Genomic DNA, 230,686 nt, shown 5'->3' with positions numbered 1-230,686 from the left:
GCGAACTCCCGCCCGGTGCATCCCCCACCCGCTGGCGGTTCCAGCAAAGAAACCGGATTCTCGCTGCACTCGCCGGTGCGACGGTCGTCGTCGAAGCCGGTCACCGATCCGGGTCGCTCAACATCGCCGGACAGGCGCACTCGCTCGGCCGACCAGTCGGCGCCGTCCCAGGCCCTGTCACCAGCCCAGCGAGCGCCGGCTGCCACGGCCTCATCCAGGAAGGAGTCGCCAGCCTCGTCACCGACGCGCAGGACATCACCGACCTGCTCGACTCCACCGCAGGCTTCTCCGGGGACCGGACCTTCGCCTATTCCACCACTCGGCACTTCGCCCGCACCGGCGGCGACCTCATTCTCTGAGGGATCGCGCGATGGAGAAGCCGATGCGACGGATGCCACGGGCGCGATGAGCACGACACGAACCCAGGGGGCTCTCGGCGACGAACTCGCCAACCTCGGTATCGGACTGCTGATTGGAGCGGCCGCGCTCGCGTTGCTGCTCCGCGCCGCCGGAGCGATCGCCGCCTGGGCAGTCGGCCTCCCCCAACCTGCCGGCGGACCGGAGTCCGGCCTTGGTGTGCTCCTCACCCCAGGCGATCCATCCGCCGCGTTGGATGCACCCGGCCTGCACCCCGTCGCATTCTGGATCACCGCGACCGTGCTGTGCGGCGCCGCCGTCGCGGCGGCGGTCTGGTTGTGGCGGATGCTGCACGAGACCGGCCGTGCGGCGAACACCGACCCGCACCGCATTCCCGGCATCGCCACCCGCACCGACGTCAAGCGCGCAACATCCCGCACCGCCCTCATGAAGCGCGCTGCCCATTTGCGCCCGTCATTGTCAGATGCTGGCCCGACCGACGTCGGGTACGTCCTCGGCCGCTCCCGTGGCACGAACGTCTGGGCAAGCGTGGAGGACTCGGTGCTCGTCATCGGCCCGCCGCGCTCCGGTAAGGGCGCGCACATCGTGATCAACGCGATCCTCGACGCCCCTGGCCCAGTGGTCACCACCTCGACGCGACCCGATAACCTCACCGTCACGCTCCGCGCCCGACGGCGCTTCGGACCGGTGGCGGTATTCGACCCGCAGCAGCTTGCAGCCGGGGTTCCTGCAGGGCTCCGTTGGTCGCCCATCCGCGGCTGTGAGGATCCGCTCACCGCGATGATCCGCGCGACGGGACTCGCCGCCGGCACCGGGCTCGCCGCCGGCGGCGTCGAGGGTGGCGGATTCTGGGAAGCAAAGACCCGCACCGCCCTGCAAGCGCTCCTCCACGCCGCAGCACTTGACGGCCGCCCGCCCGCGGAACTCTTCCGGTGGACCCTCGACCCCGCCGCAGCCCACGACGCGGTCGCAATCCTGCTCGGCAACTCCAACGCCGCGATCGGGTGGGGCGACTCGCTTCAGGCAATGCTCGAAGCCGACCCCCGCACCCGCGACTCGATCTGGCAGGGAGTCTCCCTGTCCCTCGGCGCCCTCGCTGACCCCCGCGTCCTCGACGCTGTCTCCCCCGGCGACGGAGAAGAGTTCGACCCCGAAGGGTTCCTGCGCAGCAACGGCACCCTCTACCTGCTCGCCACCGGCGCCGGGGCGAACAACTCCGCCGCGCTCGTCGCCGCGTTCGTCGAAGACCTCATCGAGACCGGCCGCCGCATCGCCGCACGCAACCCCGGCGCCCGCCTCGACCCACCGCTCCTGCTCGCACTCGACGAGATCGGCAACCTCGCACCACTCCCATCCCTGCCCAGCCTGATGGCCGAAGGCGGCGGCACCGGGATCACCACCATGCCGGTGCTCCAATCCCTCGCGCAGGCCCGCACCAAGTGGAGCGACAACGCGGCTGGCGCGATCTGGGACTCCTCGATCGTGAAGATTGTCCTCGGCGGAGCATCCAACTCGAGAGACCTCCAGGACCTCTCCGCCCTGATCGGCGAACGCGACGAATCCACCGACTCCACCAGCGTCGGCGATCGCGGATCCCGCTCAGCGCAACGTTCCGTTCGCCGCGTCGCAACCATGCCGCCCGACACCATCCGCACCCTCCCGTTCGGCACCGGCCTCGTCCTGCTCCGCGCCGCCCCACCGGTCATCGCAAAGCTGCGAATGTGGACAGAGAGACCGGACGCCCGGGATTTGAAGGCGAACCGCGGCGAGATCGAGGCGCTCCTGCGCGAAACGCCGGCCGCCTTTCACGAAATCGAGCAGCGAGCGGAATTGCCGGTCACCCCGCCGGAATGACCGGCAAGCACCCTGGCCGGTGGAACGCGCGGCGCACCTCCCAAGTGAGCGGGTCGAAACGATCCACCAGATCGTAGGAGGACGGTCCCATGGCACTTCACACCCAACAGTCGCTCTCCGGCTTCATCGCCTCGGAGCCGCAGCAGTCGTTTACCGAGAACGGCGACACCCGTTTCTACGTGCGCGTTGGCCAGCCCCACTTCCGACGCGAGGGCGACGGCAGCTTCACCGAACTCGAGCCGACATTTCACGACCTCGTTGCCTACCGCGCCACCGCCGACCGCGCACTCTCCCAGTTCGCCAAGGGTGACAGCTTCATCGCCGAGGGTTACGTCCGAACCTTCCAAGTCGAACGCGACGGCGCGATCATCGAACGCGAAGAATTCGTCGCGAAGAAGATCGGCCACGACCTCGCCCGCACCAACTACGACGTCGAACGCAATCGCCGACCAGCACTTAGCGCCGAGCAGGACGCCCCGAACACGCGACCGGTCGCAGCGCCGGCGCAAGTGCGCGCGAACACCGCCGTGCTGGGGATGGGAGCGGGGCGGTGACGGAGGCCTCGAGCCACTGGTGGACCACCACGCAGGAAGTCCCGCAGGGTGCCCTGCCTGAAGACAACGCGTTCGAGGATCTTGACGGCCCGCTGACGGCGGAGCCGCCGCATCCGATCAACTGGAACCTTCTTACTGCCGATGAAGCCGAGACCGAGTGGATCGAGCTCAACCGGTGGGTCAACTGGCTCCGACGGACCTACGGACTCCCAGTCTCAGTCATTCCGCCGTTGTGGCACCGGCACCCCGAACTTGTCTGGGAACTCTCCGCCATGCACCTGCATTGGCTCTGCGCCTACGATCCCGACCAACACGGCTCCGCTCCCTTCGGCTGGCACCGCGACTTCGCCGATGCCCGCCAACGCCTCCACGACTGGGTCGCCACCTCGGGAACCCGCCTCGACCGCGACCGGCCCACACGCCAAACGGCATGGCCGGGCGAACCTCCGGCAGACCCAGTCGAAGAAGGCGAGGTCACTGACCGCGACGATGACTTCGTTCGCTTTGTCGTCGACGACGTCGCCCGTCGCCGCGCCGCCCAGGTTGCTTTCGAATCTCGGAGCTAACAGCGGTCAGTTCTCGTGTCGAAGGCGCGTGTTCGCTCGGGGTGCGTCCACTTCCGGCGCACCCCGGTTCCGGCGATGCCGTCCGCGTCTTGTCTGGCGAGACAATTCCCAATGTATTTGCGCGGATTGCGTGAAAAGCTGGACTGTGGCACTACCCGAGTCGCTACACATTCCACCCGAGCTCGCGCTCGCGCGCCGAGTCGAAGAGTTGCCCGAGCCTGACGCGTTGCCGGGCGGCTGCCTCTACTCCCCGAAGTGGGACGGGTTCAGGTTCGCGATCGTGCTGGCCGGCGAGTTGGCTTCCGTGTGGTCCCGGCAGGGTAAGAATCTCACGAGGTACTTTCCCGAGCTCGCGGCCGCGGCCGCGGAGCTGCCAGATGGAACGGTCCTCGACGGTGAGGCCGTCATCTGGAGGGAAGGCCGACTGGATTTCGCCGCCATGCAGCACCGCCTGAGCGGCGGAGCAGCCATAGCTGCCCGGCGCGCACGGGAACTGCCGTCGTCATTCGCCGCATTTGACGTGCTCGCGGTCGCCGGTACTGACGTGCGGCACCTCGCCCTCGAGCATCGCCAGTCGCTGCTCGAGGAGCTGGCCGCCCAGTGGCAGCCACCGATGAATATCTCCCCCGTCACCCGCGACGTCGACGAAGCCCGGGAGTGGTTCGAGACGATGCCGGCGGTCGGTGTCGAGGGAATCATAGTGAAGGCGGCCGCCTCGGGGTACGAGGGTGGCAAGCGCGAGTGGTGAGTTATCTGCACCACTGGCGTGTTGCCCAAACGCGCGACAACACCCTTGCTAGACCGGTGGTGCGGTGCCCGTCCGGTCGCCAGCGAGGAGCCCCGCGTGTACGAGCCCACCGAAGACGACGTTGTGCGACGGGGTCTCCAATCCGGCGACGTCCAATTGGCTAGGGTCGGACGCGTCATCGCCGGGCCCGGATCCGACGAGCCGTACGTCGTGCTCGACGAGGACGGAAGAGCCGTCGAACCTGTCAGTGCGTGGGCGCGCTACATGGCCGTCGGCGACCACAGCCCGCGCACGATCCGGTCGTACTGCTACGCGGTGCTCATGTGGTTCCGCGTCCTGTGGCAGCTTGACGTCAGATGGGACCGCGCGACCGAGGCCGAGACCGCCGCGCTTGTGGGGTGGCTGCGTATCGCGCCAAATCCGCAGCGGCGACGGGAGGCGGGCGCCCCCGCGGTGAACCTGAAGACCGGCAAGCCGAACCTCGGCCTCGGGTACGGCGCGGCGACAATCAATCTGACACTTGCTGCTGTGCGCGGGTTCTACGACTTCCATGCGCACTGGGTTCGCGGCCCGGTGGTGAATCCTGTTCCGGAGTCACCTGCCCGCCGTCGTGCTCTCGCTCATCGGGGCCCGCTGGAGCCTCGTCAGGCGCACCGGCGAGGGGCCCACCGGCAGCGCGCTCAACGTCCCGGTCCAAGATCGATCCCGGATGCGATGTGGAATCAGTTCTTTGCGCAGATGCCGTGCGACCGCGACCGAGCGCTGGTTGCGTGCTTCGTCAGCTCAGGAGCGCGTGCGGAGGAACTCCTGGGCGCTGAGGTCGACGACGTCGACTGGGCTGGGCAGCGAATGTCGGTCGTCTCGAAAGGCTCGCGCGAGCGTCGGATGGTCCCATTGTCCCCGGAAGCGATGTCCTGGCTTGCCCGCTACCTGCGGACGTTCGAGGGCCATGCCACTGGCCCTCTCTGGAGGACCGTGCGCGGTGAGCCGCGTCCGCTCACGTACGGCGCGGCCCGGCGCGTGCTCCAGCGGGCGAACGATGTGCTGGGCACGAACTGGACGCTGCACGACCTGCGGCACACTGCCGCCATGCGGATGGTTGACAGCGGGGTGCTGACCCTGCCCGAGGTGCAGGTGGTGCTCGGCCACGCAGATCTGAGGACCACGAGCATTTACACGACACCGCGCATCGATGAGGTCATCGACAAGATGCACGACCACTACGCCAGGCCGGCACCTCCGCCGCGCCGGTTCGCGCCGGGCTACGCCGAGGATGACATCGCGATCATCTTCGGCGGGGGCGTCCATGAGTAGGGCAGCGGCATCGACGACAGCGGTCTGGAGTCGGCGAGACGCGCCGCAAGAGGGCGACGTCGGCGACGCCCGCGTAGGGAAGTCGTGGGGCAAGGCTGACGTGGTCGCGTCTGTGGCCCCCGCACCGCACCTTCCGCACCCTCACGGCGATCTGGACGCGGCGCCCGCCGAGACGCTGATCGCAGCGGCGTGCTCCGTGCTGCCTCGCTCGTCGATTCAGCTCGACAAGCGCGCTCGTTCGATCCGACGCCTGGTCGAGCATCTGAGCGCCTTTCCGGGCGCCACGTGGCAGGAGCGGTGGGAGGCGAGCGGGTGGGAGTCGTCGTCGACCCCGCTCGCGTCGCTGAACCCCTCCCCGACAGCGAGCTGGACGATGACCAGCGGCTTCTCGTGGCTGGTTGCTCTGAGAGTGCTGGTCCCGTCGCTCCGCGTTCTGCGCAGGAACGCCGTCTCGGACTTCGCCAGGATCTTCCTGGCGAGCCAGCGAGACGACGACCTGGCCGTACTGGTGACAGCGATCGAATCGGCCCCGGTGAGCGCGACGATGCGCAACAAGGCCCTCACCGAGCTCGCCTGCATGCTCGCAGTACAGGCGATCCCTGCGTCGGATATCACGCCCGCCGGGATCATGCACTTCGGCGTGGCCCTCCGCGAGGTCAGCACTGCCGAGAACAAGCACGGGCGGAAGCTCGCGGGAGCCCTCATCTGGCAGGTACTGTTCGACGCGGGAAAGTTCCCCGAGGGCACGCCAGTGACGATGAAGGTCGCCACCGTGGGTGGGCGCAAGAGCGTGACCGAGATGGTCGACACCTACGGGATCGCGAACACTGCGGTCCGTCAGCTCCTGATCGACTATGTGACCCACCGCTCGGCGCTCGGGATGGACTACGGCACCGTCTCCAACCTGGTGCGCGCGCTCACCCGGAACTTCTGGTGCGTCGTTGAGCGGGTCAACCCCGACCAGCGAGACCTGGACCTCGACGAGGTGACGTACGACGCCTGGAGGGCGGACGTGGACACTGTCGAGACCCCAGACGGACGCCGCCCACGCCAGAGCATCTGGGACCTCCTGATCGCTGTGCGAGCCCTCTACCTCGACGTCCAGAGCTGGGCGGTCGAAGACCCCGGGCGCTGGGGACCGTGGGTCGCACGGTGCCCCATCCCGCCTATCGCCAGCCGAGGCTACAGCGCGGGCCGACGGCGTCTAGCTGAACGCATCGCCGATCGCACGCGGACTCGGCAGCCGATGCTGGACCTGCTTGTCGACCACGTCAGGGTCGACCGGGACCGGTTGAGCGCTCTGCTCGCGGCCGCCGAATCCGTCTCCGAGCCCGAGTTCAAAGTGGGGGGTGTCAGCTACGTGCGCATCGTCGGGTCCCGGTCCGCGAACGCGGGGAAGTACCCGCAGAAGGGTCCCCGTGCACGTCGCGGCGCAGCCATCGAGCCCGCGCCAGATGCTGCCCCAATGCGGGTCCGGCGTGCCGAGGGCGGGCCGGTCATCGACGTCCAGGCCGACGAAGCGCGTGCCTTCTGGACCTGGGCAATCATCGAGGTGCTGAGGCTGACCGGTATCCGGCACGAGGAGCTGCTGGAGCTCTCGCATCTTTCCGTGCGCCAGTACCGCCGTCCGAACGGGGAGGTCGTTGCGCTCCTCGTGGTGACGCCGTCGAAGTCGGACCGAGAGCGCGTCATCCCGATGTCGCCCGAACTGTTGCACGTGATCGCGCAGATCATCCACCGCCATACTGAGCGGCTGCGAACCATCCCCCTTGTGCGTCGTTGGGATCCATACGAGCGGCAGCATAGCGAGCCGTTGCCGTTCCTATTCCAGCACAGCGTCGGGCAGGTTCGAGGCGTGATGAGCCCTACATTGACCGCCAGGTTGATCCGGAGGGCCTGCGAGGAGGTCGCCGTCGGACACCCAGAATTCGACGGGCTGAGCTTCACGCCGCACGACTTCCGACGACTGTTCGCCACCGACCTGGTCAACAACGGGCTGCCCATTCACATCGGCGCGGCCCTACTCGGGCACGCGAACCTCCAGACCACGCGCGGCTACGTCGCGGTGTTCGACGAGGACGTGGTCCGGCACGACCAACTGCACCTCGCCCGCCGACGCCAGTTGCGACCGAAGGACGAGTATCGCGACGCGACAAACGCCGAGTGGCAGGAGTTCGAGGAGCACTTCGACAAACGCAAGGTCGAGCTCGGCGCCTGCGGGCGCCCTTACGGAACGCCCTGCGCCCACGAGCACGCCTGCGTCCGATGCCCGATGCTCCATGTCGAGCCACAGATGGTCGACCGCCTCGACGACATCGAGACAGACCTCATCGCCCGGCAACAACGCGCCGAAAGCGAGGGATGGCGCGGCGAGATCGAGGGCATCGAGGTGACCCTTGACCACCTGCGCACCAAGCGCGAGAGGGCACGCCGTCTTGGTAGCATCGGGCCGGTTGCGCTACCGATGCCCGTCGTCCGGACCTCGCCCCAGGGCTGATCGCAGCCGCGCTAGAGTTGTTCCTTGGCCCGCGGACAGACCCATCGCGGTCAGGCGATCATCGAGCAGGTCAACGCTGATCTGAAGAACAGCCCCTGGCGCACCTGCCTTCCGGAGTATCAACGCGAATGCCGCCTGACTCGTCGTCGCCATGATCGCGTTCAATCTCGCCCGTGCCGCCGCGACCATCGCCGGTGCTGGCCTGGCCAAGGGCCACCACCGCCACGACGAGGTTCGTAGTCGTCGCGTTCGATCTCCTCGGCCGACGCCATGTAGGTCGCCCGCAGCTCAGGGCTCACCCCGTATTGCGCATCGCTCACGTCCGCCACGATACGCCCGCGCCCTGCAATCTGGACTCGAGTTTGGCGACTCGCCGATCCCAGCTCCAAGAGCGATCAATTGGACACAACGATCTGCCCGAGAAGGATGCCCGGTCCGCTTCAAGTACCACCGCCCGCACGCGTCTGGAACTTCAACTGTCACGAATTGATAACGCGATTGCGTCAACACGTTTGACGCGTTTACCGTGACATCAATCGTTTGACTCGAGAGGTTTCCTCAGCATCAAACGATGAACGATCAGACGACAACGGAGCCCCGATGCTGACACTGAAAGATCTCGCCGCTGCGGTGGGCGTGTCGCCGTCGGCCGTGTCACTCGTCCTCAACGACAGATATGCCGGGCGCGTCAACGAGAAGACGGCGCAACGCATCAAGCAGGCGGCCACCGACATGGGGTACGTGCCCAATTTGCTCGCGCGTGGCCTGAGGACCCGCCGCACGCAAACGCTTGGCTTGATCTCGCACGGCGTCGCGAGCGTTCCGTTTGCCAGCCGAATGCTCGAAGGCGTGCAGGTCGCTGCGTGGGAGGCGGGCTACTTGGCCATGCTGATCGACACGACAAACCGGGCCGAGATCGCGGAGCTCTCATCCAAGTCGTTGCTCCAGCGCGATGTCGAAGCGTTGATCGTTGCTGCGTGGTACCACCGCGTGGTCGAAACGCCGGCGGTGCCACTCTCGATGCCGCTGGTGGTCCTCGATGGCATCGCGCCGGAAGGCGTTCAAGCGGATGGTGTCGTTCCGGACGAGGTCGGAGGTGCGTTAGCGGCGGTCAGGCATCTGATCGACGCCGGTCACCGTCGGATCGCGTTCTGCAATGTCGCTGACCAGCGGTTCATCGCCCGCACGTTGCGTCAGCGCGGCTACGAGGCGGCGCTGAATGAAGCGGGTATCGAGATCGATCCCAGCCTGATCGTCGCTGCACCCGAGCCTTCTACGGTTGCGGCGGTCCCGGTCATGCGGGCGCTCCTGGACCGCTCGGATCGGCCGACGGCTGTCTTCTGTTTTTCGGATCAGAGCGCCTTCGCCGCGTATCAGGTTGCGGCTTCACTTGGACTCGAGGTGCCGGACGACTTGTCGATCGTCGGGTTCGACGATCAGCAGTTCATCGCCGACGCACTGGTGCCGGGACTGACCACTGTCCGGCTTCCGCACTATGAGATGGGCGTCTGGGCCGCGCGTCGTGCGATCGACCGGTTGCAGGGCAAGGTCGACGGCCCTCGCGATCTCTACCTCACGCCGTGTCCTCTCGTCATCCGCGGATCGGTGAGTCCGCCCCGCTAACCATCCCAGCAGGCCCCGAGCATACGTCCAACGACGGAACGCTTGATGCGCCTGCCCATGACTTCCTTACCCACAACTGAATACCGTCACAGCTCACTCGAAGCAATGGAGGCTCCGATGACAAGAATCACCCGTCGATCCGTCTCGCGAATCGTCGCCGGCGTCGCTGCCGGTGCGGCCGCGATCTCGATGATGGCCGGCTGCAGCCCAAGCGGTGACAGCGGCGACGACACCTTCACGATCCTGCAGTACGAGAACCCCGACTCAGCACAGGGCCAGGGATGGCAGAAGGCGCTCGAGATCTTCAAGGAGAAGCACCCCGACGTGAAGGTCGACTTCCAGACGACGAGCTTCGATGCGATGCGCCAGAACGCCAAGATCACGCTCACCGGAAACGACGTGCCGGACGTGATCGAGTTCAACAAGGGCAACGCCGACGGCGGGCAACTTGCCGCGCAGGGACTGCTCACGCCGCTCACCGATCAGGCCGAGGAGTTCGGCTGGGACGAAAAGGTCACCGGCTCGATGCAAGCGTTCGCCCAGTACGACGAGGCCGGCAAGGCCGGCTCCGGCGACTGGTACGGTATCCCGAATATCGGCGAGTACGTGATGTTTTACTACAACAAGGAGCTATTCGCGCAGGTCGGCATCACCGAGGTGCCGACGACCCTCGAGGACTTCGAGGCCGCCATGGACACGCTCCTGGCTGCCGGGGTGACTCCGATCTCCAGCTCAGCGTCGACGAGCCAGGGGTTCAACCAGATGTGGGTATGGTATTCGCTCGTCTCGGCCGAGGCGGATCGCGACCAGATCGACGACTTCATGTTCCTGCGCGAAGACGTCGACTTCTCCGAGACGCCGTGGAAGCCAGGCGCGGACCGATTCCAGGAATGGATCGACAAGGGCTACGTCGGCGACCAGCTCGGCGGTCTGAGCTTCGAGCAGGCGACCGTGAACTTCCTCAGCGGCGAGCAGGCGATGCTGATCTGGAACAACGGCGAGTTCGCCCGAATCCGCGACGAGGCGAGTTTCGACTGGGGATATTTCACCCTCCCGGGCGCGAACATGTCGATGGGCTCGTCCGGCCACCTGTGGGGTGTGCCGGCGAACGCGAAGAACAAGGAGCTCGCGTACGACTGGATCGACATCACGCTCAGCCCCGAGGTGCAGAACGAGATCGGCCAACTCGGCGGTCTGCCGCTCGCTGGCGACACCAGCACCATCTCCGACCCACTCACCCGTGAGTTCACCGAGCGATTCGTCGAGCTCGTCGACGAAGACACGCTGACGTTCTACCCCGACTACCCGGTGCCGGGCTTCCTGGACTTCATCCAGTCGCATATGCAGGCGATGTCGAACAAGAACGAGACGGCCGACGAGTACACCGAGGAACTGCAGAAGTTCTACGACGACGGCAAGGCCACGGTCAACGAAGGCTGACCGGTGTCCGGGCGGATGCCACATGGCATCCGCCCGGATCTCCGGAGAGGATCCCAACAATGACGCAACTGACCACCCCCAGACGACGCGGCCTCGAGCGACGCGGCGCCTACTGGTTCTATCTCATCCCCATTACGCTCGGCTTCCTCGCCGTGGTGATCGTTCCGTTCGCGATGAACGTGTTCGCGAGCCTGTTCAGGTGGAAGGGCGGGGCAGCGCCGATGCGCTTCACCGGCCTCGACAACTATTTGGAGCTCTTCACCGACGAGACGTTCTGGGCATCCTTCCGAAACTCGATCTCGATGATCGTCGCGATCGTGATCGTACCCACAGCGATCGGCATCATTCTCGCCGCGCTGCTGTTCGACTACCTCGGACGGAAGTACGGGGACAAGACGATCTCGTTCCTCCGGGCCACGTACTACCTGCCCCAGATCCTCCCGATCGCGGTCGCCGGCTTCATCTGGAGCTGGATCCTCGACCCGCAGAACGGCTCGATCAACACCTTTCTCCGTACCATCGGCGTGGAGAATCCGCCCGACTGGCTGGGCGATCCGAACATCGCCATCTACTCGGTGATGCTGATGCTGATCTGGTTGCAGATCGGCTACCCCGTCGTGATCTTCATGGCGGCCCTACAGCGAGTCGACCCGGAGCTCTACGAGGCCGCCGAGCTCGACGGGGCCGGATGGTGGCGCCGCTTCCAGGCGATCACGATCCCGCAGATCCGTCCCGAGATCTTCGTCGTCGTGCTCACCGCGACGATCGGCGCGCTGAAGGTCTTCGCTCCGATCCTGATCCTGACCGGAGGCGGGCCCGAAGGGTCCACGATCGTGCCGTCCTACTACGCCTACCGCAACTTCTTCGAACTCTCCCGGGTCGGGTACGGCTCGGCGATCGCGACCGTCATGTCGATCGTGATCTTCGTGGTCGCCGCCGTGATGATCGCTTGGCAACGACGTGAACACCGGAACGAGGTGACGGCATGACCGCAATCGACGCAACCCGCGCAGTCACGACTCAGCCGGGTCAGAAGACCGAACCGCAATCTCACCAGCGGACTAGCAAGCGGCGTCTACGGGACTGGCTGCTGCTCCTGGTGGCCATCATCGTGGCCCTGATCATGGCCTCGCCTCTTCTCCTGCTCGTGCTCAACGCCTTCAAGACCGGCGCCGATTACTCCACGAACGGGCCATTGGCTTGGCCGACCTCGTTCACGACTGATGCCTTCACCGCATACCTCGACCGGGTCAACTTCCCGCTCGCGCTGTGGAATTCGGTGTTCAGCTCAACGTTCATCGCGTTCGTCGGCACCGGCCTGGCGCTGGTCACTTCCTACGCGATCGGGATCGGCCGGATCAAGGGCAGTGGCATCGTCACGACCATCCTGCTGCTCGCGACGATGATCCCGCACGAGGCGCTCATCTACCCGTTGTTCTACGGGGCGCAGGCGACCGGGACGCTGAACTCGATCTGGTCGATCAACATCGTCTTCACAATCTTGTTCGCGGCCTTCGGCACCTACATCCTCTCCAGCGTGATGTCGACCTTCCCGCGCGAGGTGCTCGAAGCGGCCGCGATCGACGGGGCGCACAAGTGGACCATCCTCTGGAAGGTCGTGTTCCCGATCGTGCGGCCGACTCTCGCGGTGCTCGTCGTGTTCATCTTCATCTGGTCGTGGAACGAGTTCTACATCCCGCTGATCCTCCTCGGAACCCCCGACTCCCAGACCGTGCCGATCGCGCTCTCGACCCTTCGCGGACAGCACTCGATCGACATCACCGTGATCAACGCCGGCTCGCTGCTCTCGCTGCTGCCCACGCTGATCTTCTTCCTCATCTTCCAGAACACCCTCAAACGCGGCGTCACGGCCGGAGCCGTGAAGTAGCCCGATCTCGCACCATAGAAAGGTCGCCATGACCACACAGTGGAATGCCCTCAAGAACCGTGGCTCGATCCGCAGCCACTCGATCAACGCGGAGAACTTCACCGGCGCGCCTGGCGAGGCCGCACAGGTCGCTTCACACCTCGGGCCGGGACGCAAAGGCAGTGCGTGGCTTCCGATCGCCTCAGGGGAGACGATCACCCTCGCCGAGATCGAGGGTGCTGGGGTCATCCGTCACATCTGGATCACGGTGCCCGACCGTACCCCCGGTGGTCCCTTCGTCCTACGCGACCTCGTGCTCCGGGCGTACTGGGACGGGTCTGAGCAGCCGTCCGTGGAAGTCCCGCTCGGGGATTTCTTCTGCAACGGTTTCGCGGAGCGTGCGCTCGTGACCTCGGAGCCAATTGTCGTCGCCCCGACCGGCGGAATGAACAGCTTCTTCCCGATGCCGTTCCGCAGCGGTGCGCGCCTCACGCTCTCGAGCGACCACCCGGCCGACATCGGCCACATCTTCTTCCAGGTCGACTACACCACGGGTGAGGACTTCGACGACTGGCCCGGATACTTCCACGCCCAATGGCGCCGGTCCAATGGCACCACTCCGCTCGGCACCGATCACGTCATCGTGGACGACGTCCAAGGACGGGGAACTTACATCGGCACCTACGTGGCACTGGCCTCGCTGCAGCGGTACTGGTGGGGCGAGGGCGAGGTGAAGTTCTACGTCGACGACGACGACCAGTACCCGTCGCTGTGCAGCACCGGGCTCGAGGATTACGCCGGCGGCGCGTGGGCATTCCAGGACGGGTTGCACGCCGAGCCCGAGCCGAATCCGATCACCTTTAGCGCGCCGTACTTCGGCTACCCGTTCGCGCGATGGAACGACACCACCAAGGCCTCGGAGTTCATCACCCCGATGCTGCCGATGCACGGTCTCTACCGCTGGCACCTCCCCGACCCGGTCTTCTTCGAGCAGCGACTCAAGGTGACGGTCCAGCAGATCGGCATGTGGGAGTACGGGCTGTTCGAACGCAGCGACGACGTCTCGACCACCGCGTACTGGTACCAGGACGCGCCGGCCACCACCTTCCCCGAGCTGCCATCGGTGGCGGAGCGACGCCCGCGGTAGCCGTTCGACGGCCGACTCATGCCTGACACGCGGCAGATGGTCGACCCCGCTCCCGGAGCGGAGGCAAGGAGAGACATGACCACGGACATGAGAGCCGCCTTCCTCGAGAAGCAAGGTGTGATCAGGCTTCGCACCATCCCGACACCGGTGCCCGCCGCAAATGAGGTATTGGTCCAGGTTGCCGCTGTCGGCGTCTGCGGGAGCGACGTTCACTACTACACCCACGGGAGGATCGGCCCGTACGCCGTCGAATCACCACTGATTCTCGGGCATGAGCTCTCCGGTCGAATCGCCGCCGTGGGAGGCGCGGTCGATTCCGCCCGAGTCGGTCAACGGGTAGCGGTGGAGCCGCAGCGCCCATGCCGGCTCTGCACCGAGTGCAAGGCCGGTCGGTACAACCTCTGCCCCGACATCGAGTTCTACGCGACGCCGCCGATCGATGGCGCCTTCGCGGAGTTCGTCACCATCCAAGCCGACTTCGCCCACCCCATTCCAGACAGCATCACCGACGAAGCCGCGGCGCTCATCGAGCCGCTGTCTGTCGGAATATGGGCGTGCCAGCGAGCCCAGGTGACCGTCGGCAGCCGCGTCTTGATCGCTGGAGCCGGTCCGGTAGGCGTCATCGCCGCGCAGGTCGCCCGCGCGTTCGGTGCCTCGGAGACCATCGTCACGGATGTCTCCCCGGAGCGACGCGCCTTCGCACTCGGCCACGGCGCTACCGCCGCCATCGATCCGCTCATGGAGCCCGTCGAAGGACTCGACGTCGACGTGTTCATCGACGCTTCCGGGGCTGCGCCGGCTGTTCGGGCTGGCATTCGCGCTGTTCGCGCCGCTGGTCGGGTGATCTTGGTGGGTCTCGGCAACGACGACGTCGAGCTCCCGGTCTCCTACATTCAGAACCGCGAGATCTGGCTCAGCGGGGTCTTCCGATACGCGAACACCTGGCCGCGTGGAATCGGGCTCGTTGCGAGCGGCAAGGTCGATCTGGATGTGCTCGTCACCAGTCGCTTCGCGCTTGCCGATGCCGAGGCGGCGCTGAACGCCGGCGGGATCCCGGGACAAATGAAGGCTGTGGTGCTCCCCGGGCGTTGACGGACGCAGCAATGGACCGCTCGCCGCCCCGAGATCATCATGCCCAATCACGCAGAAGGCACGCGTAGCAGAGCGCCCTCCTGGCGCACGGTCGCGGCGGCGATGGTCATCGCCGAACGGAGCGCCCCCGCCCACTCGGCTTTGGATGCCGGCATGCCGTGCCGAGCGATGTGGTCGACGGTGGCTGACAGGGTCGCGTCACCGGCGCCCATGGTGTCAACCACTCTGCCGGGCAGGTCGACGATGTCGGCGTGTACGCGCAAGCGCCCGTGGTGGACCGCCGAACCATCGCGGCCGGCGGTGGCGAGGATCGCCGGGGCACCTCCGTCCGATCTGAGGCGCTCTACGAAGGCCTCGAGTGAGTCGCCGAGCAGAAGTTGAGCGTCTTCGTCGCCCACCTTCACGAGGAGCGCTTGCCCGCCGAGCTCCTCGAACCGCTCGAGGAACGCCGCCCGGTCGTGCAGCATGCCGGCGCGAGGGTTCCCGTCGACGATGAGCCGTTCGCCAGGGCGGGCGATGGCGTCGCGAAGGGCAGCGTATTGTTCGGCGTCATCGAACGGGAAGCAGCTGATGACCACGAGGTCGGCGTCCGCGATCGCCGCGCGGGTGGCGGAATCGAATCGGATGCCGCGCCGCTGCGCCGCATGGTTGAACTCGTACTGCGGCTCGCCGTCGCGGCGGTCGGAGATCGCCCGGGAGGTGCCGAACGGCGATGGGCTCTCGACCAGGCGCACCCCGTGGTCGACGAGGTAAGAACGAATTCGAGCCCCCGGCTCGTCGTCGCCGACCATCGCGATCAATGTCACATCGTGGCCGAGGAGCACGAGTCCGACGGCCACGTTGAGCGCCGCGCCGCCGACGAACTCGCGCGAGCCCGCCGGGTCGCGTAGCTCGTCGATGAGCGCATCGCCGATGACGGTAATGCGAGTGGTTATGGAGGTGTCGGATGTGGCCATAGTGCTCCTTTAGCGGTGGTTGCGCACGATGAGGCGCGTCGGGAGGGTGACTCTCCGGGCCGCGCCGGGCTCGCCGCGAAGTCGGTCGAACACGAGCCGTGCGGCGGCCTCTCCCATCGCCGAGGGGTCCTGCGCGACGACCGTCAGGGGTCGCCATAACAGATCCGCGAGTTCGAAGTCGTCGAACGCGACATGGTCGAGCGCCGAACGCTCGAACGAGGGCGCGCGGAGAGTGGCGAGCGTGTTCAGGCTGTTGCCGGTGAACAACGCGGTTGCAGGGACATCCACATCGAGAGCGGCGGCGATAGCCGCCTCCGAGCGCTCGATGCTCGGCGCGCCGAGGAACACGACCTTCGGATCATACGGAATGCCGGCGTCGGCCAGGGCGTCGCGATACCCTGCAAGCCGTTCGGCGCCGGTGTGCACCGATTCAGGGTCGCCGATGAAAGCGATGCGACGGTGACCGGCCTCGATCAGGTGCGCGGTGCCAGTCTGTGCGCCGCCGCGGTTGTCGGCGAGCACAGTGTCAGCGGTGAGGCCGATGGGCGGCCGGTCGGCGAACACGATCGGGAGGCCGGCGGTCATCTCGGGCTGGAGGAAGCCGTGATCGAACGGCGAGGGAATCACGATCAACCCGTCGACCCGGCGCGAAATGAGCGACAGCGTCATCGCGCGTTCGCGATCGGGATCATCGGATGAGGAGGCAGTGAAGAGCAGCGTGCCCTCGTCAAGCGCCACCCGCTCGACCGCCCGTGCGATGCTCGATTGAGTCGGCTCGGAGATGTCCTCCACGATGAGACCGATGGTCGCGGACTGGCCCTGTCGGAGACTCGCCGCGCTCGCGTTCCGCTGGAACCGCAGCTGCGCGATCGCGCGCTCGACCGCGACCCGGGTGTCTTCGCTGACGTGCCGTTCGCCATTGACGACGCGTGAAACCGTCTTGATGCCCACACCAGCCAGTGCCGCGACATCCTTCATGGTCGCCCGCGCCACCCGAGCGGACTGGGCGCCGTCCGCTCGGGGCTCCCTTACCTGATCAACCATTCATTGCCTTTCCGGTGACAACGATAGCGGAGTGAAGCCAAAGACCGAGAGTGCGCTTTTATTTTGGTGGAATCTGTGTAAACATTGCCGCCGACAACGATGTCGGTCGAGCAGTCGGCCGAAACCCCAAGAGAGGCACATCAATGAAGATTGGAAAACTGGCAGCCGCCACGGGCGTGATCCTCGGCGCCGCACTCGCCACGACCGCGTGCGCGTCAGGCGGCACCGATGCATCCGGCGGCGACGTCGAACTCCGGTGGATCATGTCCGCCGACTCCCAAGCGGAGGTCGACGTGTGGAACCACCTCGCCGACATGGTCCACGAGGAGTACCCGAACATCACCGTGAAGTTCGAGAGCACGCCGTTCAAGGACTACTACAACAAGCTCACCACCCAGGCAGCCAGCAACGACCTCGCATGCATCGCAGGCCTGCAGGCGCAGCGGGTTCCCGATGTCGGCTCGTTGTTCACCGACCTCACACCGTCATTCGAGAACACCGACTTTGACATCGACGAGTACGAGCCGTCGATCGTGGAAGGGCTGCAGGCCGACGGTCAGCAGCTCGCAGTGCCCTACGACCTCGGCCCCTACGTGCTCTACTACAACAAGGACCTCTTCGACGCCGCCGGCATCCCCGTGCCGACGCCGGGATGGTCGGTCGACGAGTTCATGGCGGCCGCAAAGGCACTGACGAAGGACGGCGTCTACGGGTACGTCGCCGACGGCACGCCCGATATGTGGCTGCCGTACGTCCTCAGCATCGGCGGCGACTACATCGCCGACGGCGAGCCGGACCTGACCAACGACAAGGTCGTCGATGGCCTCACGTGGGTCACCGATCTCGCGACGAAGGAACACGTCGCTCCGGCGCCTCCGGCGACGGGTGCGTCGAACTGGCCGGCGGACCAATGGCGCAACGGCAACGCAGCGATGTATGTCGATGGGCCCTGGCAACTGATCAACGCGAAGCAGAGCGTCGACTTCACCGTCGGCCTCGCGACCACACCTGCCTTCGACGGCACATCGATCACGACCATGTCGGGCACCGGCTTCGGGGTGACGAAGAGCTGCGAGCACCCCGAGGACGCCTGGAACGCGATCTCGGTGATCATCGGGCCGGAGGCGCAGGAGTACATCGCCGACGCCGGCCGTGGCTTCCCCGCCTACACCGCGGCGCAGGAACACTGGTATGCGACCGCCGATGTCGACGGCGCCAAAGAGGCGATCGACACCGCACTCAGCACCGTGAACGTGTACCGCACGACTCCCAAGTGGAACCAGCTGTCCGCACTGCTGCAGCAGTACGGCGTCGAGGCATTCAACGGCAGCTCTACGCCGGCCGAGGTCCTCGACCAGGTGCAGAGCCAAGTCGCAGGCTGACACGCCGAGCGCATCACCAACGCTCGGGGTTCCGCGCCCGCGGGACCCCGAGCAGGGAGAAGACATCATGACCATCACGCGACCTATCGAAGCCCCCAGGCAGAGCCCGGCGACATCGAAACCTCCCGCCGCACGGCAACGCGGTCGAGGTCCGAGGGATCGCCGCGCCGCGCTCGGCTTTCTCGCACCGAACCTCGTCGGGTTCCTGTGCTTCACGCTGATCCCGATCGGCGCCTCCCTGGTGCTCAGCTTCTTCGAGTGGCCCTTGCTCGGAGAAGCGGTCTTCACGGGTCTCGCCAACTTCATCGAACTCTTCACCAGCGATCCCGTGTTCTGGCAGGTCGTCGGCAACACGTTCTACTTCGTCGCCGGCTACGTGGTGCTCAACCTCATCGTCTCGCTCGCGCTCGCGCTCTGGCTCACTTCGCGAGTGCGCTGGAAGGGCTTCTACCGATTCGTCTTCTTCCTGCCGGTCGTCAGCCCGATGGTCGCGAACGCAGTGGTGTGGCGTCTCCTGTACACGCCCGATGACGGTCTCATCGCGTGGTTCTCCACCACCTTTACCGGCTCACCGGGCCCGAACTGGCTCGGAAGCTCCGAGTGGGCGATGCCGGCGGTCATCCTGATGTCCGTCTGGGCCGGCTTCGGCTACAACATGATCATCTTCATCGCCGGCATCGAAGGCATCCCGCGCTCGCTCTACGAAGCCGGCGAGCTCGACGGTGCCGGATGGTGGCGGCGCACCTTGAACATCACGCTGCCGTTGCTGACGCCCAGTCTCTTCTTCGCGACCGTGATGACCGTCATCTCTTCGCTGCAGGTGTTCGCACAGCCCTTCATCCTGACCGGGGGAGGCCCCGGGTCGTCGACGACCACCCTGGTGTTCTACCTGTACCAGAAGGGTTTCCAGGCATACGAGATGGGGTATGCGTCGGCCATCGCCTGGTCGCTCTTCGTCCTGATCATGTTCATCACCATCATCCAGTTCCGGAGCCAGAAGAAGTGGGTGCACTACTCATGAGCTCGACAACGATCGACCTGTCCTCGCACGGGGTGACGAGACATGCCCTGCGCCGGCGCGTGGGGCGGGTCACCTCCCAAGTGCTGCTGTTCATCGCCGCGGTCATCACGCTCATCCCGTTCATCTGGATGGTGGCGACGGCCCTGAAGCCGGCCGGAGAGGTGTTCGCAAACCCGCCCTCGCTCATCGGATCCAGCATCGAATGGCACAACTTCGCCGATGCATGGAACTACCTGCCGTTCGGGCGATTCATGCTCAACGGACTGATCGTCGCCGGCGTCGGCACGATCATGGTCGTGGCGAGCTCGGCGATGGCGGCCTACGCCTTCTCGCGGTTGAAATGGCGGGGTCGTGACGGCACCTTCCTTATCTACCTCGGCACTCTCATGGTGCCGCAGGAGGTGCTCATCGTTCCGATGTTCATCATCATGCGCCAGCTCGGGTGGATCAACAGTTACCAGGCGCTCATCATCCCGTGGGCCTTCACGGCCTTCGGCACGTTCCTGCTGCGACAGTTCTTCATGACACTGCCCGACGAGCTCGAAGAGGCGGCCCGCATCGACGGCGCCAGCCGCTGGACGATGTTCACCCGCATCATCCTGCCACTGGCAAAGCCCGCGCTCGGCACACTCGCGGTCTTCACGTTCATCGGCTACTGGAACAGCTTCCTCTGGCCCCTGCTCATCGTCAGCGATGTGAACATGGCCACGGTGCCGCTCGGGCTCAACATGTTCCTCGGGCAGACCGGAAACCAGTGGAACCTCCTCATGGCCGCGTCGACGATCTCGGTGATCCCGAGCGCCATCATCGTGATCCTGCTCCAGCGGCACCTTGTCTCTGGCATCGCACTCAGCGGCATGGGCGGCCGCTGACCGTCTCCCCACGTCGACCTCGCCGCACGGTCCAGATCGTGCTGCCGAGTTCGCGCGCTCTTATCCCATCCCTGAAAGGAAAACCGTGCACCAACTCCACTACCAGCCCGAAGGCGTCTGGTTCGGCGACTGCATGCCATTCTTCGCGAACGGCCAGTTCTATCTCTTCCACCAGCGCGACACCCGCAAGCCGGGACCATTCGGTGAGCCGTTCGGCTGGGCACTCGCCACGACGAAGGACTTCGTCGAATACGAAGACCACGGCGAATCGCTGGAACGCGGCGGTGACGACGAGCAGGACCAGTTCATCTTCGCAGGTAGCGTGTTCGAGGCCGAGGGTCGTTATCACGCCATGTACACGGGATACAACCGCGACTACCCCGAGCAGGGCAAGGCTTCGCAGGTGCTGATGCTCGCGACGAGCGACGACCTGCTCACCTGGGAGAAGAGCGACCGCAAGCTCGTCCCTCCGCAATCCGGCTACGACCCCGACGACTGGCGGGACCCCTACGTGATCTGGGACGCCGAGGCATCCGAATACCTGATGATCCTCGGCTCGCGGAAGGACGGCGAGCGGGTACTCACCGGCTCGACCGTCGCCTTCACCTCGACCGATCTCGAGAACTGGACCTTCCAGGGTGACTTCTGGGCGCCGGGGCTGTACAGCATGCACGAGATGCCCGACCTGTTCCAGATGGGGGAGTACTGGTATCTGCTCACCACCGAGTACAGCGACAAGTGCAAGACGGTCTACCGCATGAGTCGCTCGCTCTCCGGTCCGTGGAGCGCGCCGGTCGACGATGCATTCGACGGCCGCGCCTACTACGCGGCACGTTCGGCCTCCGACGGCGAGCACCGCTATCTGTTCGGCTGGGTGCCCACCAAGGCCGGCGACGATGACGCCGCGAGGTGGGAGTGGGGCGGCACGCTCGTCGTGCACGAGGTGCTGCAGCGCCCCGATGGCTCGCTCGCCGCTGGTATACCTGACGGCGTCCGCGCGGCGTTCGCGCCCCCCACGGCGATCGCCGATGGGCCGATCGCCGTTGCCGCCGCGGACGGCGTCGCCGAACGGGTACTCGTCGACGATGCAGGCGAGCTGTTCCATCTCTCGTTCGCGTTGCGCGTTGCGCCCGGCACCCGCTCGGTGTCGCTGCGGCTGCTCGAGAACGTCTCGACCGGGCAGGGCTACGAGTACCGGATCGACGCGGGCGAGAACCGTCTCGTGTTCGATCGCCGGCCGAACTATCCCTGGTACCAGTACGACAACCGTGGCCTCGAGCGGCCGCTCGCGCTCGAGCCTGGCACCGAGCACCGCGTCGACCTTATCGTCGACGGTTCGATCGCGACTCTCTACGTTGACGGGGTGGCCCTCAACGCACGTATGAACACTGTGCCCGGCCACGCCATCGTGCTGAGTAGCGTCGACGGCGGCGTCGAGATCTGGGACGCCACGATCGCGAAGGGACTCGCCGCGTGAACGCGCTCTTCTTCCGTCCGAGCGAGGGCTGGTTCGGCGACGTGATGCCATTCGTCGAGGACGGGATCTGCCACCTCTACTACACGCACCTCGACTTCGATGACGAGGGTTCGCCGACACGTTCGAAACGGCTGAAGTGGGCACACCTCAGCACCCGCGACTTCGTCGATTTCACCGAACACGCCACCGCCATTCCCGCCGGCGAGGCCGACCAGCCCGATCTACTGGTGGGCGCGGGCTCGGTTGTTGGTCCGGTCGACGGGCAGTATCACGCGTTCTATGTGGGTATCAACCCGCACGCGGTCGAACGCGGCGAGGCCGAGCAAGTCGTGCTGCGGGCCACCTCGACCGACCTGGAGACCTGGGTCAAAGACCCGGACTTTCGGTTCGAGGCCGACCCACGCTGGTATCACCGCGACGCCTGGCGCGACCCGTTCGTGATGCCGGCGACAGGCGGCGGCTGGCGCATGCTGTTGTGCGCGCAGAAGGACGTCACCCCCGCGCGGCGTGGCGGCGCGGTCGGCATGGCAGTGTCGGCGGATCTCGACCACTGGGAGGCGCAACCGCCCCGCTTCGCACCCGGAACGACACTCGCCCCTGAATGCCCGGAGGAATTCGAGCTCGACGGACGGTCGTACCTGCTCTACTCGACCTACTCAGATCGGTTCGCAGTGCGCCATCGCGTGCGTGAGGGCGAGCAGTGGTTCGCGCCCGCCTGGGATGCGCTTGACGCCAACGACTTGTACGCGGCAACGAGCGTCGAAGTCGAGGGCCGGAGGCTGCTCGTCGGTTGGCTCGCAACGCGAAGCGGCGAAGGCGACCGCGGGAAGCGCCAGTGGGGCGGCGACCTCGTGGTGCACGAGCTCATCGCGCGCCTCGACGGTTCGCTCGGCGCCCGGCCGCTCGCTTCAAGACTGGAGGCGTTCGACGAGGTCGAGGCGTCGATCCGGCCCCGGCAGGGGGAGTGGACGGTCGCGGGGCGCGCGGCGCGCGGGCGCACGGCTCCCGGCGCATCATTCGCCTGGGCGAGTCTCACCGAGCTCGATCGCGCCGACGACAGGGCTGTGCTCGTGCGCGCGACCGTTCGGATCGACGAGACTGCCGAGGAATCGGGTTTCGCGATCCAAGCTGCCGATGACTTCACGAGCGCCTACCTGCTGCGCTTCGAGCCCGCGCGCGGCCGGTTCGTGTTCGACCGGCGGCCGCACCGCATCGAGGTGCCGTTCGACCACGACGCCGACCGAGGCTACGTGAGCGACCCCGACTTCGAGATCGAGCGCCCGCTCGCGCCGCGGGCTGAACACGAAGTGACGATCATCGTCGAGGGCTCATGCATCTCGGTCTACGTCGACGACGTCGCCCTGACGACGCGCGGCTACGACCTGCAGGGCGGCTCGATTGGCGCCTACGTATCAAGCGGCGCCATCGACGTGAGTGGGTTGAGCGTCGGCAAGTGGGGATGCTGACCCGGCGTGCTCCGTCACAATAGTGGCGGTCTCGACGGCGAGCGACTCGAAAGCGTGGCTCGCGAGGCCCCGGCTGCCGCGGTGATCACCGTGTTCCGCGCGATCGGCCCTTCCTCGGCGCGCGAGCTCTGATACTCTCGGCGCCTCCGCCAAGGCGGTGACCGCCGGGCCACAATCACGAATGGAGAGAACGGATGCGCCCCGAATGTTCCGATCCGAAGCCCCTGCCATGACGAATCTTCCACGCCGACCCGACTTCCACTTCACGCCGGAGCGAGGATGGATCAACGACCCGCTCGGGCTGACGTACCGGGACGACCGCTACCATCTCTTCTACCAGTACGCCGGCACCATCTTGCTGGTCGGCGCCCGGGAGCGCCTGATGGGTCTGCTGCACGAGAACGTGACGTAAGCCCTACCCGACCGAATTCCATGACGACCCTGCGGAATGGCAGCGGCGCGCCGACATCGACGAGGGCATCAAGCTCGGGCCACTCGGGCAGTCGCGCACTCTTAGCTGATGATTTACCTCAACCGAACTCCATGGTGCAGATAAGGTTGAAGGTGAAGCACCGCAGCACCCGCGACGTAATCGCCGGGGCCGTGATTGGTCCCCGCTCTCGCCCGGAGGCCATCGTTGTGGGCCTCCCCATCGATGGCGAGCTTCACATCGTCGGCCGAACCACACCGCTCCGCCCGCACGTCGCACGCGACCTGGCGGCGCACCTGCGGCCGCCGCTCGGCGAACACCCGTGGCCCGAGGTCGTCTCACCAGGAGCGCTCGACCGCTTCAACTCCAGGGACCCGGTGCACCTGACACTCGTAGAGCCGTTCGTAGTCGAAGTGTCGGCCGACGTCGCGCTCTCCGGACACTCCTTCCGCCACGCCGTGCGATTCGTTCGCGCGAGACCCGAACTCGACGTCGACGAAGTCGACGCGCCGCACGAATAGAGCCAGTGCCATGTCCGATCGGATGAGCTGGGCCCAATTCCAAGAGGCTCACCGCGTGACAGGTGGCGAAGAGCCTGCTGCGTTCGCGGCCTACTTGCACTACCTCTCCGACGGCAATTGGGACGGTGAGATTCGCCAGGTCGGCACTTCCGACGAGGACTCCCCCGCCCGGGGTGACTTTTCAGTCTGATCGACACGGGAACGCGTACCGATTTCGATGGGGATAAGAAAGGCTGCGTTCACCGCGCGTTCATTTAGACGATCTTCTATGTGTTCAGCCGGATACCGGCCATCACATTTCATCCATGAGGCTAAATCCTCTCCCGGAAGGATCACCGTGTCTTACCGTTCTCTGAAACTCGCAGGGCTGAGCGCGACCATCGCAGTCGCTGCCCTCGTCCTCACTGCCTGCGGTGGACAGCCCGCTGCAGGCGATGGCTCTACCGAAGGGGCCGGCACCAGCGGCTCGGTCGTTGCTGACGGTTCGTCGACGGTCGCCCCCCTCACCGAGGCCGCCGCGGACTTCTTCCGCGACGAAGCACCCGACGTGAATGTCACGGTCGCCACCTCCGGCACTGGCGGCGGGTTCGCCAAGTTCTGCGCCGACGAGACCGACATCTCCAACGCCTCGCGCCCGATCAAGGACGAGGAAGCCGCGCTCTGTGAGGAGGCCGGCATCGAGTACACGGAGATCATCATCGCGAACGACGGCCTCTCAGTGGTCGTGAACCCCGAGAACGACTTCGCCCAGTGCCTCACCGTCGAACAGCTCAACACGATCTGGGGCCCTGAAGCCGAGGGCACGGTCACGAACTGGAACCAGGTCGACCCGTCGTTCCCCGACCTGCCGCTCGCGCTCTTCGGCGCAGGTACCGACTCCGGCACGTTCGACTACTTCACCGACGCCATCAACGGCGAAGAGGGCGCGATCCGCACCGACTACAGCCCTTCCGAGGACGACAACATCACCGTCCAGGGTGTCGCCGGTGACGAAGGCGCAATCGGATTCCTCGGCCTCTCGTACGTCGAGGAGAACCCCGACTCGCTGAAGGCCATCGAGGTCGACGGCGGCGCCGGCTGCGTCGCTCCGACCGCTGAGACTGTGCAGGACGGCACCTACTCGCCGCTTGGCCGCCCGCTCTTCATCTACGTCAACAACGCGTCGTACGCCGACAAGCCCCAGGTGAAGTCCTTCGTGGACTTCTATGTCGAGTCCGAAGCCGAGGTCGCCGAGGCCGCCCTCTTCATCGGTCTGACCGAGGAGCAGAAGGCCACGGCTCAGGACGAACTCGCCACCCTCGGCTGATCAACCTCATGCTGGCTGATACAACGGCTTCGCAGCGCGAGGCCCCGACGACCGCCAGCACGGGTGGCCCGACGACTCCGTCGGGCCACCCGCCTCGGTCGTTGTTCGCCGGACGCGCACGTCCGGGCGAAGCCGTCATCAAGTTCGTGCTCCGACTGGCGTCGGGCGTCGCGATCCTGACCACGATCGGCATTGTGATCGCCCTGCTCGTGCCGGCGATCGGCTTCTTCCGCGAAGTTCCCGTCTTCGATTTCCTTTTCGGCGACCGGTGGGCACCGAGATTCGCGGATGCCTCGTTCGGCGTCGTTCCCCTCGTCACGGCGACGCTCTGGACGACCGCGATCGCGCTCCTGGTTGCCGTTCCGCTCGGGCTCGGCGCCGCATTGCTGCTCTCCGAGTACGCTCGCCCGAGCCTCCGCAAGGTGCTGAAGCCCATCCTCGAGGTTCTCGCGGGGGTTCCCACGGTCGTGTATGGCCTGTTTGCGCTCCAGTTCATCCAGGCGACCGTCTTCCGGGAGTGGCTGCAGCTCGACACCGGGGCATTCAGTGTGCTCGCGGCCGGTCTCGTGATGGGCATCATGATCATTCCCACCGTGGCCTCGATCTCCGAGGACGCCATGTCCGCCGTGCCGATGTCGTTTCGCCAAGGCTCTGCTGCGCTCGGCGCCAACCGCATGCAGACAAGCCTCCGAGTGGTCTTCCCGGCCGCCCTCTCCGGAATCATGGCCGCCATCGTGCTCGGCATCTCCCGCGCAGTCGGCGAAACGATGATCGTGGCGATTGCCGCGGGCAACCAAGCGCGGATCGTCACCGGCCCGCTGGAGCAGGGCCAGACGATGACCGGGTTCATTGCCAACGCAGCACTCGGTGATTCCCGCGTCGGCTCCCTCGAGTACGACACCCTCTATGCCGTGGGGCTGCTCTTGTTCGCGATCACGCTGATCGTGAACTTCATCAGCATCCGACTCGTCCGCCGATTCCGACAGGCCTACTGATCATGAGATCCCTTCAGGACTCCCTCGCCGGAGCACCCACGATGCCGCTCTCGACCGGAAAGCGTCCCCGCGAGCAACGACCCGCGCCGATGATCTTCCTGATCGTCCTCTGGCTCAGCCTGCTCATCGCGGTCGTCTTCCTCATCACCCTGATCGTGAACATCGTCCTCGAAGGCGGCAGCCGATTCGGGCTGCAGCTGTTCACCGAGTACCCGGCGTCCGATCCCGACCGTGCTGGCGCTCGGCCGGCCATCCTCGGATCGATCTGGGTCATCGGCGTGACAGCGGTGCTCACCATCCCCCTCGGCATCGCCGCCGCCGTGCACCTGGAGGAGTTCGCCGACAAGCGACACTGGTTCAACCGAGCGATCGAGCTGAACGTGCAGAACCTCGCCGCTGTCCCCTCCATCGTGTACGGCCTCCTCGCGCTGGCCTTCCTCACGCTCGTCGGCGTGCGCGACAAGAACATCGTCATCGGGGGTGCGCTCGCCCTGAGCCTGCTGATCCTCCCGGTGATCATCATCGCCACCCGAGAAGCCATCCGAGCCGTGCCGTCGGAGATCCGTGACGGCTCACTCGCCCTGGGTGCCACGAAGTGGCAGACCACGTGGAGGCAAGTGCTGCCGGCGTCAGTACCCGGCATCGCAACGGGCTCGATCCTCGCACTCTCCCGCGCGCTCGGCGAAGCCGCACCCCTCCTCCTCCTCGGTGCACTGGTCTTCGTCAGCTTCGATCCGAACGGTCTCCTCAGCGGATTCACGACACTGCCGATCCAGATCTTCAACTGGACCGGGCGACCGCAAGAGGGATTCCACGAGCTCGCGGCGGCCGCCAGCATCATCCTGCTCATGCTCCTGCTACTCATGAACGGGCTCGCCATCTTCATCCGCAACCGATACCAGAAACGGTGGTAGCCCACATGGAAAACACCCACGACAGTCCGCCCGTGCACCTGCACCCCGTGCAGACCAGCCAGGTTACTGCCACCGTCACGCGCCCGATCATGAAGGTCAACGATGTCGACGTGTACTACGGCGACTTCCGCGCCGTGACCGGCGTGAACCTCGAATTCGGCTTGAACGAGATCACCGCCCTGATCGGCCCGTCCGGCTGCGGCAAATCGACGCTCCTCCGATCACTGAACCGCATGAACGATCTCATCGACGGCGCCCGCGTCGATGGTGAGATCGTCTTCCACGGCGAGAACATCTACGGCAAGGGTGTCGACCCGATCGAAGTCCGCCGACGGATCGGCATGGTGTTCCAGAAGCCGAACCCGTTCCCCAAGTCGATCTACGACAACATCGCATACGGCCCAAGGGTCACCGGCATGAAGGTCGACTCGATGGACGACCTGGTCGAGGAATCCCTCACCCGCGCGGCGCTCTGGGACGAGGTCAAGGACAAGCTCAAGCAATCGGCCATCGGCCTCTCGGGTGGGCAGCAGCAGCGCCTGTGCATCGCCCGGGCGATCTCGGTGCGCCCCGACGTCATCCTCATGGATGAGCCGTGCGCGTCACTCGATCCGATCGCGACCATGCGCATCGAAGATCTGATGCACGAACTGCGCGAGCAGTACACGATCATCATCGTCACCCACAACATGCAGCAAGCCGCGCGCGTCGCCGACCGCACCGCGTTCTTCACCGCGCAGATCTCCGAAGGCACCGGCGCCCGAACCGGGGTGCTCGTCGAGTACGGCACGACGACGCAGATCTTCGAGGACCCAAAGGATCAGCGCACCGAGGACTACATCTCCGGACGCTTCGGATGAGCACCCTCAGCGCCGGGCACGGCACCGCGTCACTCACGAGCGATCTCGCCTACGCGCACTCCGGCGCGTCTCGAATCGCAATCGGCGCGCCCAGGTGGCCGGCCCGCGTACTGTTCATCGAGTCCCGCTCCGCGCCGGGGCATCCGGCTGAGTCCTTCGAGACACACGGGTTCGAGATCCACGGGTACAGCGACGCCATCGGGGCACTCCTCGCCGTCGGCATTGACGAGCCGGCAGCGATCGTCGCACCCACCGACATGGTCAACGTCGACTTCATCAGCTTCATCGAGGCGATGTCCGCCTGGAGCGAAGTGCCCGTGATCGTCGGCGTCGCGAACCATGACGGTGCCGCCGACCTCGCCTATCAGGCCATCGCCCGGGGCGCGCGGTCGATCCTCGCGCTGCCGTGCCGGGCGGATCAACTCATCGCGGCGGTGCGCTCCTGCGGCGTCCGGGTGGACGCGTCTGCACGCCCGCTCGAGATCGGCACACTGGTGTTGGATCCCCAGGCGTTCAAGGTCACGATCGACGACCACACGGTGCCCCTCACTCCGCGCGAGTTCCTGCTCGTACAGTGCCTGATGCTCGCCACTCCGCGGGTGGTCAGTGTCGAGGAGCTCACCCGTGCGCTGGCGACCTACGACGACGGCAGTATCCCCGCAACCCGAGTACTGGTCACCCGCGTGCGGAAAAAGCTCGAAGCAGCCTCACCCGAGTCCGGCCACATCCTCGAGACCGTGCGCGGCATCGGGTATCGGATCGCTGACAACTGATCCTCACCGCAGATCCAAACCCACCATGAGCGCTTCGACGTGCGACCTGACCTCATCACGGATCCGTCGGACCTCTTCGATCGGGTGACCGAGCGGGTCGCGAATCTTCCAGTCCATGTACCGCCGCCCCGGGTACACGGGGCACGCGTCGCCGCAGCCCATGGTGATCACGACGTCAGCGGCCTGCACGACCTCATCGGTCAGTGGCTTGGGGAACTCTGCGACGGTCGGGACGCCGATCTCATTGAGCACCTCCACCACCAACGGATCGATCGTGTCGGCCGGTTGTGACCCTGCGGTCCGCACGTGGACGCGTTCGCCGGCGAGTGTACGGAGGAGTCCGGCCGCCATCTGGGAACGACCCGAGTTCTGCACGCACACGAACAGCACCTCTGGGACGCCGGTCAGGTCGAATCCCTGCGCCGCCGCAAGGGCTCCCAGACGGTCGCTCGCGAACCGGCTCGTCAACGAGGGAAGATGCCGGGTCGTCTTGGCTCGAGCCTTCAGCAGCTCGTAGCTTTCCGCGACATACCGCTCGACGGTCTCACGCGAGAAATGCGCGCTGTAGCGGTACGTGAGCCGGTCGGCGATGCGCTGGATCGGCGAGGGCAACGCGTCCACGTCGACTCGGGCATCCGCAGATTCCACCCGAACGTACGCGGGTTTTCCTGCCAAGAGACGACCGAACCGTACCCATGCCTCGGCAGATGGGATCAGCTGAGGCGACGCCACCCCAGGGCGTGGCACGAGCAGTCCGACAGCTTGCAGGTTGTCCAAGTGCCCGAGCACAGATGGCGCATCGATTTCAAGGATGATCGCCAGCTGGTCGGCATTCCATGGCCGGTCCGGATCCGTGGCAAGGACACTCAGGAGCCGGAGGCGCACCGGATCAGCGAGGATCGCGATCTGCCGGGCACGGCTTTCGGCCGATGCCGGATCCAGCGGCGCGGGCGAACCTGGCCCGCTCATGTGTCACCGCAGCAAGTCGTCGATCTCCGCTGCGCGGTCTGCGACGACGGAGAACCAGGCGCTTCGGCCGCGCTGGTCGCGGAGGAGCAGGCCGTCATCGACCATGATCCGCAGATGGTGGCTGACCGTCGGTTGCGTGAGGCGAAGGTGATCGGCAAGTTCGCCACCGGTCGCTTCGCCGTTGGGGCTCCGGCGGATGAGGCTGAGCAGCTGCAGCCGGGTCGGATCAGCGATTGCGCGAAGCGTTCGGGCGAGCGACTCGGCAGCCTCGCGATCCAGGGCCGCCGCGCGCTCCTCGCCCTCCGGGAATCGGAGCGGACTGGCAACCATGCGGCCGATTCTAGTCGAGCACTCCCTCGGCCGACCCGAACTCCGACGTCTCCCATAGGACTAGGACGTTTCGAGGATGATCGCCGGCTGCTCCTCCACGGGCGTCGCGAGCCCGCGCTCCGCGAGGAAGTGCTCGGCATCGAGGGCCGCGGCGCACCCGGTTCCCGCCGCAGTGATGGCCTGGCGGTATCGCTTGTCGACGAGGTCACCGCACGCGAAGACACCGTCGAGGTTCGTATGGGCCGACGGATGCGCCACCTTCACGTAGCCGTCGTCATCGAGCTCGACCTGCCCGGCGACGAGCTCGCTCCGGGGGTCGTGGCCGATCGCGATGAACAGGCCCGTCGCGTCGAGCGCTGTCTCATCGCCAGTCGTGGTGTCCCGCAGCCGCAACCGCTCGAGGCCGTCGTCACCCTCGACTGCGACGACCGATGCGTTCCAGTACGGACGGATCTTCGGGTTCGACAAGGCCCGCTCCTGCATGATGCGCGACGCGCGCAGCGAATCACGACGGTGCACGAGCGTCACGGAATCGGCGAATCGCGTGAGGAACATCGCCTCCTCGAGTGCCGAATCCCCACCACCCACGACGGCGATGTCCTTGCCCTTGAAGAAGAAGCCATCACAGGTCGCACACCAGGACACGCCGCGCCCGGTGAGGCGTTCTTCGCCTTCGACGCCGAGCTTGCGGTAGGCCGACCCCATCGCGAGCACCACGGCGTGGGCACGATACTCGAGGCCGTTGATCGTGCGCACGACCTTCACTTCGCCCGAGAGCTCGACCTCGGTCGCGTCGTCGTAGAGGATGCGGGCGCCGAAGCGTTCGGCTTGACCGCGCATCTGCTCCATCAACTCGGGCCCCATGATGCCCTGCGCGAACCCCGGATAATTCTCGACCTCAGTAGTGGTGACCAGAGCGCCGCCCGCCTCGACCGAGCTCGCGAGCACGACCGGCGCCAGGCCCGCGCGGGCCAGATAGACAGCGGCGGTGTAGCCCGACGGGCCGGAACCGATCACGACGACGTTCTCGATCGTCTGGTCACTCATGAGCGCCGACCTCCAAGCTCTGCAGCAGCTGTTCGATGTGGACACTGATCTCGTCGCGAACACGGCGGACTTCGTCGAGCGTGAGCTGCTCGGGGTCGTCGAGATGCCAGTCGAGGTACCGCTTGCCGGGGTAGATCGGACAGGCATCGCCGCAGCCCATCGTGACCACGACGTCGGCGGCCTGCACCACGTCGTCGGTGAGCGGCTTGGGGAACTCGCGACTGACGTCCAACCCGAGCTCCTCGAGCGCGAACACGACGGCCGGGTTCAGGTCGGCGGCCGGCGCCGACCCGGCCGAGCGCACGTGCACTCGGTCACCGGCGATGCTGTGCGTCAGCATTGCCGCCATCTGCGACCGCCCCGCGTTCTGCTCGCACACGAAGAGCACCTCCGGCACATCGTGCGCGATCGCGCCCTTCGCTTGGGCGAGGGCCGTGAGACGGTCGGAGGCAAAGCGGATGACTCGAGTCGCGAGGTGCGCCTTGACCGTGGCTGTGCGAAGCAGTGCCGTGTATGACTCCAGCACATACCGCTCGACTGTCTCGGCGTTGAAGGTGCCGTCGAAGCGATGCGTCAGTTCGAGCGAGAGCTCGTGCAGGTAGCGCTCGGGATAAGTGAGACCCGGCAGGCCCCGTCGCCCAGCGGTGTCGACCTCGGCCATGGCTAGGCAGCGGGGACGAGCTCGGCGAGGAGCGCCTCGACGCGGCCGCGGATGTCGTCACGCACGCGGCGAACGGTCACGATGTCCTTGCCCGCCGGGTCCTCGAGCTCCCAGTCCTCGTAGCGCTTGCCCGGGAAGATCGGGCACGCGTCGCCGCATCCCATCGTGATGACCACGTCAGATTCCTTCACGGCGTCGACCGTGAGGATCTTCGGCGTATTGCCGGTGATGTCGATGCCCTCCTCAGCCATCGCTTCGATCGCGACCGGGTTGATCTGGTCTTTCGGCTCCGACCCGGCAGAGCGGACCTCGACACGGTCCCCGCCGAGCTCGCGGAGGTACCCCGCGGCCATCTGGGAGCGACCAGCGTTGTGGACACAGACGAACAGGACGGAAGGTTTCTCAGTGCTCATAACTTCAATGATAGACCGTCGTCTATCGTTTGGCTACCGCGATCTTCTCCTCCATGCTGGGCGCCTCCGCTGCGGCGACGGCCCGGGCTGGAAAGAGGAAACTCACGACCAGCACGCCGAGCAGCGCGCCGGCGAGCTGCGCCCCAAGAAACGGTACGACAGACGCTGGCGCAATGCCGGCGAACGTATCGGAGAAAACCCGACCGATGGTCACAGCCGGGTTGGCGAAGGAAGTGGAGCTCGTGAACCAATACGCCGCACCGATGTACGCGCCGACGGCGGCTGGGAGGATTCGGGTGTTGCCGCTGCGCACGAGGGCGAAGATCACCAGCACCAACCCTGCGGTCGCAACCACTTCGGCGAGCAGGGTCGCCGGTGTCGCACGATCCGTCGACGAGATGGCCGTCGGCACGTCGAACATGGCGTTCGCGAGCAGCGCGCCCGCGATCGCGCCGAGCACCTGGGCGACGCCATACGGTGCGACGTCTCGCGCCCGGAAGCTCGGCCCTGATCGGCGCGAGAGCCACCAGTCCGCGAACGTCACGACCGGATTGAAGTGCGCACCAGACACGGGCGCGAGCACCGCGATGAGGACCGCCAGGCCGAACGTGGTCGCGAGACTATTCTCAAGCAATTGGAGACCGACGTCGTCGGGCGAGAGCTCCGATGCGGCGATCCCAGAGCCCACGACGATCGCCACGAGGAGAGCCGTTCCAAGGAACTCGGCGACGAGGCGGCGGGTGAGCGGGGCAGGGCTGGGTGAGGGTGACTCGTCTGCGGTCATCGGTCCTGTCGATCGATCTCAGAGGGTGGCGAGCAGCTCGCGGATGCGGCGCTCGATGTCGTTACGGATCTCGCGCACCTCGGCGAGGGGTTTTCCCACCGGGTCGGGGAGGTCCCAGTCGAGGTATCGACGGCCCGGGTAGATCGGGCAGGCGTCGCCGCAGCCCATCGTGATCACGACATCCGCCGCGCGCACGACCTCGTCGGTCAGCGGCTTCGGATACTCGCCGGCCAGCGGCACGCCGATCTCATCCAGTGCGGTCAGCACCGAGCTGCGCACCTCGCCGGCCGGATCCGACCCCGCGGTCCGCACGTGCACTCGGTCGCCGGCCAGGTGTCGGAGGATCGCCGAGGCCATCTGCGACCGGCCGGCGTTCTGCACGCACACGAACAGCACCTCCGGCACGTCGGCACCCGGTGCCGCGTCATCCCGGGCGAGGGCCTCGAGTCGATCCGCCGCGAACTGCGCCGCGAGGGAAGGGACGCGCTGACCCGGGGTCGGCCGCGCCGCGAGGAGCTCATAGCTCTCACGGACGTACCGCTCAACTGTCTCCGAGCTGAACACCCCTTGGAACCGTTCACTGAGGTCCTGCACGACGCGGTCAAGGATCGGCTCGACGGACACCTGAGGCTGAGGCCTGCCGAGCATCTCGGCAATGCGCTCGGCGTGAGCGGGCGCGAGAGAGTACCAGGTGCGGCGACCGTCTGGCTCACGCTGCAGCAGCCCTTCATCGAGCAGCGCTTTCACGTGATGGCTCACGGTCGGCTGCCGCAGGCCCAGCTCCTCGGCGATTCGGCCAACGAGGACACGGCCGTCGGGTGCGGCCAGGATGCTCCGAAGGATGTGAGCGCGCGTCGGGTCAGCGACGAGCCGCAGCTCCCGCGTGGCCTCCGCGACATCACTCATAGACGGAAGTCTATGGCATGGAGGCCACGCGAACAGCTAGCTGCAGCAGCTGCTTTGCGCCTTCGCTGGTGCCTCATCCGTCGCGCATGAGGATCCGTCAGGCGCGAGGCTTGTCGAGCACACTCCGGTCTCCGGCAGCACCAACTCGACGTTGCTTGCCGCGGCGACGTCGCCGGCAAGCCAGGCGGTGATTGAACGGACCTGCTCGTATCCGGTCGCGAGTAGGAAGGTTGGCGCGCGGCCATAGCTCTTCATTCCGGCCAGGAAGAATCCCGGCTCGGGGTGCGTGAGCTCGGCGAAGCCGTGTGGCTCGACGGTGCCGCAGGTGTGCACGTTGGGGTCGATCAGCGGTGCGAGGCGCTTGGGCGCCTCGACGATGTCGTCGAGTTCGAGGCGGATCTCGCGGAGCATGTTGAGGTCCGGTCGGAAGCCGGTGGCGCTGACGACGAGGTCGGTGTCGTGTTCGACCAGGTCGCCGCCCCGGGCCCCGTACAGCCGGACTCCGTCGTCAGTGCGGCCGAGGCGTACGATCTCGAACCGGTCGACGACGGCGATGCGGCCGGCGGCGATGAGTCCATCGACTCGGCGGCCGATCGATGCCCGGGCTGCGAGTCCATCGTCGTCGGACGCCGTTACCCGGACCGCGCTGGCGTTGCGGATCAGCCAGGTGACGCGAGTTCCCGGCTCCTGCTCGGCGAGTTCAGCCAGCGCTAGAAGGGTGTTCGCCGCGGAGTGCCCAGCGCCGACAACGGTGGTGTGCCGGCCGGTGAAACGCGCGCGTTCACGGCCGAGCACGTCGGGGAGGGCATGGCTGACCCGGTCGGCGACGTCGGCGAGACCGAGCGGCTCCAGGCCGGACGAGGCGAGGCTGTTCGGGTGCGCATAGGTGCCGGACGTGTCGATCACGGCACGTGCGGTGAACTCCTCGACGCCGTCAGCGGTGTGCGCACGAAGCAGGAACGGCGTCGACGCACGACGCGCCGTGCGGGTGCGGTCCATGCCCTGCCGCGTGACTGCCTGGACTGTGACGCCGGTGCGGATGTGATCGGCGATCACGTCAAGTGCGGCGAGCGGCTCGAGGTAGTCCTCCACGAGTTCGGTGCCCGTCGGAAGGCTTTCGGCGGCGGGTAGCTGCCAGCCAGTCGCCTCGAGCAGACGTCGCGAGGCAGGATCCACCACGTGCTTCCACGGCGAGAACAGCCGGGTCTGTCCCCATTGCCGGATGCTGGACGCGACCTCATCGCCCGCCTCGTAGATCACGAAGTCGATTCCACGTTCCACGAGATTCGCGGCAGCCGCGAGTCCGACCGGGCCTGCGCCGATGATCGCGATGGGCAGAGTGTCGAGACTGCGCTGTTGCAGGCTCGGGACGGTGAGATCGATCAACGTCATGATGGTGCGGCCTCCTAGGCATCGATGAACTTCGATATTGAGTGTGGAACGTCCATCGACGTTTGTCAATATTCGGATAGGATGGTCGACATGTCCACCACGCTGCTCCCCGTGATCCAGCCTGAAGCGGTTGCCTGCTGCACGCCGCTTACCAGCGAGACCATCGGCCCGGAGCGTGCGGACGACCTCGCCAAGAAGCTCAAGGCACTCGCCGACCCGACCCGCCTTCGGCTGGTGTCGATCGTCGCCGCATCCGAAGGCGACGAGGCGTGCGTGTGCGATCTCACCGAACCCATCGGGCTCAGCCAGCCCACGGTCTCGCACCACCTGAAGATCCTCATGGAAGCGGGGTTCCTCACCCGCAGCAAGCGCGGCACCTGGGCCTACTACAAGCTCGTCCCGGGAGCGCTCAGCCAGCTCTCCCAGTTGCTCGACGTCACCATCTCACGCTGACGGCTAGCGCGCCGACTGTGTCGAATCGCCCGCTCGGAGTGCGCCTGGCTGCGCTCTCCGTCGGGCAGGTGATCAGCTGGGGCATCCTCTACTACGCGCTGATCGTCGCCGCGCCAGCGATTTCACACGAGACCGGGTGGAGCGTCGCGACGGTCACGCTCTGCTTCTCCGGGGGGCTGATCGTCTCCGCGATAGCGGGCATCGTCGTAGGGCGATGGCTCGACGATCGCGGCCCGCGCCTCATCATGACCATCGGGGCCATTGTGGGGACGCTGGGCTTGGTCATCGTCAGCGCCGCCCCCAACCTCGTCGTTTTCACGCTCGGCTGGGTGGTGTGCGGACTCGCCCAGTCGGCCGTCCTCTACCAGGCCGCGTTCACCGTCATCGCCCGCCGCCACGGCGACTCGAGACGCGGCGCGATGACCATCCTGACCCTCGCCGGTGGGCTCGCATCGACCGTGTTCGCACCCATCGTCGCCGGGCTGCTCGGTGTCCTCGACTGGCGCGCGACATTCCTCATCCTCGCTGGCGTACTCCTGGTCCTTACGCTGCCATTGCACTGGTTCTTTCTGGAGCGCATATGGGACCCGCTCCCGGCTGCCCATGAGGGCGAAGCAGTGCACAAGATCGGTGCCCTGATCCGCACTCGTCGATTCTGGATGCTCGAAGTCTCGATGGTCACCCTGGCGGCCGCACTATTCAGCGTCACCCTCGCGATCATCCCGCTCTACATGGAGAAAGGGCTCACGTATGAGCTCGCAGCGTGGGCGCTCGGCCTCCTCGGTGCGGGACAGGTCATCGGCCGCCTGCTCTACGTCGCCGTTCCACATGGCACTGCACCCTGGTTCCCCCTCGCCGTTACCTCCACCCTCGCGGTCCTGCTTCTCGGTCTGATGGGTGCGCTACCAGGGCCGCCCTGGCTGCTCATAGCCGTCGGCGCCACCGCCGGAGCGGTCCGTGGTGCGCAGACCCTCGTACAAGGATCTGCAGTCGCCGACCGATGGGGCACTCGCAATTACGGCACGATCAACGGCGTCTTCGCCGCACCGATCACCGCAGTGACAGCGCTCGGGCCCGCACTCGGACCCATCATCGCTGTTGCCGTCGGCGGCTACTCGGCTATGGCGCTTTTCATGGCCGGGCTCGCGGCCGTGGCGGTGATCACTGCGCGGTTCTCCTGACCATGCCCCAAAGGAACCTCTCCCGGCGCCGAGCAGGCCCCGACAACCCACCGCACCGATACGATCCAAAGCGGGCGGGGATCGAGCCGCGCTCGAGCGACGTCCTCACCGCCATGTTTGTATCGATCACGGCGACCGCTGTTTGGGCACCGTGCGACTGAAGGGTCAAGAGCATGATTGTCGTGGCTGTCGGCGGCAGTGATGCCGGTATCTCCGCTGCGCTTCGCGCCCGCGAGCTGGACCCGAGCGCCGACGTCACAGTGGTGGTCGCTGACGCTTACCCGAACTTCTCGATCTGCGGCATCCCGTACTACCTCTCCGGCGACGTGCGTCCGTGGCAGTCGCTCGCCCACCGAACTCTCGACGATCTTGAAGCGACGGGGATCCGCCTGCATCTGAATACCATCGCAACAAGCATTGATGTTGTGGGGCGACAGCTTTCCATCCGCGACCAGGAGGGCGTCGAGTCGGCGCTAACCTACGACGAATTGATCGTCGGTACTGGGGCGTCGCCTTCAACCGGCGGTATCGCCGGGCTCGACCAGCTGGGCCCTGCGGATGGCGTGCACGTGCTCCACTCGATGGGCGACACGTTCGCCCTAGAGCGGTACCTCGGTGAACACAATCCGCAGACCGCGATCATCATCGGGGCTGGCTATGTCGGGCTTGAGATGGCGGAGGCCCTCACGGCCCGCGGCATCCACGTGACGCAACTGCAGCGTGGTCCCGAGGTCCTCTCGACGATCGACGCCGAGCTCGGCGCCCTCGTCCGAGCCGAACTGATCCGCAACGGCGTGCGGGTGGTCACCGGCGCTCGAGTGGTGAGCGTCACCCGCAACAACGGCGGCCTCACCGTGGCTGGGCACCACGTGAACAGCGAGTTCTCCCAGACTGCCGACGTGGTCCTCGCCGTGGTCGGTGTGGCGCCGAACACGCGCCTCCTCGATCAAGCCGGCGCATCCCAGGGCGCTGGAGGCGCCGTCGTGGTCGACGAGGGCATGCGCACCGAGCTTCCCCACGTGTACGCAGCTGGCGACGGCGTGGTCACGCACCACCGACTACTCGGTGTCACATACCTGCCGCTCGGCACGACCGCCCACAAGCAGGGCCGCGTCGCCGGTGAGAATGCCGTCGGCGGAGACGCACGATTCAGCGGAAGCCTGGGAACTCAGGTCGTGAAGGTGTTCGATCTCGTCGCAGCACGCACCGGCTTGCGTGAGCACGAAGCGCAAACGGCCAACCTTTCTCCCGCGAGCTCCACCGCCGTCGCAGACGACCACAAGGCCTACTACCCGGGCGCGACCCCGATCACGATCCGGGTAACGGGCGACCGCACGAGCGGCCGCCTCCTCGGCGCCCAACTGGTGGGCTCCTACGGCGCAGAGGTATCCAAGCGGGTGGACATCTTCGCGACCGCGCTGCACCACGACATGGGTGTGGACGCGATCGCTGAGCTCGACCTCTCATACACACCCCCTCTCGGTTCGCCATGGGATGCGGTACAAGTCGCGACCCAGAAGTGGACGCGCGAACAACGAGAACCGACAGCTGTCGAAACCGACGTCGAAACGCTCGGTCATTCCGCTGCGGGAGCCTGACGCGCACCTCCGGCGTCGGCGCGGCAACGCCTCAGTCGGCGAGCGTGACAACGCCGACCGTCCCGTTCACCGTGACGGACTGACCGTTGGCGAGGCGTCGCGTTGCGTCACCGGTTCCGACGACCGCCGGGATGCCATACTCCCGGGCGACGATCGACGCGTGCGCAGCAAGCGCGCCGCCGTCCGTGACGACGGCGGCAGCACGGGCGAACAGCGGGGTCCACGCGGGGGCGGTTGTTGCGGCGACGAGGACATCCCCCGGTTTGAACGACGGGAATTCGGATGGGTCAGTGATGACGCGGGCCGGTCCGGTGGCGATCCCGGTGCTGGCGGGCTGGCCGACGATGGCGTCGGGCGGGATGGGGCGGCTCCCTCGGGCTCGTTCCACCGCGCGACCGACAGGGTCGCCGATGAGCTTCGGCGGTGCACCGATCGTGAGCGGGGCTGGCTGCCGAAGCTGCCGCTCCCAGAGGGCTCTTCGAGCGTCGGCGACTCCTCCAAGCGCACCACGACCGCGGAGGTCGGCCCGGTGGAGGAAGAACACCTGCTCGACGGATGACAGGCGACCATCGGCAACGAGGGCCTCGCCGAGCGAGATCGCGCAGGTTCGCAGGGTCGGCCACGCTGCGGGGAAGACGCGAGCCTGGTGTTCTCGGATCACCGCATACCGGCTGGCCACTCCGAGGAGTTCAGCGAACCGTCGTCGGAGCTTCGGTTTGCGCGCCAGGGCGGCCAGGCACGCGGATTCGGCTCGACGTCGTTGCTCGACAAGCGCCTGGTGGCGATCGACCCATCCGGCCTCGGCGATCGGTGGCGGGGTGTTCGCGATCTGCCGGAACCAGTCAGCACTCTGGATCGGCAACCCTGCGGGCACGTCATCGATGCCGGACAGTGCACGGAGCAGCACTTGCACGCCCTCCTCGAGTTCCGCCCCGTCGCCCAGCAACTCCGTGAGGTGCTTCCGCGCGAATGCCGCGAGACCGGCCTCCATCTTCCACGCGGACCCCCCGACGACGGAGAGGAACCAGAGTTGCCGCCCGGCAGCTCGGCCGAGTCGGTCGACCAGGTCTTCGAGCTCGTCGGGTGAGGCCCCGGCCCGTTGGTCGTGTGCGTCGGCGATGAGGCGTTCGTAGGCCGGCAGTTCGTCGTCGATCCACCTCCGGTAGAGCCCCGAGATAACTTCGCGGTCTGCTGCGGCCGGGTTCCGCGAGACCCGGATCAGGATGTTGAACAACGTACCGAGGATCCGACCGCGGGTGCGGGCGAGCGCTTCGAAGATGAGCCGCGGCTTCGGTCTTGGTGTCGCGTTGAAGTACCAGCCATTGATCGTCGCGTACCGGAACGGGATCCGCGCCCCGATGCTGTCGAGCATGCCGTCGAGATACCCGTCCTCGATCAGCGGCAGAAGCCAGTCCCCGAACAGCGGTGTCATCGGCTCTGGAAGCCACTCGCCGAGCCGGAAGTTGCGCGACCAGAGCCCCGGACCCGGCGGCTCCCACGACACCTCCGGGGGCAACGCGGTCATCGGTCGGGCTTGCAAGAGGAGCAGCCGCCAACCTGTGCGCCCGCCAGGCTCGATCGCCCATTCGATGTCCTGCGGCGCACCGAGCACCACCTCGATACGCCGACCGAGGCGCGCGATCGCGCTCGCCTGCTCTGCGCTGATGGCCTCCTCCTCGATCCGGCGCGGGATGACCTCCCGGCCGCGGATGCTCCACTCATCGCCGAGAGCTTCGCCGCCGACCAGTCGTTCGCCCAGCCCGCGGACCGCGGTCACGATGGTCTCAGTGCGGTCGCCGGTGACGGGGTTCGCCGTGAACGCCACCCCCGCCGCGCGTGCCTGAATCATGGGTTGCACGAGGACCGCGATGTCCGCCTCGATGCCTCCCGGGTTGCGGCCGGACGTGTAGGCGGCAACCCTCGACGCGGTCGCGGCGTCGCGACACCGGGCAACGGCATCCGCCACGCCTTCCCGCGGCACGTCCAGGAATGTTTCGTACTGCCCCGCATAGGAAGCGTCCTGAAGATCCTCGGCGACCGCCGATGAGCGCACGGCGAACCTCGACGTCTCGGCAAACGCGCCAACGGCGAGAGCGCTGGTGATCGCCTCAGCGAGACGGTCCGGGGGCATGCTCCAGGCATCCGGGGTCACGACGAACCCGGGTGGCACTGGGAAGCCGGCCGCCGCCAAACGGGCGAGACTTGCTGCCTTCCCGCCGACGACCCGGCCCGGCTCCCACGCGACATTCGACAGCGTCACTATGGCCGAGCCCTCCATCGGAACCTCCCATGAATATGTAGCAATGCTACGTATCGATTGCCTACGAATCAAGCTGGCGGCGTAGTATTGCTACGTATGAGGGCGGAAGCGCTGAAGGGACATCTCGACGGGCTGTTGCTCGCATCGCTCGAGGCCGGCCCGCTGCATGGGTATGCGGTGATCGAGGTCCTGCGCGACGGCAGTTCAGGTCACTTCGACCTGCCAACGGGGACTGTGTATCCAGCGCTTCGGCGGCTCGAAGGTGCAGGTCTCGTGCAGTCCGGCTGGTCCGTCGTGTCCGGCCGTCGACGCCGCACATATGAGCTGACACCGGCCGGGCGGCGGGCACTCAATGACCAGCGGACGCTCTGGGATGAGTTCTCGGGCGCCGTCAGCGCACTCCTTCGACGAGGGGCGGAGGCCGCGACATGAGCCGGCCGCTTTCGACCCGGCACCCCGACCCAGTGTCGTCTTACCTCGTTGCGATCGACGCCGAAATTCCCCGATGGCTCCGCAGCCGCCGAGCCGCGCTCAGCGAGCTTGCAGACGGCCTGGACGACGCGATCACCGACTACCGGACGCAAGGACTCTCTCCCCAGGAAGCCGCGACGCGAGCGGTGAGCGACAGTGGCCCACCGTCGATCATCGCCGACGCATTCACTGACGTTCTCTCCGCGGGACATGCCCGCCGCACCGCCCTCGCGCTGCTCGTCACAGGGCCACTCATTGGAGTGGTCTGGCTCAATGCCCTCGTCCCCGGCAGCCCGCCGACGATGCTCCTCGCGCAGATCCTGCCTCTCGGCCCGGTCATCCTTGCGTCCGTGGTGACGAGCGTCCTCACCCTCCTGGTGACTGGGCCCGCACGACTCCGACCGGCTTGGGCCCCACGTCGGCCGCAGCGGCTCGCGGCCTTCGCCTGCGCCTGCTCAGTCGTCGGCGACCTCCTCGTGCTCGGCACTACGATGATCACCGCCCTCACCATGCCCGGGAACATGGCGGGCTACCCATTGATTGGCGCCGTCGTCCTCACGCTGACGCGTCTCGCGATCACGCAGCGTGTCGCTCGCCGAGACCTCACGCGCGCCCCATCGAACCCATGACCCACGCCACGGGTGCGTCGGAGTAGGCGAGACGGAAAGGGATTGGAATGAGAGCGGAAGTCCTCCACATCGAAGAATGCCCGAGCTGGCATGAGGCCGGCCGGAGTCTTCGGGCAGCATTGGACTCCATTGGCCATCGGGACGTGCCGATCACGTTTACGCTCCTCGCCTCCGCAATGGAAGCAAGTCGTGTTCCCTTCGGTGGCTCGCCCACGATCCTCGTCGATGGCAAAGACCTATTCCCGACGGACGGACGCACGAGTGATCTCGCCTGCCGCGTCTACCTGACGCCTAACGGGCTCGCGGGCAGACCCACGCAGCATCAGCTCGAGACCGCGTTGGCCGCTCATGACTGAGCCCGACGAGATTCGCTGCTCATGCTGCGGCCGGGTCCTAGCTAGGCGGCGCCTCCACGCTCTGGCCGACGGCAATGCGTTCATCTGTCGGCGATGCGGGCTCTGGGTGGCCCTGCGGCTCCGAAGCGACATCAGGCGGGCATAACGATGCCCCCCGCCGCGCCGGGCTCGCGATCGACACCGCGAACATCGACGATGCCGAGTTGGCGGACTATCCCTAGCCAGACGACCTGCGTCTATCGGCTGGACTTTCGCGCAACTTGAAGGTTTACGGTTGCAGCATGAGCGGATTGCGGATCTCCCAGGTGGCGGAGCGGACGGGCTTGCCTGCGAGCACGATTCGGTACTACGAGTCTGCGGGACTGGTGGAACCGGCTGAGCGCGGCTCGAACGGGTACCGGCAGTACGGCGACGCGGATGTGGAACGGCTGCTGTTCATCGCCGGCGCCAAGCGGCTGAATCTCGGGCTCGGGGATGTGCGACAACTGGTCACAGCTCGTGAGTCGGATCTGTGTGAGCACGTTCAGCGTCACATGCGCGACGTCGTGGCTGCCCGGCTGACGGAGACACAGGAGCAGATCGCCGAGCTGTCCCGGCTAGCGGACGAGCTACGGCGAGCGCAAGAGCGGCTCTCGCGGCCAACTACTGGTGGAGTGTGCTCTGACGCGTGCGCGTGCGCCGTCATCACGGGCAACGATGCGGCCGAGCCGCCCGCCGGCGCTACGGTGCTGACGGTCTCGAACCGCTGAGCACGGGGCTGTCGTCCTGTGCTCGAGGCTGGATGCTGACGTCGACTCGTGAGGCAGGGAGGCGGCAGGCTTTCGCCCGGCGGCGCCGGATCAGAAGCACCGTCAGGATGATGCCAGCCGCCACGGTGACCGCGAGCAACGCAGGAACCCAGTAGGCGCCCAAGAGGGACGCTGCGCCGAGGCTGCCGACGAAGGCGAGCAGCGGGCCCGCACAACATGCGGCGCAGGCGAGAATGCCGGCACCGAGGATCCCCGCCGTGGACCGGACGGCGCGTTTGCGCGTCACGCGGCATCCGCCTTCGAGTCGAGTCCGGCCTCACGTTCGGCGGTGACGACGAGCGCTTCGAGGACCGGAGCGTGCGGCGCAGGCACGGTGACGGTCATGGTGACCGAATCTTCGTCCGGCGCGAAGTCGAATGTGAAGAACGAGCAGCACGACGTCTCGCGGGCGGCGAGGTCACGGGCGACCGTTTCACCTGTCGGGTCGAGGATCAGATCGGCACGAGTGGCGTTGACGCGGCGCACGCGACGGAGCGCCATCGCGAACAGTTCGCTGAACTCTTGCTCACGCAGCGGGCGCTCAACGGTCGGAAGGGTGCAGGACGCTGGCGCCCAGTCAAGATCGGTCATGGGTTTGACGGTAGAGCTTCGAGTCGGTTGAAGGTCAAGCGGTCTCTAGGCTGGAAGGATGCTGCACATCGTCACTTGGTGGGACAAGCACCAGGTTGCGCTGTACCTGGCTGCGATCTTCTTCGGCGGCGTGTTCGGTGTCCTCGCGCCTGCGGCCGCTCCGGTGTTGACGGCAGCGACGAACCCGGTGCTGGCGGTGCTGCTGTTCGCCACGTTCCTCGCGGTCCCGCTGATCGAGGTCGGCCGGTCATTCAAGCACGTCCGATTTCTCGGCACAGTGCTCGTCGTCAACTTCCTCTTCGTCCCGCTCGTCGTGTTCGGGCTATCCCGGTTCGTCGTCGACGACCAGGGCCTGCTCATCGGTGTGCTGCTGGTCCTGCTCACCCCGTGCGTTGACTACGTGATCGTGTTCACCGGGCTCGCCGGAGGCGCGAAGGCACGCCTGCTGGCGGCGACGCCGCTGCTGATGCTCCTGCAGATCCTGCTTCTTCCCCCTTACCTGCTGCTGTTTGGCGATGGCGAGGCCGTGCAGCACATCGAAGTCGCACCGTTCGTCGAGGCGTTTGTGGTCATCATCGTCATCCCGCTCGTGGCCGCCGCGATCGTGCAAGCGGTCGCGCGCCGCCACCGCGCCGGCCACACCATCGAGCAGGTCATGGCCGCGGCGATGGTCCCGCTCATGATGCTGACCCTGGCCGTGGTGATCGGTTCCCAGATCGCCGCCGTGGGCGGTCAAGCCGTCGCCCTGCTTCGAGTGGTGCCCCTGTACGTCGCGTTCCTGGTCGTAATGCTCTTCGTCGGCCTTGGGGCTTCCCGTGTCGCACGACTCGACGTTCCCGAGACCCGCGCGGTGATCTTCAGCGGCGCCACTCGAAACTCCCTCGTCGTCCTCCCGTTGGCGCTCGCCTTGCCCGCGGAGCTGGCGATCGCACCGCTCGCGGTTGTCACGCAGACGTTGGTCGAGCTCGTCGGAATGGTCTTGTATGTTCGGCTCGTGCCGCGACTGGCGCCACTGCCGACCTGCCAGATGCCGGCTACGAGACCTTCAGAGTCCGAGCTGGAATAGCCGACTCTGGTTGTCCTCGACACTCACCATGTCATGAAGGCGACCTCCGGTGACGCGGAAGAAGTACAACTCGTCGACGTTCTCAAAGCGGGCACCGGTGGGCTCATGCCCACGCCATGGACCGAAGTGTGTGCCCGAGCAGCGGAAGTAGGCGGCAACGGTATCGCCCTCGACCACAACCGTCACGATCTCCATGTGAATATCCGGGAATGACACCCGGAACGGCTCGATCCAGCGCCGCATCGGCTCAACCTCTTCCGGCGTGACGAGTTCCGGGAGGGCGTCGAAGTCACCGCCGACCATCACCTCTACGACCAGTCGACGCACCAGCGATTCAACATCATTCGGCCTCGCGCGGCGGCCGTCATCCGAGTTGCCTGATATCGAGGCCATGAACCGAGGGTAAGCCTGTGCGAGGAATACTCCGCACCGGGAAGCGCCCCGTTCGCTCAGAAGCCTTCCTCTCGGCGACCCCAGCGCTCCTTGTCGACTTCCAGAACGCGACCCGGATTCTTGGGACCTCCTTGAAGCTGTCCGAGGACTTCGGAGGTGTCCGGCGCGTCGACGGCGCGCTTGGCGTAGTACTGCTCGGTGACGCGGGAACGCTTGTGGCCTGCGAACCGGGCTCCCGCTTCCAGGCCGAGCGCGTCCGAGACAGCGGTGACGGCCGACTTCCGCAGCGCATGCGGGACGAGCTCGTCATCGATGCCCGCCCATGCGCGGACGCTGCGAAGCGCGCGGTGAACGTCCTGAGTGCCATTGGGGGCCCCGGTGCGGGTGTGGAAGACGAAATCGTTGCCGCCGCTGGCGAGCTTACGCCGCCGCAGCATCGGGAGTAGCTCCGGTGGGATGGTGATGCGCCGCCACCCAGACTCGCTCTTGAGGTAGTTCTCCCAGTGCTTTGGCTGACCCTTCGAGTCAACTATCTTGCCTGCGATCGTGATGGTCGGCTTGGGCGAGTCGATGTCGACGTGCTCCCATTTGAGGCCGACGGCTTCGCCGATACGGGCTCCGGTGGAGAGGATGAGGTCGACGACGTCGCCGAGGAGGTCGGAGGGCCGCGGGCCCATCCGGTCCGCGCGGTTTTGGAAATCGCGGATGATGCCGCGTAGAACTTCGAGCTCCATCGGCGCCGGAGCATAGATGGGCTTGGACTGCTGCCTGACTCGCTTCACCTCGCGGGCAGGGTTCGCAGCCATCAGGTCGTTCATCACGGCGTAGGAGCAGATCTGACTGATCAGTGCCTTGACGTTCCTCGCCGTGCTTGGGGTCTCGTTGTGGATCGCCTTGTACACGCGGAGCACTGTGCTGGCCTTGATCTCGCGGATCGCGAGCGCGCCCATGTGTGGCGCGATCTTCTTCTCGATGAGCCTGCGGTTCTCGTGACGGGTCGTGTCGCGCTGTTCCTGAGTGAACTCGACATGGTCCATGAACTCGCGGGCCAGGGCCAGGAACGAGGAGTCAGGGCTGAGGTCGCCGACTTCACCGAGCGGCGCATACTGCTCCTCGATCGAGGACAGGAGCGACCGACGTGCCGCCGCGTTGGAACTTGCTCGCACGCGGAGCTTGCCGTAGCTGCCATCGAGGCGCCGGAAGCGCAGCGTGCCGCGCACCCGTCCGTCGGGCAGGTCTTGGTACGTGATCTCACCGTGTGAGCCTGGCCCTAGTTTGGTGCGCGCCATCGGAGTCGCCCTCTGTCAGAGGAGATGGGCACGACCAACCCGGTCACCGTCTGTCCGTTCGAGACTTCAGCCAGGCCTCGACGTTCGCTCTGCTGTAGCGCAGGTGCTTGCCGAGCTTGGTCGCCTTCGGGCCGGTGCCCTCGAGACGCCAGTGGTAGATCGTCTCTTTGGACAGCTGCAGGTACTCGGCAAGCTCGTCGACGGTGAGATAGTCCCCGAGGCTCTCGATGAAGCGAGCGGGCGGATACGTGGACGGAACGGATGTGCTCATACTCCTTATGAGTGCGGCACAGATCCTGGTTGTTCGCTGTCTGATGTGAACCGTTGTGGATCACTACGAACGTCGGGGCGATTCGAAAAAGGCCCCAAAAAGGCCCCAAGGGCTGTATTTAACGAAAAGAACCCCTGAGAACTTCGCGTTCATCAGGGGTTTTGGTGGATCTGAGGGGACTCGAACCCCTGACCCCCTGCATGCCATGCAGGTGCGCTACCAGCTGCGCCACAGACCCGTGCGCCCGTTCGGGGCAACGAATTGAGCTTACACCAGCCCGTGCCCGCGTACGAAATCGAGGGCGCCCAGCGGTGCGAGCCGCTCGTTCAGCTGCTCGCGGCCAGCAGTGGGGCCACCGGCAGCGCCGGGCAGTCGGCCCAGAGCCGCTCGAGCCCGTAGTACATGCGCTCTTCTCGGTGGAAGACGTGCACCACGAGATCTCCGAAATCGAGCAGCACCCATCGGCCCGCGTCGTGCCCTTCACGGCGTCCGGCACGGCCGAGCACCTCTTCGATGGCATCGGCGATGGCGATGACGTTGCGTTCGGAGTTGCCGGTGGCGAGGAAGAACACGTCGGCGAACGGGAGGGGTCGGGAAACGTCGAGGGCGACGAGGTCTTCGCCGCCCTTCGCATCTGCGGCCCTCGCCGCGAGGGCGAGGGACTCGAGTGCCTGGTCGGATGCGGTCATACGCTCATTTCCGGTTTGCAATGGCTGACGATCGTGGTGGGCTCAGAACAGGCCGGCGACGGCACCGATCACCAGCGTGGCGACGACGCCCAGTGCGAGCACGCCGGCGGTGACAGCAAGCACGAGCGGAACGTTCATGCCCTCTTTCTTGGGCGGGGCGATCATGGCGCGCGATGCCCCCTGCGTGCTGATCGCCCGGGTCGCTGCGACGGGTGCCACGCCCGTGCCGACGTCTTCGACATGGTCGAAGAGGCGATCGACGTCGGATGAGTCGATCTGGCTCGGGTGAACGCCGGTGGCCCCATAGCTGCGGGGCAGGTCGATCGAGCCTGTGGCGATGATCTCACCGGCGCTCGTGATCTGGTTGCCGAGCGGGCCCTGGTCGGGCAGCGACGGGAGGATGAGCGCGTTCGTCGTCGTGGGAACGCCGTGACTGAGGGCTCCACGCGAGAGCAACTGGTCGAACGGCTCGGGCTCGTCGATGGGCACGTTGAGCTGTGATGTCCAGTGACCGGCGGCGAGACCGGGCACGGCATCGATCGCCCCGTTCGTAGCAGGGACGACAGGCGGAATCTCCGGTTGCGGCCGGTTCGCCGAAACCGGCGCTGACGGTACCGGCGCAGCCGGCATCGCGGGGGCCGGCGCAGCCGGCATCACGGGCGTGGATGCTGCGGGCATCGGCGCCGCCGCGGGTGGCGATGCAGCGGCGCTCGCCTCGACCTCGTCGTCGAACTCGTCGAGCTGGCCACCGCCGAGCATGGCTCGAAGCTCGCGTCGGGTGAGCGTGCGCTCGGGCGTCGTCGCCGCAAGCGGCGCCGACGGCGTCGGATCGGCCGGCGCGGCGGGGCGCGGTGAGAACGGATCGTGCTGCGGCGCTTGCACCGGGGCTTGGGCCGCTGCCGGCCCGCCGAAGGGCGACCCTTGGGGAACGGGGATTCCACCGCCCGGACGTGGGGGCGCGAAGGTCGGCGCCGTGGCAGGTCCGCGCACTGCGGGCTGCGCCGGCGCGACCGGCGTGTTCGCAGGGGCAGGAGGCGTCACGGGAGCGGGCGGCGTGTACGGCACCGGCGCAGGCGCGGCCGGAACGTCGGATTCGGGGGTCGACGAACCGCCCTGCTGCTCCAGCAGACGCTCGCGTTCACGCATTTCGCGGCGCGTGAGCGGCGGTTCCTGCGACGACGTCATTCGACACTCCGGTAGAGATGGTGCTTGGAGATGTACTGGACGACCCCATCGGGCACCAAGTACCACACCGGGAAACCCCGGCGCACCCTGCTCCGGCAATCGGTCGACGAGATCGTAAGCGCCGGAACTTCCAACAAGCTTACGTCTTGCTCTGGCAAACCCGAAACGGACAGCACATGTCCCGGGCGACTCACAGCAACGAAGTGCGCGAGCTGCCAGAGCTCGTCGACGTCTTTCCAAGCCAGGATCTGCGCGATCGCATCGGCACCGGTGATGAAGAAGAGGTCGGCATCGGGCCGCTCGTCGCGGATGTCGCGCAGGGTGTCGATCGTGAACGTGGCCTTCGGGCGATCGATGTCGACCCGGCTCGTCGTGAAGCGTGGATTCGACGCCGTCGCGATGACCGTCATGAGGTACCGATGCTCGGCGGGCGTGACGACCGTCTTGTAGCTCGGCTGCCCTGTCGGGACGAAGATCACCTCGTCGAGCTCGTGCGACTGCGCGACCTCGCTCGCCGCGACCAGGTGGCCGTGGTGGATCGGATCGAACGTGCCGCCCATGACCCCGATTCGTGGTCGGCGGGGCTCGCCCGTCATCGCGCGATCGCCTGCCTCAGTGACCGCCGTGTGCGTCTCCGGAGTGGCGGGCGGCGTAGGCCTCGGCCTTGGCACGGTGACGGTTGGCGACGTCTCGGTACGACGCGACGACGAACGCCAGGGCGGCGAAGACGATGAGCGCGATGAGCCCGTAGACCCACGACTCCATCGGCAGGTGCCTCGCGTGCACCGTCTCGGTGAGCACCGTTCCGGTCAACGCTGCGGTGGTGAGGCTCATTCGCCGTTCCTTTCGAATCCTGCGGGTGTCGCTCGTGACAGTCTAATACGGGAGTAGAACGCAACTTTTAGGCGGCAGTCGGGGTGATCGCCACGTGGTAGCCGAGCTTTTCGAGCTGTCGGATGGCCCTGTTTCTCGTGTTCTGCGGGTCGTATCGAGTGTAGTAGTCGGCGCCGGGATCGGTGTAGACCTCGCCGTTTCGGAGCATGTGCCAGACCGCGGTCAGGATCGTGTGCTCGATCGCGACGACTGCTTTCATGGGCCCGCGGCGGGCGGCGATGCGCCGGTACCTGGCCGCGAGGTAGGTGCCCTTGGAACGTGACACGGACAACGCCGCGACGCCGAGGGCAGCTTTGAGGTACTTGTCGCCGGGGCGAGTGTGTGCGGACTTGACCCTGCCCGCGGATTCGTTCTGCCCCGGGCAGACCCCCGCCCAGGATGCCAGGCGCCCGGGGGTTTCGAACACGGTCATGTCCGCACCGGTCTCGGCGATGATCACATCAGCGACCGTGATCGAGACTCCCGGGATCGTGATCAGCGCTTCCCGGGCGGAACGAAAGGGTGCGATCTGGTCCTCGATCCGTGCGGTGAGTCGGTCGATCATCGCGGTGGCCGTGTCGATCTGGGTCAGGTACTCGCCGACCAGGAACGCGTGATGCTCGGTGAACCGACCATGCAGCGCGTCGACCAACTGCGGGATCTTGTTCCGCAGCGTCCCTTTCGCCAACTCTGCGAGCACCTTCGGGTCGCGTTCCCCGGCCACGAGTGCGTCCAAGATCGCCCGCGACGATGCGCCGGTCAGACCGGACACCACCGCGGACAGTTTGATCCCGGAGGATTCGAGGAACTTCTCCAACCGTTGCACCTGCCGGGTCCGGTCCCGCACCGCGATCGCCCGCGCCCGCGTCAAATCTCGCAGCTGCCGCACCGGCTCGGGCGGCACGAACGAGGCCCGCAGCAGTCCGTGTGCTGCCAGCTGCGCCAGCCACGCCGCGTCCGACACGTCGGTCTTGCGGCCCGGGATGTTCCTGGCCTGCCGCGCGTTGACCAACATCACCGGCAGCTCGTTCTCCATCAGGAAGTAGAACGGTTTCCAATAGTCGCTGGTCGCTTCCATCACCACCGTCGTCACCCGCTGGGCATCGAGGAACTCGATCAACTCGAGGACCTGCCCTGCTGTCGCGCCCCACGTGGTCACGCTCGTCGTGAACGTCCCAGCACGCTTGCCCGGCACCCGAACAGCGACCTTCGCGTCGCGTTTGGAGATATCCATCCCCGCAGCACGCTCGTGCACCACATCCATCACCGGCTCCTCCCGTCAGGGCCGGCCGCGGGGAAGGACAGGGATCAAGAACTCAGGAATCTAACACTCGTGCTCAACGGCAACAATCCACGGTTCCCGTGGAAGGCCTTCCGCGCCAAGCTAGCGAACAGGCTCACCGGCACCATAGACAAATCGGCGTCACCGCGACCGACACCACGAGCATCCACCACACCACCGGAGCAGGCAAGAGGCGACCACGCACGATACTCCCGACCCCCACGGCGCGGCAGCGCCCCTGGAACGCTAGCGAGGTCAGGCACGCACGTGCCCGGCGCCGCGCACGATCCACTTGGTGCTCGTGAGCTCGGGCAGGCCCATCGGGCCCCGGGCGTGCAGCTTCTGCGTCGAGATGCCGACCTCGGCGCCGAAGCCGAACTCGGCGCCGTCGGTGAACCGGGTGGAGGCGTTCACCATGACCGCTGCGGCGTCGACCTCGTTGAGGAACCGCTCGGCGTTGCCGAGGTCGTTGGTGATGATCGATTCGGTGTGCTTCGTCGAGTACCGCCGGATGTGCGCGAGGGCGTCGTCGAGCGAGTCGACGATGCCGACCGAGATGTCGAGGCTCATGTGTTCTGTGGCCCAGTCGTCGTCGGTGACGGGCAGCGCCTCGGGCCGCAGGGCGCGCACGCGCTCGTCGGCGTGCACCGTGACCCCGGATGCCTCGAGCCGGTCGATCACCGACGGCAGCAGCCGCTCGGCGGCATCGCGGTGCACCAACAGCGTCTCGAGGGCGTTGCAGACGCTCGGTCGCTGCACCTTGGCGTTGTGCACGAGATCGACCGCCCACTGCTCGGGCGCCGACTCGTCGAGGAACATGTGCACCACACCGGCACCGGTCTCGATGACCGGCACGCGGGCCTCATCGACGACGGCGCGGATGAGGCCCGCGCTGCCACGTGGAATGAGCACGTCGACATAGTCTCGGGCCTGCATGAGATGCCGGGCACCGGCGCGGCCGAAGTCGTCGACGGTCTGCACGGCCTCGGCGGGGAGCCCCACCGCGTCGAGAGCGTCATGAAGCACGGAGATGAGCACGCGGTTGGTCTGCTCGGCGGCGCTGCCACCGCGAAGCACCACGGCATTGCCGCTCTTCAGTGCGAGCACGGCGATGTCGATCGTCACGTTCGGGCGGGCCTCGTAGATGGCGCCGACGACACCGAGCGGCACGCGCACCTGGTCGATGCGTACGCCGCTCGGCAGGGTGCGGCCGCTGAGGGTCTCGCCGATCGGGTCGGTGAGGCCGATGACCTCGAGCACGGCGTCGGCGATCGACGCCACGCGGCGCTCGTCGAGCGTGAGCCGATCGAGCAGTCCGGCCGCTAGGCCCGATGCGCGACCCGCGTCGAGGTCGCGCTCGTTCGCGGCGACGATGTCGGCTGTGCGGGTCCGCAGCAGTGTGGAGACCTGCTCGAGTGCCGCATCTTTCTCGGCCGTCGTCGCGCGGGCGAGGCGGTACGACGCCTGCTTTGCCGCGGCGAGGCGTTCGTCGAGCACGGCGGTGTCGAGGTCGGTCTGCTCCATGAATCAAGCCTACGGCGCGGCACGAGGTGCCGGCGCCGTGTGACGATGGATCAGCGAGCCGGCTCGAACCAGGTGCCGACGTCGCGGCCGGCGAGGGCATCGTCGACGAGTGTCGTCGCCGTGATGAGCACGGCGGTTCCGGACTCGGCGGCGACGCGTGCCGCCGAGACCTTGGTCTCGGCTCCCCCGGTGCCGACGCCGGCACGGCCGACCGAGCCGATCTCGACGCCGGCCAGTGCGTCGCCGTACCGCACCTCGGCGATGCGCTGGGCCCCCTCGAGGTGCGGCGGGCGCGTATACAGCGCGTCGACGTCCGAGAGCAGCACCAGCAGGTCGGCGCCGATGAGCGCGGCGACGAGTGCCGCGAGCCGGTCGTTGTCGCCGAACCGGATCTCATGCGTGGCGACCGTGTCGTTCTCGTTCACGATCGGCAGGATCCGAAGGGCGAGCAGCCGGTCCATCGCCCGCTGGGCGTTCAGGCGAGGCGTCTCGTGTTCGAGATCACCCGCGGTCAGCAGCACCTGGCCCGCGACGATGTCGTAGCGGTCGAGTGAATCCTGGTAGCGGAATACGAGCAGGTTCTGGCCGACCGATGCCGCGGCCTGCTGGGTCGCGAGATCGGTGGGCCGCGAGTCGAGCCGAAGGTAGGGCATGCCCGTCGCGATCGCGCCTGAAGACACGAGCACGACCTCGGCACCGCGGCCGTGGGCGGCGGCGAGGGCGTCGACGAGCGGTGCGATCTGGCCCGCGTTCTCGCCCGAGATCGATGACGACCCGACCTTGACGACGATACGGGTCGCCGTGGGGATGTCGGCTCGGCTGCGCGGCGTCACTGCTCGCCCCTGCCGGTCACATCCTCGGCGTCGGTGTCGGCATCGTCGGACGACCAGATGCCCGCTTCGCGCTCGCGCTGCAGCTCGGCCCGTGCCTCGGCCTTGGCGTCCATGCGTTCGTGGTACTCGCTCTTGCGCTCGGCGCGAGTGGCCCGCCGGTTCTCGTCGAGGCGCACGTCGGTGCCGCGCGGCGCGGTGATGAGCTCTGCCGTAGACGTGAGTGTGGGCTCCCAGTCGAACACGACACCCGAGCCCTTGCCGATGACGACCGTCGATCCGGCGACCGCGCCTGCGCGCACGAGCTCGTCTTCGACGCCGAGCTTCGCGAGCCGGTCGGCGAGGAAGCCCACCGCCTCGTCGTTCGTGAAGTCGGTCTGCTGCACCCAGCGCTCGGGCTTCTTGCCGAGCACGCGGTAGAGGGTGCCGTAACTGCCGCCCTCGGCACGCACCGTGAACCCGGGGTCCTTGACGAACCTCGGGCGAATGACGATGCGTTCGGGCGCGGGCTCTGCAGCGGCATCCGCTCGCGCTTTGTCGACGAGTTCACCGAGCGCGAATCCGAGCTGGCGAAGGCCCTCGTGGCTCACGGTCGAGATCTCGAACACGCGATAGCCACGCGCCTCGAACTCGCCGCGCACGAAGTCGGCGAGCTCGCGCGCCTCGGGCACGTCGATCTTGTTGAGCGCGATGAGCTGCGGCCGCTCGAGCAACGGCACCTGCCCGGCGGGCACGGGATAGGCGGCGAGTTCGGCCAGGATGACGTCGAGGTCGCTCACAGGGTCGCGACCCGGTTCGAGCGTTGCGCAATCGACGACGTGCAGCAGCGCCGAGCACCGCTCTACGTGCCGAAGGAACTCGAGTCCGAGTCCCTTGCCCTCGCTCGCGCCCTCGATGAGGCCGGGCACGTCGGCGACGGTGAACCGGTGGTCGCCGGCCTGCACGACGCCGAGGTTCGGGTGCAGCGTCGTGAACGGATAGTCGGCGATCTTCGGCCGAGCGGCCGAGAGCGCGGCGATGAGGCTCGACTTGCCCGCCGACGGATACCCGACGAGCGCCACATCGGCGATGGTCTTCAGCTCGAGCGTGACCTCGGTCTCGTCGCCGAGGGTGCCGAGCAGGGCGAAGCCCGGAGCCTTGCGCTTCGTTGTCGCGAGCGCAGCGTTGCCGAGGCCGCCGAGGCCGCCCGCGGCGGCGACGAATCGCATGCCAGGCTCGGTGAGGTCGGCGAGCTCGTTGCCCTCGTCGTCTTTCACGACGGTGCCGATCGGCACGGGCAGTTCGAGGGTCTCGGCCGTGGCGCCCGAGCGGTTGTCGCCCATACCGGGTTGCCCGTTGTCGCTCGAACGGTGCGGGCGACCGTGATACCCGAGCAGCGTCGTGACCTGCGGGTCGGCGACGAGCACGATGTCGCCGCCGTTGCCGCCGTTGCCGCCATCGGGGCCGCCGAGCGGCTTGAACTTCTCACGGCGCACCGAGACGCATCCGTTGCCGCCGTGACCGGCGCGCAGGAACAGCGTCACCTCGTCGACGAAGCTGACCATTCCGCACCCCTCTTTCTCATGAAAACACGTGAGGGCGAGCCGAAGCCCGCCCTCACGAAGACCGTCGGTCGACTATTCGCCGGCCGCCACGATGTTGACGACCTTGCGGCCGCCCTTGTTGCCGAACTGCACCGAGCCGGCCTCGAGTGCGAAGAGCGTGTCGTCGCCACCGCGACCGACGCCCGCACCCGGGTGGAAGTGCGTGCCGCGCTGGCGGACGAGGATCTCGCCGGCGCTGACGACCTGGCCGCCGAAGCGCTTCACGCCGAGGCGCTGGGCGTTCGAGTCACGACCGTTGCGAGTGGAGCTCGCTCCCTTTTTGTGTGCCATGTCTGATTCTCCTTGCGGGGCCGCGGGCTACTTGATGCCGGTGATCTTGACGCGCGTGAGCTCTTGGCGGTGGCCCTGGCGCTTCTTGTAACCGGTCTTGTTCTTGAACTTCTGGATCACGATCTTGGGGCCGCGGAGGTCGTTCAGGACCTCGGCGGTCACGGTGACCTTGGCAAGCGACTTGGCGTCGGAGGTGATCTTCTCACCGTCGACGAGGAGCACCGGGGTGAGCTGGACGTTGCCGTCTTTGTCAGCCTTGATGCGGTCCATCGTCACGATGGTGCCGACTTCGACCTTCTCCTGCCGACCGCCGGCGCGCACTACTGCGTAAACCACTACTCGTACCTATCTCTGGGGAACCTGATGGTTCCGTCTGTCTGATGGGGTGTCACTGCGCGGGACCCCAGCGGGATGGAGGGTCGTCACTGCCAGAAAACTGTGTTGCAGAAACGTCTGCAGGCGGGCACACCGGGATAAGCGGCGGCACCAACGGTCGAGTTTACCGGATGACCCGGGGCCGTGCAAACGCGCGTCGGCACGGCGAGTCGCGACTCCCCCGCGTAGTATCGCGACATGACGGTGCTCATCGACACGCCACTGTGGCCGAAACACGGCACCGTGTGGTCGCACCTCGTGAGCGACGCGTCGATCGACGAGCTGCATGCGTTCGCGCGCCGCATGGAGGTGCCGCCGCGCGCGTTCGACCTCGACCACTACGACGTTCCGGTGGAACGCTACGACGAACTCGTCGCAGGGGGCGCCGAGGCGGTCTCGCCGCGCGAGCTGATCACGCGGCTGGGTCGCAGTGGCCTGCGGGTGTCCCCTCGTGAGCGCCGCGCCCACCGCGGGCGCGACGCGTCACTCTGAGGAGTCGGATGACCCGCCGGCGGCATCGCCGTCGCGTCGGGTGATGACGGGGACGGCACTGCCGCCGCTCAGCGCGCCGGTCGATACCCGACGGCTGCGCGCACGACCCTCGCCCGCCTTCTTCGGGGCCGGCAGCGCCTCGAGCACGGAGTCGAGCAGCACCTCGGCCTCGGGCACTCGTGCCGGCCGCTTGCGGTCGACGGCGGGCGCGGGAAGCTCGATGATGGGCACCTCGGCGACCGCCGGCTCAGCGGCGACCGGCTCGCTCGCGTTGCGTTCGGCCACGCCCGAGCCGCCTTCCGGCACCTCTGCACTGGGCGATGCCGGAGTTTCGGCTTGCTTCGAAGCGGCCTCGCCTGCCCCCTGCTCCTGCGTCACACGGCGGTGACGGCCACGTCGCCGGCCACCGGTCGACTCGGCCGGCTTCTGCTCGGCTGCCGGCGACGCGGCCGGCTCGGCCGAAGCCGCGGCTGGGGCATCGGCCGATTCGGGCTTCGGTTCGCCGTGCGGAATCGTCGACGCCGCGATCTGGGCGAGGGCGTGCTTGACGTCCTCGGTGATCGCGTGCGTTCCGGTGTGCGGCGCGGGCGATGCTGCCGGTTGCGACTGCTGCTGGCCACCCCGACCACGGCCACGACCGCGTTCGGGCTGCTGCGGAGCGCGGTGCTTGAGTATGGGCTCGTGGTGCACGATGATGCCGCGGCCCGCGCAGACCTCGCAGGGCTCGCTGAACGACTCGAGCAGACCCAGACCGAGCTTCTTGCGGGTCATCTGCACGAGGCCGAGCGAGGTGACCTCGGCGACCTGGTGCTTGGTGCGGTCGCGTGAGAGGCACTCGACGAGTCGCCGCAGCACGAGGTCGCGGTTGGATTCGAGCACCATGTCGATGAAGTCGACGACGACGATGCCGCCGATGTCGCGCAGTCGCAGCTGGCGCACGATCTCTTCGGCCGCCTCGAGATTGTTCTTCGTGACCGTCTCTTCGAGGTTTCCGCCCGAACCGACGAACTTGCCGGTGTTCACGTCGACCACGGTCATCGCCTCGGTGCGGTCGATGACGAGCGAGCCGCCCGAGGGCAGCCACACCTTGCGGTCGAGCGCCTTCTCGATCTGCTCGCTGATGCGGAACTCGTCGAACGAGTCGCGTTCGCCCTCGTAGGCCTCGACCCGCTCGAGCAGGTCGGGTGCGACGGCGCGCAGGTACTTCTCGATGGTCTGGCGGGCTGCGTCGCCCTCGATGACCATCTTCTGGAAGTCCTCGTTGAAGACGTCGCGCACGATCTTGATGAGCAGATCGGGCTCGGAGTGCAGCAGCGCCGGCGCCTGCACCTTCTCGAGTGTCGACTGCACGTCGGCCCACTGCGCGATCAGGCGGTTGACGTCGAGCGTCAGCTGCTCTTCGGTTGCGCCCTCGGCCGCGGTGCGCACGATCACGCCCTGGTTCTCGGGGAGCACCTCTTTGAGGATCTTCTTCAGGCGCGCGCGCTCGGTGTCGGGAAGCTTGCGGCTGATGCCGTTCATCGAGCCGTTCGGCACGTACACGAGGTAGCGGCCGGGCAGCGAGACCTGGCTGGTGAGGCGGGCACCCTTGTGACCCACCGGGTCTTTCGTGACCTGCACGAGCACCCGGTCGCCGGGCTTCAGCGCCAGCTCGATACGACGGGGCTGGTTCTTCTCTCCGCTCTCGGCGGCGGCGTCCCAGTCGACTTCGCCCGAATAGAGCACCGCGTTGCGACCGCGGCCGATGTCGACGAAGGCGGCCTCCATCGACGGGAGGACGTTCTGCACACGGCCGAGGTACACATTCCCGATGAGGGATGCGTCTTGGTTGCGGGCGACGTAGTGCTCGACGAGCACGCCGTCCTCGAGCACGCCGATCTGGATGCGCCCGCCCTTCTCGCGCACGACCATCGAGCGGTCGACCGACTCGCGGCGCGCCAGGAACTCGGCCTCGGTGATGACCGCTCGCCGGCGGCCGGCATCGCGGCCGTCGCGGCGGCGCTGCTTCTTGGCTTCGAGGCGCGTGGACCCCTTGACCTTCTGCGGCTCGGTGATGAGCTCGGGCTCACGCGGCTTGCGCACCTTGACGACGTTGTTGGCGGGCTCGTCACCGGTGGCGCGGCCCTCTTCGCCGCTGCGTCGACGGGTGCGGCGACGCACGCTCGACGTCTCGTCGGCACTCTCGCCCCGGTCTGCGCGCTCTGCGCGGTCGCCGCGATCGTCGCGCTCCGACGGAACGAGCACCGGCGGCGCGTGGAAGATCAGCGACGTGGTGGTCAGGGTGTTCGGGATCGGCGAGACGGGTGGCGCGTCGGTGGCGTCGTCGGTCGCGGTCGACTGGTCGGCGGATGCCTCGGCCGGCGCCTGCGCGTCGGCGGGGGCCGCCTGGTCGGTGGCGACGACGGGCTCAGCCGTGACCGGTTCGTTCACCGCCGTGTCACGAGCCGGGGCATCCGACTCGGTCACCGGCTGGGACTGGGGCTCGACCGGCGGCGTCTCGACCGCCTTGCCACGCCCTCGACGTGACCCGAAGAGGCCACCGCGTCGCTTGGGGGCGCTGCCGCGCGAGTCGGGTTCGTTCGTGTTCTTCTCGTTGCCTTCCACCATCTCTGGTGCACTCCTACGCCGGTTGCGACGGCCGCGCCGTCGTTCCGTACTCTTCTCGAGCGGTGCTGCGCCATGCGCAGCCCCGCCAATCCTTCACCACTGCGACCGGCAGGTTGCCTGTGTCGCCACGTCTTGCGGGTTCGTTCCCGCCCACTGCGGATGCGGTGCATCCTTGAAGCCTTCGTCGGCGTCGTTCCGGGCGCGGCCCGGTCGACTCCCTCGATTATCGCATGCTCTCACACGAGGGCGTGGAATCGGCATGCCAGAATACCGATCATGCCCGACTCGACCCGACGTTCCCGGCCCGTCGCGTTCGCCGTGTTCCTGGTCGTGGCCGGGGCTCTGGGGCTGCTCGCCGCGTTCGAACTCTCGCTCGAGAAGGTGCTCGTGCTCAGCGATCCCGCCCACGTGCCGTCGTGCGATGTCGGCGTGCTCGTCGGCTGCGGCGTGAACCTCGAGTCGGCGCAGGGATCGGTGTTCGGGTTCCCGAATCCGTTCATCGGGCTGATGGCCTGGCCGGTCGTGATCACGATCGGCGTCGCGCTGCTCGGAGGTGTGCGGTTTCCGCGCTGGTTCTGGGCGGGGTTCAATCTCGGCGTCGTCGGTGCGCTCGTGTTCGTGGGCTGGCTCATCGCACAGAGCATCTACGTGCTCGACGTGCTGTGCCCGTGGTGCATGCTCACGTGGGCGGTCACGATCCCCACGTTCTGGGCGGTGACCCTCTACAACCTGCGTGAAGGCAATATTCCCGTGCCAGCACGCATCCGGCGGCTCGCCGGAGCCTGGTTCGGATGGGTGCCGCTGATCACCGTCGTGAGCTACGCGGTGGTCGTGCTGCTCGCGCAGGCGCAGATGAACGCGATTGCGCGGGTGCTCATCGACCTGCAGAACCTGTGACCGCCCTGCCCGACCCGCGAGATCTCAGCTGAACCAGAGGCCCAACTCGCGTTCGGCCGACTCTGCCGAGTCGGAGCCGTGCACGAGGTTCTGCTGCACCCTGAGACCCCAGTCGCGACCGAAGTCGCCGCGGATCGTGCCGGGCGCCGCCGTCGTCGGGTCGGTCGTGCCCGCGAGCACGCGGAAACCCTCGATGACGCGATTGCCTGCGACTCGAATCGCGACCGTCGGCCCCGACTGCATGAACTCGATGAGGGGCTCGTAGAAGGGCTTGCCCTCGTGCTCGGCGTAGTGCTTCGCGAGCAACTCGCGGTCGGCCTGCACCAGGCGGATGTCGACGAGCGAGTAGCCCTTCGCCTCGATGCGCCGCAGGATCTCACCGCTGAGATTGCGGGCGACCCCGTCGGGCTTCACGAGCACGAGGGTCTCTTCGATCGCAGTGGTCATTGCTGTTCCTTCCTTGCCGCGGCGGCCGCCGCGTGCTGTCGGTCGATGCGGCCCCCGACGACCATGGCGAACCACCACATGCCACCGAAGATCACCCCGACGACGAACATCGCCGGGTTGAGCAGGCCCGACGCGAGGATCAGCAGCTGCAGCACCCAGCCGAGCGCGAACGCCCAGCGGTGACGCAACAGTCCGATCGTCGCGACCAAGGCCACGATGATGACGCCGCCGGCCACGAGGGCGACCCACGACGGCAGCGCTCCTGACGGCTCGCCCTGGGCGAGTCCCCAGATGACGAGGGCGGCGAGGAACACGATCAGTGCCTCACCTGCGAGGATCACCGAAGCGAGACTCTGCCGGAGCGACCGCGCCGGACGCGCCGGGTGCGCGGGTCGAGCGGTCGCGTCGTCGGGGGTCTCGGGTGCCGGTTCGGGCTGCACCGATTCGGCCATCAGCGACCCCACTCGCGGTCGGCCGCGATGAGCATCGCCTCGCCGACGAGTGCGATCGAACCCGCCACGACCACCGCGCGCTTCGGCGCCTCGGCCGCCCAGGCACGAGCCTCGTCGAGCGCGTCATCGACTCGCGGAGCGACACGCACGCGGGCGGCGCCGATGCGGTCGGCGACGAAGGCGCCGAGCTGCTCTGCGGGCACCGCGCGGTCGCTCTCGGGCGCCGTCACGACGAACGGACCCGATCGGCGGGCCAGCGTGTCGACGATGCCGGCCACGTCTTTGTCGGCGAGCACGCCGAAGACGAACGCCACCTCGTCGAAGTCGAAGTACTCGTCGAGCCCGGCGATGAGCGCGGCGGCGCCGTGTGGGTTATGAGCCGCGTCGACCACGATCGTCGGTTCTGCGCCGACGACCTGCAGCCGCCCGGGCGACGTCGCGGCACCGAGGCCCTGCTGTACAACCGCGTCCGCGAGGCGGACCGAGCCGCCTCCGATGAACGCCTCGACCGCGGCGACGGCGACGGCGGCGTTCTCTGCCTGGTGCCGCCCGAAGATCGGCAGTTGCACATCGACGTACTCGCCCGCCAGTCCCCGGATCGTGACGAGCTGGCCACCCACCGCGACCTTCGATTCGACGACGTCGAACGCGTCGCCCTCGACGGCGAGCGTCGACTCGGTGAGGTCGGCCGCGTGCTCGAGGACCGCGAGGGCCTCGTCGGGCTGGATCGCCGTCACGACCGAGGCCGCTGGTTTGATGATGCCCGACTTCGTGCGCGCGATCGCCTCGACGGTCGAGCCGAGCCGGCCCTCGTGGTCGAGTGCGATCGGGGTGAACACCGCCACCTGGCCATCGGCCACGTTCGTCGAGTCCCACTCGCCGCCCATGCCGACCTCGAGCACCACGACATCGACGGGCGCGTCGGCGAAGCACGCGAAGGCGAGGGCGGTGAGCACTTCGAAGAACGTCAGCGGTGCCTCGCCGGCCTGCTCGAGCTCGGCGTCGACGATCGCGATGAAGGGGAGGATCTCCTCCCAGTTGCGGGCGACGGCCTCGTCGGCGATGGGTTCGCCGTCGATGCGGATGCGCTCGGTGAAGCGTTCGAGGTGCGGACTCGTGAGCAGACCGGTGCGCAGGCCCGACGCGCGCAGCAGGCTCTCGATCATGCGGCTCGTGGAGGTCTTGCCGTTCGTGCCGGTGATGTGGATCACGGGCGCCGCGCGGTGCGGGTCGCCGAGCAGTTCGACGGCTCTGCGGGTGGGTGCGAGGCGCGGGCGGGGCGAGCCCTCGCCCACACGTGCCAGCAGTGCGGCGAAGACCGCGTCGGCGGCATCTCGTGCGTCGTGGTCGGTCTCGTCGTTCACGCCTTCTCCAATCCGATGGTCAGCGCCGTTCCGCCGGCGAGGGTTTCGGCGGCCGACGCCGAGCCGGCGCCCACCTCGACGAGCTCGACGATCTCGAGCGCCGTCGCGAGCGTCTCGCCGGCGATCAGCTCGCGGTGCGCCTCGGCCGACGCCCGGCTCTCGACGTCGAGCGACAACGTGAGCCTGATGCGGTCGCCGACCTCGAGGCCCGCGGCCTTGCGCGCGTCTTGAACGGCACGCACGATGTCGCGCGCCCGACCTTCGGCCTCGAGCTCGGGGGTCGTGGCGGTGTCGAGGATCACGAAGCCGCCATCGCCGAGCAGCGCGAGTGCGCTCTGGCCGTCTTCGGAGCCGCCGGCCTCGAGCACGAGGTCGTATTCGGCCGGCTCGAGCGAGATGCCGCCCGCCACGACGGTGTCGCCGTCGAGTGACCAGTCACCCGCCCGCGCGGCCTGGATCGCCTGCTGCACCGACTTGCCGAGGCGCGGTCCGGCAGCACGCGCGTTGACGCTCAGCCGCTTGGTGACGCCGTAGGCCTCTGCGCTCGATCCGTCGAGTGCCACCAGGTCGACCGACTTCACGTTGAGCTCGTCGCGCAGGATTGCCTCGAACGCAGTGAGGCCCGCGACATCCGTCGTCACGATCGTGAGCTTCGAAAGCGGCAGCCGCACCCGGCGACCCGCCTGCTTGCGCAGGGCGAGAGCCGATCCGCTGATCTCTCGAACCGCGTCCATCGCCGCGACGAGCGCGTCATCGGCGGGGAACTCATCGGCGACCGGCCAGTCGGCCAGGTGCACGCTGCGGCCTCCGGTGAGTCCCCGCCACACCTGCTCCGAGATGAGTGGCAGCAGCGGCGCCGCGAGGCGCGTGAGCGTCTCGAGCACGGTGAACAGCGTGTCGAACGCCTCGCGGCCGTTGCCGTCGGCATCGACGCCCACCCAGAACCGGTCGCGCGAGCGGCGGACGTACCAATTGGTGAGCACATCGCCGAAGTCTCGCAACTTCTGCGCGGCGAGCGTCGTGTCGAAGTGTTCGAGGTCTTCGGTGACCCGGGTGACGAGATCGCGCAGTTTCGCGAGCAGGTAGCGATCGAGCACGTCGGTCGAGTCGGTGCGCCGCTGCGCCTCGTAACCCGAAGTCGCCGGGCCGGTCGACCGCCGCGCGGTGTTCGCATAGAGAGAGAAGAAGTACCAGGTGCTCCAGAGCGGCAGCATGAACTGGCGCACGCCCTCGCGGATGGCCTCTTCGGTGACGACGAGATTGCCGCCGCGAAGCACCGAGCTCGACATCAGGAACCAGCGCATGGCGTCGGAGCCGTCGCGGTCGAAGACAGAGTTCACATCGGGGTAGTTGCGCAGCGACTTCGACATCTTCTGCCCGTCGCTGCCGAGCACGATGCCGTGGCTGACGACGTTCGTGAACGCGACCCGGTCGAACAGCGCGGTCGACAGCACGTGCATGACGTAGAACCAGCCGCGCGTCTGTCCGATGTACTCGACGATGAAGTCGGCGGGCTGGAGGGTGTCGAACCACTGCTGGTTCTCGAACGGGTAGTGCACCTGCGCGAACGGCATCGAACCCGAGTCGAACCACACGTCGAAGACGTCGGGGATACGCCGCATCGTCGAGCGGCCGGTCGGATCGTCGGGATTGGGCCTCGTGAGGTCGTCGATGTAGGGCCGGTGCAGGTCGGGCTCGCCGTCGGGGTTGCGCGGCAGCGTGCCGAAGTCGCGCTCGAGTTCGGCGAGCGAACCGTAGACGTCGACGCGCGGGTACGTGGGGTCGTCGCTCTTCCACACGGGGATCGGCGAGCCCCAGTAGCGGTTGCGGCTGATCGACCAGTCGCGCGCCCCGGCGACCCACTTGCCGAACTGCCCGTCCTTGACGTTGTCAGGCACCCACGTGACCTCTTGGTTGAGTTCGCCCATGCGGTCGCGGAACTCGGAGACGCGCACGAACCAGCTCGACACCGCCTTGTAGATGAGCGGATTGCGGCACCGCCAGCAGTGCGGGTACGAGTGCACGTAGCTCGCCTCGCGAAGCAGCCGCCCTTCGGCTTTCAGCAGCCGGATGATCGGCCTGTTCGCGTCACTCCAGAGCATTCCGGCGACATCGGTCACGGCGGGCAGGAACTTTCCGCCCTCGTCGAGCGAGATGACGACCGGGATGCCGGCGGCCTCGCCGATCTTCTGGTCCTCCTCGCCGTATGCGGGAGCCTCGTGCACGATGCCGGTGCCGTCTTCGGTCGTGACGTAGTCGGCGACGAGGATGCGCCATGCGTTCTGCAGCCCGTAGGCCTCGACGTCGGCGTAGTAGTCGAAGAGCCGGTCGTAGGTGACGCCCTCGAGGTCGGCTCCGCGCACGGTTCGCGAGACCGCGGCGCGGGCGTCGTCGGCCGAGTCGTAGCCGAGCTCCTTCGCGTAGTTGCCGACCAGGTCGGCAGCGAGCAGGTACTCGCCGCCCAAGACCTCGGTATCGGATGCCCCATTGCCGGCCTTCTCGCGAAGCACGGTGGCGTCGGGGGTGCCGTTCGGCCCGGCGGGCACGACCGCGTACTCGATGTCGGGGCCGACGGCGAGCGCGAAGTTCGTCGGCAGCGTCCACGGAGTCGTCGTCCACGCGAGGGCGCGCACCGCGGTGAGGCCGAGTGTCTCGGCCTTCGGCCCGGTGAGCGGGAAGGTGACCGTCACCGTCTGGTCTTGCACGTCCTTGTAGACGTCGTCGTCCATGCGCAGCTCGTGGTTCGACAGCGGCGTCTGGTCGCGCCAGCAATATGGCAGCACCCGATAGCCCTCGTAGGCGAGCCCCTTGTCGTGCAGGGTCTTGAACGCCCAGATCACCGACTCCATGAATGTGACGTCGAGCGTCTTGTAGTCGTTCTCGAAGTCGACCCATCGCGCTTGGCGGGTGACGTACTCCTGCCACTCCTTCGTGTAACGCAGCACCGCGCCACGGGCGGCCTCGTTGAAGGCCGCGATGCCCATCTGCTCGATCTCGCTCTTGTCGGTGATGCCGAGCTGGCGTTCGGCCTCGAGCTCGGCGGGCAGCCCGTGCGTGTCCCAGCCGAACCGGCGGTGCACCTGGCGGCCGCGCATGGTCTGGAAGCGCGGGAAGACGTCTTTGGCGTAGCCCGTGAGCAGGTGGCCGTAGTGAGGCAGCCCGTTGGCGAAGGGCGGTCCGTCGTTGAACACCCACTCGTCGGCGCCCTCGCGCTGGTCGATGGACGCCTGGAACGTGCCGTCGGCCTTCCAGAACGCGAGCACGTCGCGCTCGATGGCGGGGAAGCTCGGCGATGGCGCGCCGCCGGCGGACTCTGAATCCTGACCCTTGGGGTACAACGTTCTCTCCTGGAGGGACTGACCTGATCCACGAGGACGGCCGACTCGACGAGTTCAGCCGCGGTACCACCCCGCTTGCGCATCGACCCGCCGACTCGCTCGGGACCGCTGCACCGCTTGTTCATTGGCTGTGACGGGCCAGACCCGTTCGGTTCTACTGGGCGTGCGCCGTTCTTCCGAAGACTCCCCGGTGATGGCCGGATCGATGTCGTTCCCACGAGTGTATCGGGTCGGCGCCGCTCAGCGCTCCGGAATGGGCCGTTGAACGCCGCTCCCCAGCGGCGTCCACTGGAAGGCCTCGTGGATGAGCGCCACGAGCGCCCCCTCTGACACGTCATGCGACTTCGCCTCGTCGACGAGATCGTGGATCGCACCGGCGAGGGCGGCGTGACCGCCGATGCGGACCGCCACGACGGCGCCCCGCCCGCGGTGCAGCTCGATGAGCCGCTCGTCGCGCAGGCGGTGGTAGGCCCGCAGCACGGTGTGCACGTTGAGATCGAGCGATTTCGCGAGTTCGCCGGCGGCGGGCAGTCGTTCACCGCCCGACAACCGCCCGTCGATGATCGACGCACGAAGGCCGGAGGCGAGCTGCTCGTAGAGCGGGGTCGCGACCGTCGGATCGATGCGAATGAGCACTCTCAAATAGTATTCTTCTAGCTGATCTAGAACAAGTTGCTTGTTCGGTCAACTTCGCGGTGACAGGATGAATCAGGGCTCCGAATGAGCGGATGACCCTCCCACTCCCCCTCGTCGCAAGGAACCCGATGCGTGCTGCACCCGTGACCACCACCACGACGAAGCGCAGGGCAGGCGTCATCGCCGGTGCCGTCGCGCTCGTCTCCGCGATCACGCTCGCCGGCTGCCAGGCGGCCGAGCCCGAGGCATCCGGCGACCCCGTCGAAGGCGGCACGCTCGTCTATGCGAGCGGCGACGCCGAGCCGACCTGCCTCGACCCCCACGTCGGCGGCAACTACCCGCAGGCGCTCATCTCGGCGCAGTTCCTCGAGTCGCTCGTCTCGCGTGACGCGACCGGCGAGATCATTCCCTGGCTCGCCGAGTCGTGGGAGCCCTCCGACGACCGACTCGCGTGGGAGTTCACGCTGCGCGAGGGCATCGAGTTCACCGACGGCACCCCCCTCGACGCCGAAGCCGTCAAGGTCAACGTCGAGCACCTGAAAGACCCTGCGACCCAGTCCTCCACGGGCTACCTCGCCCTCGGCAAGGTCGAGGCCGTCGAGGTCGTCAGCGACACGGTCGCCCGGTTCGTGCTGAGCGCGCCCGACAGCGCCCTGCTCGAGTCGCTCGCCCAGCCGTGGACGGCGATCCAGTCTCCCGCCGGCATCGCTCGCGGCATGGACGCCAACTGCCAGGCGCCGATCGGCACAGGCCCCTTCATCGTCGACGAGTGGGTCAAGCAAGACCACGTGACGCTCGTGCGCAACGACGACTACGCCTCGGCTCCCGCCGATGCGGCCAACACCGGCCCCGCGTACCTCGAGGGCATCGAGTGGCGCTTCGTGCCCGACTCGTCGACACGCTACGCCGCACTGCAGGGCGGGCAGGTCGACGTGATCGACAACCCCCAGCCCGACACGATCGCCGCCGCACAGGGCGATGACGCCTTCACCTGGCTCGACGCGCCACGGCCGGGCGCCTCGAACCGCATCGAGCTGAACTCGGGCCAGGCGCCGTTCGACGACGAACGCGTCCGTGAGGCGTTCATCCGCGCCGTCGAGGTGAATGACGGCATCGAATCGCTCTTCTTCGGCACCGCGCAGCGCTCGTACTCCCCGCTCTCGTCGCGGGAGCCGCTCGCGTACTCCGACGCATCGCTCTTCGAGACCGACCTCGAGGCGGCGAACGCCCTGCTCGACGAGGCCGGATGGACCGCGCGCGACAGCGACGGCACCCGCATGAAGGACGGGGCTCGCCTGACACTCCGGTTCCCGGTGAGCACGAACCAGTCGATCCCCGCCGAGCAGTCCCTGTTCGAGCAGGTGCAGGCCACGGCGAAGCAGGCGGGGTTCGACGTCGTGATCTCACTGCTCGACCTGTCGAGCTGGTACGGCGCGCTCGCCGTCAATGAATACGAGATCGTCAGCGCACCGTACACGAAGGTCGGCCCCGACGTGCTGCGCATCCTCTACCACTCCGACAGCATCATTCCCGCACCCAGCGGGTACTTCGCGAACCTCTCGCAGCTCGACGACCCCGAGGTCGACGCGCTGCTCACCGAGGCCGCATCGACGAGCGACCCCGCAGAGCGCGCAGCGCTCTACGAGCAGGCCCAGCAGCTCATCCTCGGCGGCTACTACCTATTGCCGCTGTACGACCAGCAGAACAGCTTCCTGCTCAGCGCCGACGTGAAGGGTGCGCGCGCCATGCCGACGGTCTCGACGCCGAGCTTCCTGGACGCGTGGCTCATCGGCTGAGCACCCGGCGTCGCGGCGGCCACCGGCTGCGACATCTGGGGCTCCTCCTCGGCGGCGCCGTCTTCGTGATGTGGGCGGTGGCGACGCTCACCTTCTTCGCGATCCGCCTGATCCCCGGCGACCCCGCCCAGGCGATCCTCGGAGGCCCGGGCTCGCAGGCCTCACAGGAGGCGCTCGACCAGGTGCGACGCGACTACGGTCTCGACCAGCCCCTGATCGTGCAGTACGTCGCGATGCTCGGCCGGCTGCTCACGGGCGACCTCGGCGATTCCTACGCCCTGAAGGTTCCCGTCGCCGAGCTGCTGGGCGCGCAGATCGGGGGCACGCTACTGCTCGCGGTGCTCTCGCTCGCGCTCTCCTGGGTGCTCGCACTCGCGCTGTCGCTCGTGTCGACCGGACGCGGACGCGTCGCGACCGCAGTCGGCGAGGGCGTCGAGCTCACCGCCGCCGCACTCCCCCAGTTCTGGCTCGCCGCGGTGCTCATCGCGATCTTCAGCACGGGACTCGGGTGGCTGCCGCCCGTCGCGACGGGTACGCCCTCAGGACTCGTTCTCCCGGTGGTGACGCTCGCGATCCCGCTCGCCGGGTTCCTTGCGCAGGTGATGCGCGAGAGCCTGCTCGACGCGATGTCGCAGCCGTTCGTGATCTCGGCGCGAGCCCGCGGCGAGAGCGCACTCGGCATACGCCTTCGCCACACGATCCGCCATGCGGCGCTGCCGGGCATCAGCCTCTCGGGATGGGCGCTGGGCTGGCTGCTCTCGGGGGCGGTCGTCGTCGAGACGATCTTCGCCATCCCGGGTCTCGGGCGCACGCTGCTGCAGGCCGTCACGCTGCGCGACATCCCCGTGGTCACGGGCGTGGTGCTGCTCATCGCGCTCGTCTACGTGGTGATGACCGTGCTCACGGATCTCGCCGCGCGCATCGCCGACCCGCGCCTTCGCCAAGAGGCCCCACGATGAGCGAACTCGAACTGCGCCAGACCACGATCGACGCCGAGGTCGCCCACGCGCCGGCGCTACGGCGCGGACGGCGACCGCGCCTGCCACGCGCCGGCACGTTCGTCGCGGGCGCCTTCGTGGTGTTCCTACTCGTGGCCACCGCGTTTCCGGGCCTGCTCGAGACGCACGACCCGAACCAGATCGCTCCGAGCGAGGCGTTCGAGTCACCGTCGCTCGCGCACTGGTTCGGCACCGACGAGTCGGGGCGCGACATCTACAGCCGCGTCGTCGAGGGCACGGGCACGTCATTGCTCATCGGCGTGACGGCGACGTTCATCGGCCTCGCCCTCGGGCTCGTGCTCGGCGTGCTCGCCGGGTTCGGCGGGCGCGTCGTCGACTACGGCGTGAACCGGCTCGTCGAGGTGCTCTTCGCGTTCCCGGGATTGTTGCTCGCGCTGCTCGTGATCGTCGTGTACGGACCCGGCCCGGTCACCGCCACGATCGCGGTCGGGCTCTCGACTGCGCCGGGATACGCACGCATCATCCGAGGGCAGTTCGTGGCGATCCGCTCATCGCATTACGTCGAAGCCGCCCGCGTGCTGGGGCACTCGCGCCCGCGCATCATCGCGCGACACGTGCTGCCGAACGCGCTCATCCCGATCTTCGTGCTCGCAACGCTCGGCGTCGGCCAGGCGATCGTGTGGGCCGCGGCGCTCAGCTACCTGGGCCTCGGCGCGCAACCGCCGGCCCCCGAGTGGGGTGCGATGCTCGCCGCAGGTCGCACGTACCTCTCGGTCGCGTGGTGGATGACCGTCTTCCCCGGCCTCATGATCGTGGGCACGACGATCTCGACGACCGTGCTGGGGCGCGCACTCGCCCGTCGCGGAAAGGGCGACGCATGACCGCCCCGATGACCGCACCGCTCCTCGAGGTCGCCGACCTGCGGGTCGCATTCGGTGACACCGAGGTGGTGCACGGCGTGTCGTTAACCGTCACGCCAGGCGAGTGCGTCGCGATCGTCGGCGAGTCGGGATCGGGCAAGTCGGTGACGGCGCGAGCGCTGCTCGGCATGGCGGGTCGGGGCTCGCGCGCCGAGTCGAGCGTGCTGCGTATCGGCGGTCGCGAGTTCGGCGGTGCGGGCGAACGTGTGTGGCGAGACATCCGCGGCCGCGAGGTCGGCCTCATCCTGCAAGATGCGCTCGTCTCGCTCGATCCGCTTCGCCCGATCGGCCGCGAGATCGACGACCCGCTGCGCATACACGAACGGATGTCCCGTCCCGAGCGCCGCGCGCGGGTGCACGACCTGCTCGCCGCTGCGGGCATGCCCGATCCCGACTTCGCCGCACGACGGCGATCAGGCGAGCTCTCGGGCGGGTTGCGGCAGCGCGCGCTCATCGCGGCGGCGATCGCCCTCGACCCGCCGCTGCTGATCGCCGACGAGCCGACCACTGCGCTCGACGCGACCGTGCAGGCACGCATCCTCGAGCTCATCGCCGAGATCCGCACGCGCGGCACCGGCGTGCTGCTCATCAGCCACGATCTCGCGGTCGTCGGGCGACTCGCCGATCGGATCCTCGTGATGCGCGCCGGCGAGGTCGTCGAATCGGGGACCGCGGCCGAGGTGCTCGGCTCGCCACGGGAGCCGTACACGCGTCGGCTCATCGCCGCGGTGCCGAGCGATGTGGCGCGAGGCGTTCGGCTCACGCGCTCAGAGCCGTCGCCGCCGACCGCTGCCGAGCCGCCCGCGACGACGACGCCCCGTGCACGCGTGCCGAATGCGACGCACGAGCTCCCGCTGCTCACGCTCGACCACGTGAGCAAGACCTTCGCCGTGCCGGGCGGCCGCTTCACCGCCGTCGATGACGTGACACTCGAGGTGCGCCGCGGCGAGACCCTGGGCCTCGTCGGCGAATCGGGCTCGGGCAAGACCACGGTCGCCCGCCTCGCCCTGGCGCTCACGGCGCCCGACACCGGTGAGGTGACGCTCGACGGCGCACCGTGGTCTCGGCTCGACGAGCGCGCACGACGACCCATGCGGCGCCGAATCGGCGCGATCTACCAAGACGCCCTCAGCTCGTTCGACCCGCGCTGGAACGTCGAGCACATCCTCGCGGACGCCATGGGCGTCGGGGCGCCCGGCCACCACTCGCGCACCGCCGACCACGGCGTCGCCGGCCTGCTCGAACAGGTGGGGCTCGAGACATCCGTTGCCCGCCGTCGACCGCTCACGCTCTCGGGCGGACAGCGACAGCGGGTCGCGATCGCGCGCGCGCTCGCCGCCTCGCCCGAGATCCTGATCTGCGACGAGCCCGTCTCGGCGCTCGACGTCACCATCCAGGCGCAGATCCTCGACCTGCTCGACGACGTGCAGCGCGATCGCGGACTCGCGCTGCTGTTCATCTCGCACGACCTGGGCGTCGTGCGGCACATGGCCGACCGCGTCGCCGTGATGCAGGCCGGCCGTATCGTCGAGACCGGCCCTGCCGATGCCGTGTTCGCCGAGCCGGAGCATCCGTATACCGCACGACTCGTCGCCGACGCGCCGCGCCTCTCGCGCACCTGAACGGTCGCCCGTCAGACTCGGCCGAGCGCGCACCACGGTGCGCTACGGCGACGGCGCCGCGCTCCGGTAGGCTGGATCGTCGCACATTCAGGCACCTCCCAATTGACTCGGTGCCGCCGATATCGAACCGGAGCATCATGACCGACACCGCTCGCATTCCCGACAAGCCGGCACTCGAAGGCCTCGAATCGGTCTGGGGAGGCACGTGGGAGCGCGAAGGCACCTACCGGTTCGACCGCAGTGCGGCCAGCCGTGAGCAGATCTACTCGATCGACACGCCCCCGCCCACCGCTTCGGGTTCGCTGCACGTCGGTCACGTGTTCTCATTCACGCACACCGACCTCATGGCGCGCTACCAGCGCATGCGCGGAAAGCACGTCTTCTACCCCATGGGCTGGGACGACAACGGCCTGCCCACCGAGCGCCGCGTGCAGAACTACTACGGCGTGCGGTGCGACCCGAGCCTGCCCTATGACGCCGGTTTCACGCCGCCCTTCGAGGGCGCCGAAGGCAAGAGCGTCAAGGCGGCCGACCAGATCCCCATCAGTCGTCGCAACTTCATCGAGCTGTGCGAACGGCTCACGGTCGAAGACGAGCAGCACTTCGAAGCGACGTTCCGCATGCTCGGCCTCTCGGTCGACTGGACCCAGAGCTACCGCACCATCGCCGACGAGGCCCTCTTCACCTCGCAGCTCGCGTTCATCCGCAACGTCGAGCGCGGCGAGGCCTACCAGGCGCTCGCGCCGACGCTGTGGGACGTCACGTTCCGCACCGCCGTCGCACAGGCCGAGCTCGAGGATCGCGAGCAGGCCGGGCACTATCATCGCGTGGGATTCCACCGCCCCGACGGCGGCATCGTCGAGATCGAGACGAGCCGGCCCGAACTCATCCCGGCGTGCGTGGCACTCGTCGCGCACCCCGACGACGAGCGATACCAGCCGTTGTTCGGCACCACCGTCACCACGCCGGTCTTCGGTGTCGAGGTGCCGGTCGTCGCGCACCACCTCGCCCAAAAAGACAAGGGCACGGGCATCGCGATGATCTGCACCTTCGGTGACGTCACCGATGTGGTGTGGTGGCGCGAACTCGATCTGCCGAACCGCGCGATCGTCGGGTTCGACGGCCGAATCATCGCCGAGGCTCCCGAGGCGATCACCACCGAGGCCGGCCGAGCCGCGTACGCCGAGCTCGCCGGCAAGACGGCCTTCTCGGCCAAGCAGGCCGTCGTGTCGCAGCTGCGCGACTCGGGCGACCTGCTCGCCGACCCCAAGTCCGTCACGCACCCCGTGAAGTTCTACGAGAAGGGCGACCGCCCGCTCGAGATCGTCTCGACGCGCCAGTGGTACATCCGCAACGGCGCGCGGGACGACCAGTTGCGTGAGCGGCTGATCGCTCGCGGTCGCGAGATCGATTGGCACCCCGACTTCATGCGGGTGCGCTACGAGAACTGGGTCGAGGGGCTCTCGGGCGACTGGCTCATCTCGCGCCAGCGCTTCTTCGGCGTACCGATCCCCGTGTGGTACCCGCTCGATGACGCCGGCGACCCGAGGTTCGACGAGCCCATCGTCGCCACCCGCGACCTGCTGCCCGTCGACCCGTCGTCGGCGCCGGCGCCCGGATTCGACGAGGCGCAGCGCGGCGAGCCCGGGGGCTTCATCGGCGAGCACGACATCATGGACACGTGGGCGACATCGTCGCTCACCCCGCAGCTCGCCGCCGGCTGGGAGCGCGACCCCGAGCTCTGGAACCTCGTGTTCCCTTACTCGATGCGCCCGCAGGCGCAAGACATCATCCGCACCTGGCTGTTCTCGACGGTGCTGCGCGCCGAGCTCGAGCTCGGCGAGAAGCCGTGGTCCGACACCGCCATCTCGGGCTTCATCGTCGACCCCGACCGCAAGAAGATGTCGAAGTCGAAGGGCAACGTCGTCACCCCGACCGGGCTGCTCGAGCAGCACGGCTCCGACGCCGTCCGCTACTGGGCGGCCTCGTCGCGCCTCGGCACCGACGCGGCGTTCGACCCGCAGAACCCGACCCAGGTGAAGATCGGCCGCCGCCTCGCGATCAAGGTGCTCAACGCGGCGAAGTTCATCCTCGCATTCGACGGTCGCGCCGATGCCCCGGTCACCGTACCGGTCGACCGCAGCATGCTCGCCGAGCTCACTTCGGTCGTCGCTCGGGCGACGCGGGCGTTCGACGGCTACGACCACGCCCGCGCGCTCGAAGTCTCCGAGACCTTCTTCTGGACGTTCTGCGACGACTACCTCGAGCTCGTGAAAGAGCGAGCCTACGGCCAGCCCAGCCCCGAGCAGGCTTCGGCCGTCGCAGCGCTGAAGACGGCGCTCGACGTGATCCTGCGACTCTTCGCGCCGGTGCTCGCGTTCGCCACCGAAGAGGCCTGGCGCTGGTCGCACGACACCTCGGTGCACCTCGCTTCGTGGCCGACGGGCGACGACCTGGCCGCACGCGGCGAGGCCGGCGGCGAGTTGCTCGAGCTCGCGAGTCTCGCCCTCACCGGCATCCGTCGTGCCAAGACCGACGCCAAGGCATCGCAGAAGACGCCCGTGCTCAGCGCGACGATCGTCGCACCCACCGCGTCGATCGCGCTGTTGCGGTCGGTCGCGTCCGACCTTCGGGCCGTCGGCCGCATCGCCGAGCTCTCGTTCGTCGAGGGCGAAGCGTTCGAGGTTCGCGATGTCGCCCTCGCGGCGCCGTCGGAGTAGGCAGAACAGAGGGGGAACCATGACGTACGAGATCCGACCGGTCGCCGACGACGACTTCTTCGGCTGGATGCCGCTCTTCGAGGCATACTGCCGGTTCTACGCGTGCGAGCTCGACGATGCCAAGGCGCTCACCGTGTGGACCTGGCTGCGCGACGAGCACGACCCGCTCGACGCCGTGCTCGCACTCGACGACGAGGGGCACCCGGTCGGCCTCGCCCACTTCCGCGTCGTGCCCGACTCGCTGCTGGCGACGCGGGCGATCTTCCTCGACGACCTGTTCGTCGACCCCGACCACCGTGGCAACGGAGCCGGACGGGCGCTCATCGAGTACGTGCACGCCCGCGCCGCCGAACACGGCACGGGCGGCGTGCGCTGGATCACGGCGTCCGACAACGCCGAGGCGCAGAAGCTCTACGACGCGATCGCCCGTCGCACGAACTGGGTCACCTACGAGATGGACGCCTGATGCGACTCGGAACCCGGTGGGCGTTCGGCGCCGAGCCGCCGGCGTCGGTGCCCGCAGAACTCCGCCCACGGATCGCCGCAGCCGAGGCGCGCGCGGGCGACGAGGGCAGCGGTCGGCACTGGACGCTCACCTGGCTCGAGGGCCGCCCGATCGCCGAACTCGATGACGGCACCGTCGTGCGCGACGTGATCGCCGACGCGCTCGACGGCGACGAGGACTGGTAGCCGCCTCCGTACTGCTGGTTGAGCAGGGAGCGCAGCGACCGTCTCGAAACCTCAGGCCCGGGCGAGTATCTCGCCGTGCGGCATGAGGAACCAGCCGTCGTCGTCGGCCGCCCATTCGCGCCACGCGGCGGCGATGCCCTGAAGCTCGCCCGGGTTGGAGTGACCCGACTCGATCGCGTGGGCGGCGAAGGTCGACTCGGTGGCCCGCTCGGCCCATGAGCCGCCCCACCATTCACGTTCGAGCGTCGACGAGAACACCCAAGTGCTGCCGCTGACCTCGAGATCGTGGAATCCGGCCTCGCGGGCCCATTGCTTGAGGTGGCGACCGGCGTGCGCGTCTCCACCGTCCCACTCGTGCACATCGTGATACAGCTCGAGCCAGCGGCTGAGGCCGGCCGAGGCGGGGCTCCAGATCACGCCGCCGTAGTCGACGTCACGGGCGGCGACGAGTCCGCCGGGCTTCAGTACGCGACGCCACTCGCGCAACGCGTCGACCGGCCGGGCGAGGTGCTGCAGCACCTGGTGCGCGTGGACGATGTCGAAGGCGTCATCGTCGAAGTCGAGCGCATACGCGTCACCGACGTGGAAGTCGACGTTCGCGACACCCTCGCTGCGGGCGAGACCGGTTGCGCGGTCGACCACATCGGTCGAGGCGTCGATGCCGATGACGGTGCCCGGGCGCACGCGGCGGGCGAGGTCGATCGTGATCGTGCCCGGCCCGCTGCCGACGTCGAGCACCTTGGCGCCCTCGTGCAGGTGGGGTGCGAGGTACGCGGCGGAATTGTCGACGGTGCGCCACGAGTGGATGCGCAGGACGCTCTCGTGGTGGCCATGCGTGTACGCGTCACGCGGAGCGACTTCGGGCCGTTCGATGTCCATGATCTGAGCCTAGGCTCCCACGCCCTCGTGTGGCGCCCGAAGTATTGTTGGCGAATGACCGACGACCGGCGCAACCCGCTGCTCGACCCGAGCCCGCTGCCGTTCAGGCTTCCGCTGTTCGCGCTCATCCGCCCCGAGCACTACCGCGAGGCGCTCGAGCTCGGCATGGCCGAGCAGCGGCGCGAGGTCGACGCGATCGCGGGCGATGCATCCTCGGCGACGTTCGACAACACGATCGTCGCCCTCGAACGATCGGGCGCCCTGTTGCGCCGTGTGCTCCCGGTGTTCGAGAACGCGAGCGCGGCCGTCGCCGACGACGAGATCGACGCCCTCGAAACCGAGTTCGCCCCGCGCCTCGCCGCCCACCGCGATGCGATCAGCCTCGATCCGCGTCTCTTCGCCCGCTTCACGGCGCTCCTCAGGGCAGGCGACGGCCTCGCGCTCGATGCCGAGTCCGCCTACCTGCTCGAACGCCGCCACCGCGTCGCCATGCTGGCCGGTGCCGGGCTCGACGATGACGGCCGCACCGAGCTCGCCGAACTGAACGAGCGCATAGCCGCCCTGACGACCGAGTTCCAGCACCGGCTCGTCGCCGACACGAACGCGCGTGCCCTCCACATCAACGACGACGTCGAGCTCTCGGGCCTCGACGACGCCCAGCGAGGGGCGGCGCGTGCGGCAGCCGTGCCACGAGGGCTCGAGGGGTGGCTGCTCCCCCTCGTGCTGCCGACGGCGCAGCCGCTGCTGGCCGCGCTCGACGACGCCGGTGTTCGCGACCGGCTCCTCGCCGCTTCGCGCGCCCGAGGTACCGGCGGCGGCCCGCACGACACCCGCGAGACGCTCCTCGAACTCGTGCGGGCGCGAGCGCGACGTGCTCGACTGCTCGGCGTCGACAGTCACGCGGCCGCCGTCACCGCGGATTCGACGGCGGGCTCCCCTGACGCGGTCGCCGACCTGCTCGGCCGACTCGTGCCCGCGGCGCGCGCGAACGCACGGCGAGAGGCCGTCGCCCTCGAGGCCCGCGCTGCCCGTGACGGGCAACGCCCAGTCGAGGCATCCGACTGGATGCACCTCACCGAGCAGGTGCGGTCGAGCGTCCACGAGATCGACCTGCAGGCGATGCGCCCGTACTTCGAGCTCGACCGGGTGCTCGTCGACGGGGTGTTCCGCGCGGCGAACCTGCTCTACGGCATCGACCTCGCCGAGCGCACCGACCTCATCGGCTACCACCCCGACACGCGGGTGTTCGAAGTCGTCGAACACGACGGCACCCCGGTCGGCCTGTACCTGCTCGACCTGTATGCGCGCGACTCGAAGCGCGGCGGTGCGTGGATGAGCTCACTCGTCGCGCAGTCCGCACTCGACGCCACCCTGCCCGTCGTCGTCAACAACCTCAACGTGCCGAAGCCGGCAGGGGGCGACCCGACGCTGCTGACGTTCGACGAGACCGCCACCCTCTTCCACGAGTTCGGCCATGCGTTGCACGGACTGCTCGCCCGGGTCGCCTTTCCGTCGTTCTCGGGAACGAATGTCTTCCGTGACTTCGTCGAGCTGCCGAGCCAGGTGAACGAGTTGTGGATGCTGCGCCCCGAGATCGTCGCCGGCTACGCCGTGCACCATGAGAGCGGCGAACGGATGCCCCAGCACCTGGTCGACCGCCTGCTCGCCTCGCGCACCTTCAACGAGGGATTCTCGACGACCGAGTACCTCGCCGCGGCGGTGCTCGACCAGGCCTGGCACCGCCTCTCGCCCGAGGCCGCAGCGGCCGTGACCGATGTCGCCGAGTTCGAGCGCGACGCCCTCGCCTCGGCCGGCCTCGACGATCCGCTCGTTCCGCCGCGTTACTCGAGCACGTACTTCGCGCACATCTTCGCGGGTGGCTATGACGCGGGCTACTACTCGTACATCTGGAGCGAGGTCGCCGGCGCCGACATCATGGCGTGGTTCGAGGAACGCGGCGGTGCGACCCGTGAGAACGGCGACCGCTTCAGGGCCGAGATCCTCGCCCCTGGCGGCTCACGCGACCCGCGTGAGTCGGTGCGATCGTTCCTCGGGCGCGAGCCGACGATCGAGCCGCTGCTGCGCCGACGCGGCCTCGACTAGATGGCGAAGCCGAGCGCCCGCATCATGTCGCGGCCATCGTCGGTGATGCGCTCGGGCCCCCACGGCGGCATCCACACCCAGTTGATGCGGAACGCCTCGACGACTCCGTCGAGTGCTTCGGCGGTCTGCTCTTCGAGCACGTCGGTGAGGGGGCAGCCGGCGCTCGTGAGCGTCATGTGGATGACCAGCGCGTCGTTCTCGTCGTCCCAGCCGAGGTCGTAGATGAGGCCGAGGTCGACGACATTGACGCCGAGCTCGGGGTCCATGACGTCTTTGAGCGCCTCGGTGACCTCGTCGAAGCGCTCAGGCGCGAGTGTGGTGACCATGATTCGAGTCTAATCGCGCGCTACTCGGCCGGAACCGTCTCGGCCGAGGCCGCCTCGGCGACGTGGTAGCGGTCGTAGCCCTCTTCTTCGAGCCGGTCGGCGAGCTCGGGGCCGCCCTGTTCGGCGATGCGGCCGGCGACGAACACGTGCACGAAGTCGGGCTTGATGTAGCGCAGGATGCGCGTGTAGTGGGTGATGAGCAGCACACCGAGGCCGGTGTTCGCCATCGCCCGGTTGACGCCCTCGGAGACGATCTTGAGTGCGTCGACGTCGAGACCCGAGTCGGTCTCGTCGAGCACCGCGAAGTTCGGCTTCAGCAACTCGAGCTGCAGAATCTCGTTACGCTTCTTCTCGCCACCCGAGAAGCCCTCATTGACGTTGCGCTCGGCGAATGCCTTGTCCATCTTGAGGTTCGCCATCGACTCGCGCACGTCTTTCACCCAGTGACGCACTGACGGCGCCTCGCCGTCGATCGCGGTCTTCGCGGTGCGGAGGAAGTTCGTGACGGTCACGCCGGGAATCTCGACGGGGTACTGCATGGCGAGGAACAGGCCCGCACGAGCACGCTCGTCGACCGTCATCTCGAGCACGTTCTCGCCGTCGAGCAGGATCTCGCCGTCGACGACGGTGTACTTCGGGTGGCCGGCGATCGTGTAGGCGAGGGTCGACTTGCCCGAGCCGTTCGGGCCCATGATCGCGTGGATCTCGCCCTTCTTGATGACGAGGTCGACACCGCGCAGGATCTCGCGGGTGCCCTGTTCGGTCTCGACGTTGACGTGCAGGTTCTTGATCTCGAGCACAGACATGTTCTGGTTGGTCTCTTTCGTTGATCGGCCGCGCTGGCCGGAAGGTTTCAGACGGTCAGTGTGACCGCGGGGTCGATGAGGACGTCGCCGCCCTCGATCTGCACCTGGTAGACGGGGACCGGCTCGTAGGCCGGGAGGGTGAGGGGCTTGCCGGTCCTCAGCGAGAACATCGAGCCGTGGGCCCAGCACTCGAGCGTGTCATTTTCTACGAACCCCTCGGCGAGCGAGATGTCGCCGTGCGTGCACGTGTCGCCGATGGCGAAGATGTCGCCCGCGGCGTCTTTGACGAGCGCGATCGGCACGCCGTCGACGACGACCCGCGACGCCTCGTTGACCGCGAGGTCGTCGACCCCGCACACCCGAACCGCGGCCATGTCAGTCGCCCTGCAATTCGGCTTCGATCGCCGCCGTGAGGCGCGCCTCGAGCTCGGGCGAGCCGATCTTCTGCACGATCTCGGTGAGGAACCCGCGCACGACGAGGCGCCGCGCCTCGTCTTCGCGAATGCCGCGAGCCATGAGGTAGAACAGCTGCTCGTCGTCGAAGCGCCCGGTGGCGCTCGCGTGGCCGGCACCCGCGATGTCTCCCGTCTCGATCTCGAGGTTCGGCACCGAGTCGGCGCGCGTGCCGTCGGTGAGCACGAGGTTGCGGTTCTGCTCGTAGCTGTCGGTGCCGGTCGCCTTCGGGCCGATCAGCACGTCGCCGATCCACACGGTGCGCGCGCCGGTGCCCTGCAGCGCACCCTTGTAGGTGACGCGGCTCTTCGTGTGCGGGGCGTCGTGGTGCACGAACACCTGCTGCTCGAGGTGCTGGCCCGCATCGGCGAAGTAGAGGCCGAGCGCCTCGATGTCGGCGCCCTGCTCGGCCAGGTGGGTCGAGGGGTTGACCCGCACGACCTTGCCGCCGAGCGAGACCACGATGTGCTTGAGGAACGAATCACGACTGAGACGTGCGAATTGGCTCGCCAGATGCACCGAGTCGTCACTCCACTCCTGCAGCGAGACGACCGTGAGCGACGCGCCCTCGCCGACGAGGATCTCGACGTTCTCGCTGAGTCGGGCGTCGCCGATTCCGTGCAGCACGATGAGCGCACGGCTGAACGGCGCGGCCTCGATGACAGTGTGCGCGGCGCGGGGTGAGTTGCCGAGACCCGATCGGGTGATGACCGCGACCTTCTCGTCTTCTCCGCTCACCGACACGAGCAACGCCTCGTCGAACCTCGACCAGGCGTTGGCGCTCGCACGGTCTTCGGGAATGCCTGCGGCCCCGATGCGGTCGTCGGTGCGATCGATCCACGAGATCGCCACGCCCGGGACATCCGCCGCCTCGATCGACAGGCGCGAGCCGTCGAGATCTCCGGCCGTGAGGTCGGCGAAGGCGGCGACAGGCGAGAGCTTCCACTCGTGCTCGCGGCCGTTGACCGGCTCGAAGTCGTCGACGTTGACCGAACGGAACCGCTCGGAGCGCGTCTGCACCGGTACGAATGCGCCGTCGGAGTGCGCGACGAAGCCGTGCTGTCCTGCCGTGGCCATGGGAGATGAACGCTGTGCTGTGCTGGTCATCTGGGCGGTCACTCTCAGCCCACCGATCCTTCCATGCCCATCTCGATGAGCTTGTTGAGTTCCATCGCGTATTCCATCGGCAGCTCACGCGCGATGGGCTCGATGAAGCCGCGCACGATCATGGCCATGGCCTCGTCTTCGGGAAGGCCCCGGGACATCAGGTAGAAGAGCTGCTCTTCGCTGACCTTCGACACCGTGGCCTCGTGGCCGAGCTGCACGTCGTCGACGCGGATGTCGATCGCCGGGTAGGTGTCGCTGCGCGAGATGGTGTCGACGAGCAGGGCGTCGCAGCGCACCGTGTTCGCCGAGTGGTGGGCATTGGCGTCGACGCGCACCTCGCCGCGGTATCCGGCGCGACCGCCGCCGCGGGCGATCGACTTCGAGACGATCGACGACTGGGTGTACGGAGCCATGTGGATCATCTTGGCGCCCGCGTCTTGGTGCTGGCCCGGGCCCGCGAATGCCACCGAGAGGGTTTCGCCCTTGGCGTGCTCGCCCATGAGGAAGATCGACGGGTACTTCATCGTGACCTTCGAGCCGATGTTGCCGTCGACCCACTCCATGGTGGCGCCCTCGGCGGCCGTGGCGCGTTTGGTGACGAGGTTGTAGACGTTGTTCGACCAGTTCTGGATCGTCGTGTAGCGAACGCGGGCGTTCTTCTTCACGATGATCTCGACGACGGCGGAGTGCAGGGAGTCGCTCTTGTAGATCGGGGCGGTGCAGCCCTCGATGTAGTGCACGTAGCTGCCCTCGTCGGCGATGATGAGCGTGCGCTCGAACTGACCCATGTTCTCGGTGTTGATGCGGAAGTAGGCCTGCAGCGGGATCTCGACGTGCACGCCCGGGGGCACGTACACGAACGAGCCGCCCGACCAGACCGCGGTGTTCAGCGCGGCGAACTTGTTGTCACCGGCCGGGATGACGGTGCCGAAGTACTCCTCGAAGAACTCGGGGTGCTCTTTCAGCGCGGTGTCGGTGTCCATGAAGATGACACCCTGGCGCTCGAGCTCTTCGTTGATCTGGTGGTAGACCACCTCGGACTCGTACTGCGCGGCGACGCCCGCGACGAGACGTTGGCGCTCGGCCTCGGGGATGCCGAGCTTCTCGTAGGTGTTCTTGATGTCGTCGGGCAGGTCTTCCCAGGTCTGGGCCTGCTTCTCGGTCGAGCGCACGAAGTACTTGATGTTGTCGAAGTCGATCTCCGAGAGATCGGCACCCCAGGTCGGCATGGGCTTGCGCTCGAAGAGCTGCAGCGCACGCTGGCGTCGCTGGAGCATCCATTCGGGTTCAGCCTTCAGCGCCGAGATGTCGGCGACCACCTCCGGCGAGATGCCGCGCCGGGCGGATGCCCCGGCCGCGTCGGAGTCGGCCCAGCCGAACTCGTACGTGCCGAGCCCTTCCAGTTCGGGGCGGTCGATCAGTACGTCCGTCATGCTCTCCCTCTTCTCCTCCCGTGCAACCGAATATGAGTCCGGCTCATTCCCCTCGTCGAGTCGAGGTGCTCGCTGATCGGGGGATGATGTGCGGGTGGCGTCAGTGCGAACCTAAGATGGCTGGGTACCCGCATCGCGTTGTCGCGCGCCTCGCGGGAATCTCCAGCCCTTCGAGTCTACAGGGTCGCCGTGTCGCCGGGTCCGACCACCCAGCACCTGCACAGGCGTCCAGATCAGGAACTACGCGCGTGACCCGCACTCTCCGCACCTTCGCCTGGGCTTCGTTCATCGCGCAGGTGGCGATCATCGCGACGGGCGGCGCGGTGCGCCTGACCGGTTCGGGTCTCGGATGTCCCACCTGGCCCACCTGCACGCCCGATTCGCTTGTTCCGACCGACGAGCTGAGTTATCACTCGCTCATCGAGTTCGGCAACCGGCTGATGACCGGGGTCGTCGGCATCCTCGCCCTCGTGGTGTTCGTACTCGTGTGGCGCATCCGACGCGAGCGGCGCGACCTCTTCGTGCTCTCGTTCATCGTGGGTGCCGGCATCGTCGCACAGGCCATCGTCGGCGGCATCACCGTGTGGACGGGCCTCAACCCGTTCATCGTCGGCTTCCACTACGTCTCGTCGCTCGCGCTCGTGTGCGTCACGGCGGCGTTCCTCGCGCGCATGGGCCAGCCCCCCGGCCCGCGCGAACGCGCCGTCCCCGCGTGGTACGCGGGCCTCACCCACGCGACGAGCGCCGTGCTCGCCCTCACGATCGTGTTCGGCGTGCTCACGACCGGCTCGGGTCCCCACTCGGGCGACGCCGACGCCGGCCGCACCGGATTCGAATCCGAACTGCTCGAACACGTGCACGCCTGGCCGGGCTATGCGCTGCTCGCTCTGACGCTCGTGCTCGTCATCGCCGCATGGCGCCTGAAGCTGCCCACCCACGGCTGGGTGCTCGCGCTGCTCGCCATCGAGGTCGTGCAGGTCGGTGTCGGGCTCTACCAGGCGCGCAACGGGCTGCCGGTGCTCGCCGTCGGCGTGCACATGGTGCTCGCGGCGCTTGCGGCCGCGGCGATGACGCTCGTCGTGCTGCGACTCAAGCGGCCCATGGCAGCGCCGCAGGCAACGGCAGACACTCCCGCCGAGGCATCCGCCCGCTGAGCCCCCACCACCACAGCTACCCCGCTGAGCCCCCAACCACCACAGCTACGGAGATCGCCGCGACCCCGGAGCCATCCGTGCGATCCGATCCGAATCCGCGGCGATGTCCGAAATCGTGGCTTCAGCTCAGCGCCGATGGAGCCCCTGTGCGACGGCCCGAGCGATGACATCCTGCACCCGGGGCCAATCATCGACGATCTGCTGGTATCCAACCCGGATCACGTGATACCCGCGCACCACGAGCGCCGCATCGTGCGCATTGTCCTCTGCACGCTGCTCGCCGACGTGGTGTCCGCCGTCGATCTGCACGACGAGCCGCTCGCCGAGCAGGAAGTCGACCCGATGACCCTCGATCCACGCCTGTGGGATGATCCGGATTCCCAACCACCGCAGGCGGGTCAAGAGCAACGACTCGAGACCCGAGTCGGAGAACGGCGTGGCGGCCCCGAGCAGACGTCTCGACTGCGCGCCGAGCGGCAGCCGAGCGAGCACCTCCCGCGAGACCGTCCCCTTCTGAAGCGCCGACTCCCAGACAGCCAGTGCCGTCTCGAACGGCTGACAGCCTGCGATGAGGGCGAGCGCGTTCTCAATCGGGTCGACCAACTCATCCGGGTGCCGCGGTATCAGCGGCGTCGACCAATGGACTGTCGCCTCGATCGCGGGTACGGCGCCATGAGCATCGATCGCGACGTGGAGCCCGCGCTCGGCAAGCACCCAGAGTCCCAGTCGCCTGGCCTGCGTAACGCAGCTGAGAACGACCCCGCCACGGGCCGCCATCACGAGTTCCCGATCGGCGTGCGGGAGCGCCACCCAGTTGCGCCGCACCCGAACGAGTCGTCCGTCGGCGAGGGCTCGCCGGAGACGATGTCGGGTGTGGCCAGCAGCCTGGAGGCTTGTCATCTTCGCCACACCGCCGCTTCGGCGCAAGGTCAGTTCGAGGTCGTGCATTCCTTCATCGTGACGCCCGAGTCGAACCGCCTGCGGCCGCGTATCCAAGTTGTGGAGACCTGCCCGGCTCGGCTCGCTGTTGAGGAATGATCCCGCACACCATGATCGGAGATCACCGCAACTTCGGCACCTTCGGTTCGATCTGACCCGAAGCCGTGGTGATCGCCGAAATTGCGGCGCCGCACCGACTCAGAACGGCAGCAGCGGGTCGATGCCGATCGCGAGGAACAGCAGCGACAGGTACATGATCGAGCCGTGGAACACCCGCATCGGCGAGACCTTCTCGTGCCGGATCGCGAGGTTGTAGAGGCGGTGCGTCTCGTAGATGAACCAGACGCCCGTGACGAGCGCGACGGTCGAGTAGACGAGTCCCATGTCGGCGATCGGGATGAGCAGCAACGAGCACGCGACCGTCGCCCACGCGTAGAGGATCACCTGCAGGCCGACCTGCGCCCGGCCGCGCACGACCGCGAGCATCGGCACGCCGGCGGCCGCGTAGTCGTCTTTGTACTTCATCGACAGCGGCCAGTAGTGCGGCGGGGTCCAAAGGAAGATGATGAGGAACAGGATGAACGGCGGCCAGTCGAGGCTGCCCGTGACAGCAGCCCAGCCGATGAGCACGGGCATGCACCCGGCGACGCCGCCCCAGACGATGTTCTGCGACGTGCGGCGCTTGAGGATGAGACTGTAGAAGACGACGTAGAGCAGGATCGCGGCGAGCGAGAGTGCTGCGGCGAGCCAGTTGGTGAAGACGCCGAGCCACACGATCGACGCGATGCCCAAGCCATAAGCGAAGACGAGCGCCTCGCGGTCGGTCAGTTCGCCCGTGACAAGCGGGCGCCCCTGTGTGCGCTTCATCACACGGTCGATGTCTCGGTCGATATAGCAGTTGAACGCGCCGGCGGAGCCGGCGCTCATGGCACCACCGATGAGCGTGGCGATGAGCAGCCAGAGGTTCGGCAGGCCCTGCTGCGCCAGGATCATCGTGGGCGCCGTGACCACCAGCAGCAACTCGATGACTCGCGGCTTCGTGAGTGCGAGGTAGGCGGTGAGCTTGCGCCGCACCGTCATCTGAGGTCGCGACTCGCGAGTGTGTGCGGCTGCCTTCATCGTTCCTCTTCTGGGCGTGGGCACGACACGACTCCCCACGCACCCTCATCGAGTCTAGGCCATCGGGGCGACGGGCAACGGCGACCCGAGCGCCCCCGTGCCGAGACCTCACGGCAGCCGGTTGCCGCTGTGAGACACAGCCCGTCACACAACGCCCGACATCCATATACTGAGGAATGCGCGCCTCGTGTCGCGGGTTCCCCCAGACGTCGTCCAGACGACGTTCCCGGGTGCTCTCCGCCCCGTGGCGGAACCGCGCCAGAACGTCCTCGGCGGGTCGGGGCCGCATGGTTCCCGACCCTTCATGATCGGAAGGAACAGCAGCTCGTGGCAAATCTCCAGTGGGAACCCATCGACGATCGGGCGGTCGACACGGCCCGAGTGCTCGCGGCCGACGCCGTCGAGAAGGTCGGCAACGGGCACCCCGGAACCGCGATGAGCCTCGCGCCCGCCGCGTACCTGTTGTTCCAGAAGGTCATGCGGCGCGATCCAGCCGACCACGCGTGGCTCGGTCGCGACCGATTCATCCTCTCGGCCGGCCACAGCTCGCTGACGCAGTACGTGCAGCTGTACCTCGCGGGTGACGGCCTCGAGCTGCACGACCTCGAGTCGCTGCGCACCTGGGCTTCGAAGACCCCCGGGCACCCCGAGTTCGGGCACACCGACGGTGTCGAGATCACCACGGGTCCGCTCGGTCAGGGCCTGTCCTCTGCAGTTGGGTTCGCATACGCCTCGCGCTACGAGCGCGGCCTGTTCGACCCTGACGCGGCGCCGGGCACGTCGCCGTTCGACCACTTCGTCTACGTGATCGCGGGTGACGGCGACCTTCAAGAGGGTGTCACGAGCGAGGCGTCGTCGCTCGCCGGCCACCAGCAGCTGGGCAACCTGGTCGTCATCTACGACTCCAACCAGATCTCCATCGAAGACGACACGAACATCGCGTTCACCGAAGACGTCGCCAAGCGGTACGAGGCCTACGGCTGGCATGTGCAGACGGTCGACTGGAAGAAGACGGGCGAATACGTCGAAGACGTCGCCGAACTGCACACCGCACTCGAGGCGGCGAAGGGCGAGTCCTCGAAGCCATCGATCATCATCCTGAAGACGATCATCGGCTGGCCGAGCCCCGGCAAGCAGAACACCGGCAAAATCCATGGTTCGGCGCTCGGTGCGGCCGAACTCGCCGCGACGAAGCAGGTGCTCGGCTTCGATCCCGAGCAGAACTTCGTGGTCGCCGACGACGTGATCGCGCACACCCGGCTCGCCGGTGAGCGCGGCGCTGCCGCGCGCGCCGAGTGGCAGTCCGCGTTCGACGCGTGGGCCGCAGCCAACCCCGAGCGCAAGGCGCTGCTCGACCGGCTCGAGGCAGGCGAACTGCCCGACGACATCGAGTCGGCGCTGCCCGTCTTCGAAGGCGGAACCGAGCTGTCGACGCGCGCTGCGTCAGGCAAGGTCATCAACGCGCTCGCCGGTGTGCTGCCCGAGCTCTGGGGCGGCTCCGCCGACCTCGCCGAGTCGAACCTGACCACCATCAACGGCGCACCCTCGTTCATCCCGACCGAGTGGTCCACGCACGAGTTCTCGGGCAACCCCTACGGCCGGGTGCTGCACTTCGGCATCCGCGAGCACGCCATGGGTGCGATCGTCAACGGCATCGTCCTGCACGGGCCGACCCGCGCGTTCGGCGGCACGTTCCTGATCTTCAGCGACTACATGCGCCCTGCGGTGCGCCTCGCCGCCCTCATGAAGGTCCCCTCGATCTTCGTGTGGACGCACGACTCCGTCGCGCTCGGCGAAGACGGCCCGACCCACCAGCCCATCGAGCAGCTCGCGACCCTGCGTGCGATTCCCGGCTTCACGGTCGTGCGCCCGGCCGATGCCAACGAGGTCGCGTATGCGTGGCTCGAGGTTCTGAAGCGAGCGGATGCCCCGTCGGGCATCGCCCTGACCCGCCAGAACATCCCGGTGTTCGAGCGGGGCGACGGTGACGCGTCGGGCGAAACGCTCGCCGCGGCATCCAACCTGTCGAAGGGCGCCTACGTGCTCGCAGAGGCCGCGGGCGGCACGCCCGACGTGATCCTCATCGCCACCGGTTCCGAGGTGCAGCTCGCCCTCGCGGCGCGCGCGACACTCGCCGCCGAGGGTGTTAACGCCCGGGTCGTGTCGGCGCCGAGCCTCGAGTGGTTCGAGCAGCAGCCCGCCGAGTACCGTGAGCAGGTGCTGCCCGCCGCCGTCACCGCTCGTGTGTCGGTCGAGGCCGGCGTCGCACTCACCTGGCAGCGCTACATCGGCGACCGCGGCCGTGCCGTCTCGATCGAGCACTTCGGTGCATCCGCCGACTACAAGACCCTGTTCCGCGAGTTCGGCATCACGGCTGAAGCCGTCGTCGCCGCCGCCAAGGAATCGCTCGCGTCGGCCTGACGCGCGCCTGAAGAGGAGACACCCACATGACCAACTCCCCCACTGCAGCCCTTTCCGGGGCCGGCGTCAGCATCTGGCTCGACGACCTCTCACGTGAACGCCTCGTCACCGGCGACCTCGAGCGACTCATCGCCGACCGCAACGTCGTCGGCGTCACGACGAACCCGACGATCTTCGCCGCCGCGCTGAAGAGCGACACGTACCACGACCACCTTCACGAGCTCGCCGTCGCGGGCGCCGACGTCGACACCGCGATCTTCGACATCACGACAGACGACGTGCGCGCGGCCTCCGACGTGTTCCGGCCCGTCTTCAACCGCACCGGCGGCGTCGACGGGCGCGTCTCGATCGAGGTCGCCCCGGGGCTCGCTCGCGACACCGCGGGCACCATCGCCGAGGCGAAGGCACTCTGGACCAAGGTCGACCGGCCGAACGCGCTCATCAAGATCCCGGCGACGCACGAGGGGCTCGAAGCGATCACGGCGGCGACGGCTTCCGGCATCAGCGTGAACATCACGCTGATCTTCAGCCTCGACCGCTACCGCGAGGTCATCCACGCGTACTTCTCGGGGCTCGAGCAGGCCAAGGAGGCGGGCATCGACCTCTCGACGATCCACTCGGTCGCGTCGTTCTTCGTCTCGCGCGTCGACACCGAGATCGACAAGCGCCTCACCGCGATCGGCACCCCTGAGGCCCTCGCCCTCAAGAGCAAGGCCGGCGTGGCCAACGCTCGCCTGGCCTACCAGCTCTACGAAGAGGAGTTCGCCACCGAGCGGGCCGCCGCCCTGCTCGCCGCCGGCGCGAACCGCCAGCGGCCGCTGTGGGCCTCGACCGGTGTCAAGGACCCGGCGCTGCCCGACACCCTCTACGTCACCGAGCTGGTGGCGGCCGGCGTCGTCAACACGATGCCCGAGAAGACCCTCGAGGCCACGTTCGACCACGGGGTCATCGCGGGCGACACCGTCACTGGCGCCTACGCCGACGCCGGCGCCGTGCTCGACGCGCTCGCCGCTGTCGGCGTCGACTACGACGACGTGACGCTCACCCTCGAGAACGAGGGCGTCGAGAAGTTCATCGTCTCGTGGGGCGAGCTCATCGACAGCGTCCGCACCGCGCTGGAGGCGGCTCGATGAGCTTCCGCATCTCGGTCAGCGGCGCAGCCGCCGACGCGGTGCGCCGAACCGTTCCCGGCCTCGTGAGCGACCTGGTCGCGAGCGGCATCACCGCGCAAGACGCCGCGCTCTGGGGGCCCGAGGCTGAGGCCGAGTCGGCGAAGCGTCTCGGCTGGACCGAGGCCGTCGCCGTGTCCCGTCCGCTCGTCGCCGAGATCGAGGCGCTCCGCGAGCAGCTCGAGGCCGACGGCGTCAGTCACATCGTGCTCGGCGGCATGGGCGGGTCGTCACTCGCGCCCGAGGTCATCACGCGCACGGCGCGCGTCGACCTCACCGTGCTCGACTCCACCGAGCCGGGGCAGGTGCTCGCCGCGCTCGGTGACCGGCTCGAGGCATCCGCCCTCGTCGTCTCGTCGAAGTCGGGCTCGACCGTCGAGACCGACAGCCAGCGCCGCGCCTACGAGCAGGCGTTCCGCGACGCCGGCATCGACCCGGCCAAGCGCATCGTCGTCGTGACCGACCCCGGCTCGCCCCTCGACGAGTCGGCGCGAGCCGCGGGCTATCGCGTGTTCAACGCCGACCCGAACGTCGGCGGCCGCTACTCGGCGCTGACCGCGTTCGGCCTCGTGCCGTCAGGGCTCGCCGGTGTCGACATCTCCGAGATCCTCGACGAGGCAGAGACGATCGAACTCTCGCTCGCGATCGACAGCCCCGAGAACCCCGGACTCGTGCTCGGCGCGGCGATCTCCGCCACGGTGCCGCTGCGCGACAAACTCGCGATCGTCGCCGACGGCACGCACATCGTCGGCTTCGCCGACTGGGCCGAGCAGCTCATCGCCGAGTCCACCGGCAAGGAGGGCACCGGCATCCTGCCCGTCGTGCTCGACGTCGACGCACCCGAGCTGACGGCAGGCCTGCCCGACGTGCAGGTCGTGCGACTCGTCGACGACGCGGGTGACGAGATCTTCAGCCGTCACGACACCGGCGAGATCCGGGTGTCCGGAAGCCTCGGCGCGCAGCTGCTCGTCTGGGAGTACGCGACCGCGGTCGCAGGGCGCATCCTCGGCATCAACCCGTTCGACCAGCCCGACGTCGAGTCGGCGAAGATCGCGGCACGCGGCCTGCTCGATGCACGCCCCGCACCCGAGCCCGCCGCCTTCGTCGTCGACGGCATCGAGGTGCGCGGCACTCCCGAGGTCATCGGCGCGTCGAGCGACCTCGAGTCGGCGATCGAGGTGCTCCTCGAAGAGCTGCCCGACAACGGCTATATCTCGGTGCAGGCATATGTCGACCGGGTCGCGAACCCCGAGGTCGCCCGCATCCGCGACCTCCTCGCAGCGCGCTCGGGTCGCCCTGTCACGTTCGGCTGGGGCCCGCGCTTCCTGCACTCCACCGGGCAGTTCCACAAGGGCGGTCCCGCCGTCGGCGTGTTCCTGCAGATCACGCAGTCACCGGTCGAAGACCTCGCGATCACCGAGCGGCCCTTCACCTTCGGCCAGCTCATCGCGGCTCAGGCATCGGGTGACGCGAGCGTGCTCGCCGACCACGGTCGTCCGGTGCTCACTCTGACGCTGACCGATCCGGCCGCGAATGTCGCGGCACTGCTCGACGCCATCGGCTGATCCGCGAAGGAAGACGCATGCAACCGGTCCCGATCACCGCGGGGCACAACCCGCTCCGCTCCCCCAAGGACTACCGGCTCAATCGCATCGCGGGCCCATCGGGCCTCATCATCTTCGGCGTGACGGGTGACCTGTCGCGCAAGAAGCTGATGCCGGCGGTCTACGACCTCGCGAACCGCGGCCTGCTGCCACCCGGGTTCGCACTCGTAGGGTTCGCCCGTCGCGACTGGGCCGACCAGGACTTCGAGCAAGTCGTCCACGATTCGGTGAAGCAACACGCGCGAACCGAGTTCCGTGAAGATGTCTGGCGCCAGCTCGCGCAGGGCATCCGGTTCGTGCCGGGCGACTTCGACGACGACGCGGCGTTCGATCGACTCCGCGACGTCGTGCAACAACTCGATCGCGAGCGCGGAACGATGGGCAATCACGCGTTCTACCTGTCCATTCCGCCGAAGTCGTTCCCGATCGTCACCGAGCAGCTCAAGCGCTCGGGTCTCACCGAGCAGCACGACAACCAGTGGCGACGCGTCGTCATCGAGAAGCCGTTCGGCAGCGACCTCACGACGGCACGCGAGCTGAACGACGTGGTTGCCTCGGTGTTCCCGCCCGACTCGGTGTTCCGCATCGACCACTACCTCGGCAAAGAGACCGTGCAGAACATCTTGGCTCTGCGGTTCGCGAACCAGCTTTACGAGCCCATCTGGAACGCGAACTACGTCGACCACGTGCAGATCACGATGGCCGAAGACATCGGGGTCGGCGGTCGCGCCGGGTACTACGACGGCATCGGCGCGGCACGCGACGTCATCCAGAACCACCTGCTGCAGTTGCTCGCCCTCACGGCCATGGAGGAGCCGATCTCGTTCGAGGCCGGTGACCTGCGCGCCGAGAAGGAGAAGATCCTCGCCGCGGTCCGCCTGCCCGAAGACCTGGCAACGGGCACCGCACGCGGCCAGTACGCCGGCGGGTGGCAGGGCGGCGAGAAGGTCATCGGCTTCCTCGACGAAGACGGCATGAACCCCGAGTCGACGACCGAGACCTATGCCGCGATGAAGCTCACCATCGGCACACGCCGCTGGGCGGGCGTTCCGTTCTACTTGCGTGCCGGCAAGCGCCTCGGTCGCCGCGTCACCGAGATCGCCGTGGTGTTCAAGCGGGCGCCGCAACAGGTATTCGCCGACAGCCAGACCTCGCAGCTGGGCCAGAACGCGCTGGTCATCCGCGTGCAGCCCGACGAGGGCGTGACGATCCGCTTCGGCTCGAAGGTGCCCGGCGCCGGCATGCAGGTTCGCGACGTCACGATGGACTTCGGCTACGGCCACGCGTTCACCGAGGCGAGCCCCGAAGCGTACGAACGGCTCATCCTCGACGTGCTGCTCGGCGATCCGCCGCTGTTCCCCCGCCAGGAGGAGGTCGAGCTCTCGTGGAAGATCCTCGACCCGATCGAGGAGTTCTGGGCGACGCAAGGGCAACCCGAGCAGTACCGCCCCGGAACGTGGGGGCCGAGTTCTGCAGACGAACTCCTCGCCCGCGACGGCCGAACCTGGAGACGCCCATGATCGTCGACCTTCCCGATACCACCACCAGCCTCGTCTCGAAGGCGCTCGTCAAGATCCGCGAAGAGGGCGGTGTCGTCGCCCTCGGACGCGTGTTGACCCTCGTCATCGCCACGGCGCCCGGCGACGAAGAGGAGGCCATCGAGGCCGCCAACGACGCATCGCGCGAGCACCCGATGCGCGTCATCGTGGTCTCGACCGAGCCAGGCACCGAATCCTCCGAGGTTGCACCTCGACTCGACGCCGAGATCCGCGTCGGCGGCGACGCGGGTGCGAGCGAGGTGATCGTGCTGCGTGCCTGGGGAGACGCGGCCCGCGATGAGGAGAGCCTCGTCATGGGGCTCCTCCTGCCCGATGCGCCGGTCGTCACCTGGTGGCCCGGCGCCGCTCCTGAGGTGCCCGGTACCTCGCCGCTCGGCCGCATCGCACAGAGGCGAATCACGGATGCCTCGACCCAGGCCGACCCGCAGGCTGCGCTTCATGCGCTCGCGGCGAGCTACATGCCGGGCGACGCAGACTTCGCGTGGACGAGGCTCACGCTCTGGCGCGCCCAGCTCGCCGCTGTGCTCGATCAGCCGCCGTACGAGCCGGTCACGGGTGTGCACGTCACCGGGGCGATCGACTCGCCGTCGACGACGCTGCTCGCGGCGTGGCTCAGGCTGCAGCTCGGCGCGCCATCGGCCTGCCGGCTCACCGGTGTAGAGGCAGGATCGCACGGCATCCATGGGGTGCACCTCGAGCGCGCGAGCGGAACGATCGAACTCGTCCGCGACGTGCCCGGCGTCGCGACGCTTCGACAGCCGAGCCAGCCCACGCACGATGTCGCGCTCCCTCGTCGCACGCTTCGCGACTGCCTCGCCGACGAGCTTCGGCGCCTCGACCCCGATGAGCTGTACGGTGAAGTCATCAGGAGCGGTCTCGCTCAACTCGCCGACAGTGTCGAGGAGGTCACTGCGTGACGAACGAACGGCGCGTCCTCGTACATCCCGACAAAGCGAGTCTCGCGAGCGCGGTCGCGGCCCGATTCGTCACGAAGACGCTCGACCTGCTCGATGCGCAGGCGGTCGTGCATATCGTGCTCACCGGCGGCTCCATGGGCTCGGCGGTGCTCGAGGCCGTCGCGGCCTCCCCCGCGCGCATGTCGATCGATTGGTCGCGGGTGCACTTCTGGTGGGGCGACGAACGCTGGGTGCCCGAGCGTGACGCCGAGCGCAACGACGAGCAGTCCCGCGTGGCCCTGCTCGACGACCTCGATCTGCCCGAGTCCAACCTGCACCCGTTCCCGACCTCCGACTCGGGGCTCACCCTCGACGAGGCGGCCGTCGACTACGCCGCCGAACTCGCTGATCACGGGGTCGACGGGTTACCGCACCCGATCTTCGACATCACCTTTCTCGGGGTCGGCCCCGATGGGCACATCGCGTCACTGTTCCCTCACCGTTCGGGAATCCAGGTCACCGACCGCACCGTCATCCCGGTGCGCAACTCGCCGAAGCCGCCGCCCGAGCGGCTCAGTCTCACGCGTCCCGTCATCAACGCCTCGCAGCGCATCTGGCTCGTGCTGGCAGGGGCCGACAAGGCTTCGGCGCTCGGGCTCGCCCTCGCCGGCGCGAGCCGCGACGAGGTGCCCGTCGCCGGCATCAAGGGCCGTCGTCGCACGGTGTTCTTCGTCGATCACGACGCCGCAGCCGAAGTGCCCGAGTCACTCATCGCCCGCGACTACTGACGCGTTTCCTTTGCCGGGCACGGCAGAGGGGGGCGGCCACCGGCCACCCCCCTCTGTCGTCGTTGCGCGTCAGTCCTTCGGAGCCTGGCCCCGACGGGTGCGAAGCTGCGTGAGCGCGTCATCGAGCAGCGCTGCGGCCTCGTCTTCGGTACGACGCTCTTTCACGTACGCGAGGTGCGTCTTGTAGGGCTCGAGCTTCGAGACCGACGGCGGGTTCTCGCGATCACGCCCCGCGGGTAGGCCCGTCGACGGGCTGTCGATGACGTCGGGGATCTCTTCTTCGGGCAGGTTCGCCGCGAAGTAGCGAACGGTCTCGTTGCCGCGTGCGTCCCAGTAGCTGACGGCGATGCGATCGGCGTGGAACCCTCGATCTTGTTCGCCCATCGGACCGGCACCGACTCGAGAACCTCGGATGGCGCTGTTTCCTGATGCCATTGATGCCTCCTGGTCAGATTCCGGAATCGAACTTGGTGATCAGCCCGAGCACCACGATGCACGTGATCCACACGATGCCGAGGATCACCGTGATGCGGTTCAGGTTGCGCTCAGCGACACCCGACGCCCCGAGGCTCGACGTGACACCGCCCCCGAACATGTCGGAGAGACCGCCGCCACGGCCCTTGTGCAGCAGGATGAGCAGCGTCAGCAGGAGGCTCGTGAGACCGAGCAGCACCTGCAGGACGACCTGGAGAATCTCCACGGTGAACCTTTCCGGGCACGACGCAGGGGGTCAATGCCGTATCGAGTATAGCCGCACTTCGCGGCGCCCTTCAGGACGACGCGTCAGGCGCCGACGTGCTTCTTGAACCTGATGATGCTCGAGAACTCGTCGATGTCGAGACTCGCACCACCGACGAGCGCGCCGTCGACGTTCGGCTCACGCAGGAACGATGCGATGTTGGCCGCTTTGACCGAACCGCCGTAGAGCACACGGGTGGCCTGCGCGACCTCGTCGCCGACGAGTTCGGCGAGCAGGCCGCGAAGCGCCACGGCCACCTGCTCGGCCTGGGCGGGCGTCGCCGCCTGCCCCGAACCGATCGCCCACACGGGCTCGTACGCCACCACGAGCCCCTTCGACCCGTCGATGCCCTCGAGCGCGGCGCGCAGCTGCGCCACCGGAACCGCGCTCGGGCCGTGCGCCTCGAGGTTTTCGGCCGTCTCGCCCACGCAGACGACCGGGACGAGCCCGTGTCGGTGCGCGGCCTTGATCTTGGCGTTGACGTCGGCGTCGGTCTCACCGTGCAGGGTGCGGCGCTCGGAGTGGCCGATGATCACGTAGCCGCAGCCGAGCTGTGAGAGGAAGGCGCCTGAGATCTCGCCGGTGTAGGCGCCGGAGTCGTATGCCGACAGGTCTTGCGCGCCGTAGCCGATCGGCAGCGAGTCGGCCGCGACGAGGGTCTGCACCGAGCGCAGGTCGGTGCACGGCGGGAACACCGCGACCTCGGCATCGGCGAAGTCATGCCGCGCGTCGGCGAGCGACCACGCGAGCTTCTGTACGAACGCGATCGACTGCAGGTGATCGAGGTTCATCTTCCAGTTGCCCGCGATGAACGGGGTGCGCTTCACTGCCATCCGAGGACCTCCAGTCCGGGGAGTTGTTTGCCTTCGAGGAACTCGAGGCTTGCGCCTCCGCCCGTCGAGATGTGGCCGAATCGGTCGTCGTCGAATCCGAGCTGGCGAACAGCCGCGGCTGAATCCCCGCCACCGACGACGCTGAGTCCGTCGACCTCGGTGAGGGCCTCGGCGATCGCGCGCGTTCCGGCGGCGAACGGCGCAAGTTCGAAGACGCCCATGGGTCCGTTCCAGAACACGGTCTTCGAGTCGCGGATGTGCCCCGCGAATGCTGCGGATGTCTCGGGGCCGATGTCGAGCCCCAGTCCCGCTGCCCCGAACGGCGTCTGCTCGATGGCATCGGCCGCCGTGACGACGTGCTCGGCGTCGGCCGAGAACGACGCCGCCACAACGACGTCGGTGGGCAGCACGATCTCGACACCGCGCTCGGCGGCCTCGGCGAGGTAGCCCGCGACGGTCTCGATCTGGTCGGCTTCGAGCAGACTCGAGCCGACCTTGTGCCCCTGGGCGGCGAGGAACGTGAAGAGCATTCCGCCGCCGATCAGCAGCCTGTCGACCCGGGGAAGCAGGTGGGCGATGACGCCGAGCTTGTCGGACACCTTCGAGCCGCCGAGCACGACGGTGTAGGGGCGCTCAGGATTCTCGGTGAGACGGTCGAGTACGTCGAGCTCGGCATCGATCAGGAGGCCGGCAGCGCTCGGCAGCACCTGCTCGAGTTCGTAGACGCTCGCCTGCTTGCGGTGCACGACGCCGAAGCCGTCGGAGACGACCGCATCGGCGAACGCGGCCAGTTCTCCCGCGAACGCGGTGCGCTCGGCCTCGTTCTTCGAGGTCTCGCCGGCGTTGAACCTGAGGTTCTCGAGCACGAGCACCTCGCCGTCACCGAGCGCGGCGACCTTGGCCGTGGCATCGGCCCCTACGGTGTCGGTCGCGAAGGCGACCGGAGCGTCGAGCAGCTCACCGAGGCGTGCCGCAACGGGCGCGAGGCTGTACTTCGCATCGGGTGCGCCGTCGGGTCGTCCCAGATGGGAGATCACGATGACGCGGGCGCCCTGGCCGACGAGGGCCTGGAGCGTGGGGACCGACGCCCGCACGCGGCCGTCGTCCGTGATGACCGCGTCCCGCAGGGGGACGTTCAGGTCGCAACGGACGACAACGCGCTTGCCGGCGAGCGGACCGAGGGAATCGATCGTTCGCAGGGTCACGGATGCTCGATTCAGAGACGGTCGGCGACGTACTCGGTCAGGTCGACGAGTCGGTTGGAGTAACCCCACTCGTTGTCGTACCAGCTCGAGAGCTTCACCTGGTCGCCGAGGACGCGGAGAAGGCCTGCGTCGAAGATCGAAGAGTGCGGGTCGGAGACGATGTCGCTCGAGACGATCTCGTCTTCGGTGTACTTGAGGATGCCCTTCATGGGCCCCTCTGCGGCGGCCTTGTATGCGGCCTTGACCTCGTCGACCGTCACCGGGCGCGACGCCGTGACCGTGAGGTCGGTGATCGAACCGGTGGGCACGGGCACCCGCAGCGCGAAGCCGTCGAGCTTGCCGACGAGCTCGGGCAGCACGAGGCCGATCGCCTTCGCGGCGCCGGTCGACGTGGGAACGATGTTGATCGCCGCTGCGCGGGCGCGACGCAGGTCTTTGTGCGGGCCGTCCTGCAGGTTCTGGTCTGCGGTGTATGCGTGCACCGTGGTCATCAGTCCGCGCTCGATGCCGAACGTGTCGTTGAAGACCTTGGCGAGCGGTGCGAGGCAGTTGGTGGTGCACGACGCGTTCGAGATGATGTGGTGCTTCTCGGGGTCGTACTGGTCTTCGTTCACGCCCATGACGAAGGTGGCGTCTTCATCGGTCGCGGGTGCCGAGATCAGCACCTTCTTGGCGCCGGCTTGAATGTGCTTGCGCGCGTCGGTGGCCTTGGTGAAGAAGCCGGTCGACTCGATCACGATGTCGACGCCCAGTTCGCCCCAGGGCAGGTTGGCGGGGTCGCGCTCGGCGAACGCCTTGATGGCCTTGCCGTTGACGATGATGTGGTCGTCGTCATAGTCGACGGTCGCGTCGAGCCGGCCAGTGACCGAGTCGTACTTGAGCAGGTGCGCGAGGGTCTTGTTGTCGGTGAGATCGTTCACGGCCACGATCTCGAGGTCGGCGCCCTGGGCGAGCGCGGCACGGAAGTAGTTGCGGCCGATTCGGCCGAAGCCGTTGATGCCGATCTTTACAGACACAGATGTCTCCTGTTTGGTGTAGCGCGAGCGCGCACGTGCACGGGTGAACTGATCGGACGGCGGTGTCCCCGGACGGGTCCGGGGACACCGTCGCGGTTACGACAGTATCAGCAGCCCTGAGGTCTTCTCAGCCGCGGCAAGGAACCGGCGTTGCACGTTGTCCCAGTTGGCGATGTTCCAGAACGCCTTCACGTAATCGGCACGCACGTTCTTGTAGTCGAGGTAGTAGGCGTGCTCCCAGACGTCGAGCATGAGCAGCGGCACGATGCCTGCCGGCAGGTTTCCCTGCTGGTCGAAGAACTGCGCGATGATCGGGCGTTCACCGATCGAATCCCAGGCGAGCACCGCCCAGCCCGACCCCTGCACGCCGAGCGCCGTGGCGGTGAAGTGCGCCTGGAACTTGTCGAACGAGCCGAACTCATCGTCGATCGCCGCGGCGAGCTCGCCGGTGGGCTTGTCGCCCCCGTCGGGCGACATGTTGGTCCAGAAGATGGAGTGGTTGACGTGGCCGCCGAGGTTGAACGCGAGGTCCTTCTCGAGCTTGTTGACATTGGCGAGGTTGCCCGAGTCGCGGGCTTCGGCCAGCTGGGCGAGGGCCGTGTTGGCGCCGGTGACGTAGGCCTGGTGGTGCTTCGAGTGGTGCAGCTCCATGATGGTGCCGCTGATCGAGCGCTCGAGCGCCGAGTAGTCGTAGGCGAGGTCGGGCAGGGTGTAGTCAGCCATTGCTTCTCCTTGTCAGATGCGCCGGGTACCCGGGCGTCTCCCCGGCGTCCGCGGCTGCATTTCCGAGTCTATGCCCGTTGCGCCGGCGGGTGTCGGCGCGTGACTTGCGCGGCGATCACGGGCACCGGATGCCGCGACCGAGCCTGATCGTCGGAGCGGTGTGCCGGCCGGCCATGCTGCGGTGCTCAGACCTCGTCGAGGTCTGCGGGCAGGCTCGCCTCGGTTCCCGGGACGCCGAGGTCGGCGGCGCGCTTGTCGGCCATCGCCAGAAGGCGGCGGATGCGACCCGCGACAGCATCCTTCGTCATGGGCGGGTCGGCGTGATGCCCGAGCTCGTCGAGGCTCGCCTCTCGATGCGCGAGCCGCAGCTCGCCCGCGTACTTCAGGTGGTCGGGGATGTCGTCGCCGAGCAGCTCCATCGCGCGTTCGACGCGAGCGCACGCCGCGACGGCGGCCTGGGCCGACCGTCGCAGGTTCGCGTCGTCGAAGTTCACGAGCCGGTTGGCGGTGGCCCGCACCTCGCGGCGCTGTCGAAGCTCCTCCCAGTTGCGCACGGTCGTCGTCGCGCCCATGATCGCGAGCATCGCGCTGATCGCCTCGCCGTCGCGGATGACGACGCGATGCACGCCGCGAACCTCTCGCGCCTTCGCCGAGATGCCGAGGCGGCCTGCGGCCCCGACCAGTGCCATTGCCGTCTCGTTGCCGGGGCAGGTCACTTCGAGCGCTGCGGAACGGCCCGGGTCGGTGAGGCTCCCCTGCGCGAGGAATGCGCCACGCCAGATGGCGGCGACTTCGTCACGCGAGCCCGTCGTGAGCTTGTTCGGCAGGCCCCGGACCGGTCGACGACGGGCATCGAGCAGCCCGGTCTGACGGGCGAGGGTCTCGCCACCGTCGAGCACCCTGACGAGGTACTGGTTCGTACGGCGCATTCCCGAAGGAGCGATCACCGAGACGTCGGGTCGCACGCCGTAGATCTCACCGAGGTCGCGCGTCACCCTCCGGGCGATCGTCAGCGTGTCGAGCTCGGCCTCGATGGCGATGCGGCTCGAGATGATGTGCAGTCCCCCGGCGAAGCGCAGCACCGCCGCGAGCTCGGCGATCCTGACACTCGTCTTCGATACCTCGACTCGGGCGAGCTCTTCTTTCACGTCAGCGGTCAGTGCCACCTGGTCGTCCAATCTGTGTTGCGGTCGTCGGCGTCATTCGCGGCCGAGGTCGCGGTGCTTGACGCTCACGGCGACGCCGGGCATCTTCGCGAGGCGTTCGCTCAGCTCGCGTACGAGCGCTACCGAACGGTGCTTTCCGCCGGTGCATCCGATCGCGATCGTCGCGTGCCGCTTGTTCTCACGCTGGTAGCCGGCCATCACGGGTTCGAGCGCACGCGCGTATGCATCGAGGAACTCGCGGGCGCCCGGCTGGGCGAGCACGAACTCGCTGACCGCCTCGTCTTCGCCGGTGAGGTGCCGCAGCTCGGGCGACCAGAAGGGATTCGGCAGGAACCGCGCATCGGCGACCAGGTCGGCATCGGTCGGAGCGCCGTACTTGAACCCGAAGCTGAGCATGGTGACCCGCAGGCCGGCGTGGTCTTCAGGCGCGAACGTCTCGGTGATGAGGGTCGCAAGCTGGTGGATGTTGAGATCGGAGGTGTCGACGACGATGTCGCTCGCTTCGCGAAGCGTCGCGAGGCGGGCGCGCTCGATGCCGATTCCGTCGAGCAGGGTGCCGTCGCCCTGCAGCGGGTGCGGTCGCCGCACCGACTCGAAGCGGCGCACGAGCACCGCGTCGTTCGCGTCGAGGAAGACCACCCGCACGTTGACGCCCGCTCGAAGGGCCTGGATGATGTCCTGCAGCTCGTAGAAGAAGTCGCGGCCGCGGATGTCGACGACCGCGGCGATGCGGGGCAACGAGTTGCCGGCACGCTCGACGAGTTCGACGAGCGGCCGCAGCATCTGCGGCGGGAGGTTGTCGACGACGTACCAGCCGAGGTCTTCGAGTGCGTTGCCGACCGTGGTTCGCCCGGCCCCGGACATGCCGGTGACGATCAGCATCTCCTGCTGCTCGTTCTCCCCCGCGGTCATCCTGCTCCCCTTCCGCGTGTCGACATCCCAGCCTACCGGGGCGAGGGAGCCGCATCGGTGCGCAAGCGGCCGTGCACCGTTGTTGCGAGCGCGGGGCCGATGCCCTTCACCTCGGCGATCTCGTCCTCGGTCGCGGCTCGGAGTCGCTTGACCGAGCCGAAGTGACGCAGCAACTCTTTCACACGCGCCGGCCCGAGCCCGGGGATCTCGGAGAGCACCGAGCCGATGTCGCGCCCCCGCCGCTGGCGTTGGTGCGTGATGGCGAATCGGTGCGCCTCGTCGCGGACGCGCTGGAACAGGAAGAGCGCATCGCTGTTGCGCGGCAGGATGACCGGGAAGTCGGCGTCGGGGGTCCAGATCTCTTCGAGCCGTTTGGCGATTCCGCACAGGTAGATGCCGTCGACGCCCGATTCGGCGAGTGCGCGTGCCGCGGCAGCGACCTGCGGCTGGCCGCCGTCGACCACGAGCAGGTTCGGTCGATAGGCGAACTTCTTGCGCCGACCGGATGCCTCTGCAGCATCATCATCGTTCGCGGGGCTGTTCGCATCGGACGCGGCGTCGCGTTCGTCATCGGCCCGGCGGGCCCCGAGGTACGCCAGCCGCCGCGTGAGCACCTGGTGGATCGAATCGGTGTCGTCGCTCGACTGCGGGATCGTGAACCGGCGGTACTCGTCTTTGCGCGGGAGCGCGTCTTCGAACACGACCATCGAGGCGACGATGTTCGTGCCGCTCAGGTGCGAGACGTCATAGCACTCGATGCGCAGCGGCGCGTCGGCCATGCCGAGCGCCTCTTGGATGTCTTCGAGCGCTCGCGAGCGAGTGGTGAAGTCTGCACTGCGTCGCGTCTTGTAGAGCATCAGGGTCTGCTTCGCGTTCTGCGTCGCGGTTTCGAGCAGGGCCGCCTTGTCGCCGCGCTGTGCGACTCGCAGTCGCACCTTGCGCTCGGCCAGCGCGCCCAGCCAGCTCTCGAGCGCCTCGGTGTCGTCGGGGAGCTCGGGCACGATGACCTCGCGGGGCGGCGTGCCCTCGTCGCCGTAGGCATTCTGCACGACGAAGTCGACCAGTTCGCCGAGCGGCACGTCGAGCTCTTTGTCGACGGTCCACGATCGCACGCCCCGCACGCGACCACCGCGCACGATGAACTGCTGCACCGCGGCCGCGAGCTCGTCGTGGTCGATGCCGAACACGTCGATGTCGACGCCTTCGCCCAGCACCATGGCACTGCGCTCGAAGAACGCGTTCGCGGCCTTCAGCTGGTCGCGGAACCGTGCCGCCGACTCATAGTCTTGTGCCGCCGCGGCGCTGAGCATGCGATCGGTGAGCTCGCCGATGATGCGCCGGTCTTGGTTCTGCATGAACCCGACGAACCGATCGACGTTCTCGCGGTGCTCTTCGATCGACACGCGACCCGAGCACGGGCCGAAGCACCTGCCTATCTGGCCGGCGAAGCAGGGCTTTCCGCTCGCGATCGCACGCCGGTAGTCGCTGTCTTTGCACGTGCGGATCGGGAACAGCTTCAGCAGGATCTCGAGCGTGTCGTTGATCGCCCACATCTTGGGGTACGGGCCGAAGTAGCGTGCGCCAGGAATCTTGCGGTTGCGCGTGACGACCGCACGCGGCGCCTCGTCGCCCAGCGTCACCGCGAGGTAGGGATACGACTTGTCGTCTTTGAAACGCACGTTGAACGGCGGCTTGAAGTCGTTGATCCAGGTGATCTCGAGTTGCAGCGCCTCGACTTCGCTGCCGACCACCGTCCATTCGACCGATGCTGCTGTCGTGACCATGCGTCGAGTGCGCTCGTGCAGCGTGCGCAGCGGTGCGAAGTAGTTCGAGAGCCGCGATCGCAGGTTCTTCGCCTTGCCGACGTAGAGCACACGACGCTCGGCGTCGCGGAAACGGTACACACCGGGCGACGTGGGGATCTCGCCCGTCTTCGGCCGGTACGGGACGCCCTGGGTACTCGACGATGCAGTGCTCATCGCCTAGCTGGCGACCTCGGTGCGTGCCGCGGCGTCGAAGATCTCGCGGAGGAAGTACCCGGTGTGGCTCTCTTTCACCGCGGCCACCTGCTCTGGTGTGCCCGTGGCGATGACCTGCCCGCCGCCTGAACCGCCCTCGGGCCCGAGGTCGATGATCCAGTCGGCCGACTTGATCACGTCGAGGCTGTGCTCGATGACGATGACGGTGTTGCCCTTGTCGACGAGCTTGCCGAGCACCTTCAGCAGCTTGCGCACGTCTTCGAAGTGAAGGCCGGTCGTCGGCTCGTCGAGCACGTACACGCTGCGGCCGTTCGAGCGCCGCTGCAACTCGGTGGCGAGCTTCACGCGCTGGGCTTCACCGCCCGACAGCGTCGTGGCGCTCTGGCCGAGCTGAACGTACCCGAGCCCGACGTCGACGAGCGTCTTCAGGTAGCGATGAATGGCCGAGATCGGTTCGAAGAATTCAGCGGCCTCGGAGATGGGCATCTCGAGCACCTCGGCGATGTTCTTGCCCTTGTAGTGCACCTGCAGGGTCTCGCGGTTGTATCGCTTTCCACCGCACACCTCGCACGCGACGTACACATCGGGCAGGAAGTTCATCTCGATCTTGATCGTGCCGTCACCCGAGCACGCCTCGCATCGACCGCCCTTGACGTTGAAGCTGAACCGGCCCGGCAGGTAGCCGCGCGCCTTGGCCTCGGTAGTCTCGGAGAAGAGCGTGCGAATGCGGTCGAACACGCCCGTGTACGTCGCCGGGTTCGATCGCGGGGTGCGCCCGATCGGTGCCTGGTCGACGTGCACGACCTTGTCGAGCTGGTCGAGGCCGGTGACGCGCCGGTGCTTGCCCGGCACCTTGCGAGCCCCGTTGAGTCGATTGGCCAGCACACGGTAGAGAATGTCGTTCACGAGCGAGGACTTGCCCGAGCCGCTGACGCCCGTGACCGCGGTGAACGTGCCGAGCGGGAACGCCACGTCGACGCCGCGGAGGTTGTTGGCTGCGGCTCCTTGGACGGAGATCATGCGTTCGGGATCGATCGCGCGCCGACGCTCGGGGATTCCGATCTCTTTGCGACCGGAGAGGTAGTCGCCGGTCAGCGAACGCGTGTTCTTCACGAGATCGGCGTAGCTGCCCGAATGCACGACGGTGCCGCCGTTGACGCCGGCGCCTGGGCCGATGTCGACGATCCAGTCGGCGGTGCGGATCGTGTCTTCGTCGTGCTCGACCACGATGAGCGTGTTGCCGAGGTCGCGCAGCGCGATGAGCGTGTCGATCAGGCGGCGGTTGTCGCGTTGGTGCAGGCCGATGCTCGGCTCGTCGAGCACGTAGAGCACCCCAGTGAGCCCGGAGCCGATCTGGGTCGCCAGTCGGATGCGCTGGGCCTCACCCCCCGAGAGCGTGGCCGCCGCGCGGGCGAGGTCGAGGTAGCTGAGGCCGACCCGGATGAGGAAGTCGAGTCGGACCTTGATCTCGCGCAGCACCTGTGCGCCGATGGCCTGTTCCCGATCGGTGAGCTGCAGCCGGTCCATGAACGAGCGGGCATCGGTGAGGCTGAGCAGCCCGACGTCGGCGATGCTGTGGTCATGGATGAGCACTGAGAGCACTTCGGGCTTGAGCCGCTTTCCGTTGCAGACCGGGCACGGCACCTCTCGCAGGTACTCGGCCCACCGCGCACGCTGCACATCGGTCTCGGCCTGCACGTACTGCCGCTCGATGTAGGGCACGACACCCTCGAATCCCGAGGTGTAGCTCATCTCGCGACCGTAGCGGTTGCGCCACCGCACCTTGACCTCGAAGTTGTCGCCGCGCAGCACCGCGGCGCGTGCCTCGTCGGGAAGATCGTGCCACGGCGTGTCGAGCGAGAAGCCGAGATCGCGGGCGAGCCCGTCGAGCAGCTTCTCGTAGTAGTTGTAGAGGCTCTTGCCCTGCGAGGTCCATGGCAGGATGACCCCTTCGGTGATGCTGAGCGACGGGTCGCCCAGCAACAGGTCTTCATCGACCGACATGCGCGTGCCGAGCCCCGAGCATTCAGGACAGGCGCCGAACGGCGCATTGAACGAGAAGGTGCGCGGCTCGATCTCGGTGAGCTGGATCGGGTGCTGGTTGGGGCATGACAGCTTCTCGGAGAACGTCTGCCAGGCCTCGGGGCCGGCAGCGTCGACGTAGTTGATCTGCACGAGCCCGTCGGTGAGCCGCAGGGCGGTCTCGAGCGAGTCGGTGAGCCGGCCGAGCAGGTCGGGGCCGGCGACGAGTCGATCGACCACGACCGAGATGTCGTGCTTGACCTGCTTCTTCAGCACCGGCGGTTCGTCGAGCCGGATCACGTCGCCGTCGACCACCGCGCGCGAATACCCCTGCGCGGCGAGGTCTCGGAAGAGATCGACGAACTCGCCCTTCTTCTTCGAGACGACCGGGCTCAGCACCTGGTAGCGGGTGCCCTCATCGAGCTCCATGAGCTGGTCGGCGATCTGCTGTACGGTCTGGCGCTGGATCTTCTCGCCGCAGACCGGGCAGTGCGGCACGCCGATGCGCGCCCAGAGCAGGCGCATGTAGTCGTAGATCTCGGTGATGGTGCCGACGGTCGACCGCGGGTTGCGATTCGTGGACTTCTGGTCGATGGACACCGCGGGGCTGAGCCCCTCGATGAAGTCGACGTCGGGCCGGTCGACCTGACCGAGGAACTGCCGAGCGTATGCCGACAAAGACTCGACGTAGCGTCGCTGCCCCTCGGCGAAGATCGTGTCGAACGCGAGCGATGACTTTCCGGAGCCGGAGAGGCCGGTGAACACGACCATGGAGTCGCGGGGTATCTCGACGTCGACGTTCTGCAGGTTGTGCACGCGGGCACCGCGGACACTCAGGTGCGAATGGGCATCGAGGCGAGAAACTGGCACCCTACGAGTCTAAGGAGACCCACTGACATCGACGCCGGTGCGGCACCTGCTGTCAGCGAACATACGTTCGATTGCTACCCGAGGTGCCCGGCCTTCTCCATCTGGCGCAGCTCGCGCTTGAGCTCTGAGACCTCGTCGCGCAGACGCGCGGCCAGTTCGAACTTCAGCTCGCCTGCCGCCTCGAGCATCTGCCCGTTGAGGTCGCGGATGAGCTCTTCGAGGTCGTTCGCGCCCTCGGCTGCAATGCCTTCACGCCTGAGGTTGGGAACCGGAGCCCGCTTGCGGTCGTCGCGGCCGGCGAGCAGCTGCGCAGTGTCGGCCTCTTCGCGTGCGAGCACTTCGGTGATGTCGGCGATGCGCTTGCGCAGGGGCTGTGGGTCGATGCCGTTCGCCCGGTTGTACTCGACCTGCTTCTCGCGGCGACGCGTCGTCTCGTCGATCGCCGACTTCATCGAGTCGGTGAGCACGTCGGCGTACATGTGCACCTCGCCCGAGACGTTGCGCGCCGCACGACCGATGGTCTGGATGAGCGAGGTCGAGGAGCGCAGGAAGCCCTCTTTGTCGGCGTCGAGAATCGCGACGAGCGAGACCTCTGGCAGGTCGAGGCCCTCGCGCAGCAGGTTGATGCCGACGAGCACGTCGTAGACGCCGGCCCGAAGCTCGGTGAGCAACTCGACGCGGCGCAGGGTGTCGACGTCGGAGTGCAGGTAGCGCACTCGCACTCCCGCCTCGGTGAGGAAGTCGGTGAGCTCTTCGGCCATCTTCTTCGTGAGCGTCGTCACGAGCACGCGCTCGTCGCGCTCGGCCCGGATGCGGATCTCTTCGAGCAGGTCGTCGATCTGCCCCTTCGACGGCTTGACCACGATCTTGGGATCGACGAGCCCCGTGGGCCGGATGATCTGCTCGACCACGCCGTCGGCGATGCCCATCTCGTAACGGCCCGGTGTCGCCGAGAGGTACACGGTCTGGCCGACGCGCGCCTTGAACTCGTCCCACTTGAGCGGGCGGTTGTCGAGCGCACTCGGCAGCCGGAACCCGTGCTCGACGAGCGTGCGCTTGCGCGACGAGTCTCCTTCGTACATCGCGCCGATCTGCGGCACCGTGACATGCGACTCGTCGATCACGACGAGGAAGTCGTCGGCGAAGTAGTCGAGCAGGCAGTGCGGCGCCTCGCCCGCCTGCCTGCCGTCGATGTGGCGGGAGTAGTTCTCGATGCCCGAGCAGAACCCGATCTGCTCCATCATCTCGAGGTCGAACGTGGTGCGCATGCGCAGTCGCTGCGCCTCGAGCAGCTTGCCCTCGCGTTCGAGCTCGGCGAGTCGCTCTTCGAGCTCGATGCGGATCGTGCCGATGGCCCGCTGCATCACCTCGGTGCTCGCCACGTAGTGGGAGCCCGGGAAGACCGGCACCGAATCGAGCTTGGCCACCACCTGGCCGGTCAGCGGATGGAGGCTGTAGAGCGCCTCGATCTCATCGCCGAACATCTCGATGCGGATCGCGAGTTCTTCGTAGATCGGGATGATCTCGATCGTGTCGCCGCGCACCCGGAACGTGCCCCTCGAGAAATCGACATCGTTGCGCTGGTACTGCATCGACACGAACTTGCGGATGAGCCAGTCGCGGTCGACACGCTGGCCGACCTGCAGCGGCATCATCGCCCCGAGGTACTCTTCGGGCGTGCCGAGACCGTAGATGCACGAGACCGACGAGACGACGACGACGTCGCGCCGGCTCAGCAGCGAGTTCGTCGTCGAGTGCCGCAGGCGCTCGACCTCGGTGTTGATCGACGAGTCCTTCTCGATGAAGGTGTCGGTCTGCGGAACGTAGGCCTCGGGCTGGTAGTAGTCGTAGTACGAGACGAAGTACTCGACGGCGTTGTTGGGCAGCAGCTCGCGGAACTCGTTCGCGAGCTGTGCCGCGAGGGTCTTGTTGTGCGCGAGCACGAGGGTCGGGCGCTGCACCTGCTCGATGAGCCAGGCGGTGGTCGCCGACTTTCCGGTGCCGGTCGCGCCGAGGAGCACGACGTCGGTCTCGCCGGCGTTGATGCGACCGGCGAGTTCGGCGATCGCCTGCGGCTGGTCGCCGCTCGGACGGTAGTCGCTGATGACCTCGAACGGTCGGACGGAGCGAGTGGCCTGCATCTTTCAAGTCTAGAAGCGACCACCGACACTACGCCCGGTCGCGCTCCTCGACGATGCGCGCCCAGAGCGCGTCGGCCTGGCTCATGGTGTGCGCGAGCGTGCCGTCGGTGTCGATGACCACGTCGGCGATCTCGAGCCGGGCCGTGTTGCCGACCTGGGCGTCGACCCTGGCCTCGGCATGCGGCGCCTCGAGTCCGCGCTCTTCGACGAGCCGTTTCACCTGGGTGCGGCGAGGCGCGTTCGTCACGACGATGAGGTCGAACGGGTGGTCGACGGATGCCTCGACCAGCAGCGGCACGTCGTAGACGACGACGGCCGACGGGTCTTCGGCCTCGGCCTTCGCGATGAGCCGCCCCGAGAGTTCGCGCACTGCGGGGTGCACGATGGCGTTGAGCTTCGCCCGTGCCGCGTCGTCATGGAAGACGTGCTTGCCGAGCTTCTCGCGATCGAGCGTGCCATCGCCCCGCAGGAACGCGGCGCCGAACTGCTCGACGATCGCGGCGAGGGCCGGAGAGCCGGGCTCGACCACCTTTCGGGCCAGCTGGTCGGCGTCGAGGTGCACCGCCCCGTGTTCGACGAGTCGCCGCGCGACGGTTGACTTTCCCGAGGCGATGCCGCCCGTCAGGCCGATGAGATACACACCACCACTCTAGACGTGGCAAACTCGACCCGACGGACGGAGGCGTCGAATGCTCGAGCTGCTCACGGGCACGGGTCTGGCCCTCGCCGCCGGGCTGAACGCCTGGATCCCGCTCGTCGTACTCGGCGCGCTCGATCGGTTCACCGGTCTCGTGGAGCTGCCGGCGGGTTGGTCCTGGCTCGCGAACGAGTGGGTGCTGCTCATCCTGGTCGTACTGCTCGTGGTCGAGTTCGTCGCCGACAAGATCCCGGGCCTCGACTCCGTGAACGATGTCGTGCAGACCTTCGTTCGGCCGACCGCCGGCGGACTCGCGTTCGGATCGGGTGTGGGCGCGACCACGGTCGCCGTGACCGACCCCGAGGCGTTCTTCACGTCAGCCCAATGGGTGCCGATCGCTGTGGGCGCCGGCCTGGCGCTGCTCGTGCACCTCGCGAAGGCAACTGCCCGACCTGTCGTCAACACGGCGACCATGGGCGTCGGTGCGCCGGTCGCGAGCGCCGTCGAAGACGCCGGCAGCTTCACGCTGGCGTTCGCGGCGATCCTCGCGCCCGTGCTCGTGGTCCTCGGCATCGTGCTCATGGCGATCGTGGTGATCCTGCTCGTGCGCCGGCGCCGGAGGGCGCGAGCAGCCGGCGCCACGGAGCATCCGTTCACCGTCGATTGACTGCGCAGTACCGAGACGGATGACACGGGAGACGCCCGAAGGCCGGCCCCCTGACGGGGACCGGCCTTCGGTATCGCGAATCGCGACCTGTCAGTTGCTCGAGAGCTTCTCGCGCAGCGCAGCGAGCGATGCGTCGTCGGCGAGGGTGCCCGCGCCGGCCGAGTCGCTCGAGTACGAAGCGCCAGCCGAGGCGAACGAGTCGTCGGCCACAGCAGCAGCGTTCGCCGCGGCGACCTGCTTCTTGTGCGCCTCCCAGCGAGCCTGGGCTGCAGCGTAGTCCTGCTCCCACTTCTCGCGCTGGGCCTCGAAGCCCTCGCGCCACTCGTTGGTCTCGGGGTCGAAGCCCTCGGGGTACTTGTAGTTGCCCTGCTCGTCGTACTCGGTGAGCATGCCATACAGCGCCGGGTCGAACTCGGTGCCCTCGGGGTCGACGCCCTCGTTCGCCTGCTTCAGCGAGAGCGAGATGCGGCGACGCTCGAGGTCGATGTCGATGACCTTGACGAAGACCTCTTCGCCGACCGACACGACCTGCTCTGCGAGCTCGACGTGCTTGCCCGAGAGCTCGGAGATGTGGACGAGACCCTCGATGCCGTCGGCGACGCGCACGAACGCACCGAACGGAACGAGCTTCGTGACCTTGCCCGGCGCGACCTGACCGATCGCGTGGGTGCGGGCGAAGACCTGCCACGGGTCCTCCTGGGTCGCCTTGAGCGACAGCGAGACGCGCTCGCGGTCGAGCTCGACCGAGAGCACCTCGACGGTGACCTCTTGGCCGACCTCGACGACCTCGCTGGCGTGCTCGATGTGCTTCCACGAGAGCTCGGAGACGTGCACGAGACCGTCGACGCCACCCAGGTCGACGAACGCACCGAAGTTGACGATCGACGAGATGACACCCTTACGGATCTGGCCCGGGTGGAGGTTCGCGAGGAACGTCGAACGCGACTCGGACTGCGTCTGCTCGAGGAGCGCGCGGCGCGAGAGCACGACGTTGTTGCGGTTCTTGTCGAGCTCGAGGATCTTGGCCTCGATCTCCTGGCCGAGGTACGGCGTGAGGTCGCGAACACGGCGAAGCTCGATGAGCGATGCCGGGAGGAAGCCGCGCAGGCCGATGTCGACGATCAGGCCGCCCTTGACGACCTCGATGACCGAACCGGTCACGACGCCGTCGGCTTCCTTGATCTTCTCCACGTCGCCCCATGCGCGCTCGTACTGAGCACGCTTCTTGGACAGGATGAGGCGGCCTTCTTTGTCTTCCTTCTGCAGGACGAGTGCCTCGACGGTGTCGCCGACGCCGACGACCTCGCTGGGGTCGACGTCGTGCTTGATGGAAAGCTCACGCGAGGGGATGACACCCTCGGTCTTGTAACCGACGTCGAGGAGCACCTCGTCGCGGTCGATCTTCACGACGGTGCCCTCGATGAGGTCGCCGTCGTTGAAGAATTTCAAAGTCTTCTCGACCGCGGCGAGGAAATCGTCAGCAGATCCGATGTCGTTGATTGCGACCTGCTTGGGCGCCTTGGTCGTTGCGGTTGTCATGTAGTGAATGCTCCGTAAAGGACAAAATCGAGCCCATCGCGCGGGAGAGCGTGTGTAGTGATTTCCGCGATGGGCGTGCGGACAGGGATGTCACACGAGTGACGCTCCATCCTAACGGAATGGTTGCGCCCGCAGCAACCGCGGCCCCTCGCTCCCCCAGTGAGCTCAGCCGAGCAGCGCCGACCTGAGGGTGTCGAGCCCGACACCGCCGAGCCCCAAGGCACGCCGATGGAACTCGCGGATGTCGAACGACGCGCCCTCGCGGCGCGCGAACTCGTCGCGCAGCTGCTCCCAGATACGCTGGCCGACCTTGTACGACGGCGCCTGGCCCGGCCAGCCGAGGTACCGGTTCACCTCGAAGTGCACGAACCCCGCGTTCATGTTGACGTTCTGGCCGAGGAACTCGAACGCGTAGTCACCCGTCCACACGCCGCCGCCGTCGGGTCGCTGCTTGCCGAGGTGCACCCCGATGTCGAGCACGACGCGCGCCGCCCGCATGCGCTGCCCGTCGAGCATGCCGAGGCGATCGGCGGGGTCGTCGAGGTAGCCGAGACCCTGCATGAGCCGCTCGGCATAGAGCGCCCAGCCCTCGGCATGACCCGAGGTGCCGGCGAGCTGACGGCGCCAGGTGTTGAGCTGACCACGGTTCACGACCGCCTGCCCGATCTGCAGGTGATGGCCCGGCACGCCCTCGTGGTACACGGTCGTGAGCTCGCGCCAAGTGTCGAACTCGGTGACGCCCTCGGGCACCGACCACCACATGCGGCCGGGGCGCGAGAAGTCGTCGCTGGGCCCCGTGTAGTAGATGCCGCCCTCTTGGGTCGGTGCGATCATGCACTCGAGCGTGCGGATCTCGGCGGGGATGTCGAACTGCGTTCCGGCGAGTTCGGCGACGGCGCGGTCGCTCGTCTGCTGCATCCACCGTTGCAGCGCGTCGGTTCCGTGCAGCTTGCGGCTGGGGTCGGCGTCGAGCACGGCGATCGCCTCGGCGACGGATGCCCCGGGCGAGATCTCGTTCGCGATGGACTCCTGCTCGGCGACCATGCGCGCGAGCTCTTCGACGCCCCACTCGTAGGTCTCGTCGAGGTCGATCGCAGCACCGAGGAAGCGTCGCGACTGCAGGGCGTAGATGTCGCGCCCGACGGCATCGTGCTCGCCCGCGACGGGCTGCAGTTCGCCCTCGAGGAAGTCGGCGAGCCGACCGTAGGCCGTCGCGGCTTCGAGCGCGCCGTCGCCGAGGCGACGCTTCAGCGCATCGGGGAGCTCATCGTCGCCGGCCTTCGCCGAACCCGCGAACTTGCCGAAGAACCCGTCGGGTCGCGCATGCTTGCGTACTTGCACGGCGACCTCGCGCACCTGGCGCACCGCCGGCACGATTCCGCGGTGCACACCTTCGCGAAGGGTCTCGACGTACCCGTCGATCGCGCCGGGCACCGCCGTCAGGCGCGTGGCGATGCGCTCCCACTCGACGGGGTCGTCGGTGGGCATGAGGTCGAAGACGTCGCGGATCTCTTGAGCCGGGCTGGCGATGACGTTGAGGTCGCGCAGGTGGAGGCCGGCCTCGTGCTGCTCGACGGTGAGCTCGAGTTCGCTGCCGAGGTCGGCGACGGTGATGCGGTCGACGTCGTCGACGGGCGTGGCGGCGCGGAGCGCCGCGAGCGTCTGACGCGTCGCCGCGATCGCACGTTCGTGGCCGGCCGGCGAGTAGTCGGCGAGACGGTCGTCGTGGGAGGTGCGGCCGATGTAGGTGCCGACGCCCGGGTCGAGTTCGACGAGTGTGTCGACCCACCCCTCTGCGATGCGATCGACGTCGGTCGGGGTGCGCTCACTCGATGACATAGGAGCGAGCATAGGGCAGCGCGCCGACACCGCGCAGCGTGCCGCCGACCCGCGCGACCGCCATCGCACGGGTCAGTGTGCCGCGTCCTCCCAGTTGGCCCCGCGCCCGATCTCGACGTCGAGCGGGACGAGGAGGTCGGCCGCGTGCCCCATGCGGTCGCGCACGATGGCTTCGAGTGACTCGGACTCACCCGGTGCGACTTCGAAGATGAGTTCGTCGTGCACGGTGAGCAGCATTCGACTGGCGAGCCCCTGGGTGGCGATCTCGGCTTCGACGCCGACAATGGCGATCTTCATGACGTCGGCTGCGGAGCCCTGGATCGGTGAGTTCAGCGCGGCGCGTTCGGCGTTCTCACGAAGCACGCGATTGGGGCTGTTCAGGTCGGGGAACGGACGTCGGCGACCGAAGATCGTCTCGGTGTAGCCGTCGACCTTCGCCTGTTCGACGACACCGCGCAGGTAGTCGCGAACGGCACCGAACCGCTCGAAGTACTCGCGCATCAGCTGCTGCGCCTCAGCACGCTCGATGCGCAACTGCTTCGACAGCCCGAAGGCACTCAGCCCGTAGGCGAGGCCGTAGGACATGGCCTTGACCTTCGTGCGCATGAGCGGGGTGACATCGGCCGGGTCGACCGAGAAGACGCGCGCCCCGACGAACCGGTGCAGGTCTTCGCCCGCGTTGAACGCCTCGATGAGGCCCGGATCGCCCGACAGGTGGGCCATGATGCGCATCTCGATCTGCGAGTAGTCGGCGGTCAGCAACTCGGCGAACTCGGGCCCGTGCCGGAACGCCTTGCGGATGCGTCGACCCTCGGCCGTGCGAATGGGGATGTTCTGCAGGTTCGGGTCGTTGGAGGACATGCGACCGGTCGCAGCGCCGATCTGCCCGTAGGAGGTGTGGATGCGCCCATCGGCCGCGATCGACTTGTCGAGCGACTCGACGATCTGCCGGAGCTTCGTCGCGTCGCGGTGCTCGAGCAGGTATCCGAGGAAGGGGTGCGGGTTGGAATCCTGCAGGTCTGCGAGGGCGCTCGCGTCAGTCGTGTAGCCGGTCTTCGTCGATCGGGTCTTCGGCATGCCGAGCTGGTCGAAGAGCACCTCCTGCAGCTGCTTCGGCGAACCGAGGTTGACCTCGCGGCCGATCTCGGCATAGGCGAGCTGCGCGAGCCCCGCGGCGCGGTCGCCGAGTTCGGACGACAGCGTCGAGAGCTCGGAATGGTCGACCGTGACGCCGCGCAGCTCCATGGCCGCGAGCACCGGCAGGAGGGGCATCTCGACCTCGGCGAGCAGCCGACGAGAGTTCTCGGACAGCGCCCGCAACACGACCGGCGCGAGGCGCAACGAGTACCAGGCGTACTCTGGCGCCCCGGCGTCGCTGCCCTCTTCGGGAACGAGCATCGACGGGTCGGCCTGCGGGATCTTCTCGCCGAGATGGAACGAGACGAGGTCGGCGAGCGACTTCTCTTGCAGGGCCGGGCGCACCAGCCATCCGGCGACCAGCGGGTCGAGCACCAGTCCGGCGAATTCGAGGCCCGACCTCGTCAGCGCCTTCAGCTGCCCCTTGGCGTCGGTGATGATCTTGGGGGCGTCGCCGGCAAGCCACGCCTCGAACGGCTCGAGGTCGGCTCGACCAGCCTGCCATGGAACGCGCACCGACTCGTCGGACGTGGCGATTCCTGCACCGATCACGTGGCCGTCGAGCACATCGAGGCTGAGGCCCAGACCGGCCGGCTCGGCGACTACGGCCCGCTCGAGCCAGCTCGCGAGCTCGTCGCCGGTGAGTGCGCGTGAGGTCGGCGCAACCTGCGCGGGCGCAGGTTCGGCCGCCACCGGCGCGACGGGCGCGGCAGCAGCGACGCCACCGCCGGTGCCGTTCGCCTCGCCCGCGGCGAGCTTGGTGACCCGCTCCATCAGCGTGCGGAACTCGAGGCGCTCGAAGAGCGGGCGTACGGAGTCGAGGTCGATCGGTTTGGCCTCGAGTTCGTCGAGCTCGACATCGAGTTCGACGTCGCGTACGAGTTGGTTCAGCCGGCGGTTTCGCACGGCGTTCTCGCGGCCGTCGCGCAGGTTCTGGCCGACGACGCCCTTGATCTCGTCGGCGTGCGCGAGGATTCCGTCGAGATCGCCGTACAGGCCGAGCCACTTGACGGCGGTCTTCTCGCCGACCTTCGGAATGCCGGGGAGGTTGTCGCTGGTCTCGCCGACGAGGGCCGCCACGTCGGGGTACTGCTCAGGGCGGATGCCGTAGCGCTCGATGACCGCGTCGGTGTCGTAGCGCTTGAGCTGTGAGACCCCCTGCGTGTTCGGGTACAGCAGGGTCACGTCATCGTTGACGAGCTGGATGGTGTCGCGGTCGCCCGAGACGAGCAGCACGCGATAGCCATCGGCGCGGCCGCGGGCGGCGAGGGTCGCGAGGATGTCGTCGGCCTCGAAGTCTTCTTTCTCGATCGTGCGGATGCCCATCGCCCGCAGCGCATCTTGGAGCAGCGGCACCTGGCCCCGGAACTCGACCGGCGTCTCGCCGCGGTTGCCCTTGTACTCGGCGTACTCGCGCGTGCGGAACGACTGGCGCGACATATCGAACGCGACCGCGAGGTGGGTGGGCTTCTCGTTCGCGAGCAGCAGCAGCAGCATCGACAGGAACCCGTGTATGGCGTTCGTGTGCTGCCCGTCGCGGGTAGAGAAGCTGTCGACGGGCAGGGCGTAGAACGCCCTGAAGGCCAGCGAATGGCCGTCGATCACGAGGAGGGTTGGCTTAGCTGCGTCCGACACCCGACAAGACTACAAGCGGCCGCCGACACTGTCCGACGCCGCGGGTTCGGCCGGGCGGCGGTCTGCGAAGACCGGCCTGAGAACGGCGGATGCCGCGACGAAAGCGTTCGTCGCGGCATCCGGTGGTCTCGATACGGGCGCTGGCGGGCCCGCTCGACCGACGAGGTTACTTCTTCGCAGCGAGCTGCTCGATGATCGCCTGCGAGACGTCTTTCATGGTGAGGCGGCGATCCATCGAGGCCTTCTGGATCCAGCGGAACGCCTCGGGCTCGGAGAGGCCCATCTTCTCGTTGAGCAGGCCCTTGGCGCGGTCGACGAGCTTGCGCGTCTCGAACCGCTCGACGAGGTCGCCGACCTCGGCCTCGAGCGCGATGATCTGCGCGTACCGTGCGAGGGCGATCTCGATCGCCGGCAGCAGGTCGTTGGGCGTGAACGGCTTGACGACGTATGCCAGTGCGCCCGCCTCGGTCGCCCGCTCGACGAGCTCTTTCTGGCTGAACGCCGTGAGCAGCACGACGGGGGCGATGTGGCCCTTCGAGAGTCGCTCGGCGGCCGAGATGCCGTCGAGCTGGGGCATCTTGACGTCCATGATGACGAGGTCGGGGCGCAGCTCGGTGGCGAGCGCGACGGCCGTCTCGCCGTCACCCGCCTCGCCGACGACCTCGAAGCCGTTGTCGCGCAGGATCTCGACGATGTCGAGGCGGATGAGCGACTCATCTTCGGCCACGACGACGCGGCGCGGTGCCGGCTGGGTAGATTCGGTGTCTGTCACGCAGGAAAGCCTACGGTATTCTGGGCGAGGCCTCTGGCCGGTGTGGCGGAATGGCAGACGCGGAGCACTCAAAATGCTTTGCCCGAAAGGGCGTGTGGGTTCGACCCCCACCACCGGCACCTCAGCCGTGAGAGCGGCGCACCAGATCGTGCTCGAGCGCGAAGGTCGCAGCCTGGGTTCGGGAGCTCACCCCGAGCTTGACGAAGATGTTGCTTACGTGGCGTTGGACCGTGCGTTCGCTGAGAAGCAGCTCGGTGGCGATCATGTGGTTGGTGATACCCTCGGCGACGAGTTGCAGCACCTGCGCCTCCCGCCGGGTGAGGCCATGCGCCGACCGCGCTGTCGACCCCGCCAGAAGAGCCCTCGCGCGGGCGAGGTCGGGGGCAGCGCCGAGCTGCGCGAAGGTCGCCGTGGCGGCCTCGAGTTCGAATTGCGCCCCCTCCTCGTCGCCCACGGCGCGATATGCGGTCGCGAGGAGAACCGAGGTCACCGCGGTCTCGTACGGCGCGGCCAGCTCGCGCCATCCCTCGGCGGCTCGCCGCAGCGGCGCGAGGGCGGATGAAGCCCGGCCGTCGGCCAGGGCGACCTCACCCATCGCCCGGAGGTGCTCGACTCGCACCAGAGTCGTCCCGAAGGCGTGGGCGTACAGGCCCATCTCATCGACCGCGGCGACAGCCTCGGCCGGCTCGCCCGCCGCAAGCATGATCGTGATGTGCGCCGGCAGAAGGCCGCACCGGTCTTGGGGGCGCTCCGTTTCACTGAGCGCTCGTCGTACACCGGCGGCTGCGGCCTTCACGTCCCCCTGGGCGAGGCGCATGAGTCCCAGCCCGGGTTGAACCGTGGCACCGAGGCTGCTCGCCCGCCGGTAGGCGAACTCGGCGTCGGCGTATTCGCCGAGCAGCCGGAGAGTTTCGCCGAGCTCGTAGCAGGCATGTCCGGCCAGTCGCGCCCCGTGCCCACCGGTGAGTTCGTCTACGGCGGTCACGAGCTCGTGCCGGGCTGCACTCCATTCCCCGCGACGCCGCTGCAGCACGGCCCGGTAGACCTGGCAGTTCGCGAGGAACGGCCCCGACAGGGTCGGCGCAGGCAGCGTGGACATCCAGGCCTCGAGCGCGCGCTCCCACTCCTGCCCACGGGCCAGGTCATGCGCCTCCAGCTCGGCGTTGGCGATCGAAGCGCAGAACAACGATGCGGTCGTTCGCGGCGACGTCTCACCCGCGGTCACTCGCAGCATCGCCTCGTCGAGACGCTCGAGCCCTTCGTGCGTCGCGCCGGCGTTGAGCCACGCGCGTCCGGTGAGCATCGTGGCGAACGCATCCAGGTCGGCGTCGGCCCGCTCGCGACCCTGTGCCCTCGCCGGGGCGAGCAGAGCACGTGCGTCGTCGTACCGGCCTGTGGCGAAGCACCCGTATGCGGTCGCCACGAGCAGCCAGGCGGGTTCGGTGCCGTACCCGCCCGCAACCTCGCGGAGTCGAGCCAGCCAGCCGTTCGCGCGGGCCATCTCGCCATCCAGCAGATATGCATTCCAAAGCCAGAACGCGTCCATGGAGGCGGCATCCATCTGACCCGCCGCAACTCTGAGCGCGAAGGCACGATCGAGGGCGGCCGCCGCCGCCTCGTGCCGACCGCTGAGTTGCGCGCACTCCGCGAGCATCTCGAGGTCTTCGACGGTGAGTTCTTCGAGCGCCGTGGCGGCGAGGAAGCCGGCGCACGCGTCGTCCCAGCGGAACCCGCGATGCGCTGCGCGGGCCTCGGCGAGCTCAGAAGCGGCATTGCTCACGGCGGTCTCCCTCATCCCCAAGTCTCCCACCGCACGCCCACAGCTGGGTAGAAGTGCCCATGCTGCTCACGCCATCCGACGGGGAATGCCGATGCCGCGCGGCTCGCACAGGGGGACCTTGGGGTCAGCGTCGCTCGTCGGTTGGGCTCCGACCCCGGAGCATCCGCCCGGAGCGACATCCATAGCCGCCTCAGCGGCACACATCAGGAGGACGGAGACATGATCACCTACGAGAGCAGTACGTACATCGCCAGGCCGGCGGAGCAGGTCTTCGCGTACGTCGCCGACGTGCGCAACGACCAGCACTGGCACAAGGACGTCAAGTCAGCGACCGTCACCAAAGGCGACGGCAAACTCGCTGTGGGCACCGTCTTCGATGTCAAGGGGATGGTCTCGGGCACCGAGGAGATCATCGCCTATGAGGCCCCCCATAAAGTCGTCCTCAAGGGCGGCGACATGGGGAAGATCGTTCCGATCGACATCCGCACGATCGAGCCGGTCGACGGTGGGGTGCGGTTCACCCGGCACATCGACCTCGACGCAGGCGGCTTCATGGGCTGGATGACGAATCGCATGCTCGGATGGGCCACCAAGCGTAACGCCCAGTTCGTCGAGAACCTCAAGAATGTCCTCGAAGGGGGCTGACCACGGGCACCTGAACGGCTACGCGCCGCCTCGTGCGGGCGGGTGGTGCACTCCACGGTGAATCTCGTAGAGGCGGGCGTGCCCTGGCTCGTTCGGGTCGTCGACGATCGGCTCATCGGCCATGAACAGTCGGATGACGTGTGCCAGCTCGCCCGAGTGGCTGAAGTTGATCGCGTGCGCGGCGCCCTCGATCTTCACGATGAGCACGTGCGTGTCGGCCTGGCTGGCGACCTCCTGCACGCGCGCCGGACCGGGCATCAACGGATCGCGGTCGCCGAGCACCACGAGGGTCGGAATGCGCAGTTCGAGCAGGCGTTCGAGCGACGGATACTGCGTGAGCGACCGGAACATGCGCACCGTGCTCGACACGCCGAAACGCAGGTAGTCGGGGGTCACCACGCTCATGAGTCGCGGGGGTTCGCGGGTGCCGTCGCGGCTGATCTGCCCCATCGCACGGCGGAACGGCTGGTTGAAGATGCCGCCCGCCGGTGAGACGAGTACCGCACGGTCGATGCGGTCGGGATGGTGGTACGCGAACTCCGTGATGACGGGGCACCCCATCGAGTTGCCGACGAGCGTCGCCCGCTCGACACCCTTGGCGTCGAGGAACCTCACGGCCGCGTGGGCGAGGTCGGGGACGTCGAGCCGGCCGGCGGCTTTACCGCTGCGCCCGAACCCGGGAAGGTCGGGTACGAGGGTGTGGAAGTCACCGGCCAGCCGCTCGGCGGTGGGCAGCAGGTATCGGCCCGAAAGCCCGAATCCGTGCACGTGCAGCATCGCCGGCGCGTCGGGCGGTTCGGGCGATTCGCGATAGAAGACGTCGACGCCGTCGACCTCGGTCCATCGCTCGGCGAGACTCGACGCGGGTCTTCTCGGAGTGCGTCGCTCGCGACGCCGCGATGCGCTCGACGTGCTGGACTTCGCCGACATCGTCATCCCCGATCCGCGTCGCATACGCGAGCCGTCGCAGCTCGCACGAGCCCATGCTCCTCCGAATCGCCCCGGTTCGCATCCCCCTTCGGCGATCACACCTGCGACCGATGTCGAACCCCGGACGTGCCGAAGGGAGCCGGGCCCAAGGGCCGGCTCCCTTCGGAGTGCGGGCTAGAGCACGTCGCCGACGACATGCACGCGCACGTCGTTCGTGGTGCCCGGGATGCCGGGAGGGGAACCCGAAATGATGACGACCCGCTCGCCCTTCGCGGCCTTGCCGGTCTTGGCGAGCACGTCGTCGACCTGGCCGACCATCTGGTCGGTGTGCGTCACCCGGTCGACGATGAACGACTCGACGCCCCAGTTGAGCGCCATGCGGCGGCGGATGGCCGGGTCGGGCGTGAAGGCGAGGATGGGGATGACCGAGCGGATGCGGGACATCCGTCGAACCGTCTCGCCGGTCTCGGTGAACACGCAGAGGTACTTGGCCTCGACGAAGTCGGCCACCTCGACCGCCGCGAGCGTGATCGCGCCCGCCTGCGTGCGCGGCTTCGTGCCCAGGGGCAGGATGCGCTCGAGGCCGTGCTGCTCGGTCGACTCGACGATGCGAGCCATGGTCTCGACCGTGACGACGGGATACTCCCCCACGCTCGTCTCGCCCGAGAGCATGACCGCATCGGCGCCGTCGAGCACGGCGTTCGCGACATCCGACGTCTCTGCACGGGTGGGAACCGGGCTGTGGATCATCGACTCGAGCATCTGCGTGGCGACGATGACCGGCTTCGCGAGCCGCCGTGCGATCTCGACCGCGCGCTTCTGCACGATGGGCACCGCCTCGAGCGGCAGCTCGACGCCGAGGTCGCCGCGCGCGACCATGATCGCGTCGAACGCCTCGGTGATCTCGTCGAGCGCATCGACGGCCTGGGGCTTCTCGATCTTCGCGATGACCGGCACGCGCCGGCCGACCTCGTCCATGATCTCGTGCACCCGGGTGATGTCGGCGGCATTGCGCACGAACGACAGGGCGATGAGGTCGGCGCCGAGCTCGAGGCCCCAGCGCAGATCGGCCTCGTCCTTTTCGGAGAGCGCCGGCACGTTGACCGCGACGCCGGGCAGGTTGATGCCCTTGTTGTTCGAGACCGGGCCCGCGACCACGACGCGAGTGGTGACGACGACGCCATCGGTCTCGACGACCTCGACGCGAACCTTGCCGTCGTCGATCAGCAGGAAGTCACCCGGCTTGACGTCGTTCGGGAGTCCCTTGAAGGTCGTTCCGACGATCTCTTCGGTGCCGACGATGTCTTCGGTGGTGATCTTGAAGATGTCACCTTCGGCGAGCTCATGGGGTCCGTTCTCGAACTTGCCGAGGCGGATCTTCGGCCCCTGCAGGTCGACCAGCACGGCCACCGCACGGCCCGAGTCGCTCGCCGCCTTGCGCACGTTCTGGTAGACGCCCTCGTGCACGTCGTACGTGCCATGGCTGAGGTTCATGCGGGCGACGTCGACGCCCGCATCGATGATCGCGCGGATCTGGTCGTAGCTCGATGTCGCCGGCCCGAGGGTGGCGACGATCTTCGCTCGTCTCATGTGATTGTGCTCCCGGTGTTGCGCGCCGAAGCGCTCGTGATGGTCGAACGGCGCGCCGATCGGCGCGTCGGGTCAGATGGAGATCGCGCGGGCCGTCGCCGCGATGGGACTCGGCAGCGAGGTGTCACCTTCAAGGTACCGGTCGACGGCGGATGCCGCAGCACGGCCCTCGGCGATCGCCCAGACGATGAGCGACTGGCCGCGGCCGGCGTCGCCGGCGACGAAGACGCCCGGCTGCGCGGTCGCGTAGTCTGCCTCGCGAGCGAGGTTGCCGCGGTCGGTGACCGTGAGCTGCAACTGCTCGTCGAGGGCCCGCGACTCGGGGCCGGTGAAGCCCAGGGCGAGCAGCACGACATCGGCGGGGATCTCACGCTCGGTGCCGGCCTTCGGCACCCGGCGCCCGTCGAGGTACTCGGTCTCGGCGACGCGGATGGCGCGGACCTCGCCGACCTCGTTCGCCAGGAACTCGACGGTCGAGGCGAGGTACTGACGCACGCCGCCCTCTTCATGGGCGCTCTGCACCTCGAAGACGGTCGGATGCATCGGCCACGGCTGGTGCTCGGGTCGAGCCTCGCCCGGCTGTCGGCCGATGGCCAGGTTCGTGACCGACAGCGCACCCTGCCGGTGTGCGGTTCCGATGCAGTCTGCACCGGTGTCGCCGCCGCCGAGCACGACGACATGCTTGCCCTCTGCACTGATCTGGTCGAACACCTCGTCACCGGCGAGATGCCGGTTCGACTGGGTGAGGTACTCCATGGCGAAGTGCACGCCGGGAAGGTCGCGGCCCGGCACGGGGAGGTCTCGCGGAACCAGTGCCCCGGTGGCCACGACGACCGCGTCGTATCGCTCGCGCAGGTGATCCCACGTGATGTCGACGCCGATGTCGACGCCGGCCCGGAAGCGGGTGCCCTCGGCCGTCATCTGCGCGAGTCGCAGGTCGAGGTGCTTCTTCTCCATCTTGAAGTCGGGAATGCCGTAGCGCAGCAGCCCGCCGATGCGATCGTCGCGCTCGTATACGGCGACGGTGTGACCCGCGCGCGTGAGCTGCTGGGCGGCGGCGAGCCCCGCGGGCCCCGAGCCCACGACGGCGACGGTCTTGCCCGTCAGGCGCCCAGGCGGCTGCGGCTGCACCCAGCCGTTGCCGAACGCCTGGTCGATGATCGAGACTTCGACCTGCTTGATCGTGACCGCAGGCTGGTTGATTCCCAGCACGCACGCGGACTCGCACGGCGCCGGGCAGAGACGCCCGGTGAACTCGGGGAAGTTGTTCGTCGCGTGCAGTCGCTCGATGGCCGCGCGCCCCTCGCCGCGGTACATCAGGTCGTTCCATTCGGGGATGAGGTTGCCGAGCGGGCAGCCCTGGTGGCAGAACGGGATGCCGCAGTCCATGCAACGGCCGGCCTGTCGGCGCAGCTGCGCCGGGTCGCCCTGCTCGTAGACCTCTTTCCAGTCCATGATGCGCACCGGAACGGGCCTGCGCTTGGGCAGTTCGCGCTCGGTGACCTTCAGAAAGCCCTTCGGGTCAGCCATTCGTCACCTCGAGGATTCGTGTCCAGACCACGTCGCCGTCGGGGTCGAGCCCCTCGTCGACCGCGCTCTGACGGGTACGGAGTACCGCGGCGTAGTCGCGCGGCAGCACTTTGGTGAAACGGTCGAACGCGGCGTCACCGTCGTCGAGCAGCGCGGCCGCCACCGTGGATTCGGTCTCGGCGAGATGCTGCACGAGCAGGTCGCGCACGATCTCGCGATCGGCGCTGCCGAGCGGGAGCAGTTCGAGCTCCCCGCTCGTGAGCGACTCACGGTTCATGCGGCCCTCGCGCAGGTCGAGCACATAGGCGGTACCGCCCGACATGCCAGCGCCCAGATTGCGGCCGGTCTCACCGAGGATCAGCGCGAGCCCCCCGGTCATGTATTCGAGCGCGTGGTCGCCCACGCCTTCGACGACCGCGGTCGCACCCGAGTTGCGAACCAGGAACCGCTCGCCGACGATGCCGCGAATGTACATGCTGCCGCGCGTCGCGCCGTAGCCGATGACATTGCCGGCGATGACGTTGCGCTCGGCGACGAAGCCGCTGTCGCGCGGCGGGCGCACCACGATCTGACCGCCCGAAAGGCCCTTGCCGACATAGTCGTTCGAGTCGCCCTCGAGTCGCAGCGTGATGCCGCTCGGCAGGAACGCACCGAGCGACTGCCCCGCCGAACCCGTGAGGGTGACGTCGATGGAACCGGTCGGCAGGCCATGCTCGCCGCGCCGAAGTGTGACCTCGTGCCCGAGCATGGTTCCGACCGCGCGCTCGGTGTTCTTGATGGGAAGCGCGATCTCGACCGTGCCGCCGTCGTCGAGCACGAGGCTCGACCGGCGGATGAGCTCGTTGTCGAAGTGCTGTTCGAGCTCGTGGTCTTGCGGGCGGGTGTTGCGCCGCGGGTCGGACTCCGAGAAGTCGGGTCCGACGAGCACCGGCGTGAGGTCGAGACCTGACGCCTTCCAGTGGTCGAGCGCCCGGTCGACGTCGAGCAGTTCGCGCCGGCCGATGATCTCGTCGAGCGAACGGTAGCCGAGCTCGGCGAGGTACTCGCGCACCTCTTGGGCGATGAACTCGAAGAAGTTCACCACGAACTCGGGCTTGCCGGTGAATCGCTTGCGCAGCTCTGGGTTCTGCGTGGCAACGCCGACGGGGCAGGTGTCGAGGTGGCAGACGCGCATCATGACGCAGCCCTGCACGACGAGGGGGGCCGTGGCGAAGCCGAACTCCTCGGCGCCGAGCAGCGCCCCGATCACGACGTCGCGACCGGTCTTGAGCTGGCCGTCGACCTGTACGACGACGCGGTCGCGCATGCCGTTGAGCATGAGGGTCTGCTGGGTCTCGGCGAGGCCGAGCTCCCAAGGCGTGCCGGCGTGCTTCAGCGAGTTCAGCGGGCTCGCCCCGGTGCCGCCGTCGTGCCCCGAGACGAGGATGACGTCGGCGAGAGCCTTCGCCGTGCCGGCGGCGACTGCGCCGATGCCTGACTGGCTCACGAGCTTGACGTGCACGCGCGCCTTGGGGTTGGCGCGCTTGAGGTCGAAGATCAGCTGTTTGAGGTCTTCGATCGAGTAGATGTCGTGGTGCGGCGGCGGCGAGATCAGGCCGACGCCCGCAGTCGCGTGACGTGTGCGCGCGACCCAGGGGTAGACCTTCGTCGGCGGCAGTTGGCCTCCCTCACCGGGCTTCGCACCCTGGGCGAGCTTGATCTGTATGTCGTCGGCGTGCGTGAGGTACATGCTCGTCACGCCGAACCGGCCCGATGCGACCTGCTTGATGGCGCTGCGCCGCTCGGGGTCGAGCAGCCGGTCGAGGTCTTCGCCGCCCTCACCCGTGTTCGACTTCGCGCCGAGGCGGTTCATCGCGATCGCAAGCGACTCGTGAGCCTCTCTCGAGATCGACCCGTAGCTCATCGCGCCCGTCGAGAAGCGCTTCACGATGGATTCGACCGATTCGACCTCGTCGATCGGCACGGGAGCCCTGGTGCCGGTGCGCAGTGCGAACATGCCGCGCAGCGTGAGCAGCTCTTCGGCCTGGGAGTCGACGAGCGACGTGTACTCGCGGAACACGTCGTAGCGACGGTTGCGCGTGGAGTGCTGCAGGCGGAACACCGTGTCGGGGTTGAACAGGTGCGGTGAGCCGTCGCGCCGCCACTGGTATTCGCCGCCCGTGTCGAGACGCTCGTGCGCGCGCACGGCGACGTCTTCGGGGTAGGCGGCCGTGTGCCGGTCGAGGTTCTCGGCGGCGATGACGTCGAGACCGACGCCGCCGAGCTTCGAGGTCGTCCCGGTGAAGTAGTCGTCGATGAACTCGTCGGAAAGCCCGATGGCCTCGAAAGCCTGCGCACCCGCGTACGACGAGATCGTCGAGACGCCCATCTTCGACATGATCTTCAGCACGCCCTTGCCGAGCGCCTTGATCACGTTGTGCACGGCTTCTTCGGGCGTGATACCTGTGATCACGCCCGACCGCACGAGGTCTTCGCAGGTCTCCATGGCGAGATACGGGTTCACCGCGGATGCCCCGTACCCGACGAGGAGCGCGACGTGATGCACCTCGCGCACGTCGCCTGCTTCGACGACGAGGCCGACCTTCATACGGTTCTCGGCACGGATGAGGTGGTGATGCACCGCCGCGAGCATGAGGAGCGAGGGAATGGGCGCGAGGTCCTTGTTGGAGTCGCGGTCGCTCAGCACGATGAAGGCCGCGCCCTCGTCGATCGCCTCGTCGACCTCGGCGCACATCGCGGCGAGCCGGTCGCGCATCGCGTTCGGCCCCTCGTCGAAACGGTAGAGGCCGCGGATCGTCACCGCGGTCCGTCGCCCGGGCGACGGGTCGATATGCACGATTTTCGCGAGTTCGTCGTTGTCGATCACGGGGAACGAGAGCGAGACCTGACGCGCGTGCTCGGGCCCGGCACTCAACAGGTTGCGCTCGGGTCCGAGCGAGGTGCCGAGCGACGTGACGACGGCTTCGCGGATCGAGTCGAGCGGCGGGTTCGTCACCTGGGCGAACTGCTGCGTGAAGTAGTCGAAGAGCAGGCGCGGGCGCTTCGACAGCACCGCGATGGGCGTGTCGGACCCCATGGCGCCGAGCGGCTCGGCGCCGGTGCGCGCCATCGGCGCGAGCAGGATCTTCACCTCTTCTTCGGTGTAGCCGAACGTGCGCTGGCGACGGTTGACCGAGGCCGGGGGGTGCACGATGTGCTCGCGCTCGGGCAGGTCGGAGAGGCGGATGCGCCCTTCATGGAGCCAGTCGCTCCACGGCTCGGCAGCGGCGAGGTCGGCCTTGATCTCGTCGTCTTCGATGAGCCGGCCGGCCTCGGTGTCGACGAGGAACATGCGGCCGGGCTGCAGCCGGCCCTTGCGCACGATGCGGCTCTGCGCGATGTCGAGCACGCCGATCTCACTCGCGAGCACGATGAGCCCGTCGTCGGTGACGACGTACCGGCCCGGTCGCAATCCGTTGCGGTCGAGCGTGGCGCCGACGAGCGAGCCGTCGGTGAAGACGATCGCGGCCGGCCCGTCCCACGGTTCCATGAGCATCGAGTGGTACTCGTAGAACGCGCGCCGCTCGGGCGTGATCTCGGTCTGGTTCTCCCACGCCTCGGGAACCATCATCATGACGGCGTGGGGCAGGCTGCGACCCGCGAGGGTCAGGAGTTCGACGACCTCGTCGAACGATGCCGAGTCGCTGGCGCCCGGCGTGACGATCGGCAGGATCGGCGCCAGGTCGCCGAGCACGTCGGATTCGAGCTGCGACTGCCGAGCGCGCATCCAGTTGCGGTTGCCCTGGATGGTGTTGATCTCGCCGTTGTGCGCGATCATGCGGAACGGCTGCGCGAGCGGCCACGAGGGGAACGTGTTCGTCGAGTACCGCGAGTGCACGAGCGCCAGCTTCGACGCGAACCGCTCGTCGGAGAGATCGGGGTAGAACGGCTCGAGCTGCAGCGTCGTGACCATGCCCTTGTAGACCAGCGTGCGGCACGACAGCGACGCGAAGTAGAGCTCGAGTTCGCGCTCGGCGCGCTTGCGCAGACGGAAGGTGAGGCGGTCGAGCGCGATGCCCGCCACCCGCTCGCCGATCGACGTTGTCGCCGACGACTGCACGAAGAGCTGCTGCACCACGGGCATCGCCGCGCGTGCGAGCGTGCCGAGCTCATCGGGCCGCACGGGGACCTCGCGCCAGCCGAGGATCTCGAGGCCCTCTGCGGCCGCAAGCTCGGCGAGCTTGCGCTTGACCGTGCTTCGCGTCGTGGGGTCGACCGGAAGGAACGCGTTGCCCACAGCGTACGAACCGGCCGCGGGCAGCGGGAACGTCGTGACCGCGCGGAGGAAGCCGTCGGGGATCTGCGTGATGATCCCGGCGCCGTCACCCGTGCCGGCGTCGGAGCCGACCGCGCCGCGGTGCTCGAGGTTGCGCAGCGCGTCGAGCGCCGCGGTGATGATGTCGTGCCCCGCCGTGCCGCGCAGCGTCGCGACCATGGCCAGGCCGCACGCGTCTCTCTCGGCGCCGGGGTCGTACATGCCCTGGGCAGGGGGAACCGAACCGAACCTCGCGAAGGGTGGGGTGAGCGACACAGAGACCGTCCTCATCAAACTCATTTGCAGCGGGGGACGTCGTCGGCCCTTCAAGGGGGTGTCGCTGCGCATGGTGCGGCGCAGCTTCGGAGAACTCGGCGGGCTACCTCGCTGAGGAGGTGGGACGGCTCGGGCTTGTGGCCGCCGTCTCGCCCTGGGGATCGTTCTCGCCCTCGACGCCATCGTCGAGAGAGTCGGAGTCGGACTCGATTTCGTCCGATTCTACCTCAGCGTCGGGTTCCTTCCATTCACGTCCGGGAACGTAGGGGCTCGGCTCGTCGCCGGTGTGCCTGCGACGCTGCACGAGGTAGATCACGATGCCGAGCACGACCGCGGCGAAAGAAGCCCAGACGTTGACCCGGATGCCGAGGAACATCTCGCTCGGGTCGAGGCGGATGGACTCGAAGAAGGAGCGGCCGAGCCCATACCAGATGAGGTACACGGCGAAGGCCTTGCCCCACCGCAGGTTCACCTTGCGCTCGAGCAGCACGATGACCGCCGCGCCGGCGAGGTTCCAGATGAGCTCGTAGAGGAAGGTCGGGTGGAACAGGGTGCCGTCGGCGAGCCCCGCCGGGAACGCGGCGTTGTCGGACGGGATCTCGAGACCCCACGGAAGGTCGGTCGGCGAACCGAACAGCTCGTGATTGAACCAGTTGCCGAGCCGGCCGATGGCCTGGGCGACCAGCAGGCCGGGAGCGAGCGCGTCGGCGAACGACCAGAAGCGCAGTCCGGTGAACCGGCAGCCGATGATGACACCGATCGCCCCGCCGATGAGCGCGCCGTAGATGGCGTTGCCGCCCTCCCAGATGTTCCAGATGGCACCGGGCTGGAAGGGATTGAAGACGTTGGCGCCCTCGAAGAAGTAGTCGTCGGGATGCGTGAACACGTGGTACAGCCGCGCGCCGATGATGCCGAGCGGCACGGCCCACAGGGCCACGTCGAGAACGACCCCCGGTTCGGCGCCGCGTTTGGTCAGGCGGCGCGACGTGATGATGACCGCCAGGACGATGCCCACGAGGATGCAGAGCGCGTAGGTCTGAATCGTGAGGACACCCCACGGCACGGGGATTTCGAGGGCACGCCACTCGGGGCCGGGACTCGGGATGCTGAACGGGGCGATCACTCGGCTTCTTGCCTTTCCTCGTGCGACTGCTGGCCGTGAAGGCCAGAGTCAGCGTACTTCACTCGCGGCGCGTGCCGCGCGTCAGCTCGGCCGCGAGCTCGCCGACCGCGGCGACGCCGCCCTCGGCCAGGGCCTTCACGAGCGCCGAACCGACGATCGCGCCGTCGGCGTACTCGAGCACCTCGGCGACCTGGGCGGCCGTCGAGATGCCGACGCCCACGCAGCTCGCGGGCGCGCCCGCCGACTTCAAGCGCTCGACGACCGTGCGCGCGGCGCGGTCGACGTCGGCGCGGGCGCCGGTGATGCCCATCGTCGACACCGCGTACACGAAACCGCGGCTCGACTCGACGACCCGCGCAATGCGGGCTTCGGTCGATGTCGGGGCGGCGAGGAACACCCGGTCGAGCCCGGTGCGCTCTGACGCGGCGATCCAGTCGGCGCCCTCGTCGGGGATCAGGTCGGGTGTGATGAGGCCCGCGCCGCCGGCCGCGGCCAGGTCGTCGGCGAATCGGTCGACGCCGTACTGCACCACGGGGTTCCAGTAGGTCATGATGAGCACCGGCGCGTCGACGCGCTCGGTGATGCGCCGCACCGCCTCGAAGCCGTCGGCGAGCCGGAATCCGCCGGCGAGTGCGTGTTGCGTGGCTGCCTGGATGACGGTGCCGTCCATCACGGGGTCGGAGTACGGCAGGCCGAGTTCGAGCACGTCGACGCCGTTCTCGACGATGGCGACCGCCGCGTCGATGCTCTCATCGAGAGTGGGGAATCCGACCGGCAGGTACCCGATGAGGGCGCCGGATGCCTCGTCGTTGCGCCGCGCGATGACCGGCCCGACCGTTCTCATTCGCCCGCCTCCTGGTCGTAGAGGCCGAAGTACGTCGCAGCCGTCTCCATGTCTTTGTCGCCGCGGCCCGAGAGGTTCACGAGGATCGTCGCGTCGGGGCCGAGTTCGCGCCCGAGTTCGATCGCTCCCGCGAGGGCGTGCGCCGACTCGATCGCGGGGATGATGCCCTCGGTGCGGGTGAGCAGGCGCAGCGCCTGCATCGCCGCGGCGTCGGTGACGGGGCGGTACTCGGCCCGTCCGATCGCGGCGAGCCAGGAGTGCTCGGGACCGACGCCCGGGTAGTCGAGACCCGCCGAGATCGAGTGCGACTCGATGGTCTGGCCGTCATCGTCTTGCAGGAGGTAGCTGCGGGCGCCGTGCAGCACGCCCGGGCGCCCCTTGGTGATGGTCGCCGCGTGGCGTTCGGTGTCGACGCCCTCCCCGCCGGCCTCGAAACCGTAGAGGCCCACGTCGGCATCGTCGAGGAATGCGTGGAAGATGCCGATCGCGTTCGAACCGCCGCCGACGCATGCGGCCACCGCTGTGGGCAGGGCTCCGGTGAGCTCGAGCACCTGGGCCCTGGCCTCCTCGCCGATGACCTTCTGGAAGTCGCGCACCATCTCGGGGAACGGATGGGGTCCGGCGACCGTGCCGAAGATGTAGTTGGTCGTCTCTACGTTGGTGACCCAGTCGCGCATCGCCTCGTTGATCGCGTCCTTCAGGGTGCGCGACCCTGCCTTGACCGCAACGACCTCAGCGCCGAGCAGGCGCATGCGCGCGACGTTGAGCGCCTGCCGCTCGGTGTCGACCTCGCCCATGTACACGGTGCACTCGAGCCCGAACAGCGCGGCAGCGGTCGCCGTGGCGACGCCATGTTGCCCGGCACCCGTCTCGGCGATCACGCGCGGCTTGCCGATGCGCTTGGTGAGCAATGCCTGCCCGAGCACGTTGTTGATCTTGTGCGAGCCGGTGTGGTTGAGGTCTTCGCGCTTCAGGATGATGCGCGCCCCACCGGCGTGCGACGCGAAGCGAGGTACCTCGGTGATGATCGACGGACGGCCGGTGTAGCTGCGCCCGAGTTCGACCAACTCGGTACCGAAGGCCGGGTCGAGCTTGGCCAGGTCGTAGGCCTCGCCGAGTTCATCGAGGGCGGCGACGAGGGATTCGGGCACGAATCGCCCACCGAAATCGCCGAAGTACGGACCGGTCTGCGCTCTGAGCGCCATGTCACACCGCCAGGAATGCTGAGAGGTTTGCGATGGGGTCGCCCGTGACGAGGGCTTCACCGATGAGCACCACATCGGCACCCGATGCACGGTAATGCGCGACGTCGGCCGGTGAGAGCACGGCGGATTCCGCGACGCGGACGGCTCCGTCGGGGAACCGATCGGCGAGTCGCCCGAAGAGATCGCGGTCGAGTTCGAAGGTCGACAGGTCGCGTGCATTGACGCCGATGAGCTGCGCGCCCAGCGCGGCCGCACGCTCGAGTTCGTCGGCGGAGTGCGTCTCGATGAGCGGGGTCATGCCGAGCGCGACGATGAGGTCGTACAGTTCGCGCAGCGTTGTGTCGTCGAGCGCCGCGACGATGAGCAGCACGAGATCGGCGCCCGCCGCCCGGGCCTCGAACACCTGGTAGGGCGTCGCAATGAAGTCTTTACGCAGCACGGGAAGGGCCACCGCGGCCCGAACGGCTTCGAGGTCGGCAAGCGAACCGCCGAATTTGCGACCCTCGGTGAGCACGCTGATCGCGCTCGCGCCGCCGAGCTCGTAACTGCGAGCGAGGGCCGCCGGGTCGGCGATCTGCGCGAGCGCGCCCCGCGAGGGGCTGGATCGCTTGATCTCGGCGATGATCTTGATGTGCGAGGCAGGGCGCAGTGCCTCGAGCGCGTCGAGCGCGGGCGGGCGCGCGAGCGCTGCGGCCTCGACGTCGGCGAGCGGTTTCGTCTCGCGGCGCGCGAGCGCGTCGGCGACCGAGTTCGCCGTCAGGTCGGCGAGCACTCAGTGAGCCTTCTCGGCGACCTTCGAGCCGCCGACTCCGTAGCCGGCGCGCGCCAGCAGCCAGCCCACGATGGCGCCGACGAGGAGCAGCCCCGCCGATGCCCAGACGAGCCACTGCGCGTCGAAGAAGAAGGCGATCGTGCCGATCGTGAAAGCCACGAGCATGATCGTGACGGCGGTCCATGCCGCGGGCGAGTGTCCGTGGCCGGGATCTGCGGTCTCAGTGCTCATGATGCTCCTTCGTGCGCGGGGGTTTCGCCCGCAAGTCTAGCGGTTCGGTTCGGTCGGGCCCGTGTCATCGGTCGGGCCCGTGTCATCGGTCGGGACGATGTCGTCGGTCGGGTCGTCGCCTCGGCTCAGTTCGTCCCAGTCGTCGATAGCGTGGTCGGATGACGGCTGCGCGGCTTGGCCCGGGCCGGCCTGCTCGAGACGCGCTCCACGGTATCGGCGCGACGACGCGGGCCAGCGTGTTCCGGTCGCGAGCACGAGCACCCCTGCGACGATCAGGATGAGCCCGGCGATCACCGCGGCCGTCGGCCAGAACGTGGCCACCACCGCGCCCACGAGCGCCGCGGTCGGTTCGGAACCGGCCACCCCCGTGGCATCCGTCACGGCCGGCGAGACCGCCGCCACCGGATCGCCGATCGAGAGCGAAGCGGCGAGCACGATCGAGCCGCCCAGCAGCACCTCGAGGACGCCGAGGATGATGCGGATGCCCGGTCCCGCGATCGCGAGGGCGGCCACGAGGGCGAGCCCGGCGAGGCCGAGCGCCGCGAGCGCCGGTGACGCGATGCTGCCGGCGACCGCGATGGCATCGGATGCCCCGCCGCCGGCATTGCTCGCGAGCACGAGCTCGTACCAGGTCTGGCTCCAAGACAGCAGCGCCAGCCCCGCCCCGACGACCGTGGCGAGGATCGCGGGCACCTTCATGCGATCGGCCCTCACGACGCGATCCGGCGCATCGCGTTCGCCACCGCGACCGCGCGCAGCGGCGCGGCGGCCTTGTTGCGGGACTCCTCGAACTCGGAGTCGGCGTCGGAGTCGGCGACGAGCCCGGCCCCGGCCTGCACGTGGGCGATGCCGTCGGCGATCGTCGCCGTGCGGATCGCGATCGCGAGGTCGGCGTCGCCGCCGAACCCGAAGTAGCCGACGACTCCCCCGTAGAGACCGCGCTGCGCGGGCTCGAGGTCGTCGATGATCTCGAGCGCGCGCGGCTTCGGCGCGCCCGAGAGCGTGCCCGCCGGGAACGTCGCACGGAACACCTCGATGGCGTTCGTACCGGGTGCGAGGTCGCCCTCGACCGACGAGACGAGGTGCATGATGTGGCTGAACCGCTCGACGCGCATGAACTCGGTCACCTCGACCGATCCCGCGGTGCAGACCTTGGCGAGGTCGTTGCGGGCGAGGTCGACGAGCATCAGGTGCTCGGCCTGCTCTTTGGGGTCGGCGATGAGCTCCGCCTCGAGATCGGCGTCCTCTTCGGGTGTCGCACCGCGCGGCTTCGACCCGGCGATCGGATGCGTGAACACGCGGCCGCCCTGAACCTTGACGAGCGCTTCGGGCGAGGAACCCACGATCCAGTACGGCTCGCCCGCGACGTCTTCGAGGTGCACGAAGTACATGTACGGGCTCGGGTTGAGGCTGCGCAGCACGCGATACACGTCGAGCGGGTTCGCCGTGACCTCGTGCTCGAACCGCTGCGAGATGACCACCTGGAAGACGTCGCCGTCGTGGATGTGCAGCTTCGAGCGGTCGACGGCGCCGAGGAAGTCGTCGCGCTCGGTACGATGCCGGGGCTCGGCGGCGCGCGACAGGTCGATGTCGGCGAGCCACGCCTCGGCCGGCTGCGCGAGCCGTTGCTGCATGCGGTCGAGCCGCGCCTGCGCACCCTGCCAGAGCGCGTCGGCCGGCTCGTCTGCGTCGTTGAGCACGGACGCGATGAGCTGCACCGTGCCCGTGCGGTGGTCGATGACGACGAGTTCGGCGACGAACGAGAACGCCTGACCGGGGATTCTCGACTCGGCCGGCGGCCGGTTCGGCAGGTGCTCGATCTGCCGCACCGCCTCCCAGCCGATGAATCCCACGAGCCCGCCGGTGAGCGGCGGCGCACCAGGAACGTCTTCGGTACGCCAGCGGTCGAACATCGCCTCGAGGGCTCTCAGCGGGGGCAGGTCGGCGGCATCGCCCAATGCCCGCCCTGCGTCGAGGCCGTAGTCGAGCCACTCGACCCGGTCGTCGGCCTCGGTGATGACGCCGTATGACGAGACCCCCACAAACGAGTACCGCGACCAGATGCCGCCCTGTTCGGCCGACTCGAGCAGGAAGGTGCCCGGGCGCCCGTCGGCGAGTTTTCGGTAGATGCCCACGGGCGTCTCGCCGTCGGCGAACAGCTCGCGCACGACGGGCACGACGCGGCGCCCCGTGAGCAGTCGGGTGAATTCGTCGAACGTGGTCGTGGCAACGGCCAACGGTCTCTCCTCGTCGTCAGTCGGCGGGCGGACTCTTCAGTCGGAAGGCGGAAAGCCCTGCACGACGTCGATCGGATCGCCGTCGAAGCAGGTGCGGGTACCGGTGTGGCAGGCGACGCCGATCTGCTCGACGCGTACGAGGAGCGTATCGGCGTCGCAGTCGAGTGCGGCCGAGCGCACGTACTGCACGTGCCCCGAGGTGTCGCCCTTACGCCAGTACTCCTGCCGCGAGCGCGACCAGAACGTCACGCGCCCTTCGGTGAGGGTGCGGTGAAGGGCCTCGCGGTCCATCCACCCGAGCATGAGCATCTCGCCCGTGTCCCACTGCTGGATGACCGCCGGCAGCAGTCCCTGATCGTTGAACACAGCGCGATCGACGGCCTGCGCGGCGGTCGACGCTGCGGGGTTCGTCATCGCACGATCCTCCCATCGGCCGCCAAGGCGGCCTTCACCTCGCCGATCGAGATCTCGCCGTTGTGGAACACGGATGCCGCGAGCACGGCATCGGCGCCCGCGGCCACCGCCGGGGCGAAGTGCGCGACTGCTCCGGCACCGCCCGAGGCGATCACGGGCACCCTTGACAACTCGTGCATGAGCGAGGTGAGTTCGAGGTCGAACCCCTGCTTCGTGCCGTCGGCGTCGATCGAGTTCACGAGCAGCTCGCCCGCGCCGAGTTCGATGGCCTGTCGCGCCCACTCGAGGGCGTCGAGGTCGGTTTCGGTGCGCCCGCCGTGCGTCGTCACGACGAAGCCCGACGCGGTGCGGCCCGACCGCTTCACGTCGAGCGAGAGCACGAGCACCTGCGCGCCGAACCGGTCGGCGATCTCGCCGATGAGCGGTGGGCGGGCGATCGCGGCGCTGTTGACGCCGATCTTGTCGGCGCCGTGGCCGAGCAGGCGCGCGACGTCTTCGGCGGAGCGGACCCCACCGCCCACGGTGAGCGGGATGAAGACCTGCTCGGCAACGCGCTGCACCATGTCGTAGGTGGTCGAGCGGTCGTCCACGGTCGCCGTGACGTCGAGGAACGTGAGCTCGTCGGCACCCTGCTCGGAGTAGCGGGCGGCGAGTTCGACGGGGTCGCCGGCGTCGCGCAGGTTCTGGAAGTTCACGCCCTTGACAACGCGACCTGCGGCGACGTCGAGGCACGGGATCACACGGACGGCGAGTGACATCTCGAACTCACAACCGTGCCGCGTGGATGGCACTCACGAGGATCGCGCGTGCGCCGAGCGAGTACAGCTCGTCCATGACGTGGTTCATGTCGACGCGCGGGATCATGACCCGGACCGCGACCCAATCGGGGTCGTGCAGCGGCGACACCGTCGGCGACTCGAATCCGGGTGCGGCGGCCGTCGCGCGCTCGAGGTGCGCGACGGGAACGTCGTAGTCGAGCATCACGTACTGGCGGGCGACGAGCACCCCCTGCAGTCGACGCAGCAGGGTGGCCGCGCCGGGCTTGTCGGCACCGGATCCGATCAGCACGGCCTCTGAATCGAGGATGACGGGTCCGAAGATCTCGAGCCCGGCTTGGCGCAGTGTCGACCCGGTCGAGACGACGTCGGCGACCGCGTCGGCCACGCCGAGGCGCACCGCCGACTCGACCGCGCCGTCGAGCTTCACGAGCTTGGAAGGGGTCACGCCGTGGCCGGCGAGGAAGTCGCCGACCAGGCCCGGGTAGCTCGTCGCGACCCGAACGCTCTCGAGGTCGGCGAGCTCCGAGAACGCTCCGGCGGGGCCGGCGAAGCGGAACGTCGAGTCGCCGAAGCCGAGCGGGGCGATCTCGACGGCGTCGGAGCCGGAATCGAGCAGGAGGTCGCGGCCCGTGATGCCGACGTCGAGCGCGCCCGACCCGACGTACGTCGCGATGTCGCGCGGGCGCAGGTAGAAGAACTCGACACCGTTGCGGGGGTCGGCGGTGTGCAGGTCGCGCGGGTCACGGCGACCGGTGTAGCCGGCCTCCCAGAGCATCTGCGCGGCGGTCTCGGCGAGCGAGCCCTTGTTGGGCACGGCGATTCGGAGTACTGGCTGGTTCGGCATTTCGCGGCTTTCGTGTCGACTGGTCTGATCGGTCATGGACGTGATCAGAGATGTCGGTACACGTCGGCGGGTGCAAGGCCCTTCGCGAGCATGAGCACCTGCAGGTGGTAGAGCAGCTGCGAGATCTCTTCGGCCGTCTCGTCGTCGCTCTGGTATTCGGCGGCCATCCACACCTCGGCAGCCTCTTCGACGATCTTCTTGCCGATGGCGTGCACTCCGGCGTCGAGCTCGCGCACCGTGCCGGAACCCTCGGGACGGGTGCGGGCCTTGTCGCTCAGCTCGACGAAGAGCTCGTCGAATGTCTTCACCCGTCTAGGCTACCGGTGCGAATGCGGGTGCGCCGCCGCGGCGTCGCGGAGCTCGGCGATGCGCTGTGCCGGGTCGTCGCCGTTGTAGACCGCGGATCCCGCGACGAACGTGTTCGCGCCGGCTTCGGCAGCGATGCCGATCGTGTCGGCGGTGATGCCGCCGTCGACCTGCAGCCACACGTCGAGCCCGGCGTCCTGAACGGCGTCGGCGATGCGTGCGAGCTTGGACATCGTCTCGGGAATGAATGATTGGCCGCCGAATCCCGGCTCGACCGTCATCACGAGCACCTGGTCGAACTCGGGCAGCAGGTCGAGGTATGGCGTCGCATCGGTGCCCGGCTTGAGTGCGATACCCGCCCGCGCCCCGATGTGGCGCAGCCGCCGGGCGAGGGCGACCGGCTCGCCCGCGGCTTCGGCGTGGAAGGTCACGGAGTGCGCGCCCGCTTCTGCGTAGCCCGGCCCCCACCGGTCGGGATCGTCGATCATGAGGTGCACATCGAGCGGGATGGGGCTCACCTGCGCCAACCGCTGCACCATGGGCAGCCCGAATGTCAGGTTGGGCACGAAGTGGTTGTCCATGATGTCGACGTGCACGAGGTCTGCCGTGGAGATGCGCCCGAGCTCGCGCTCGAGGTTGGCGAAATCGGCAGCGAGGATGCTCGGGTTGATCCGCGTCGTCATGTCGCCAGCCTATCGATCACGCAGCGGCGTGAGGTCACGCGGTGCGCTCGAGCAGGGCGATGAACATCGCATCGGTACCATGGCGGTGCGGCCAGAGCTGCACGGTTTCGGGCGTGCCTGCGAGGTCGAGCGGATGCCGCGACACCGCGTCGACCACGGCGCGCGTGTCGAGCTGCGAGACCTTGCCGGCGTGCCGCTCGAGCGCGCCGCGCAGGGTGCCGAACGTCTCGGCCGAATGCGGTGAGCACGTCACGTAGGCGAGGACGCCGCCGGGCCGCAGTGATCGGATCGCTGCGTCGAGCAGCTCGCCCTGCAGCTTCGTGAGTTCGGCGACGTCGGCGGGCTGCTTGCGCCACCGCGCCTCTGGGCGGCGCCGAAGGGCACCGAGACCCGTGCACGGCGCATCGAGCAGGATGCGGTCGAACCCGCCCTCGGCACCGAGCGCCGCGGCGTCGAGTTCGCGGCCGTCGAGTTCATGCACCTCGACGGCGAGCGCCACCCCGGCGATCGCCTTGCGCACGAGCTCGGCGCGCGCGGGAACGATCTCGTTGGCGTCGAGCACCGCTGCGCTCGCGAGCGCCTCGGCTGCGAGGATCGCGGTCTTGCCCCCGGGGCCGGCGCACAGGTCGAGCCACCGTTCGCCCGGCGCGACCGGGCGAGCCCGGGTCAGCGCGAGCGCCGCGAGCTGCGACCCTTCGTCTTGCACGCGAACGCGGCCCTGCGACTGCTCGACGAGCGCGAGCGGATGATCGGCTGTGAACCCGAGCGGCGAGTACGCGTTCGGCCTGCCGAGGTCGCCGGGGCCCGGGGCATCCGAACCGGGAAGCGCAACGAGGTTCACGCGGGGTGCGGCGTTGTCGGCGGCGAGAAGGGCGTCGAGTTCGTCGCCGCGCCCTTCGTGTGCGAGACCGGCGCGCAGGGCGCGCACGATCCACTTCGGATGCGACGAGACGGCGGCGAGCTTCGCGTCGGCGCCGCCCGCGGTGTCGCGCGCGACATGCTCGCGCCATTCGTCGGGCGACGTGCGGGAGACGGTGCGCAGCACCGCGTTGACGAAGCCTGCCGCGCCGGGCGCGATGCGCTTGGCGAGCACGACCGACTCGTTGACCGCGGCGTGTGTCGGCACCCTCGTCGAGAGCAGCTGGTGGGCGCCGAGTCGCAGGATGTCGAGCACCGGCGCATCGATGCGGTCGGTCGGGCGGCCCGCCGCGAGCGCGATGACGGCGTCGTAGAAGCCCTGCATGCGAAGGGTGCCGTAGCCGAGCTCGGTCGCGAGTGCGGCGTCTTCGGGGCTGAGGCGCGACCGTTCGATGCGGTTCGGCATGAGCAGGTTCGCATACGCCTCGTCGGTGCGCACCGCCTCGAGCACTTCGTAGGCGACGATGCGCGCGGGTGAGACGCGCACCTGCTTGGGTTCGCGCGATCGGTCATGACGTGCACGGCGGCCGGCGCCTGCACTGCTGCCGGCGCCGTTCCGTCGTGCGTCGTCGCGTCGCCCGCCGCTGCCTCGTTCGTCGGTCATCGTGCCACCGCCTCATCGACGCCGAGTCCGCGCCACCAGTCGGCCGCGCCCATCGCGGTGCGGCCGGCGGGCTGCACCCGCAGCAGTTCGATGCCGCCGTCGGCGGTGCCGACCACGATGCGCCTGCCCTGCGCGCGGACGACACCTGCACCCGGGCGCGTCAGGTCGTCGAACGGGCGTGCCTCGAGCACCTTCACTCGCGCACCGCCGACCTCGGTGAAGGCGCCGGGCTCGGGAGTGACTCCGCGAAACCTCGCGTCGACCGACGCGGTCGGCTGCCCCCAGTCGAGGCGGGCGTCGTCGATCGTGAGCTTCGGCGCGAACGTGGGATCACCCGCCTGCGGGGTCGCGATCGCCGTGCCCGACGCGATCGCGTCGACGACCCCGGCGGTGAGCTCGGCCCCCGACACCGCGAGTGCCTCGAGCAGCTCACCCGCGGTCTCGCCGGCACCGACGGCGCGCTGCGCGGTGGCGAAGACATCGCCCGCGTCGAGCTCGGCGACCAACTGGAACACGGATGCTCCGGTGACCGCATCGCCCGCCATGAGCGCCCGCTGCACAGGGGCGGCGCCACGCCACGCGGGCAGCAGCGAGAAGTGCAGGTTGATCCAGCCCTGGCCGGGCAGTGACAGCAACGGTTCGTGCACGAGCCCGCCGTACGCCACGATGACGCCGAGGTCGGGTTCGAGCGCCGCTATCGCGGTCGTCGCCACCGCGTCGAGGCGTGCGGCCTCGATGATCGGCACCCCGAGCCGCTCGGCGGCCTGGGCGACGGGCGACGGCGTGAGCACCCGCTTACGCCCGAGCGGCGCGGGCGGGCGCGTCACCACACCGACGACCTCGTGCCGACCGGCGACGAGGCGCTCGAGGGTCGGGACAGCGGGCGCCGGGGTTCCGGCGAAGACGAGACGCAAGCGGGGCACACTCCATTCTGGCCGATCGTGTCCGCCGACGGGCGGAGCCGCCTACGACACCTCGGGATCGTCGAACCGCACCCGCAACGTGGGCGCCTTGCGCACGGGCTGCCCCGCAACCGGTCGTCGGCGCTCGGTCGCGACCCGTATCTGCTCGGCCTTGAGAACCTCGGCGAGCCGATTCGCGGCGCCGTAGTCGGCTCGAACGATCGCACGCTCGAGCCCGGAATCCTCGGGTACCGGCCCGAGCACGTCGATCGCGCCGCCGAGCTCATCGAGTGCGGCGAGTGCGTGCTCGAGATGTTCGCGCCGTGCGCGCACTGTCGCGACGCGTACCGCGGGCGGGAACCGGAGTTCGCGCCGGGCGGCGAGCTCTGCCGATGCCCACCGGTCGTGCCGCCAGGTCGCGAGCGCCGTGCCGATGGCACCGCTCACCCCGACGAGGAAGACCGGCGCCCCCGGTGCAGCGAGGGCTGCGGCATTCGACCACCACCGCAGGCAGTCTTCAGCCACGCGCAGCGACTCGCGCACGAGCATGCGCTCGCCATCGAGCAGCAGCACCGCACGATACCCGCCCTCTGCGATGGGTTCGGCACCGCGGGTGGCGACGACGAGCTGCGGGGTCGAGTCGACCGTGAGCACCGGGCGTTCGCCGTCGGAGCGCACGATGCGCACGGCCGGGAACGCACGGCCCAGATCTTCGGCGGTGCGCGCCGAACCCGCGGTCACCCCGCGCAGGCGCGTGCCGTCGCAGTTCGCGCAGCGCCAGTCGGCGGCACTGCGTCCGCAGAGCCGGCAGTGTGCGGCGCCCGTGGCGGTAGGCGAGGTCAGCGCTCCCCCGCACGTGGTGCACGACGCCGGCTGTCGACACGTGTCGCAGACGAGCGACGGCGCATACCCGGGCTGCGCGACTTGCACGAGCACCGGCCCCGCCCGAAGCGCGTCGGCCGCGGCGGTCCACGCCGTCGACGGGATGCGCGCCGCGCGCGCCCGCTCGTCGGCAGCCGCCTGGTTCTCGGTGACGACCACGTGCGGACGGACGGCGCGGGCACGGGGCACCGCACGCACCCAGCCGACCTCGACGAGGCGCTGCACGTCGACGCTGCGGGTGTGCCCCAGGAACACCAGGGCCGCGCCCGACTGCTCTTGGCGCACGAGCGCCGCATCGCGGGCGTGCACGCCCGGCGCGAGCGGCTCGGCCTGCAGGGCGTCGCCGTCGTCCCAGAGCGCGATGAGCCCGAGGCGGTGCGCGGGCGCGTAGACCGCCGACCGGTTGCCGACGATCACGCGCGCGACCGGCTCGCCGGCGCGCAGGAACCCGCGGTAGCGCTCGGCGCCCGGCTGGCGTGCATCGGTGCGGATGACCCGACTCGGGTCGACGCGATCGGCGAGGGCCGCCTCGAGCTGCTCTTGGTCGCGATAGTCGGGGACGACGAGGATCGCGCTGCGATCGTCGGCCAGCGTGCGGGCGGCGGCTTCGGCGAGCGTCACCGCCCACGCGCCGACCCATGCCCCGCTGCCGAGGCGCACCGGTTGGGGAACTGCGGCGAGGGTCATCCGTTCGCCCTCGCGCAGGCCGCGCTCGACGGCGCCCTCGTCGTACCCGGTGACCGGCGGCGGGTCGACGGGCAGCGGCCCCGGGGCCGTCTGGTCGGCGAGCCAGGCCTTCTCGGCGCGCACATACCGCCCGGGGATCGCGAGGCGCAGGATGTCGCTCGCGTTGCCCGCGGCCCGGTCGGCGAGCCGTCGTGCGAGCCGCCACACGTCGTCGGCGAGCATCGGCACCCCGGAGACGACGTCGTCGAGTTCGGCGAGCCTGCCGGCGTACTCGCTCGTCTCGGTGAGTTCGACGATGAACCCCTGCGCGATGCGACCGCCGGTGCGCAGTGGGACACGGACGCGCTGCCCAGCACGGACGACCGCCGAAAGCCGCTCGGGCACCGCGTAGTCGAACAGCTGGTCGAGCTGCGGTAGCGGCGAGTCGACGAGCACTCTCGCGACGGGGCCGCCGCTCACGTCAGAGCCCGGCGGCGGCGCGCAGGTCGTCGACGCGGTCGAGCCGCTCCCACGTGAAGTCGGGCAACTCGCGCCCGAAGTGACCGTAGCTCGCGGTCTGCGCGTAGATGGGGCGCAGCAGGTCGAGGTCGCGGATGATCGCCGCCGGGCGCAGGTCGAACACGTCGCGGATCGCGGCGATGATCTGCTCGTCGGGCAGCGCGCCGGTGCCGAACGTCTCGACGTAGAGGCCGACGGGCGACGCCGCGCCGATCGCGTACGCGACCTGCAACTCGAGGCGGTCGGCGAGGCCCGCCGCCACGGCGTTCTTGGCGACCCAGCGCATGGCATAGGCCGCCGATCGGTCGACCTTCGACGGGTCCTTGCCGCTGAACGCGCCGCCGCCGTGCCGGCTCGCGCCGCCGTACGTGTCGATGATGATCTTGCGCCCGGTCAGGCCCGCGTCGCCCTGCGGGCCGCCGATCTCGAAGCGGCCCGTGGGGTTGATGAGCACCTTGAGCTCGGGCCGCGCGAGCTCGACGGTGTCGAGCACCGGGCCGATGACGAGCTCTTCGACCTCTGCGCGCAGCTGCTCGGTCGACACCGAGGTCGAGTGTTGCGTCGACAGCACCACGGTGTCGATCGTCTGCGGGCGCTGGTCGTCGTAACCGACCGTGACCTGCGTCTTGCCGTCGGGTCGCAGGTAGTCGAGCTCGCCCAGCTTGCGCACCGCGGCGAGCCGCTCGGCCATGCGGTGCGCCAGCCAGATAGGCACGGGCATCAGCTCGGGGGTCTCGCGGGTGGCGTAGCCGAACATGATGCCCTGGTCGCCGGCACCCTGCATGTCGAGCACGTCGACGCTGGCACGCTCTCGCGCCTCGAAGGCGTGGTCGACACCCTGTGCGATGTCGGGCGACTGCCCGCCGATCGACACCGAGACCCCGCACGAGCGCCCGTCGAACCAGACATCTGACGAGTCGTACCCGATCGACGTGACCTTCTCGCGCACGATCGCGGGGATCTCGACGTAGCCCGACGTCGTGACCTCGCCGGCGACGTGCACCAGCCCCGTCGTCACGAGAGTCTCGACCGCGACCCGGCTGTGCGCGTCTTGCGTGAGCAGCGCATCGAGGATCGCGTCGGACACCTGGTCGCAGATCTTGTCGGGGTGCCCCTCGGTCACGGACTCGGAGGTGAAGAGGCGGAGTGCGCTCATGTGCGGTCGGATTCCTTCGGTGTTGCTGCGGGTGCCGCGCGATCGGCGCGAGGCGGTGCGGTCGTCAGTTCAGCTTCGAGACAACCACGTCGAGGATGCCATCGGCCACCGACACCTTGCTTCCGCGAAGCCGTGTGACGACCTCGCCGCGGGTGCCGATGACGACCGCCGAGTTCTCGTCGGTCGCGAACCCCTCGGTCCAGCCCACCCGGTTCACGACGAGCAGGTCGGCGCCCTTCGCCTCGCGCTTGGCGCGGCCGAGCTCGAGGATGCGCTCGTCGTCGGGCTCGGTCTCGGCGGCGAAGCCGACGAGCAGCGTGCCGTCGTGCGGGGCGTGACCCAGCCCCGCGAGGATGTCGGGATTGCGCACGAGTTCGAGGGTGAGCCCGTCGTCGGACTGGTCTTTCTTGATCTTCGCCTCGCTCACCGCGGCCGGGCGGTAGTCGGCCACGGCCGCCGCCATCACGACGACGTCGGCGCCCTGCGCCGCTTCGGTCACCGCCGACTGAAGTTCGAGGGCCGTCGAGACGCGTCGGATGTCGCAACCGGCCGGTTCGGCGACCTCGAGGTTCGCCGCCACGAGCGTGACCCGGGCGCCGCGCGCCCGCGCGGCCTCGGCGATCGCGATGCCCTGCTTGCCGCTCGAGCGATTACCGAGAAAGCGCACCGGGTCGAGCGGTTCGCGGGTGCCGCCCGCAGAGACCACCACGTGACGACCGGCGAGATCACCGAGTTCGACCGATCGGCCGGGCAGGGCGGATGCCGCGACCGCGAGGGCCGCGTCGACGATCGCCTCGGGCTCCTCCATGCGACCCGGCCCGCTGTCGGCACCGGTGAGCTGACCCACCGCGGGGCCGACGACGGTGACGCCTCGGGCCTGCAGCGTGGCGATGTTCGCCTGGGTGGCCGGGTTGCGCCACATCTCGGTGTGCATGGCCGGTGCGATGACGACGGGTGCCTCGCTGGCGAGCACCGTGTTGCCGAGCAGGTCGTCGGCGAGGCCCGTCGCGAGTTTCGCGATGGTGTTGGCGGTCGCCGGCGCGATGACGATGAGGTCGGCCGATTGCCCGATCGCGACATGCCGCACTTCGGCGACTCCCTCGTAGAGGTCGGCGTGCACCGGGTTGCGTGAGATCGCCTCGAGCGTGGGCAGCCCGACGAAGCGCAGGGCGCCCTCGGTGGGCACGACGTGCACGTCATGCCCGGCGAGCACGAGCGCGCGCACCACGCCGACGGCCTTGTACGCGGCGATGCCGCCGGTGATGCCGACGACGATGTTGAGGGTCACGCGGCCCTCTGGCTCACTCGGCCAGCGGGCGGAGCCGGAGCTTGTCCTCGTTGATCTCGTGCATCGCCACCGACAGCGGCTTGTCGTCGATCGACGAGTCGACGAGCGGGCCGACGTTGTCGAACAGGCTGCCCTCGTGGAGGTCGGCGTAGTAGTCGTTGATCTGGCGCGCGCGCTTCGAGGCGAAGATGACGAGCTGGTACTTCGAGTCGACCTTCGAGAGCAGGTCGTCGATGGGCGGGTCGATGATGCCGGACAGCTTTTCAGCCATGGAATGACTCCTTAGATCGTGGATGCGCGCACTGTGCGCGGAAAGTCGTGGTGAGGGCAGCCCGAAGCCGATTCGGCTAGCGCCGACCCTTGCGAGATCTCATCAAGTCTACGACCTTCTGCGCAGCCTCGCCGACCTCGTGGTTCACCACCTGGTGGTCGAACTCCTCGACGGCGGCGAGTTCGACCTTCGCGGTCTCGAGCCGACGCTGCTGTTCCGAGGGGCTTTCGGTGCCGCGGCCGACCAGGCGGCGCACGAGTTCGTCCCACGTCGGCGGCAGCAGGAAGACCAGTGTTGCCTCGGGCATGGCCCGGCGAACCGAGCGCGCGCCCTGGATGTCGATCTCGAGGAGCACGCTGTTTCCGGCGCCGATCGCCTCTTCGACGGCCTTGCGCGGAGTGCCGTATCGGAACGCGTTGTGCACGGTCGCCCATTCGAGCAGTTCGCCCGCCTCGACCATGCGGTCGAACTCCGCGTCGTCGACGAAGAAATAGCTCTCGCCTTCGACCTCTCCGGGTCGGGGCGCACGGGTGGTCGCCGACACCGACAGGCGCACGTCGGGGTGGTGGCGCCGGATGTACTCCGCCACGGTGCCCTTGCCGACCGCGGTCGGTCCGGCGAGCACCACCAGGCGATCGCCGGTGCCGCCGTGCGCGGCCACCCAGTCGGCGATGAACTCGCGTAGCCGGCGACGCTGCAACCGCCCCAGGCCGCCGAGCCGCTTCGACGTCGAGATCTCGAGGTCGTGCATGATGCGCGCGGACTTCGTGACCCCGATCGCGGGAACCGAGGTGAGGAACTCGGTGACGCGCAACCGGCCTTCGACGCCCTCGGGCTGCTCGTATGCCTCGCGCAGCACGTCGAGGGGGCTGCGGGTTGCGTCCGCGATGGCCGACTTGACGGCGGCACGGGCCCGGCGCGCTGCGACGGCGGCTCGGGATGCCGCGACACGATCGACCTCGGGAAGGGTGCGCGTCGTGGCGGCTGCACCCGCCGGGTTGCTCGGTTCACTGGTTGGCTCAGGCAATTGCCGCTCCGTACTCGTCCACCCGGCGGCTGATCGCATCGACCAGTCCGTCGGGACCCGCCTCGAGGATCGAGCGGGATTCGTTCGCGATGACACCGCCGGCGAACGCGCCGAACCGGGCGCGGAGCTCACCGGGCTGGGCTCCCTGGTGCCCGAACCCCGGTGCGAGCACCGGCAGGCCCGGACGGGGTACCTCGATGTCGGTGCTGATGCCGGCGAGCCCGAGATCGGTCGTCGCGCCGAAGACGACGCCGATCGACCCGAGGGCACGTGTCGCGGCATCCGGTCGCCCGTGATTCCAGCCGATGACGCCCTGCGTGACGGCGTTCGCGACCGTGCTGCCCGCGCGTGACGACTGCGCCAGCACCGCCCGCTGGATGGCGGCCGCCTCGGGGTTCGAGGTCGCGGCGAGCACGAACAGCCCCTTGCCGGTGGCATCGGCGGTGGACATGACCTGTTCGATCGACCCGAGGCCCTGGTAGGCGCTGATCGTCATGGCGTCGGCTTCGAGCGACGACCCGGGCCGCAGCCAGGCCTCGCCGTACGCCTCGACCGTGGACCCGATGTCGCCGCGCTTGACGTCGGCGATCACCATGAGCCCCGCGTCGCGCGCCTCGCGCAGCACGCGCTCGAGTGCCGCATAGCCGGCGGCACCGTGCCGCTCGAAGAACGCGATCTGCGGCTTCACGATGCCGACCCGACCGGCCGCGGCCTCGACGGTGCGCAGGCCGAGCTCGCGGGCTCCCTCGGCCGAATCGGGCCGGCCCCAGCGGGCGAGCAACCCGGCGTGAGGGTCGATGCCGACGCAGAGGTGCCCGTAGGCGGCGAACACGGCGTCGAGCCGGTCGCCGAATGAGACGAGTTCGCTGTTCATGCCGGCATCGCCCTGCGCTCTGCGTACTCCTGCAGGCTGGTCACCTCGAACCCGTTGGCGACGACATCGAGCGACGCGACGGCCGCCGAGAGCTCGGCGATCGTCGTGAACAACGGGATGTCGGCGGCGACCGCCGCGGCGCGGATCTCGTAGCCGTCGGCACGCGCCGATCGCCCGCTCGGGGTGTTGACCACGACGTCGACCTCGCCACGGTGGATCAGCTCGACGACCGAGGCCGCGTCGTCGGTGGGCTTGTCGCTGAACTTCAGCACCTCGCGCGCCCTGATGCCGTGGCGACGCAGCACCTCGGCCGTGCCCGCGGTCGCGGTGAGCTCGTAGCCGAGTTGCTGAAGGCGCAGCACCGGCAGCACGATCGAGCGCTTGTCGCGATCGGAGACCGACACGAAGACGGTTCCCGACTTCGGCATTCCGCCGTACGCGGCGAGCTGGCTCTTCGCGAACGCGCGCGGGAAGTCGCGATCGATGCCCATGACCTCGCCGGTCGAGCGCATCTCGGGACCGAGCACCGAGTCGACCATGATGCCCTCGCGGGTGCGGAAGCGGTGGAACGGCAGCACGGCTTCTTTCACGGCGACCGGGGCGTCGAGCGGCACACGCGAGCCGTCGGACTGGGGCAGCATGCCCTCGGCCACGAGTTCGCGGATCGTCGCGCCGACCATGATGCGGCTCGCCGCCTTGGCGAGCGGGATGCCGAGCGCCTTCGACACGAACGGCACCGTGCGGCTCGCACGCGGGTTCGCCTCGAGCACGTAGAGCACGCCCGCCCCGATGGCGAACTGAACATTGAGCAGGCCCCGCACGCCGATGCCCTCGGCGATCGCGCGCGTCGCCTCTCGGACCCGGTCGACCTCGGCGCGGCCGAGCGTCACGGGCGGCAGGGTGCAGCTCGAGTCGCCCGAGTGGATGCCCGCCTCCTCGATGTGCTCCATGACGCCGCCGATGTAGAGTTCGGTGCCGTCGTAGAGCGCGTCGACGTCGATCTCGATGGCGTCGTCGAGGAACCGGTCGACGAGCAGCGGATGACTCGGCCCGACGATGCCCTGGCCCTCGATGCGCACGAAGTAGTCGGCGAGCGAGGCCGAGTCGTACACGATCTCCATGCCGCGGCCGCCGAGCACATAGCTGGGGCGCACGAGCACGGGATAGCCGATGCCCTCGGCCACGTGCACGGCGCCGGCGACGTCGATCGCGGTTCCATTGCGGGGCGCGAGCAGGCCGGCGGCATCGAGGATGCCCGAGAACAGGCCACGTTCCTCGGCGAGGTCGATCGCGGCGGGGCTCGTGCCCAGAATCGGCACGCCTGCCGCCTCGAGTCCCTTCGCGAGCCCGAGCGCGGTCTGCCCGCCGAGCTGCACGACGACCCCGACGAGCTCGCCCGACTGCGACTCGGCGTGGATGACCTCGAGCACGTCCTCGAGCGTGAGCGGCTCGAAGTAGAGCCGATCGCTCGTGTCGTAGTCGGTCGAGACCGTCTCGGGGTTGCAGTTGATCATGATGGTCTCGAACCCGGCGTCGGAGAGGGCGAACGACGCGTGAACGCACGAGTAGTCGAACTCGACGCCCTGGCCGATGCGGTTCGGACCGGAGCCCAGGATGACGACCTTCTTGCGGGTCGACGGCTCGACCTCGGTCTCGGCGTCGTAGCTCGAGTAGTGGTAGGGGGTGAGCGCCGGGAACTCCCCCGCGCACGTGTCGACGGTCTTGTACACCGGGCGGATGCCGAGGATGTGCCGCACCTCACGCGCGTCGGCCTCGCTGCCGAAGCCGCGCAGCTGCGCGATCTGCGCGTCGGAGAAGCCGTGGTCCTTGGCGAGCAGCAGCAGGTCGGTGTCGAGCGCGTCGGCCGAGGCCACGGTCTGCGCCACCTCGTTGATGAGCACGATCTGGTCGAGGAACCACGGGTCGATCTTCGTCGCCTCGAACGCCTCCTCGATCGTTGCGCCCTTGCGCAGCGCCTGCTGCACGAAGATGATGCGCCCGTCGGTCGGCACGATGGCGAGCTCGAGCAGTTCATCGACACTGCGCACCTCGTCGCCCCAGTGGAACGACGAGCCGCGCTTCTCGAGCGAGCGCAGCGCCTTCTGCAGTGCGGTCGCGAAGTTGCGCCCGATGGCCATGGCCTCGCCGACCGACTTCATGGTCGTCGTGAGCGTCGGGTCTGCCGCCGGGAACTTCTCGAACGCGAACCGAGGCACCTTGACCACGACGTAGTCGAGCGTCGGCTCGAAGCTCGCGGGCGTCACGCGCGTGATGTCGTTCGGGATCTCATCGAGCCGGTAGCCGATGGCGAGCTTCGCCGCGATCTTCGCGATCGGGAAGCCGGTGGCCTTCGACGCGAGCGCCGACGAGCGCGACACGCGAGGGTTCATCTCGATCACGATGATGCGGCCGTCGGCCGGGTCGACCGCGAACTGGATGTTGCAGCCGCCGGTGTCGACGCCGACCGCGCGGATGATGTCGATGCCGATGTCGCGCAGCTTCTGGTACTCGCGGTCGGTGAGGGTGAGCGCCGGGGCGACCGTGATCGAGTCGCCCGTGTGCACGCCGACGGGGTCGACGTTCTCGATCGAGCAGACGACGACCGTGTTGTCGGCCGTGTCGCGCATGAGCTCGAGCTCGTACTCCTTCCAGCCGAGGATCGACTCCTCGAGCAGCACCTCGGTGCTCGGCGAGTCGTGCAGACCCTGCGTCACGTACCGCACGAGTTCTTCCTCGGTGTAGGCGAAGCCCGAGCCGAGCCCTCCCATCGTGAACGACGGGCGAACCACGAGCGGGTAGCCGAGGTCGAGGGCGAACACCTTGGCCTCCTCGACCGTCTTCGCGACATGCGAGCGGGCGACGTCGGCACCGGCTTCGATGACGAGGTCCTTGAAGAGCTGGCGGTCTTCGCCCTTGCGGATCGCCTCGACCTTGGCACCGATGAGCTCGACGCCGTGCTTGTCGAGGATGCCCGCGTCATGCAGCGCGATCGCGGCATTCAGCGCCGTCTGGCCGCCGAGCGTCGGCAGCACCGCGTCGGGCTTCTCCTTGATGATGATCGACTCGATGATCTCTGGGGTGATCGGCTCGATGTACGTCGCGTCGGCGAAGTCGGGGTCGGTCATGATGGTGGCCGGATTGGGGTTCACGAGGATGACCCGCACGCCCTCGGCCCGCAGCACCCGGCAGGCCTGCGTGCCCGAGTAGTCGAACTCGGCCGCCTGCCCGATGACGATCGGACCGGATCCGATGACGAGGACGCTGTTGATGTCGTCGCGCTTGGGCATCAGGCCTTGGACTCCTTGCTCGCGATGACCATGTCGCGGAATCGATCGAAGAGGTAGTTCGCGTCGTGCGGGCCGGCCGCGGATTCGGGGTGGTACTGCACGCTGAACGCGGGGATGTCGAGGCAGTTGAGGCCCTCGACGACGTTGTCGTTGAGGTCGACGTGGCTCACCTCGACGCGGCCGAACCCCTCGCTCGACTCGCTCACCCGATCGATGGGCGCGTCGACCGCGAAGCCGTGGTTGTGCGCGGTGATCTCGACGCGGCCGGTGGCGCGGTCGAGCACAGGCTGGTTGATGCCCCGATGCCCGAAGGTCAGCTTGTAGGTGCCGAAGCCGAGGGCGCGCCCGAGCAGCTGGTTGCCGAAGCAAATGCCGAAGTAGGGCACTTCGTGTCGCAGCACGGTGCGCAGCAGGTCGACATGCCGATCGGATGCCTCGGGGTCGCCGGGCCCGTTCGAGAAGAACAGCGCGTCGGGCTCGAGGGCGAGCACGTCATCGGCGGTCGCCGTCTGCGGAAGCACGTGCACGTCGAAGCCGCGCTGGGCGAGGTATTCGAGGGTCGAGGCCTTCACCCCGAGGTCGAGCACGGCGACCGACCCGACGCGCTCGCCGGTGGCCTCGACCGTGTAGCGCTCGGCGGTCGAGACCTCGCCCGACAGGTTGCGACCGGTCATCTCGGCGCCCGACTGCACGAGGGCGAGCTGCTCGCCGTGGGTCAGCCCGGCATCGTCGCCGGAGAAGATGCCGGCGCGCATGGCACCCGCCGAACGCAGGTGCCGGGTCACTGCACGGGTGTCGATGCCCGAGATACCGACCACGCCTGACGCGACGAGGTCGTCGTCGAGGCTGCGCTGCGAACGGAAGTTCGACACCACGCGCGAGGGGTCGCGCACGATGAAGCCGGCGACCCAGATGCGCGACGACTCCTCGTCTTCGTCGTTCATGCCCGTGTTGCCGATGTGCGGGGCCGTCATCATGACGATCTGGCCGGCGTACGAGGGGTCGGTCAGGGTCTCTTGATATCCGGTCATGCCGGTCGCGAAGACGGCCTCCCCGAGGGTGCGTCCGCGTGCGCCGTATGCGCGCCCCTCGTACCGCTTGCCGTCTTCGAGGACGAGCACGGCGGGCTCGCTCGTGCGGCCGTCGGGGGTTCGCGCGGTCTCAGGCATGCCGATGGGGTCGGTCGGCTGCGTGGGGGTCTCAGTCATCCGAGGCCTCGCTCTCGTGTTCCGGCCGCGACACGGCGGGCGCCGCGGCGATGTCGTTGACGGCCGAGATGATCTTGGCCGCGTCGCCCGCGTAGCGGGCGCGAAGGTAGCTGTCGACGCGGGGAACCGCGTCAGGGTCATCCGCAGCGTTCGCGATCCACGTCAGCGCGACGAGGCCCTCGGGCTCGACACCGCGATCGATCGCGTAGCTCGCGGTCGACGCGCCGACGAGCCGTTCGGCAGGGATGAAGGTCGTGGGCTCGCCCGCGACGCGCAGGATCACTCCCGGGGCCACGACCTCGACGTGCGCGGCGCCGCGGAACGCGAGTCCCCGCACGGCAAGGCGTTCGAGCGGTTCGCCGACGGGCGTCGTGGCGACGTAGAGCGCCTCGGCCTCGAGCGCGGGAGCGCCGATCGCCTCGGGCAGCGGGTACGACGAGAGCGACGCGTCGCGCACCGTGCGGCGACGCCACGAACGGTACATGAGCCACGCGATGACAATGACGATGCCGACGGCGACGATCCCGCCGATCCACTTATCCATGCGTCGCCTCACGCGCGAGTGCTGCGACCTCGTCGGCCGCACGAACTGAACCGTTCGCGTACGTCGCATAGCCGGCATGGAAGGTCGCGACGACGCGTCCGGGCAGGGTGCGGCCCAGGTAGGGCGAATTGACGCTGCGACCCGCGAGCCGGTCGAGATCGAAGACGGATGCCAGTGCCGGGTCGTACAGCGTCAACTCGGGCGCCGCCCCCGCGGCGATCGACTCGCCGTGGCCCCGGAGTCGCCCGATGCGTGCCGGCGCGTGCGACATGACGCGCGCGACATCCGCCCAGCTCATGAGGCCGGTCTCGACGACCGCAGCATGCACGACCGACAGGGCCGATTCGAGGCCGACCATGCCGTTCGCCGCGGCGTCCCACTCACTCTGCTTCGCCTCGACGGGATGCGGCGCGTGATCGGTGGCGACGATGTCGATCGTGCCGTCGGCGAGCGCGGCGCGCAGCGCGAGGGCGTCTTCGGGTCGGCGCAGCGGCGGGTTGACCTTGAATCGCGGGTCGTAGTCCTTCACGAGGTCTTCGGTGAGCAGCAGGTGGTGCGGGGTGACCTCGGCCGTGACATCGATGCCGCGGCCCTTCGCCCAGCGGATGACCTCGACCGAGCCCGCCGTCGAGACGTGGCACACGTGCAGGCGGCTGCCGACGTGCTCGGCGAGCAGCACGTCGCGCGCGATGATCGACTCCTCGGCGACGGCCGGCCAGCCCGTGAGGCCGAGTTCGCCCGAGAGCGCACCCTCGTTCATCTGGGCGCCTTCGGTGAGCCGCGGCTCTTGGGCGTGCTGGGCGATGACGCCGTCGAACGCCTTGACGTACTCGAGTGCACGGCGCATGAGGAGCGGGTCGGCGACGCAGAATCCGTCGTCGCTGAACACCCGCACGTTCGCTCGCGAGCGTGCCATCGCCCCGAGTTCGGCGAGCTCGGCGCCCTTCAGGCCCACCGTGACCGCACCGATCGGCTGCACCGTGGCGTAGCCCGCCGCCCGGCCGAGGCTGGCCTCCTGCTCGACCACGCCCGCCGTGTCGGCGACCGGGAAGGTGTTGGCCATCGCGAAGACCGCGGTGAACCCGCCGGCCGCAGCTGCCTGCGTGCCGGTGAGCACGGTCTCGCTCTGCTCGTAGCCCGGCTCGCGCAGGTGCGTGTGCAGGTCGACGAGACCGGGGAGCGCGATGAGCCCGTCGGCGTCGAACACCGTTGCGCCGGCTGCATCGGTGATGATGCCGACCTCGGCGATCATGTCGCCGTCGAGCAGGATGTCGGCGCGCTCGCCTGTCGGCAGCGTCGCACCCGTGATGAGGTGGCGTTCGCGCATCAGGCTTCACCCCGTTCGCTCGACAACAGCAGATAGAGGGCGGCCATTCTCACTGATACTCCGTTCGCGACCTGCTCACGCACCGTCGATCGCGGCGAATCGGCCGCTCGTGCTGAGATTTCGAGCCCGCGGTTCATCGGACCTGGGTGCATGACCATCGTAGTGCCGGGCAGTCGGTCGAACCGGGCGTCGTCGAGGCCCCACGTGCGGGCGTACTCGCGGCTGTTGGGGAAGAACGCGGCGTGCATGCGTTCGGCCTGGATGCGGAGCATCATCACGACGTCGGGCGCCGATGCGAGCGCGGCGTCGAGGTCGTAACCGATCGTCGCCGGCCACGCGGCGGTGTCGACGGGCACGAGCGTCGGCGGGGCGACGAGTTCGACCTCGGCCCCGAGCGTCGCGAGCAGCCACACGTTCGATCGGGCCACACGGGAGTGCAGGATGTCGCCGACGATCACCACGCGAGCGCCGTCGAGTCCGCGACCGCGCGACGCCGCACCGTGCAGCCTGCGACGCATCGTGAAGGCGTCGAGCAGCGCCTGCGTCGGGTGCTCGTGCGTGCCGTCGCCCGCGTTGATGACACCGGCGTCGATCCAGCCGCTCGTGGCGAGCGTGTGCGGGGCGCCCGAAGCGTGGTGGCGGATCACGACACCGTCGGCACCCATCGCCTGCAGGGTCTGCGCCGTGTCTTTCAGGCTCTCGCCCTTCGACACGCTCGAGCCCTTGGCGCTGAAGTTGATGACATCGGCCGAGAGTCGTTTCGCCGCCGCCTCGAACGAGATGCGGGTGCGCGTGGAGTCCTCGAAGAACAGGTTCACCACTGTCTTGCCGCGCAGCGTCGGCAGCTTCTTCACCTCGCGCTCCTGCACGGCGGCCATGTCTTCAGCGATGTCGAGCAGGTTGATCGCCTCGTCGCGTGAGAGGTCGCGCGTGCCGAGCAGGTGCATCACTCGTCGTCCCCGTCGATCGTGACGGCGTCGTCGCCGTCGATCTCGACGAGCCGCACGTTGATGCGCTCGCGCGTCGAGCTCGGCAGGTTCTTGCCGACGAAGTCAGCGCGGATGGGGAACTCGCGGTGTCCGCGATCGACGAGCACCGCGAGGCGCACCGCCCGCGCGCGGCCGAGGTCGGCGAGCGCATCGAACGCTGCACGGATGGTGCGGCCCGAGTAGAGCACGTCGTCGACGAGTACGACGGTCTTGCCGTCGATGCCACCGGGCGGCACCTCGGTGGGCGCCGGGGTACGGGTGCGCGTGCGCCCGAGGTCGTCGCGGTACATGGTGACGTCGAGGGCACCGGCGAGCGCGGCCGGCGCATCGGGTTCGATGCGGGAGATGATCTCGGCGATGCGACGTGCGAGGGCGACCCCGCGTGTCGGGATGCCGAGGAGGATGAGATCGGAGCTTCCGCGATTGGACTCGAGGATCTCGTGCGAGATGCGGGTGAGCGCCCGCTGGATGTCAGCCTGACTGAGCACGGCACGTGCCATCAACCGACTCCCTTCTCCGCCTCACGGGACGGCCTTAAAGGTTGTCAACTCGCACGAGTCTACCGTGTCCCGCGACCGAGCGCTGTCACGTGACGCTCAGTCCTGGGCCGCGCGCGCCACCCGCGCGGCCTCCGCACGATCAGGTACCCCGAGCCTCTGGAGAATCACCGAGACGAGGTTCGAGACGGTCTTGCCCGAGATCCCGAGGCGGTCGGCGATCGGCCCGACAGCGGCACCGGTTCTCGCGTGCCGTTCGAACCCGGCCCAGATCGAGGGGTGACGCGAGGGCATGTCCCCGGATACGGTTCGAGCATGCAGCGACACCCCTCTCGGCCGTGGGCCATTGCCGCGGCACTCGTCGCGGCGGGGTGGGCGTTCTTCCTGCTACCGCCGCAACAGGCGGTCTGGTCGGGCGCCGACAGCCCGCCATGGCTCGCCGCGCTCGACTCGCAACCGGTGTACGACGGCATCCGCCTCTGGCTCGCGTCGATGGGACTGCACGACTACTACCTCGTGTTCGGCGCCGCGGCATCCGTTTCGTTTCTGCTCCTCTGGTTCGCCACCGGGCCCACGTTCATCGCGCTCGGCTGGAGCGGCCGCGTGCTGAGCCTGCTGCTGCTCGCGGCCGCACCGCTCACGCTGCTGTCGTACCTGAACTACCCGACGGATGCCCCGTTGCACGGGTTGTGGGGCGCCGAAGGCGTCGCCCTGCTCGCGATCTGCCTGTGGGCGATGATCGTCGCGCTCGTCGCGCCACGCGGTGTCGCGCCCGTCTGGGAGCGTCTCGTGCTCGCGGCGACGCTGCCCATCGTGGTGGGCGCGACGATCCTGTTCACGTACTGGCCCCACGGCAGCCTCATCGGGCTCGGCATCGAGACCGCTGTGCTCGCTGCGTGGGCACCCCGTGCCGACGTGGAGGCTCCGACGATGACGACGACCGGCGCTTCGACGAGCTGACACGGGCCGCGGGCGGCCCCTGATCGATCAGGGGCCGCCCGGGGCTGAGGTCGCGAGCACTTCAGCGGCGGCCGATGGGGCGCTTCAGCGCCACGGCGCCGACGACCATCGCCGCGGCGACGAGCACGACGTCCTTGAGGATGTACTGCGCCGTGAGCGTCGGGCCCGCGGTGGCGAACATCTCGCCGGTGAAGAACACGAGCGGCGAGAAGATGCCGACGAAGGTCGCAGCGAGTGCGAGCAGGCCGATACGCAGGAAGATGCCGGTCACGAAGGTCAGACCGACGAAGACCTCGAGGGCGCCGGTGATCGCGAGGGCTGCGAAGCCGTCGATCATTCCGAACGACAACACGCTCCAGGTGCGGCCGACCAGGTCTTCGACCGGGCTCGCGCCGGGAAGGAACTTGAGTGCGCCGAAGACGACGAAGACGAGTCCGAGCGAGATGCGCAGGGCCGGCTGCCCGGCGCGAGCGAGGAAACGCTGCACGACTGCCTGTGCGGAGTTCGCGCGGTCGAGCACAGCGTCGAGACCCGAGGTGGTCGAGGCGCGGCCGCTGCCGATGGTGGTGGAGGACATGATGGTTCCCTTCGAGGACGATGTGTGAGGAAAGTGGCCGGAAGCGGCGACATGACCATCACACCGAAGGGGCGATGTACGGTCACCCGGAGGCCCACTGAACGTGCGCCCGGGTGAACACCGAGTGCGTTTCAGTGCACGCGCGCACGCTTCCCCCGTACGAGGGGTACGCGCGAAGAGCTGCTCATGGTGGGATGGACCATGGTCGAGGTGATGATCGCCGTGATGCCGTTCCACGGCCATGTCGCACCGCTCGCGGCCGTCGCCGAGGCGTTCCTCACAGCCGGTCACGGCGTTCGCGTCTACACGGGCGCAGCTCACGCCGACCGGTTCGCCACCCTCGGCGCCCGCGTCGTGACGTGGGAGTCGGCACCCGACTTCGACGAGCACAACGTGCCGGCGACCTTTCCCGAGCTGCGCGGCAAGAAGGGTCCACGGCAGATGCTCACGAACGTCGAGCAGCTGTTCGTGCGGACCGGCGCTGACCAGGCCGCCGATCTGACACGCGCATATGCCGAGCAAGCGTGGGACGTCATCGTCGCCGACGGCTTGAGCATGGGCGCGCGGTTCGCGTCAGAGCTGACCGACACGCCTTGGGTCACCGTCAGCATCGTGCCGCTCGCGATCCCGAGTCGCGACCTGCCCCCGCCGATCCTCGGGCTCTCACCGGCCAGGGGGCTCGCCGGACGCCTGCGTGACAGCGTGCTGCGGGCGGTCACCCGCGCGGCAACCCGGGGAATCCAGCGTGCCTATTCCGAAGAACGTGAACGTGCCGGTCTGCCGCTGCGCGGCTTTCCGCTCGATCAGGCCTTCATCTCACCCGAACTCGTGTGCGCCTCGGGCGTCGCCGAACTCGAGTACCCGCGTTCCGACCTCGCGACGCAGGTCGTGTTCGTCGGCGAACTCACTCGCCCACGCGCGAGCGACGCCGCCCTGCCGTCGTGGTGGCCCGACGCCGAGTCATCCGAGTCGCCGATCGTGCACGTCACGCAGGGCACGCTGAACGTCGACCCGCACGACCTCATCGAGCCCGCTTTCGCCGCGCTGGGCAGACAGCGGGTGCTGCTGGTCGCGGCCACCGGCCGCGCCGATGATGCCGGGTTGCCGTTCCCCGCACCTCCGAACGCCCGGGTCGCGGGGTTCATCCCCTACGACGCCCTCCTGCCGCGCCTCGACGTCATGATCACGAACGGCGGTTGGGGCGGCGTGCTCGCCGCCCTGGCACGGGGCATCCCGCTCATCGTCGCCGGAGGCGACCTCGACAAGCCCGAGATCGCCGCCCGAGTCGCGTGGGCGGGCGCCGGGGTGAACCTGCGCACCGGGCGCCCGCGCCCGCGTGCGATCCTTGCCGCCTGGCGGCGCGTCACGGCCGACGACTCGTACCGCGCGAATGCGAAGCGGCTGGCCGAGTCGCTCGGCGGTCACGACGGCCCGCGCGAGGTCGTCGAGCACACCATGGCGTTGCTCGCCCGCAGGCGAGCGCCGGAACCGGGAGGCTAGGACTTGGCGTGCGAGACGGCCGCGAGCAGCCCGTTCACGAACCCGGCCGAGTCGTCGGTCGAAAGCACGGTGGCCGCTTCGACGGCCTCGGCGATGGCCACCGGGTCGGGCACTTGGTCGTTGTAGACGATCTCCCACACGCCGATGCGCAGCAGCGCCCTGTCGACGGCCGGCATGCGCTCGATCGTCCACCCGCGCGAGTGCGTCTCGATGAGTTCGTCGATCTCGTCGCGGTGATCGACGATGCCGTCCACGATCTCGCGCGCGTACAGCCACGACGCGGCCCGCTCGGGCTCGTTCGCGGCCTTCTCGGCCTCGACGACGAGCATCTGCTCGACCGGCACCTGGCGCATGTCGGCCGAGTACAGCATGTCGAGCGCGCGCTTGCGCGCCTTCGTGCGTGCGCTCACTAGTCGTTCACGCGGCCGAGGTAGTCGCCCGTGCGGGTGTCGACCTTGACCTTGGTGCCCGTCTCGAGGAACAGCGGCACCTGGATCTCGTAGCCGGTCTCGACCGTGGCGGGCTTGGTGCCGCCCGTCGAGCGGTCGCCCTGCAGGCCCGGCTCGGTGTAGGTGATCTCGAGCACGACCGAGGCGGGCAGGTCGATGTAGAGCGGGTTGCCGTTGTTGAGGGCGATCGTGACGGCCTGGTTCTCGAGCATGAAGTTCGCGGCATCGCCCACGACCGTGCTCGACACGGTGAGCTGGTCGTAGTCGGTCGCGTCCATGAACACGAAGCCGTCGCCGTCGTTGTAGAGGTAGGTGAAGTCACGGCGGTCGACGTTCTCGATCTCGATCTTCGCGCCGGCGTTGTAGGTGCGGTCGACGGTCTTGCCGGTGACGACGTTCTTCAGCTTGGTGCGCACGAACGCACCGCCCTTGCCCGGCTTGACGTGCTGGAACTCGATGACGCTCCAAAGCTGTCCGTCGATCGACAGGACGACGCCGTTCTTGATGTCCGCGGTGCTTGCCATGCGAAGAGAATCCGTTTCAGTTGCGAAGAGGCTCGGCCACGTGTGGGCCGCAGAAGTTCAGTCGGTCGAGTTTAGTCGCTGCGCTGCGGCGGCGCCAATGCGGGCGGACGTCCCATGCCGGCGCATCGCGCGACACATACGATGACGAGGTGATCAGTGAACCCCGCCCGGGCGAACGCCCGACCGTATCGACCGAGGGGCCGCAGCGCCAACTCACCCAACGCGCGACGCCCGAGCTGTGGGGTCGACTCGTCGCAAGCGTCTTCGCCCTCGACGGCGTCGTCGAAGGGCACAGCGAGGTCTCGCCGAAGTCATCGCGCGCGGTGTTCCTCACCGACCTCGAGGTCGCCCGCTCCCCCGAGACCTCACTCTTCCCCGACGGCCGCCTCGAGCCGGTGCACTTGCACGGTGTCGACGACACGAGCGTGCATCTCGTGCTGTCCCGCGAGCGCGGCGCCGAGCTCACCGATCTCGGTTGGGCCGAGCCGCACCAATACGAGGACTTCGGTACGGAATTCATGGTTTACGGGCCACGCGACGCCGCGGAACTCGAGGTCGTCCTCGCAATCGTCGAAGAGAGTCTCGCGTTCGCGCGCGGCGCGTGAGTCACCGCTATGGCCGGCGGCTACTCAGCCCTCGGCCTGACCGGTGATCACCTCGATGAGTCGCCGCACCGCCGTGCCGTAGCCCGCGACACCCTCGCCGACGACGTGCACCACCGCAACATCGGCGACGTACGAGTGGTGGCGGAACGACTCGCGCTTCGCGACATCCGAGATGTGCACCTCGGCGACGGGCAGCCCGACGCCCGCGAGCGCATCGCGCAGCACGACCGAGGTGTGCGTCAGCCCCGCGGGGTTGATGACGATGCCCGCGCAGTCGAGACGTGCAGCGTGGATCGCGTCGAGGAGGACTCCCTCGTGGTTCGACTGCACGGCGCGCACCTCGAAGCCGAGTTCGAACGCGACCTCGGTCGTGAGCCGCTCGACGTCGTCGAGCGTGTGCGACCCGTAGATCTCGGGCTCGCGCGTGCCGAGCAGGTTGAGGTTCGGCCCGTTGACGAGCAGCAGGCGACGTTCGCTCACGAGCCGATCTCCTGGTACGCCGCGAACAGCAGCGACTGGTCGGGCGCCAGCATCACCGTGGGCTTGGCGAGGTCGTCGAGCACGATGAACCGCAGCTGACCGGCGCGGGCCTTCTTGTCGCGCTGCATCGTCGCGAGCAGCGTGTTCCAGCGGCCGGCGGGGTAGCTCGTGGGCAGGCTGAGCAGGTCGAGCACTCGCTTGTGCCGGTCGGCGACCTCGTCGCTCAGCCGCCCGGAGAGCCGCCCGAGCTCGGCCGCGAACATCATGCCGACGGCGACGGCCGCGCCGTGCCGCCACTGGTAGCGCTCGGCGTGCTCGACCGCGTGGCCGAGCGTATGGCCGTAGTTCAGGATCTCGCGAAGGCCCTGCTCGGTGAAGTCTTCTGAGACGACGTCGGCCTTCATCTGGATCGCCAGCTCGACCACGCGCCGGAACTCGGGGGTCGACGGGTCGGTCGCACGTTCGGGATCGGTCTCGATGACGTCGAGGATCTCGGGGTAGCGGATGAATCCGGCCTTCACGATCTCGGCGAATCCGGCGAGGATCTCGTTCCTCGGCAGGGTGTCGAGCAGCTCGACGTCGCAGAGCACCGCGGCGGGAGCGTGGAAGACGCCGACGAGGTTCTTGCCCTCGTTGGTGTTGATGCCGGTCTTTCCGCCGACGGCTGCGTCGACCATGCCGAGCACGGTCGTCGGAACCTGCACCACGCGCACGCCGCGCAACCAGGTGGCCGCCACGAAACCGGCGAGGTCGGTGATCGCTCCCCCACCGAACCCGACGATGGCATCGCTGCGCGTGAAGTCCGCCTGGCCGAGCACCTGCCAGCAGAAGGCCGCCACTTCGACGCGCTTTCCGGCTTCGGCGTCGGGCACCTCGGCGAGTAGCACCTCGAAGCGGTCGCTGAGCGACTCGCGCAGCGCGGCGGCCTTCGCACCGAGTGTGGCCGGGTGCACGATGAGCACCTTCGTGGGTGCATTGCCGAGCGCGTCGGCGAGCTCGCCGACGACCCCCGCGCCGATGACGACGTCGTAGCCGGTCTCGCCGCCCACCCGAATGCTAGTGCGCGTCTGGCCTGCCGTCATCATGTTCCTCCGAATCGCTCGGTGATGGCCTCGACGATGCGGGCGACCGAGCGACGCGACGTATCGATGGAGAGACCGGCGACGGCCTCGTAGAGCGGCCGGCGCTGCGCGGCGATGGCACTCCATCGGTCGAGCCCGCCGTCGGCGATCAGCGGCCGGTTGCCGCCCTGGAGTCTCGGCCGCACCGCGTCGCGCGAGACCTGCAGCCACACGACGGCGAGGCCGGCGAGGTCGTCGCGAGTGTCGGGGTGCAGCACGGCGCCCCCGCCGAGCGAGATCACGGCCTCTTCGCGAAGTGCCTCGGCGACGACCTCGCGCTCGATGATGCGGAAGTACTCCTCACCCTCGCGGTCGAAGATCTCGTCGATCGGCCCGTAGCGTTCGACGATACGCAGGTCGGTGTCGATGAACGGCGCGTCGACGGTTGTCGCGAGCCGATGCCCGACGCGTGACTTGCCCGCGCCCATCGGGCCGACCAGCACGATCGGCAGCGCGAGCCGTGCGCTGTCAGGCACGGTCGCCGGCGACCGGTGCTGACGCGACGGCCGTGCGCAGTGAGTCGGGGATCGCGGCGAGGTACGACGTGAGGTTGCGACGGGTCTCGTCGACTGAGTCGCCGCCGAACTTCTCGAGCACCGCGTTCGCAAGGGTGAGCGCCACCATCGCCTCGGCGACGACGCCTGCCGCGGGCACTGCGCAGACATCGGATCGCTGGTGGTGCGCGGCGGCGGTCTCACCGGTGGCGACGTCGACCGTCGGCAGGGCGTGCGGCACGGTCGCGATGGGCTTCATTCCGGCGCGCACGCGCAGCACGGTGCCGGTCGACATGCCGCCCTCGGTGCCGCCTGCGCGGTCGCTCGACCGTGCGATGCGGCCGTCGACCTGGTGCAGTTCGTCGTGCGCCTCGGAGCCGCGACGCGTGGTCGTCAGGAACCCGTCGCCGACCTCGACGCCCTTGATGGCCTGAATGCCCATGAGCGCGGCGGCGAGCTGCGAATCGAGGCGGCGGTCCCAGTGCACGTACGACCCGAGCCCGGGCGGCACACCGTAGGCGAGCACCTCGACGACACCGCCGAGCGTGTCGCCGTCTTTGTGGGCGAGGTCGACCTCGGCGACCATGGCGACGGATGTCTCGGGGTCGAAGCAGCGCAGCGGGTCGGCGTCGAGCCGGTCGACGTCGTCGGGCGTCGGCAGCGGCCTGCCCTCGGGCACGCGCACCGGTCCGATCGAGAGGGTGTGCGCGACCAGGCGGATGCCGAGCTCGGCGAGGAACGACCTGGTGACCGCGCCGAGGGCGACGCGCGCAGCCGTCTCGCGGGCGCTCGCCCGTTCGAGCACCGGGCGCGCCTCATCGAAGTCGTACTTCTGCATGCCGACGAGGTCGGCGTGCCCTGGACGGGGCCGCGTCAACGGGGCGCCGCGACCGCGGCCGAGCGTGGCCGGGTCGACGGGCTCGGGGTTCATGACCTCCTGCCACTTGGGCCACTCGGTGTTGCCTATGCGCAGCGCGATCGGGCTGCCGAGGCTGACGCCGTGGCGCACACCACCCGAGATCGACAGTTCGTCTTGCTCGAACTTCATTCGGGCGCCCCGGCCGTAGCCGAGTTTGCGGCGCGCGAGGTCGGCACGGATCGAGTCGAGCGAAACGGGGATACCGGCGGGAAGACCCTCGAGGATCGCGACGAGCTCAGGCCCGTGCGACTCTCCGGCGGTGAGCCAACGGAGCATGACTCCATCCTTCCACAGGGTCAACGCAGGGCATCGCGCATGACGGCGAGCACGCCGGCCTCGTCGGCGAGCCGGGTGCGCGGGTCACCGTTCACGAAGATGCGCACCTGCAGCAGAGCTTGATGCAGCAGCATGCCGAGGCCATGCACCACCCGTCCGCCGCCCTCGAGCCACGAGGCGCCGATCGCGGTCGGCCACGGATCGTATGCGACGTCGAGCAGCGGTGCCGTCGACACCAGCGTCGGTTCGGGCACCACCTCGAGGCCGGCCGAACCGGGCAGGGTGCTGATTACGAGATCGACATCGTCGACCCCGGACAGCGCCGTGATCGGCGCTTCTTCGACTCGGACCCCGAGCCGCCGGCCGAGTTCGGCGACCGGCTGCGCCGCGCCCGGTCGGCGCACGAGCACACGCACGTCGCTCGCGCCGAGCTCGGCCATCGCGACGAGCGCGGAAAGAGCTGTGGCCCCGGCACCCACGATCACTCCCCGCGTCACACGGTGCACATCTGCATCGGCGAGCGCGCCGACGATGCCGCCGATGTCGGTGTTGAAGCCACGCCGCGATGTTCCCTCGAAGACCACGGTGTTCGCCGCACCTGTGAACCGGGCGACCTCATCGATGCCGTCGAGCATCGGCAGCACCTGCTGCTTCAGCGGCATCGTCAGCGAGAGACCCCGCCAGGAGGCATCCAGCCCGTCGATGAAGCCGGCCAGCCGTCCGCCGTCGATCTCGATCGCCGTGTACTCCCAGTCGAGGCCGAGTCGCGCGTACGCGGCGCGGTGCAGCGCCGGGCTCTGCGAATGGCCGATCGGCGACCCGAGCACCGCGAGTCGTCGCATGCCTCAGCCTCCGTATTCGGGGTGATCGGCGAGCCAGGCGAGGAACTGCTCGACCGCGGCGTCGTGCTCCTCGATCGTCGATGAGAAGACCGTGGTTCCTTCGTCGAGGTTCACCGTGACGAAGTACAACCAGGATCCCTCGGCCGGATGCAGTGCCGCATCGATCGCGAGATCGCCCGGGTTGCCGATCGGGCCCGGTGGGAGGCCTGGATGCACGTAGGTGTTGTACGCGTTCGCCGGGTCGGCCCGCTCGGCATCGGTCGTCGTGACGACCGAGTCGTCGCCGAGGCCGTAGTGCACGGTCGAGTCGAACTGCAGCAGGCCGCTGTCGAACAGCTCGGGGTTCAGGCGGTTCTCGATGACTCGCGAGACCTTGTAGTAGTCGTCGCGCAGGCCGGCCTCGCGTTCGATGAGCGAGGCTTTGACCACGGTTCGCCAGCGGTCTTCGGGCGCGACGCCGGCCGCATCGAGCGCTTCGAATGAGCGATCGACGAGCATCTTCACGAGCGCGGGAGCGGTGATGTTCGGGTCGACCGTGTAGGTGGCGGGGAACAGGAACCCCTCGATGCTCGTCGCCTCGGGGGGAAGTCCGAGCGCGGTCGTGTCGGCTGCGGCTGCCTGAAGCTCTTCGATCGGGATCCCGGTGACCGCGGCGGCCTCGGCGAGGGCGTTCTTCGCCCACATGCCCTCTTGGATCACGAAGGTGTTCTCGAGCTTGTTCGCCGGGTCGAGCAGCGCGTCGAGCGCCGACTGCGCGCTCATCTGCTCGGCCATCAGGTAGGCGCCCGGGTAGAAGATCGGGGTCGGGTCGGCGTCGGCCAGCACCTCGGAGAACGCCTCGGTGCTCGCGACGATGTCTTCGGCCACGAGGTTCTCGGCGATCGACTCGCCGGTGTCGCCCTCGTGGATCATGAACACGACCTCACCGGTGCCCGTGCCCTCGAAATCCTCGGCGGGCTGGAAACGGTCGACCAGCGCGGCGATCGGGCCCTGCAGGAAGAAGAAGGCACCGAAGCCGAGTGCGACCACCACGACGAGCCCGATCAGGCAGCCCCACGCCCCCCGACGCCGGTGCGGCTGCTCGGGTTCGAGCGGATCCGGTGTCACGGCACGTCGATCGCTGCGCGACGGCGACGCGAACGGGTCGACCTCGCCGGTCTGCGACGGTACCGCCGCGAGCGCCGCCGTGGCGGCATGCGCCGCTGCGGTCGCCGCCGCATGCCGCTGCTCGGCCTCGATCGCTGCCGCACGTCGCTGCTCGGCTTCGCGAGCCTCGCGACGCGTCATCGGCTGGCCGGAGTCGAGACCGTGGGCGGCGGGGGCGACCGGCGTCGTCTGCGCTGGAATCGCCGCAGGTTCGCCGCCGCGGGGCGCCTCGCCGGCGAGCATCGCATGCCAATCGGATGTCGCCGAGTCGGTGTTGTTGCGCTCTGGGGGGAGCTGGGTCACAGGGGGTGTTGCCCTTCATCGGTATCGACGGAGCGCCCGGGCGGGTTCCCCGAGGCGCGCTCTGCGTCGATGGCGTGTTGCAGAATGATAACGGCTGCGACTTGGTCGACGATGGGACGCTGCTTGCGGCTCGACTTTCCGGTCGCCCGAAGTGCCTGCTGGGCGCTCACCGTCGAGAGTCGTTCATCGACCAGCCGCACCGCGGCACCGGCCGCCGCCAGCCGTTCGGCGAACGCGATGGCGTCGTCGGTCGACGGCGTCGCGGCCCCCGAGAGCGACAGCGGATTGCCCACGACGAGCTCGATCGCCTCGAACTCGGCGGCGAGCTCGAGGATGCGCCGCACGTCGTCGTCGCCATCGGCAGCACGCGCAACGGTCTCGACAGGGACCGCGAGCAGGCCGCCCGCGTCGCAACGCGACACCCCGATGCGGGCGCGGCCCACGTCGATGCCGAGCCTCGCTCCTGACCGCATGGTCGGCTATCCGGCGAGGTCGGCGCGTACCGCCGCGAGCGCAGCGGGGATGGCGGACACATCGCTGCCACCGCCCTGGGCGAGGTCGGGCTTGCCGCCGCCACCGCCGCCCAGCACGCGTGCCGCGGTCTTCGCGAGCGCGCCTGCGTTCGCGCCGGTGTCGCGAGCCGCGGGTGAGGTGGCCACGATGGCGAGCGGCTTGCCGCCCGCCTCACCCGCGAGCGCGACGACGGATGCCGCGTCGCCGAGCTTCGCCCGCACCGAGAGCGCCAGCGAGCGCAGTTCATCGCCCGACCCGATCGACCCCATCGATTCGGCGACGAGCAGCACGTCGCCGACACGGGTGGCGTTCGCCGCGAGGTCGGGCACGCGATCGTTCAGCGCCTTGGCCTCGAACGCCTGGATGCGCTTCTCGGCGGCCTTCAGGTTGGTGACGAGCTCGCCGACGCGGTCGACGAGCTGGTCGGGGCGGGTCTTCAGCGTCGAGGTGAGCTCCGACACGAGCGCACGCTCGGCCGCGAAGCGCTGGAACGCCTCGAGGCCGACGAGCGACTCGACGCGGCGGTTGGAGGCGCCGACCGACGATTCGCCGACGATGTTGATCATGCCGATCTCGGCGCTCGTCGCCACGTGGGTGCCCGCGCAGAGCTCACGCGACCACGGCCCGCCGATGTCGACGACACGAACGACGTCACCGTACTTCTCGCCGAAGAGCGCCATCGCGCCGAGAGACTTCGCCTCGTCGAGCGGCATCTCGCGGGTGACGACCTGCAGGTTGTCGCGGACGGCAGCGTTCGAGATCTCCTCGATCTCGCTGCGGGTCGCGGTCGACAATGCCGAGTTCCACCCGTAGTCGAGGCGCAGGTAGCCGGCCTTGTTGTATGAACCCGACTGATGGGCATTCGGGCCGAGCACCTGGCGCAGCGCGGCGTGCACGATGTGAGTTCCCGAGTGCGCCTGGGTGGCGCCACGACGGTAGCCCTCGTCGACGAGGCTCGTGGCGTGCGCGCCCACGCCGACCTCGCCCGACGACACCTTGACGGTGTGGCTGATGAGGCCCTTCACGGGCTTCTGCACGTCGAGTACCTCGAGCTCGAACCCGTCACCGACGATGCGGCCCTGGTCGGGCGCCTGGCCGCCCGATTCCGCGTAGAGCGAGGTCTCGGCGAGGATGACCTCGGCGGTCTGCCCGGCGACCGCACGGTTCGCCGGTGCACCGTCGACGAGGATGCCGAGCACGGTCGACTCGGTCGCGAGGTCGGTGTAGCCCGTGAAGATCGTCTCGCCCTTGGCGCGGAAGTCGGCGTACACCGAGAGGTCGGCCAGGACCTTCTTCTTGGACTTCGCGTCGGCCTTCGCCCTGCTGCGCTGCTCGGTCATCAGCGTGTCGAACGCAGCACGGTCGACCGAGAGGCCCGCCTCGTCGGCCATCTCGAGGGTGATCTCGATCGGGAACCCGTAGGTGTCGTGCAGCAGGAACGCGGTGTCTCCGGCGAGTTGTTCGCGGCCCGACTGCTTGGTCTCGGCGACCGCGACATCGAGGATCGACGTACCCGCGGCCAGTGTGCGCAGGAACGTCTCCTCTTCACCGAGGGCGAGTTGCTCGATGTGGGCGTAATCGCTTGCGACCTCGGGGTACGCCGCCTTCATCGCGTCACGGGACGCTGCGAACAGTTCGCGGAAGGTCGGCCCCTCGACGCCGAGCAGTCGCATCGCACGGATGCTGCGACGCAGCAGTCGGCGCAGGATGTAGCCGCGCCCCTCGTTCGACGGGCTGACGCCGTCGCTCATGAGCATGAGCGCCGAGCGGATGTGGTCGGCGATGACGCGCATGCGCACGTCGTCGTCGTGGTTCGCGCCGTAGGCGCGGCCCGAGAGCTCGGCAGCACGGTCGAGCACCGGGCGCACCTGGTCGATCTCGTACATGTTGTCGACGCCCTGCTTGATGAAGGCGACGCGCTCGAGCCCCATGCCGGTGTCGATGTTCTTCTTCGGCAGGTCCTTGACGATGCGGAAGTCGGTCTTCGACTTCACATCGTCGATGAGGTACTGCATGAACACGAGGTTCCAGATCTCGACGTAGCGGTCGTCGTCGGTCGCCGGGCCGCCGTCGACGCCGTACTCGGGGCCGCGGTCGAAGAAGATCTCGGAGCAGGGGCCCGCCGGGCCGGGCTGTCCGGTGTGCCAGTAGTTCGTGTCTTTGCCGAGTCGCTGGATGCGCTCTTCGGGCAACCCGGCGATGCGCTTCCAGAGGCCGATGGCCTCATCGTCGTCTTCGTAGACGGTGACCCAGAGGTCGCTCGGCGCGAACCCGTAGCCGCCGTCGGCCTCGGGCGTGGTGAGCAGTTGCCACGCCATCGAGATGGCGCCCTCTTTGAAGTAGTCGCCGAACGAGAAGTTTCCGCTCATCTGGAAGAAGGTGCCGTGCCGGGGGGTCTTGCCGACCTCTTCGATGTCGTTGGTGCGGATGCACTTCTGCACGCTCGTCGCCCGGGGGTACGGCGCGGGAACGAGACCCGTGAGGTACGGCACGAAGGGCACCATGCCGGCGACCGTGAACAGCAGGGTCGGGTCGTCGGAGACAAGCGAGGCCGAGGGGACGACGGTGTGCCCGCGCTCGGCGAAGAAGTCCAGCCAACGCTGGCGGATGTCGGCAGTCTGCATGGTTCCGTTCTGGGTCCCGCCCGGGACATCCGGGCATTTCGAAATCGGTCGAGTGTCAGTTGGCGGGCGCCGCGTCGCCGGCCTCGCGGCGCAGTTCGGCGTCGCGCTCGTGGTAGCCCTCGGCGATGGCGTTGCCGAACGCGCGCGCCTTCGCATCGACCGACGAGAAGAAGTCGCGGCCCTGCTTGGTCTGGTTGACCTGGTGCGCGACGACGAATCCGGCGGCGACGCCGACGGTGAACCACAGAATGCTCTTCACGAGGTGCTCCCTGCTCGATCTCTCGCCGATGCGATGCGCTCGGCACGCTCGCAACAGTCTAGTGGCGCGCGCCGGGCGCCCGCCGAAGACGGAACAGGGGCCGCGGGAACCCCGCGACCCCTGTTCGAACGCCTGATGCGTCAGCGTGCGGCGTAGTACTCGACGACGAGCTGCACGTCACAGGTCACGGGGACCTCGGCGCGCTTCGGGCGACGGACGAGCCGCGCCTGGAGCTTGTCGAGCTCGACCTCGAGGTAACCCGGAACCTTGGGGAGCACGTCGACGTGGCCACCGGCGGCGGCGACCTGGAACGGCTCGGTGCCCTCGCTGCGCGCCTTGACGTGCACGAGCTGGCCCGGCTTCACGCGGAACGACGGGCGGTCGACGAGCTGGCCGTCGACGAGGATGTGGCGGTGCACGACGAACTGGCGGGCCTGCGTGATGGTGCGGGCGAAGCCGGCCCGCAGCACGAGGGCGTCGAGACGCATCTCGAGCAGTTCGACGAGGTTCTCACCGGTCTGGCCGGCGGTGCGCTTGGCCTCGACGTAGGCGATCTTCAGCTGCTTCTCGCGGATGCCGTACTGGGCGCGGAGGCGCTGCTTCTCGCGCAGACGCACGGCGTAGTCGCTGTCTTGCTTGCGCTTGGTGCGCCCGTGCTCACCGGGAGCGTAGGGGCGCTTCTCCATGTAGCGGGCGGCCTTCGGGGTGAGGGCGACGCCGAGCGCACGGGAGAGGCGGGTCTTGCTGCGTGACTGGTTCGACACGAATGTCCTTTCGGAAGAATCTCAAATGTACCCACGGCGCGGTCGCGCACCGGAAGTCTGTGTCAGAGGGATTCGCCAAGGGCGGATCGGCTACAGATCGCACCCATTCGCCGGTGACTCTCTCGCAGCCGCGCTCGAGAATCAGGCTTCAGGCCAACGGACATACTATCACGCACGCGCCGGACTGGAGTGCCGGGTCAGTGCTGGGCCGTGACGGGCGCGACGGCGCTCAGCTGCCGCCGCGCACGATGCGCCGCAGCTTCGCAAGACGCGCCGACACCTCGCGCTCGTTGCCGTGCTCACTCGGCTCGTAGTAGACCGCGCCGCGCAGGGACTCGGGCAGGTATTGCTGGGTGACGACGCCGATCGCATCGTCGTGCGGGTAGCGATAGCCCTTGCCATGCCCGAGGCGCTTGGCACCCGGGTAGTGCGCGTCACGCAGGTGCTTCGGCACGCGCCCCGCCTTGCCCTCGCGCACATCGGCGATCGCGCGATCGATGCCCACGTAGGCGGCGTTCGACTTCGGGGCCGTGGCGAGGTGCACGACCGCCTGCGCGAGCGGGATTCGCCCCTCGGGCATGCCGATGTACTGCACGGCGTCGGCGGCGGCGACCGCGACGCCGAGGGCGGTAGGGTCGGCGAGCCCGATGTCTTCGGACGCCAGCACGATGATGCGCCGAGCAATGAATCGCGGGTCTTCGCCGGCCTCGATCATGCGCGCGAGGTAGTGCAGGGCGGCGTCGACGTCGCTGCCGCGCACCGACTTGATGAAGGCGCTGATGACGTCGTAGTGCTCGTCGCCGTTGCGGTCGTAGCGCAGCAGGGCGCGGTCGACGGCGCGGGCCACGATGTCGGCGGTGATGACCGGCTTCGCCGCGGCCGTCGAGTCGTCTGCGTCGGCCTGTGCGTCGACGTCGGCGTTCGCCTCTGCATCGGGCTCGGCATCGCCGGTGGCGGCGGGCGCCGATTGCGCAGCGGCGACGGATGCCGCTTCGAGGGCTGTGAGCGCGCGCCGGGCGTCGCCCGAGGCCAGACGGATGATCGCCGCCCGGGCGTCGGGCTCGAGCTCGACTTTGCCGCCCAGACCCCGGGTGTCGGCGACGGCGCGGTCGACGAGAACTGCGAGATCGTCGTCGGTGAGGAGTTCGAGGGTCAACAGCAGTGAACGGGACAGGAGGGGCGAGATGACCGAGAACGAGGGGTTCTCGGTCGTCGCCGCGACGAGGATGACCCAGCCGTTCTCGACCCCGGGAAGCAACGCGTCTTGCTGGGCCTTCGTGAACCGGTGGATCTCATCGAGGAACAGCACCGTGGAGACACCGTAGAGGTCGCGGCTGGCGCGCGCCTCCTCCATGACCTGCCGCACGTCGCGCACCCCGGCGGTGACGGCCGAGAGCTCGACGAACTTGCGACCCGACGACCGGGCGATCGCCTGAGCGAGCGTGGTCTTGCCCGTTCCGGGCGGGCCCCAGAGGATGACCGAAACCGACCCCGACTCGCCCGTGCGATCGCCGGCGAGGGCCACGAGGGGCGACCCCGGCGTGAGCAGATGCCGTTGCCCGGCCACCTCGTCGAGACTCGTCGGACGCATGCGCACCGCGAGCGGAGTCGCGCCCGAGCGCAGCCCCTGACTCGTTTCCACCATGCGCCAAGCGTAGCTGCGGCATCCGACACCACCCGCCGCCCTCGATGCCGCACGGTGCGGCGATTGGTGTACACCCCGCGCGCATGCGTAGAGTCGGCAGGCAGGATTCCCGAGAAGGAGCAGCGTGGCAACGAACGACCGACAGGCACGCGAGGAACGAGCGCGCCTGCGCACCTATCAGGCCCGCCAGCAGGTGCACGCCGGCAAGAAGCGCCGCCGCACCCTCGACAACATCATCGCAAGCATCGCGCTCGTGATCGTGCTCGCACTCGCGGTCGGCGCGCAGCTGTTCTTCTTCAACGGCGGCCCGGGCACCCCCGATCCCGTCCCCTCCGCGACCCCGACCCCCACGCCCGAAGCGGCCGAGGTGCCCTCAGCCGACCTCGCCGAGGGCCGCACGTGGACCGGTTCGCTCGTCGTCAACGACATTCCGCTCGCTGTCGAGCTCGACGGCGCCGCCGCCCCGCAGGCCGTGTCGAGCACGATCAGCCTGGTGCAGGACGGGTTCTACGACGGGCTCAGCTGCCACCGCCTCACGAAGGACAGCATCTGGGTGCTGCAGTGCGGCGACCCCAACGGCGACGGCACCGGCGGACCCGGGTACAGCTACGGGCCGGTCGAGAACGCCCCCGCCGACGGCGTCTACCCCGCCGGCACGATCGCCATGGCGCGCCAGCCGCAGAACGCCGACAGCCACGGCAGCCAGTTCTTCATCGTCTACGAAGACACGACACTGCCCGCCGACGAAGCCGGCGGTTACACCGTCATCGGGCACGTCACGAGCGGGCTCGACGAGCTTCGCGCCGGGGTGACCGACGCGGGGCCGGCCGACGGCGCATCCGACGGGGCGCCGTCGGTTCCGGTGACCATCGCGTCGTTCACCCTCGAGTAGACGCCCGCGCCGCTCTTCGACGGTGCAATAGGCTTGATGCCACACTGCCGCCTCGCGCGGCATCCGACCTACGACAAGGTGAGGCCGTGACCGAATCAGATCAGCAACCGTGGGGCCGTGTCGACGAGACGGGCACCGTCTTCGTGCGTACGAGCGACGGCGAGCGGGAGGTCGGTCAGTACCCCGACGCGACGGCCGAAGAGGCCCTCGCGTACTTCGAGCGCAAATACGCCGATCTCGCCGGCCAGGTCACACTGCTCGAGCAGCGCGTGAAGCGCGGGGCTCCGGCCACGGACATCGCCAAGGCGGTCACGTCGCTGCGCGAGTCGGTGGCGAACGCGCATGCCGTGGGCGACCTCGAGTCACTCGCGCGTCGCCTCGAGGCGTTGTCGGGCACCACGAAAGAGCTCACCGAGCAGCAGCAGGCCGAGGCAAAGGCCGCGGTCGCCGACGCGCTCGCCGAGCGTACTCGCATCGTCGAGCAGGCCGAGGCACTCGCCGCGCAAGACCCGGCGAAGACGCAGTGGAAGCAGGCCACTGCCGAGCTCGACGCGCTGTTCGCCAGCTGGCAGCGCCATCAGCAAGACGGCCCGCGCCTGCCCAAGAACGAGGCCAACGAACTCTGGAAGCGGTTCCGCGCTGCCCGCTCCACGATCGAGACGCACCGCAAGGCGTTCTTCGCCGAGCTCGACGCGTCGCACCGCGACGTGCGCACGCGCAAGCAGGCGCTCATCGAACGTGCCGAAGCGCTCGCGCCGCGTGGCGCCGACGCCGTGGGCGACTACCGCAGCCTCCTCGACGAGTGGAAGTCGGCCGGGCGAGCGGGCAAGAAGCTCGACGACCAGCTCTGGGCACGGTTCAAGGCCGCCGGCGACGTGCTCTTCAACGCCAAGGCAGAGATCGACGCGCAAGAAGACGAGGCCTACCGGGCGAACCTCGACGAGAAGCTGGCGCTGCTCACCGAGGCAGAGCCGTTGCTCAGCGAGACCGACCCCAAGCAGGCGCGCGCCGGGCTCAACCGCGTCCAGCGCAAGTGGGACGAGATCGGCAAGGTCCCCCGTGACCAGATCAGGGTGGTCGAAGACCGGCTCCGCAAGATCGAGAACCACGTTCGCTCACTCGAAGACGAGCACTGGCAGCGCGAAGATCCTGAGAAGAAGGCACGCTCCGAGGGCATGCTCGGGCAGCTGCACGAGGCCATCGAGAAGCTCGAGGCCGAACTCGCGGCGGCCGAGGCCTCCGGCGACGAGCGAGCCGCGGCATCCGCTCGCGAGGCGCTCGACGCTCGCCGTGCCTGGCTCAAGGCCGTCGGCGGCTGAGTCGGCGGCGGCACTCCCGCGCCGCGAACGCTCTCGGAGCGGGTTGTCCACAGATCTCGGCCAGGCGCGCCAAGGGGCGATCACATGCCCCAGCATGGGGACATGGCAAGGCTTCCCGCGGTGCTCGGCACCGATGACCTTCCGCTCGCCGAGCTCTGCGCCGCGCGCATCGACGGCGAGCTCTTCACGATCGACGAGGGGTGGGCGCCGATCGACGAGCCCGACCTTCCGAGCCTTCGTGCGGCCGTGATCGCGCTGCGGGTGTCACGCCCGCTGATCATCGAGCGGCTCTCGGCCGCGTGGGTGCACGACGGGCTCGACTCGCCGCCGCGCACCGCGCAGTTCTGCGTGCCGCACGGCTCGCGCATCGCGGTGATCGCCGACCGACGGGTCACGATTCGCGAGGTCGCGCTCACCGACGACGAGTTCATCGAACTCGGCGGCGTGCGCTGCACCACGCCCGCACGCACCGCGTTCGACCTGCTGCGCGAGGCGGCGCTGCCCGATGTCGACTCCGAACGCATCGTGACGCGACTGCTCGCCGCACGACCTCGGCTCGAAGGCCAGATCCGCGAGCGATTCGATCTCGCCCGGCGCATGCCGTACCGCGCTCGTGCACTCGCGCGCCTCGATCACGCCGTCGAGGCAGCGTCGGCGAACTCTGCCGGCTCGGGTCAGCCGTCGCTGACGCGGTAGACGTCGTAGACGGCGTCGATGCGCCGCACCGCGTTCAGCACACGATCGAGGTGGGTCGTATCACCCATCTCGAACACGAAGCGGCTGACGGCCAGTCGGTCGGTCGACGTCGAGACGTTGGCCGAGAGGATGTTCACGTGATGCTCCGACAGCACACGCGTGACGTCTGAGAGCAACCCGGCCCGATCGAGCGCCTCGATCTGGATCTGCACGAGGAACACGCTCTTCGAGCTCGGCGCCCACTCGACCTCGATGATGCGCTCGGGCTCGCGCATGAGCGATTGCACATTGTGGCAGTTGGCCTGGTGCACCGACACGCCGGCGCCACGCGTGATGAAGCCGACGATCTTGTCGCCCGGCACCGGTGTGCAGCACCGGGCGAGCTTCACGAGGATGTCGGGCGCTCCCCGCACGAGCACGCCCGAGTCGGAGTGGCGTGGCAGCGGCCGCGACCGAACGGGGATGGGAAGGTCGGGTTCATCGCCTTCGTCGATGTCGCGAACGAGCGAGACGACCTTCTCGAGCACCGACTGGGTCGAGACGTGCCCTTCGCCGACCGCCGCGTACAGTGCCTCGACGTCGTCGTAGCGCAGCTGGGCTGCCACTTCGGCGAACGAGTCCTGGCTCATGAGCTTCTGCAGCGGCAGGTTCTGCTTGCGCATCGCTCGGGCGATCGCGTCGCGCCCCTGCTCGATGGCCTCGTCACGGCGTTCCTTCGTGAACCACTGCCGGATCTTGTTGCGGGCACGCGGGCTCTTGACGAATCCCAGCCAATCCTGGCTCGGGCCGGAGTCGGGGTTCTTCGAGGTGAACACCTCGACGACGTCACCGCTCGAAAGCACGCTCTCGAGGGGCACGAGTCGACCGTTGACCTTCGCGCCCATCGTGCGGTGGCCGACCTCGGTGTGCACCGCATAGGCGAAGTCGACAGGGGTCGCGCCGGCCGGCAGGCCGATCACCCGACCCTTCGGCGTGAAGACGTAGACCTCTTTCGCGCCGATCTCGAAGCGCAGTGAATCGAGGAACTCGCCGGGGTCGGCGGTCTCGGCCTGCCAGTCGGAGATGTGCGCGAGCCACGCCATGTCGGTCTCGTTCTGCGGGGCGGGGCCGCCCGCCGAGCGGCCGGTGGTCTGCTCTTTGTACTTCCAGTGCGCGGCGACACCGTATTCGGCGCGCTGGTGCATGTCGTGAGTGCGGATCTGAATCTCGACCGCGCGCCCCCTCGGACCGAGCACGGTGGTGTGCAGCGACTGGTAGAGGTTGAACTTCGGGGTCGCGATGTAGTCCTTGAACCGGCCCGGCAGCGGAGTCCATCGTGCGTGGATCGCGCCGAGCACGGCATAACAGTCGCGCACCGAGTTCACGAGCACTCGGATGCCCACGAGGTCGTAGATCTCGTCGAAATCTCGCCCTCGCACGATCATCTTCTGGTAGATCGAGTAGTACTGCTTCGGCCGGCCGACGACTCGCCCGCGAATCTTCGCGACCTTCAGGTCGTCGTTGATGAGGTCGATGACGTTCTGCACGAACTCTTCACGCTGCGGCGTGCGCTGCTTCACGAGGCTCTCGATCTCGGCGTAGAGCTTCGGGTAGAGCACCGCGAACGAGAGGTCCTCGAGCTCCCACTTGATGGCCTGGATGCCCAGCCGATGGGCGAGCGGCGCATAGATCTCAAGCGTCTCGGTCGCCTTGCGCGTCGCCGACTCGGCCGGCACGAACCCCCACGTGCGGGCGTTGTGCAACCGGTCGGCGAGCTTGATGATGAGCACCCTGATGTCTTTCGACATTGCCACGATCATCTTGCGCACGGTCTCGGCCTGGGTCGAGTCGCCGTACTTGACCTTGTCGAGCTTGGTGACGCCGTCGACGAGCATGGCGATCTCGTCGCCGAAGTCGGCCCGCACCTGGTCGAGCGTGTACGAGGTGTCTTCGACGGTGTCGTGCAGCAGGGCCGCCGCGACCGTTTTCGATCCGATGCCGAGGTCGGCCAGAATCTGCGCGACGGCGATCGGGTGGGTGATGTACGGCTCGCCGCTCTTGCGCTTCTGTCCTTCGTGCGCGCGCTCGGCGACGGTGTAGGCCCGTTCGATGAGCGAGAGATCGACCTTCGGATGGTGCATCCGAACGGTGCGAATCAGTGTGTCGACCGCACCGGTCGGCTGCGCCTTCGAGAAGATGCGTGGCACGAGACGGCGCAGCGAAGCCGTCGAATTGACTCCGGCTTCAGTCACGCGTCAGCACCTCCAGAACTCAATTATCACCGTTCTTCGAGGTGCGACGCGCGGCCGGACATAACGCCTGCCACGAACATCAGGCCGTGGGGACCACCTCGGCCGACGAGGAACCCGCCCGCTCGCGCTCTTTCAGGACCTTCTGGTCGTGCCGGTGGATCTCGGTCTCGCCCTCACGCAGTTGCGAGTAGAGCGGCGCCGCAAGGAACACGGTCGACCACGTGCCGACGAGGATGCCGATCAGCAGCGCGAGCGAGATGTCGCGGAGCGTGTCGGCGCCGAGCACACCTGCACCGAGGAAGAGGATCGCAGCGACCGGCAGCGCGGCGACGACGCTGGTATTGATCGATCGGACGAGGGTCTGGTTCACCGCGAGGTTGACCGACTCGGCGAACGTGCGCCGTGACTCCTGCCCGTCTTCTGAGGTGTTCTCACGGATCTTGTCGAACACCACCACGGTGTCGTAGAGCGAGTAGGCGAGGATCGTGAGAATGCCGATCGTTGCGGCGGGGCTGATCTCGAGGCCCAGTGCCGCATAGATGCCCACTGTGGCGACGAGGTCGGCGATCAGGGCCAAGATCGCCGCGAGCGACATCTTCCATGTGCGGAAGTAGAGCGCCATGATGATGCCGGCCAGCAGCATGAACGCCACGAGGCCGACGAGCGCCTGACGGGTGACATCGGCACCCCAGCTCGGCCCGATGAACGACGACGTGACCTCGGACTCAGGCACGCCGTAGGCTTCGGCCAGGGCAGTGGTGACCGCGCGCGAGTCGGCCTGCTCGAGCTGGTCGGTCTGCACGCGAACCCCGTCGCCGCCGACGATCGTCACATGCACTGTTGCGTCGGGCACGACGGATTCGACGGCATCGATCGCCGGCTGCTCCTCGGCGTTCTCGACGCCCGCGATCTGGAATTGCGAGCCCCCGCGGAACTCGATGCTGAAGTTGACACCCCGCAGGATCGGTATGAGGACCGAGAGCAGCAGCAGTACGGCGACGATCGTGTACCACTTCTTGCGGCCGCCGACGAAGTTGAAGGAGCGCTTGCCCGTGTAGAGGTCGTTGCCGAAAGTGGTGAGACGGTTGGCCATCAGGACTCCTTGCCGTCGTTCGAGGAATCGCCCGCGCCGACGGTCGCGGCCGCCTTGCGTTCGGCGATGGTCTGGCGCCGCTGCGCCTCTTTCGCGCTCGACGCGGCCTTCTTCACCGGCACGGCGACGGGCTTGCGGAACTCTGCGCGACCGCGGTACACGGCGCCGAGCGCATCTGGGTCGAGGCCCGACCACGGGTTTCCGCTCGAGAAGAACCTCGTCTGCGCGAGCAACTGCAGCATCGGGTGCGTGAACAGGATCACGACGACCACGTCGATGATCGTGGTCAGACCGAGCGTGTAGGCGAAGCCCTTCACGCTGCCGACCGCGAGGATGAACAGCACGATCGCCGCGAGCAGGTTCGTGGCCTTCGACGCGAGTACCGTTCGGAAGGCTCGCTTCCAGCCGGCCTCGACGGCGCTGACGAGCTGACGACCGTCTCGGAGCTCGTCGCGGACGCGCTCGAAGTAGATGATGAACGAGTCGGCGGTGAAGCCGATCGCGACGATGAGGCCCGCGATGCCCGCGAGCGAGAGGCGGTAGCCCTCACGCCACGACAGGATCGTGATCATCAGGTAGGTGATGATTCCGGCGATCACGAGCGATGCGATCGTGACCGACCCGAGGGCCCGGTACTGGAAGAGCGTGTAGATCACGACCAGGATGAGGCCGATGAGGCCCGCGATGAGGCCGGACTGCAGCTGCGAGGTACCGAGCGTGGCTGAGATCGTGTCGGACGACTGCACCGTGAAGCTGATCGGAAGCGCGCCGAACTTCAGCTGGTCTGCGAGCGATTTCGACGACTCCTGCGTGAAGTCGCCGGTGATCTGCGGGCGGCCGTCGGTGATCGCCCCGTTCATGCGCGGTGCGGTGAGCACCGCACCGTCGAGCACGAACGCGAACTGGTCGCGCGGCGATGCTCCCTGGCCCTGCAGCCCGTAGAGACGGGTGCTGACCTCGGCGAAGTCCTGCGTGCCCTGGTCGTCGAAGACGATGTTGACCGCCCACTGGCCGGTGCTCGCGCCCGTCTGGGTCGTCACCATGCCGTTCGTCGCGTCGACGATGTTCTCGCCGCTCGCCTCGACGGGGCCGAGCAGGTACTTCGTGGCGCGTTCGATGTCGCAGGTCACGAGCGGCTCGTCGGCAGGGGCGACGTTGGTCTCGGCCTCATCGAGGGTCGCACAGTCGAAGTTGTCGAACTCGTCTTGCAGCGCCGGCGTGATCCATGCCAGGTCGCTGCCGTCGGTGGGCTCGGTCGTCGGAGTCGACTCGAGCTCTTCGGCAGGATCGGTGGGTTCGGGGCTCGCAGTCGGGTCGATCGACTGGTCTGTCGCAGAACCTGCGAGAAGCACGGCGCGCAGTTCGAGCTTCGCCGAGGACTCGATGCGTGCGCGCGTCTGGTCGTCGAGTTCACCGGGGATGCGCACGACGACGTTCGAGCCCTCGGTGTTGATCTCGGCCTCGGCGACACCCGAGGCGTCGACGCGCTGACGGATGATCGAAACGGCCTGATCGAGCTGCTCCTGCGAAACGGACTGGCCGGTCTCGACCTTCGGCTCGAGGATGATCTGGGTGCCGCCCTCGAGGTCGAGCGCGAGCTTCGGGGTCCATGACCCCTCACCCCAGATGACACCCGCGGCGTTGATGCCGAACAGGAGCGCGATGATGACACCCAGCCAGGTGAGGGAACGCCATGCCTTACGGACGGGCGTCGGCCGGGATGACCGCTTCGATGGTGCAGCCACGTTTCTGCTTTCTCTGCAAGAGCCCGCGCGTCAATGCACGGGCCGAGCCTCGGTGAGGAGTACTAGTCGTCTGACTTCTTGGCGTCGGGCGTCTCGTCGGTCGACGGGGTGCCCTCGGCGGGCTCGTCGGCGACACGCTCGCCGAACTCGGGCTCGCTGCCGAGCGACTCGGGCGCCTCGTCGGTCTCGGATGCCTCGACCACGCGAGCGACCGTCTGCCGGTGCACGGTGAGCACAGTGCCGGGCGAGGTCTCGAGCAGCACCTGGTTCTCTTCTTCGTCGATCGAGAGGATCGTGCCGAACAACCCGAAGTTGGTCATGACCTTCGCGCCCGGCTGCACCTTCGCCTGCAGCTGCTCGGCGTCGGCCTTGCGCTTGCGCGAGTTGCGGAACATGAAGAAGATCAGCACCGCCAGAACGGCGAGCATGATGATAGTGAACGGATCGAACGTCATGAGGGGGAGTTACCTTCCGGTGTGCGTAGTGCGCACGAAGTCAGTGGCGCTGAGGGCGTCGCCTCAAAGGATTATAGGTCATCGATCGGAAGGCCCGCTGCAGCACCGGGCGCGCGATCGGCAAGTCCGAAATGCCGCCATGCCGCCGGCGTCGCAACCCGTCCACGCGGTGTTCGGGTGATGAGCCCGATGCGAACGAGGAACGGCTCGACCACGGCCTCGATGGTCTCGGCCTCTTCGCCTACCGATACCGCGAGGGTGTTGAGGCCGACAGGCCCGCCACCGAAGCGCGTGAGGACGATCTGCATCACGGCGCGGTCGAGCCGGTCGAGGCCCAGCGCGTCGACGTCGTAGAGCTCGAGCGCCGCGCGCACCGCCGTGAGGTCGGCCCGGCCGCCGCGCCGACCTGAGCCGCTGGCAGGGTGCACGAGCGCGTAGTCGCGCACGCGCCGCAGCAGCCGATTCGCGATGCGCGGTGTTCCACGACAGCGGCCGGCTATCTCGGAGAGCGCCTCGCGGTCGGCATCGAGCCCCAGCAGCGATGCCGCCCGTGCGAGCACCTGCTCGAGCTCGGCCTCGTCGTAGAACTCGAGGTGCGCTGTGAACCCGAAGCGGTCGCGAAGCGGGTTTGGCAGGAGCCCGGCGCGGGTCGTCGCCCCGACGAGCGTGAACGGCGCGAGGTCGAGCGGCACCGACGTGGCGCCGGCCCCCTTGCCGACCATGATGTCGATTCGGAAGTCTTCCATGGCGAGGTACAGCATCTCTTCGGCCGAACGGGCCATGCGGTGGATCTCGTCGATGAACAGCACCTCGCCGGGCACGAGCGAACTCAGGATCGCGGCGAGATCTCCGGCGTGCTGAATGGCCGGACCACTCGACATGCGCAACGGCCGGCCGCCCTCGTGGGCGACGATCATCGCGAGCGTGGTCTTGCCGAGACCCGGGGGGCCCGCGAGCAGGATGTGGTCGGGCGTGCGCTGCTGCAGCATGGCCGCGGTGAGGAGCAACTGCAACTGCCCGCGTACGCGCGTCTGCCCGACGAACTCCTCGAGGCTCTTCGGGCGAAGCGCCCCCTCGAACGCGAGCTCGGCTTCGGAGGCGAGGACCGGGTCGGTGAGGTCGAGGTCGACATCGAGGTCGCCGCTCTCGATGTCGCTGTTGCTGTTGCTCATCGTGACCGCCCCGACTGTTGAGCCGGCCCGAGCCGCGACAGCGTGAGACGCAGCAGGGTCGGCACCGAAGCAGCCTCGGTGTCTGACGCCGCGGCGATCGTCTCGTCGACGGCCTCTGCAGCGATGCGCTCGGACCAGCCGAGACCCGTGAGGGCCGCGAGTACACTCTCGGCGGCCCCGCCGGTGACGACCGCCGCCGGCCGGGCGGTCGCGGCCGGCGCGACGAGCTTGCCGGCGAGCGAGACCGTGATGAGCTTGGCCGTCTTGGGACCGATGCCGCTGACCTTGCGGAACACTGCGTCGTCGTCTCGCTGCACGGCCTCGGCGACCTGCTCGGGTGAGAGCGCCGACAGCACGCCGAGCGCCGACTTCGGGCCGACGCCCGTGACGCCGATGAGCAGGTCGAACACGTCGAGCTCGTCACGTGTGCCGAACCCGAAGAGCGTGAGCGAGTCTTCGCGCACCACCATTGTCGTGTGCACGCTCGCCTCGCCGCCCTCTCGGCTCGCAAGCGCGAGTGCGGGAGTCGTGTTGACGTGGAAACCCACGCCACCGACGTCGATGACGATCGAACTGCCGCCTGCCGAGAGCACGCGTCCGCGAAGAGAGGAGATCACTCCTTCAGCCTACGGGCCGCCCCCGACACGGCCGCGGAGCGCTCGGCGGCGAGCCATGCCCGTTGAGCGGGCGTCAGGCTCGACGCCTCGGCCGGAGCCGCGGCATCCTGAATCGCGGCGCCCGCCGCTCCCCCGGTGCGCCACGCATGGCAGATCGCGAGCGCGAGGGCGTCGGCGGCGTCGGCGGGCTTCGGCACCGCGTCGAGGCCGAGGATGCGGGCGACCATCGCACCGACCTGCTTCTTGTCGGCACGCCCGTACCCGGTGATCGCGGCCTTCACCTCGCTCGGCGTGTGAAGTGCGACCGGAAGCGCCCGGCGGGCCGCGATCAACATCGCGACACCCGAGATCTGGGCGGTGCCCATGATGGTCGACACGTCACTTCGGGCGAAGACACGCTCGAGCGCGACCGCCTGGGGCCGGTGCTCCTCGATGATCGCCTCGATGCCGTCGGCGATGCGGGCGAGGCGTCGCGGTGTGTCGAGATCGGCCGGCGACCGCAGCACCACGACGTCGACGAGTCGCGCGGTGCGATCAGGCTCGACATCGACCACACCGACGCCGCATCGCGTCAGGCCGGGGTCGATGCCGAGCACGCGCACGGCGATCGGCTAGTCCTCGGTCTCGAGCTCGGCCTGCACCTCTGGGCTGAGGTCGAAGTTGCTGTATATGTTCTGCACGTCGTCGCTGTCTTCGAGCGCGTCGATGAGGCGGAACACCTTGCGAGCGGTGTCGGCGTCGATCTCGACCTTGAGGTTGGGCACGAAGGCGGCGTCGGCCGAGTCGTAGTCGATGCCGGCCTCCTGCAGCGCGGTGCGCGCGGCCACCATGTCGGATGCCTCGGTGACGACCTCGAACGTCTCGCCTTCGTCGGTGACCTCTTCTGCACCGGCGTCGAGCACTGCCGCGAGGATGTCGTCTTCGGTCGTTCCCTCAGCGGGCACGACGATCAGGCCCTTGCGCGCGAAGTTGTAGGCGACCGAGCCCGGGTCGGCCATGGTGCCGCCGTTGCGGGTCATCAGCGTACGCACCTCGGCGGCCGCCCGGTTCTTGTTGTCGGTCAGACACTCGATGAGCAGCGCGACGCCGTTGGGGCCGTAGCCCTCGTACATGATCGTCGTGTACTCGATGGACTCACCGGTGAGCCCCGCGCCCCGCTTGATGGCCCGATCGATGTTGTCATTGGGGACCGAGGTCTTCTTCGCCTTCTGCACGGCGTCGACGAGGGTCGGGTTGCCCGAGAGATCGGCACCGCCCATCTTCGCGGCGACCTCGATGTTCTTGATGAGCTTGGCGAACGACTTGGCACGACGCGCGTCGATGACGGCCTTCTTGTGCTTGGTCGTTGCCCACTTGGAATGCCCGGACATGCGTCTCCTGAGTCGGTTTCGCGGCGGGTTCAGCCCGCCGACAGACCATTCTAAGCCAGCGTCTGTGACGCCCGGTGATCGATGAGCGGATGCCGCGGGGCCGGGCGTTCACCCGAGCACCCTCTGCAACGTGCGTAGGTTGCGATTCGTCGTCAACGGCTTGTACTTCGCCTTGCCGATGAGCTTGGCGAACGGGGTGTCGACGGTGGTTCCCTTGACCGGGTTCCAGTAGAGAACGCCATCGCCCGCCGCGAGCGGATCGACTTCGGGATCGACATCGATGGCCTGTATCAACTCGTCGATCACAGCCGTCTCGGTGGCGAAGATGACCCACGGCTGCCGCCGCGCATCGTCGGCATCGAATGGGAACTCCTCGACGGCCCGCTCGAGTTCGGCCCACGTCACGAGCACGATCCAGGCGTCGTATGCGAAGCGCTCGCCGAGCGCCTGTTCGATGCGTCGCTTCAGCGCGGCGCGACCTTCTCGCTCGGCCGTCTCGAAAACGACGTTGCCGCTCGCGAGAACTGTGCGCACTCCCCCGAAGCCGAGGCTTTCGAAGAGTTCGCGCAACTCAGCCGACTTCACCGTGATGCCGCCGACGTTCACGCCGCGCAGCAGGGCGATCCAACTCGTCATGACCCGACTGTACGGCGGGCCACCGTCACGGGATCTGCGGCACCGGCCGTCCCTCGTACAGTTCGCTCATCGCATTCTCGTATCGGCGCTTCAGCAGAAGCGAGTACAGCAACCGCACTGGACCGGGCAGATTCGCCTTCATCCACTCAGGGCGCTCTGCAGCCGGCAGGGTCGCGAGCATGAGACCCAGCTGCACGGCCATGACGTCGCGCGGCAGCTCCTTGCGGGCTGCCTGGATCGCACCATTGGCATGCTCGCTCATCTCGTCCCACTCCTGCTGGGTCAGCACCGATCCTGCGACCGGCACGATGTGTTCCTCCTCCGGCGCGAGATGGCCGAACAGCGTGTCCCGCAGGTGCTCGACAGCCACCGCCAGTCGGTCCCGCGTCGCGACATCTGCGCGTGCGCGCCAGGGTTCGAGCAGCGGCTCCACCACTGCGAGCTCCGCCGCCACCTGCGCGTGCTGGGCCTTCATCTGGTCGACGTGGGCGACGCAGCCGGGCGAGCGTTGCACGAGCCGATCCCAGAGCACGAGGTCTTCGGTCTCGTGATGCAGATGCAGCGCCCAGAAGTCCATGTGCGCGTAGTCGGCCACGAGGGACGCCCGACCGACGTCGCCGTCGTCGACGGCGCGGATGAGTCCCGGGAGTTCGCTGTAGAGCCACCGGAAGATGCGGTGCACCTGGATGAGGTCGGCGGTGTCGCAACCCGGTTGCGGCCCGTCAGGCAACGGTCCGGAACTGCTGGGAAGTTTTGTGGCCATGTCGGACCCCCGTACCGCGCCGCATTGCGTGCGTAGGGGTCACTGAAGTCGGCGCATCGAATGGACAACGGACGATGCGAATATACTCGCGGCCCGGGGCATCCGCCATCAGGGAGAGCACCTATCCCGTACCGTGGAGCTTTCGCATCTCGGCCTCGTAGCGCGGGCGGCCGAGCACGCCATAGAGCAGGCGGAGCGGCGCCGGGAACGTCGTCGTGAACCAGGCGTCGCGCTCATCGTCGGGGAAACTGTCGAGAATCATGCCGAGCTGTACGAGAAGGCGTGAGACGGGGACCTGGGCACGGGCATGTGCACCGAGCTGATCCCATTCCTTCTGCGTGAACACCGGACCCGCCACAGGGAGGATGCTCGCTTCCTCGTCGCCGAGGTGAACGGCCAGTGCCGCGAGCACGTCGTCGAGCGCCACGCGAAGGCGCGCGCGATCGTCGTCCGAGGCCGAGGCCTCCCACGCCGGCGTGACCCGCTCGAGCTCGACGAGTCGCTCGGCGATGGCGGCGTGCTGCGCCCGCATGCGTTCGACGTGTGCGGCGCACTTCGGCGCACGATCGCTGAGGCGGTCCCAGAGCATCAGGTCTTCGCCCTGATGGTGAGCGTGCAGTGATCCCGCGATCTCACGCGTGAAGCGACCCACGGCTCCGGCCCGTTCACGGTCGCCCTCGGCGACGTCGTCGACGAGTCGACGGGCATCGCCGAACACCTTGCGGAAGAAGCGGTGCACGACGATCATGTCGCCGGTGTCGCATCCGACCGCGCCCGTGCTCGCAAGCCGCCTGGCCATGGAACCTCCACTCGGCTCCCATTATCGGCTCGTGATCAGGCCGCGGCCACCTTTCGGATGAAGTACTCGTGGAAGCGGTATTCCCCCGTGATCTCGGGGTGGAACGACGTTCCGAGAAGGTTGCCCTGCTCGACCGCGACGACCCGGCCGTCGGAGAGGGTGGCGAGCACCGTCGCCTTCGGGCCGACCGACTCGACGACCGGGCCACGGATGAAGACGGCGTGCACGGGCGGATCGCCGAGCACGGGGATGTCGAGGTCGGTCTCGAACGACTGGTTCTGCGAGCCGAACGCGTTGCGCCGCACCACCACGTCGAGCCCGCCGAGCGACTGCTGGCCGGCGATCGCGTCGAGCAGGGTGTCGGCGAGCATGATGAGCCCGGCACACGTGCCGTAAACCGGCATGCCGGCGGCGATCGCGGACTTCAGCGGCGCCTGCAGCCCGAACGTGCGCGAGAGCTTGTCCATGACGCTCGACTCACCACCGGGGATGATGAGCCCGTCGATCGCCTCGAGTTCGTCAGGCCGCCGAACGAGCGACGCCCGCGCACCGAGCCTCGTCAGCACGTGCGCGTGCTCGCGGAAGTCGCCTTGCAGCGCGAGAACGCCGACGCGGGGGCCGGCCGCAGCCACTGCCCCCGCGTCGAGTGATTCGGTGCGGAGCGTCGTCACCAGCCGCGCTCTGCGAGGCGGTGAGGCGCTGCGAGGTCACCGACGTTGATGCCGACCATCGCCTCGCCGAGTCCTCGCGAGACATCGGCGATGACCGACGGGTCGTCGTAGAACGTCGTCGCCTTCACCACGGCCGCCGCTCGCGCCTCGGGATTGCCCGACTTGAAGATGCCCGAGCCTACGAACACCCCGTCGGCGCCGAGCTGCATCATCATCGCGGCATCCGCGGGCGTTGCGACGCCGCCCGCGACGAAGAGCACGACGGGCAGCTTGCCGGTCTCGGCGACCTCGAGCACGAGCTCGTAGGGGGCCTGCAGCTCTTTCGCGGCGACGTAGAGCTCGTCGCGCGTCATCGACTTCAGCTGGTTGATCTCGGACGAGATCTTGCGGATGTGCTTCGTCGCCTCGGAGACGTCGCCTGTGCCCGCCTCACCCTTGGAGCGGATCATCGCCGCGCCCTCGTTGATGCGTCGCAGCGCCTCACCGAGGTTCGTCGCACCGCACACGAAGGGGGTGTTGAACGCCCACTTGTCGATGTGATTCACGTAGTCGGCGGGTGAGAGCACCTCGGACTCGTCGATGTAGTCGACGTCGAGCGCCTGCAGCACCTGCGCCTCGACGAAGTGGCCGATGCGGGCCTTCGCCATGACGGGGATCGAGACCTCGGCGATGATCGCCTCGATGAGGTCGGGATCGCTCATGCGCGCGACGCCGCCCTGGGCGCGGATGTCGGCGGGCACGCGCTCGAGCGCCATGACGGCGACAGCGCCGGCGTCTTCGGCGATGCGGGCCTGCTCGGCGGTGACGACGTCCATGATGACGCCGCCCTTCAGCATCTCGGCGAGGCCGCGCTTGACGCGGCTCGAGCCGGTCTGCGAGGTCGCGGCGGGCGCGGGCACGGAAGCTTCGGTCATGGTGTCAATCCTAATCGTCGGGTGGGGTGCTCACGGCGCCGCGATGGAGGGTCGCACGGGGGCGTATTGGACACCGCGTCCAGCGGACGCGGCCGGTCGGTTCAGGCGGGCCAGGCCTCGGCGATCTCCTGCCTGACTTCGCCGAGCAGTCGCGGCAGCGCCTTCGTGCCGGCGATGATCGGGAAGAAGTTCGAGTCGAGCGCCCAGCGCGGCACGATGTGCTGGTGCAGGTGCTCGGCGATGCCCGCTCCGGCGATGCGGCCCTGGTTCATGCCGATGTTGAAGCCGTCACAATGCGACACCTGCTTCACGACGCGCATGGCGACCTGCGTGAGTTCACCGATCTCGGCGACCTCATCGGCCGACGCCTCGTCATAGGTCGCGACATGGCGATATGGGCAGACGAGCAGGTGCCCGCTGTTGTAGGGGAACAGGTTGAGCAGCACATATGCGAAGCGGCCGCGGGCGACGATGAGCGATTGCTCGTCGGCCATCTCGGGCGCACGGCAGAACGGGCAGGCGTGTTCGTCGGGCTGCTGGCCATGCTGGATGTAGACGAGGCGATGCGGCGTCCACAGTCGCTGGAACGCATCGGGAACCCCGGCGAGATCGGCCGATGAGTCGGTCGGGACCTCGGTGAACTCGTCGGGCTGGTAGCTGGTCATGCGAAGAGGTCGTCGCGAGTCGTGACCTGGCGCCGTTCGTCGATCGAGGCGCGGATGTGCGCGACCGCCTGGTCGATCGCCACACCGTTCTCCTGCGTGCCGTCGCGGAACCGGAAACTCACGGTCTCGCCCGCACGGTCGTGCTCACCGGCGATGAGCTGGAAGGGCACCTTCTGGGTCGTGTGCGTGCGGATCTTCTTCTGCATGCGGTCGTCGCTCGTGTCGAGTTCGGCACGCACTCCCGAGCTGCGCAACAGCTCGATGATCGCCCCCAGGTACGGCACGTATTCGTCGGCGACCGGGATGCCCACGACCTGCACCGGCGCGAGCCACACGGGGAACGCCCCGGCGTAGTGCTCGAGCAGGATCGCGAAGAACCGTTCGATCGAGCCGAACAGCGCCCGGTGGATCATGATGGGCCGCTTCTTCTGCCCGTCGCGGTCGGTGAACTCGAGCTCGAAGCGCTCGGGCAGGTTCGGGTCGACCTGCACCGTCGAGAGCTGCCAGGTGCGACCGATCGCGTCGCGCGTCTTCAGGTCGATCTTCGGCCCGTAGAACGCCGCCTCGCCCGGCATCTCGGTGAGCTTCAGTCCACTCGCGCGGGCGACGTTGCGCAGTGCGTTCGTCGAGTACTCCCAGAACTCGTCGGAGCCGATCCACTTGTCTTTCGCGTCGTCGCGCATCGACAGTTCGAGCTCGAAGTCCTCGAGGCCGAAGTCGCGCAGCATCGAGATGACGAAGTCCATGACCTTGGTGGTCTCCTCCTCGAGCTGCTCGGGCGTGACGAAGAGATGGGAGTCGTCTTGCGTGAAGCCGCGCACCCGCGTGAGGCCGTGCAGCGCGCCAGAGAGCTCGTTGCGGTACACGGTGCCGTTCTCGGCGAGCCGCATCGGCAGGTCGCGATAGCTGCGCCCGCGTTCCTTGTAGATGAGGATGTGCATCGGGCAGTTCATGGGCTTCAGGTAGTAGTCCTGGCCCTGCTTCGTGATGCTGCCCTCTGCGTCGCGCTCCTCGTCCATACGGATGGGCGGGAACATGCCCTCCTTGTAGGTGACGAGGTGGTTCGACTGCAGGAAGAGGTCTTCCTTCGAGATGTGCGGGGTGTACACGTAGGTGTATCCGCCGGCGACGTGGCGACGACGCGCGTGCTGCTCCATCTCCATGCGCACGACACCGCCGCGCGGATGCCAAACCGAGAGCCCCGACCCGATCTCGTCGGGGAAGCTGAACAGGTCGAGTTCGCGACCGAGCTTGCGGTGGTCGCGCCTCGCGGCCTCTTCGAGTCGGTGCTGGTACGCGCGCAACTCGTCTTTCGTGGTCCATGCGGTGCCGTAGATGCGCTGCAGTTGCGGGTTCTTCTCGGAGCCTCGCCAGTACGCCGCAGCGAGGCGCATGAGCGCCCAACCGTTTCCGATCATGCGGGTGTTCGGCAGGTGCGGACCGCGACACAGGTCCTTCCAGACCGTCTCGCCCGTCTTCGGGTCGACGTTGTCGTAGATCGTGAGCTCGCCCGCGCCGACCTCGACCGACTCGTGGTCGTCGCCACTGCCCTCACCGTGCCCTGCCGCGCCCTTCAGCCCGATGAGTTCGAGCTTGTATGGCTCGCTCGCGAGTTCGGCCCGTGCCTCGTCGTCGGTGACGACGCGGCGCACGAAGCGCTGCCCCGAACGGATGATGCGCGCCATCTCTTTGTCGAGCGCCTTGAGGTCGTCGGGAGTGAACGGCTCGGCGACGTCGAAGTCGTAGTAGAAGCCGTCGGTCACGGGCGGGCCGATGCCGAGCTTCGCCTCGGGGTTGATCGACTGCACCGCCTGCGCGAGCACGTGCGCGGCCGAGTGACGCAGGATGTTCAGGCCGTCGGGCGAATCGATCGTCACGGGATCGACGTCGTCGTCGTCGGTCACCGTCGTCGCGAGGTCCTTGAGCTCGCCGTTGACGCGCATGGCGACAACAGATCGATCGGTGAAGAGCGCGAAGCCGTCAGCCACCTTGATCCACTCCTTGGATTCTCGAAAACGAACCCTTCAACTGTAGTGGTGCGCCGGGTCGCGCCCCGCGCGATGGGTCGCGCCTCGCTTCGGTGATCGGATGTCCCGGCCACCCGATCGAGCGGACTGTCGGTGGGCACACCGAGGCGGCTGCCCTGAGACAGTTCTAGAGTTTCCCTCATGTACACAGACAAGGAATCTCCGTTCGGCGATGCGTACGACGACCGCATCGTGCGCACCGGCGACTTCGAGCCGGATGTCTCGGTCGAGGACTGGGTGGCCAAGTACCGCCTCGGCGATCTCACCGCCGGGCCCATCTTCTGGACGTCCATCGAGACGCTCTCCCCCACCCGCACGGTCGGCAAGGGTCGCACGAACCTCACGCTGATCCGCCCGACGATCCTGCAGACCGATGCCGCGACCCCTCACGCCGCGTTCGATCGGCGCGAGTCGCCGAACCGCAATCCAGCGGTGTCGGTGCACTTCGCCCCCGGCGCATACGGCGCCACGGGCGTCGGGACATACGTGTTCGCGTTCGCGGTCGAGGCATTCGGCACGGCCACGTTCGCGCCCACCGGGTACGCGGGCAGCGGTGTCGTGGATGCCGCGGGTGCGATCTCGTTCAGCGGGCGCCGTACCATCACCGTGATCCTGCGGAACGTGCAGCCCGGCCAAGACACGTGGGCGGCGATCGAGCAGACGTCGGGCACGGCCTGGTCGTGGTTCAGCACCCGCATCAGCCTGCCGCCGCTCGTGCTCGAGGTCTTCCAGCCATAGCCGATCGCCGCACCGACAACAGAAGCCCCGGCTGTTGGCCGGGGCTTCGTATCAGTGGGCGATACTGGGATCGAACCAGTGACCTCTTCCGTGTCAGGGAAGCGCGCTACCGCTGCGCCAATCGCCCAGAGCCGTGATGATTATCGCAGCTTGGAGGTGGATACGGGATTCGAACCCGTGTATACGGCTTTGCAGGCCGCTGCCTCGCCTCTCGGCCAATCCACCGTGTTTGGGTTCACCACCAGAAGAACAGGAATGAACTGACGCTCATTCCCGATCAGAGCGGATGACGAGATTCGAACTCGCGACCCTCACCTTGGCAAGGTGATGCGCTACCACTGCGCCACATCCGCGTTGCCCGCATTTCTGCGTGCAGAGAGACTCTAACGGATTCGGTGAACGAATCACAAACCGAGCCGACCGCGTGGCACGTTCCCCCCGGTCATTCCCAGATTCGGCGGCAGAACCCCGGGCGTGTCGAGTGCGAAACGCCACTCACGGCATCGCCTCCGGCACGCACGCACGAGCCCGATGTGCCCCCGATGTGCATTCGCCCGGGTCGGTCGGCTAGTATCGAGTCCGCAGTCACCGCGTGTGACGGCGAATCCCAATTGGGCGATTGGCGCAGCTGGTAGCGCGCTTCCTTCACACGGAAGAGGTCGTCGGTTCGAGCCCGGCATCGCCCACGAACGCCCCCACTCCACTGGGGGCGTTCTTCGTTTCCGCGCCGGGTCGACCCGTTGCGGCGTCAGCACCCTCGGTCTATCGTGGCCGCCATCTGCGGCGCATCGATGCGAGGGGGATCCCATGTCCGGTGAGGTGTCGTTCATCGAGTTCGGGGCGGCCGATGCCATGACCGCCCGCACCTTCTATGGAAAGCTGTTCGGCTGGTCGTTCGAGCCCGGACCGGGCGGCGAGGGCTACGTGATCGGCGGCGCCGGAGTGCCCGCGGGCGTGCACGGCGGCGATCCGGCCGCGGCGCCGTACGTCTTCTTCAGGGTCGACGATCTCGACGCCGCCACCGCCGCGGTCGAGCGACTCGGCGGCACCGTCGAGACGATCGGCGACGCCGACGATGAAGCCACGGCTGCGACCTTCGGCGCGTTCCGAGTCTGCCGTGATGACCAGGGTTCGCCCTTCGGCCTGCATCGTCCGCCGCGCCACTGAGCGTCGCGAGGCGGCTCCGATGAGGGCGGGTCGTCGTCAGCGCCAGCCGTATCGCGCGCCGAGCGCGTCGGCGACGAGCGAATAGCGCCGCGAATCGAGGGATGACGCTTCACGACGCATGCCGCCGGCGCGCACCCGGAACACCCGGTCGATGCGCGCCCAGCTCGGGCGACCCTCGGAGTCCCACGCGCCATCGCCAAGGGCGACGAAGTCGCGATCCCCGTCGTGGGCTTTGCTCGTGAGCTGCACCGCCAGGAAATCGCCGGCGCTCGAGGCCGCGACGATGACGACGGGGCGGTCCTTGCCGCGCCCGTCGCGCTCCTCGTAGGGCACCCAGGTCCAGACGACCTCGCCGGGGTCGGGCTCGCCATCGCGTTCGGGGGTGTACGCGAGTCGAACGCTTCGCAGGCGAGCCGGGTCGATCTCGATCGTGGCGTCATCACCGGCCTGCCCGGGCGAGACCTCGTGCTCCCCCGTCGTCACGGGCGGCGTCGTCGACGTGCGGCGGCGCCGCGGCGCGACATCCGCCTGCCTGCTCGAACCGCTCGCGAACAGGGGCCGCAGAACACGACCGAGGGCGGTGAGGAAGCGGCTGGTGTCGTTCACACCGGCACACTACCCCACCGCCCTCAGGCAGTCAGGACCGCTCAGACGTTCTCGAGCGCGTACCCCTCGTGGCCGTGCACGACCGTGTCGATACCGGCGATCTCGTCCTCGTTCTTCACGCGGAAGCCGATCGTCTTCTCAATGGCGAAGCCCAGGATCCAGGCGATGACGAACGAGTAGATCAGCACGGCGAAGGCCGCGATCGCCTGCACCGCGAGCTGGCCGAGGCCGCCACCCGTGAAGAGACCGGTGTCGATGGCGAAGAAGCCGAGGTACAGCGTTCCGATGAGACCGCCGACCAGGTGGATGCCCACCACGTCGAGCGAGTCGTCGAAGCCGAGCTTGAACTTCAGCTCGATCGCGAGGGCGCAGAGCGCGCCGGCCACGACACCGAGCAGCAGCGCCCAGCCCGGCTCGAGGTTGGCACACGCGGGGGTGATCGCGACGAGACCGGCGACGGCACCCGAAGCGGCACCGACGGCCGTCGGCTTGCCGTCCTTGACCTTCTCGACGACGAGCCAGCCGAGGATCGCCGCGGCGGTGGCGCCGAGGGTGTTGAGCACGATCAGGCCGGTGTTGGCGAGGCCGTTGAGCCATTCGGCGCCGGCGTTGAAGCCGAACCAGCCGAACCACAGCACGGCAGCGCCGAGCAGTGTCAGGGGCACGTTGTGGGGCTTGTCCATGCCCTTCTGGAATCCGACGCGCTTGCCGAGCACCAGCGCCAGGGCAAGGGCGGCAGCGCCGGCGTTGATGTGCACCGCCGTACCGCCCGCGTAGTCGATGACCCCCGGCAGGCCGAGCGTCTCGCCGAGGCTCATGATCCAGCCGCCGCCCCAGACCCATGCGGCGACCGGGAAGTAGACGAGTGTCGCCCAGATGCCGGCGAAGATCATCCACGACCCGAACTTCGCGCGGTCGGCGATGGCGCCCGAGATGAGGGCGACGGTGATGATCGCGAACGTCGCGCCGAAGGCGACGCCGATCAAGTCGGTGTTCGCCGACTCACCGGTCGCGAGCGAGCCGAGTGCGAAGTCCGACAACGGGTTGCCCGCGAACTCCCAGACGCCGTCGACGGCACTCATGTTGAAGCCGTACAGCAGCCAGAGCACGGTGACGAGCCCGAGCGCACCGAAGCTCATCATCATCATGCTGACGACGCTCTTGGCCTTGACGAGTCCGCCGTAGAAGAAGGCGACACCCGGCGTCATGAACAGCACGAGTGCTGTGGCGGTGATCGCCCACGCAATGCTTCCCGTATCCATTGAAATTCCTCACACCTCGTGTATCTGCAGGGGATGTACTCGAGGTGGTCAGAACCTGCGCCGGTCTCGGGTACAGCGTTCAGACTGGTGCCGCGACGTTTCGGCGGAACTGCATCGAAGGTTTCGCGTCGGTTACGAAAACGAGCGTCGTGTAACGAGCGTGTTTCAGGGCGCCGTGAGTGGGCCCGAGATCAGCGGATGTCCCGTGCCGCGTCAGTCGTGCGGAGGGAGCTCACCCGTGGTCAGGGCGATCATGCGCGACATCGCACGCAGGTACTTCTTGCGGTAGCCGCCCTGCATCATGTCACCGCCGAAGACCTCGTCGAGCGGGAGCCCGCTCGCGACGATCGGCACCTCGGCGTCGTAGACCCGGTCGATGAACGCGACGAGGCGCAGTGCGGCGTTCTGGTCGGTGAGCTCGTGCACGCCGTCGAGCGCGATGACCTCGATGCCGTCGATGAGCTTGATGTACTTCGACGGGTGCACAGTCGCCAGATGGGCGATGAGCTCGTCGAAGCCGTCGAGCGAGACGGCGTGCCCGCGGGCGGCGAGCGCATCGGCCGTGCGCGCGACATCGTCGTCGGGGCCCAGCGCGGCCGCATGCCCCTCGGTGTCACGGCGGCGGTAGTCGAGGCCGTCGATGCGCAGCGTCTCGAAGTTCGACGAAAGTGCGTGGATCTCGCGGAGGAAGTCGGCGGCCGCGAAACGCCCCTCGCCGAGCGCGTTCGGCGGTGTGTTCGACGTGGCCGCGACGCGCGTGCCGCCTGCCATGAGCTCGCCGAGGAAGCGCGTCATGAGCATCGTGTCGCCCGGGTCGTCGAGCTCGAACTCGTCGATGCAGATGAGGCGTGCGCCCTTGAGCAGCTGCACCGCCGGGACGTAGCCGAGTGCGCCGACGAGGGCGGTGTACTCGATGAACGTGCCGAAGTACTTGGGCCCGTGCGCGACATGCCAGAGCGCGGCGAGCAGGTGCGTCTTGCCGACGCCGAATCCGCCGTCGAGGTAGACACCGGGCAGCTCGATGCGCGCCGGCCGCTTTCGTGAGAAGAAGCCGCCCGGCCGCTGGGCTGCCCGCCACGCCCCGGCGAACTCGTTGAGCCGGTCGAGGGCAGCCTGCTGCGACGGAAAGTCGGGGTCGGGGCGGTAGGACTCGAACGAGGCGTGCTCGAACTGCGGGGGCGGCACGAGTTCCGACGCGATCTCGGCGCCCGAGATCGTGGGGTTGCGATCGACGAGGCGAACGAGGGTCTTGCTCGGTGCCGAGGTCATGCTGGTGGAGCTCCCGTGTTGCATCGGATGACGGGTCTGGTGACTTCACCCCGCGCGCCGCGTAGATTCGTGGTGGACAGGTCAACAGCCTAGTCCGCTCCCCCACCCCGTCCCCGCCCGACCGGGCGATCCAGGAGGTAGTCATGCCCGCCGAGTTCGACGCAGCCCAGAAGCTCGCCGAGTACGCGCACCCCGAGCGTCTCGTCACGACCGATTGGCTCGCCGCGCACCTCGGCGAACCCGGCCTCGTCGTCGTCGAATCCGACGAAGACGTGCTGCTCTACGAGACCGGTCACGTCCCCGGCGCCGTGAAGATCGACTGGCACACCGAGCTGAACGACCCGGTGGTGCGCGACTACGTGAACGGCGAGCAGTTCGCCGCCCTGCTCGGCTCGAAGGGAATCTCCCGCGACACGACGGTCGTGATCTACGGCGACAAGAACAACTGGTGGGCCGCGTACGCGCTGTGGGTCTTCACGCTCTTCGGGCACGACGACGTGCGACTGCTCGACGGCGGCCGTGACCTCTGGATCGCCGAGGGCCGCGAGCTCACCACGTCGGCGCCAGAGGTGACACCCGTCGAGTACCCCGTCATCGAGCGCGACGACAGCGCCGTGCGCGCCTTCAAAGACGATGTGCTCGCCCACCTCGGCAACCCGCTCGTCGACGTGCGCTCACCCGAGGAGTACAGCGGTGAGCGCACGACCGCACCTGCCTACCCCGAAGAGGGCGCGCTCCGCGCGGGTCACATTCCCACCGCGGCATCCGTGCCGTGGGCTCGTGCCGCCGCCGACGACGGAACGTTCAAGACCCGCGAAGAGCTCGACGAGATCTACCGCGGCGAGGTCGGACTCGACGACGGCGACGACGTCATCGCCTACTGCCGCATCGGCGAGCGTTCGAGCCACACGTGGTTCGTGCTCACGCACCTGCTGGGCTTCGAGAAGGTGCGCAACTACGACGGGTCGTGGACCGAGTGGGGCAGCGCGGTACGAGTTCCGATCGTGACCGGCACCGAGCGGGGTGACCTCCCCGCACGCTGAGCGCGGGCCGGCGAGCATGCGGGCCGCCGGGCCCGCGTCGCATCGGGCCATGGGAGAATAGAACGGATGGACCAGACGACCCTCCCCGCGACGCTCGCCGAGACCCGCGACGACTTCCTCGTCCTCGAGGTGCGAGACCGGCTGCAGCTGCTGCTCGAGTTCTCGAACGAGCTCCCCGAGCTGCCCGAGCGCTACGCCGACCACCCCGACCTGTTCGAACGGGTCGTCGAGTGCCAGTCGCCGGTGTTCATCTTCGTCGAGGTCGTCGACGACATCGTGCACCTGTTCGCGACAGCTCCGGCCGAGTCGCCGACGACGCGCGGCTTCGCGTCGATCCTGGTTCAGGGCATCGACGGCCTCACCGTGCAGCAGGTGCTCGACATCCCCGCCGACTACCCCCAATCGCTCGGGCTGGGCGAGGCCGTCTCGCCGTTGCGGGTGCGCGGCATGACCGGCATGCTCGCCCGCACCAAGCGGCAGCTGCGCGAGCGCGTCGCCGAACAGGCCGAGTCCGCCGGCACGTAGCGGCTGCGTTCAGCCCACGATCTCGGCTTCGTCGCCGAGATGCCGGATGCTCTGGGAACGCCGCTCGAGCCAGCCGGCGACGAGCGCCGTCCAGCGCTCGGGGTCGTGATTCCAGAGCTTCGTGTGTCGCGCACCCTCGAACACCTCGAACTCGATGAGATCGGGTCGGGATGCCGCGAATCGGCGCGAGCCGTCGATGGGCACGAACCCGTCGTCGACGCTGTGCATGAGCAGGATCGGCACCTCGAACTCATCGGCCCGCACGACCGGATCGAGTTCCTCGAGGCTGATCGGGGCCGCGACGCCGGTGAGCCCCCCGCTGAACGGGCCCCCGAGCAGTTGCGACACGCTGTCGCCGATCGCGCGAGGCAGGCCGAGTGCGCTGCCCTGGAACCGCAGGATGTCGACCCAGTCGATGGCGGGCGAATCGAGCACGATGCCGACGAGGTGCTTGCGCGCCGCCGCCGAGCGCAGCACCGCCTGCAACACGGTGGAGCCGCCCATCGACCAGCCCATGAGCACGATCTCGCGCGCGCCGTGGGCTGCGGCGAACCGAACCGCGTCGACCACGTCGGCCCATTCCGTGCCGCCGAGCCCGTACCTGCGATCGACGCTCTCGGGTGCCTCGCCGTCGTTGCGGTACGAGATGAGCAATGTGTTCCACCCGGCCTCATGCGCCGGAATCACCGCACGCAGGCCTTCGGTTCGCTTCGCCCCGCGCCCGTGCACCTGGATCACCCACCGATGTGCATCGTCGGCCGGCACGAACCAGGCGGGTGCAGGGCCGAGCGAGGTCTCGACGACGACGTCCTCGTACGCGAGCGGGAGCTCCCACGGGCCGAGGTGGTACGCACTGTCGACCCGACCCCGCACCGCACGCTCGAGCTGGCCGAAGTCCACGGACTCGATGGGTCGTCGCACCACGTCGCCGTCGGTGAAGACGACATCGCCGAACCGTGCATGCCCGGCATCGCGATCGAACCAGAACCCGTAGCGTCCGCGCATTCGCGACTCGTCGGAGTCCGCGAGCACGATCTCCGATGCGGCCGCATCGACCTCGAGGATGCGCACATCCTCCTCCCGCCGGGCCGGCGGGGTCACGACTCGGCGTGCCATCACCACCGTGAGCACGGCCGCGACCGTCGCTGCAACCGCGGCACCCGCGACGAGCAACGCCGCAGCCGCGGCTGCGATCCCGATCGGTCCGACGCTGCCGTCGCCTCGAGCCATGCGATTCCCTCCCGACGATGCCGTTCGTGTGCGCACAGGCGCGGCGTGCCGCCCCCGTGCGTCCCGATCGAGACTCTAGTCTGCAGACGTGCCCGACGATGCGATCCAGACGCCGGCCGAGTTCGAGGCCGCACTCGCTTCCATGCGCGCCGCGGTGCCGCGTGCGGAGCTGACGATCTCCGAGATCACCGCTCCCGCATCGCTCGCCCCCTTCGCGGTCGCCCTGTCGGCCGATGTCTCGCCCTCGCGCCACGGCGACGACTCCGAGCTCGGCACGGGCCGGTTCATTCTCTTGTACGACCCGACCGAACCCGAGGCGTGGGGCGGGCGCTTCCGCGTGGTGTGCTTCGCACAGGCACCGCTCGAGACCGACATCGGACTCGACCCGTTCCTCGCAGACGTCGCGTGGTCGTGGCTCATCGACGCACTCGACGCGAGAAGCGCTCGATATATCGCCGCCTCGGGAACCGCCACGAAGATCCTCTCGACCGGCTTCGGCGAGCTCGCCGCCCAGGGCGACGGTGCCCAGATCGAACTGCGCGCGTCGTGGACGCCGCTCGACGCCGCGATAGGGCCGCATGTGGAAGGCTGGGGTGAGTTGTTGTGCATGCTCGCAGGGCTTCCGCCCCATACGGAAGGGGTGACCGCACTGCCACGTCGGAGGTCGCACCGTGGATGAGTTCCGGGTGATCGAGACGCCCGCCGAGTTCGACGACGCCGTTGGTCGTCTGCTCGACGGTGAGGGCCCGATCGCGGTCGACGCAGAACGGGCGAGCGGGTTCCGGTACTCGCAGCGCGCCTACCTCATTCAGATGTACCGGCGCGGCTCGGGCACCTTCCTGTTCGACCCGCCGCAGATCCCCGACTTCTCGGCGCTCGAGGCCGGAATCCGGGGCGACGAATGGGTGTTGCACGCCGCGAGCCAAGACCTCGCATGCCTGCGTGAGGTCGGGCTCGACCCCGAGCGCATCTTCGACACCGAACTCGCGGCCCGGCTGCTCGGAATGCCGCGAGTCGGTCTCGCGTCGGTCGTCGAAGAACTGCTCGACATCAAGCTCGCGAAAGAGCACTCGGCGGCCGACTGGTCGACGCGGCCGCTCCCGCAATCGTGGCTCAAGTACGCCGCGCTCGACGTCGAGCTACTGGTCGACGTGCGCGATCGGCTTGCAGAGCGCCTCGCCGAGACCGGAAAGGCCGACCTCGCCGCCCAGGAATTCGACGCCGTGGTGCATCGCGCGGCGAAGCCCCCGGCAGCAGAACCGTGGCGCAGGCTCTCCGGCATCCACGCGGTGCGCAGTCCCCGCAACCTCGCGGTCGCCCGTGAGCTGTGGCTGTCACGCGATGCGCTCGCCGTCGAACTCGACAGTGCGCCGGGGCGTCTCGTCCCCGATGCGTCGATCCTCGCGGTCGCCCGCACGCTGCCGTCGACACGCCGCGCACTCGCCGACATGCGCGAGTTCACCGGGCGGGCCAGCCGCACCGAACTCGACCGTTGGTGGAGGGCGATCGAGAGCGGCCTGACGACCGCCGAGCTTCCCGCCGTTCGGGTGCCCAACGACTCACCGCCGCCGCCGCGCGCCTGGGCGTCGCGCAACCCCGAGGCCGACGCTCGCCTGCGGGTCGCGAAGGTGGCTGTCGCAGAGGTGGCCGAGTCGTTCGACATGCCGGTCGAGAACCTGCTCACGCCCGACTTCCTGCGCCGAGTCGCCTGGTCTCCTCCTGCTGATCCCGATGCCGCAGCGGTTGGAGCAGCACTCACCGAGCTCGGGGCACGCCCCTGGCAGGTTGAGGCAACTGCACAGACAATCGCCGATGCCTTTGTGGAGGCGTCACAAGCCCTACGTGACGCGACCTCGACGGAGTCGTAGGTTCCATCAACCGATTCCGCCGCGTTCGAACGGGTTCGTAGGATCGAAGCATCCTGATCGAAAGTGAGCTGCAGCGTGGCTGATCAAGCTGAAGTCGTGTTCGTCGACGGGGTCCGTACCCCGTTCGGCAAGGCCGGCGACAAGGGCATGTACTGGAACACCCGGGCCGACGACCTGGTCGTGAAGGCGATCGTCGGGCTCCTCGAGCGCAACCCGAACGTGCCGAAAGACCGCATCGACGATGTCGCCATCGCCGCGACGACCCAGAGCGGCGACCAGGGCCTGACCATCGGGCGCACGGCCGCGATCCTCGCGGGCCTGCCCAAGACCGTGCCCGGCTTCGCGATCGACCGCATGTGCGCCGGCGCGATGACCTCGGCCGCGATGATGGCCGGTTCCATCGGGTTCGGCATGTACGACCTCGCGATCGCCGGCGGCGTCGAGCACATGGGCCACCACCCGATGGGATCCGGGGTCGACCCCAACCCGCGCTTCCTCAGCGAGCGCCTCGTCGGCGAAGACGCACTCGTCATGGGCGCGACCGCCGAGCGCATCCACGATCGCTTCCCGCAACTCACCAAGGAACGCAGCGACCGCTACGCCCTTGCGAGCCAGCAGAAGACTGCTGCGGCATACGAGGCAGGCAAGATCCAGCAGGATCTGGTGCCGGTCGCGATCCGCACCGACGAGGGGTGGGGCCTCGCCACCCGCGACGAGGTCATGCGTCCCGAGACCACGCTCGAGGGGCTTGCGGGCCTGAAGACGCCGTTCCGCCCGCACGGCCGCATCACGGCGGGCAACGCATCGGGCCTCAACGACGGCGCCACCGCCGCGATCCTCGCGTCGGGCACGATGGCGAACGAGCTCGGCCTCACCCCGAAGATGAAGCTCGTGAGCTACGCCTTCGCCGGCGTCGACCCCGAGATCATGGGCATCGGGCCGATCCCCGCCACCGAGAAGGCGCTGCGCAAGGCCGGCCTCATGATCGACGACATCGACCTCTTCGAGATGAACGAGGCGTTCGCCGTTCAGGTGCTCTCGTTCCTCGACCACTACGGCATCGACGACGACGACCCCCGGGTCAACCCCTGGGGCGGCGCGATCGCCGTCGGGCACCCACTCGCATCGTCGGGCGTGCGCCTCATGAACCAGCTCGCGAGCCAGTTCACCGAGCGCCCCGACGTGCGCTACGGCATCACCAGCATGTGCGTCGGCCTCGGCCAGGGCGGCACCATGATCTGGGAGAACCCGAACTTCAACAAGAAGGCGAAGAAGGCGTGACCGACTACTCGACCATCGATTTCGACTCCCTGGTCGCCCTCGCGGGCGACGATGAGGTCGTCACGCACTCGTACGTGCGCGACATCCCCCTGCCGTCGGGCAAGACCCTCGCGCTCATCACCCTCGACAACGGGCGCGACCACACCCGCCCGAACACGCTCGGGGCAGCCACCCTGCTCGAGTACGCGAAGGTGCTCGACGAGCTCAAGGCACGCGCGGCGGCCGGCGAGATCCACGCCGTCGCCGTCACGGGCAAGCCGTTCATCCTGGCCGCGGGCGCCGACCTGTCGAAGGTCGCCGAGATCCCCGACAAGGAGACCGCGAAGAAGTTCGTGCAGCTCGGTCACTACGCGCTCGCGAAGCTCGGCGAGGTCGGTGTGCCGTCGTTCGCGTTCACCAACGGACTGGCACTCGGTGGCGGACTCGAGATCGGACTCCACGCCGACTACCGCACGGTCGACGCCTCGGCGCCTGCGCTCGCGCTGCCCGAGGTGTTCCTCGGCCTCATCCCCGGGTGGGGCGGCGCCACGATCCTGCCCAACCTCATCGGCATCGAGAACGCCCTGAAGGTGGTCATCGAGAACCCGCTCAAGCAGAACCGAACGCTCAAGGCGCAGGACGCATTCGACCTCGGCATCGCCGACGCGATATTCCCGTCGGTCAACTACCTCGAGGACTCCGTCCGCTGGGCCGACGACGTGATCTCGGGTCGAGTCAAGGTCAAGCGACCGAACGAGCCGGGCAAGGTCGAGCGCCTCGTCAAGTGGGACGCGGCGATCGGCATCGCGACCAAGGTGCTGAAGAGCCGCATCGGCTCGGTGCCGAAGTCGCCGTACGCCGCCCTCGACCTCATGAAGGCCGCCAAGAGCGGAACCCGCGCCGAGGGCTTCCAACGCGAAGACGAAGTGCTCGCCGACCTCATCGCGGGCGACCAGCTCCACGCATCCGTCTATGCCTTCAACCTCGTGCAGAAGCGCACGAAGCGGCCGGCCGGCGCCCCCGACAAGGAGCTCGCGAAGAAGGTCACCAAGGTCGGCGTGATCGGCGCCGGATACATGGCGAGCCAGCTTGCGCTGCTGTTCGTGCGACGCCTGCGCGTGCCCGTGGTCATCACCGACATCGATCAAGAGCGCGTCGACAAGGGCGTCGCCTACATCGCGGGCGAGATCGACACCCTGCTCGCGAAGGGCCGCATCTCGCCCGACGAGGCCAACCGCCTGAAGGCACTCGTCACCGGAACCACCGACAAGGCCGACTTCGCCGACTGCGACTGGGTCATCGAGGCCGTCTTCGAAGAACTCCAGATCAAGCAGGACGTCTTCGCCGAGATCGAGCAGTACATCTCGCCCGAGGCCGTGCTCGCAACGAACACCTCATCGCTCTCGGTCGAGCAGATCGGCGCGAAGCTCGCTCACCCCGAACGGCTCGTGGGCTTCCACTTCTTCACGCCCGTCGCGGTGATGCCGCTGATCGAGGTCGTGAAGACCCCCCACACCGACGACGCGACCCTGTCGACCGCGATGGTGACGGCGAAGAACCTCAAGAAGAACGCCGTCATCACCGCTGACACTCCCGGGTTCGTCGTCAACCGCCTGCTCGCGGTGCTGCTCGGCGAGGCGATGCGAGCGGTCGACGAGGGTACGTCCTTCGAGACCGTCGACCAGGCGATCGCACCACTCGGTCTGCCGATGGCGCCGTCGGCGCTGCTCGATCTCGTCGGGCTCAAGGTCGGCGCGCACGTGCTCGACACGCACCATTCGGCATTCCCCGACCGCTTCTACCGTAGCGAGAACCTGCACAAGCTGGCCGAGTACGGCAAGCTGCTCGATAAAGACGACAAGGGCAAGGTCAAAGGCTTCGACAAGGGCGCGATGAAGATCGTCTCCGGCGGCAAGAACGCCCGCAGCGCCGACGACATCCTCATCAGCCTGCAAGACGGGCTGACCCGAGAGGTTCGGCTCATGCTCGACGACCAGGTCGTCGCCGCGCCCGAAGACATCGACCTCTGCATGATCCTCGGCGCTGGATTCCCCTTCCAGATGGGCGGTGTGACGCCCTACCTCGACCGGGTCGGCGCGTCCGAGCGGGTCTTCGGCGACACGTTCCACCACCCGCGGATCGCGGGCGTCGAAGCCTAGCACTCGACGCGATACCGAAGGGGGCCCTCGCCGAGGGCCCTCTTCGTGCGTACGGGCAACCGCGACACCGGGACATCCGCTGTTCGCAGGTGCGATGTAGAGACCGCCGGGCGCGCCGCGGACCTCGGTCAGACGCGGGGCTGCGGACGCGTGTCGGTCGGCACGCCGGACTCAGTGCCGGCCCCGCGCGCGTGCGGCAGCTTGGAGCCGAGCACCATGGCCGTGACGTCGCGGGCGATGTGCTGCGGAGTGAGGCCGACGCGCTCGAGGATGTCGCCGCGCGAACCATGGTCGAGGAACTCATCGGGAAGGCCGAGTTCGGTGACGGCCGTGTCGACACCCGCCTCGCGCAGGTCTTGACGGATGCGTGTGCCGATGCCGCCGACACGGATGCCGTCTTCGATGCTCACGACGATGCGGTACTCGGCGGCGAGTTCGACGACGCTGCGCGGAACCGGAACGACCCAGCGCGGGTCGATGACGGTGGCGCCGATGCCCTGTGCCTCGAGTCGCTCGGCGACCTGCAGCCCGGTGCCGGCCATAGGACCGACGGTCACCAGCAGCACGTCCTTGCGCTCCGACTCCACGAGCACGTCGACGCCGTCGTCGGTGCGCCGGACGGCTTCGAAGTCGACGCCGACGGTGCCCTTCGGGAATCGGAGCACGGTCGGGCCGTCATCGACCGCGACGGCCTCGCCGAGTTCTTCGGCCAATCGCACCGAGTCGCGGGGGGCCGCGATGCGGATGCCGGGCACGACCTGCAGGATCGAGAGGTCCCAGACGCCGTGATGGCTGGGACCGTCGGGCCCGGTGACGCCGGCACGGTCGAGTACGAACGTGACACCGGCCTTGTGCAGCGCCACGTCCATGAGAACCTGGTCGAACGCACGGTTGATGAAGGTCGCGTAGACGGCGACGACCGGGTGCAGTCCGCCGAATGCGAGGCCTGCCGCCGACGTCGCGGCGTGCTGCTCGGCGATGCCCACGTCGAGCACGCGGTTCGGGAAGCGCTCGGCCATGCGGTGCAACCCGGTGGGCCGCAGCATGGCGGCCGTGATTCCGACGAGGCGCTCGTTGCGCTCGGCGAGATGTACGAGTTCGCCGGCGAACACCGACGTCCACGAGGGAGCCGACGGCGACTCGAGCGATTCGCCGGTCTCGGGGTCGATCTGTCCTACCGCGTGGAACTGGTCGGCGGCGTCGAGACGTGCCGGCTCGTACCCGCGACCCTTCTCGGTGATCGCGTGCACGATCACCGGCGCACCGTAGTCTTTCGCCTGGCGGAGCGCCCATTCCATGGCGTGCTCGTCGTGGCCGTCGACCGGCCCGATGTACTTGATGTCGAGGTTCGAGTAGAGCGCCTCGTTGTCTGTGAACCGGCTGAGGAACCCGTGCAGGCCGCCGCGAACGCCTCGGTAGAACGCACGCGCAGGCCCGCCCAGCCGATCGAATGCGCGGCGGCTCGACAGGTGCAGGTTGCGGTAGCTCTGCTGGGTGCGCACCGTGTTCAAGAATCGGGCCATGCCCCCGATGGTGGGCGCGTACGACCTGCCGTTGTCGTTGACGACGACGACGAGGTTGCGGGTGTTGTCATCGGAGATGTTGTTCAGGGCCTCCCACGTCATGCCGCCCGTGAGGGCGCCGTCGCCGACGACCGCGACGACGTGGCGATCGTCTTGGCCGGTCATCTCGAAGGCGCGCGAGATGCCGTCGGCCCACGACAGCGAGCTCGAGGCGTGCGAGCTCTCGACGATGTCATGCTCGGATTCGGAACGCTGGGGATACCCCGCGAGCCCGCCCGTCTTGCGGAGGGTCGAGAGGTCCTTCCGGCCGGTGAGGAGCTTGTGCACGTAGGACTGGTGCCCCGTGTCGAAGACGATGGCGTCGCGGGGCGAATCGAACACGCGGTGGATCGCGATCGTCATCTCGACCACTCCGAGGTTCGGACCGAGGTGGCCGCCCGTCTTCGAGACGGACTCGACGAGGTACTCGCGGATCTCGCGCGCGAGCTGCTCGAGCTGCTCGTGACTCAGCGCATCGAGGTCGCGCGGTCCCGAGATGGTCTCGAGCAGGGTCATCCGGAACCGCCTTTCACGAAGCCTCGGCAGGGCGGGGCACCCGACGATTCTACGCGACGGCTCGGCAGGCGCCCTGTGGTGCCGGCGACCATCGCTGCGTGGGCGGTTCTGGTGGTCGGTTCTTCTCCGAGGCGGCGTTTCATGCGAACGACGCCGGTACCCCGCGTCCGTTGCGCAGCGGAAGCGGCCGGAGGAGAATGGTCGACGACGCCTCCGGGACCCGACGGGACGCCGAGGAGGCATCATGCGCACTCGGCCAGCACGACTCGCGGAAGTCGCGGGATTCAACATCGACCGCGTCGCGGCCGCCGCGGGCAGCGATCCGTCGGTGCTTCGCCTCGAGAATCTCGACACCGACCTCGGCCCGCCTGGGGAGGCGATCGCGGCCACCGCCGAGGCCGCGCGAACGCCCGAGGCGAACTCGTGGCTGCCCTTCACCGGGACGTCGGCGATGAAGGCGGCGATCACGGCGAAGGTGGCGGAACGTTCGAACCTCGCCTATGACCCGGAGACCGAAGTCGTCGTCAACGCCAGCGACGGGGAGGCACTGCTGGATGCGCTGCTCGCGCTCGTGGACCACGGCGACGAGGTCGTCCTCACCGATCCGACCTACGCCGGCCTGGTCAACCGCGTGCGCCTCGTCGGTGCGGTACCGAGGCTCGTGCCGCTCGTTGCGGCACATGGCGAGTGGCGCCTCGACCTCGACGCACTCGACCGCGCGGTCTCCCGGTCAACCCGCGCCATCCTCCTGGCGAACCCCGCGTTCCCGACCGGCATCGTTCTGTCGGACACGGAGTGGGCCGAGATCGCGCGAATCTGCATCGAACGCGATGTGTGGCTCATCTACTGGGCATGGATGGAGGGGATCGTGTTCGACGGCCGGCCGATCCGACACCCCGCGACGATGCCCGGGATGCGGGAACGCACGATCATCGTCGGCAGCGCCTCGTGCGAACAGCGCATGATCGGCTGGCGACTGGGTTGGATCGTCGCGCCCGAGGCCGTCATGCCCGACCTTTCGGTCGTACAGATCTACAACGGCCTCGTCGCCGGCGGCATCGCTCAGGCGGCCGGCATCGCCGCCCTGACTGCGCGCGATGACGGCCTCACACGCTGCGTGACGGAGTGGCAACGGAGACGGGATGTCGTGGGCACCCAACTCGCCGGGCTGCCCATGATCCCCGCCGCCGGTGGCTGGTCGCAGTTGGTCGACACCCGCGCACTCGGCGTGGAGCCCGCGACACTGTCGAACGCCCTGCTCGAGCATGGTGTCGCCGCAACGCCGATGACGGGGTGGGGCGGGACATCGCCGCCCGCCACCTGCGCATCGTGTTCAGCCGCGAGCCCGAGGGACGCCTCGAACTGCTCGGTGAGCGGTTCACGCTCGCCTTGCGAGCGGTCGGCGCGACGTCCGAGTCCGGCTGATCGAACACGGCGAGGCCGGACCCATCGGGGTCCGGCCTCGCCGACGTGTCTGCTCGGTCAGACGAGCGAGCGAAGCACGTACTGCAGGATGCCGCCGTTGCGGTAGTAGTCGGCCTCACCCGGCGTGTCGATGCGCACGACCGCGTCGAACTCGACCGTCTGCTTGCCGGCGGGCGAGTGCTCGGTCGGCTCGGCGACGACATGCACCGTCTTCGGGGTGACGCCATCGTTCAGCGCCTCGAGACCCGTGATCGAGACGACCTCGGTGCCGTCGAGCCCGAGCGACGCCCAGCTCTCGCCGGCGGGGAACTGCAACGGCACGACACCCATGCCGATGAGGTTCGAGCGGTGGATGCGCTCGAAGCTCTCGGTGATGACGGCCTTGACGCCGAGCAGGCTCGTGCCCTTGGCTGCCCAGTCGCGCGATGAACCCGATCCGTACTCTTTTCCGCCGAGGATGACGAGCGGGGTGCCCTGGGCCTGGTAGTTCTGGCTCGCGTCGTAGATGAACGACTGCGGGGCGTCGGCCTTGGTGAAGTCACGCGTGTAGCCGCCCTCGACGCCGTCGAGCAGCTGGTTCTTCAGGCGGATGTTCGCGAACGTGCCGCGGATCATGACCTCGTGATTGCCACGGCGCGAGCCGTAGGAGTTGAAGTCCTTACGGTCGATGCCGTGCTCGGTGAGGTACCGACCGGCCGGGCTGTCGGCCTTGATCGAACCGGCGGGACTGATGTGGTCGGTCGTCACGGAGTCGCCGAGCTTGGCGAGCACACGAGCGCCCGAGATGTCGGCGACCGGGGTCGTCTGCATCGTCATGCCGTCGAAGTACGGAGGCTTGCGAACGTAGGTGGATGCCTCATTCCACTCGAACACCGAACCGGTCGGAGTCTCGAGGTTGCGCCAGCGCTCGTCGCCCTCGAAGACGCTCGCGTACTGGTGGGTGAACATGTCCTTGTCGATCGAGCTGTCGATCGTCTGTTGCACCTCGGCGGCGTCGGGCCAGATGTCTTTCAGGAACACGTCGTTGCCGTCGCGATCCTTTCCGAGCGCATCGACCTCGAAGTCGAAGTTCATCGACCCCGCAAGGGCGTAGGCGATCACGAGGGGCGGGCTCGCGAGGTAGTTCATCTTGACGTCGGGGTTGATGCGACCCTCGAAGTTGCGGTTGCCCGAGAGCACCGCGGTGACAGCCAGGTCCTTCTCGTTGACCGCGGCCGAGATCTCGTCGATCAGCGGGCCCGAGTTGCCGATGCAGGTCGTGCAGCCGTAGCCGACCGTGTAGAAGCCGAGGTCTTCGAGGTCTTTCGTGAGGCCGGCCTTCTCGTAGTAGTCGGTGACGACCTTCGAACCGGGGGCGAGCGTGGTCTTGACCCACGGCTTCGCCTTGAGGCCCTTCTTGGCGGCATTGCGTGCGAGCAGGCCGGCCGCGAGCATGACCGAGGGGTTCGACGTGTTGGTGCACGAGGTGATCGCCGCGATCGCGACCGCGCCGTGGTCGAGCGTGAACTTCTCGCCGCCGGCGAGGGTCACCGGGGTGGGGTTCGACGCTGTCGCGGGCGCGTGGCTGCGGTGGTGGTGCTCGTGGTGGTTGTACTCGTCTTCGGGCGTGTTGCCGGGCGGGTCTGACGCCGGGAACGACTCGGAGATCTCGAGGTCGACGAGGTCGTGATCGACGGTCGCGTAGTTCAGCAGGTCTTTCTCGAAGGCGGCCTTCGACCCGGACAGTTCGATGCGGTCTTGCGGGCGCTTGGGCCCGGCGATCGACGGCACCACGGTGGCGAGGTCGAGTTCCATGTATTCGCTGAAGGCCGGCTCGTTGTCGGCGTCGTGCCAGAGCTTCTGGGCCTTCGAGTACGCCTCGACGAGGGCGACCTGTTCGTCGCTGCGGCCGGTGAGGCGCAGGTAGTCGAGCGTGACGTCGTCGATCGGGAACATCGCGGCGGTCGAGCCGAACTCGGGGCTCATGTTGCCGATGGTCGCACGGTTGGCAAGCGGAACGGATGCCACACCCGAGCCGTAGAACTCGACGAACTTGCCGACCACGCCGTGCTTGCGCAGCATGTCGGTGATGGTGAGCACGACGTCGGTCGCGGTGACCCCGGTGGGGATCGAGCCTGAGAGCTTGAAGCCGACGACCTTGGGGATGAGCATCGACACTGGCTGGCCGAGCATGGCCGCCTCGGCCTCGATGCCGCCGACGCCCCACCCGAGCACGCCGAGGCCGTTGACCATGGTCGTGTGCGAGTCGGTGCCGACGCAGGTGTCGGGGTAGGCGCGGAGGACGCCGTCGACGGTGCGGGTGAACGTGACCTTGGCGAGGTGCTCGATGTTCACCTGGTGCACGATGCCCGTGCCCGGCGGCACGACCTTGAAGTCGTCGAACGCGGTCTGGCCCCAGCGCAGGAATTGGTAGCGCTCGCCGTTGCGCTCGTACTCGATCTCGACGTTGCGTTCGAGGGCGTTCTCGGTGCCGAAGAGGTCGGCGATGACGGAGTGGTCGATGACCATCTCGGCCGGCGCGAGCGGGTTGATCTTGCTGGGGTCGCCACCGAGGGCGACCACGGCCTCGCGCATGGTGGCGAGGTCGACGATGCACGGCACGCCGGTGAAGTCCTGCATGATGACGCGCGCGGGGGTGAACTGGATCTCGGTGTTGGGCTCGGCCGTGGGCACCCACGAGCCGAGCGCCTCGATCTGCTGCTTCGTGACGTTCTTGCCGTCTTCGGTGCGCAGAAGGTTCTCGAGGAGCACCTTCAGGCTGAACGGCAGCTTCTCGTAGCCCGGCACGGTGTCGAGCCGGAAGATCTCGTAGGTCTCGTCACCGACCTGGAGCGTGTCTTTCGCCCCGAAACTGTTCACTGCTGACACGATGCCCTCTCCTTCGCGGATGCCGCCGAACACGCGGGCGACATTCCATCTTCACTGTCGGCCATGGGGCTGTTCCAGCAAGGGTAACCTAAGCCGTTCGCCCGCCGTCAGGCCTCGCACTGCGTGCGAATTTATCTTGACGTCGAGATAACTGTATCACTTCGCGGTGCGTTCGGAAGACGGATATACGGCCCGGACGACGAGCCAGGAGAAGATCAGCACCAGGGCGTAGAGCGGCACCCCCATGAGCAGTCTCGTGGCGCCGAGCGCCTCGACGTTGTCGGTGAGGTAGAAGGGCACCTGCACCAGCAGCCGGCCGACGAACAGCCCGATCCACACGAGTGTGAGGAACTGCGCCGCACGGTACTTTCGGCGGTCGTGCTTCCACGCCACGCCGTCGCCCATCAGGAACCCGACGATCAGCCCGATCGCCGGCCAGCGCACGAGCAGCGAGATGGTGAGGGCGAGCGCGTATGCCGCGTTCGTGAAGAAGCCGAGCACGTAATTGTCGCGGGCGTCGCCCGTCCAGAGCGCGAGCGCGGCCGAAGCGAGCACGCCGATCAGACCGGCGATGGCCTGGGTGGGCTGCCCCTTGGTGGCGATGCGCACGATCGTGAACACGACCGCAAGGCCGACGGATGCCGCGAGCGCGGGTATGAGCGCGGCCTGCGGGTCTTGGCCGCCGAAGCTCGTGAGCGAGCTGTAAACGACGAGGAAGACGAGCCCCGGCAGCAGGGCCTCGAGAATCCCCCGCACTCCCCCGACGGCGACGAGCAGGTCGCGGCCGTTCAGCTTCTCGTCGCGCGCGAGCGCGCCGAGGCCGCTCTTCTCCGCGGCAGCGGCGAACTGGCGCCCGAACTCGGACGCCTCGGGCGAACCCGATGGCGTGGCATCCGCTCGCTCGTCGTCGCGCTCGGAACCGGGCGAGCCTGCGGAATCGGTCATCGCGGCTCGGCGGTCGGCGCGCCGGTCGATGATGCGGGCATGCGAAGCGGGATCAGGTCTCGCGGCGGCATGGGCGTCGACCCGCGGACGACGACGATCGAACGGAACAGGTCTTCGACCAGTGCGGCCGACGCCGGGTCGACCGCGGCCTCACCCGCGATGACGCCGCGCAGGAACCAGCGGGGGCCGTCGACGCCGACGAAGCGGGCAAGGCGCATCTGCCCCGCCTGGCCGTCGGCGGCCGCCACGGGGATCTGGGCGAGCAGCTCAGGACCGAACGCGCCATCGCGCACGGTGGTGGTGCCACCCTGTCGCGCGATCTGGTCGGCGATCTGCGCGCGGATCTCGTGCCAGAGTCCGCTCGAGCGCGGTGCGGCGAACGGCTGCACCTGCAACGTCGAGTTCGCGTAGTCGAGGCCGATCGCGACGACGCGCTTCGTGCCCTCTTCGACCTCGAGGCGAAGGTGCAGGCCCTCACGCGGAAGGACCTTCACGCCGCCGAGGTCGACGTACGGACGCACCGGGTTGGCCTCGGACTCGTCGAACGGACCCGCCGACGCCCGGTCGTCAGGGGCGGATTTGGGCTGCTCGGCGGGGGTTGCGCCGGTATTCTCGATGTCGCTCACGCGTTCACTCCTTGCTTGTGCTCCCCGAATCCCGTGGAGCCGAACCCGCCCTCGCCTCGCATGCTGCCGGGCAGTCGCTCGACCTCGACGAACCGGGCTCGCGCGACCGGCATCACCACGAGTTGGGCGATGCGATCGCCCGCCTCGATCGCATACGGCTCGCGCGCATCGGTGTTGAGCAGCGCGACCTTGATCTCGCCGCGGTAGCCGGCATCGACGGTTCCTGGTGCATTCACGATCGTGATGCCGTGCCTGAACGCGAGACCCGACCGCGGCACGACGAACGCGACGTAGCCGTCGGGCAGGGCGATCGCGACTCCGGTGCCGACCGTTGCACGCTCGCCCGGGCCGAGCACCACGGACTCGGAAGCATGGAGGTCGGCGCCCGCGTCGCCCGCGTGGGCATACGACGGAACGCGCTCGGCGGTGATCAGCACGTCGACGGAATCGGTCACTGTTCGAGGGTAGTGCAGAAGTCTGGTGGGATAGAGCCATGCCCGACTACCGCGAGAAACTCTGGCCGACGCCCTGGATCTACATCGTGAGCGTGCTGCTGATTCCCGCGAGCATCCTCGTGCTCGCACCGGTGTCGCTGCCGGCCGGCATCGTGACCGGCATCGTGCTCTACGTCGGGCTCGTCGGTTCCCTGGCGGTGACCTCACCGGTGATCGAGGTGCAGGGCGGGCGCCTGCGTGCCGGCCGAGCCGAGATCGCGCTCGAGGACGTCGGCGAGGCGATACCCGCCGATGAGGAGCAGGCTCGCATCGAACGCGGCACAGGCCTCGACGCCCGGGCATTCCTCGTCATCCGCGGATGGATCAAGCCCGTCGTGCGCGTGCCCGTCGACGATGCCGCCGACCCCACCCCGTACTGGCTGGTCTCGACGCGTCGACCTGAAGAACTGGCCGCCGCGATCAACGGATCGCGACGGCCTGACGTGCAGGAGTCGGGCGCCTAGGCCGCGCACTCCAGGCAGATCGGTCCGAGCTTGGTCTCGTGGTCGATCTGCGAGCGGTGCTTCACGAGGAAGCAGTTCACACATGTGAACTCGTCGGCCTGCGGGGGCAGCACGACGACATCGAGCTCGACGTCGGAGAGGTCAGCGCCCGAGAGGTCGAAGCCTCCGGGGTTGTCGGCGTCGTCGACGTCTACCACGCCCGACATCTTGTCGGGGACGCGCTCCTTGAGGGCCTCGATCGACTCCGAGTCGTCGTCGGTCTTCCGCGGTGCGTCGTAATCCGTTGCCATTCCCATCCATTTCTTCAACGCCGGAGATTCGGCGGGCATAGTCTGCATCAAATCGGTTGCCGAAGCAAACCGTTTTCCGCGGGGATTCCCGCTGCTACCTCCTCAACTTCCGGCGCGCCCGGGCTATTCCCGACCGGTCCCGGCGCCTCGTGGCATTCTTGTGCGCAGACGAAGGCACGGAAGGGCTTGTCCCATGCAGGAACTGAAGGTAATCGGCGTCGAGAACGGCGCATTGCTCGCCGCCTCCGACGATGGCGCACGCTTCCGGATCGAGATCGACGAGGTACTCCATTCGCGGATCCGCCAAGCGCAACCCGAGCAGCACACCGGACCCAAACCCTCCCCGCGCGAGATCCAGGCGCACATCCGCTCGGGCCTGTCGGCCGATGAGGTCGCAGAGGTCACCGGCGCCGCCGTCGAGTACATTCGCCGCTTCGAGGGGCCGGTGCTCGCCGAACGCGAACACGTCGTGACCAGTGCCCTTGCCGTCCCCGTCAACGCCACGATCGAGGGCGATTCCTCAGACGAACCTGCGTCGTTCGGCGCGGTCCTGCGAGAGCGCCTCGCGAAGCTCGGCGCCCAGGGTGAACGATGGGCGAGTTGGAAGGACGACGAGCGGGGTTGGATCGTCAAGCTCGAGTTCACCGCCGACACGATCGACCACGACGCGCGCTGGAGCTTCGACCCGCGCAAGCATGCCCTGCAGCCCCTGAACTCCGAGGCGACGACGCTCTCGCAGCAGGGCGAGCTGAAGGGCGGGCTCATCCCCCGGCTGCGCGCGGTCAGCCCCGACACCGATGAGTCGCGCTTCGACAGCGGCGCGTTCACGTTCGATGAGCACGAGCAGAGCGATGCCGACACCGCACCGCACCTCGAACCCCTGCCGTACGCGCGCACACCGCAGACCTCCAGTGCTGCGGCCGCGCGCGCCGCCATCAAGCGCGCCGATGAGCCGAAACAGTCGCTCGGCGAGACCGCCGACCTGCTCGAGGCGCTACGCCGCCGACGCGGCGAGCGTGAGGCCGCGGGCGGCGAGGCCGAGCTGACGCCCGCACAGCCACATCCTGCGCCCAAGCCGGCTCCCCCCGTGGTACCGGCAGGGGCGGAGCCGCCTCAGCCGCAGCTTCCGATCGAGACGGTGTCGGCCGATGAGAAGCCCGGTGCCGGCGCGCGCAGCATCTGGGGCAAGGCGGCCGCCGCACCCGCCGCGAACCGGGGTGCCAAGAAGGGGCGGGCCTCGATGCCGAGCTGGGATGAGATCGTGTTCGGTGCCCGCACCGACGACGACCTCGCCTGAAGCCCCGTCTCGCCGAACCGAACCCCGCAGTCCGCAGTCCGCGGGGAGCGTGACGCGCCCACGTTCGTCGGCGAATCCCTCTCGGCGAACGCCGACAGCCCGCGTCGGTATCTGGGGTCTGCGGCTGTGCCGCGGGTCGCCTACGCCGACTTCTCGGCCCGGCGCGGCTTGTGCGGCACGATGGTCGGTGCCGCGTTGTCGAGCACCGCCGCCTTGGTGACGACGACGCGCGCGACACCGGTGGTCGAGGGCACCTCGAACATGATCGGGCCGAGCACCTCTTCCATGATTGCGCGTAGCCCGCGGGCGCCGGTCTGACGCAGCACGGCGAGATCGGCGATGGCCTCGAGCGCCGATGCCTCGAAGTCGAGCTCGACATCGTCGAGTTCGAACATGCGCTGGTATTGCCTGACGAGCGCGTTCTTCGGCACCGTCAGGATCTCCATGAGCGCGTCGCGGTCGAGCGGCGTCACGGTGGCGACGACGGGCAGACGGCCGATGAACTCGGGGATGAGCCCGAACTTGTGCAGGTCTTCGGGCAGCACCTCGCTGAAGATGTCTGCCTCGTCTTCTTTGTTGTGCAGGGGGGCGCCGAACCCGATGCCCCGCTTGCCCGCACGCGACGAGATGATGTCTTCGAGACCCGCGAACGCACCGGCGACGATGAACAGCACGTTCGTCGTGTCGATCTGGATGAACTCCTGGTGAGGATGCTTGCGACCGCCCTGCGGAGGCACCGAGGCCACGGTTCCCTCGAGGATCTTCAGCAGCGCCTGCTGCACTCCCTCGCCTGAGACGTCGCGCGTGATCGACGGGTTCTCGGCCTTGCGGGCGATCTTGTCGACCTCATCGATGTAGATGATGCCGGTCTCGGCGCGCTTGACGTCGTAGTCGGCTGCCTGGATGAGCTTCAACAGGATGTTCTCGACGTCTTCGCCGACGTAGCCGGCCTCGGTGAGTGCCGTGGCGTCTGCGACGGCGAACGGCACGTTGAGCTGTTTTGCAAGCGTTTGCGCCAGGTAGGTCTTGCCGCAGCCGGTGGGGCCGATGAGCAGGATGTTCGACTTGGCGATCTCGACGTCGTCGTGTGCACGGTCGGCGGTCGTGAGGGTCGTGCGTGCACGAACCCGCTTGTAGTGGTTGTAGACCGCGACGGCGAGCGCCTTCTTCGCGGCCTCTTGGCCGATGACGTACTCCTCGAGGAACCCGAAGATCTCTTTCGGCTTGGGCAGTTCGAACTCGCCGGACTCGGTTTCGCCGGCCTCGGCGAGGCGCTCTTCGATGATCTCGTTGCAGAGTTCGACGCACTCGTCGCAGATGTAGACGCCGGGGCCTGCGATAAGCTGCTGCACCTGCTTCTGGCTCTTTCCACAGAAGGAGCACTTGAGCAGATCGGCGCTTTCCCCGATGCGTGCCATCAGTGCCTCCATCTCGACGAGCCTGTTCCGAGCCTAACCCGAGATCGGCCGGTTGCGGGTGAAGCGCGTGGAATCGACACGCTGCCGAGTTCGCCGGTCGCGAACCGCCGCGTCGACGCCGGTTCGGTTCGAGGACGGGACATCCGATGCATGCGAAACGCGGCGGATGTCGCAGCTGGATCCAGCCACGACATCCGCCGCGTTGCTCGAAGGGCGCGTCAGCGCGCGATCGCCGGAAGGCTCTTGCGCGAGGTGAGCACCTGGTCGATGAGGCCGTACTCGAGCGCCTCTTCGGCCGAGAGGATCTTGTCGCGGTCGATGTCGGTGTTGACCTGCTCCTGCGTGCGGTTCGAGTGGCGCGAGAGCGTCTCTTCGAGCCACGACCGCATGCGCAGGATCTCGGCGGCCTGGATCTCGATGTCGCTGGCCTGGCCGTGACCGGCCTCGCCCATGGCGGGCTGGTGGATCAGCACGCGCGCGTTGGGGAGAGCGAGGCGCTTACCGGGCGTGCCTGCCGAGGCGATCACTGCGGCGGCCGAAGCGGCCTGACCGAGCACGACCGTCTGGATCTGCGGACGGATGTACTGCATCGTGTCGTAGATCGCGGTCATCGCGGTGAACGAGCCGCCGGGCGAGTTGATGTAGAGGATGATGTCGCGGTCGGGGTCCATCGACTCGAGCACCAGGAGCTGCGCCATGATGTCGTCGGCCGACGCGTCGTCGACCTGCACCCCGAGGAAGATGATGCGGTCCTCGAAGAGCTTCGCATAGGGGTCTTGACGCTTGTAACCGTAGGCCGTGCGCTCCTCGAAGCTCGGCAGGATGTAGCGCGACCCGGGGGCCTGGATGCCGCTGAAGGCGGTTCCGCCGAAGGTAGGTACAGTCATTCGCTCGTTCTCTCTTCTCTCGGTGCCTACGCCTGGTCGGTTCCGCCGCCGCCGGCCACATCGAGTGCCGACTCGCGGATGTGGTCGACGAAGCCGTACTCGAGCGCCTCTTGCGCGTTGAACCAGCGGTCGCGGTCGCCGTCGGCGTTGATCTGCTCGACCGACTTGCCGGTCTGCGCCGCGGTGATCTCGGCGAGGCGCTTCTTCATGTCGAGGATGAGCTGCGCTTGGGTCTGGATGTCGCTCGCGGTGCCGCCGAAGCCGCCGTGCGGCTGGTGCAGCAGCACGCGCGCGTTGGGGGTGATGTATCGCTTGCCCTTGGTGCCTGCGGTGAGCAGGAGCTGACCCATCGACGCGGCCATGCCGATGCCGACGGTGACGATGTCGTTCGGCACGAACTGCATGGTGTCGTAGATGGCCATGCCCGCCGTGATCGACCCGCCGGGCGAGTTGACGTAGAGGTAGATGTCTTTCTTGGCATCTTCGGCGGCGAGCAGCAACAGCTTCGCCGCGATCTCGTTGGCGTTGTCGTCGCGCACCTCGGACCCCAGCCAGATGATGCGGTCCTTCAGCAGTCGATCGAAAACACCGGGGCTGGGTGTCGCTTCGGCCATGTGTCGCTCCGTTTCGTTGTCGCGTTCACTCGAATCTATCCGGTGCAACGCACGCGAACGGGGCTGTTCGCCCTAGGCGGATGCCGCGAGCGCGAAGGCGTACGCCGTGAGCGATCGACGGTACCGCGGCAGGTGCGGCGCGAGGGCCGCGAGGGCGTCGGATGCCGCACGCCGGGCTTCGCCCGCATCGACGAGCGCGAGGGCGCGGAAGGCCACGACGGCGTCGTGCAGCTCTCCCGCCTCGGGTGCGATCGCGTCGAGCAGCGCGATCGACTCGAGCGGCCGGCCGAGGTTGCGGATCGTCGACGCGAGCTGAATGTGCGCCTGCACGCGCTCGGCGCCGGTGAGCCCGTTCGCGATCGCCGCCGTGTAGAGCGGTTCGGCCTCGGTCTCGAGTCCGGCGGAGTCACGGGCGCCGGCCTGCTCGAAGAGGGCGTGCGGGTCATGCTCGGGCCGCTCACCGGCGAGCTCGTCGATGCGTCGCATCACCTCGGCGTCGCCGAGTTCATCGGCGCGCGCCCAGATGGCGTCGATGCGCTGCTGCCAGTCACTCATCGAATTCCTCCTCAGAACGAGAGCGGGGCCGAGCATAGCGCCCGGCCCCGTTCACGTGAATCGTTCGACGACTACTCGGCGTCGGCCTTCTTCACGGTGCGCTTGCGCGCGGGCTTCTTCGGCGCCTCGGCCTCAGCTGCCTCTGCGGGAGCCTCGGCTGCCTCGTCGACCGCCGTCTCGCCTGCGACCTCGTCGACGGGAGTCTCGTCGGCGTCAGGCACAGCGGTGAACTCGCTCAGGTCGACCGCGTTGCCCTCGCCATCGGTGACCTTCGCCTTGCCGAGCGCGATCGCGAGCGCCTTGTTGCGCGCCACCTCGCCGACCATGGCGGGAATCTGGCCCTGCTGGCTGAGGATCTGCACGAACTCGTTGGGGTCCATGCCGTACTGGGCCGCGCCCTGCACGAGGTACTGGGTCAACTCGTCTTGGCTGACCTGCACCTTCTCGGCCTCGGCGATGGTGTCGAGCACGATCTGCGTCTTGAACGCCTTCTCGCTGGCCTCGGTGACCTCGGCGCGGTGCTCGTCGTCTTCGAGTCGGCCTTCGCTCTCGAGATGACGGTGCACCTCGTCGTCGATGACGCTCTGCGCGACCGGCACCTCGGCCAGCTCGAGGAGCTTGTCGACGAGGAGGTCGCGGGCCTGGCTGCCCTGGCCGAACGACTTGTTGCGCGCGACCTGCTGCTTGAGGCTGTCGGTCAGCTCTGCGAGGGTGTCGAACTCGCTCGCGATCTGTGCGAAGTCGTCGTCGGCCTCGGGAAGCTCGCGCTCTTTCACCGCGGTCACCGTGACGGTGATCTCGGCGGTCTCGCCCTCGTGGTCGCCGCCGAGCAGCTTCGACGCGAAGGTGGTGGTCTCGTCGGCTGAGAGCGTGTCGAGCGCTTCGTCGATGCCCTCGAGCAGCTCGCCCGAGCCGAGCTCGTACGAGATGCCGCTTGCGGTGTCGACCTCGGTGCCGTCGATGACCGCGACGAGGTCGAGGGTCACGAAGTCGCCGGTCTTCGCCGGGCGGTCGACCGTGATGAGCGTGCCGAACCGGCTGCGCAGGCGGTCGAGCTCTTCGGTGACCTCGTCGTCGCCGATCTCGACCGAGTCGACCGTGAGCTCGAGGCCGTCGTATGCGGGCAGCTCGATGTCGGGGCGCACGTCGACCTCGATGGCGAGCAGCAGGTCGCCCGAGAAGTCCTTCTCGCTGGGCCACTCGACGATGTCGGCCTCGGGCTTGCCGAGCGGGCGGAGCTCGTGCTCGGCGACCGCGGCACGGAAGAACCCGTCGAGGCCCTCGTTGACGGCGTGCTCGAGCACGGCGGCCTTGCCGACACGCTGGTCGATGATGGGCGGCGGCACCTTGCCCTTGCGGAAGCCGGGCACGTTGACCTGCTCGGCGATGTGGCTGTAGGCGTGGGTGATGCTGGGCTTCAGCTCCTCGGGCGTCACCGAGATGGTGAGCTTGGCGCGCGTCGGGCTCAGCTTCTCAACCGAAGTGGTCGGCATGTGGAAGATCTCCTGATTGTGTGGAAGTTCGTGTCGAGTCGTACAACTCGTCGGGGCGACAGGATTCGAACCTGCGACCTCCCGCTCCCAAAGCGGGCGCTCTACCAAGCTGAGCTACGCCCCGAGTCGCCGACTCAACTCGTCGATTCACCCGCGCGGGCATGCCGAAGCACGCGTCTGACGGGAGGACCCACGAAAGTCTACTGCACACGAAGCAGCCGTCGCTGTGCGGGCACCCGACGGCGCAACCTGTGGAGAGCCTGCCGCACGCGACATCGCGCGTGGCAGAGTGTGCGCATGACTGACAGTCCCACGACTGCACCGCCCGATCTACGCCGCTGGCCGACCGATCCAGGGCAGCTCGCCGACACGACACTGTGCCCGGCATGCTTCACGCCGCTGACCTCGGCACGCTGCTCGCAATGCGACCTCGATCTCGCGGTCCACGAGGCATCCGAACTGCTCGCGATCGGCCGGCGAATCACCGACGAAGAGGCAACCCGGCAACGGGTGATCTCCCAGATGCGTGCGGCACAGGCCGCGAGGGCGCAAACCCTCGCCGCCGCCCCGACGATTCCCGCGGTCACCTCGATCGACGTCGTCGCACCGCCGGTTTCTCTTGCGCCGCCCGCCACGCGTGCGGTACCGCTGTCGGGCGTCGAGACGGGCACCCGAGCGGATGTCCCGTCGCCGCCGTTGCCCGTCGGCGAGCAGTTGCCCGCACCTGGCCGCAGCGGGCGGTCGGGCGTGCAGGTGCTGCTGCTCACCCTGGGCGTCGTGCTCATCTCGATCACCGCGATCGTGTTCCTGTTCGTCGCCTATCTCGTCGCGAGCCTCGAGGTGCGATCGGTCATCATCGCCGCGGCGAGCGTGCTCGTGCTCGCGGTCGCCTGGCTGCTGCGGGCGCGGCGTCTGCCCGGAACCGCCGAGGGTGTCGCCTCGGTCGCGATCGTGCTGTTGCTGCTCGACGTCTGGATCGTGCGCGTCAATGAGCTGTTCGGCACCGACCGACTCGACGCGGCCGTCTATGCCGGCGGTGGGCTGCTCGTCGTCGCAGCGATCCTCGCCGGCACCCGCGCGGTGAGCGGAATCCGGGTCACGGGATTCGCGGCGGCCGCACTGATTCCGTCGGCCGTCTTCCTGCTCGCGTTCAGCGGCGCACCGGCCGACGAGTTCACCACGGGCGCATGGGCGGGCACGCTCACGGCGTCGCTCGTCGGCACCGCCGCATTCTTCGCACCTCGCATGCCTGAGCGCGCGATCGTCGCCGGCGCCGGGTTCGCGGCAGGCGCACTCGCGCTCGTCGCCGCCGCATTCGCCCTGCCCGAGCTCGCCTGGCGCCACGTCTGGACTTTTCTGGCAGTGACGGGCGCATGGGCTGCGGCGTACCTCGTCTCACGTCTGCGCTCTGCGTCGGTCGCATCCGCCTGGTCGGCGGTCGCAGCTGCGACCCTCGGCGTGAGCGCCGGGCTCACCGCCGCGGTCGCCGTCTTCGTCGAGCTCGGTTCACCGACCGCGCTCTGGCTTGCACCGCTGACCTCGGGCGTCGTCGCCTGCGCCGCGGCGCTCTGGGCCCGCCGGCCAAGGCCAGTCGGCAGCGATGGCGTTCGGGCCGTCGTCGGCGCAGGCGCGGTGGCGACCATCGCCTCGATTCCCGCACTGTTCGTGGCGGTCGCGGCCGTCGCGCGCACGCTCAGCGCCGGCCTTCCGCCATGGCAGCACGACGTCTTGCCCGAGTTCGCCCCGGCAGCCGAATCCGTGGCCGCGGTGATCGCCGCACCGTTCGTGGTCGCCGCCGGCGTGTTCGGCGTGCTGGCGCTGCTCCGGCGACTCCCCCGACTGGCCGCGTTGCCGACCGGGCTGTTGTTGGTGGCCGCGCTCGCCGCTGCGTCGATGGCCGAACACGCCGTCACGGCCGCGATCGTCGTCCTTGCTGTCGCCGTTGGTGCGCTCGCAGTCGCGACATCGCCGCTCGCTCGCGTGCCCGGCGTCATCCCAGTGCTCGCCGCCGGAGGCATGCTCGGAGCGGTGCTCACCTCTACCCTCGGCTACGCGAGTGCGGCCTTGTGGCCGTGGGCGAGTGCCGCCGTGCTCGTACTCGCCATCGCCGGTCGCGTGCTCGCCCCGCGCATCTGGCGCCGCAGGATCGCAGTCGGTGCGGCACACGTTGCGATCGCCTCAGCGCTCGCGATGGGTGCGCTGGTCGGAGTCGTGCCATGGCTCGCGACATCCGATGTTCGCCTCGCGGCGCCGTGGGACGCGCCATGGATGTGGGTCGCGACCGGAGGGGCGGTGCTGCTCGCCGCCGGGGCGTTCGTGCGCCTCGCAAATGCTGCAGATCGCATCGCGTTGGCCCTGCCGGCGCTGCTCGCAACGGTGATCTCGCTTCTCTCCGCCCTGCTCGCCGCGCCCGAGGCGGGTTGGCGGTGGGTACCCGCCCTCGTGCTCGTCGTCGCAGGGCTGGGGTGGATGCGCGCGTCGAATCCCCCGCCGACGCGAATCGTGTTCGCCGCGACGACGCCGCTCGCGCTCGGGTACGGGCTGGGGACGTTCACGGCACAATGGTTCGGCGACGGGGCCGCCGGCGTCGGAGTCGCCGCTGCAGCCCTGCTCGCGGCGGCGCTCGCGCACGTCGCCGCACCCGGTGCGCGACAGGCGCCGTCGATCATATGGGTCATCGCGGTCGCCGTCGTCGGCGTGATCGCGCTGGGCTACGCGGTTTCGGCGACTCCCGAGCCGTGGCTCGTGCTCCTGATCCTCATCCCCGTGCCGATCGTGCTCGCCGCGCTGCGGGGCGACCCGTTCAGGTCGACCGATCCGATGCGCAATCTCGCGTGGCTCAGCCTCGCGCTGGCCGTCGCAACGGTCTGGACGTGGCTGGCGGGCGATGGCGTCGACGACGTCGAGGCCTACACCCTGCCGCTCGCGGTCGCACTCGCCGCGACCGCGGGGCTCATCACCTGGCGCGGTGCTCGCAGCGGTTCGACTGCGGCCGGCCGCACCGCGCTCTTCGGTGCCGCGGCTGCGGTCGCCGTGCTGCCGAGCGTCGCGTCGAGCGGTGACTCCGAGCTGCGCACGCTCGTGCTGTGCGGGGCGGGCGCCGTCGTCGCGCTCGCCTCGATGTTCCTGCCCGACACCGCTCGCGGCGTGCCGGTTCGGCTCCTCGGCACGGCCACCGGATGGACCGCCGTGGCGGGCGCGGCACTGGTGCGCGGCGGCGCCGTCGCTGCCGGCATCGACGACGGCGTGCTGCCCGTCGAGTTCTGGCCGCTGATCGCGCTCGCGACGGGCGTCGTCGTTGCCGTCGTGTGGGCCCGCGACGACACTCGGCCCGGCGTCATCGCAGAGGCGATGGTCGCGGCATCCGTCGCCATCGCAGCGGTACCGACGCTGATCGCCATCGTCTTCGGAATGCAGAGCGACGTGCGCGCCGCCGTGCTGTTCCCGGCGCTCGCCGCGGTGCACATCGCCGGCGGGGCCACGGCTGCTCGCCCGCTCGCCGGACCGATCTTCGCGTGGACGACACGAGGTGCGCTCGTGATCGGCGGTGCCATCACACTCTCGAACGGCAACGTCGACCCATTCGACATCGTCACTGTTTCGGCGGGCGTGGCCTTCATCTGTTGGGGCGCCCTCAGCATGCGACGCTCCCCCGAGCTCGGCAGCTGGCCGGCACTCGGCGTGGGTCTCGCGGTGCTGCTCGTTCCGCCCCTCATCGCCGACTTCACCGACCCCGAGTTGTGGCGCATCGTCGCCCTCGGCCTCGTGTCGGCGGCAGCAGTGCTCATCGGCGCTATGCGCCGGCTGCAGGCACCGCTGCTCTTCGGCGGCGCAGTGCTGCTCGTGCACGCGATCGCGCAGCTCTGGCCGGTGATCACCTGGCTCTACGAGGCCGTGTGGTGGTGGTTGTGGCTCGGAATCGCCGGAGTGATCTTCGTCGTGCTCGCCGCGACCTACGAACGCCAGCTTCGACTCGCTCGCGGCACCATCGGCGCGATCGCGGCCTTGCGCTAGATTCCGTCAGATCTGTTCGACCCACGCTGTCCGCCACTCGGGGGCGGGGAACGGCGTCGACCAGTAGGCCGTCTCCTTCGCGATGAGGTCATCGCGAAGTTCGAAGATGAACACCACCTGGTAGGGCGTTCCGTCGCCGTAGTCGAGTGCTGCCTCGAGAACCCAGAGATCGCCCGAGCCGGTCAGCCGACGCGGTGTGATCGTCGGCAGCCGCGGAAACGAGCCGTAGATGCCTCGCCGGTTGTCGCCGCCGACGATGCGTTCGCCCGATTGCGGCCACTCGATGATCGAATCCTCGTGGAAGACGGCATCCATGCCGTCGACCTCACCGGCATTCAAGGTCGCGACCAGCGCCTCGACCGTCTCTCGCCCGCCCATGACGCGCTCCTTCGAACCGATGACGCGCGCACGCCGTGCAGGAGTGGACTCTGCGGTGTACTACGATGATCCAGTGTCCGCGAGCGGGCGCGCGGGGATGTAGCTCAATGGTAGAGCCTCAGTCTTCCAAACTGATTACGCGGGTTCGATTCCCGTCATCCCCTCCACAGAGCTATCCCAGATCAGACGGGGAATCACTCCCCCACTACCTCGACCCGTAGGTCCGCTTCGCGCCCGGTCGTGCCCTCCCCGTGCCCTAGTTCGTTCGACGGGACCAGGTTTGGACATGCCTAAGGAACCTAGAGCGCGTCCCCCTCGAGCGCTGCGGCATCCATCCGTACGTGCCACCCCACAGCATCGTGAGAGGCGTGAAGCGCCAGCCTCCTCGCGCAGTTCTCCAGCCTACGATTGCCTTGTGCGGATCGTGGTCTACGGAGGTGATGGCACGCCGCGGAACACGTCGCGTCCACAAGGAGCCAACGACGACGAGGGAGTCGTTCGTACATACGACTCGCACGCGCGGCACACGCACTGCCCACAGCCCCCCGACGGAGAGCGTTAGGCCAGAAAGCGCGTAGGCCCACGGATCAACGGACTGCACCGCGAAGACGGCGAGGACCAGTCCGAGCGCCAGGAGCACTGCCGCACCGAACGCGTTGAGGAAGCGCCACCAGTTCTCTGGCCTGTACTCTGGCACGCCCCAGCCTCCGACATCCATTTCACGACCCCACTGTGTGTGGCGACCCAGCGACAAGACTACGACGTGACGGCGCGGTGCTTCGTCGCGGGACGATTGCCGAACGGTCCGTGAGCGCCCGCGTCCAAGAGGTCTGCGATCATTTCACTCCCCAACACCTCGATCTTCAGGACCGATTCAAGCCCGGTCGCGCTCTTTTGATGTCGACGATCACCACGAACGAGCGGATTCCGCGACATCAACCTGCCGGTATGTCGACCCCTCGTCAGCCGAGCCTTCCCTTGCTTGAAATATGCGGGCACCTGCGTAGCGTTGAAGCAGACAACGACTACGGAAGGCTGACACGATGACCGACATCCAGACCGCACCGAAAACCGGCTCGAACGCCGACGTCGCCGCAGGCGTCGCCCAGTACCTCACCCCCGTGGTGCACGAACTCATCGCCCTCGCCGTCAACGGCAAGCAGGCGCACTGGCATGTGCGCGGCGCGAACTTCATCGCCATGCACGAACTGCTCGACGACGTCGTTGCGCACGCGCAGGACTGGTCAGACCTCGCCGCTGAGCGCGTCGTCGCTCTGGGCCTGCCGATCGACGGGCGCCTCGCGACCGTCGCGTCGAAATCGGGCGCCGAGAACCCCAAGCTCGGGTTCCTGCCCTACGACGAGGCCGTCAGCGGAGTCGTCGGCCAGATCGACCTCGCGACCGAGAAGATCAACGCCGCGATCGACGGCCTCGCCGAGCTCGACCCGACGAGCCAAGACATCGTGATCGAGATCCGCCGCGGGCTCGACAAGGACCGCTGGTTCCTGTTCTCGCACGTCGCCGTGAAGTAGCGATGGCGGGCTGACGGGCCCGGGTGCAGAATGCCGCTATGACGGCCGATGCATCCGGGCCCGAGTCGTACCCCGACGACGAGGTGGCGCGCCTCACCGATGCGCAACGCTCGTTGCGCGCCCAGATGCTCGCCACCGAGCACTGGAGCCTGCTGGCCTCGCGCAGCACCACGCAGGGCGAAGTGCTCACCCGCATCGCGATCTTCATCACGCTCGTGTCGGCCGGGCTGCTCTCACTCGGCGTACTCGGCAATGTCACCGGCTTTCGCGGGTGGTTCGGCGTCGCCGCCCTGGGGGTGTTGTTCCTCCTGACATTCCTCGGCCTTATTACGCTCGTGCGGGTCTTCAACACGGCCAGCGAAGACCTCATGTACGTCGTCGCGATGAACCGTCTCAGGGGCGCGTACGTCGACCTCGACCCGGGCATCGAGCGGTACCTGCTGATGTCGGTGAACGATGACGAAGGCGGCGCCAATCAGACGTATCACTACTTCTACACGCGCGGCAGCAGCGTCGTCTTCGGCAGTTCGATGATGATCATCACGGTCGTGACCGCGGCGGTTGCCGGCCTGCTCGTCGGAGGAACGGCGATCGCGCTCAGCGCTCCCGTGTGGCTGGCGGTCGTGATCGGCGTCGTCGTCGGCCTCGCGCTGTTCGTCGGGGCGCTGCGCCACGGATACCGCATGTACCTGCGCATCTGGCGCACTCACGAGCCGCTGCGCACGAGCCCGGCCGAGTAAGTCAGCGCTGCAGCCAGGTGAGCACCGCGAGCACCCGCCGGTGATCGGTGCCCGAGTCTTCGAGGCCCAGCTTCTGGAAGATCGACGTGACGTTCTTCTCGACGGCGCCGACGCCGATGAAGAGCTGCTTCGCGATGCCGGCGTTGGTGCGCCCCTCGGCCATCAGCTCCATGACCTCACGCTCACGCGGCGTCAACGACGCGAGCGGGTCGCTTCGCCGCGAGAGCAGTTCGCGCACGACCTGCGGATCGAGCACCGTGCCACCCTCGCTCACCCGCTCGACCGCATCTTCGAGTTCGTCGAGCGACGCCACTCGGTCTTTCAGCAGATACCCCATGCCGCCTTCGCCCGACGAGAGCAACTCGTGAGCGTACGTGCCCTCGACGTACTGGCTGAGCAGCAGCACGCCGACCGAGGGCATGCGCCGGCGCAGCTCGATCGCCGCGCGCACGCCTTCGTCACGGAACGTAGGCGGCATGCGCACGTCGAGCACGGCGAGGTCGGGCCGAGTGTCATCGAGCGCAGCGAGCAGGGAGTCGGCCTCGCCGTAGGCGGCGACGGTCTCGAACCCGGCCTCGTCGAAGAGGCGCACGAGCCCCTCTCGCAGCAGCATCGAATCCTCGGCGAGCACGATGCGCAAGGGGCTGCGAGAGGGGTCGGTCATGGCCCCAGACTATCGGCGGACGAGGGTCTCGATACGGCCCTGGCGGGCCTACTCGACCGGCGGTCGGCGAGGGTCTCGATACGGCCCTGGCGGGCCTACTCGACCGGCGGTCGGCGAGGGTCTCGATACGGCCCTGGCGGGCCTACTCGACCGGCGGCGGGGTGACGGATGTCGCGACGGGGGTGTAGGGAATGTGGGCGCCGATCGCGGTAGGGCCGCCGACGGGGCTGTCGACGACGAGCATGCCGCGAAGGCCCTGCACCCGATCAGCGAGCCCGGCGAGTCCGTGCCCGGGCTCGGTGGTCGCACCCCCACGCCCGTTGTCGGTGACCCAGAGATCGAGCCAGTGCCCCGCCGCACCCGCGTCGCGGGTCGACGCCACGAGACGGATGCCCCGGGCCTCGGCGTGTTTCGCGGCGTTCGTGAGCAGTTCTGCGGCCACGAAATAGGCGTTGCGTTCGATCGAGGCCGGCAGCGAGGCATCCGACGGCAACTCGATCTCGGTGGTGACGGTCACCGGGCTGCGAGAGGCGAGCGACTGCAGGCCGACCGCGAGGCCGCGATCCTGCAGGATCGGCGGAGCGAACCCGCGCGAGAGCGCGCGCAGCTCGTCGAGCGTCTCGCGGGCCTGGTCGCGGGCCTCTCCGAGCAGTTCGCGAGCATGCTCGGGATCGCGTTCGAGCTTTCGCTCGATTGTCGCGAGGTCCATCTGCAGGCGCACCAGGCGCTGCTGCGGGCCGTCGTGGATGTCACGCTCGAGCCGGCGCAGCGACGCATCCTCGGCCTGCACGGCGGCGCCGCGCGATGCCGAGAGTTGCGCGACCTCGCGCTCGAGCGCCTCGGAACGCCAGGCGCTGAGCGTGCCGCGAGCGATCACGTCGTGCAGCAGCGTGAGCCCGCGGAACACGAACGGCAGCGTCGCGAGGAAGATGAGCCCGACGACGAACTCGAAGGCGGCCTCGCCGAGCAGCGGGTCGATGTTCCACGTGTTGCCGGGGAACAGGAAGTCGATCACGACGTCGTGCAGCCAGAAGTCGGTGTCGTCGCGTCCGTCGGGAATCGCGCGGTACCAGATCCACGCGGTCGTGCCGCCGAGCGCCACCGAGGTCCACGCGACCGTGATGCTCCACGTGATCACGCTGACGATCGGGTTGATGATCATGCCGTGCAGCAGGTAGAGCCAGTAGTGGCCGTCGATGAACGGCGCCCACATCGTGCGCCAGAAGCCCTGGTTGCGATCGGAGTGATCCCAGGCGGGTCGTGTGATGCGGGGCCGGCCCGCCCAATCCAGCCGCACCAGCTCGAGCGTGCCGAACCCTCGGGCGATGAACAGCGCCGCCACGACGATGAAGATGCCGAACACGATGAAGATCAGTCCGAGGCCGGTGAAGAAGATGGTCGCGAGCAGGGTCAGCCCGATGATCGCGATCGGCATCGTGAGGATGAGGAAGGCGAACTCTCGCGGCACGGTCGCCCACAGCGACCAGTAGCCGCGGCGCTTCGGCGGGGCGCCGTCGGTCAGTGGCCGGGTGAGTGTCGTGTCAGTGCTCATCGTGAGTTCCTCCAGTCATCGTGGCAGACTGCCCGGGCTCGACGACGGCGAACTGGCCCATCATGCCCTGATCTTCGTGCCACAGCAGGTGGCAGTGGTACATGTACGGCGTGTCGGCATCGGTGTAGTCCTCGAACCGCAATAGCAGCTCGTACTCCGTCTCGGGTTCGGTGAAGATCGTGTCCTTCCAGCCCGCGAGCTCGGGCGGGGGCGCGGTGCCGCCGATCGAGGCGATGCGGAACTGCACGTCGTGCACGTGGAAGCTGTGCGGCACCTGCGTCGCGTTCTCAACCACCCATCGCTCGAGCGTGTCGACGGTCACGGTCTCGTCGATACGCCCCATGTCCATCGCGTCGCCGTTGATCTCGAAGCTGTCGCTGAGCTCGAAGCGGCGGGTCGTCGCGATGTCGGCCGGGTCGAAGTCAGTGATCGTGTTGAGCCGCGCGGGAACGGCCGGCGCCGGGTCGAGCGTCTCAGCGGCACGCACTTCCAGCACGTCGAAGGTGTCGTTGCCGCCGTTCATGTCGGCAACCGGCCCGACGAGCGCAGCGATCTCGGAGGTCATCTTCGACTGCAGCACGACTCGCTCGCCCGGTGTGACGCGCAGCAGCACCTCGGCACGCTCGCCGGGCGACAGCCGCACATGGTCGAGCGAGACCGGTGCCTCGAGCAGTCCGCCGTCGGTCGCGATGAGGTCGACGGGTCGGCCGTCGCTCCAGGTGAACGCATACGAGCGTGCGGTCGAGGCGTTGAGCATGCGCAGGCGCACGAGTTCGTCCGAGACCTCGAGGAACGGGCCGCGCGTGCCATTGACGATCAGTTCATCGCCGAGCCCGCCGGCGTAGCCCCGCTGTTTGCTCTCCTGCTCTCCGTCGGCCGAGAAGCCCGAGTCCTGCACGATGACCGGGATGTCATCGACGCCGTACTCCCCCGGCAACCCGAGCGAGCGTTCGTGCTCGTCGTGCAGCATGAACATGCCGGCGAGGCCACGGGCGACGTGGTCTTCGGTCTCGCCATGCAGGTGCGGGTGGTACCAGAGGGTCGACGCCTGCTGGTCGATGTCCCATTCGGGCGACCATGCGGTATCCGGGTCGATCATCTGGTGCGGGCCGCCGTCCATCTCGGCGGGAAGGTGCATGCCGTGCCAGTGCACGGTCGTCGGCTCGTCGAGCGAGTTCGTCACGTCGACACGCACCCGCTCGCCACGGTCGGCGACAAGCGTCGGGCCGAGGTAGCTGCCGTTGAATCCCCACGTGTCGCTCGCGACGCCCGGCTCGAACTCGGTGGTGCCGGCCCGCGCGTCGAGCGCGAAGACCCGGGTGCCGTCGGCATCGATGGTGGATTCCGCGAGCGGTGGGATGGCGAGCGGCGTGTCGAAGTCGACCTCGCCCTCGGTGGAGATCGGGCCGGGGCCGACGATGCCGCATCCGGCGAAGGCGAGGGTCACGAGCCCGCCGGCGGCGATGGCCGCGAGTGTCGTGGCGGCGGTCGCCCGTGGTCTGCGGAGGGAGGTCTGAAGCATGCATCCAGCCTCACGATTCGAGGGCGCCCGCCCCAGCATGCGAGCGCCCGAATGCCGCCGGGGGTTATCCCCCTTCGCCCGGCCCGAGCAGCGCGCTCCCGTCGTCGGTCGAGGAGCGACGAAGGAGCGTATCGAGACCGGTTGGACCGGTCTCAGGATTCAACACCGGGTCTCGATACGGCGCTGGCGCGCCTACTCGACCGACGAAGGGTCGCTACGCGATCGACGCCGAGTGCGTGAACCGGCCGCCGAGCAGGGTCGCCGCGACGGGCATGGTGCGAAGGTCATCGGCGGATGACGCGAGCGGGTCGAGTTCGACGATGGCGAGGTCTGCCCGACCGCCGGCTGCGGGCACGATGCCCCGCCCTCCGGTCGATGCGGCGAGCGCGGCGCTCGCCTCGATGGCCTGCTCGGGATGCCATGCCTCGCGGCCGTCGCGCGAGCGTCCCACCGCCGCCGAGATGGCGATCCACGGGTCGAGCGGCGCGACGGGCGCGTCGGAGCCGAGTGCGAGCTCGACCCCGGCCTTGGTGAGTTCGGCGAGCATGAACGCCCGGTCGGTGCGTCCGGCCCAGTAGCGGTCGGCGACATCGCGGTCATCCATCGCGTGTTCGGGCTGCACGCTCGCGACGATGCCGAGTTCCGCGAAGCGGGCGACATCCGTTCGCCGAAGCAACTGTGCATGCTCGATCGAGCCGCGGCAGCCCACTGCCTCGAACGCGTCGAGCACTCGGGCGTTGGCCTGGTCGCCGATGGCGTGCACGGCCGGGGTGATGCCGGCGCCGGCGGCGCGGATCATGAGCGGCACCAGCTCGTCGTATGGCACGGTGGCGAGACCGCAGGGGTGATCGTCGCCCTCGAGGCCCGGGTAGGGATCGAAGCACCACGCGGTGCGCGTGTTCAGCGAGCCGTCGGTGATGACCTTGTACCCGCCGACCGTGACGAGTCCCCCGGTCGCAGGCACCTCGTCGCCCGTGCGCAGCCCCTCGGCGATCGCACGTTCGAGGTGCTGGGTGTAGATGCCGAACGTCACGCGCAGCGCATTGAAGCCCGATGCGACGCGACGAGCCCAGTCGTCGCGGTTCCAGCGCATCTCGTAGTCGGTGATGCCCACGACCCCGCGTGCCGCAGCCCGCGCGGCCGCCTCGGCCACCCACCCGTCGAGCACGTCGTCGGCGACGTCGTCGATCTCACGGACGAGCCGGAAGCAGTCGCCTTCGCGCAGCAGGCCGCTCGCGTCGGTGAGGTGCTCGACGCCGTGGCGGCGCAGCGCCGCGGTGTTCAGCCAGCACGCGTGAAGGTCGGCAGAGACGAGCACCACCGGCACGTCGCCCGAGACGGCGTCGAGCATGCTGCGGCTGGCCGGTTCGGGCCAGAGGCTGTCGCGATAGCCGAATCCGATCACCTCGGTCGCGCCGGCGGTGACGGATGCCGCGACCAGCGCCGCGGCGTCGGCCGCGGACCCGGCACCCGCGAGATCGAGGCGCCGCGACACCATGGCCCACTGCGAGAAGTGCACGTGCCGGTCGTGCAACCCGGGTACCATCCAGCGACCGTCGAGCTCGACTCGGCGGGCGCCGGAACCCGCCGCAGCGGCGCCGGCCGGCGCGATGGTCGCGATCACGCCGTCGTCGAGGTGCAGGTCGACGAGCCGAGCCTCGCCGGCGAGGCGCGCGCCCGCGAGCAGCACCGGCCCCGCGGCATCCGCACCCGGCCGCGAACCGCCCGCCGTCATCGGCGGGCCGCCCGCAGCACCTCGTGCGTGCGGCGCATCTCGGCGGCGAGCGCGGGGCTCGCGTACGGCCCGTCGCCGTCGAGTTCGGCGATGATGCGGTCGACGGTCTCGTCGGGCTTGTTCTGGCTCATCTTGTTCTTCGCGACGAAGCGGTCGATCGGTATGCGCAGCCCGACCGTGCCCGTGGCGATGCGGTCGGCGTAGTCGGAGTTCGCGGCGGTGCCGCGCATGCGGCGCGGCTCGGGCATGGCGTCTTCGAAGTGGTCGACGAGGGCCTCGAGCACACGCAGGCGGTGACGAAGTTCCAAGTCGGCACGGCGGGGTTCGCGTCGTACCAGCTGGGCGAGATGTACCCGTGCGGGCCCTGCACGATGACGAGCACCTCGTGGCGGCCGAGTTCGTGCACGAGGTCGTCGGGCTTGCCGACATGGGTGAGCAGCACGATGCCGTCGGCGGTCTCGTCGAGCAGCACCGGGTAGTGCGAGGCGACGAGCCCCGAGGCGTCGGTCATGCTCACGATCGTCGCCCACGGGTGCTCGCGGATGATGCGCTTCACGCCCTCCTCGCTCGCGAGGGTGAAACTGGGGTTCTGTCGCATGCGGCTCCTTGGTCTCGGGACTCTTCGCTACTCGATCGGCGGCGGGTCAGGCCTGGCAGTACGGGCACCAGTAGAGCTTGCGGCCGCCGAGCGCTTCGAGCACGATGTTCGTGCCGCACACCCGGCAGGGCAGGCCCTCGCGCTTGTACACCCAGTGGCGGTCGTCGCGGTTGGCCATGGCGGCACGATAGGCCTCTGGGTCGAGGTCGTCCATCGTCATCATCTGCCCGGTCTCGACACCGATGCGAAGCAGCTTCGCCCAGTCGTGCCAGAGGTGGCGCACGTGCTCTTCTGGCACCAGCCTGCCCGGGGTGTGCGGGTTCTGCCTGGCCCTGAAGAGCAGTTCGGCGCGGTAGACGTTGCCGATACCGGCGACGACGCTCTGGTCCATGAGCAGCAACGCGATCGCGGTGGGCTTCTTGCGGATCACCCGCGTGAACCGCTCTTCGGCCTCGGGGCCGCCGTCGAGCAGCGGATCGGGTCCGAGTTTCGCGACGACCGCCTCCACCTGCGCAGGGTCGAGCACCTCGCAAGCGGTCGGGCCGCGCAGGTCGGCGACGATCGTGTCGGTGAGCAGGCGCACCCGCACCTGGCCGATCGGCTCGGGCGGGAACGTGTCGAGCGCGTTGCCCTCCTTCTCGGACTCCGACATGCGCAGCCGCGTGCGCCGCGGCGCACCGATCGAGGTCAGCGAGTTCTCGCCGGCGGTGTCGAAGACCACCGCGTCGGGGTTCGGCCCTTCGAGGAACGTGCCCCGCTGGTTGGTCTGGCCCATGCGGCCGTTCGCCGACGCGATCGTGGCGTCCATGAGGATGTCGCCCGCGAAGTCCCACGCGCCGTACATGCCGAGGTGCACTCGCAGCCACACGTCGCCCTCGAACCCGAGGAACATCTGCTTGCCCACGGCGCGGGCATCGGTCATGCGTCGCCCGTCGATCTCAGCAGCGCCGACGGCGAACCGACCCTGCGGGCTCGAGGCACGTACGACGTGGCCGACGAAGTTGCGCTCGAACTGGCGGGTGATGCGGTGGACGGAGTGGCCCTCGGGCACCCTGCTACTCCGCCGCGGCCTCGGGGCGGGGCGTGGCATCGACACCCTTGCCGGCGATATCGCCCGTGGTCTCGTACTCGAGCAGCTGCGCGATGCGCCGCACGTGGCGCTCGTCGCCCGAGAACGGCTCGGCGATGAACGCGTCGATGTAGCGGATGGCCTCTTCGACGGTGTGCTGGCGGGCGCCGATCGAGATGACATTGGCGTCGTTGTGCTCGCGGGCGAGGATCGCCGTGTCCATGCTCCAGACGAGGGCGGCCCGGATGCCGTGCACCTTGTTCGCGGCGATCTGCTCGCCGTTGCCCGACCCGCCGAACACCACGCCGAGCGTGCGCACGCCCGCGGCCTGGTCGCGCGCGACGGCCTGGGCCGCGTTGATGCAGAACGCCGGGTAGTCGTCGAGCGCGTCGTACTCGGTCGGCCCGTGGTCGACGACCTCGTGACCGCCGTTGGTCAGGTGGTCGACGAGCGTACGGCTGAACTCGAGGCCGGCATGGTCGGTCGCGATATGGATGCGCATGCGCCAAGTCTATGGATTGCCCACCCACGTGAGCGCGCGCCCGTGCGGCTGCGCCCACGCGAGCTGAACGCCGTCGAGCGCGAGCACGAGGTCGGTGCTGTCATTCGCGACGTCTTCGCGCACCCGGATGCCGGACAGCACCGTGCGCGGTTCCACCGACAGCCAGTGGCCCGGCAGTGCGCGCACCGTCTCGACGAAGCGCTCGCGGCCGGCCTCGTCGAGGTACATCAGCACCACCGTGTGGAAGACGACGAGCGTCGCGTCGGCGGGCGCCTCAGCGGCGAGCGCGGCGAGTCGTGCGTTGAGGTCACCGTCGACGATGCGCGGCGGCTCGGCGGCGGCGATGGCCGCGGCGGCGCGAAGCCGCGCGCGACGGTCATCGTGCTCGGGCCACACGAGCGCGTCGAGCCATGCGAGGTCGCCTGGGCGGGTCACATCGAGCGGGTTGAGGTCGATGCCGGCGCGCCACACCACCTCTGGGAGGCTGTCGGGCACGGGCACCGCGCCGGCGGTGACGCAATCGAGCACGACCGCGCTCGGCCCGTCGGCCGGATCGAGCTGCGGATGCCCCGGATAGCGGTAGCTGTATCGGTCGGGATACAGGCAGAGACCGGCGGATGTCCCGACCTCGAGCAGCGCGATCGGCCCGTCGATTCCGGCGAGCGCAGGCACGTGCAGCGCACAGCGGGCGGCCTCGTTCGTCTGGGTGGCGTGCGTCTCGGCCGTCGCCCGCACCTCGACCCAGTGCGCGTGCAACCAGTCGCGAAACACGCTGTACGGGCCGAGCTGCGCCCCCTGGAACCGAGCGGCCGAGAACACGAGGTTCGGCTGCCGCTTCGCCGACGGCAGCTCGTCGACGAGGGCGATCGTGCCCGGGTCAGCGGTCAAGCCGAGCGCCCACGCCTCGTACGTCGCCGACATGCCACGCGCCTCGACCTCTGCGAACGAGCGATAGCGCTCGGCGGTGGGGGCTTCGTTGTCGACGCTGGTGAACACGTCGTCACGATATGCCTCGGACAGCATCGCGGCAACGCGGCATCATGTCCGGAGGCCGAGGAGATGACAAAACTGTTCGATGCCGATACCCTTCCCGAACGCTCATCAGACGTCCTCGGGAACCCTAGTAGTACTTGGTTAGGTTGGTCCGGCTCGTTGGTTGCAGTAGGGGCAGTGGCCGAGGATCTGG

General features: G+C 68.3%; 212 protein-coding genes, 8 tRNA genes and 1 pseudogene (1 of these 221 cut by a window edge). 76 read left to right on the top strand and 145 right to left on the bottom strand.

All coding sequences use genetic code 11. The features are described from left to right. From dprA to ABD164_RS14895, 13 genes are all read left to right on the top strand, one after another. Positions 1-359, top strand: the 3' end of a protein-coding gene (dprA, locus tag ABD164_RS14955) for a DNA-processing protein DprA (RefSeq protein ID WP_344297086.1). It extends 637 nt beyond the left edge of the window; the window shows 359 of its 996 coding nt (coding positions 638-996); its start codon lies beyond the left edge, outside the window; the stop codon is at positions 357-359. A 46-nt stretch (positions 360-405) separates the two neighbouring features. After that, on the top strand, positions 406-2,232 hold the full coding sequence (locus ABD164_RS14950) for a type IV secretory system conjugative DNA transfer family protein (protein WP_344297085.1): 1,827 nt from the start codon (positions 406-408) through the stop codon (positions 2,230-2,232). Between the two features lie 89 nt (positions 2,233-2,321). Continuing rightward, positions 2,322-2,786, top strand: a complete 465-nt coding sequence (locus ABD164_RS14945) for a single-stranded DNA-binding protein (protein WP_344297084.1) — start codon at positions 2,322-2,324, stop codon at positions 2,784-2,786. Between the two features lie 53 nt (positions 2,787-2,839). Then, complete coding sequence (locus ABD164_RS14940) at positions 2,840-3,352, top strand: hypothetical protein (protein ID WP_344297118.1); 513 nt, start codon at positions 2,840-2,842, stop codon at positions 3,350-3,352. Beyond that, positions 3,276-4,100, top strand: coding sequence for an ATP-dependent DNA ligase (locus ABD164_RS14935; protein WP_344297083.1), 825 nt, complete (start codon positions 3,276-3,278; stop codon positions 4,098-4,100). The genes ABD164_RS14940 and ABD164_RS14935 overlap by 77 nt, the downstream gene beginning before the upstream one ends. A gap of 96 nt (positions 4,101-4,196) precedes the next feature. Further along, a complete protein-coding gene (locus ABD164_RS14930) occupies positions 4,197-5,414 on the top strand; it encodes a tyrosine-type recombinase/integrase (RefSeq protein WP_344297082.1) in 1,218 nt (405 codons plus the stop codon). Continuing rightward, positions 5,407-7,911, top strand: a complete 2,505-nt coding sequence (locus tag ABD164_RS14925) for a tyrosine-type recombinase/integrase (RefSeq protein ID WP_344297081.1) — start codon at positions 5,407-5,409, stop codon at positions 7,909-7,911. The genes ABD164_RS14930 and ABD164_RS14925 overlap by 8 nt, the downstream gene beginning before the upstream one ends. 600 nt (positions 7,912-8,511) lie before the next feature. Beyond that, positions 8,512-9,534 carry a LacI family DNA-binding transcriptional regulator gene (locus ABD164_RS14920; protein ID WP_344297080.1) on the top strand — a complete coding sequence of 341 codons (1,023 nt, stop codon included), beginning with the start codon at positions 8,512-8,514 and terminating at the stop codon, positions 9,532-9,534. A gap of 117 nt (positions 9,535-9,651) precedes the next feature. Beyond that, positions 9,652-10,974 (top strand): ABC transporter substrate-binding protein, encoded by a 1,323-nt coding sequence (locus tag ABD164_RS14915; RefSeq protein ID WP_344297079.1) that lies wholly within the window; start codon positions 9,652-9,654, stop codon positions 10,972-10,974. A gap of 59 nt (positions 10,975-11,033) precedes the next feature. After that, on the top strand, positions 11,034-11,963 hold the full coding sequence (locus tag ABD164_RS14910) for a carbohydrate ABC transporter permease (RefSeq protein WP_344297078.1): 930 nt from the start codon (positions 11,034-11,036) through the stop codon (positions 11,961-11,963). Further along, entirely contained in the window at positions 11,960-12,862 is a 903-nt protein-coding gene (locus ABD164_RS14905; protein WP_344297077.1) for a carbohydrate ABC transporter permease, read from the top strand. The genes ABD164_RS14910 and ABD164_RS14905 overlap by 4 nt, the downstream gene beginning before the upstream one ends. A 28-nt stretch (positions 12,863-12,890) precedes the next feature. Continuing rightward, positions 12,891-13,988: a glycoside hydrolase family 172 protein gene (locus ABD164_RS14900; protein ID WP_344297076.1), complete on the top strand. Its 1,098-nt coding sequence runs from the start codon at positions 12,891-12,893 to the stop codon at positions 13,986-13,988. Between the two features lie 36 nt (positions 13,989-14,024). Further along, entirely contained in the window at positions 14,025-15,080 is a 1,056-nt protein-coding gene (locus ABD164_RS14895) for an NAD(P)-dependent alcohol dehydrogenase (protein WP_344297075.1), read from the top strand. 47 nt (positions 15,081-15,127) lie between these two features. Here ABD164_RS14895 and ABD164_RS14890 read toward each other — a convergent pair whose 3' ends face one another. Next, positions 15,128-16,036 (bottom strand): carbohydrate kinase family protein, encoded by a 909-nt coding sequence (locus ABD164_RS14890; protein ID WP_344297074.1) that lies wholly within the window; start codon positions 16,034-16,036, stop codon positions 15,128-15,130. Between the two features lie 9 nt (positions 16,037-16,045). After that, positions 16,046-17,080 carry a LacI family DNA-binding transcriptional regulator gene (locus ABD164_RS14885; RefSeq protein WP_344297073.1) on the bottom strand — a complete coding sequence of 345 codons (1,035 nt, stop codon included), beginning with the start codon at positions 17,078-17,080 and terminating at the stop codon, positions 16,046-16,048. Positions 17,081-17,223: 143 nt separating this feature from the next. Here ABD164_RS14885 and ABD164_RS14880 point away from each other — a divergent pair, with 143 nt between their 5' ends. The 13 genes from ABD164_RS14880 (at position 17,224) to ABD164_RS14820 (ending at position 29,097) form a co-directional block, all read left to right on the top strand. Beyond that, positions 17,224-18,462 (top strand): ABC transporter substrate-binding protein, encoded by a 1,239-nt coding sequence (locus ABD164_RS14880; RefSeq protein ID WP_344297072.1) that lies wholly within the window; start codon positions 17,224-17,226, stop codon positions 18,460-18,462. A gap of 67 nt (positions 18,463-18,529) precedes the next feature. Next, a complete protein-coding gene (locus ABD164_RS14875; RefSeq protein WP_344297071.1) occupies positions 18,530-19,483 on the top strand; it encodes a carbohydrate ABC transporter permease in 954 nt (317 codons plus the stop codon). Continuing rightward, positions 19,480-20,355, top strand: a complete 876-nt coding sequence (locus tag ABD164_RS14870; protein ID WP_344297070.1) for a carbohydrate ABC transporter permease — start codon at positions 19,480-19,482, stop codon at positions 20,353-20,355. Before ABD164_RS14875 ends, ABD164_RS14870 begins: the two co-directional genes overlap by 4 nt. Positions 20,356-20,440: 85 nt before the next feature. Further along, positions 20,441-21,832, top strand: a complete 1,392-nt coding sequence (locus tag ABD164_RS14865) for a glycoside hydrolase family protein (RefSeq protein WP_344297069.1) — start codon at positions 20,441-20,443, stop codon at positions 21,830-21,832. Beyond that, positions 21,829-23,298, top strand: a complete 1,470-nt coding sequence (locus ABD164_RS14860; protein ID WP_344297068.1) for a GH32 C-terminal domain-containing protein — start codon at positions 21,829-21,831, stop codon at positions 23,296-23,298. Before ABD164_RS14865 ends, ABD164_RS14860 begins: the two co-directional genes overlap by 4 nt. 229 nt (positions 23,299-23,527) lie before the next feature. Beyond that, positions 23,528-23,710: a hypothetical protein gene (locus tag ABD164_RS14855; RefSeq protein WP_344297067.1), complete on the top strand. Its 183-nt coding sequence runs from the start codon at positions 23,528-23,530 to the stop codon at positions 23,708-23,710. Positions 23,711-23,937: 227 nt separating this feature from the next. Then, positions 23,938-24,249 (top strand): hypothetical protein, encoded by a 312-nt coding sequence (locus ABD164_RS14850; protein ID WP_344297066.1) that lies wholly within the window; start codon positions 23,938-23,940, stop codon positions 24,247-24,249. A 55-nt stretch (positions 24,250-24,304) separates the two neighbouring features. After that, positions 24,305-24,439: a hypothetical protein gene (locus tag ABD164_RS14845; protein WP_344297065.1), complete on the top strand. Its 135-nt coding sequence runs from the start codon at positions 24,305-24,307 to the stop codon at positions 24,437-24,439. A gap of 147 nt (positions 24,440-24,586) precedes the next feature. Then, positions 24,587-25,555 carry a PstS family phosphate ABC transporter substrate-binding protein gene (locus ABD164_RS14840; protein ID WP_344297064.1) on the top strand — a complete coding sequence of 323 codons (969 nt, stop codon included), beginning with the start codon at positions 24,587-24,589 and terminating at the stop codon, positions 25,553-25,555. A 101-nt stretch (positions 25,556-25,656) separates the two neighbouring features. Continuing rightward, positions 25,657-26,550, top strand: coding sequence for a phosphate ABC transporter permease subunit PstC (pstC, locus tag ABD164_RS14835; protein WP_344297063.1), 894 nt, complete (start codon positions 25,657-25,659; stop codon positions 26,548-26,550). A 2-nt stretch (positions 26,551-26,552) separates the two neighbouring features. Then, complete coding sequence (gene pstA, locus ABD164_RS14830) at positions 26,553-27,464, top strand: phosphate ABC transporter permease PstA (RefSeq protein ID WP_344297062.1); 912 nt, start codon at positions 26,553-26,555, stop codon at positions 27,462-27,464. An 89-nt stretch (positions 27,465-27,553) separates the two neighbouring features. After that, entirely contained in the window at positions 27,554-28,324 is a 771-nt protein-coding gene (gene pstB / locus ABD164_RS14825) for a phosphate ABC transporter ATP-binding protein PstB (RefSeq protein ID WP_344297117.1), read from the top strand. A 257-nt stretch (positions 28,325-28,581) separates the two neighbouring features. After that, on the top strand, positions 28,582-29,097 hold the full coding sequence (locus tag ABD164_RS14820; RefSeq protein WP_344297061.1) for a winged helix-turn-helix domain-containing protein: 516 nt from the start codon (positions 28,582-28,584) through the stop codon (positions 29,095-29,097). 3 nt (positions 29,098-29,100) lie between these two features. On the opposite strand, the gene ABD164_RS14815 is transcribed toward ABD164_RS14820, so the two are convergent. From ABD164_RS14815 to ABD164_RS14780, 8 genes are read right to left on the bottom strand one after another with little or no spacing between them, the layout of a single operon-like run. Beyond that, complete coding sequence (locus ABD164_RS14815) at positions 29,101-30,066, bottom strand: arsenate reductase/protein-tyrosine-phosphatase family protein (RefSeq protein WP_344297060.1); 966 nt, start codon at positions 30,064-30,066, stop codon at positions 29,101-29,103. A 3-nt stretch (positions 30,067-30,069) separates the two neighbouring features. Further along, positions 30,070-30,396, bottom strand: coding sequence for an ArsR/SmtB family transcription factor (locus tag ABD164_RS14810; RefSeq protein ID WP_344297059.1), 327 nt, complete (start codon positions 30,394-30,396; stop codon positions 30,070-30,072). Between the two features lie 60 nt (positions 30,397-30,456). Then, a complete protein-coding gene (trxB, locus tag ABD164_RS14805; RefSeq protein ID WP_344297058.1) occupies positions 30,457-31,443 on the bottom strand; it encodes a thioredoxin-disulfide reductase in 987 nt (328 codons plus the stop codon). Then, on the bottom strand, positions 31,436-32,104 hold the full coding sequence (locus ABD164_RS14800; protein ID WP_344297057.1) for an arsenate reductase/protein-tyrosine-phosphatase family protein: 669 nt from the start codon (positions 32,102-32,104) through the stop codon (positions 31,436-31,438). The genes trxB and ABD164_RS14800 overlap by 8 nt, the downstream gene beginning before the upstream one ends. Before the next feature lie 2 nt (positions 32,105-32,106). After that, complete coding sequence (locus ABD164_RS14795) at positions 32,107-32,517, bottom strand: arsenate reductase ArsC (protein ID WP_344297056.1); 411 nt, start codon at positions 32,515-32,517, stop codon at positions 32,107-32,109. Positions 32,518-32,539: 22 nt separating this feature from the next. Next, entirely contained in the window at positions 32,540-33,301 is a 762-nt protein-coding gene (locus ABD164_RS14790) for an MIP/aquaporin family protein (RefSeq protein WP_344297055.1), read from the bottom strand. A gap of 18 nt (positions 33,302-33,319) precedes the next feature. Next, complete coding sequence (locus tag ABD164_RS14785) at positions 33,320-34,207, bottom strand: metalloregulator ArsR/SmtB family transcription factor (RefSeq protein ID WP_344297054.1); 888 nt, start codon at positions 34,205-34,207, stop codon at positions 33,320-33,322. A 36-nt stretch (positions 34,208-34,243) separates the two neighbouring features. Further along, positions 34,244-35,599 carry an NAD(P)-binding domain-containing protein gene (locus tag ABD164_RS14780; protein ID WP_344297053.1) on the bottom strand — a complete coding sequence of 452 codons (1,356 nt, stop codon included), beginning with the start codon at positions 35,597-35,599 and terminating at the stop codon, positions 34,244-34,246. 90 nt (positions 35,600-35,689) lie between these two features. On the opposite strand from ABD164_RS14780, the gene ABD164_RS14775 reads away from it, so the two are divergent. From ABD164_RS14775 to ABD164_RS14765, 3 genes are all read left to right on the top strand, one after another. Beyond that, a complete protein-coding gene (locus tag ABD164_RS14775) occupies positions 35,690-36,052 on the top strand; it encodes a metalloregulator ArsR/SmtB family transcription factor (protein WP_344297052.1) in 363 nt (120 codons plus the stop codon). A 17-nt stretch (positions 36,053-36,069) separates the two neighbouring features. After that, positions 36,070-37,233 carry an MFS transporter gene (locus ABD164_RS14770; RefSeq protein ID WP_344297051.1) on the top strand — a complete coding sequence of 388 codons (1,164 nt, stop codon included), beginning with the start codon at positions 36,070-36,072 and terminating at the stop codon, positions 37,231-37,233. 173 nt (positions 37,234-37,406) lie between these two features. Further along, a complete protein-coding gene (locus ABD164_RS14765; RefSeq protein WP_344297050.1) occupies positions 37,407-38,831 on the top strand; it encodes an FAD-dependent oxidoreductase in 1,425 nt (474 codons plus the stop codon). Positions 38,832-38,862: 31 nt separating this feature from the next. Here ABD164_RS14765 and ABD164_RS14760 read toward each other — a convergent pair whose 3' ends face one another. Continuing rightward, the gene (locus ABD164_RS14760) at positions 38,863-40,962 is read right to left on the bottom strand and encodes a PEP/pyruvate-binding domain-containing protein (protein WP_344297049.1); all 2,100 of its coding nucleotides are present in this window, start codon (positions 40,960-40,962) and stop codon (positions 38,863-38,865) included. Between the two features lie 225 nt (positions 40,963-41,187). Here ABD164_RS14760 and ABD164_RS14755 point away from each other — a divergent pair, with 225 nt between their 5' ends. The 3 genes from ABD164_RS14755 to ABD164_RS14745 all read left to right on the top strand — a co-directional run bounded on the left by ABD164_RS14755 (position 41,188) and on the right by ABD164_RS14745 (position 43,296). Further along, complete coding sequence (locus tag ABD164_RS14755; RefSeq protein ID WP_344297048.1) at positions 41,188-41,523, top strand: PadR family transcriptional regulator; 336 nt, start codon at positions 41,188-41,190, stop codon at positions 41,521-41,523. Further along, positions 41,520-42,191 (top strand): hypothetical protein, encoded by a 672-nt coding sequence (locus ABD164_RS14750; RefSeq protein WP_344297047.1) that lies wholly within the window; start codon positions 41,520-41,522, stop codon positions 42,189-42,191. The genes ABD164_RS14755 and ABD164_RS14750 overlap by 4 nt, the downstream gene beginning before the upstream one ends. Before the next feature lie 637 nt (positions 42,192-42,828). After that, positions 42,829-43,296, top strand: coding sequence for a MerR family transcriptional regulator (locus ABD164_RS14745; RefSeq protein ID WP_344297046.1), 468 nt, complete (start codon positions 42,829-42,831; stop codon positions 43,294-43,296). A 282-nt stretch (positions 43,297-43,578) separates the two neighbouring features. On the opposite strand, the gene ABD164_RS14740 is transcribed toward ABD164_RS14745, so the two are convergent. Next, on the bottom strand, positions 43,579-43,926 hold the full coding sequence (locus ABD164_RS14740) for a hypothetical protein (RefSeq protein WP_344297045.1): 348 nt from the start codon (positions 43,924-43,926) through the stop codon (positions 43,579-43,581). A gap of 58 nt (positions 43,927-43,984) precedes the next feature. Here ABD164_RS14740 and ABD164_RS14735 point away from each other — a divergent pair, with 58 nt between their 5' ends. Next, positions 43,985-44,992: an arsenic resistance protein gene (locus ABD164_RS14735; RefSeq protein WP_344297044.1), complete on the top strand. Its 1,008-nt coding sequence runs from the start codon at positions 43,985-43,987 to the stop codon at positions 44,990-44,992. Here ABD164_RS14735 and ABD164_RS14730 read toward each other — a convergent pair. From ABD164_RS14730 to rplU, 14 genes are all read right to left on the bottom strand, one after another. Then, positions 44,972-45,385 carry an ester cyclase gene (locus tag ABD164_RS14730; RefSeq protein ID WP_344297043.1) on the bottom strand — a complete coding sequence of 138 codons (414 nt, stop codon included), beginning with the start codon at positions 45,383-45,385 and terminating at the stop codon, positions 44,972-44,974. The two genes, ABD164_RS14735 and ABD164_RS14730, sit on opposite strands and share 21 nt — an antisense overlap. 56 nt (positions 45,386-45,441) lie before the next feature. Next, a complete protein-coding gene (locus ABD164_RS14725) occupies positions 45,442-46,674 on the bottom strand; it encodes a tyrosine-type recombinase/integrase (protein WP_344297042.1) in 1,233 nt (410 codons plus the stop codon). Between the two features lie 43 nt (positions 46,675-46,717). Further along, positions 46,718-46,945: a helix-turn-helix transcriptional regulator gene (locus ABD164_RS14720; protein WP_344297041.1), complete on the bottom strand. Its 228-nt coding sequence runs from the start codon at positions 46,943-46,945 to the stop codon at positions 46,718-46,720. Between the two features lie 162 nt (positions 46,946-47,107). Then, positions 47,108-47,183 (bottom strand) — tRNA-Ala (locus tag ABD164_RS14715). An 88-nt stretch (positions 47,184-47,271) separates the two neighbouring features. Further along, positions 47,272-47,634, bottom strand: a complete 363-nt coding sequence (gene rsfS / locus ABD164_RS14710; protein WP_232497198.1) for a ribosome silencing factor — start codon at positions 47,632-47,634, stop codon at positions 47,272-47,274. A 42-nt stretch (positions 47,635-47,676) separates the two neighbouring features. Further along, positions 47,677-48,819: a hypothetical protein gene (locus ABD164_RS14705; protein WP_344297040.1), complete on the bottom strand. Its 1,143-nt coding sequence runs from the start codon at positions 48,817-48,819 to the stop codon at positions 47,677-47,679. Beyond that, the gene (gene nadD, locus ABD164_RS14700) at positions 48,816-49,415 is read right to left on the bottom strand and encodes a nicotinate-nucleotide adenylyltransferase (protein ID WP_344297039.1); all 600 of its coding nucleotides are present in this window, start codon (positions 49,413-49,415) and stop codon (positions 48,816-48,818) included. The genes ABD164_RS14705 and nadD overlap by 4 nt, the downstream gene beginning before the upstream one ends. 16 nt (positions 49,416-49,431) lie before the next feature. Further along, the gene (locus ABD164_RS14695; RefSeq protein WP_344297038.1) at positions 49,432-49,653 is read right to left on the bottom strand and encodes a hypothetical protein; all 222 of its coding nucleotides are present in this window, start codon (positions 49,651-49,653) and stop codon (positions 49,432-49,434) included. Positions 49,654-49,720: 67 nt separating this feature from the next. Then, positions 49,721-50,956 (bottom strand): IS110 family RNA-guided transposase, encoded by a 1,236-nt coding sequence (locus ABD164_RS14690; protein ID WP_344297037.1) that lies wholly within the window; start codon positions 50,954-50,956, stop codon positions 49,721-49,723. Positions 50,957-51,229: 273 nt separating this feature from the next. Next, positions 51,230-52,498 (bottom strand): glutamate-5-semialdehyde dehydrogenase, encoded by a 1,269-nt coding sequence (locus ABD164_RS14685; protein ID WP_344297036.1) that lies wholly within the window; start codon positions 52,496-52,498, stop codon positions 51,230-51,232. Positions 52,499-52,548: 50 nt separating this feature from the next. After that, complete coding sequence (proB, locus tag ABD164_RS14680) at positions 52,549-53,331, bottom strand: glutamate 5-kinase (protein WP_344297035.1); 783 nt, start codon at positions 53,329-53,331, stop codon at positions 52,549-52,551. Beyond that, positions 53,328-54,872, bottom strand: coding sequence for a GTPase ObgE (gene obgE, locus ABD164_RS14675; RefSeq protein WP_344297034.1), 1,545 nt, complete (start codon positions 54,870-54,872; stop codon positions 53,328-53,330). Before obgE ends, proB begins: the two co-directional genes overlap by 4 nt. 72 nt (positions 54,873-54,944) lie before the next feature. Beyond that, positions 54,945-55,202, bottom strand: coding sequence for a 50S ribosomal protein L27 (rpmA, locus tag ABD164_RS14670; protein ID WP_344297033.1), 258 nt, complete (start codon positions 55,200-55,202; stop codon positions 54,945-54,947). Positions 55,203-55,229: 27 nt separating this feature from the next. Further along, positions 55,230-55,538 carry a 50S ribosomal protein L21 gene (gene rplU, locus ABD164_RS14665; protein WP_344297032.1) on the bottom strand — a complete coding sequence of 103 codons (309 nt, stop codon included), beginning with the start codon at positions 55,536-55,538 and terminating at the stop codon, positions 55,230-55,232. A 237-nt stretch (positions 55,539-55,775) separates the two neighbouring features. Here rplU and ABD164_RS14660 point away from each other — a divergent pair, with 237 nt between their 5' ends. Beyond that, entirely contained in the window at positions 55,776-56,069 is a 294-nt protein-coding gene (locus ABD164_RS14660) for a DUF4031 domain-containing protein (protein WP_344297031.1), read from the top strand. On the opposite strand, the gene ABD164_RS14655 is transcribed toward ABD164_RS14660, so the two are convergent. Continuing rightward, entirely contained in the window at positions 56,061-58,676 is a 2,616-nt protein-coding gene (locus ABD164_RS14655; protein ID WP_344297030.1) for an Rne/Rng family ribonuclease, read from the bottom strand. The genes ABD164_RS14660 and ABD164_RS14655 overlap by 9 nt on opposite strands. A 276-nt stretch (positions 58,677-58,952) precedes the next feature. On the opposite strand from ABD164_RS14655, the gene ABD164_RS14650 reads away from it, so the two are divergent. Beyond that, positions 58,953-59,573, top strand: coding sequence for a vitamin K epoxide reductase family protein (locus ABD164_RS14650; protein WP_344297029.1), 621 nt, complete (start codon positions 58,953-58,955; stop codon positions 59,571-59,573). Positions 59,574-59,597: 24 nt separating this feature from the next. Here the strand turns inward: ABD164_RS14650 and ndk are convergent, their stop codons facing one another. The 5 genes from ndk to ABD164_RS14625 form a co-directional block, all read right to left on the bottom strand. Beyond that, positions 59,598-60,020: a nucleoside-diphosphate kinase gene (ndk, locus tag ABD164_RS14645; RefSeq protein WP_344297028.1), complete on the bottom strand. Its 423-nt coding sequence runs from the start codon at positions 60,018-60,020 to the stop codon at positions 59,598-59,600. Further along, positions 60,017-60,472, bottom strand: a complete 456-nt coding sequence (locus ABD164_RS14640) for a DUF4233 domain-containing protein (protein WP_344297027.1) — start codon at positions 60,470-60,472, stop codon at positions 60,017-60,019. The genes ndk and ABD164_RS14640 overlap by 4 nt, the downstream gene beginning before the upstream one ends. Next, on the bottom strand, positions 60,472-61,836 hold the full coding sequence (locus tag ABD164_RS14635; protein WP_344297026.1) for a bifunctional folylpolyglutamate synthase/dihydrofolate synthase: 1,365 nt from the start codon (positions 61,834-61,836) through the stop codon (positions 60,472-60,474). The genes ABD164_RS14640 and ABD164_RS14635 overlap by 1 nt, the downstream gene beginning before the upstream one ends. Then, the gene (gene ileS / locus ABD164_RS14630) at positions 61,833-65,174 is read right to left on the bottom strand and encodes an isoleucine--tRNA ligase (RefSeq protein ID WP_344297025.1); all 3,342 of its coding nucleotides are present in this window, start codon (positions 65,172-65,174) and stop codon (positions 61,833-61,835) included. Before ileS ends, ABD164_RS14635 begins: the two co-directional genes overlap by 4 nt. 240 nt (positions 65,175-65,414) lie before the next feature. Next, positions 65,415-65,810, bottom strand: a complete 396-nt coding sequence (locus ABD164_RS14625; protein ID WP_344297024.1) for a GntR family transcriptional regulator — start codon at positions 65,808-65,810, stop codon at positions 65,415-65,417. Positions 65,811-65,938: 128 nt separating this feature from the next. Between ABD164_RS14625 and ABD164_RS14620 the strand changes: the two genes are divergently transcribed. From ABD164_RS14620 to ABD164_RS14590, 7 genes are all read left to right on the top strand, one after another. Then, positions 65,939-67,606, top strand: coding sequence for an ABC transporter substrate-binding protein (locus tag ABD164_RS14620; protein WP_344297116.1), 1,668 nt, complete (start codon positions 65,939-65,941; stop codon positions 67,604-67,606). Between the two features lie 68 nt (positions 67,607-67,674). After that, complete coding sequence (locus tag ABD164_RS14615) at positions 67,675-68,565, top strand: ABC transporter permease (RefSeq protein WP_344297115.1); 891 nt, start codon at positions 67,675-67,677, stop codon at positions 68,563-68,565. Continuing rightward, a complete protein-coding gene (locus ABD164_RS14610; RefSeq protein WP_344297023.1) occupies positions 68,562-69,446 on the top strand; it encodes an ABC transporter permease in 885 nt (294 codons plus the stop codon). Before ABD164_RS14615 ends, ABD164_RS14610 begins: the two co-directional genes overlap by 4 nt. Then, a complete protein-coding gene (locus ABD164_RS14605) occupies positions 69,443-71,107 on the top strand; it encodes a dipeptide ABC transporter ATP-binding protein (RefSeq protein WP_344297022.1) in 1,665 nt (554 codons plus the stop codon). Before ABD164_RS14610 ends, ABD164_RS14605 begins: the two co-directional genes overlap by 4 nt. 137 nt (positions 71,108-71,244) lie before the next feature. Further along, on the top strand, positions 71,245-73,827 hold the full coding sequence (valS, locus tag ABD164_RS14600) for a valine--tRNA ligase (RefSeq protein ID WP_344297021.1): 2,583 nt from the start codon (positions 71,245-71,247) through the stop codon (positions 73,825-73,827). Between the two features lie 19 nt (positions 73,828-73,846). After that, positions 73,847-74,293: a GNAT family N-acetyltransferase gene (locus ABD164_RS14595; RefSeq protein WP_344297020.1), complete on the top strand. Its 447-nt coding sequence runs from the start codon at positions 73,847-73,849 to the stop codon at positions 74,291-74,293. Further along, positions 74,293-74,517 (top strand): hypothetical protein, encoded by a 225-nt coding sequence (locus ABD164_RS14590; RefSeq protein ID WP_344297019.1) that lies wholly within the window; start codon positions 74,293-74,295, stop codon positions 74,515-74,517. Before ABD164_RS14595 ends, ABD164_RS14590 begins: the two co-directional genes overlap by 1 nt. A 51-nt stretch (positions 74,518-74,568) precedes the next feature. On the opposite strand, the gene ABD164_RS14585 is transcribed toward ABD164_RS14590, so the two are convergent. Further along, positions 74,569-75,396 carry a methyltransferase domain-containing protein gene (locus ABD164_RS14585; RefSeq protein ID WP_344297018.1) on the bottom strand — a complete coding sequence of 276 codons (828 nt, stop codon included), beginning with the start codon at positions 75,394-75,396 and terminating at the stop codon, positions 74,569-74,571. 54 nt (positions 75,397-75,450) lie between these two features. Between ABD164_RS14585 and ABD164_RS14580 the strand changes: the two genes are divergently transcribed. After that, the gene (locus ABD164_RS14580) at positions 75,451-77,499 is read left to right on the top strand and encodes a M3 family metallopeptidase (protein ID WP_344297017.1); all 2,049 of its coding nucleotides are present in this window, start codon (positions 75,451-75,453) and stop codon (positions 77,497-77,499) included. Here ABD164_RS14580 and ABD164_RS14575 read toward each other — a convergent pair. The 5 genes from ABD164_RS14575 to sufB are packed head-to-tail and all read right to left on the bottom strand — an operon-like array spanning position 77,496 to position 81,624. Continuing rightward, positions 77,496-77,825 (bottom strand): metal-sulfur cluster assembly factor, encoded by a 330-nt coding sequence (locus ABD164_RS14575; RefSeq protein WP_232497223.1) that lies wholly within the window; start codon positions 77,823-77,825, stop codon positions 77,496-77,498. The genes ABD164_RS14580 and ABD164_RS14575 overlap by 4 nt on opposite strands. A gap of 20 nt (positions 77,826-77,845) precedes the next feature. Beyond that, positions 77,846-78,631 (bottom strand): Fe-S cluster assembly ATPase SufC, encoded by a 786-nt coding sequence (sufC, locus tag ABD164_RS14570; RefSeq protein WP_344297016.1) that lies wholly within the window; start codon positions 78,629-78,631, stop codon positions 77,846-77,848. A 47-nt stretch (positions 78,632-78,678) separates the two neighbouring features. Next, a complete protein-coding gene (locus tag ABD164_RS14565) occupies positions 78,679-79,005 on the bottom strand; it encodes a non-heme iron oxygenase ferredoxin subunit (protein ID WP_344297015.1) in 327 nt (108 codons plus the stop codon). Between the two features lies 1 nt (position 79,006). Continuing rightward, positions 79,007-80,161, bottom strand: a complete 1,155-nt coding sequence (gene sufD, locus ABD164_RS14560) for a Fe-S cluster assembly protein SufD (RefSeq protein WP_344297014.1) — start codon at positions 80,159-80,161, stop codon at positions 79,007-79,009. A 44-nt stretch (positions 80,162-80,205) separates the two neighbouring features. Then, positions 80,206-81,624, bottom strand: a complete 1,419-nt coding sequence (gene sufB / locus ABD164_RS14555) for a Fe-S cluster assembly protein SufB (RefSeq protein WP_344297013.1) — start codon at positions 81,622-81,624, stop codon at positions 80,206-80,208. A gap of 248 nt (positions 81,625-81,872) precedes the next feature. Here sufB and ABD164_RS14550 point away from each other — a divergent pair, with 248 nt between their 5' ends. Next, positions 81,873-82,778, top strand: a complete 906-nt coding sequence (locus ABD164_RS14550; protein WP_344297012.1) for a COX15/CtaA family protein — start codon at positions 81,873-81,875, stop codon at positions 82,776-82,778. A gap of 126 nt (positions 82,779-82,904) precedes the next feature. Here the strand turns inward: ABD164_RS14550 and ABD164_RS14545 are convergent, their stop codons facing one another. Continuing rightward, the gene (locus ABD164_RS14545) at positions 82,905-83,381 is read right to left on the bottom strand and encodes an endonuclease domain-containing protein (protein WP_344297011.1); all 477 of its coding nucleotides are present in this window, start codon (positions 83,379-83,381) and stop codon (positions 82,905-82,907) included. A gap of 69 nt (positions 83,382-83,450) precedes the next feature. On the opposite strand from ABD164_RS14545, the gene ABD164_RS14540 reads away from it, so the two are divergent. Next, on the top strand, positions 83,451-83,816 hold the full coding sequence (locus ABD164_RS14540; RefSeq protein WP_344297010.1) for a hypothetical protein: 366 nt from the start codon (positions 83,451-83,453) through the stop codon (positions 83,814-83,816). A 99-nt stretch (positions 83,817-83,915) separates the two neighbouring features. Here ABD164_RS14540 and ABD164_RS14535 read toward each other — a convergent pair whose 3' ends face one another. After that, on the bottom strand, positions 83,916-84,836 hold the full coding sequence (locus ABD164_RS14535) for a heme o synthase (protein ID WP_344297009.1): 921 nt from the start codon (positions 84,834-84,836) through the stop codon (positions 83,916-83,918). 327 nt (positions 84,837-85,163) lie between these two features. Between ABD164_RS14535 and tkt the strand changes: the two genes are divergently transcribed. The 6 genes from tkt to pgl are packed head-to-tail and all read left to right on the top strand — an operon-like array spanning position 85,164 to position 93,273. Continuing rightward, positions 85,164-87,257, top strand: coding sequence for a transketolase (gene tkt / locus ABD164_RS14530; RefSeq protein ID WP_344297008.1), 2,094 nt, complete (start codon positions 85,164-85,166; stop codon positions 87,255-87,257). 26 nt (positions 87,258-87,283) lie between these two features. After that, entirely contained in the window at positions 87,284-88,390 is a 1,107-nt protein-coding gene (gene tal / locus ABD164_RS14525) for a transaldolase (protein ID WP_344297007.1), read from the top strand. Further along, entirely contained in the window at positions 88,387-89,991 is a 1,605-nt protein-coding gene (locus tag ABD164_RS14520; protein WP_344297006.1) for a glucose-6-phosphate isomerase, read from the top strand. Before tal ends, ABD164_RS14520 begins: the two co-directional genes overlap by 4 nt. A gap of 17 nt (positions 89,992-90,008) precedes the next feature. Continuing rightward, positions 90,009-91,550 (top strand): glucose-6-phosphate dehydrogenase, encoded by a 1,542-nt coding sequence (gene zwf / locus ABD164_RS14515; RefSeq protein ID WP_344297005.1) that lies wholly within the window; start codon positions 90,009-90,011, stop codon positions 91,548-91,550. After that, the gene (locus ABD164_RS14510; protein WP_344297004.1) at positions 91,547-92,506 is read left to right on the top strand and encodes a glucose-6-phosphate dehydrogenase assembly protein OpcA; all 960 of its coding nucleotides are present in this window, start codon (positions 91,547-91,549) and stop codon (positions 92,504-92,506) included. The genes zwf and ABD164_RS14510 overlap by 4 nt, the downstream gene beginning before the upstream one ends. Beyond that, the gene (pgl, locus tag ABD164_RS14505; RefSeq protein WP_344297003.1) at positions 92,503-93,273 is read left to right on the top strand and encodes a 6-phosphogluconolactonase; all 771 of its coding nucleotides are present in this window, start codon (positions 92,503-92,505) and stop codon (positions 93,271-93,273) included. The genes ABD164_RS14510 and pgl overlap by 4 nt, the downstream gene beginning before the upstream one ends. A 69-nt stretch (positions 93,274-93,342) precedes the next feature. Here pgl and ABD164_RS14500 read toward each other — a convergent pair whose 3' ends face one another. The 12 genes from ABD164_RS14500 to coaE all read right to left on the bottom strand — a co-directional run bounded on the left by ABD164_RS14500 (position 93,343) and on the right by coaE (position 107,519). Next, positions 93,343-93,708 carry an RNA polymerase-binding protein RbpA gene (locus ABD164_RS14500; protein WP_344297002.1) on the bottom strand — a complete coding sequence of 122 codons (366 nt, stop codon included), beginning with the start codon at positions 93,706-93,708 and terminating at the stop codon, positions 93,343-93,345. 13 nt (positions 93,709-93,721) lie between these two features. Further along, positions 93,722-93,973, bottom strand: a complete 252-nt coding sequence (gene secG, locus ABD164_RS14495) for a preprotein translocase subunit SecG (RefSeq protein WP_344297001.1) — start codon at positions 93,971-93,973, stop codon at positions 93,722-93,724. Positions 93,974-94,056: 83 nt separating this feature from the next. After that, complete coding sequence (tpiA, locus tag ABD164_RS14490; protein WP_344297000.1) at positions 94,057-94,845, bottom strand: triose-phosphate isomerase; 789 nt, start codon at positions 94,843-94,845, stop codon at positions 94,057-94,059. Beyond that, positions 94,836-96,050 carry a phosphoglycerate kinase gene (locus tag ABD164_RS14485; RefSeq protein ID WP_344296999.1) on the bottom strand — a complete coding sequence of 405 codons (1,215 nt, stop codon included), beginning with the start codon at positions 96,048-96,050 and terminating at the stop codon, positions 94,836-94,838. The genes tpiA and ABD164_RS14485 overlap by 10 nt, the downstream gene beginning before the upstream one ends. A gap of 11 nt (positions 96,051-96,061) precedes the next feature. Then, complete coding sequence (gene gap, locus ABD164_RS14480; RefSeq protein ID WP_344296998.1) at positions 96,062-97,066, bottom strand: type I glyceraldehyde-3-phosphate dehydrogenase; 1,005 nt, start codon at positions 97,064-97,066, stop codon at positions 96,062-96,064. Positions 97,067-97,162: 96 nt separating this feature from the next. After that, positions 97,163-97,789: a superoxide dismutase gene (locus tag ABD164_RS14475; protein WP_344296997.1), complete on the bottom strand. Its 627-nt coding sequence runs from the start codon at positions 97,787-97,789 to the stop codon at positions 97,163-97,165. Positions 97,790-97,974: 185 nt separating this feature from the next. Then, positions 97,975-98,955 (bottom strand): DNA-binding protein WhiA, encoded by a 981-nt coding sequence (whiA, locus tag ABD164_RS14470; RefSeq protein WP_344296996.1) that lies wholly within the window; start codon positions 98,953-98,955, stop codon positions 97,975-97,977. A gap of 33 nt (positions 98,956-98,988) precedes the next feature. After that, positions 98,989-99,867, bottom strand: coding sequence for an RNase adapter RapZ (rapZ, locus tag ABD164_RS14465; RefSeq protein ID WP_344296995.1), 879 nt, complete (start codon positions 99,865-99,867; stop codon positions 98,989-98,991). A 32-nt stretch (positions 99,868-99,899) separates the two neighbouring features. Further along, a complete protein-coding gene (uvrC, locus tag ABD164_RS14460; RefSeq protein WP_344296994.1) occupies positions 99,900-101,846 on the bottom strand; it encodes an excinuclease ABC subunit UvrC in 1,947 nt (648 codons plus the stop codon). 3 nt (positions 101,847-101,849) lie between these two features. After that, a complete protein-coding gene (gene uvrA / locus ABD164_RS14455) occupies positions 101,850-104,738 on the bottom strand; it encodes an excinuclease ABC subunit UvrA (RefSeq protein WP_344296993.1) in 2,889 nt (962 codons plus the stop codon). Positions 104,739-104,812: 74 nt separating this feature from the next. Further along, positions 104,813-106,879, bottom strand: a complete 2,067-nt coding sequence (gene uvrB / locus ABD164_RS14450) for an excinuclease ABC subunit UvrB (protein WP_344296992.1) — start codon at positions 106,877-106,879, stop codon at positions 104,813-104,815. Between the two features lie 28 nt (positions 106,880-106,907). Next, positions 106,908-107,519: a dephospho-CoA kinase gene (gene coaE / locus ABD164_RS14445; RefSeq protein WP_344296991.1), complete on the bottom strand. Its 612-nt coding sequence runs from the start codon at positions 107,517-107,519 to the stop codon at positions 106,908-106,910. 49 nt (positions 107,520-107,568) lie between these two features. Here coaE and ABD164_RS14440 point away from each other — a divergent pair, with 49 nt between their 5' ends. After that, on the top strand, positions 107,569-108,183 hold the full coding sequence (locus ABD164_RS14440; protein WP_344296990.1) for a DUF4126 domain-containing protein: 615 nt from the start codon (positions 107,569-107,571) through the stop codon (positions 108,181-108,183). 90 nt (positions 108,184-108,273) lie between these two features. On the opposite strand, the gene rpsA is transcribed toward ABD164_RS14440, so the two are convergent. From rpsA to ABD164_RS14420, 4 genes are all read right to left on the bottom strand, one after another. After that, on the bottom strand, positions 108,274-109,722 hold the full coding sequence (gene rpsA / locus ABD164_RS14435) for a 30S ribosomal protein S1 (protein WP_344296988.1): 1,449 nt from the start codon (positions 109,720-109,722) through the stop codon (positions 108,274-108,276). A gap of 165 nt (positions 109,723-109,887) precedes the next feature. After that, positions 109,888-111,561 carry a DUF885 domain-containing protein gene (locus ABD164_RS14430; RefSeq protein WP_344296987.1) on the bottom strand — a complete coding sequence of 558 codons (1,674 nt, stop codon included), beginning with the start codon at positions 111,559-111,561 and terminating at the stop codon, positions 109,888-109,890. A 72-nt stretch (positions 111,562-111,633) separates the two neighbouring features. Beyond that, positions 111,634-114,333, bottom strand: a complete 2,700-nt coding sequence (gene polA / locus ABD164_RS14425; RefSeq protein WP_344296986.1) for a DNA polymerase I — start codon at positions 114,331-114,333, stop codon at positions 111,634-111,636. Between the two features lie 166 nt (positions 114,334-114,499). Continuing rightward, positions 114,500-115,105, bottom strand: a complete 606-nt coding sequence (locus tag ABD164_RS14420; RefSeq protein ID WP_344296985.1) for an ANTAR domain-containing response regulator — start codon at positions 115,103-115,105, stop codon at positions 114,500-114,502. Positions 115,106-115,141: 36 nt separating this feature from the next. Here ABD164_RS14420 and ABD164_RS14415 point away from each other — a divergent pair. Beyond that, positions 115,142-115,224 (top strand) — tRNA-Leu (locus ABD164_RS14415). A 2-nt stretch (positions 115,225-115,226) separates the two neighbouring features. Here ABD164_RS14415 and ABD164_RS14410 read toward each other — a convergent pair. Continuing rightward, positions 115,227-116,885, bottom strand: a complete 1,659-nt coding sequence (locus ABD164_RS14410; RefSeq protein WP_344296984.1) for a LuxR C-terminal-related transcriptional regulator — start codon at positions 116,883-116,885, stop codon at positions 115,227-115,229. A 141-nt stretch (positions 116,886-117,026) separates the two neighbouring features. On the opposite strand from ABD164_RS14410, the gene ABD164_RS14405 reads away from it, so the two are divergent. Beyond that, positions 117,027-117,530 carry an SRPBCC family protein gene (locus ABD164_RS14405; protein ID WP_344296983.1) on the top strand — a complete coding sequence of 168 codons (504 nt, stop codon included), beginning with the start codon at positions 117,027-117,029 and terminating at the stop codon, positions 117,528-117,530. An 18-nt stretch (positions 117,531-117,548) separates the two neighbouring features. On the opposite strand, the gene ABD164_RS14400 is transcribed toward ABD164_RS14405, so the two are convergent. The 31 genes from ABD164_RS14400 to ABD164_RS14250 form a co-directional block, all read right to left on the bottom strand. Continuing rightward, the gene (locus tag ABD164_RS14400; protein WP_344296982.1) at positions 117,549-118,460 is read right to left on the bottom strand and encodes an alpha/beta fold hydrolase; all 912 of its coding nucleotides are present in this window, start codon (positions 118,458-118,460) and stop codon (positions 117,549-117,551) included. 174 nt (positions 118,461-118,634) lie between these two features. Beyond that, positions 118,635-120,050 (bottom strand): pyruvate kinase, encoded by a 1,416-nt coding sequence (gene pyk / locus ABD164_RS14395; protein ID WP_344296981.1) that lies wholly within the window; start codon positions 120,048-120,050, stop codon positions 118,635-118,637. 72 nt (positions 120,051-120,122) lie between these two features. Further along, positions 120,123-121,580: a glutamate synthase subunit beta gene (locus ABD164_RS14390; RefSeq protein WP_344296980.1), complete on the bottom strand. Its 1,458-nt coding sequence runs from the start codon at positions 121,578-121,580 to the stop codon at positions 120,123-120,125. Beyond that, positions 121,573-126,165: a glutamate synthase large subunit gene (gene gltB, locus ABD164_RS14385; protein WP_425545953.1), complete on the bottom strand. Its 4,593-nt coding sequence runs from the start codon at positions 126,163-126,165 to the stop codon at positions 121,573-121,575. Before gltB ends, ABD164_RS14390 begins: the two co-directional genes overlap by 8 nt. Before the next feature lie 88 nt (positions 126,166-126,253). Next, entirely contained in the window at positions 126,254-127,273 is a 1,020-nt protein-coding gene (lgt, locus tag ABD164_RS14380; protein ID WP_344296979.1) for a prolipoprotein diacylglyceryl transferase, read from the bottom strand. 58 nt (positions 127,274-127,331) lie between these two features. Then, entirely contained in the window at positions 127,332-128,117 is a 786-nt protein-coding gene (gene trpA / locus ABD164_RS14375; RefSeq protein ID WP_344296978.1) for a tryptophan synthase subunit alpha, read from the bottom strand. After that, the gene (trpB, locus tag ABD164_RS14370) at positions 128,114-129,322 is read right to left on the bottom strand and encodes a tryptophan synthase subunit beta (protein ID WP_344296977.1); all 1,209 of its coding nucleotides are present in this window, start codon (positions 129,320-129,322) and stop codon (positions 128,114-128,116) included. The genes trpA and trpB overlap by 4 nt, the downstream gene beginning before the upstream one ends. Position 129,323: 1 nt before the next feature. Further along, positions 129,324-130,094 carry an indole-3-glycerol phosphate synthase TrpC gene (gene trpC / locus ABD164_RS14365; RefSeq protein ID WP_344296976.1) on the bottom strand — a complete coding sequence of 257 codons (771 nt, stop codon included), beginning with the start codon at positions 130,092-130,094 and terminating at the stop codon, positions 129,324-129,326. Then, entirely contained in the window at positions 130,095-130,325 is a 231-nt protein-coding gene (locus ABD164_RS14360; protein WP_344296975.1) for a DUF6704 family protein, read from the bottom strand. It lies immediately after the preceding gene. Between the two features lie 36 nt (positions 130,326-130,361). After that, on the bottom strand, positions 130,362-131,039 hold the full coding sequence (locus ABD164_RS14355) for a Trp biosynthesis-associated membrane protein (protein ID WP_344296974.1): 678 nt from the start codon (positions 131,037-131,039) through the stop codon (positions 130,362-130,364). Next, entirely contained in the window at positions 131,036-132,562 is a 1,527-nt protein-coding gene (locus ABD164_RS14350) for an anthranilate synthase component I (protein ID WP_344296973.1), read from the bottom strand. The genes ABD164_RS14355 and ABD164_RS14350 overlap by 4 nt, the downstream gene beginning before the upstream one ends. A 36-nt stretch (positions 132,563-132,598) precedes the next feature. Further along, positions 132,599-132,976: a phosphoribosyl-AMP cyclohydrolase gene (gene hisI, locus ABD164_RS14345; protein WP_344296972.1), complete on the bottom strand. Its 378-nt coding sequence runs from the start codon at positions 132,974-132,976 to the stop codon at positions 132,599-132,601. Continuing rightward, entirely contained in the window at positions 132,973-133,734 is a 762-nt protein-coding gene (gene hisF, locus ABD164_RS14340; RefSeq protein WP_344296971.1) for an imidazole glycerol phosphate synthase subunit HisF, read from the bottom strand. Before hisF ends, hisI begins: the two co-directional genes overlap by 4 nt. A gap of 7 nt (positions 133,735-133,741) precedes the next feature. Next, positions 133,742-134,599, bottom strand: a complete 858-nt coding sequence (gene hisG / locus ABD164_RS14335) for an ATP phosphoribosyltransferase (protein WP_344296970.1) — start codon at positions 134,597-134,599, stop codon at positions 133,742-133,744. Positions 134,600-134,643: 44 nt separating this feature from the next. Beyond that, positions 134,644-134,907 carry a phosphoribosyl-ATP diphosphatase gene (locus ABD164_RS14330; RefSeq protein WP_344296968.1) on the bottom strand — a complete coding sequence of 88 codons (264 nt, stop codon included), beginning with the start codon at positions 134,905-134,907 and terminating at the stop codon, positions 134,644-134,646. Between the two features lie 9 nt (positions 134,908-134,916). Next, positions 134,917-135,588 carry a ribulose-phosphate 3-epimerase gene (gene rpe, locus ABD164_RS14325; RefSeq protein WP_344296967.1) on the bottom strand — a complete coding sequence of 224 codons (672 nt, stop codon included), beginning with the start codon at positions 135,586-135,588 and terminating at the stop codon, positions 134,917-134,919. 34 nt (positions 135,589-135,622) lie between these two features. Further along, positions 135,623-137,110, bottom strand: a complete 1,488-nt coding sequence (locus ABD164_RS14320) for an RsmB/NOP family class I SAM-dependent RNA methyltransferase (protein WP_344296965.1) — start codon at positions 137,108-137,110, stop codon at positions 135,623-135,625. Continuing rightward, positions 137,107-138,024 carry a methionyl-tRNA formyltransferase gene (gene fmt, locus ABD164_RS14315; RefSeq protein ID WP_344297113.1) on the bottom strand — a complete coding sequence of 306 codons (918 nt, stop codon included), beginning with the start codon at positions 138,022-138,024 and terminating at the stop codon, positions 137,107-137,109. The genes ABD164_RS14320 and fmt overlap by 4 nt, the downstream gene beginning before the upstream one ends. A 51-nt stretch (positions 138,025-138,075) precedes the next feature. After that, the gene (locus tag ABD164_RS14310) at positions 138,076-140,040 is read right to left on the bottom strand and encodes a primosomal protein N' family DNA-binding protein (RefSeq protein WP_344296964.1); all 1,965 of its coding nucleotides are present in this window, start codon (positions 140,038-140,040) and stop codon (positions 138,076-138,078) included. A 1-nt stretch (position 140,041) separates the two neighbouring features. Further along, positions 140,042-141,235 (bottom strand): methionine adenosyltransferase, encoded by a 1,194-nt coding sequence (gene metK / locus ABD164_RS14305; protein WP_344296963.1) that lies wholly within the window; start codon positions 141,233-141,235, stop codon positions 140,042-140,044. Between the two features lie 64 nt (positions 141,236-141,299). Continuing rightward, complete coding sequence (coaBC, locus tag ABD164_RS14300) at positions 141,300-142,523, bottom strand: bifunctional phosphopantothenoylcysteine decarboxylase/phosphopantothenate--cysteine ligase CoaBC (RefSeq protein ID WP_344296962.1); 1,224 nt, start codon at positions 142,521-142,523, stop codon at positions 141,300-141,302. 13 nt (positions 142,524-142,536) lie between these two features. After that, positions 142,537-142,794: a DNA-directed RNA polymerase subunit omega gene (rpoZ, locus tag ABD164_RS14295; RefSeq protein WP_022888006.1), complete on the bottom strand. Its 258-nt coding sequence runs from the start codon at positions 142,792-142,794 to the stop codon at positions 142,537-142,539. Positions 142,795-142,870: 76 nt separating this feature from the next. Next, positions 142,871-143,821: a guanylate kinase gene (gene gmk, locus ABD164_RS14290; RefSeq protein ID WP_344296960.1), complete on the bottom strand. Its 951-nt coding sequence runs from the start codon at positions 143,819-143,821 to the stop codon at positions 142,871-142,873. After that, positions 143,814-144,695 carry an orotidine-5'-phosphate decarboxylase gene (gene pyrF, locus ABD164_RS14285; protein ID WP_344296959.1) on the bottom strand — a complete coding sequence of 294 codons (882 nt, stop codon included), beginning with the start codon at positions 144,693-144,695 and terminating at the stop codon, positions 143,814-143,816. The genes gmk and pyrF overlap by 8 nt, the downstream gene beginning before the upstream one ends. Beyond that, a complete protein-coding gene (gene carB / locus ABD164_RS14280; RefSeq protein WP_344296958.1) occupies positions 144,692-147,982 on the bottom strand; it encodes a carbamoyl-phosphate synthase large subunit in 3,291 nt (1,096 codons plus the stop codon). Before carB ends, pyrF begins: the two co-directional genes overlap by 4 nt. Next, on the bottom strand, positions 147,982-149,151 hold the full coding sequence (gene carA / locus ABD164_RS14275) for a glutamine-hydrolyzing carbamoyl-phosphate synthase small subunit (RefSeq protein WP_344297112.1): 1,170 nt from the start codon (positions 149,149-149,151) through the stop codon (positions 147,982-147,984). Before carA ends, carB begins: the two co-directional genes overlap by 1 nt. Before the next feature lie 31 nt (positions 149,152-149,182). Beyond that, complete coding sequence (locus tag ABD164_RS14270; RefSeq protein ID WP_344296957.1) at positions 149,183-149,734, bottom strand: PH-like domain-containing protein; 552 nt, start codon at positions 149,732-149,734, stop codon at positions 149,183-149,185. Beyond that, the gene (locus tag ABD164_RS14265; RefSeq protein ID WP_344296956.1) at positions 149,727-151,061 is read right to left on the bottom strand and encodes a dihydroorotase; all 1,335 of its coding nucleotides are present in this window, start codon (positions 151,059-151,061) and stop codon (positions 149,727-149,729) included. Before ABD164_RS14265 ends, ABD164_RS14270 begins: the two co-directional genes overlap by 8 nt. Then, positions 151,061-152,011, bottom strand: a complete 951-nt coding sequence (locus ABD164_RS14260) for an aspartate carbamoyltransferase catalytic subunit (protein ID WP_344296955.1) — start codon at positions 152,009-152,011, stop codon at positions 151,061-151,063. Before ABD164_RS14260 ends, ABD164_RS14265 begins: the two co-directional genes overlap by 1 nt. After that, entirely contained in the window at positions 152,008-152,553 is a 546-nt protein-coding gene (pyrR, locus tag ABD164_RS14255; protein ID WP_344296954.1) for a bifunctional pyr operon transcriptional regulator/uracil phosphoribosyltransferase PyrR, read from the bottom strand. Before pyrR ends, ABD164_RS14260 begins: the two co-directional genes overlap by 4 nt. Positions 152,554-152,646: 93 nt before the next feature. Then, positions 152,647-152,841, bottom strand: a complete 195-nt coding sequence (locus tag ABD164_RS14250) for a LuxR C-terminal-related transcriptional regulator (RefSeq protein ID WP_344296953.1) — start codon at positions 152,839-152,841, stop codon at positions 152,647-152,649. A gap of 21 nt (positions 152,842-152,862) precedes the next feature. On the opposite strand from ABD164_RS14250, the gene ABD164_RS14245 reads away from it, so the two are divergent. Continuing rightward, complete coding sequence (locus ABD164_RS14245; protein WP_344296952.1) at positions 152,863-153,507, top strand: hypothetical protein; 645 nt, start codon at positions 152,863-152,865, stop codon at positions 153,505-153,507. A gap of 61 nt (positions 153,508-153,568) precedes the next feature. Here the strand turns inward: ABD164_RS14245 and ABD164_RS14240 are convergent, their stop codons facing one another. Beyond that, the gene (locus ABD164_RS14240; RefSeq protein WP_344296951.1) at positions 153,569-154,084 is read right to left on the bottom strand and encodes a DoxX family protein; all 516 of its coding nucleotides are present in this window, start codon (positions 154,082-154,084) and stop codon (positions 153,569-153,571) included. A gap of 186 nt (positions 154,085-154,270) precedes the next feature. Between ABD164_RS14240 and ABD164_RS14235 the strand changes: the two genes are divergently transcribed. Next, positions 154,271-155,584, top strand: coding sequence for a glycosyltransferase (locus ABD164_RS14235; RefSeq protein WP_344296950.1), 1,314 nt, complete (start codon positions 154,271-154,273; stop codon positions 155,582-155,584). Here ABD164_RS14235 and nusB read toward each other — a convergent pair. Both nusB and efp read right to left on the bottom strand, forming a co-directional pair. Further along, positions 155,581-155,994 carry a transcription antitermination factor NusB gene (gene nusB / locus ABD164_RS14230; RefSeq protein ID WP_344296949.1) on the bottom strand — a complete coding sequence of 138 codons (414 nt, stop codon included), beginning with the start codon at positions 155,992-155,994 and terminating at the stop codon, positions 155,581-155,583. The two genes, ABD164_RS14235 and nusB, sit on opposite strands and share 4 nt — an antisense overlap. Next, positions 155,994-156,557, bottom strand: a complete 564-nt coding sequence (efp, locus tag ABD164_RS14225) for an elongation factor P (RefSeq protein WP_344296948.1) — start codon at positions 156,555-156,557, stop codon at positions 155,994-155,996. Before efp ends, nusB begins: the two co-directional genes overlap by 1 nt. A gap of 149 nt (positions 156,558-156,706) precedes the next feature. Here efp and ABD164_RS14220 point away from each other — a divergent pair, with 149 nt between their 5' ends. Continuing rightward, positions 156,707-157,162 (top strand): luciferase domain-containing protein, encoded by a 456-nt coding sequence (locus tag ABD164_RS14220; protein WP_344296947.1) that lies wholly within the window; start codon positions 156,707-156,709, stop codon positions 157,160-157,162. Positions 157,163-157,186: 24 nt separating this feature from the next. Here the strand turns inward: ABD164_RS14220 and aroQ are convergent, their stop codons facing one another. The 11 genes from aroQ to ABD164_RS14165 all read right to left on the bottom strand — a co-directional run bounded on the left by aroQ (position 157,187) and on the right by ABD164_RS14165 (position 168,548). Next, positions 157,187-157,642: a type II 3-dehydroquinate dehydratase gene (gene aroQ, locus ABD164_RS14215; RefSeq protein ID WP_344296946.1), complete on the bottom strand. Its 456-nt coding sequence runs from the start codon at positions 157,640-157,642 to the stop codon at positions 157,187-157,189. Continuing rightward, positions 157,639-158,724: a 3-dehydroquinate synthase gene (gene aroB / locus ABD164_RS14210; protein ID WP_344297111.1), complete on the bottom strand. Its 1,086-nt coding sequence runs from the start codon at positions 158,722-158,724 to the stop codon at positions 157,639-157,641. The genes aroQ and aroB overlap by 4 nt, the downstream gene beginning before the upstream one ends. Continuing rightward, the gene (locus tag ABD164_RS14205; protein ID WP_344296945.1) at positions 158,724-159,239 is read right to left on the bottom strand and encodes a shikimate kinase; all 516 of its coding nucleotides are present in this window, start codon (positions 159,237-159,239) and stop codon (positions 158,724-158,726) included. Before ABD164_RS14205 ends, aroB begins: the two co-directional genes overlap by 1 nt. After that, positions 159,232-160,452, bottom strand: a complete 1,221-nt coding sequence (aroC, locus tag ABD164_RS14200) for a chorismate synthase (protein WP_344296944.1) — start codon at positions 160,450-160,452, stop codon at positions 159,232-159,234. The genes ABD164_RS14205 and aroC overlap by 8 nt, the downstream gene beginning before the upstream one ends. A 20-nt stretch (positions 160,453-160,472) precedes the next feature. Next, a complete protein-coding gene (locus ABD164_RS14195) occupies positions 160,473-161,294 on the bottom strand; it encodes a shikimate dehydrogenase (RefSeq protein ID WP_344296943.1) in 822 nt (273 codons plus the stop codon). A 3-nt stretch (positions 161,295-161,297) separates the two neighbouring features. Continuing rightward, positions 161,298-162,743 carry an endolytic transglycosylase MltG gene (gene mltG / locus ABD164_RS14190; RefSeq protein WP_344296942.1) on the bottom strand — a complete coding sequence of 482 codons (1,446 nt, stop codon included), beginning with the start codon at positions 162,741-162,743 and terminating at the stop codon, positions 161,298-161,300. Further along, positions 162,740-163,216 carry a Holliday junction resolvase RuvX gene (gene ruvX, locus ABD164_RS14185; RefSeq protein ID WP_344296941.1) on the bottom strand — a complete coding sequence of 159 codons (477 nt, stop codon included), beginning with the start codon at positions 163,214-163,216 and terminating at the stop codon, positions 162,740-162,742. Before ruvX ends, mltG begins: the two co-directional genes overlap by 4 nt. A gap of 6 nt (positions 163,217-163,222) precedes the next feature. Beyond that, complete coding sequence (gene alaS, locus ABD164_RS14180; protein ID WP_344296940.1) at positions 163,223-165,880, bottom strand: alanine--tRNA ligase; 2,658 nt, start codon at positions 165,878-165,880, stop codon at positions 163,223-163,225. Between the two features lie 55 nt (positions 165,881-165,935). Continuing rightward, positions 165,936-166,139 carry a hypothetical protein gene (locus ABD164_RS14175; RefSeq protein ID WP_344296939.1) on the bottom strand — a complete coding sequence of 68 codons (204 nt, stop codon included), beginning with the start codon at positions 166,137-166,139 and terminating at the stop codon, positions 165,936-165,938. Positions 166,140-166,279: 140 nt separating this feature from the next. Then, a complete protein-coding gene (gene rpsD, locus ABD164_RS14170) occupies positions 166,280-166,903 on the bottom strand; it encodes a 30S ribosomal protein S4 (protein ID WP_344296938.1) in 624 nt (207 codons plus the stop codon). A 229-nt stretch (positions 166,904-167,132) separates the two neighbouring features. Then, on the bottom strand, positions 167,133-168,548 hold the full coding sequence (locus ABD164_RS14165; protein ID WP_344296937.1) for a replication-associated recombination protein A: 1,416 nt from the start codon (positions 168,546-168,548) through the stop codon (positions 167,133-167,135). Positions 168,549-168,672: 124 nt separating this feature from the next. Between ABD164_RS14165 and ABD164_RS14160 the strand changes: the two genes are divergently transcribed. From ABD164_RS14160 to ABD164_RS14150, 3 genes are all read left to right on the top strand, one after another. Continuing rightward, the gene (locus ABD164_RS14160) at positions 168,673-169,440 is read left to right on the top strand and encodes a peptidylprolyl isomerase (RefSeq protein WP_344296936.1); all 768 of its coding nucleotides are present in this window, start codon (positions 168,673-168,675) and stop codon (positions 169,438-169,440) included. 86 nt (positions 169,441-169,526) lie between these two features. Continuing rightward, complete coding sequence (locus tag ABD164_RS14155) at positions 169,527-170,759, top strand: DUF349 domain-containing protein (protein ID WP_344296935.1); 1,233 nt, start codon at positions 169,527-169,529, stop codon at positions 170,757-170,759. Positions 170,760-170,861: 102 nt separating this feature from the next. Then, on the top strand, positions 170,862-171,455 hold the full coding sequence (locus ABD164_RS14150; protein WP_344296934.1) for a type IV toxin-antitoxin system AbiEi family antitoxin: 594 nt from the start codon (positions 170,862-170,864) through the stop codon (positions 171,453-171,455). Here ABD164_RS14150 and ABD164_RS14145 read toward each other — a convergent pair. From ABD164_RS14145 to thrS, 15 genes are all read right to left on the bottom strand, one after another. Further along, the gene (locus ABD164_RS14145; RefSeq protein ID WP_344296933.1) at positions 171,434-173,686 is read right to left on the bottom strand and encodes a RelA/SpoT family protein; all 2,253 of its coding nucleotides are present in this window, start codon (positions 173,684-173,686) and stop codon (positions 171,434-171,436) included. The genes ABD164_RS14150 and ABD164_RS14145 overlap by 22 nt on opposite strands. Positions 173,687-173,765: 79 nt before the next feature. Then, a complete protein-coding gene (gene secF / locus ABD164_RS14140) occupies positions 173,766-174,779 on the bottom strand; it encodes a protein translocase subunit SecF (protein ID WP_344296932.1) in 1,014 nt (337 codons plus the stop codon). Further along, positions 174,779-176,524 (bottom strand): protein translocase subunit SecD, encoded by a 1,746-nt coding sequence (gene secD, locus ABD164_RS14135; RefSeq protein ID WP_344296931.1) that lies wholly within the window; start codon positions 176,522-176,524, stop codon positions 174,779-174,781. The genes secF and secD overlap by 1 nt, the downstream gene beginning before the upstream one ends. A 62-nt stretch (positions 176,525-176,586) precedes the next feature. Further along, entirely contained in the window at positions 176,587-176,952 is a 366-nt protein-coding gene (gene yajC / locus ABD164_RS14130; protein ID WP_344296930.1) for a preprotein translocase subunit YajC, read from the bottom strand. Positions 176,953-177,050: 98 nt separating this feature from the next. After that, positions 177,051-178,151: a Holliday junction branch migration DNA helicase RuvB gene (gene ruvB / locus ABD164_RS14125; protein WP_344296929.1), complete on the bottom strand. Its 1,101-nt coding sequence runs from the start codon at positions 178,149-178,151 to the stop codon at positions 177,051-177,053. Beyond that, positions 178,148-178,768 carry a Holliday junction branch migration protein RuvA gene (ruvA, locus tag ABD164_RS14120; RefSeq protein ID WP_344296928.1) on the bottom strand — a complete coding sequence of 207 codons (621 nt, stop codon included), beginning with the start codon at positions 178,766-178,768 and terminating at the stop codon, positions 178,148-178,150. Before ruvA ends, ruvB begins: the two co-directional genes overlap by 4 nt. Then, positions 178,765-179,370 carry a crossover junction endodeoxyribonuclease RuvC gene (gene ruvC, locus ABD164_RS14115; RefSeq protein WP_344296927.1) on the bottom strand — a complete coding sequence of 202 codons (606 nt, stop codon included), beginning with the start codon at positions 179,368-179,370 and terminating at the stop codon, positions 178,765-178,767. Before ruvC ends, ruvA begins: the two co-directional genes overlap by 4 nt. 9 nt (positions 179,371-179,379) lie before the next feature. Beyond that, the gene (locus ABD164_RS14110; RefSeq protein ID WP_344296926.1) at positions 179,380-180,138 is read right to left on the bottom strand and encodes a YebC/PmpR family DNA-binding transcriptional regulator; all 759 of its coding nucleotides are present in this window, start codon (positions 180,136-180,138) and stop codon (positions 179,380-179,382) included. Between the two features lie 108 nt (positions 180,139-180,246). After that, positions 180,247-180,774, bottom strand: a complete 528-nt coding sequence (locus ABD164_RS14105) for a DUF1697 domain-containing protein (protein WP_344296925.1) — start codon at positions 180,772-180,774, stop codon at positions 180,247-180,249. A gap of 25 nt (positions 180,775-180,799) precedes the next feature. After that, on the bottom strand, positions 180,800-181,537 hold the full coding sequence (locus tag ABD164_RS14100; protein WP_344296924.1) for a hemerythrin domain-containing protein: 738 nt from the start codon (positions 181,535-181,537) through the stop codon (positions 180,800-180,802). Positions 181,538-181,658: 121 nt separating this feature from the next. Next, positions 181,659-182,336 carry a hemerythrin domain-containing protein gene (locus tag ABD164_RS14095; RefSeq protein WP_344296923.1) on the bottom strand — a complete coding sequence of 226 codons (678 nt, stop codon included), beginning with the start codon at positions 182,334-182,336 and terminating at the stop codon, positions 181,659-181,661. Positions 182,337-182,371: 35 nt separating this feature from the next. After that, on the bottom strand, positions 182,372-183,007 hold the full coding sequence (gene pdxT / locus ABD164_RS14090; protein WP_344296922.1) for a pyridoxal 5'-phosphate synthase glutaminase subunit PdxT: 636 nt from the start codon (positions 183,005-183,007) through the stop codon (positions 182,372-182,374). After that, complete coding sequence (pdxS, locus tag ABD164_RS14085) at positions 183,004-183,921, bottom strand: pyridoxal 5'-phosphate synthase lyase subunit PdxS (RefSeq protein WP_344296921.1); 918 nt, start codon at positions 183,919-183,921, stop codon at positions 183,004-183,006. Before pdxS ends, pdxT begins: the two co-directional genes overlap by 4 nt. A 101-nt stretch (positions 183,922-184,022) precedes the next feature. Then, positions 184,023-184,586, bottom strand: coding sequence for an HIT family protein (locus ABD164_RS14080; RefSeq protein ID WP_344296920.1), 564 nt, complete (start codon positions 184,584-184,586; stop codon positions 184,023-184,025). Continuing rightward, the gene (gene thrS, locus ABD164_RS14075) at positions 184,583-186,574 is read right to left on the bottom strand and encodes a threonine--tRNA ligase (RefSeq protein WP_425545952.1); all 1,992 of its coding nucleotides are present in this window, start codon (positions 186,572-186,574) and stop codon (positions 184,583-184,585) included. Before thrS ends, ABD164_RS14080 begins: the two co-directional genes overlap by 4 nt. A gap of 180 nt (positions 186,575-186,754) precedes the next feature. On the opposite strand from thrS, the gene ABD164_RS14070 reads away from it, so the two are divergent. Further along, complete coding sequence (locus ABD164_RS14070) at positions 186,755-187,351, top strand: hypothetical protein (RefSeq protein ID WP_344296919.1); 597 nt, start codon at positions 186,755-186,757, stop codon at positions 187,349-187,351. A 55-nt stretch (positions 187,352-187,406) separates the two neighbouring features. Here the strand turns inward: ABD164_RS14070 and ABD164_RS14065 are convergent. The 3 genes from ABD164_RS14065 to ABD164_RS14055 form a co-directional block, all read right to left on the bottom strand. Continuing rightward, positions 187,407-187,478 (bottom strand) — tRNA-Val (locus ABD164_RS14065). Between the two features lie 24 nt (positions 187,479-187,502). Next, positions 187,503-187,576: transfer RNA gene (locus ABD164_RS14060), tRNA-Cys, on the bottom strand. A 56-nt stretch (positions 187,577-187,632) separates the two neighbouring features. Beyond that, positions 187,633-187,704 (bottom strand) — tRNA-Gly (locus ABD164_RS14055). Between the two features lie 260 nt (positions 187,705-187,964). On the opposite strand from ABD164_RS14055, the gene ABD164_RS14050 reads away from it, so the two are divergent. Beyond that, a tRNA-Val gene (locus ABD164_RS14050) sits at positions 187,965-188,037 on the top strand. 121 nt (positions 188,038-188,158) lie between these two features. Then, positions 188,159-188,518, top strand: coding sequence for a VOC family protein (locus tag ABD164_RS14045; protein ID WP_344296918.1), 360 nt, complete (start codon positions 188,159-188,161; stop codon positions 188,516-188,518). A gap of 36 nt (positions 188,519-188,554) precedes the next feature. Here ABD164_RS14045 and ABD164_RS14040 read toward each other — a convergent pair whose 3' ends face one another. The 3 genes from ABD164_RS14040 to zapE all read right to left on the bottom strand — a co-directional run bounded on the left by ABD164_RS14040 (position 188,555) and on the right by zapE (position 191,655). Next, a complete protein-coding gene (locus ABD164_RS14040) occupies positions 188,555-189,124 on the bottom strand; it encodes a type II toxin-antitoxin system PemK/MazF family toxin (RefSeq protein ID WP_344296917.1) in 570 nt (189 codons plus the stop codon). A gap of 41 nt (positions 189,125-189,165) precedes the next feature. After that, entirely contained in the window at positions 189,166-190,386 is a 1,221-nt protein-coding gene (locus ABD164_RS14035; RefSeq protein WP_344296916.1) for an ammonium transporter, read from the bottom strand. A 213-nt stretch (positions 190,387-190,599) separates the two neighbouring features. Continuing rightward, positions 190,600-191,655, bottom strand: a complete 1,056-nt coding sequence (zapE, locus tag ABD164_RS14030; RefSeq protein ID WP_344296915.1) for a cell division protein ZapE — start codon at positions 191,653-191,655, stop codon at positions 190,600-190,602. A 143-nt stretch (positions 191,656-191,798) separates the two neighbouring features. On the opposite strand from zapE, the gene ABD164_RS14025 reads away from it, so the two are divergent. Both ABD164_RS14025 and ABD164_RS14020 read left to right on the top strand, forming a co-directional pair. Continuing rightward, entirely contained in the window at positions 191,799-192,698 is a 900-nt protein-coding gene (locus tag ABD164_RS14025) for a sulfurtransferase (RefSeq protein WP_344296914.1), read from the top strand. A 66-nt stretch (positions 192,699-192,764) separates the two neighbouring features. Further along, positions 192,765-193,223, top strand: a complete 459-nt coding sequence (locus tag ABD164_RS14020; RefSeq protein WP_344296913.1) for a SufE family protein — start codon at positions 192,765-192,767, stop codon at positions 193,221-193,223. 9 nt (positions 193,224-193,232) lie between these two features. Here the strand turns inward: ABD164_RS14020 and ABD164_RS14015 are convergent, their stop codons facing one another. Continuing rightward, the gene (locus tag ABD164_RS14015) at positions 193,233-194,453 is read right to left on the bottom strand and encodes an alpha/beta hydrolase family protein (protein ID WP_344296912.1); all 1,221 of its coding nucleotides are present in this window, start codon (positions 194,451-194,453) and stop codon (positions 193,233-193,235) included. 88 nt (positions 194,454-194,541) lie between these two features. Between ABD164_RS14015 and ABD164_RS14010 the strand changes: the two genes are divergently transcribed. From ABD164_RS14010 to ABD164_RS13995, 4 genes are all read left to right on the top strand, one after another. Beyond that, positions 194,542-195,132, top strand: a complete 591-nt coding sequence (locus tag ABD164_RS14010) for a DUF3000 domain-containing protein (protein WP_344296911.1) — start codon at positions 194,542-194,544, stop codon at positions 195,130-195,132. Next, on the top strand, positions 195,125-196,321 hold the full coding sequence (locus tag ABD164_RS14005) for an HRDC domain-containing protein (RefSeq protein WP_344296910.1): 1,197 nt from the start codon (positions 195,125-195,127) through the stop codon (positions 196,319-196,321). Before ABD164_RS14010 ends, ABD164_RS14005 begins: the two co-directional genes overlap by 8 nt. Positions 196,322-196,396: 75 nt before the next feature. After that, the gene (locus ABD164_RS14000) at positions 196,397-197,602 is read left to right on the top strand and encodes a thiolase family protein (RefSeq protein ID WP_344296909.1); all 1,206 of its coding nucleotides are present in this window, start codon (positions 196,397-196,399) and stop codon (positions 197,600-197,602) included. Further along, a complete protein-coding gene (locus tag ABD164_RS13995; RefSeq protein WP_344296908.1) occupies positions 197,599-199,740 on the top strand; it encodes a 3-hydroxyacyl-CoA dehydrogenase NAD-binding domain-containing protein in 2,142 nt (713 codons plus the stop codon). Before ABD164_RS14000 ends, ABD164_RS13995 begins: the two co-directional genes overlap by 4 nt. A 128-nt stretch (positions 199,741-199,868) precedes the next feature. On the opposite strand, the gene dxs is transcribed toward ABD164_RS13995, so the two are convergent. Next, entirely contained in the window at positions 199,869-201,818 is a 1,950-nt protein-coding gene (dxs, locus tag ABD164_RS13990) for a 1-deoxy-D-xylulose-5-phosphate synthase (RefSeq protein WP_344296907.1), read from the bottom strand. Between the two features lie 244 nt (positions 201,819-202,062). On the opposite strand from dxs, the gene ABD164_RS13985 reads away from it, so the two are divergent. Continuing rightward, the gene (locus ABD164_RS13985) at positions 202,063-203,349 is read left to right on the top strand and encodes a pyridoxal phosphate-dependent aminotransferase (RefSeq protein WP_344296906.1); all 1,287 of its coding nucleotides are present in this window, start codon (positions 202,063-202,065) and stop codon (positions 203,347-203,349) included. On the opposite strand, the gene acnA is transcribed toward ABD164_RS13985, so the two are convergent. The 4 genes from acnA to dut form a co-directional block, all read right to left on the bottom strand. Beyond that, positions 203,301-206,111 (bottom strand): aconitate hydratase AcnA, encoded by a 2,811-nt coding sequence (gene acnA, locus ABD164_RS13980; protein WP_344296905.1) that lies wholly within the window; start codon positions 206,109-206,111, stop codon positions 203,301-203,303. The two genes, ABD164_RS13985 and acnA, sit on opposite strands and share 49 nt — an antisense overlap. Before the next feature lie 156 nt (positions 206,112-206,267). Beyond that, complete coding sequence (locus ABD164_RS13975; RefSeq protein WP_344296904.1) at positions 206,268-207,056, bottom strand: DUF3159 domain-containing protein; 789 nt, start codon at positions 207,054-207,056, stop codon at positions 206,268-206,270. Next, positions 207,053-207,682, bottom strand: a complete 630-nt coding sequence (locus tag ABD164_RS13970) for a DUF3710 domain-containing protein (protein WP_344296903.1) — start codon at positions 207,680-207,682, stop codon at positions 207,053-207,055. Before ABD164_RS13970 ends, ABD164_RS13975 begins: the two co-directional genes overlap by 4 nt. Beyond that, positions 207,679-208,137: a dUTP diphosphatase gene (gene dut, locus ABD164_RS13965; RefSeq protein WP_344296902.1), complete on the bottom strand. Its 459-nt coding sequence runs from the start codon at positions 208,135-208,137 to the stop codon at positions 207,679-207,681. Before dut ends, ABD164_RS13970 begins: the two co-directional genes overlap by 4 nt. 38 nt (positions 208,138-208,175) lie before the next feature. Between dut and ABD164_RS13960 the strand changes: the two genes are divergently transcribed. Beyond that, positions 208,176-208,640: a DUF3093 domain-containing protein gene (locus tag ABD164_RS13960; RefSeq protein ID WP_344296901.1), complete on the top strand. Its 465-nt coding sequence runs from the start codon at positions 208,176-208,178 to the stop codon at positions 208,638-208,640. Here ABD164_RS13960 and ABD164_RS13955 read toward each other — a convergent pair. Beyond that, positions 208,637-208,930 (bottom strand): DUF4193 domain-containing protein, encoded by a 294-nt coding sequence (locus tag ABD164_RS13955; RefSeq protein WP_344296900.1) that lies wholly within the window; start codon positions 208,928-208,930, stop codon positions 208,637-208,639. The two genes, ABD164_RS13960 and ABD164_RS13955, sit on opposite strands and share 4 nt — an antisense overlap. Positions 208,931-209,123: 193 nt before the next feature. Here ABD164_RS13955 and sepH point away from each other — a divergent pair, with 193 nt between their 5' ends. Continuing rightward, on the top strand, positions 209,124-210,227 hold the full coding sequence (gene sepH, locus ABD164_RS13950) for a septation protein SepH (protein ID WP_344296899.1): 1,104 nt from the start codon (positions 209,124-209,126) through the stop codon (positions 210,225-210,227). Between the two features lie 140 nt (positions 210,228-210,367). On the opposite strand, the gene clpX is transcribed toward sepH, so the two are convergent. The 6 genes from clpX to ABD164_RS13920 form a co-directional block, all read right to left on the bottom strand. Beyond that, entirely contained in the window at positions 210,368-211,645 is a 1,278-nt protein-coding gene (gene clpX / locus ABD164_RS13945) for an ATP-dependent Clp protease ATP-binding subunit ClpX (protein WP_344296898.1), read from the bottom strand. A gap of 218 nt (positions 211,646-211,863) precedes the next feature. Further along, entirely contained in the window at positions 211,864-212,532 is a 669-nt protein-coding gene (locus ABD164_RS13940) for an ATP-dependent Clp protease proteolytic subunit (RefSeq protein ID WP_344296897.1), read from the bottom strand. A gap of 26 nt (positions 212,533-212,558) precedes the next feature. Further along, on the bottom strand, positions 212,559-213,185 hold the full coding sequence (locus ABD164_RS13935; RefSeq protein ID WP_344297109.1) for an ATP-dependent Clp protease proteolytic subunit: 627 nt from the start codon (positions 213,183-213,185) through the stop codon (positions 212,559-212,561). A 33-nt stretch (positions 213,186-213,218) separates the two neighbouring features. Further along, entirely contained in the window at positions 213,219-213,701 is a 483-nt protein-coding gene (locus ABD164_RS13930) for a tetratricopeptide repeat protein (RefSeq protein WP_344296896.1), read from the bottom strand. A 71-nt stretch (positions 213,702-213,772) separates the two neighbouring features. Then, complete coding sequence (gene tig / locus ABD164_RS13925) at positions 213,773-215,194, bottom strand: trigger factor (RefSeq protein ID WP_344296895.1); 1,422 nt, start codon at positions 215,192-215,194, stop codon at positions 213,773-213,775. Between the two features lie 50 nt (positions 215,195-215,244). Next, positions 215,245-215,318: transfer RNA gene (locus ABD164_RS13920), tRNA-Pro, on the bottom strand. Between the two features lie 173 nt (positions 215,319-215,491). Here ABD164_RS13920 and ABD164_RS13915 point away from each other — a divergent pair. Further along, positions 215,492-219,208, top strand: a complete 3,717-nt coding sequence (locus ABD164_RS13915) for an SCO7613 C-terminal domain-containing membrane protein (RefSeq protein WP_344296894.1) — start codon at positions 215,492-215,494, stop codon at positions 219,206-219,208. Between the two features lie 6 nt (positions 219,209-219,214). Here the strand turns inward: ABD164_RS13915 and ABD164_RS13910 are convergent, their stop codons facing one another. After that, a complete protein-coding gene (locus ABD164_RS13910) occupies positions 219,215-219,586 on the bottom strand; it encodes a nuclear transport factor 2 family protein (RefSeq protein WP_344296893.1) in 372 nt (123 codons plus the stop codon). A gap of 93 nt (positions 219,587-219,679) precedes the next feature. On the opposite strand from ABD164_RS13910, the gene ABD164_RS13905 reads away from it, so the two are divergent. The 3 genes from ABD164_RS13905 to ABD164_RS13895 all read left to right on the top strand — a co-directional run bounded on the left by ABD164_RS13905 (position 219,680) and on the right by ABD164_RS13895 (position 221,858). Next, positions 219,680-219,753 (top strand) — tRNA-Gly (locus ABD164_RS13905). 876 nt (positions 219,754-220,629) lie between these two features. Then, positions 220,630-221,118, top strand: a complete 489-nt coding sequence (locus ABD164_RS13900) for a Dps family protein (RefSeq protein WP_344296892.1) — start codon at positions 220,630-220,632, stop codon at positions 221,116-221,118. A gap of 38 nt (positions 221,119-221,156) precedes the next feature. Beyond that, entirely contained in the window at positions 221,157-221,858 is a 702-nt protein-coding gene (locus tag ABD164_RS13895) for a hypothetical protein (protein ID WP_344296891.1), read from the top strand. A gap of 1 nt (position 221,859) precedes the next feature. On the opposite strand, the gene ABD164_RS13890 is transcribed toward ABD164_RS13895, so the two are convergent. From ABD164_RS13890 to ABD164_RS13855, 8 genes and pseudogenes are all read right to left on the bottom strand, one after another. Further along, positions 221,860-222,522 (bottom strand): response regulator transcription factor, encoded by a 663-nt coding sequence (locus ABD164_RS13890; RefSeq protein ID WP_344296890.1) that lies wholly within the window; start codon positions 222,520-222,522, stop codon positions 221,860-221,862. 142 nt (positions 222,523-222,664) lie between these two features. Beyond that, on the bottom strand, positions 222,665-224,074 hold the full coding sequence (locus ABD164_RS13885) for a sensor histidine kinase (protein WP_344296889.1): 1,410 nt from the start codon (positions 224,072-224,074) through the stop codon (positions 222,665-222,667). Continuing rightward, a complete protein-coding gene (locus ABD164_RS13880) occupies positions 224,064-225,596 on the bottom strand; it encodes a multicopper oxidase family protein (RefSeq protein WP_344296888.1) in 1,533 nt (510 codons plus the stop codon). The genes ABD164_RS13885 and ABD164_RS13880 overlap by 11 nt, the downstream gene beginning before the upstream one ends. Before the next feature lie 214 nt (positions 225,597-225,810). Then, positions 225,811-227,331 carry an amidohydrolase gene (locus tag ABD164_RS13875; protein ID WP_344296887.1) on the bottom strand — a complete coding sequence of 507 codons (1,521 nt, stop codon included), beginning with the start codon at positions 227,329-227,331 and terminating at the stop codon, positions 225,811-225,813. Further along, positions 227,328-227,929 (bottom strand): annotated as a pseudogene (locus ABD164_RS13870) (FMN-binding negative transcriptional regulator). Before ABD164_RS13870 ends, ABD164_RS13875 begins: the two are co-directional and overlap by 4 nt. A gap of 46 nt (positions 227,930-227,975) precedes the next feature. Next, entirely contained in the window at positions 227,976-228,980 is a 1,005-nt protein-coding gene (locus ABD164_RS13865; RefSeq protein ID WP_344296886.1) for an Fpg/Nei family DNA glycosylase, read from the bottom strand. A 4-nt stretch (positions 228,981-228,984) separates the two neighbouring features. Further along, a complete protein-coding gene (locus ABD164_RS13860) occupies positions 228,985-229,500 on the bottom strand; it encodes a ribose-5-phosphate isomerase (RefSeq protein WP_344296885.1) in 516 nt (171 codons plus the stop codon). Positions 229,501-229,509: 9 nt separating this feature from the next. Then, positions 229,510-230,496, bottom strand: coding sequence for a DUF2332 domain-containing protein (locus ABD164_RS13855; RefSeq protein ID WP_344296884.1), 987 nt, complete (start codon positions 230,494-230,496; stop codon positions 229,510-229,512). Positions 230,497-230,686: the final 190 nt, after the last annotated feature.

It is taken from the genome of Agromyces neolithicus, from assembly GCF_039529735.1.
GTDB lineage: Bacteria > Actinomycetota > Actinomycetes > Actinomycetales > Microbacteriaceae > Agromyces > Agromyces neolithicus.
Note: the sequence above shows the minus strand (reverse complement) of the source record. Positions and strands in the feature narration are given on the sequence as shown.

Bases quoted from the DNA above. Each gene is read 5' to 3' on its own strand.
- ABD164_RS14610 (WP_344297023.1), top strand. From the start codon at position 68,562: ATGAGCGAACTCGAACTGCGCCAGACCACGATCGACGCCGAGGTCGCC.
- ABD164_RS13930 (WP_344296896.1), bottom strand. From the start codon at position 213,701: ATGAGTGACTGGCAGCAGCGCATCGACGCCATCTGGGCGCGCGCCGAT.
- ABD164_RS14235 (WP_344296950.1), top strand. From the start codon at position 154,271: ATGGTGGGATGGACCATGGTCGAGGTGATGATCGCCGTGATGCCGTTC.
- sufB (WP_344297013.1), bottom strand. From the start codon at position 81,624: ATGACGGACGTACTGATCGACCGCCCCGAACTGGAAGGGCTCGGCACG.
- pdxS (WP_344296921.1), bottom strand. From the start codon at position 183,921: ATGACCGAAGCTTCCGTGCCCGCGCCCGCCGCGACCTCGCAGACCGGC.
- zwf (WP_344297005.1), top strand. From the start codon at position 90,009: ATGCAACCGGTCCCGATCACCGCGGGGCACAACCCGCTCCGCTCCCCC.
- tig (WP_344296895.1), bottom strand. From the start codon at position 215,194: ATGCCGACCACTTCGGTTGAGAAGCTGAGCCCGACGCGCGCCAAGCTC.
- ABD164_RS14620 (WP_344297116.1), top strand. From the start codon at position 65,939: ATGCGTGCTGCACCCGTGACCACCACCACGACGAAGCGCAGGGCAGGC.
- ABD164_RS14245 (WP_344296952.1), top strand. From the start codon at position 152,863: ATGCAGCGACACCCCTCTCGGCCGTGGGCCATTGCCGCGGCACTCGTC.
- alaS (WP_344296940.1), bottom strand. From the start codon at position 165,880: ATGCAGACTGCCGACATCCGCCAGCGTTGGCTGGACTTCTTCGCCGAG.
- hisF (WP_344296971.1), bottom strand. From the start codon at position 133,734: ATGTCACTCGCCGTCCGTGTGATCCCGTGCCTCGACGTCGCCGCAGGT.
- ABD164_RS14250 (WP_344296953.1), bottom strand. From the start codon at position 152,841: ATGCCCTCGCGTCACCCCTCGATCTGGGCCGGGTTCGAACGGCACGCG.
- carB (WP_344296958.1), bottom strand. From the start codon at position 147,982: ATGCCCAAGCGCGACGACATCAACAGCGTCCTCGTCATCGGATCCGGT.
- ABD164_RS14795 (WP_344297056.1), bottom strand. From the start codon at position 32,517: ATGAGCACTGAGAAACCTTCCGTCCTGTTCGTCTGTGTCCACAACGCT.
- ABD164_RS14240 (WP_344296951.1), bottom strand. From the start codon at position 154,084: ATGTCCTCCACCACCATCGGCAGCGGCCGCGCCTCGACCACCTCGGGT.
- ABD164_RS14820 (WP_344297061.1), top strand. From the start codon at position 28,582: ATGGTCAACGTCGACTTCATCAGCTTCATCGAGGCGATGTCCGCCTGG.
- ABD164_RS14580 (WP_344297017.1), top strand. From the start codon at position 75,451: ATGACCGACGACCGGCGCAACCCGCTGCTCGACCCGAGCCCGCTGCCG.
- ABD164_RS14775 (WP_344297052.1), top strand. From the start codon at position 35,690: ATGTCCACCACGCTGCTCCCCGTGATCCAGCCTGAAGCGGTTGCCTGC.
- ABD164_RS14655 (WP_344297030.1), bottom strand. From the start codon at position 58,676: ATGGTGGAAGGCAACGAGAAGAACACGAACGAACCCGACTCGCGCGGC.
- ABD164_RS14595 (WP_344297020.1), top strand. From the start codon at position 73,847: ATGACGTACGAGATCCGACCGGTCGCCGACGACGACTTCTTCGGCTGG.
- ABD164_RS14745 (WP_344297046.1), top strand. From the start codon at position 42,829: ATGAGCGGATTGCGGATCTCCCAGGTGGCGGAGCGGACGGGCTTGCCT.
- valS (WP_344297021.1), top strand. From the start codon at position 71,245: ATGACCGACACCGCTCGCATTCCCGACAAGCCGGCACTCGAAGGCCTC.
- ABD164_RS14765 (WP_344297050.1), top strand. From the start codon at position 37,407: ATGATTGTCGTGGCTGTCGGCGGCAGTGATGCCGGTATCTCCGCTGCG.
- ABD164_RS14650 (WP_344297029.1), top strand. From the start codon at position 58,953: ATGCCCGACTCGACCCGACGTTCCCGGCCCGTCGCGTTCGCCGTGTTC.
- nadD (WP_344297039.1), bottom strand. From the start codon at position 49,415: ATGACGGGCGAGCCCCGCCGACCACGAATCGGGGTCATGGGCGGCACG.
- ABD164_RS13895 (WP_344296891.1), top strand. From the start codon at position 221,157: ATGACGGCCGATGCATCCGGGCCCGAGTCGTACCCCGACGACGAGGTG.
- secF (WP_344296932.1), bottom strand. From the start codon at position 174,779: ATGGCCAACCGTCTCACCACTTTCGGCAACGACCTCTACACGGGCAAG.
- clpX (WP_344296898.1), bottom strand. From the start codon at position 211,645: ATGGCACGCATCGGGGAAAGCGCCGATCTGCTCAAGTGCTCCTTCTGT.
- ABD164_RS14900 (WP_344297076.1), top strand. From the start codon at position 12,891: ATGACCACACAGTGGAATGCCCTCAAGAACCGTGGCTCGATCCGCAGC.
- sepH (WP_344296899.1), top strand. From the start codon at position 209,124: ATGCAGGAACTGAAGGTAATCGGCGTCGAGAACGGCGCATTGCTCGCC.
- ABD164_RS14750 (WP_344297047.1), top strand. From the start codon at position 41,520: ATGAGCCGGCCGCTTTCGACCCGGCACCCCGACCCAGTGTCGTCTTAC.
- ABD164_RS14790 (WP_344297055.1), bottom strand. From the start codon at position 33,301: ATGACCGCAGACGAGTCACCCTCACCCAGCCCTGCCCCGCTCACCCGC.
- ABD164_RS14730 (WP_344297043.1), bottom strand. From the start codon at position 45,385: ATGGCCTCGATATCAGGCAACTCGGATGACGGCCGCCGCGCGAGGCCG.
- trpB (WP_344296977.1), bottom strand. From the start codon at position 129,322: ATGGCGCTCAGAGCGCAGACCGGTCCGTACTTCGGCGATTTCGGTGGG.
- ABD164_RS14320 (WP_344296965.1), bottom strand. From the start codon at position 137,110: ATGACCGACGAACGAGGCAGCGGCGGGCGACGCGACGACGCACGACGG.
- ABD164_RS13960 (WP_344296901.1), top strand. From the start codon at position 208,176: ATGCCCGACTACCGCGAGAAACTCTGGCCGACGCCCTGGATCTACATC.
- ABD164_RS14755 (WP_344297048.1), top strand. From the start codon at position 41,188: ATGAGGGCGGAAGCGCTGAAGGGACATCTCGACGGGCTGTTGCTCGCA.
- ABD164_RS14735 (WP_344297044.1), top strand. From the start codon at position 43,985: ATGCTGCACATCGTCACTTGGTGGGACAAGCACCAGGTTGCGCTGTAC.
- ABD164_RS14780 (WP_344297053.1), bottom strand. From the start codon at position 35,599: ATGACGTTGATCGATCTCACCGTCCCGAGCCTGCAACAGCGCAGTCTC.
- ABD164_RS14440 (WP_344296990.1), top strand. From the start codon at position 107,569: ATGCTCGAGCTGCTCACGGGCACGGGTCTGGCCCTCGCCGCCGGGCTG.
- ABD164_RS13975 (WP_344296904.1), bottom strand. From the start codon at position 207,056: ATGACCGATTCCGCAGGCTCGCCCGGTTCCGAGCGCGACGACGAGCGA.
- ABD164_RS14105 (WP_344296925.1), bottom strand. From the start codon at position 180,774: ATGACGAGTTGGATCGCCCTGCTGCGCGGCGTGAACGTCGGCGGCATC.
- ruvB (WP_344296929.1), bottom strand. From the start codon at position 178,151: ATGAGCAACAGCAACAGCGACATCGAGAGCGGCGACCTCGATGTCGAC.
- ABD164_RS14360 (WP_344296975.1), bottom strand. From the start codon at position 130,325: ATGAGCACTGAGACCGCAGATCCCGGCCACGGACACTCGCCCGCGGCA.
- ABD164_RS14935 (WP_344297083.1), top strand. From the start codon at position 3,276: ATGACTTCGTTCGCTTTGTCGTCGACGACGTCGCCCGTCGCCGCGCCG.
- ABD164_RS14080 (WP_344296920.1), bottom strand. From the start codon at position 184,586: ATGACCAGCTACCAGCCCGACGAGTTCACCGAGGTCCCGACCGACTCA.
- ABD164_RS14400 (WP_344296982.1), bottom strand. From the start codon at position 118,460: ATGTCGGCGAAGTCCAGCACGTCGAGCGCATCGCGGCGTCGCGAGCGA.
- ABD164_RS14880 (WP_344297072.1), top strand. From the start codon at position 17,224: ATGAAGATTGGAAAACTGGCAGCCGCCACGGGCGTGATCCTCGGCGCC.
- ABD164_RS14150 (WP_344296934.1), top strand. From the start codon at position 170,862: ATGGCAAGGCTTCCCGCGGTGCTCGGCACCGATGACCTTCCGCTCGCC.
- ABD164_RS14270 (WP_344296957.1), bottom strand. From the start codon at position 149,734: ATGGATAAGTGGATCGGCGGGATCGTCGCCGTCGGCATCGTCATTGTC.
- ABD164_RS14905 (WP_344297077.1), top strand. From the start codon at position 11,960: ATGACCGCAATCGACGCAACCCGCGCAGTCACGACTCAGCCGGGTCAG.
- ndk (WP_344297028.1), bottom strand. From the start codon at position 60,020: ATGACCACTGCGATCGAAGAGACCCTCGTGCTCGTGAAGCCCGACGGG.
- ABD164_RS13955 (WP_344296900.1), bottom strand. From the start codon at position 208,930: ATGGCAACGGATTACGACGCACCGCGGAAGACCGACGACGACTCGGAG.
- ABD164_RS14575 (WP_232497223.1), bottom strand. From the start codon at position 77,825: ATGGTCACCACACTCGCGCCTGAGCGCTTCGACGAGGTCACCGAGGCG.
- ABD164_RS14685 (WP_344297036.1), bottom strand. From the start codon at position 52,498: ATGGAGCAGACCGACCTCGACACCGCCGTGCTCGACGAACGCCTCGCC.
- yajC (WP_344296930.1), bottom strand. From the start codon at position 176,952: ATGCTCGCCGTTCTGGCGGTGCTGATCTTCTTCATGTTCCGCAACTCG.
- ABD164_RS14025 (WP_344296914.1), top strand. From the start codon at position 191,799: ATGCCCGCCGAGTTCGACGCAGCCCAGAAGCTCGCCGAGTACGCGCAC.
- ABD164_RS14800 (WP_344297057.1), bottom strand. From the start codon at position 32,104: ATGGCCGAGGTCGACACCGCTGGGCGACGGGGCCTGCCGGGTCTCACT.
- gltB (WP_425545953.1), bottom strand. From the start codon at position 126,165: ATGAGGACGGTCTCTGTGTCGCTCACCCCACCCTTCGCGAGGTTCGGT.
- ABD164_RS14870 (WP_344297070.1), top strand. From the start codon at position 19,480: ATGAGCTCGACAACGATCGACCTGTCCTCGCACGGGGTGACGAGACAT.
- rpsA (WP_344296988.1), bottom strand. From the start codon at position 109,722: ATGACAACCGCAACGACCAAGGCGCCCAAGCAGGTCGCAATCAACGAC.
- ABD164_RS14585 (WP_344297018.1), bottom strand. From the start codon at position 75,396: ATGGACATCGAACGGCCCGAAGTCGCTCCGCGTGACGCGTACACGCAT.
- pyk (WP_344296981.1), bottom strand. From the start codon at position 120,050: ATGAGACGAGCGAAGATCGTCGCCACCCTCGGGCCGGCGACATCGAGC.
- ABD164_RS14165 (WP_344296937.1), bottom strand. From the start codon at position 168,548: ATGGTGGAAACGAGTCAGGGGCTGCGCTCGGGCGCGACTCCGCTCGCG.
- rapZ (WP_344296995.1), bottom strand. From the start codon at position 99,867: ATGACCGCGGGGGAGAACGAGCAGCAGGAGATGCTGATCGTCACCGGC.
- ABD164_RS14605 (WP_344297022.1), top strand. From the start codon at position 69,443: ATGACCGCCCCGATGACCGCACCGCTCCTCGAGGTCGCCGACCTGCGG.
- pstA (WP_344297062.1), top strand. From the start codon at position 26,553: ATGAGATCCCTTCAGGACTCCCTCGCCGGAGCACCCACGATGCCGCTC.
- ABD164_RS13890 (WP_344296890.1), bottom strand. From the start codon at position 222,522: ATGACCGACCCCTCTCGCAGCCCCTTGCGCATCGTGCTCGCCGAGGAT.
- ABD164_RS14695 (WP_344297038.1), bottom strand. From the start codon at position 49,653: ATGAGCCTCACCACCGCAGCGTTGACCGGAACGGTGCTCACCGAGACG.
- ABD164_RS14910 (WP_344297078.1), top strand. From the start codon at position 11,034: ATGACGCAACTGACCACCCCCAGACGACGCGGCCTCGAGCGACGCGGC.
- ABD164_RS14500 (WP_344297002.1), bottom strand. From the start codon at position 93,708: ATGGCATCAGGAAACAGCGCCATCCGAGGTTCTCGAGTCGGTGCCGGT.
- obgE (WP_344297034.1), bottom strand. From the start codon at position 54,872: ATGGTCAGCTTCGTCGACGAGGTGACGCTGTTCCTGCGCGCCGGTCAC.
- ABD164_RS14855 (WP_344297067.1), top strand. From the start codon at position 23,528: ATGACGAATCTTCCACGCCGACCCGACTTCCACTTCACGCCGGAGCGA.
- ABD164_RS14475 (WP_344296997.1), bottom strand. From the start codon at position 97,789: ATGGCTGACTACACCCTGCCCGACCTCGCCTACGACTACTCGGCGCTC.
- pstB (WP_344297117.1), top strand. From the start codon at position 27,554: ATGAAGGTCAACGATGTCGACGTGTACTACGGCGACTTCCGCGCCGTG.
- aroB (WP_344297111.1), bottom strand. From the start codon at position 158,724: ATGACGGCAGGCCAGACGCGCACTAGCATTCGGGTGGGCGGCGAGACC.
- ABD164_RS13885 (WP_344296889.1), bottom strand. From the start codon at position 224,074: ATGAGCACTGACACGACACTCACCCGGCCACTGACCGACGGCGCCCCG.
- ABD164_RS14725 (WP_344297042.1), bottom strand. From the start codon at position 46,674: ATGGCGCGCACCAAACTAGGGCCAGGCTCACACGGTGAGATCACGTAC.
- ABD164_RS14810 (WP_344297059.1), bottom strand. From the start codon at position 30,396: ATGGTTGCCAGTCCGCTCCGATTCCCGGAGGGCGAGGAGCGCGCGGCG.
- aroC (WP_344296944.1), bottom strand. From the start codon at position 160,452: ATGCTCCGTTGGCTCACCGCCGGAGAGTCGCACGGGCCTGAGCTCGTC.
- uvrC (WP_344296994.1), bottom strand. From the start codon at position 101,846: ATGAGCACTGCATCGTCGAGTACCCAGGGCGTCCCGTACCGGCCGAAG.
- ABD164_RS14095 (WP_344296923.1), bottom strand. From the start codon at position 182,336: ATGGCCAGGCGGCTTGCGAGCACGGGCGCGGTCGGATGCGACACCGGC.
- trxB (WP_344297058.1), bottom strand. From the start codon at position 31,443: ATGAGTGACCAGACGATCGAGAACGTCGTCGTGATCGGTTCCGGCCCG.
- tal (WP_344297007.1), top strand. From the start codon at position 87,284: ATGACCAACTCCCCCACTGCAGCCCTTTCCGGGGCCGGCGTCAGCATC.
- ABD164_RS13940 (WP_344296897.1), bottom strand. From the start codon at position 212,532: ATGACTGTACCTACCTTCGGCGGAACCGCCTTCAGCGGCATCCAGGCC.
- ABD164_RS14660 (WP_344297031.1), top strand. From the start codon at position 55,776: ATGACGGTGCTCATCGACACGCCACTGTGGCCGAAACACGGCACCGTG.
- ABD164_RS14045 (WP_344296918.1), top strand. From the start codon at position 188,159: ATGTCCGGTGAGGTGTCGTTCATCGAGTTCGGGGCGGCCGATGCCATG.
- metK (WP_344296963.1), bottom strand. From the start codon at position 141,235: ATGAGCGCACTCCGCCTCTTCACCTCCGAGTCCGTGACCGAGGGGCAC.
- ABD164_RS13880 (WP_344296888.1), bottom strand. From the start codon at position 225,596: ATGCTTCAGACCTCCCTCCGCAGACCACGGGCGACCGCCGCCACGACA.
- ABD164_RS14535 (WP_344297009.1), bottom strand. From the start codon at position 84,836: ATGAAGGCAGCCGCACACACTCGCGAGTCGCGACCTCAGATGACGGTG.
- efp (WP_344296948.1), bottom strand. From the start codon at position 156,557: ATGGCAAGCACCGCGGACATCAAGAACGGCGTCGTCCTGTCGATCGAC.
- ABD164_RS14035 (WP_344296916.1), bottom strand. From the start codon at position 190,386: ATGGATACGGGAAGCATTGCGTGGGCGATCACCGCCACAGCACTCGTG.
- ABD164_RS14070 (WP_344296919.1), top strand. From the start codon at position 186,755: ATGTACACAGACAAGGAATCTCCGTTCGGCGATGCGTACGACGACCGC.
- ABD164_RS13860 (WP_344296885.1), bottom strand. From the start codon at position 229,500: ATGCGCATCCATATCGCGACCGACCATGCCGGCCTCGAGTTCAGCCGT.
- hisI (WP_344296972.1), bottom strand. From the start codon at position 132,976: ATGACGAACCCCGCAGCGTCGACCGCCGCGCAGGCCGTCGATCGCGCT.
- ABD164_RS14565 (WP_344297015.1), bottom strand. From the start codon at position 79,005: ATGGCCGCGGTTCGGGTGTGCGGGGTCGACGACCTCGCGGTCAACGAG.
- ABD164_RS14945 (WP_344297084.1), top strand. From the start codon at position 2,322: ATGGCACTTCACACCCAACAGTCGCTCTCCGGCTTCATCGCCTCGGAG.
- rpoZ (WP_022888006.1), bottom strand. From the start codon at position 142,794: ATGGCTGAAAAGCTGTCCGGCATCATCGACCCGCCCATCGACGACCTG.
- ABD164_RS14895 (WP_344297075.1), top strand. From the start codon at position 14,025: ATGGTCGACCCCGCTCCCGGAGCGGAGGCAAGGAGAGACATGACCACG.
- carA (WP_344297112.1), bottom strand. From the start codon at position 149,151: ATGCCTGAGACCGCGCGAACCCCCGACGGCCGCACGAGCGAGCCCGCC.
- ABD164_RS14015 (WP_344296912.1), bottom strand. From the start codon at position 194,453: ATGGCTCGAGGCGACGGCAGCGTCGGACCGATCGGGATCGCAGCCGCG.
- ABD164_RS13915 (WP_344296894.1), top strand. From the start codon at position 215,492: ATGACTGACAGTCCCACGACTGCACCGCCCGATCTACGCCGCTGGCCG.
- ABD164_RS13985 (WP_344296906.1), top strand. From the start codon at position 202,063: ATGCGCACTCGGCCAGCACGACTCGCGGAAGTCGCGGGATTCAACATC.
- ABD164_RS14265 (WP_344296956.1), bottom strand. From the start codon at position 151,061: ATGCGCGAACGCCACCTCATCACGGGTGCGACGCTGCCGACAGGCGAG.
- ruvX (WP_344296941.1), bottom strand. From the start codon at position 163,216: ATGCGGTCAGGAGCGAGGCTCGGCATCGACGTGGGCCGCGCCCGCATC.
- ABD164_RS14815 (WP_344297060.1), bottom strand. From the start codon at position 30,066: ATGAGCGGGCCAGGTTCGCCCGCGCCGCTGGATCCGGCATCGGCCGAA.
- ABD164_RS14720 (WP_344297041.1), bottom strand. From the start codon at position 46,945: ATGAGCACATCCGTTCCGTCCACGTATCCGCCCGCTCGCTTCATCGAG.
- ABD164_RS14690 (WP_344297037.1), bottom strand. From the start codon at position 50,956: ATGGATGTGGTGCACGAGCGTGCTGCGGGGATGGATATCTCCAAACGC.
- ABD164_RS14785 (WP_344297054.1), bottom strand. From the start codon at position 34,207: ATGAGTGATGTCGCGGAGGCCACGCGGGAGCTGCGGCTCGTCGCTGAC.
- ABD164_RS14615 (WP_344297115.1), top strand. From the start codon at position 67,675: ATGTGGGCGGTGGCGACGCTCACCTTCTTCGCGATCCGCCTGATCCCC.
- ABD164_RS14020 (WP_344296913.1), top strand. From the start codon at position 192,765: ATGGACCAGACGACCCTCCCCGCGACGCTCGCCGAGACCCGCGACGAC.
- pyrF (WP_344296959.1), bottom strand. From the start codon at position 144,695: ATGAACAGCGAACTCGTCTCATTCGGCGACCGGCTCGACGCCGTGTTC.
- uvrB (WP_344296992.1), bottom strand. From the start codon at position 106,879: ATGCAGGCCACTCGCTCCGTCCGACCGTTCGAGGTCATCAGCGACTAC.
- rpe (WP_344296967.1), bottom strand. From the start codon at position 135,588: ATGACGACGCGGATCAACCCGAGCATCCTCGCTGCCGATTTCGCCAAC.
- rpmA (WP_344297033.1), bottom strand. From the start codon at position 55,202: ATGGCACACAAAAAGGGAGCGAGCTCCACTCGCAACGGTCGTGACTCG.
- ABD164_RS14590 (WP_344297019.1), top strand. From the start codon at position 74,293: ATGCGACTCGGAACCCGGTGGGCGTTCGGCGCCGAGCCGCCGGCGTCG.
- rsfS (WP_232497198.1), bottom strand. From the start codon at position 47,634: ATGACCGCATCCGACCAGGCACTCGAGTCCCTCGCCCTCGCGGCGAGG.
- ABD164_RS14705 (WP_344297040.1), bottom strand. From the start codon at position 48,819: ATGACGTCGTCGCAGGAACCGCCGCTCACGCGCCGCGAAATGCGTGAA.
- hisG (WP_344296970.1), bottom strand. From the start codon at position 134,599: ATGCCGAACCAGCCAGTACTCCGAATCGCCGTGCCCAACAAGGGCTCG.
- ABD164_RS14925 (WP_344297081.1), top strand. From the start codon at position 5,407: ATGAGTAGGGCAGCGGCATCGACGACAGCGGTCTGGAGTCGGCGAGAC.
- ABD164_RS14920 (WP_344297080.1), top strand. From the start codon at position 8,512: ATGCTGACACTGAAAGATCTCGCCGCTGCGGTGGGCGTGTCGCCGTCG.
- zapE (WP_344296915.1), bottom strand. From the start codon at position 191,655: ATGACCTCGGCACCGAGCAAGACCCTCGTTCGCCTCGTCGATCGCAAC.
- ABD164_RS14740 (WP_344297045.1), bottom strand. From the start codon at position 43,926: ATGACCGATCTTGACTGGGCGCCAGCGTCCTGCACCCTTCCGACCGTT.
- ABD164_RS14100 (WP_344296924.1), bottom strand. From the start codon at position 181,537: ATGGCCACAAAACTTCCCAGCAGTTCCGGACCGTTGCCTGACGGGCCG.
- ABD164_RS14390 (WP_344296980.1), bottom strand. From the start codon at position 121,580: ATGGCTGACCCGAAGGGCTTTCTGAAGGTCACCGAGCGCGAACTGCCC.
- sufD (WP_344297014.1), bottom strand. From the start codon at position 80,161: ATGGCCACGGCAGGACAGCACGGCTTCGTCGCGCACTCCGACGGCGCA.
- ABD164_RS14540 (WP_344297010.1), top strand. From the start codon at position 83,451: ATGAGCATCGATCGCGACGTGGAGCCCGCGCTCGGCAAGCACCCAGAG.
- ABD164_RS14950 (WP_344297085.1), top strand. From the start codon at position 406: ATGAGCACGACACGAACCCAGGGGGCTCTCGGCGACGAACTCGCCAAC.
- ABD164_RS14760 (WP_344297049.1), bottom strand. From the start codon at position 40,962: ATGCCCCCGGACCGTCTCGCTGAGGCGATCACCAGCGCTCTCGCCGTT.
- ABD164_RS14885 (WP_344297073.1), bottom strand. From the start codon at position 17,080: ATGGTTGATCAGGTAAGGGAGCCCCGAGCGGACGGCGCCCAGTCCGCT.
- ABD164_RS13900 (WP_344296892.1), top strand. From the start codon at position 220,630: ATGACCGACATCCAGACCGCACCGAAAACCGGCTCGAACGCCGACGTC.
- ABD164_RS14640 (WP_344297027.1), bottom strand. From the start codon at position 60,472: ATGGCCGAATCGGTGCAGCCCGAACCGGCACCCGAGACCCCCGACGAC.
- trpA (WP_344296978.1), bottom strand. From the start codon at position 128,117: ATGAGAACGGTCGGGCCGGTCATCGCGCGGCGCAACGACGAGGCATCC.
- ABD164_RS14510 (WP_344297004.1), top strand. From the start codon at position 91,547: ATGATCGTCGACCTTCCCGATACCACCACCAGCCTCGTCTCGAAGGCG.
- ABD164_RS13910 (WP_344296893.1), bottom strand. From the start codon at position 219,586: ATGGGCGGGCGAGAGACGGTCGAGGCGCTGGTCGCGACCTTGAATGCC.
- ABD164_RS14110 (WP_344296926.1), bottom strand. From the start codon at position 180,138: ATGTCCGGGCATTCCAAGTGGGCAACGACCAAGCACAAGAAGGCCGTC.
- ABD164_RS14890 (WP_344297074.1), bottom strand. From the start codon at position 16,036: ATGGCCACATCCGACACCTCCATAACCACTCGCATTACCGTCATCGGC.
- ABD164_RS14520 (WP_344297006.1), top strand. From the start codon at position 88,387: ATGAGCTTCCGCATCTCGGTCAGCGGCGCAGCCGCCGACGCGGTGCGC.
- dxs (WP_344296907.1), bottom strand. From the start codon at position 201,818: ATGACCCTGCTCGAGACCATCTCGGGACCGCGCGACCTCGATGCGCTG.
- tpiA (WP_344297000.1), bottom strand. From the start codon at position 94,845: ATGGCAGTGAAGCGCACCCCGTTCATCGCGGGCAACTGGAAGATGAAC.
- ABD164_RS14430 (WP_344296987.1), bottom strand. From the start codon at position 111,561: ATGTCATCGAGTGAGCGCACCCCGACCGACGTCGATCGCATCGCAGAG.
- sufC (WP_344297016.1), bottom strand. From the start codon at position 78,631: ATGTCTGTGCTCGAGATCAAGAACCTGCACGTCAACGTCGAGACCGAA.
- ABD164_RS14875 (WP_344297071.1), top strand. From the start codon at position 18,530: ATGACCATCACGCGACCTATCGAAGCCCCCAGGCAGAGCCCGGCGACA.
- ABD164_RS14195 (WP_344296943.1), bottom strand. From the start codon at position 161,294: ATGCGACGACTCGCGGTGCTCGGGTCGCCGATCGGCCATTCGCAGAGC.
- ABD164_RS14915 (WP_344297079.1), top strand. From the start codon at position 9,652: ATGACAAGAATCACCCGTCGATCCGTCTCGCGAATCGTCGCCGGCGTC.
- ABD164_RS13875 (WP_344296887.1), bottom strand. From the start codon at position 227,331: ATGACGGCGGGCGGTTCGCGGCCGGGTGCGGATGCCGCGGGGCCGGTG.